This is a genomic window from Pseudomonas protegens (genome assembly GCF_003363755.1).
GTDB classification, from domain to species: Bacteria; Pseudomonadota; Gammaproteobacteria; order Pseudomonadales; family Pseudomonadaceae; genus Aquipseudomonas; species Aquipseudomonas danubii.
The window spans coordinates 2,336,889-2,560,743 of the sequence record NZ_CP031396.1 but is presented as its reverse complement, the minus strand read 5'-3'; the positions used below and the strand labels follow the sequence as shown (position 1 = coordinate 2,560,743).

Annotated in this window: 209 protein-coding genes, 8 tRNA genes, 3 rRNA genes and 5 pseudogenes (2 of these 225 only partly in view); 106 read left to right on the top strand and 119 right to left on the bottom strand. The window is 61.3% G+C overall.

From position 1 onward, the window contains the following. Nucleotides 1-1,300, top strand: partial view of an energy-dependent translational throttle protein EttA gene (ettA, locus tag DWF74_RS11385; RefSeq protein ID WP_092309880.1) — the 3' portion only. 365 nt of this gene lie to the left of the window's left edge; 1,300 of the gene's 1,665 nt are visible here — the last part of the coding sequence; the start codon falls outside the window, past its left edge; its stop codon occupies nt 1,298-1,300. A gap of 322 nt (nt 1,301-1,622) precedes the next feature. Continuing rightward, nucleotides 1,623-2,960: an NADP-specific glutamate dehydrogenase gene (gdhA, locus tag DWF74_RS11380; RefSeq protein ID WP_102865435.1), complete on the top strand. Its 1,338-nt coding sequence runs from the start codon at nt 1,623-1,625 to the stop codon at nt 2,958-2,960. Nucleotides 2,961-2,966: 6 nt separating this feature from the next. On the opposite strand, the gene DWF74_RS11375 is transcribed toward gdhA, so the two are convergent. The 4 genes from DWF74_RS11375 to DWF74_RS11360 form a co-directional block, all read right to left on the bottom strand. Beyond that, complete coding sequence (locus DWF74_RS11375; protein ID WP_102865436.1) at nt 2,967-3,458, bottom strand: GreA/GreB family elongation factor; 492 nt, start codon at nt 3,456-3,458, stop codon at nt 2,967-2,969. A gap of 72 nt (nt 3,459-3,530) precedes the next feature. Next, on the bottom strand, nt 3,531-3,887 hold the full coding sequence (locus DWF74_RS11370) for a hypothetical protein (protein WP_115580974.1): 357 nt from the start codon (nt 3,885-3,887) through the stop codon (nt 3,531-3,533). Nucleotides 3,888-3,986: 99 nt separating this feature from the next. Next, nucleotides 3,987-5,840: a DUF4105 domain-containing protein gene (locus tag DWF74_RS11365; RefSeq protein ID WP_102865438.1), complete on the bottom strand. Its 1,854-nt coding sequence runs from the start codon at nt 5,838-5,840 to the stop codon at nt 3,987-3,989. A 92-nt stretch (nt 5,841-5,932) separates the two neighbouring features. Beyond that, the gene (locus tag DWF74_RS11360; RefSeq protein ID WP_011063564.1) at nt 5,933-6,421 is read right to left on the bottom strand and encodes a DUF3015 domain-containing protein; all 489 of its coding nucleotides are present in this window, start codon (nt 6,419-6,421) and stop codon (nt 5,933-5,935) included. A 276-nt stretch (nt 6,422-6,697) separates the two neighbouring features. Between DWF74_RS11360 and DWF74_RS11355 the strand changes: the two genes are divergently transcribed. Together DWF74_RS11355 and DWF74_RS11350 are read left to right on the top strand one after the other, a co-directional pair. After that, nucleotides 6,698-9,136, top strand: coding sequence for a Lon protease family protein (locus DWF74_RS11355; RefSeq protein WP_102865439.1), 2,439 nt, complete (start codon nt 6,698-6,700; stop codon nt 9,134-9,136). 213 nt (nt 9,137-9,349) lie between these two features. Beyond that, complete coding sequence (locus DWF74_RS11350) at nt 9,350-9,691, top strand: hypothetical protein (RefSeq protein ID WP_102865440.1); 342 nt, start codon at nt 9,350-9,352, stop codon at nt 9,689-9,691. A 3-nt stretch (nt 9,692-9,694) separates the two neighbouring features. On the opposite strand, the gene DWF74_RS11345 is transcribed toward DWF74_RS11350, so the two are convergent. Continuing rightward, nucleotides 9,695-11,524, bottom strand: a complete 1,830-nt coding sequence (locus tag DWF74_RS11345; RefSeq protein WP_115580973.1) for a hypothetical protein — start codon at nt 11,522-11,524, stop codon at nt 9,695-9,697. 161 nt (nt 11,525-11,685) lie between these two features. On the opposite strand from DWF74_RS11345, the gene DWF74_RS11340 reads away from it, so the two are divergent. The 3 genes from DWF74_RS11340 (at nt 11,686) to DWF74_RS11330 (ending at nt 13,357) form a co-directional block, all read left to right on the top strand. After that, complete coding sequence (locus tag DWF74_RS11340; protein WP_102865442.1) at nt 11,686-12,174, top strand: TIGR00645 family protein; 489 nt, start codon at nt 11,686-11,688, stop codon at nt 12,172-12,174. A 133-nt stretch (nt 12,175-12,307) separates the two neighbouring features. Further along, nucleotides 12,308-12,613, top strand: a complete 306-nt coding sequence (locus DWF74_RS11335; protein WP_115580972.1) for a DUF6482 family protein — start codon at nt 12,308-12,310, stop codon at nt 12,611-12,613. Nucleotides 12,614-12,739: 126 nt separating this feature from the next. Continuing rightward, nucleotides 12,740-13,357 (top strand): FKBP-type peptidyl-prolyl cis-trans isomerase, encoded by a 618-nt coding sequence (locus DWF74_RS11330; RefSeq protein WP_044465159.1) that lies wholly within the window; start codon nt 12,740-12,742, stop codon nt 13,355-13,357. 89 nt (nt 13,358-13,446) lie between these two features. Here the strand turns inward: DWF74_RS11330 and DWF74_RS11325 are convergent, their stop codons facing one another. The 3 genes from DWF74_RS11325 to DWF74_RS11315 all read right to left on the bottom strand — a co-directional run bounded on the left by DWF74_RS11325 (nt 13,447) and on the right by DWF74_RS11315 (nt 15,345). After that, nucleotides 13,447-13,716, bottom strand: a complete 270-nt coding sequence (locus tag DWF74_RS11325) for a PA4570 family protein (protein WP_102865444.1) — start codon at nt 13,714-13,716, stop codon at nt 13,447-13,449. A 204-nt stretch (nt 13,717-13,920) separates the two neighbouring features. Beyond that, nucleotides 13,921-14,262 carry a zinc ribbon domain-containing protein YjdM gene (locus DWF74_RS11320; protein WP_016967028.1) on the bottom strand — a complete coding sequence of 114 codons (342 nt, stop codon included), beginning with the start codon at nt 14,260-14,262 and terminating at the stop codon, nt 13,921-13,923. A 114-nt stretch (nt 14,263-14,376) separates the two neighbouring features. Beyond that, nucleotides 14,377-15,345 (bottom strand): polyprenyl synthetase family protein, encoded by a 969-nt coding sequence (locus DWF74_RS11315; RefSeq protein ID WP_016967027.1) that lies wholly within the window; start codon nt 15,343-15,345, stop codon nt 14,377-14,379. Between the two features lie 263 nt (nt 15,346-15,608). Here DWF74_RS11315 and rplU point away from each other — a divergent pair, with 263 nt between their 5' ends. From rplU to DWF74_RS11290, 5 genes are all read left to right on the top strand, one after another. Next, nucleotides 15,609-15,920: a 50S ribosomal protein L21 gene (gene rplU, locus DWF74_RS11310; protein WP_007924746.1), complete on the top strand. Its 312-nt coding sequence runs from the start codon at nt 15,609-15,611 to the stop codon at nt 15,918-15,920. A 35-nt stretch (nt 15,921-15,955) separates the two neighbouring features. After that, nucleotides 15,956-16,213: a 50S ribosomal protein L27 gene (rpmA, locus tag DWF74_RS11305; RefSeq protein ID WP_003228360.1), complete on the top strand. Its 258-nt coding sequence runs from the start codon at nt 15,956-15,958 to the stop codon at nt 16,211-16,213. 194 nt (nt 16,214-16,407) lie between these two features. After that, a complete protein-coding gene (cgtA, locus tag DWF74_RS11300; RefSeq protein ID WP_102865445.1) occupies nt 16,408-17,631 on the top strand; it encodes an Obg family GTPase CgtA in 1,224 nt (407 codons plus the stop codon). A gap of 183 nt (nt 17,632-17,814) precedes the next feature. Then, entirely contained in the window at nt 17,815-18,933 is a 1,119-nt protein-coding gene (gene proB / locus DWF74_RS11295; protein ID WP_115580971.1) for a glutamate 5-kinase, read from the top strand. 19 nt (nt 18,934-18,952) lie between these two features. Next, the gene (locus DWF74_RS11290; protein ID WP_102865446.1) at nt 18,953-19,414 is read left to right on the top strand and encodes a CreA family protein; all 462 of its coding nucleotides are present in this window, start codon (nt 18,953-18,955) and stop codon (nt 19,412-19,414) included. A 111-nt stretch (nt 19,415-19,525) separates the two neighbouring features. Here the strand turns inward: DWF74_RS11290 and rpsT are convergent, their stop codons facing one another. Beyond that, entirely contained in the window at nt 19,526-19,804 is a 279-nt protein-coding gene (gene rpsT / locus DWF74_RS11285) for a 30S ribosomal protein S20 (RefSeq protein WP_016967023.1), read from the bottom strand. 251 nt (nt 19,805-20,055) lie between these two features. Here rpsT and murJ point away from each other — a divergent pair, with 251 nt between their 5' ends. The 6 genes from murJ to ispH all read left to right on the top strand — a co-directional run bounded on the left by murJ (nt 20,056) and on the right by ispH (nt 27,514). Continuing rightward, a complete protein-coding gene (gene murJ, locus DWF74_RS11275) occupies nt 20,056-21,594 on the top strand; it encodes a murein biosynthesis integral membrane protein MurJ (protein ID WP_115580970.1) in 1,539 nt (512 codons plus the stop codon). Between the two features lie 129 nt (nt 21,595-21,723). Next, the gene (gene ribF, locus DWF74_RS11270; RefSeq protein WP_162884093.1) at nt 21,724-22,668 is read left to right on the top strand and encodes a bifunctional riboflavin kinase/FAD synthetase; all 945 of its coding nucleotides are present in this window, start codon (nt 21,724-21,726) and stop codon (nt 22,666-22,668) included. Between the two features lie 13 nt (nt 22,669-22,681). Further along, on the top strand, nt 22,682-25,513 hold the full coding sequence (gene ileS, locus DWF74_RS11265) for an isoleucine--tRNA ligase (protein ID WP_115580969.1): 2,832 nt from the start codon (nt 22,682-22,684) through the stop codon (nt 25,511-25,513). After that, nucleotides 25,506-26,018: a signal peptidase II gene (lspA, locus tag DWF74_RS11260; RefSeq protein ID WP_102865450.1), complete on the top strand. Its 513-nt coding sequence runs from the start codon at nt 25,506-25,508 to the stop codon at nt 26,016-26,018. Before ileS ends, lspA begins: the two co-directional genes overlap by 8 nt. After that, complete coding sequence (fkpB, locus tag DWF74_RS11255) at nt 26,011-26,463, top strand: FKBP-type peptidyl-prolyl cis-trans isomerase (protein WP_115580968.1); 453 nt, start codon at nt 26,011-26,013, stop codon at nt 26,461-26,463. The genes lspA and fkpB overlap by 8 nt, the downstream gene beginning before the upstream one ends. A 103-nt stretch (nt 26,464-26,566) precedes the next feature. Next, nucleotides 26,567-27,514 (top strand): 4-hydroxy-3-methylbut-2-enyl diphosphate reductase, encoded by a 948-nt coding sequence (gene ispH / locus DWF74_RS11250; RefSeq protein WP_102865452.1) that lies wholly within the window; start codon nt 26,567-26,569, stop codon nt 27,512-27,514. Here the strand turns inward: ispH and DWF74_RS11245 are convergent, their stop codons facing one another. Beyond that, the gene (locus tag DWF74_RS11245; protein WP_102865453.1) at nt 27,515-28,039 is read right to left on the bottom strand and encodes a GspH/FimT family protein; all 525 of its coding nucleotides are present in this window, start codon (nt 28,037-28,039) and stop codon (nt 27,515-27,517) included. It lies immediately after the preceding gene. 390 nt (nt 28,040-28,429) lie between these two features. On the opposite strand from DWF74_RS11245, the gene pilV reads away from it, so the two are divergent. From pilV to thiO, 6 genes are all read left to right on the top strand, one after another. Next, on the top strand, nt 28,430-28,861 hold the full coding sequence (pilV, locus tag DWF74_RS11240) for a type IV pilus modification protein PilV (protein ID WP_102865454.1): 432 nt from the start codon (nt 28,430-28,432) through the stop codon (nt 28,859-28,861). An 8-nt stretch (nt 28,862-28,869) separates the two neighbouring features. Next, nucleotides 28,870-29,580: a PilW family protein gene (locus DWF74_RS11235; protein WP_115580967.1), complete on the top strand. Its 711-nt coding sequence runs from the start codon at nt 28,870-28,872 to the stop codon at nt 29,578-29,580. 41 nt (nt 29,581-29,621) lie between these two features. Beyond that, nucleotides 29,622-30,062: a pilus assembly PilX family protein gene (locus tag DWF74_RS11230; RefSeq protein ID WP_115580966.1), complete on the top strand. Its 441-nt coding sequence runs from the start codon at nt 29,622-29,624 to the stop codon at nt 30,060-30,062. Nucleotides 30,063-30,273: 211 nt separating this feature from the next. Then, nucleotides 30,274-30,567 (top strand): hypothetical protein, encoded by a 294-nt coding sequence (locus tag DWF74_RS11225; protein WP_240322045.1) that lies wholly within the window; start codon nt 30,274-30,276, stop codon nt 30,565-30,567. A 15-nt stretch (nt 30,568-30,582) separates the two neighbouring features. Continuing rightward, nucleotides 30,583-30,984: a type IV pilin protein gene (locus tag DWF74_RS11220; RefSeq protein ID WP_115580965.1), complete on the top strand. Its 402-nt coding sequence runs from the start codon at nt 30,583-30,585 to the stop codon at nt 30,982-30,984. 56 nt (nt 30,985-31,040) lie between these two features. Next, a complete protein-coding gene (gene thiO, locus DWF74_RS11215) occupies nt 31,041-32,141 on the top strand; it encodes a glycine oxidase ThiO (protein WP_110652086.1) in 1,101 nt (366 codons plus the stop codon). Here the strand turns inward: thiO and DWF74_RS11210 are convergent. The 3 genes from DWF74_RS11210 to DWF74_RS11200 form a co-directional block, all read right to left on the bottom strand. Beyond that, nucleotides 32,138-33,466: a sigma-54-dependent transcriptional regulator gene (locus tag DWF74_RS11210; protein WP_115580964.1), complete on the bottom strand. Its 1,329-nt coding sequence runs from the start codon at nt 33,464-33,466 to the stop codon at nt 32,138-32,140. The two genes, thiO and DWF74_RS11210, sit on opposite strands and share 4 nt — an antisense overlap. Nucleotides 33,467-33,616: 150 nt before the next feature. Next, entirely contained in the window at nt 33,617-33,850 is a 234-nt protein-coding gene (locus tag DWF74_RS11205) for a PP0621 family protein (RefSeq protein WP_102865514.1), read from the bottom strand. A gap of 124 nt (nt 33,851-33,974) precedes the next feature. Further along, nucleotides 33,975-34,997 carry an outer membrane protein assembly factor BamD gene (locus tag DWF74_RS11200; protein WP_102882249.1) on the bottom strand — a complete coding sequence of 341 codons (1,023 nt, stop codon included), beginning with the start codon at nt 34,995-34,997 and terminating at the stop codon, nt 33,975-33,977. Between the two features lie 150 nt (nt 34,998-35,147). On the opposite strand from DWF74_RS11200, the gene rluD reads away from it, so the two are divergent. From rluD to DWF74_RS11165, 7 genes are all read left to right on the top strand, one after another. Further along, nucleotides 35,148-36,110 (top strand): 23S rRNA pseudouridine(1911/1915/1917) synthase RluD, encoded by a 963-nt coding sequence (gene rluD, locus DWF74_RS11195; RefSeq protein WP_102865461.1) that lies wholly within the window; start codon nt 35,148-35,150, stop codon nt 36,108-36,110. After that, nucleotides 36,107-36,832: a peptidoglycan editing factor PgeF gene (gene pgeF / locus DWF74_RS11190; protein WP_102865462.1), complete on the top strand. Its 726-nt coding sequence runs from the start codon at nt 36,107-36,109 to the stop codon at nt 36,830-36,832. Before rluD ends, pgeF begins: the two co-directional genes overlap by 4 nt. 130 nt (nt 36,833-36,962) lie before the next feature. Continuing rightward, on the top strand, nt 36,963-39,527 hold the full coding sequence (gene clpB / locus DWF74_RS11185) for an ATP-dependent chaperone ClpB (RefSeq protein WP_115580963.1): 2,565 nt from the start codon (nt 36,963-36,965) through the stop codon (nt 39,525-39,527). A gap of 296 nt (nt 39,528-39,823) precedes the next feature. Further along, nucleotides 39,824-39,899: transfer RNA gene (locus DWF74_RS11180), tRNA-Asn, on the top strand. Between the two features lie 9 nt (nt 39,900-39,908). Further along, a tRNA-Pro gene (locus DWF74_RS11175) sits at nt 39,909-39,985 on the top strand. A 5-nt stretch (nt 39,986-39,990) separates the two neighbouring features. After that, nucleotides 39,991-40,066, top strand: a tRNA-Lys gene (locus tag DWF74_RS11170). A 93-nt stretch (nt 40,067-40,159) separates the two neighbouring features. Next, nucleotides 40,160-40,236: transfer RNA gene (locus DWF74_RS11165), tRNA-Pro, on the top strand. Between the two features lie 98 nt (nt 40,237-40,334). On the opposite strand, the gene DWF74_RS11160 is transcribed toward DWF74_RS11165, so the two are convergent. Next, entirely contained in the window at nt 40,335-43,982 is a 3,648-nt protein-coding gene (locus DWF74_RS11160) for a transporter substrate-binding domain-containing protein (RefSeq protein ID WP_115580962.1), read from the bottom strand. A gap of 121 nt (nt 43,983-44,103) precedes the next feature. Next, nucleotides 44,104-45,279 carry an EAL domain-containing response regulator gene (locus DWF74_RS11155; RefSeq protein ID WP_115580961.1) on the bottom strand — a complete coding sequence of 392 codons (1,176 nt, stop codon included), beginning with the start codon at nt 45,277-45,279 and terminating at the stop codon, nt 44,104-44,106. A gap of 329 nt (nt 45,280-45,608) precedes the next feature. On the opposite strand from DWF74_RS11155, the gene DWF74_RS11145 reads away from it, so the two are divergent. Then, on the top strand, nt 45,609-46,238 hold the full coding sequence (locus DWF74_RS11145; RefSeq protein ID WP_102865465.1) for a response regulator transcription factor: 630 nt from the start codon (nt 45,609-45,611) through the stop codon (nt 46,236-46,238). Nucleotides 46,239-46,561: 323 nt separating this feature from the next. Here the strand turns inward: DWF74_RS11145 and DWF74_RS11140 are convergent, their stop codons facing one another. After that, on the bottom strand, nt 46,562-47,773 hold the full coding sequence (locus tag DWF74_RS11140; protein ID WP_102865466.1) for a M24 family metallopeptidase: 1,212 nt from the start codon (nt 47,771-47,773) through the stop codon (nt 46,562-46,564). A gap of 297 nt (nt 47,774-48,070) precedes the next feature. Between DWF74_RS11140 and DWF74_RS11135 the strand changes: the two genes are divergently transcribed. Together DWF74_RS11135 and DWF74_RS11130 are read left to right on the top strand one after the other, a co-directional pair. Further along, nucleotides 48,071-48,829 (top strand): LuxR family transcriptional regulator, encoded by a 759-nt coding sequence (locus DWF74_RS11135; RefSeq protein WP_102865467.1) that lies wholly within the window; start codon nt 48,071-48,073, stop codon nt 48,827-48,829. Nucleotides 48,830-48,917: 88 nt separating this feature from the next. Next, nucleotides 48,918-49,820, top strand: a complete 903-nt coding sequence (locus DWF74_RS11130) for a proline iminopeptidase-family hydrolase (protein ID WP_115580959.1) — start codon at nt 48,918-48,920, stop codon at nt 49,818-49,820. Between the two features lie 61 nt (nt 49,821-49,881). Here the strand turns inward: DWF74_RS11130 and DWF74_RS11125 are convergent, their stop codons facing one another. The 3 genes from DWF74_RS11125 to DWF74_RS11115 all read right to left on the bottom strand — a co-directional run bounded on the left by DWF74_RS11125 (nt 49,882) and on the right by DWF74_RS11115 (nt 52,232). Next, nucleotides 49,882-51,180 (bottom strand): NAD(P)/FAD-dependent oxidoreductase, encoded by a 1,299-nt coding sequence (locus tag DWF74_RS11125; RefSeq protein ID WP_115580958.1) that lies wholly within the window; start codon nt 51,178-51,180, stop codon nt 49,882-49,884. A 60-nt stretch (nt 51,181-51,240) separates the two neighbouring features. After that, nucleotides 51,241-51,414: a DUF3094 family protein gene (locus tag DWF74_RS11120; RefSeq protein WP_043274580.1), complete on the bottom strand. Its 174-nt coding sequence runs from the start codon at nt 51,412-51,414 to the stop codon at nt 51,241-51,243. A 188-nt stretch (nt 51,415-51,602) separates the two neighbouring features. After that, nucleotides 51,603-52,232, bottom strand: coding sequence for a DUF1780 domain-containing protein (locus tag DWF74_RS11115; protein ID WP_102882240.1), 630 nt, complete (start codon nt 52,230-52,232; stop codon nt 51,603-51,605). A gap of 145 nt (nt 52,233-52,377) precedes the next feature. Between DWF74_RS11115 and DWF74_RS11110 the strand changes: the two genes are divergently transcribed. From DWF74_RS11110 to DWF74_RS11100, 3 genes are all read left to right on the top strand, one after another. Continuing rightward, on the top strand, nt 52,378-52,845 hold the full coding sequence (locus tag DWF74_RS11110) for an FAD/FMN-containing dehydrogenase (protein ID WP_102882239.1): 468 nt from the start codon (nt 52,378-52,380) through the stop codon (nt 52,843-52,845). Beyond that, nucleotides 52,842-53,531, top strand: coding sequence for an energy-coupling factor ABC transporter permease (locus tag DWF74_RS11105; RefSeq protein ID WP_102865472.1), 690 nt, complete (start codon nt 52,842-52,844; stop codon nt 53,529-53,531). The genes DWF74_RS11110 and DWF74_RS11105 overlap by 4 nt, the downstream gene beginning before the upstream one ends. A gap of 63 nt (nt 53,532-53,594) precedes the next feature. Then, complete coding sequence (locus DWF74_RS11100) at nt 53,595-53,810, top strand: hypothetical protein (protein WP_102865473.1); 216 nt, start codon at nt 53,595-53,597, stop codon at nt 53,808-53,810. A 19-nt stretch (nt 53,811-53,829) separates the two neighbouring features. On the opposite strand, the gene yacG is transcribed toward DWF74_RS11100, so the two are convergent. The 4 genes from yacG to DWF74_RS11080 are packed head-to-tail and all read right to left on the bottom strand — an operon-like array spanning nt 53,830 to nt 56,742. Continuing rightward, on the bottom strand, nt 53,830-54,033 hold the full coding sequence (yacG, locus tag DWF74_RS11095; RefSeq protein ID WP_102865474.1) for a DNA gyrase inhibitor YacG: 204 nt from the start codon (nt 54,031-54,033) through the stop codon (nt 53,830-53,832). After that, a complete protein-coding gene (gene coaE, locus DWF74_RS11090) occupies nt 54,030-54,653 on the bottom strand; it encodes a dephospho-CoA kinase (RefSeq protein WP_102865475.1) in 624 nt (207 codons plus the stop codon). The genes yacG and coaE overlap by 4 nt, the downstream gene beginning before the upstream one ends. Then, nucleotides 54,650-55,522, bottom strand: a complete 873-nt coding sequence (locus tag DWF74_RS11085) for a prepilin peptidase (RefSeq protein ID WP_115580957.1) — start codon at nt 55,520-55,522, stop codon at nt 54,650-54,652. Before DWF74_RS11085 ends, coaE begins: the two co-directional genes overlap by 4 nt. Before the next feature lie 2 nt (nt 55,523-55,524). Continuing rightward, the gene (locus DWF74_RS11080; protein WP_115580956.1) at nt 55,525-56,742 is read right to left on the bottom strand and encodes a type II secretion system F family protein; all 1,218 of its coding nucleotides are present in this window, start codon (nt 56,740-56,742) and stop codon (nt 55,525-55,527) included. Between the two features lie 225 nt (nt 56,743-56,967). Here DWF74_RS11080 and DWF74_RS11075 point away from each other — a divergent pair, with 225 nt between their 5' ends. Together DWF74_RS11075 and DWF74_RS11070 are read left to right on the top strand one after the other, a co-directional pair. After that, nucleotides 56,968-57,384 (top strand): pilin, encoded by a 417-nt coding sequence (locus tag DWF74_RS11075; RefSeq protein ID WP_102882235.1) that lies wholly within the window; start codon nt 56,968-56,970, stop codon nt 57,382-57,384. 239 nt (nt 57,385-57,623) lie between these two features. Further along, nucleotides 57,624-57,980, top strand: a complete 357-nt coding sequence (locus tag DWF74_RS11070; RefSeq protein ID WP_102865479.1) for a BON domain-containing protein — start codon at nt 57,624-57,626, stop codon at nt 57,978-57,980. 185 nt (nt 57,981-58,165) lie between these two features. Here the strand turns inward: DWF74_RS11070 and DWF74_RS11065 are convergent, their stop codons facing one another. The 15 genes and pseudogenes from DWF74_RS11065 to dksA form a co-directional block, all read right to left on the bottom strand. Beyond that, nucleotides 58,166-61,084, bottom strand: coding sequence for a DUF748 domain-containing protein (locus tag DWF74_RS11065; protein WP_102865480.1), 2,919 nt, complete (start codon nt 61,082-61,084; stop codon nt 58,166-58,168). Between the two features lie 105 nt (nt 61,085-61,189). Continuing rightward, complete coding sequence (locus DWF74_RS11060) at nt 61,190-62,206, bottom strand: class I SAM-dependent rRNA methyltransferase (protein WP_115580955.1); 1,017 nt, start codon at nt 62,204-62,206, stop codon at nt 61,190-61,192. Between the two features lie 115 nt (nt 62,207-62,321). Beyond that, nucleotides 62,322-62,450, bottom strand: a pseudogene (locus tag DWF74_RS11055) (acetyl-CoA C-acetyltransferase); the annotation flags it as partial. Nucleotides 62,451-62,494: 44 nt separating this feature from the next. Next, nucleotides 62,495-63,361, bottom strand: a complete 867-nt coding sequence (locus tag DWF74_RS11050; protein WP_115580954.1) for an oxygenase MpaB family protein — start codon at nt 63,359-63,361, stop codon at nt 62,495-62,497. A gap of 51 nt (nt 63,362-63,412) precedes the next feature. Beyond that, the gene (acs, locus tag DWF74_RS11045; protein ID WP_115580953.1) at nt 63,413-65,350 is read right to left on the bottom strand and encodes an acetate--CoA ligase; all 1,938 of its coding nucleotides are present in this window, start codon (nt 65,348-65,350) and stop codon (nt 63,413-63,415) included. Nucleotides 65,351-65,480: 130 nt separating this feature from the next. Then, nucleotides 65,481-67,145 carry a glucose-6-phosphate isomerase gene (pgi, locus tag DWF74_RS11040; RefSeq protein WP_102882229.1) on the bottom strand — a complete coding sequence of 555 codons (1,665 nt, stop codon included), beginning with the start codon at nt 67,143-67,145 and terminating at the stop codon, nt 65,481-65,483. Between the two features lie 470 nt (nt 67,146-67,615). Further along, complete coding sequence (gene panC, locus DWF74_RS11035; protein ID WP_102865485.1) at nt 67,616-68,476, bottom strand: pantoate--beta-alanine ligase; 861 nt, start codon at nt 68,474-68,476, stop codon at nt 67,616-67,618. Continuing rightward, entirely contained in the window at nt 68,473-69,273 is an 801-nt protein-coding gene (gene panB, locus DWF74_RS11030; RefSeq protein ID WP_115580952.1) for a 3-methyl-2-oxobutanoate hydroxymethyltransferase, read from the bottom strand. Before panB ends, panC begins: the two co-directional genes overlap by 4 nt. A gap of 395 nt (nt 69,274-69,668) precedes the next feature. Then, nucleotides 69,669-70,148: a 2-amino-4-hydroxy-6-hydroxymethyldihydropteridine diphosphokinase gene (gene folK / locus DWF74_RS11025; protein WP_115580951.1), complete on the bottom strand. Its 480-nt coding sequence runs from the start codon at nt 70,146-70,148 to the stop codon at nt 69,669-69,671. 3 nt (nt 70,149-70,151) lie between these two features. After that, nucleotides 70,152-71,549, bottom strand: coding sequence for a polynucleotide adenylyltransferase PcnB (locus DWF74_RS11020; protein ID WP_115580950.1), 1,398 nt, complete (start codon nt 71,547-71,549; stop codon nt 70,152-70,154). Nucleotides 71,550-72,294: 745 nt separating this feature from the next. Beyond that, nucleotides 72,295-73,722, bottom strand: a complete 1,428-nt coding sequence (locus DWF74_RS11015) for a sigma-54-dependent transcriptional regulator (protein WP_102865489.1) — start codon at nt 73,720-73,722, stop codon at nt 72,295-72,297. A 22-nt stretch (nt 73,723-73,744) separates the two neighbouring features. After that, nucleotides 73,745-76,699 (bottom strand): sensor histidine kinase, encoded by a 2,955-nt coding sequence (locus DWF74_RS11010; protein ID WP_162884092.1) that lies wholly within the window; start codon nt 76,697-76,699, stop codon nt 73,745-73,747. Then, a complete protein-coding gene (locus DWF74_RS11005) occupies nt 76,683-76,859 on the bottom strand; it encodes a hypothetical protein (protein ID WP_003176118.1) in 177 nt (58 codons plus the stop codon). The genes DWF74_RS11010 and DWF74_RS11005 overlap by 17 nt, the downstream gene beginning before the upstream one ends. A gap of 77 nt (nt 76,860-76,936) precedes the next feature. After that, nucleotides 76,937-77,836: a tRNA glutamyl-Q(34) synthetase GluQRS gene (gene gluQRS, locus DWF74_RS11000; RefSeq protein WP_102865491.1), complete on the bottom strand. Its 900-nt coding sequence runs from the start codon at nt 77,834-77,836 to the stop codon at nt 76,937-76,939. A gap of 140 nt (nt 77,837-77,976) precedes the next feature. Next, nucleotides 77,977-78,417, bottom strand: coding sequence for an RNA polymerase-binding protein DksA (gene dksA, locus DWF74_RS10995; RefSeq protein ID WP_011063504.1), 441 nt, complete (start codon nt 78,415-78,417; stop codon nt 77,977-77,979). Nucleotides 78,418-78,756: 339 nt separating this feature from the next. Here dksA and DWF74_RS10990 point away from each other — a divergent pair, with 339 nt between their 5' ends. Both DWF74_RS10990 and sfsA read left to right on the top strand, forming a co-directional pair. After that, complete coding sequence (locus DWF74_RS10990) at nt 78,757-79,929, top strand: pyridoxal phosphate-dependent aminotransferase (protein WP_102865492.1); 1,173 nt, start codon at nt 78,757-78,759, stop codon at nt 79,927-79,929. Further along, the gene (gene sfsA / locus DWF74_RS10985; protein WP_102865493.1) at nt 79,929-80,636 is read left to right on the top strand and encodes a DNA/RNA nuclease SfsA; all 708 of its coding nucleotides are present in this window, start codon (nt 79,929-79,931) and stop codon (nt 80,634-80,636) included. The genes DWF74_RS10990 and sfsA overlap by 1 nt, the downstream gene beginning before the upstream one ends. 2 nt (nt 80,637-80,638) lie before the next feature. Here sfsA and DWF74_RS10980 read toward each other — a convergent pair whose 3' ends face one another. Next, entirely contained in the window at nt 80,639-80,956 is a 318-nt protein-coding gene (locus DWF74_RS10980; protein WP_102865494.1) for a Rieske (2Fe-2S) protein, read from the bottom strand. A gap of 218 nt (nt 80,957-81,174) precedes the next feature. Here DWF74_RS10980 and DWF74_RS10975 point away from each other — a divergent pair, with 218 nt between their 5' ends. The 4 genes from DWF74_RS10975 to DWF74_RS10960 are packed head-to-tail and all read left to right on the top strand — an operon-like array spanning nt 81,175 to nt 84,736. Beyond that, nucleotides 81,175-82,050 (top strand): heme/hemin ABC transporter substrate-binding protein, encoded by an 876-nt coding sequence (locus DWF74_RS10975; protein ID WP_115580949.1) that lies wholly within the window; start codon nt 81,175-81,177, stop codon nt 82,048-82,050. Then, the gene (locus DWF74_RS10970) at nt 82,047-83,084 is read left to right on the top strand and encodes a FecCD family ABC transporter permease (RefSeq protein WP_102865496.1); all 1,038 of its coding nucleotides are present in this window, start codon (nt 82,047-82,049) and stop codon (nt 83,082-83,084) included. Before DWF74_RS10975 ends, DWF74_RS10970 begins: the two co-directional genes overlap by 4 nt. Further along, nucleotides 83,084-83,851: a heme ABC transporter ATP-binding protein gene (locus tag DWF74_RS10965; protein WP_102865497.1), complete on the top strand. Its 768-nt coding sequence runs from the start codon at nt 83,084-83,086 to the stop codon at nt 83,849-83,851. The genes DWF74_RS10970 and DWF74_RS10965 overlap by 1 nt, the downstream gene beginning before the upstream one ends. 21 nt (nt 83,852-83,872) lie before the next feature. Continuing rightward, nucleotides 83,873-84,736: a ChaN family lipoprotein gene (locus DWF74_RS10960; RefSeq protein WP_115580948.1), complete on the top strand. Its 864-nt coding sequence runs from the start codon at nt 83,873-83,875 to the stop codon at nt 84,734-84,736. 227 nt (nt 84,737-84,963) lie between these two features. Here the strand turns inward: DWF74_RS10960 and DWF74_RS10955 are convergent, their stop codons facing one another. The 4 genes from DWF74_RS10955 to DWF74_RS10940 all read right to left on the bottom strand — a co-directional run bounded on the left by DWF74_RS10955 (nt 84,964) and on the right by DWF74_RS10940 (nt 88,275). Beyond that, nucleotides 84,964-85,770 carry a Crp/Fnr family transcriptional regulator gene (locus tag DWF74_RS10955; RefSeq protein WP_115580947.1) on the bottom strand — a complete coding sequence of 269 codons (807 nt, stop codon included), beginning with the start codon at nt 85,768-85,770 and terminating at the stop codon, nt 84,964-84,966. Between the two features lie 13 nt (nt 85,771-85,783). After that, a complete protein-coding gene (locus tag DWF74_RS10950; RefSeq protein ID WP_011063495.1) occupies nt 85,784-86,056 on the bottom strand; it encodes a TfoX/Sxy family protein in 273 nt (90 codons plus the stop codon). Between the two features lie 225 nt (nt 86,057-86,281). Next, nucleotides 86,282-86,626, bottom strand: a complete 345-nt coding sequence (locus DWF74_RS10945) for a pentapeptide repeat-containing protein (RefSeq protein ID WP_102865500.1) — start codon at nt 86,624-86,626, stop codon at nt 86,282-86,284. A 92-nt stretch (nt 86,627-86,718) separates the two neighbouring features. Then, a complete protein-coding gene (locus DWF74_RS10940) occupies nt 86,719-88,275 on the bottom strand; it encodes an AAA family ATPase (protein WP_115580946.1) in 1,557 nt (518 codons plus the stop codon). A 116-nt stretch (nt 88,276-88,391) separates the two neighbouring features. Between DWF74_RS10940 and mrcB the strand changes: the two genes are divergently transcribed. From mrcB to DWF74_RS10850, 17 genes are all read left to right on the top strand, one after another. Next, complete coding sequence (gene mrcB / locus DWF74_RS10935) at nt 88,392-90,713, top strand: penicillin-binding protein 1B (RefSeq protein WP_110652101.1); 2,322 nt, start codon at nt 88,392-88,394, stop codon at nt 90,711-90,713. A gap of 16 nt (nt 90,714-90,729) precedes the next feature. Further along, nucleotides 90,730-91,476 (top strand): tetratricopeptide repeat protein, encoded by a 747-nt coding sequence (locus DWF74_RS10930; RefSeq protein WP_110652102.1) that lies wholly within the window; start codon nt 90,730-90,732, stop codon nt 91,474-91,476. Beyond that, nucleotides 91,476-91,811: a YqcC family protein gene (locus tag DWF74_RS10925; RefSeq protein ID WP_102882215.1), complete on the top strand. Its 336-nt coding sequence runs from the start codon at nt 91,476-91,478 to the stop codon at nt 91,809-91,811. Before DWF74_RS10930 ends, DWF74_RS10925 begins: the two co-directional genes overlap by 1 nt. Nucleotides 91,812-92,360: 549 nt before the next feature. Then, nucleotides 92,361-94,085: an acetolactate synthase 3 large subunit gene (locus tag DWF74_RS10920; RefSeq protein ID WP_115582438.1), complete on the top strand. Its 1,725-nt coding sequence runs from the start codon at nt 92,361-92,363 to the stop codon at nt 94,083-94,085. A 2-nt stretch (nt 94,086-94,087) separates the two neighbouring features. Then, nucleotides 94,088-94,579 carry an acetolactate synthase small subunit gene (gene ilvN, locus DWF74_RS10915; protein WP_016964842.1) on the top strand — a complete coding sequence of 164 codons (492 nt, stop codon included), beginning with the start codon at nt 94,088-94,090 and terminating at the stop codon, nt 94,577-94,579. A gap of 45 nt (nt 94,580-94,624) precedes the next feature. Beyond that, nucleotides 94,625-95,641 (top strand): ketol-acid reductoisomerase, encoded by a 1,017-nt coding sequence (gene ilvC, locus DWF74_RS10910; RefSeq protein ID WP_007959661.1) that lies wholly within the window; start codon nt 94,625-94,627, stop codon nt 95,639-95,641. 148 nt (nt 95,642-95,789) lie between these two features. Next, nucleotides 95,790-96,647 carry a CDP-diacylglycerol--serine O-phosphatidyltransferase gene (pssA, locus tag DWF74_RS10905; protein WP_102865505.1) on the top strand — a complete coding sequence of 286 codons (858 nt, stop codon included), beginning with the start codon at nt 95,790-95,792 and terminating at the stop codon, nt 96,645-96,647. A 63-nt stretch (nt 96,648-96,710) separates the two neighbouring features. Next, the gene (msrP, locus tag DWF74_RS10900) at nt 96,711-97,724 is read left to right on the top strand and encodes a protein-methionine-sulfoxide reductase catalytic subunit MsrP (RefSeq protein ID WP_115580945.1); all 1,014 of its coding nucleotides are present in this window, start codon (nt 96,711-96,713) and stop codon (nt 97,722-97,724) included. Continuing rightward, entirely contained in the window at nt 97,724-98,344 is a 621-nt protein-coding gene (gene msrQ / locus DWF74_RS10895) for a protein-methionine-sulfoxide reductase heme-binding subunit MsrQ (protein ID WP_115580944.1), read from the top strand. Before msrP ends, msrQ begins: the two co-directional genes overlap by 1 nt. A gap of 544 nt (nt 98,345-98,888) precedes the next feature. Further along, nucleotides 98,889-100,427: ribosomal RNA gene (locus DWF74_RS10885) — 16S ribosomal RNA — on the top strand. A gap of 123 nt (nt 100,428-100,550) precedes the next feature. Continuing rightward, a tRNA-Ile gene (locus tag DWF74_RS10880) sits at nt 100,551-100,627 on the top strand. Nucleotides 100,628-100,637: 10 nt separating this feature from the next. After that, nucleotides 100,638-100,713, top strand: a tRNA-Ala gene (locus tag DWF74_RS10875). A gap of 221 nt (nt 100,714-100,934) precedes the next feature. Continuing rightward, nucleotides 100,935-103,826 (top strand): 23S ribosomal RNA (locus DWF74_RS10870). A gap of 139 nt (nt 103,827-103,965) precedes the next feature. Next, nucleotides 103,966-104,081 (top strand): 5S ribosomal RNA (gene rrf, locus DWF74_RS10865). The 16S, 23S and 5S rRNA genes sit together here with 2 tRNA genes alongside, the layout of an rRNA operon. Before the next feature lie 148 nt (nt 104,082-104,229). Further along, nucleotides 104,230-104,889 (top strand): paraquat-inducible protein A, encoded by a 660-nt coding sequence (locus tag DWF74_RS10860; protein WP_102860186.1) that lies wholly within the window; start codon nt 104,230-104,232, stop codon nt 104,887-104,889. Beyond that, the gene (locus DWF74_RS10855) at nt 104,876-105,499 is read left to right on the top strand and encodes a paraquat-inducible protein A (protein WP_102860187.1); all 624 of its coding nucleotides are present in this window, start codon (nt 104,876-104,878) and stop codon (nt 105,497-105,499) included. Before DWF74_RS10860 ends, DWF74_RS10855 begins: the two co-directional genes overlap by 14 nt. After that, on the top strand, nt 105,492-107,795 hold the full coding sequence (locus tag DWF74_RS10850) for a PqiB family protein (protein ID WP_115580943.1): 2,304 nt from the start codon (nt 105,492-105,494) through the stop codon (nt 107,793-107,795). Before DWF74_RS10855 ends, DWF74_RS10850 begins: the two co-directional genes overlap by 8 nt. 133 nt (nt 107,796-107,928) lie before the next feature. Here the strand turns inward: DWF74_RS10850 and mksF are convergent, their stop codons facing one another. Genes mksF through mksB form a run of 3 tightly spaced genes read right to left on the bottom strand, consistent with a single transcriptional unit; the run spans nt 107,929 to nt 112,743 of the window. Then, nucleotides 107,929-110,772, bottom strand: a complete 2,844-nt coding sequence (mksF, locus tag DWF74_RS10845) for an Mks condensin complex protein MksF (RefSeq protein ID WP_115580942.1) — start codon at nt 110,770-110,772, stop codon at nt 107,929-107,931. Beyond that, the gene (gene mksE / locus DWF74_RS10840; RefSeq protein ID WP_047285462.1) at nt 110,769-111,476 is read right to left on the bottom strand and encodes an Mks condensin complex protein MksE; all 708 of its coding nucleotides are present in this window, start codon (nt 111,474-111,476) and stop codon (nt 110,769-110,771) included. The genes mksF and mksE overlap by 4 nt, the downstream gene beginning before the upstream one ends. Beyond that, nucleotides 111,466-112,743 (bottom strand): Mks condensin complex protein MksB, encoded by a 1,278-nt coding sequence (gene mksB, locus DWF74_RS10835; protein WP_162884091.1) that lies wholly within the window; start codon nt 112,741-112,743, stop codon nt 111,466-111,468. The genes mksE and mksB overlap by 11 nt, the downstream gene beginning before the upstream one ends. A 179-nt stretch (nt 112,744-112,922) precedes the next feature. On the opposite strand from mksB, the gene DWF74_RS10830 reads away from it, so the two are divergent. Continuing rightward, nucleotides 112,923-113,720: an energy transducer TonB gene (locus DWF74_RS10830; protein ID WP_110596293.1), complete on the top strand. Its 798-nt coding sequence runs from the start codon at nt 112,923-112,925 to the stop codon at nt 113,718-113,720. After that, on the top strand, nt 113,717-114,169 hold the full coding sequence (rimI, locus tag DWF74_RS10825; RefSeq protein ID WP_047285456.1) for a ribosomal protein S18-alanine N-acetyltransferase: 453 nt from the start codon (nt 113,717-113,719) through the stop codon (nt 114,167-114,169). Before DWF74_RS10830 ends, rimI begins: the two co-directional genes overlap by 4 nt. A gap of 138 nt (nt 114,170-114,307) precedes the next feature. Here the strand turns inward: rimI and DWF74_RS10820 are convergent, their stop codons facing one another. Further along, nucleotides 114,308-114,640 carry a hypothetical protein gene (locus tag DWF74_RS10820; RefSeq protein ID WP_047306113.1) on the bottom strand — a complete coding sequence of 111 codons (333 nt, stop codon included), beginning with the start codon at nt 114,638-114,640 and terminating at the stop codon, nt 114,308-114,310. 152 nt (nt 114,641-114,792) lie between these two features. Here DWF74_RS10820 and can point away from each other — a divergent pair, with 152 nt between their 5' ends. After that, complete coding sequence (can, locus tag DWF74_RS10815; RefSeq protein WP_016963568.1) at nt 114,793-115,437, top strand: carbonate dehydratase; 645 nt, start codon at nt 114,793-114,795, stop codon at nt 115,435-115,437. 46 nt (nt 115,438-115,483) lie between these two features. On the opposite strand, the gene DWF74_RS10810 is transcribed toward can, so the two are convergent. From DWF74_RS10810 to DWF74_RS10790, 5 genes are all read right to left on the bottom strand, one after another. Beyond that, nucleotides 115,484-116,656: a hypothetical protein gene (locus tag DWF74_RS10810; RefSeq protein WP_102880979.1), complete on the bottom strand. Its 1,173-nt coding sequence runs from the start codon at nt 116,654-116,656 to the stop codon at nt 115,484-115,486. A gap of 76 nt (nt 116,657-116,732) precedes the next feature. After that, nucleotides 116,733-118,364 (bottom strand): J domain-containing protein, encoded by a 1,632-nt coding sequence (locus DWF74_RS10805; protein WP_115580941.1) that lies wholly within the window; start codon nt 118,362-118,364, stop codon nt 116,733-116,735. A gap of 11 nt (nt 118,365-118,375) precedes the next feature. After that, entirely contained in the window at nt 118,376-120,073 is a 1,698-nt protein-coding gene (locus DWF74_RS10800; RefSeq protein WP_115580940.1) for a molecular chaperone HscC, read from the bottom strand. Between the two features lie 192 nt (nt 120,074-120,265). Beyond that, a complete protein-coding gene (locus DWF74_RS10795) occupies nt 120,266-121,966 on the bottom strand; it encodes an acid phosphatase (RefSeq protein ID WP_115580939.1) in 1,701 nt (566 codons plus the stop codon). A gap of 195 nt (nt 121,967-122,161) precedes the next feature. Continuing rightward, complete coding sequence (locus DWF74_RS10790) at nt 122,162-123,580, bottom strand: short-chain fatty acid transporter (RefSeq protein ID WP_102860196.1); 1,419 nt, start codon at nt 123,578-123,580, stop codon at nt 122,162-122,164. A gap of 114 nt (nt 123,581-123,694) precedes the next feature. Between DWF74_RS10790 and DWF74_RS10785 the strand changes: the two genes are divergently transcribed. Next, nucleotides 123,695-123,931, top strand: a complete 237-nt coding sequence (locus DWF74_RS10785; RefSeq protein WP_102860197.1) for a Pathogenicity locus — start codon at nt 123,695-123,697, stop codon at nt 123,929-123,931. A 90-nt stretch (nt 123,932-124,021) separates the two neighbouring features. Further along, a complete protein-coding gene (locus DWF74_RS10780) occupies nt 124,022-125,341 on the top strand; it encodes an MFS transporter (RefSeq protein ID WP_115580938.1) in 1,320 nt (439 codons plus the stop codon). Nucleotides 125,342-125,373: 32 nt separating this feature from the next. On the opposite strand, the gene DWF74_RS10775 is transcribed toward DWF74_RS10780, so the two are convergent. Beyond that, nucleotides 125,374-125,790: a lysozyme inhibitor LprI family protein gene (locus tag DWF74_RS10775; protein WP_115580937.1), complete on the bottom strand. Its 417-nt coding sequence runs from the start codon at nt 125,788-125,790 to the stop codon at nt 125,374-125,376. 177 nt (nt 125,791-125,967) lie between these two features. After that, the gene (locus DWF74_RS10770) at nt 125,968-126,642 is read right to left on the bottom strand and encodes a heavy metal response regulator transcription factor (protein ID WP_102860200.1); all 675 of its coding nucleotides are present in this window, start codon (nt 126,640-126,642) and stop codon (nt 125,968-125,970) included. Between the two features lie 384 nt (nt 126,643-127,026). On the opposite strand from DWF74_RS10770, the gene DWF74_RS10765 reads away from it, so the two are divergent. The 3 genes from DWF74_RS10765 (at nt 127,027) to DWF74_RS10755 (ending at nt 132,817) form a co-directional block, all read left to right on the top strand. Next, nucleotides 127,027-128,277 carry a TolC family protein gene (locus tag DWF74_RS10765; RefSeq protein WP_115580936.1) on the top strand — a complete coding sequence of 417 codons (1,251 nt, stop codon included), beginning with the start codon at nt 127,027-127,029 and terminating at the stop codon, nt 128,275-128,277. A gap of 197 nt (nt 128,278-128,474) precedes the next feature. Beyond that, a complete protein-coding gene (locus DWF74_RS10760; protein WP_102860202.1) occupies nt 128,475-129,653 on the top strand; it encodes an efflux RND transporter periplasmic adaptor subunit in 1,179 nt (392 codons plus the stop codon). A gap of 26 nt (nt 129,654-129,679) precedes the next feature. Then, entirely contained in the window at nt 129,680-132,817 is a 3,138-nt protein-coding gene (locus tag DWF74_RS10755) for a CusA/CzcA family heavy metal efflux RND transporter (protein WP_115580935.1), read from the top strand. Nucleotides 132,818-133,301: 484 nt separating this feature from the next. Here DWF74_RS10755 and DWF74_RS10750 read toward each other — a convergent pair whose 3' ends face one another. From DWF74_RS10750 to DWF74_RS10740, 3 genes are all read right to left on the bottom strand, one after another. Further along, nucleotides 133,302-133,760, bottom strand: coding sequence for an REP-associated tyrosine transposase (locus DWF74_RS10750; protein WP_102860204.1), 459 nt, complete (start codon nt 133,758-133,760; stop codon nt 133,302-133,304). A gap of 342 nt (nt 133,761-134,102) precedes the next feature. Then, entirely contained in the window at nt 134,103-134,321 is a 219-nt protein-coding gene (locus DWF74_RS10745; RefSeq protein ID WP_102880967.1) for a hypothetical protein, read from the bottom strand. 176 nt (nt 134,322-134,497) lie between these two features. Next, complete coding sequence (locus tag DWF74_RS10740; protein ID WP_115580934.1) at nt 134,498-135,826, bottom strand: OprD family porin; 1,329 nt, start codon at nt 135,824-135,826, stop codon at nt 134,498-134,500. 330 nt (nt 135,827-136,156) lie between these two features. On the opposite strand from DWF74_RS10740, the gene DWF74_RS10735 reads away from it, so the two are divergent. Continuing rightward, a complete protein-coding gene (locus DWF74_RS10735; RefSeq protein ID WP_102860207.1) occupies nt 136,157-136,489 on the top strand; it encodes a DUF2790 domain-containing protein in 333 nt (110 codons plus the stop codon). 16 nt (nt 136,490-136,505) lie between these two features. Here the strand turns inward: DWF74_RS10735 and DWF74_RS10730 are convergent, their stop codons facing one another. Next, complete coding sequence (locus DWF74_RS10730; RefSeq protein ID WP_115580933.1) at nt 136,506-137,000, bottom strand: RidA family protein; 495 nt, start codon at nt 136,998-137,000, stop codon at nt 136,506-136,508. A gap of 166 nt (nt 137,001-137,166) precedes the next feature. Here DWF74_RS10730 and DWF74_RS31000 point away from each other — a divergent pair. The 4 genes and pseudogenes from DWF74_RS31000 to DWF74_RS30985 all read left to right on the top strand — a co-directional run. Next, nucleotides 137,167-137,943 (top strand): annotated as a pseudogene (locus DWF74_RS31000) (PAS domain-containing protein); the annotation flags it as partial. Nucleotides 137,944-138,003: 60 nt separating this feature from the next. After that, nucleotides 138,004-138,537: a methyl-accepting chemotaxis protein gene (locus DWF74_RS30995; RefSeq protein ID WP_240322062.1), complete on the top strand. Its 534-nt coding sequence runs from the start codon at nt 138,004-138,006 to the stop codon at nt 138,535-138,537. A gap of 190 nt (nt 138,538-138,727) precedes the next feature. After that, nucleotides 138,728-139,453, top strand: a pseudogene (locus tag DWF74_RS30990) (PAS domain-containing protein); the annotation flags it as partial. Then, a complete protein-coding gene (locus DWF74_RS30985) occupies nt 139,436-140,044 on the top strand; it encodes a methyl-accepting chemotaxis protein (RefSeq protein ID WP_240322061.1) in 609 nt (202 codons plus the stop codon). The pseudogene DWF74_RS30990 and the gene DWF74_RS30985, both read left to right, overlap by 18 nt. 57 nt (nt 140,045-140,101) lie before the next feature. On the opposite strand, the gene DWF74_RS10715 is transcribed toward DWF74_RS30985, so the two are convergent. The 3 genes from DWF74_RS10715 to DWF74_RS10705 form a co-directional block, all read right to left on the bottom strand. Then, a complete protein-coding gene (locus DWF74_RS10715; protein ID WP_115580932.1) occupies nt 140,102-140,629 on the bottom strand; it encodes a GNAT family N-acetyltransferase in 528 nt (175 codons plus the stop codon). A gap of 57 nt (nt 140,630-140,686) precedes the next feature. Continuing rightward, the gene (locus DWF74_RS10710; protein ID WP_102860212.1) at nt 140,687-141,592 is read right to left on the bottom strand and encodes a LysR family transcriptional regulator; all 906 of its coding nucleotides are present in this window, start codon (nt 141,590-141,592) and stop codon (nt 140,687-140,689) included. Nucleotides 141,593-141,702: 110 nt separating this feature from the next. Further along, nucleotides 141,703-142,476 carry an SDR family oxidoreductase gene (locus tag DWF74_RS10705; RefSeq protein ID WP_115580931.1) on the bottom strand — a complete coding sequence of 258 codons (774 nt, stop codon included), beginning with the start codon at nt 142,474-142,476 and terminating at the stop codon, nt 141,703-141,705. 161 nt (nt 142,477-142,637) lie between these two features. On the opposite strand from DWF74_RS10705, the gene DWF74_RS10700 reads away from it, so the two are divergent. After that, nucleotides 142,638-143,243: a flavin reductase family protein gene (locus DWF74_RS10700; protein WP_110652201.1), complete on the top strand. Its 606-nt coding sequence runs from the start codon at nt 142,638-142,640 to the stop codon at nt 143,241-143,243. Between the two features lie 66 nt (nt 143,244-143,309). Here DWF74_RS10700 and DWF74_RS10695 read toward each other — a convergent pair whose 3' ends face one another. Beyond that, nucleotides 143,310-144,194, bottom strand: a complete 885-nt coding sequence (locus DWF74_RS10695; protein ID WP_102860215.1) for a LysR family transcriptional regulator — start codon at nt 144,192-144,194, stop codon at nt 143,310-143,312. A gap of 96 nt (nt 144,195-144,290) precedes the next feature. On the opposite strand from DWF74_RS10695, the gene DWF74_RS10690 reads away from it, so the two are divergent. Then, nucleotides 144,291-145,697 carry an MFS transporter gene (locus DWF74_RS10690; RefSeq protein ID WP_115580930.1) on the top strand — a complete coding sequence of 469 codons (1,407 nt, stop codon included), beginning with the start codon at nt 144,291-144,293 and terminating at the stop codon, nt 145,695-145,697. A gap of 7 nt (nt 145,698-145,704) precedes the next feature. Here the strand turns inward: DWF74_RS10690 and DWF74_RS10685 are convergent, their stop codons facing one another. After that, complete coding sequence (locus DWF74_RS10685; protein WP_115580929.1) at nt 145,705-146,634, bottom strand: DMT family transporter; 930 nt, start codon at nt 146,632-146,634, stop codon at nt 145,705-145,707. A gap of 102 nt (nt 146,635-146,736) precedes the next feature. On the opposite strand from DWF74_RS10685, the gene DWF74_RS10680 reads away from it, so the two are divergent. Further along, nucleotides 146,737-147,636 carry a LysR substrate-binding domain-containing protein gene (locus tag DWF74_RS10680; protein ID WP_102860218.1) on the top strand — a complete coding sequence of 300 codons (900 nt, stop codon included), beginning with the start codon at nt 146,737-146,739 and terminating at the stop codon, nt 147,634-147,636. A gap of 35 nt (nt 147,637-147,671) precedes the next feature. On the opposite strand, the gene DWF74_RS10675 is transcribed toward DWF74_RS10680, so the two are convergent. The 4 genes from DWF74_RS10675 to DWF74_RS10660 all read right to left on the bottom strand — a co-directional run bounded on the left by DWF74_RS10675 (nt 147,672) and on the right by DWF74_RS10660 (nt 152,057). Further along, nucleotides 147,672-149,912, bottom strand: a complete 2,241-nt coding sequence (locus tag DWF74_RS10675) for an ATP-binding protein (RefSeq protein WP_115580928.1) — start codon at nt 149,910-149,912, stop codon at nt 147,672-147,674. After that, nucleotides 149,909-150,523: a biliverdin-producing heme oxygenase gene (locus DWF74_RS10670; RefSeq protein ID WP_115580927.1), complete on the bottom strand. Its 615-nt coding sequence runs from the start codon at nt 150,521-150,523 to the stop codon at nt 149,909-149,911. Before DWF74_RS10670 ends, DWF74_RS10675 begins: the two co-directional genes overlap by 4 nt. 257 nt (nt 150,524-150,780) lie before the next feature. Then, the gene (locus DWF74_RS10665; protein ID WP_102860221.1) at nt 150,781-151,167 is read right to left on the bottom strand and encodes a cupin domain-containing protein; all 387 of its coding nucleotides are present in this window, start codon (nt 151,165-151,167) and stop codon (nt 150,781-150,783) included. An 80-nt stretch (nt 151,168-151,247) separates the two neighbouring features. Continuing rightward, complete coding sequence (locus tag DWF74_RS10660; RefSeq protein WP_102860222.1) at nt 151,248-152,057, bottom strand: AraC family transcriptional regulator; 810 nt, start codon at nt 152,055-152,057, stop codon at nt 151,248-151,250. A gap of 242 nt (nt 152,058-152,299) precedes the next feature. Between DWF74_RS10660 and DWF74_RS10655 the strand changes: the two genes are divergently transcribed. The 4 genes from DWF74_RS10655 to DWF74_RS10640 all read left to right on the top strand — a co-directional run bounded on the left by DWF74_RS10655 (nt 152,300) and on the right by DWF74_RS10640 (nt 155,019). Further along, nucleotides 152,300-152,941, top strand: a complete 642-nt coding sequence (locus DWF74_RS10655; protein ID WP_115580926.1) for a LysE family translocator — start codon at nt 152,300-152,302, stop codon at nt 152,939-152,941. Between the two features lie 74 nt (nt 152,942-153,015). Then, nucleotides 153,016-153,495, top strand: coding sequence for a GNAT family N-acetyltransferase (locus DWF74_RS10650; protein ID WP_060841067.1), 480 nt, complete (start codon nt 153,016-153,018; stop codon nt 153,493-153,495). 45 nt (nt 153,496-153,540) lie between these two features. Beyond that, complete coding sequence (ddlA, locus tag DWF74_RS10645; RefSeq protein ID WP_115580925.1) at nt 153,541-154,635, top strand: D-alanine--D-alanine ligase; 1,095 nt, start codon at nt 153,541-153,543, stop codon at nt 154,633-154,635. A 30-nt stretch (nt 154,636-154,665) separates the two neighbouring features. Beyond that, nucleotides 154,666-155,019, top strand: a complete 354-nt coding sequence (locus DWF74_RS10640) for a gamma-glutamylcyclotransferase family protein (RefSeq protein WP_115580924.1) — start codon at nt 154,666-154,668, stop codon at nt 155,017-155,019. A gap of 9 nt (nt 155,020-155,028) precedes the next feature. Here DWF74_RS10640 and DWF74_RS10635 read toward each other — a convergent pair whose 3' ends face one another. The 10 genes and pseudogenes from DWF74_RS10635 to ggt form a co-directional block, all read right to left on the bottom strand. Then, nucleotides 155,029-155,610, bottom strand: coding sequence for a DUF4234 domain-containing protein (locus DWF74_RS10635; RefSeq protein WP_060841064.1), 582 nt, complete (start codon nt 155,608-155,610; stop codon nt 155,029-155,031). A gap of 96 nt (nt 155,611-155,706) precedes the next feature. Then, entirely contained in the window at nt 155,707-156,162 is a 456-nt protein-coding gene (locus tag DWF74_RS10630; RefSeq protein WP_115580923.1) for a GNAT family N-acetyltransferase, read from the bottom strand. Beyond that, nucleotides 156,159-156,875 (bottom strand): polyphenol oxidase family protein, encoded by a 717-nt coding sequence (locus tag DWF74_RS10625; RefSeq protein WP_115580922.1) that lies wholly within the window; start codon nt 156,873-156,875, stop codon nt 156,159-156,161. Before DWF74_RS10625 ends, DWF74_RS10630 begins: the two co-directional genes overlap by 4 nt. Before the next feature lie 134 nt (nt 156,876-157,009). Next, complete coding sequence (locus tag DWF74_RS10620; RefSeq protein WP_102860227.1) at nt 157,010-157,822, bottom strand: MerR family transcriptional regulator; 813 nt, start codon at nt 157,820-157,822, stop codon at nt 157,010-157,012. Nucleotides 157,823-157,900: 78 nt separating this feature from the next. Next, nucleotides 157,901-158,272 (bottom strand): helix-turn-helix domain-containing protein, encoded by a 372-nt coding sequence (locus DWF74_RS10615; RefSeq protein WP_060841060.1) that lies wholly within the window; start codon nt 158,270-158,272, stop codon nt 157,901-157,903. 5 nt (nt 158,273-158,277) lie between these two features. Next, on the bottom strand, nt 158,278-158,580 hold the full coding sequence (locus tag DWF74_RS10610; protein WP_115580921.1) for a type II toxin-antitoxin system HigB family toxin: 303 nt from the start codon (nt 158,578-158,580) through the stop codon (nt 158,278-158,280). A 115-nt stretch (nt 158,581-158,695) separates the two neighbouring features. After that, nucleotides 158,696-158,962 carry a DUF3077 domain-containing protein gene (locus DWF74_RS10605; protein ID WP_115580920.1) on the bottom strand — a complete coding sequence of 89 codons (267 nt, stop codon included), beginning with the start codon at nt 158,960-158,962 and terminating at the stop codon, nt 158,696-158,698. A gap of 465 nt (nt 158,963-159,427) precedes the next feature. Continuing rightward, a pseudogene (locus DWF74_RS30645) lies at nt 159,428-159,565 on the bottom strand (helix-turn-helix domain-containing protein); the annotation flags it as partial. 120 nt (nt 159,566-159,685) lie between these two features. Further along, entirely contained in the window at nt 159,686-160,180 is a 495-nt protein-coding gene (locus DWF74_RS10595; protein WP_115580919.1) for a GNAT family N-acetyltransferase, read from the bottom strand. A 154-nt stretch (nt 160,181-160,334) separates the two neighbouring features. Then, nucleotides 160,335-162,170, bottom strand: coding sequence for a gamma-glutamyltransferase (gene ggt, locus DWF74_RS10590; RefSeq protein ID WP_115580918.1), 1,836 nt, complete (start codon nt 162,168-162,170; stop codon nt 160,335-160,337). A gap of 247 nt (nt 162,171-162,417) precedes the next feature. Between ggt and DWF74_RS10585 the strand changes: the two genes are divergently transcribed. Next, nucleotides 162,418-163,410, top strand: coding sequence for a cytochrome-c peroxidase (locus DWF74_RS10585; RefSeq protein WP_115580917.1), 993 nt, complete (start codon nt 162,418-162,420; stop codon nt 163,408-163,410). Nucleotides 163,411-163,691: 281 nt separating this feature from the next. Here DWF74_RS10585 and DWF74_RS10580 read toward each other — a convergent pair. The 6 genes from DWF74_RS10580 to DWF74_RS10555 form a co-directional block, all read right to left on the bottom strand. Next, nucleotides 163,692-163,768 (bottom strand) — tRNA-Met (locus tag DWF74_RS10580). A 77-nt stretch (nt 163,769-163,845) separates the two neighbouring features. Beyond that, a complete protein-coding gene (locus tag DWF74_RS10575) occupies nt 163,846-165,309 on the bottom strand; it encodes an amidase (RefSeq protein WP_115580916.1) in 1,464 nt (487 codons plus the stop codon). 71 nt (nt 165,310-165,380) lie between these two features. Then, the gene (locus DWF74_RS10570) at nt 165,381-166,415 is read right to left on the bottom strand and encodes an extracellular solute-binding protein (RefSeq protein WP_115580915.1); all 1,035 of its coding nucleotides are present in this window, start codon (nt 166,413-166,415) and stop codon (nt 165,381-165,383) included. A gap of 27 nt (nt 166,416-166,442) precedes the next feature. Then, the gene (locus tag DWF74_RS10565) at nt 166,443-167,252 is read right to left on the bottom strand and encodes an ABC transporter permease (RefSeq protein WP_110596322.1); all 810 of its coding nucleotides are present in this window, start codon (nt 167,250-167,252) and stop codon (nt 166,443-166,445) included. Next, nucleotides 167,249-168,169, bottom strand: a complete 921-nt coding sequence (locus tag DWF74_RS10560) for an ABC transporter permease (protein WP_115580914.1) — start codon at nt 168,167-168,169, stop codon at nt 167,249-167,251. The genes DWF74_RS10565 and DWF74_RS10560 overlap by 4 nt, the downstream gene beginning before the upstream one ends. Nucleotides 168,170-168,184: 15 nt before the next feature. Further along, nucleotides 168,185-169,303, bottom strand: a complete 1,119-nt coding sequence (locus DWF74_RS10555; protein WP_115580913.1) for an ABC transporter ATP-binding protein — start codon at nt 169,301-169,303, stop codon at nt 168,185-168,187. A 227-nt stretch (nt 169,304-169,530) separates the two neighbouring features. Between DWF74_RS10555 and DWF74_RS10550 the strand changes: the two genes are divergently transcribed. Next, the gene (locus DWF74_RS10550) at nt 169,531-170,448 is read left to right on the top strand and encodes a LysR substrate-binding domain-containing protein (RefSeq protein ID WP_115580912.1); all 918 of its coding nucleotides are present in this window, start codon (nt 169,531-169,533) and stop codon (nt 170,446-170,448) included. Between the two features lie 79 nt (nt 170,449-170,527). Next, complete coding sequence (locus DWF74_RS10545) at nt 170,528-171,745, top strand: MFS transporter (protein ID WP_102860240.1); 1,218 nt, start codon at nt 170,528-170,530, stop codon at nt 171,743-171,745. A gap of 96 nt (nt 171,746-171,841) precedes the next feature. Here DWF74_RS10545 and DWF74_RS10540 read toward each other — a convergent pair whose 3' ends face one another. Genes DWF74_RS10540 through DWF74_RS10520 form a run of 5 tightly spaced genes read right to left on the bottom strand, consistent with a single transcriptional unit; the run spans nt 171,842 to nt 176,414 of the window. After that, a complete protein-coding gene (locus DWF74_RS10540) occupies nt 171,842-172,213 on the bottom strand; it encodes a c-type cytochrome (RefSeq protein ID WP_115580911.1) in 372 nt (123 codons plus the stop codon). A 59-nt stretch (nt 172,214-172,272) separates the two neighbouring features. Continuing rightward, nucleotides 172,273-173,841, bottom strand: coding sequence for an FAD-binding oxidoreductase (locus DWF74_RS10535; RefSeq protein ID WP_115580910.1), 1,569 nt, complete (start codon nt 173,839-173,841; stop codon nt 172,273-172,275). A 13-nt stretch (nt 173,842-173,854) separates the two neighbouring features. Next, nucleotides 173,855-174,544, bottom strand: coding sequence for a hypothetical protein (locus DWF74_RS10530; RefSeq protein ID WP_115580909.1), 690 nt, complete (start codon nt 174,542-174,544; stop codon nt 173,855-173,857). 10 nt (nt 174,545-174,554) lie between these two features. Next, nucleotides 174,555-174,890 carry a c-type cytochrome gene (locus tag DWF74_RS10525; RefSeq protein WP_102860244.1) on the bottom strand — a complete coding sequence of 112 codons (336 nt, stop codon included), beginning with the start codon at nt 174,888-174,890 and terminating at the stop codon, nt 174,555-174,557. A 48-nt stretch (nt 174,891-174,938) separates the two neighbouring features. After that, nucleotides 174,939-176,414 (bottom strand): aldehyde dehydrogenase family protein, encoded by a 1,476-nt coding sequence (locus tag DWF74_RS10520; protein ID WP_115580908.1) that lies wholly within the window; start codon nt 176,412-176,414, stop codon nt 174,939-174,941. Nucleotides 176,415-176,995: 581 nt separating this feature from the next. On the opposite strand from DWF74_RS10520, the gene DWF74_RS10510 reads away from it, so the two are divergent. Further along, nucleotides 176,996-178,771: a sigma 54-interacting transcriptional regulator gene (locus DWF74_RS10510; RefSeq protein WP_430757470.1), complete on the top strand. Its 1,776-nt coding sequence runs from the start codon at nt 176,996-176,998 to the stop codon at nt 178,769-178,771. Nucleotides 178,772-178,820: 49 nt separating this feature from the next. On the opposite strand, the gene DWF74_RS10505 is transcribed toward DWF74_RS10510, so the two are convergent. Further along, nucleotides 178,821-179,756, bottom strand: coding sequence for a SphA family protein (locus tag DWF74_RS10505; RefSeq protein ID WP_205413489.1), 936 nt, complete (start codon nt 179,754-179,756; stop codon nt 178,821-178,823). A gap of 219 nt (nt 179,757-179,975) precedes the next feature. Further along, nucleotides 179,976-180,866, bottom strand: coding sequence for a helix-turn-helix domain-containing protein (locus DWF74_RS10500; protein WP_102860248.1), 891 nt, complete (start codon nt 180,864-180,866; stop codon nt 179,976-179,978). Between the two features lie 191 nt (nt 180,867-181,057). Between DWF74_RS10500 and pobA the strand changes: the two genes are divergently transcribed. Beyond that, complete coding sequence (pobA, locus tag DWF74_RS10495) at nt 181,058-182,245, top strand: 4-hydroxybenzoate 3-monooxygenase (protein ID WP_115580905.1); 1,188 nt, start codon at nt 181,058-181,060, stop codon at nt 182,243-182,245. A 201-nt stretch (nt 182,246-182,446) separates the two neighbouring features. Continuing rightward, nucleotides 182,447-184,507 carry a TonB-dependent receptor domain-containing protein gene (locus DWF74_RS10490; RefSeq protein WP_115580904.1) on the top strand — a complete coding sequence of 687 codons (2,061 nt, stop codon included), beginning with the start codon at nt 182,447-182,449 and terminating at the stop codon, nt 184,505-184,507. A gap of 58 nt (nt 184,508-184,565) precedes the next feature. Here DWF74_RS10490 and ychF read toward each other — a convergent pair whose 3' ends face one another. The 8 genes from ychF to DWF74_RS10450 form a co-directional block, all read right to left on the bottom strand. After that, complete coding sequence (ychF, locus tag DWF74_RS10485; RefSeq protein WP_053153762.1) at nt 184,566-185,666, bottom strand: redox-regulated ATPase YchF; 1,101 nt, start codon at nt 185,664-185,666, stop codon at nt 184,566-184,568. A 23-nt stretch (nt 185,667-185,689) separates the two neighbouring features. Further along, nucleotides 185,690-186,274 (bottom strand): aminoacyl-tRNA hydrolase, encoded by a 585-nt coding sequence (gene pth / locus DWF74_RS10480; protein WP_060841030.1) that lies wholly within the window; start codon nt 186,272-186,274, stop codon nt 185,690-185,692. A 168-nt stretch (nt 186,275-186,442) separates the two neighbouring features. Further along, nucleotides 186,443-187,042, bottom strand: a complete 600-nt coding sequence (locus tag DWF74_RS10475; RefSeq protein WP_060841029.1) for a 50S ribosomal protein L25/general stress protein Ctc — start codon at nt 187,040-187,042, stop codon at nt 186,443-186,445. A gap of 139 nt (nt 187,043-187,181) precedes the next feature. Beyond that, nucleotides 187,182-188,123 carry a ribose-phosphate pyrophosphokinase gene (locus DWF74_RS10470; RefSeq protein WP_003171603.1) on the bottom strand — a complete coding sequence of 314 codons (942 nt, stop codon included), beginning with the start codon at nt 188,121-188,123 and terminating at the stop codon, nt 187,182-187,184. A gap of 48 nt (nt 188,124-188,171) precedes the next feature. Next, a tRNA-Gln gene (locus DWF74_RS10465) sits at nt 188,172-188,246 on the bottom strand. Between the two features lie 36 nt (nt 188,247-188,282). Beyond that, nucleotides 188,283-189,134: a 4-(cytidine 5'-diphospho)-2-C-methyl-D-erythritol kinase gene (gene ispE / locus DWF74_RS10460; RefSeq protein WP_102860252.1), complete on the bottom strand. Its 852-nt coding sequence runs from the start codon at nt 189,132-189,134 to the stop codon at nt 188,283-188,285. Between the two features lies 1 nt (nt 189,135). Beyond that, nucleotides 189,136-189,753, bottom strand: a complete 618-nt coding sequence (lolB, locus tag DWF74_RS10455) for a lipoprotein insertase outer membrane protein LolB (protein ID WP_102860253.1) — start codon at nt 189,751-189,753, stop codon at nt 189,136-189,138. Between the two features lie 4 nt (nt 189,754-189,757). After that, nucleotides 189,758-191,482 (bottom strand): tetratricopeptide repeat protein, encoded by a 1,725-nt coding sequence (locus tag DWF74_RS10450; protein WP_115580903.1) that lies wholly within the window; start codon nt 191,480-191,482, stop codon nt 189,758-189,760. Nucleotides 191,483-191,807: 325 nt separating this feature from the next. On the opposite strand from DWF74_RS10450, the gene hemA reads away from it, so the two are divergent. The 6 genes from hemA (at nt 191,808) to DWF74_RS10415 (ending at nt 197,161) form a co-directional block, all read left to right on the top strand. Then, nucleotides 191,808-193,082 (top strand): glutamyl-tRNA reductase, encoded by a 1,275-nt coding sequence (hemA, locus tag DWF74_RS10440; RefSeq protein ID WP_102880910.1) that lies wholly within the window; start codon nt 191,808-191,810, stop codon nt 193,080-193,082. Further along, nucleotides 193,082-194,164 (top strand): peptide chain release factor 1, encoded by a 1,083-nt coding sequence (gene prfA, locus DWF74_RS10435; RefSeq protein ID WP_102860257.1) that lies wholly within the window; start codon nt 193,082-193,084, stop codon nt 194,162-194,164. Before hemA ends, prfA begins: the two co-directional genes overlap by 1 nt. After that, nucleotides 194,165-194,995 carry a peptide chain release factor N(5)-glutamine methyltransferase gene (gene prmC, locus DWF74_RS10430; protein WP_102860258.1) on the top strand — a complete coding sequence of 277 codons (831 nt, stop codon included), beginning with the start codon at nt 194,165-194,167 and terminating at the stop codon, nt 194,993-194,995. Beyond that, complete coding sequence (locus DWF74_RS10425) at nt 194,989-195,744, top strand: molybdopterin-synthase adenylyltransferase MoeB (RefSeq protein ID WP_115582436.1); 756 nt, start codon at nt 194,989-194,991, stop codon at nt 195,742-195,744. Before prmC ends, DWF74_RS10425 begins: the two co-directional genes overlap by 7 nt. Next, nucleotides 195,737-196,528 carry a glutamate racemase gene (gene murI / locus DWF74_RS10420; RefSeq protein ID WP_115580902.1) on the top strand — a complete coding sequence of 264 codons (792 nt, stop codon included), beginning with the start codon at nt 195,737-195,739 and terminating at the stop codon, nt 196,526-196,528. Before DWF74_RS10425 ends, murI begins: the two co-directional genes overlap by 8 nt. Nucleotides 196,529-196,642: 114 nt before the next feature. Further along, on the top strand, nt 196,643-197,161 hold the full coding sequence (locus DWF74_RS10415; protein WP_060844598.1) for an acyloxyacyl hydrolase: 519 nt from the start codon (nt 196,643-196,645) through the stop codon (nt 197,159-197,161). 8 nt (nt 197,162-197,169) lie between these two features. Here DWF74_RS10415 and DWF74_RS10410 read toward each other — a convergent pair whose 3' ends face one another. From DWF74_RS10410 to DWF74_RS10355, 12 genes are all read right to left on the bottom strand, one after another. Beyond that, a complete protein-coding gene (locus DWF74_RS10410) occupies nt 197,170-197,475 on the bottom strand; it encodes a YkgJ family cysteine cluster protein (protein WP_102860260.1) in 306 nt (101 codons plus the stop codon). Between the two features lie 54 nt (nt 197,476-197,529). Then, nucleotides 197,530-198,045 carry a DUF2878 domain-containing protein gene (locus tag DWF74_RS10405; protein ID WP_102860261.1) on the bottom strand — a complete coding sequence of 172 codons (516 nt, stop codon included), beginning with the start codon at nt 198,043-198,045 and terminating at the stop codon, nt 197,530-197,532. After that, the gene (locus DWF74_RS10400; RefSeq protein WP_102860262.1) at nt 198,038-199,309 is read right to left on the bottom strand and encodes an SAM-dependent methyltransferase; all 1,272 of its coding nucleotides are present in this window, start codon (nt 199,307-199,309) and stop codon (nt 198,038-198,040) included. The genes DWF74_RS10405 and DWF74_RS10400 overlap by 8 nt, the downstream gene beginning before the upstream one ends. Next, the gene (locus tag DWF74_RS10395; RefSeq protein ID WP_102860263.1) at nt 199,296-200,111 is read right to left on the bottom strand and encodes a DUF1365 domain-containing protein; all 816 of its coding nucleotides are present in this window, start codon (nt 200,109-200,111) and stop codon (nt 199,296-199,298) included. Before DWF74_RS10395 ends, DWF74_RS10400 begins: the two co-directional genes overlap by 14 nt. After that, nucleotides 200,108-201,355 carry an NAD(P)/FAD-dependent oxidoreductase gene (locus DWF74_RS10390; protein ID WP_115580901.1) on the bottom strand — a complete coding sequence of 416 codons (1,248 nt, stop codon included), beginning with the start codon at nt 201,353-201,355 and terminating at the stop codon, nt 200,108-200,110. The genes DWF74_RS10395 and DWF74_RS10390 overlap by 4 nt, the downstream gene beginning before the upstream one ends. Continuing rightward, entirely contained in the window at nt 201,352-202,122 is a 771-nt protein-coding gene (locus DWF74_RS10385) for an SDR family NAD(P)-dependent oxidoreductase (protein WP_115580900.1), read from the bottom strand. The genes DWF74_RS10390 and DWF74_RS10385 overlap by 4 nt, the downstream gene beginning before the upstream one ends. Next, nucleotides 202,119-202,544, bottom strand: coding sequence for a nuclear transport factor 2 family protein (locus tag DWF74_RS10380; protein WP_102860266.1), 426 nt, complete (start codon nt 202,542-202,544; stop codon nt 202,119-202,121). The genes DWF74_RS10385 and DWF74_RS10380 overlap by 4 nt, the downstream gene beginning before the upstream one ends. Continuing rightward, a complete protein-coding gene (gene phrB, locus DWF74_RS10375) occupies nt 202,537-203,982 on the bottom strand; it encodes a deoxyribodipyrimidine photo-lyase (RefSeq protein ID WP_102860267.1) in 1,446 nt (481 codons plus the stop codon). Before phrB ends, DWF74_RS10380 begins: the two co-directional genes overlap by 8 nt. Before the next feature lie 13 nt (nt 203,983-203,995). Then, nucleotides 203,996-204,928 (bottom strand): MerR family transcriptional regulator, encoded by a 933-nt coding sequence (locus tag DWF74_RS10370; protein WP_115580899.1) that lies wholly within the window; start codon nt 204,926-204,928, stop codon nt 203,996-203,998. Between the two features lie 3 nt (nt 204,929-204,931). After that, nucleotides 204,932-205,882: a YbgA family protein gene (locus DWF74_RS10365; protein WP_115580898.1), complete on the bottom strand. Its 951-nt coding sequence runs from the start codon at nt 205,880-205,882 to the stop codon at nt 204,932-204,934. A gap of 120 nt (nt 205,883-206,002) precedes the next feature. After that, nucleotides 206,003-206,218, bottom strand: a complete 216-nt coding sequence (locus DWF74_RS10360; protein ID WP_102860270.1) for a TIGR02450 family Trp-rich protein — start codon at nt 206,216-206,218, stop codon at nt 206,003-206,005. Further along, on the bottom strand, nt 206,215-207,201 hold the full coding sequence (locus DWF74_RS10355) for an NAD(P)/FAD-dependent oxidoreductase (protein WP_102860271.1): 987 nt from the start codon (nt 207,199-207,201) through the stop codon (nt 206,215-206,217). The genes DWF74_RS10360 and DWF74_RS10355 overlap by 4 nt, the downstream gene beginning before the upstream one ends. Before the next feature lie 194 nt (nt 207,202-207,395). Here DWF74_RS10355 and DWF74_RS10350 point away from each other — a divergent pair, with 194 nt between their 5' ends. Further along, nucleotides 207,396-208,298, top strand: a complete 903-nt coding sequence (locus tag DWF74_RS10350; protein ID WP_115580897.1) for a TIGR01777 family oxidoreductase — start codon at nt 207,396-207,398, stop codon at nt 208,296-208,298. A gap of 13 nt (nt 208,299-208,311) precedes the next feature. Continuing rightward, nucleotides 208,312-209,337 (top strand): ferrochelatase, encoded by a 1,026-nt coding sequence (gene hemH, locus DWF74_RS10345; protein ID WP_102860273.1) that lies wholly within the window; start codon nt 208,312-208,314, stop codon nt 209,335-209,337. 55 nt (nt 209,338-209,392) lie between these two features. Here the strand turns inward: hemH and DWF74_RS10340 are convergent, their stop codons facing one another. Beyond that, nucleotides 209,393-210,667 (bottom strand): uracil-xanthine permease family protein, encoded by a 1,275-nt coding sequence (locus tag DWF74_RS10340; RefSeq protein ID WP_016965962.1) that lies wholly within the window; start codon nt 210,665-210,667, stop codon nt 209,393-209,395. 2 nt (nt 210,668-210,669) lie between these two features. After that, nucleotides 210,670-211,308 (bottom strand): uracil phosphoribosyltransferase, encoded by a 639-nt coding sequence (gene upp / locus DWF74_RS10335; RefSeq protein ID WP_011063386.1) that lies wholly within the window; start codon nt 211,306-211,308, stop codon nt 210,670-210,672. Between the two features lie 165 nt (nt 211,309-211,473). Here upp and DWF74_RS10330 point away from each other — a divergent pair, with 165 nt between their 5' ends. The 4 genes from DWF74_RS10330 (at nt 211,474) to DWF74_RS10315 (ending at nt 213,439) form a co-directional block, all read left to right on the top strand. Continuing rightward, complete coding sequence (locus DWF74_RS10330; protein ID WP_042941423.1) at nt 211,474-212,031, top strand: hypoxanthine-guanine phosphoribosyltransferase; 558 nt, start codon at nt 211,474-211,476, stop codon at nt 212,029-212,031. A gap of 3 nt (nt 212,032-212,034) precedes the next feature. Next, nucleotides 212,035-212,508: a WbuC family cupin fold metalloprotein gene (locus tag DWF74_RS10325; protein ID WP_115580896.1), complete on the top strand. Its 474-nt coding sequence runs from the start codon at nt 212,035-212,037 to the stop codon at nt 212,506-212,508. Between the two features lie 94 nt (nt 212,509-212,602). After that, the gene (locus tag DWF74_RS10320) at nt 212,603-213,088 is read left to right on the top strand and encodes a hypothetical protein (RefSeq protein WP_102860276.1); all 486 of its coding nucleotides are present in this window, start codon (nt 212,603-212,605) and stop codon (nt 213,086-213,088) included. Nucleotides 213,089-213,151: 63 nt separating this feature from the next. Then, nucleotides 213,152-213,439 carry a PA4642 family protein gene (locus tag DWF74_RS10315; protein ID WP_102860277.1) on the top strand — a complete coding sequence of 96 codons (288 nt, stop codon included), beginning with the start codon at nt 213,152-213,154 and terminating at the stop codon, nt 213,437-213,439. A 67-nt stretch (nt 213,440-213,506) separates the two neighbouring features. Here DWF74_RS10315 and mqo read toward each other — a convergent pair whose 3' ends face one another. Together mqo and DWF74_RS10305 are read right to left on the bottom strand one after the other, a co-directional pair. After that, nucleotides 213,507-215,018, bottom strand: coding sequence for a malate dehydrogenase (quinone) (gene mqo / locus DWF74_RS10310; protein WP_115580895.1), 1,512 nt, complete (start codon nt 215,016-215,018; stop codon nt 213,507-213,509). Nucleotides 215,019-215,754: 736 nt separating this feature from the next. Beyond that, the gene (locus DWF74_RS10305) at nt 215,755-215,988 is read right to left on the bottom strand and encodes a hypothetical protein (protein WP_102860279.1); all 234 of its coding nucleotides are present in this window, start codon (nt 215,986-215,988) and stop codon (nt 215,755-215,757) included. A 208-nt stretch (nt 215,989-216,196) separates the two neighbouring features. Between DWF74_RS10305 and DWF74_RS10300 the strand changes: the two genes are divergently transcribed. Next, nucleotides 216,197-216,781, top strand: a complete 585-nt coding sequence (locus DWF74_RS10300) for a YajG family lipoprotein (protein ID WP_102860280.1) — start codon at nt 216,197-216,199, stop codon at nt 216,779-216,781. A gap of 90 nt (nt 216,782-216,871) precedes the next feature. On the opposite strand, the gene DWF74_RS10295 is transcribed toward DWF74_RS10300, so the two are convergent. Further along, the gene (locus DWF74_RS10295) at nt 216,872-217,078 is read right to left on the bottom strand and encodes a hypothetical protein (protein WP_011063378.1); all 207 of its coding nucleotides are present in this window, start codon (nt 217,076-217,078) and stop codon (nt 216,872-216,874) included. A 189-nt stretch (nt 217,079-217,267) separates the two neighbouring features. Between DWF74_RS10295 and DWF74_RS10290 the strand changes: the two genes are divergently transcribed. Next, nucleotides 217,268-217,549 (top strand): hypothetical protein, encoded by a 282-nt coding sequence (locus DWF74_RS10290; RefSeq protein WP_162884090.1) that lies wholly within the window; start codon nt 217,268-217,270, stop codon nt 217,547-217,549. Between the two features lie 66 nt (nt 217,550-217,615). Here the strand turns inward: DWF74_RS10290 and DWF74_RS10285 are convergent, their stop codons facing one another. After that, complete coding sequence (locus DWF74_RS10285) at nt 217,616-218,782, bottom strand: 1-acyl-sn-glycerol-3-phosphate acyltransferase (RefSeq protein WP_102860282.1); 1,167 nt, start codon at nt 218,780-218,782, stop codon at nt 217,616-217,618. 139 nt (nt 218,783-218,921) lie between these two features. Between DWF74_RS10285 and DWF74_RS10280 the strand changes: the two genes are divergently transcribed. Genes DWF74_RS10280 through DWF74_RS10270 form a run of 3 tightly spaced genes read left to right on the top strand, consistent with a single transcriptional unit; the run spans nt 218,922 to nt 220,037 of the window. Then, entirely contained in the window at nt 218,922-219,104 is a 183-nt protein-coding gene (locus DWF74_RS10280; protein ID WP_016967048.1) for a CPXCG motif-containing cysteine-rich protein, read from the top strand. Nucleotides 219,105-219,120: 16 nt separating this feature from the next. Further along, on the top strand, nt 219,121-219,381 hold the full coding sequence (locus tag DWF74_RS10275) for a putative signal transducing protein (RefSeq protein ID WP_102860283.1): 261 nt from the start codon (nt 219,121-219,123) through the stop codon (nt 219,379-219,381). A 35-nt stretch (nt 219,382-219,416) separates the two neighbouring features. Then, nucleotides 219,417-220,037 carry an SOS response-associated peptidase gene (locus DWF74_RS10270; protein WP_115580894.1) on the top strand — a complete coding sequence of 207 codons (621 nt, stop codon included), beginning with the start codon at nt 219,417-219,419 and terminating at the stop codon, nt 220,035-220,037. A gap of 101 nt (nt 220,038-220,138) precedes the next feature. On the opposite strand, the gene DWF74_RS30980 is transcribed toward DWF74_RS10270, so the two are convergent. Together DWF74_RS30980 and DWF74_RS30975 are read right to left on the bottom strand one after the other, a co-directional pair. Then, nucleotides 220,139-220,843 (bottom strand): methyl-accepting chemotaxis protein, encoded by a 705-nt coding sequence (locus DWF74_RS30980; protein ID WP_430757469.1) that lies wholly within the window; start codon nt 220,841-220,843, stop codon nt 220,139-220,141. A gap of 198 nt (nt 220,844-221,041) precedes the next feature. Then, nucleotides 221,042-221,101: pseudogene (locus tag DWF74_RS30975) on the bottom strand (hypothetical protein); the annotation flags it as partial. A 1,453-nt stretch (nt 221,102-222,554) separates the two neighbouring features. Here DWF74_RS30975 and DWF74_RS10260 point away from each other — a divergent pair. Next, complete coding sequence (locus DWF74_RS10260) at nt 222,555-223,373, top strand: M48 family metallopeptidase (RefSeq protein ID WP_102860286.1); 819 nt, start codon at nt 222,555-222,557, stop codon at nt 223,371-223,373. A gap of 84 nt (nt 223,374-223,457) precedes the next feature. Here the strand turns inward: DWF74_RS10260 and DWF74_RS10255 are convergent, their stop codons facing one another. Then, nucleotides 223,458-223,855 carry the 3' portion of a TMEM165/GDT1 family protein gene (locus DWF74_RS10255; RefSeq protein WP_102860988.1) on the bottom strand. The gene runs 187 nt beyond the window's last position, so only the last 398 of its 585 coding nucleotides appear in the window; its start codon lies off the right edge, out of view; the stop codon is at nt 223,458-223,460.

The window sequence follows — 223,855 nt, the reverse complement described above, 5'->3', positions numbered from 1 at the left end:
CGCCGAGCAGGCCAAGCTGGAAGCCATCCTGCAAGCCAGCGACGGTCATAACCTGGAGCGCCAGCTGGAAGTGGCCGCCGACGCCCTGCGCCTGCCGGCCTGGGACGCCAAGGTCGAGCACCTGTCCGGTGGTGAAAAGCGTCGTGTGGCCCTGTGCCGCCTGCTGCTGTCCGCCCCCGACATGCTGCTGCTCGACGAGCCAACCAACCACCTGGATGCCGATTCCGTGGCCTGGCTGGAACACTTCCTCCACGACTTCCCAGGCACCGTGGTCGCGATTACGCACGACCGTTACTTCCTGGACAACGTCGCCGGTTGGATTCTCGAACTCGACCGCGGCGCCGGTATTCCTTACGAGGGCAACTATTCGGGTTGGCTGGAAGCCAAGTCCGCGCGTCTGGCCCAGGAATCCAAGCAGCAGTCGGCCCATGAAAAGGCCATGAAGGAAGAGCTGGAGTGGGTGCGCAAAGGCGCCAAGGCCCGCCAGTCGAAATCCAAGGCTCGTCTGCAACGCTTCGAGGAAATGCAGTCCCAGGAATTCCAGAAGCGCAGCGAAACCAACGAGATCTATATCCCGGCCGGTCCGCGCCTGGGTGACAAGGTCATCGAGTTCAAGAACGTCACCAAGGGCTACGGCGATCGCGTGCTGATCGACAACCTGTCGTTCTCCATGCCCAAAGGCGCCATTGTCGGCGTGATCGGTGGTAACGGTGCCGGTAAATCGACCCTGTTCCGCATGCTAATGGGCAAGGAAACCCCGGATTCGGGCAGCATCGAGATCGGTGAAACCGTGCAGCTTGCCTGTGTGGATCAGAGCCGTGAGGACCTGGACGGCAGCAAGACCGTGTTCCAGCAGATTTCCGACGGTTCCGACCAGATCCGCATTGGTAACTACGAGATCCCGTCGCGTACCTACGTCGGTCGCTTCAACTTCAAGGGTGGCGACCAGCAGAAGTTCGTCAAGGACCTGTCCGGTGGTGAGCGTGGCCGTCTGCACCTGGCCCTGACCCTGAAAGAGGGCGGCAACGTCCTGCTGCTCGACGAACCGTCCAACGACCTCGACGTCGAAACCTTGCGTTCCCTGGAAGAAGCCCTGCTGGACTTCCCGGGCGCCGCCATCGTGATTTCCCACGATCGGTGGTTCCTGGACCGGGTGGCCACTCACATCCTGGCGTACGAAGACGATTCGCAAGCGGTGTTCTTCGAAGGCAACTACACCGAGTACGAAGCCGATCGCAAGAAGCGCCTGGGCGAAGCCGCAGCGCAACCGCACCGTGTGCGGCACAAGAAGCTGGCCTGATCGGCTCGCTGCTTGAAAAAAACGGAGCCTTCGGGCTCCGTTTTTTTTGTTCGCCGGTAAGTCGGCGCCTAGAAAAATACTGCCGTTGCAGTAGGCGTCGGCTGACCGGCGAAGGGTTTTCTGCGGCTCCCCAAAAACGTGCAGGCCATGCAATTTGTGCCACCAAATCCGTGCACAAAATCCCTGGAAATCGTCGTCATTTATATCTAATGCACCATTTAAATTCATATCTGCGACATTTTGCGCTGTCGCGGTGCGAGTTGAATTGATAAAGTCCCGGGCAAATCTCCCCTTAACGACAATAAATTTGCCGAGACTTCCCATGATCGAATCCGTCGAAGATTTCCTCGCCCGCCTGAAAAAGCGCGATCCGGACCAACCTGAGTTTCATCAGGCGGTGGAAGAGGTCCTGCGCAGCCTCTGGCCATTTCTCGAGGCCAATCCGCACTATCTGAGCTCCGGTATTCTCGAGCGAATCTGCGAACCGGAACGCACTGTGGTGTTTCGCGTGTCCTGGGTCGACGATCAGGGCAAGGTCCGGGTCAATCGCGGTTTCCGCATCCAGATGAACAGCGCCATCGGTCCCTACAAGGGCGGCTTGCGCTTCCATCCGTCGGTCAACATGGGGGTGCTGAAATTCCTCGCCTTCGAGCAGACCTTCAAGAACTCCCTGACGTCCCTGCCCATGGGCGGCGGCAAGGGTGGCTCCGACTTCAATCCCAAAGGCAAGAGCGATGCTGAAGTGATGCGCTTCTGCCAAGCCTTCATGACCGAGCTGTACCGGCATATCGGTGCCGATGTGGACGTGCCGGCGGGAGACATTGGTGTGGGGGCCCGGGAAATCGGTTTCCTCTTCGGTCAGTACAAGCGCTTGAGCAACCAGTTCACTTCAGTTTTTACGGGCAAGGGCATCAGCTACGGCGGCAGTCTTATCCGCCCGGAGGCCACAGGTTTCGGTTGCGTGTACTTCGCCGAGGAGATGCTCAAGCGTCGTGGCGACCGGGTCGAGGGCAAGCGCGTGGCGATCTCAGGTTCCGGCAACGTGGCGCAATATGCCGCGCGCAAGGTGATGGACCTGGGGGGCAAGGTGATTTCCCTGTCCGACTCCGAGGGCACCTTGTATTGCGAATCGGGCTTGAGCGAAGACCAATGGCTGGCGGTGCTGGAGCTGAAGAACGTCACCCGCGGGCGGATCAGCGAGCTGGCAAGCCGCTTCGGCCTGGAGTTCCGGGCCGCTAAGACGCCATGGGACCTGGCCTGCGACATCGCCCTGCCGTGCGCCACACAGAACGAACTGGATGCCGATGCTGCCCGCAGCTTACTGCGCAACGGCTGCACCTGTGTTGCCGAAGGCGCCAACATGCCCACCACCCTGGAGGCTGTGGATATCTTTATCGACGCCGGCATTCTGTTTGCGCCGGGCAAGGCATCCAATGCCGGCGGAGTGGCGGTGAGCGGGCTGGAGATGTCGCAGAACGCCATGCGCCTGCTCTGGACTGCCGGTGAAGTGGACAGCAAGCTGCACGCCATCATGCAGTCGATCCACCATGCTTGCGTGCATTACGGCGAAGAGAACGGTCGGATCAACTACGTCAAAGGGGCGAACATCGCCGGCTTTGTCAAGGTTGCCGATGCCATGCTGGCCCAGGGCGTGGTCTGAGCCGTCTCAGGCCAGTTCGATTCGGATGATTTCGATCAACTGATCCCCAGCCGGCCGTTGCCACAGGACTTCGTCACCGGGTTGCGCCCCCATCAGGGCACGGCCCAGGGGCGAGGCCCAATTGATCAGGCCTCTGGCGGCATCGGCTTGATCTTCACCAACCAGCTGCACACTCTGTTGCTGATCCTGTTCATCGGCGAAGGTCACCCGGTTGCCGATCTGCACCTTGTCGCAGGTGCTCGCATTGACCACCTGGGCGCTGTGCAGGCGTGACGAGAAATAGCGCAGGTCCCGTTCCAGTTCCGCCACCTGCTGCTGGTCTGCGGCGTCCCCCAAGTCGGTTTGTGCCGAGTGCTGGCTGTGCAGTTCTGCCACCTTGGCCTGCAACTCGGCAAAACCCAGGGGCGTGACGTAGTTGGGCAGGGTGCTGATCTGACGTTCCACGGGTTGCTCGACCTGGGCTGCGGCCAGATCTTCATTGACGAAAGCGCGGCTCATGGTTGTTCTCCTTAAAGGGAGCGATGGACCATGGTTGCAGGCTTTTGACCCGGGCGGTTAGCTGAAAACGACTTACTGCGAGCGATAGGCCCGAGCCGCGTCACGGTCCTTCTCCTGCTGCCAGGCACGTTCCCGTTCGTTCCAGTGACGTTCCCGGTTCTCATTGCGGTCCTGGTTCTCCAGCATGCCCTGGCACTGGCGGAAACCATCGTTCCAGCCCTCGGCATACTGCGGGTCCTTGAGGTAGCGCGGAACGTCCTTGCGATACTCCCCGCTGATCGATCCTGCCGCCTGACGGCCGCTGACGCAGCCAGCGTCGAAGCCGTCGACAAAGGCCGGCGGATAGCCTTGCTTGAGCAAATACTCGTGGTTCGACTCACAACCACCGATCAGTGCCAGTGCCAGCACTGCCCAACCATAACGCCACATCGAGTCACTCCCAGGCTTCACCTGAGTGAAGTCTAGAAGGGCGATTGTCGGCGACGCGTGAAAACCTTGTCGCTGGCAACTTGAGGCTTGCAGCTGTTCTTAATAGTGATACCACTTGAGTTCGAGCATGACTTCGTTGACCGGGCTAGCCAATTGGCTGAACTCGCGCTGCGCGCTCAGGCGCAGGCCCAGGTTGCGGGACAGTTCCCATTGTTGGTTGAGGCTCAGGCTGCGGCGCACTTCGCCGTTGGTGAAGTAATCGCCCTTGGCTTCGAGGCTGAAGTTGCCCAGTGGGTTCTTCCACAGCAGCCCGGAGTTGAAGCCTGCCGCCGGGGCGATGAACCCGGCGAAGTCGGCGTTGTGTTCTACCCGCACTGTGCCCAGGACAAAACCCAGGGTGTCCTCGCCCAACTGCCAGGTACCGCCGGCGCCGCCGTTGACGTGGCTGACCAGGGTTTCATCGTCGTGCTTGCCAGGCACCCGCTCCAGGCCGCCAGTGACTTGCCAGGACCAGGGTTGCAGCAGTTCGTTGCGTGGAGTCAGGGAGCGGATGGTCGCCAGGTCCAGTTGTTGCAACTGCCAGCGGTTGCCTTCGTACTGGCGCAGTTTCATCTGCAGGATTTCGATCTGCGCCCCCAATGGGAAACCCTCGGCGTTGTCATTGAGGTCGTGGTAGGCCATGCGCAGGCCGTATTCGGCAAAGGCCTTGTCGTCCCGGGTTCCGAGCCCCAGTTGCCAGGTACGGGACTGGTGACCATCTTCCGGCAGGCCAGGGCGTTCGATCTGTAGTTCCGGCGCGGGGTTCTGGTTGATTGCCCGCAACAGTTCGAAGCTGCGCTGGGAGCGCTCGGTATCGCGTTCCAGCCCGTTGGCCCGGTAACGCTCAAGGCGATAGGCGGCGTCGACGATCAAGGCCTGGCGAGCCCGCGGCAGGGCCTTGAACTCGGCGCCCTGCAGTTGTTTCTGATCGGCGCTGACCTTGAGTACCCATTGCTGTTCGTCGTGGCTCAGGGGCTGGGCGCGGCTGAGCAGCTCCCGCTCCCGGGACGGGCGATAGTCGATGCGCTCCACCAGCCCGGCGTCCTTGACCGCCTTCACCGTGTCGGTGGGAATAGCGGTCAAGGGGAATTGTCCGGTCAGGCGCAGGCTGGGCCTGGCGACTTGTAGCAACTCCAGCAGGCGGTAGGAGCAGTTCTCGTCGAAGAAGAAGTAGTCGAACTTGATCTGCTTGAGCTCCCAGACATGCTCCACCATGCGTTCGGTTTCAACTGGCGTCAGGTTCAGGCGGTACTCCCACAGGTCGCGGTTTTCCAGGCTGCGGTACTCCGAAAGCTTCTCCTGGTAGGGCACCAGGGCGAACAGTCCGGGGTAGCCGCCCATCAGGCCTTTCCACGCGTAGAGGATGCTGTTGTCCGAACCTTCGATATAGGCACCGAAGTTGATCGCGTAGCTGAGCAGGGCCGTGTTGTTGCTTTGTACGTCGGCCTGGTCGATGCGTAGCAGGGTATGGCCGAACATCGAGGAGGGGCTGTTGAGGTAGGCCGCGGGGAAAATCATCACGGTGCTGTGGGGCGAGACATCCTTGAACCATTGTTTGAATTCGGTGCACTCGACCTGGGGCAAGTCATTCAGCCCCAGTTGTGCCTTGAGCCAGCGGGTGCGGGACGGATAGACGCACTGCGCATGCCGGTCACCGGCGTCGGGGGCAGCGTAGAGGGCGTTCAGCGTCGCGCTCAGCTCGGCGTCGGGATGGTGGGCGCCATCGGTTGCGAGGAAGAACTTCGGATCGCTGACATAACTGCGCCAGCCGCCCAGCTTGGCGGTTTCATAGTGTCCGATGGAAATCCAGAACGGGTCATTGGCCAGTTGCTGCAAACGTTGGGGATCGATGTGGGGCGCGGCATACAGCGGGGCGCAGACAAAGAGCGCCAGGTAGGCAAGGCGTTTGAGCATGGTGGGCAACTTAAGTCGGAAATACAAAGACCCAAGATGGGCAAGGTCAAGAAGACAAAACCCGCTCCCCGGAGGGAGCGGGCGGGTCGAGCTTAAGCTGGAGTGGCGTATTTCGCCAGGCGCGCATCGTTCTTCAACACGGCCAGGGTATTGGTGTGCACATCTTCCGCGGTCACGTCAGCCTTGCTGAAGATCTGTTGGAAGTGTTCGTGGGTGACCGCAGCAAAGTGCGCACGGTCTTCAGGGGCGACACCGAGTACCACGGCGTAGGTGGTCAAGGCTTCGCCTTGGCCCTTGGCCATGTCTTCGGAGAGCTCGTTCATCATGCCGTTCATGGCGAACCAGGATTTACCACCGTAAGTCAGTGATGCATTGGTGGAGCAGCCGTTGGTGCCGGAAGTCATGCCGAAGGTCGCGTTACCGGAGGTGCCGTTGGTGGTGGAAGCCAGGAAGTGCGCTGGAGTACCACGCTGACCTTCGAACAGCATGTTGCCCCAGCCGCAATCCGGACCACCTGGCGCCTGAGCCATGGCGTTGAGGGATACAGCGGTGAAAAGAGTACCGAGAAGAATCCGTTTCATAGCGTTGTTCTCTTTGTGTGCATACCAATGGACAGGGAGACTGGCGCTGATTGGCGCCAGTGGGCCGGTTATCTATCCAGCCGCGCAGTTTGGAGTTTAGGCAGGTTCCATGGGTTCCGTAGATTTTTACAAAACAATGCCTGAAATAGCTGGTTTTACATGGGGCGGGTAGCTGTATCCGCCTTGTCTATGCTTTCCCCTGAGGCGCGCCTTGCCAGCCGGGCATACCCGGCGCCAGAATGCCGCCATCTGCCCCGCCTGATGTAAGGAAGCCCGATGCCTGATCCTGTTGCTGCCAGCCTGCGTCTTGCGCCTGAAGCGCTGACCCGTCCTTTCTCTGCTGAACAGTTCAGCTTCTCGACCACCAATGATTTGGAGCCCTTTCGCGGTGTGCTTGGCCAGGAACGTGCGGTCGAAGCCTTGCAGTTCGGCGTGGCCATGCCACGCCCCGGTTACAACGTGTTTGTCATGGGGGAACCCGGCACGGGGCGCTTTTCTTTCGTAAAGCGTTACCTGAAGGCTGAAGGCAAGCGCCTGCAGACCCCGTCAGACTGGGTCTATGTCAACAATTTCGACGAGCCCCGGGAGCCTCGGGCGCTGGAACTGCCGGCCGGTGCCGCGGGCAGTTTCATCAGCGACATCAACGGTTTGATCGATAACCTGCTGGCGACGTTCCCGGCAGTCTTCGAGCATCCGTCCTATCAGCAGAAGAAGAGCGCCATCGACCGCGCTTTCAACCAGCGTTACGACCGCGCCCTGGACGTGATCGAGCGTCTGGCCCTGGAAAAGGACGTGGCGCTGTACCGCGACAGCAGCAATATCGCCTTTACCCCGATGCTCGATGGCAAGGCCCTGGACGAAGCCGAGTTCGCCCAACTGCCGGAGGCTGATCGCGAGCGTTTCCACGAGGATATTTCCGCTCTGGAAGAGCGCCTTAATGAAGAGCTGGCGAGCTTGCCGCAGTGGAAGCGCGAGTCGAGCAACCAGTTGCGTCAGCTCAATGAAGAAACCATCACCCTGGCCCTGCAGCCGTTGTTGGCGCCACTGTCCGAGAAGTACGCGGAAAACGCTGCGGTCTGCGGTTACTTGCAAGCCATGCAGGTCTATCTGTTGAAGACCGTGGTCGAGCAACTGGTGGACGACAGCAAGACCGATGCGGTGGCACGCAAGCTGTTGGAAGAACAGTACTGCCCAAGCCTGGTGGTGGGCCACCCGGCCAGTGGCGGCGCGCCGGTGGTGTTCGAGCCGCATCCGACCTACGACAACCTGTTCGGCCGGATCGAGTACAGCACCGACCAGGGCGCGCTCTACACCACGTACCGGCAGTTGCGTCCCGGTGCACTGCATCGAGCCAATGGTGGTTTCCTGATTCTGGAAGCCGAGAAGATGCTCAGCGAACCCTTTGTCTGGGACGCCCTGAAGCGTGCCCTGCAATCGCGCAAGCTGAAGATGGAATCGCCTCTGGGCGAGATGGGGCGTCTGGCGACCGTGACCCTGACGCCGCAGATGATTCCGCTGCAGGTCAAGGTCATCATCATTGGTGCTCGCCAGCTGTATTACACGCTGCAGGACCTGGATCCGGACTTCCAGGAAATGTTCCGGGTACTGGTGGACTTCGACGAAGACATCCCGATGGTGGATGAAAGCCTGGAGCAGTTTGCCCAGTTGCTGAAAACCCGCACCTCGGAGGAGGGCATGGCCCCGCTGACCGCTGATGCGGTGGCGCGCCTGGCCACCTACAGCGCGCGTCTGGCGGAGCACCAGGGGCGTCTGTCGGCGCGGATCGGCGACCTGTTCCAATTGGTCAGCGAGGCCGACTTTATCCGCCACCTGGCTTCGGACGAAATGACTGATGCTGGACATATCGAAAGGGCGCTGAAGGCCAAGGCGACGCGTACCGGTCGGGTATCGGCACGGATTCTCGATGACATGCTCGCCGGCATCATTCTCATCGACACCGATGGTGCCGCCGTGGGCAAGTGCAACGGCCTGACGGTACTGGAGGTGGGGGATTCGGCGTTCGGCGTGCCAGCGCGGATTTCCGCCACGGTCTACCCCGGTGGCAGTGGCATCGTCGACATCGAGCGCGAGGTCAATCTTGGCCAGCCCATCCACTCCAAGGGGGTGATGATCCTGACCGGTTACCTGGGCAGTCGCTATGCCCAGGAGTTCCCCCTGGCGATTTCCGCGAGCATTGCCCTGGAGCAGTCCTACGGCTACGTGGATGGCGACAGTGCTTCGCTGGGGGAGGCCTGCACGTTGATTTCGGCGTTGTCGAAAACACCACTCAAACAGTGTTTCGCCATCACCGGCTCGATCAACCAGTTCGGCGAGGTGCAGGCTGTGGGCGGAGTCAACGAGAAGATCGAAGGCTTCTTCCGCCTGTGCGAAGCCCGCGGCTTGACGGGAGAGCAGGGCGCGATCATTCCTCAGGCCAACGTGGCCACTTTGATGCTCGACGAGAAGGTACTGCAGGCCGTACGTGCTGGACAGTTCCATGTGTATGCGGTGCGTCAGGCTGATGAGGCCCTGAGCCTGCTGGTGGGCGAGCCGGCTGGTGAACCGGATGCCGAAGGTCAGTTCCCCGAAGGCAGCGTCAACGCGCGGGTGGTGGAGCGCCTGCGGGTCATTGCCGAGATGATCAGCGAAGAAGACCTGAAAGAAGCGGAAAAGGAACTGGCGCAAGAGGCGCTGACAGAGGCCAAGCCGGCGTGACAGTGGCCGCTGGCGAGGGCTTTGTCCCTCGCCAGCGGCGTCAGAGGGCTGACGCCAATTTCTCAAAATAGACCATTCGGCGCCTGTTGGATCGGTCAACTTTGTTTATCAGGCTTTTCTTCTATTCTCAGGGCAAGGAGAACGACAGTCGTCGCTGGATCGAAACAGTCCTCTATTGAAGGCTGAACAGTGGTTCTACCGAGGGTCGCCGCCATGTCGCGCAACCTTTGCCTCACCCGCCAATGCCTTGGCTTGGTCACCCGTATCGAATGCAGCGTCCGCCCACTGGCGGGGGACAACGGTATGTGGACCCTTCTCTTCGCCGCCGGAATGGCGGGTGAACAACCCTCAGCGATCAAGTCCCAAGGCCCGTTCTGTGGACCTGTGGTGGCGGAGTCCATCCTTGATTCGATTGTTGAAAGCCTGACCACCCATGGCTATCAGCTGGCCGATGATCCACAGATCTGGTGCCTGCATCTGCAGGCCCAGTTACGTCAGATCAATGGTGAGCGGGGACGCCATGCCGGTGATTTCCAGTTCCATCCCGAACACTGATCCTTAGGGGGCCGGGGGCGTCGACTCGGCTTTGTCGAGCTTGACCTCAAAGCCGTATTGCACAGTGTCGAGTGTGCTGCGGGTGTAGCTTTCCAACTGGCTGGGCTCGCCGTAGAAGTAGTGCACATCGAATAACGCCGTACCGTCGGCCGAGGCACTGTGGCTGCTTGCAAGAATCTCCTTCAGGTATTGGCCGCTGGCGTCCTTGGCAAAGAAGCGCCAGGCATCAGCAGGAAAGAGTTTCTGGTCGACGATCAAGGCGTTGCCCCTGAGTTCTAGGCCTTTGGGCAGCTGTTGAGCGTTGATGCTGCTCTTCTCGATGGTGGCCAGGAACAGAGGAATGGAGCCTACGGCGTAGGCGGGGGTTTCCGGGAAAAGGTTGAGGTCGTAGGTGATGACGCCCCGCAATGGGTCGATGTCGAAGGCCTCGTCCGGCAGTTCGATCGGTTCACCCCGTTGGCCCTTCTCGTTCTGGGTGAAGAAAGTCAGCGGGGTATCGTTGGTGCTGAACTCTGAGCCCAGCAACTCATCATTGAAGGTCCGCGGGTGGCTGAACTCGATGCGCGCTGCGCTGGCATCTTCCACCGACTGGCTGATGGTCACGGATTTTTTCAGTGACTCTTCGTCCAGCTGTGCGCCCTTGAGGTAGTGGGGGGCTTGATCGTCATAGACCACCACCGGCATTGGCAGCGGTTGGATGTTTCTGTCGGTGGTATTGCGGTCGAAACGATGTACCGGCAGGTCCAGGTCCTTGCGCGTGACGCTGGCCTGGGAGAAATCCAGTACCGCGACTTCCAGCCGATCCACCAGGCCATTGAAATACACCTTGGTGTAATGATCGGTGTGTTGCTGGTCGAAGGCCTTTTGCTCGTCCTCCAGTTGTTTCTCGAATGCCTCGCTCCACGCCTTCTGCTTTTGCATCTCGGCCAACTGCTGTTGGTAGAAGGCAATCTGTTGGGCGCTTTCGTTGATCGAGCCTGCGCGGGACAGAATCTGCCCCTTGCTGTCACGGGCCTGGGCCAGCAAGGGATTGAGGGCGACATCATTGGCTTCTGCGGGCAGGGGGGCGCTATTACTCAGCTCGATCTCGGCAACGTTCCTGTCCAGCGTCAACAGGGTCAGGCGGATATTGCCGTCCTGACGCGGTTTGCCGATGTCGGCCTTGGTCAGTTCAAAAGCGAGCACCCGACCTGGGGCTATCACCTCCAGTTTGCCTTGCAGGGAAACTGGCTGCGGCTGATTCTTGTTGTCCACCTCCAGGCCCTCGATAAAGGGGTAGGTGATGGTCAAGTCATCCGGATTGGTCAGGTTGGAGCTGGAGGGGCTGAGCTGGATGCCCGGATCGGTCTCCGACCATTCGGCTTGGAAGGGAATGACTTTTTTGTTGCTGAGGGTGACCGACTGCCATTCCAGCCCGTGGGGAAACGGGAACTGTGTGGGCATGTTGAAGCTGAAGGGGAAGACGGGCTGCAGATCGGTCAGGTAGTCGGAATTGGAGGATTTGCGCAGTACGAACAGACCGTTGACGTAGGTGTCCACCAAGGCTTGTGCAGTGGGATAGTGCTTGAGCAGGGCCAGGCTGTCGTCGCCGTATTCGGTTTCCAGCGGCTTGCTGTCAAGTTTGAGCTGTGCTCGTTCCAGCAGCAGGAGGGAGCCACCAAGATTGGCAATGGCGTCCTTGAGCTTCGGATCCTGGATGGCGTCCAGCGACTGTTCAAACTGTACGGTTTTCTCTTCGAGGCTCGCCTGTTTCTTTTCGTCGCTGGGAGAACAGCCGCTGATCAGCAGCGCCAGACCAAGGCCGACACTGGCCAAAGGCAATCGCACATCCATTTCCAATCTTCCTGTCCAATGTCGGTGAGCGTTAGCAATGGCTTCGACACTAGCAGAAAATACGCCCGGAAAAACCCGTGGATCAGGTGATTGTCTGTGGTTTATGGGGGTTTCCGGCGCTGATATACTCGCCGCCGTTTTTACACCGGGTGCGAGATTCAATGGAACGTTTTATCGAGAATGCAATGTATGCCTCACGCTGGCTGCTGGCGCCGATCTACTTCGGTTTGTCTCTGGGCTTGCTGGCACTGGCATTGAAGTTCTTCCAGGAAGTCTTCCACGTCATTCCCAATGTGTTTTCCATGGCCGAGTCCGACCTGATCCTGGTGCTGTTGTCGTTGATCGACATGGCGCTGGTAGGTGGTCTGCTGGTGATGGTGATGATCTCCGGTTATGAGAACTTCGTGTCGCAACTGGACATCGACGAAGACAAGGAGAAGCTCAACTGGTTGGGCAAGATGGATTCTTCGTCGTTGAAGATGAAAGTGGCCGCGTCCATCGTGGCGATTTCGTCGATCCACCTGCTGCGAGTGTTCATGGATGCCAAGAACATCCCTACCGAGTACCTGTTGTGGTACGTGGTGATTCACATGACGTTCGTGATTTCGGCGTTTGCCATGGGTTACCTGGACAAGCTGACCAAGCACTGACAGGTTTCGCTGCGTGAACGAATGCCGCCCGGCCGTTGCGAAACGGACGGGCGGCGTTGTTTGTGGCTTGTGCTTTTCCTGGCTGGGGCATATGCCTGTAGCTGTCAGGGCTGTAAAAGCACGAGGTGCTCTCATGAATCTGCAAGAAATGAATGCCTACGCCATTGCCGGAAAAGTCGACGAATTGAATCTGATCTCCCTGGAGGGCGGAATCTATCTGCTTGAGGCGCGCATGCACGGGGCGGCTTATCCACTGAGCGATGCCCAGGGTCAGATGTTTCATCTGCGCTCCGTGGAGCATGCTCGTGAGGTCCTGCAGTCCTTTCCCAAGTTGCCGTTCAATCTGATTCACACGTCAGTGCATGACGAGATGTGCGGCTTGTCCGTGGGTGTCGAGGAAAGCTTGAAAGTGCCCATCACTTTGCACTCGGGTAGCTGAGGCCTGCACGGCGATGATCCGTGCCGGGCTTCTGTGCTAGTCTGCTCGCCCTTTTGATTCCGGGCGCTCCGGGAGGCGCTGTGTTCCTGCGGCCTTTCCGAGCCGTCCGCACAGCGGAGCAGTGTCATGTCCGAAGTAAATCTGTCCACCGACGAAACCCGCGTTAGCTACGGCATTGGCCGTCAGTTGGGCGACCAACTGCGCGACAACCCTCCACCGGGCGTCAGCCTGGACGCGATCCTGGCGGGTCTGACCGACGCTTTCGCCGGTAAGCCAAGCCGTGTGGGTCAGGAAGAAATGTCCGCGAGCTTCAAGGTCATCCGCGAAATCATGCAAGCTGAAGCCGCTGCCAAAGCCGAAGCTGCTGCGGGTGCCGGTCTGGCTTTCCTGGCGGAAAACGCCAAGCGTGAAGGCATCACCACTCTGGCTTCCGGTCTGCAGTTCGAAGTGCTGACCCAGGGCGACGGCGCCAAGCCATCCCGTGAAGACAGCGTGCGTACTCACTACCACGGCACCCTGATCGACGGCACTGTGTTCGACAGCTCCTACGAGCGTGGCCAACCTGCTGAGTTCCCGGTAGGCGGCGTGATCGCCGGCTGGACCGAAGCGCTGCAACTGATGAACGCCGGTAGCAAATGGCGTCTGTACGTGCCGAGCGAACTGGCTTACGGCGCACAAGGCGTGGGCAGCATCCCGCCGCACAGCGTTCTGGTGTTCGACGTCGAGCTGCTGGACGTTCTGTAACCCGGTAGGGGCCAGATGGCTGGCGATGACGGCCGCGCACGCGCGGTCAGTTCATCCTCGGCCAACTTGCCCCTTTCGCGGTTTTGGTTTCATAGACGAATTTTTGCGCCCAGGCTGTGGCCATCGGCGCCGGTTGGCCGCAAGGCTCTGGCGTAGCAGAACAAAAACAGGTTGCGCACCAATTCCTTGAGAACCAGCGGCTCGCTGGAGCTCAAGCCGATCAGGTCCAGATCTCCCTGGTCCTGCAGCTCGCTCAGGGCTTCCTCTTCCAACACAGCACAGACTTCCCCGGTTTCCCGATGCAGGATGCGCAGGTAGGGGTGTGGGCGGTCCAGCCAGGCATCAATCAAATAAGTCATGGGTGTCATCTCCTTGAATGGGGTTCAATGAGAATAATTCTTATTCAATGAATAGCAAGTACCTATTGGCGGTTTCTGCTTTTTTCTGTGTGGAAATTGTTTTCGATCAAATTGGCTGGCTTTTCGCTAGCAGGTGTGTGGATCAAGCATGGCGGGGGTATAGGCGGGATACCCTCTCGCGGCAGGCGCGAGAGGGTGCAGGCGTCAGACCTTGCGGACGAACTCGGATTTGAGCTTCATCGGGCCGATGCCGTCGATCTTGCAGTCGATGTCGTGGTCGCCATCGCACAGGCGGATGTTCTTGACCTTGGTGCCGACCTTGACCACCAGGGAGGTGCCCTTGACCTTGAGGTCCTTGATCACGGTGATGGTATCGCCGTCTTGCAGCACGTTGCCCACCGAATCTTTCTTCACGGCTTCATCGGATGCGGCTTCGGCTTCGCCGCTGGCGGACCACTCGTGGGCGCACTCGGGGCAGATCAGCTGGGTGCCGTCCTCGTAGGTGTATTCGGAATTGCATTTTGGGCAGGGTGGCAAAGTGCTCACTTAAGCTCCTCAAAGTCAGGATGGCTAAAAAGCGCACATTGTATAGGGTTTTTTCGGGGAGGGGGCGCTGGGGAGTTGCGCCGGCTCCTGCCAATCGGCAGGAGCCGGTGCGCTTTAGTGGGTGCGAGCGACGGCGAATTCGCTCAACTCCACCAGAGCGTCGCGGTATTCGCTGGGTGGCAGAGCCTCCAGGCAGGTGATGGCGCGAGCCACGTAGTCGCGGGCCAATTGCGCGGTGTAGTCCAGGGAGCCCGAAGCCTCAACGGCGGCGCGGATGCTTTCCAGGTCTTCGATACCACCTTTCTGGATGGCCTGGCGAACCAGGGCTGCCTGCTCTGGGGTGCCTTCGCGCATGGTGTAGATCAGCGGCAGGGTGGGTTTGCCTTCCGCGAGGTCGTCACCCACGTTCTTGCCCAGGGTTTCGGCGTCGCCACGGTAGTCCAGCAGGTCGTCCACCAGTTGGAAGGCCACGCCCAGGTGATCGCCGAAGGTGCGCAGGGCTTCGGCCTGTTCCGGTGTGGCGCCGGCCAGGGCAGCTGCGCTGTGGGTCGAGGCTTCGAAGAGCATCGCGGTCTTGCCGCGGATGACTTCCATATAGGTTTCTTCGGTGGTACTGGCGTCGCGCACCTTGGACAGTTGCAGGACTTCGCCTTCGGCAATGATCCGCGTGGCCTGGGACAGGATGCGCATGACCGGCATCGAGCCCAGTTCAACCATCATTTCGAACGAACGGGAGTACAGGAAGTCTCCCACCAGTACGCTGGGCGCATTGCCCCACATAGCGTTGGCGGTCGAGCGGCCACGGCGCATGCCGGACATGTCGACCACGTCGTCATGCAGCAGGGTGGCGGTGTGCAGGAACTCGATGGTGGCGGCCAGCAGGCGCAAATCGTCGCCTTCGCGCCCCAGTGCCTTGCCACACAGCAGCACTAATAAAGGACGCAGGCGCTTGCCTCCGGCCGAAGTGATGTAGTCGCCAATTTTTGAAACCAGCGGCACTCGGGAAGTCAGCTGTTTCTTGATGATGCCGTCGACGGCGCTAAAATCGTCCGCCACCGCGCGGTAGAAAGCTTGGGGTTGCATCAGCGACAGGTGCTCCAGAAGGGTTGCGCGGCATGCTAGGACCCGCGTCCGCAGGTGTCAAGGCGCGCTCCCGGCGGTGCTTGCCGCCGCCTGAACGGCACTTGCATCGCTATTGTGCCTTGCGTACAATCGCGCACCCTGAACTTCCTGGGCAGCACCTGCCTTACGCAATTGCACTTGGGCCGTTCCAGCCCCATGCAGCCATGCCAGCCAATACCTCTTCTTATAAAGAGCTGGGTGAGCAGGATTATCGGAGAAATACCATGTACGCAGTAATCGTTACCGGCGGTAAGCAATACAAGGTCGCTGAAGGTGAATACCTGAAGATCGAAAAACTGGAAATCGCCACTGGCGAGTCCGTGACTTTTGACCGCGTTCTGTTGGTTGCCAATGGCGACGACGTGAACATCGGCGCACCTGTTGTTGCTGGCGCAACCGTCAAGGCTGAAGTGATCTCCCAAGGTCGTCACGATAAAGTCCGCATCATCAAGTTCCGTCGCCGTAAGCACCACATGAAGCGTATGGGCCACCGCCAGTGGTTCACCGAGATCAAAATCACCGGTATTCAGGCTTAATTTCAGCCTAATTCCTCACTAGGAGAATTGAACTCATGGCACACAAAAAAGCTGGTGGTAGTACCCGTAACGGTCGCGACTCAGAAGCCAAACGCCTTGGCGTGAAGATGTATGGCGGCCAGGTCATCAAGGCCGGCAACATCATCGTGCGTCAGCGCGGCACCCAATTCCACGCTGGCTACGGCGTTGGCATGGGTAAAGATCACACCCTGTTCGCGAAAATCGAAGGCGTGATCAAGTTTGAAGTAAAAGGCGCCTTCGGTCGTCGTTACGTGAGCGTCGTCGCAGCTTAATTGCGCGATCGCTGGAAAAGCCCTGTCTCGCGACGGGGCTTTTTCGTTTGTGGGATGAGTCTCTTGCAAAACTGTTTGTACGAGCTGGCAGCGTTGGATGTTTCGGTCGTTGATTGAGGTCGCTGCGCTCATTTTTGCAAGAGTCTTATGTCTTGGTTTCTTCAGCTCGCCCGTGCGGTGAGAGGCGTTTGATCATGAAGTTTGTTGATGAAGTTTCGATTCGAGTAAAAGCTGGCGACGGCGGCAATGGCTGCATGAGTTTCCGTCGGGAAAAATTCATCGAGAACGGTGGTCCCAACGGCGGTGATGGTGGTGATGGTGGCTCGATCTACATGGTCGCAGACGAAAACCTCAACACCCTGGTGGACTACCGTTATACCCGGCACTTCGATGCTGAGCGCGGCTCCAATGGTGGCAGCACTGACTGCACCGGCAAGAAAGGCGAGGATCTGGAGCTGCGGGTTCCGGTCGGTACCACCATCATTGATGCCGGTACTCAGGAAGTCATCGGCGACCTGACCAAGGCTGGTCAGCGCCTGATGGTGGTGCAGGGTGGCTGGCACGGACTGGGCAACACCCGGTTCAAGTCCAGTACCAACCGTGCGCCGCGACAGACCACTCCGGGCAAGCCGGGTGAGCAGCGTGATCTCAAGCTGGAATTGAAGGTGTTGGCGGACGTCGGCCTCCTGGGTTTGCCGAATGCCGGTAAAAGTACCTTCATTCGCTCGGTTTCCGCCGCCAAGCCGAAAGTAGCTGATTACCCATTCACCACGCTGGTGCCCAACCTGGGCGTGGTCAGTGTCGACCGCTGGAAGAGCTTCGTAATCGCCGATATTCCAGGTCTGATCGAAGGGGCTTCCGATGGCGCTGGCCTGGGGATTCGCTTCCTCAAGCACTTGGCGCGTACGCGCATCCTGCTGCATCTGGTGGACATGGCTCCGCTGGATGAAACCAATCCGGCGGATGCTGCGCAAGTGATTGTCAACGAGTTGGTCAAGTTCAGTCCGTCCCTGGCTGAGCGTGAGCGCTGGCTGGTGCTGAACAAGAGCGATCAGATTCTTGAGGAGGAGCGTGAGGAGCGCGTCAAGGAGATCGTTGATCGCCTGGAGTGGACTGGTCCGGTGTACGTGATCTCGGCCATCTCCAAGGATGGTACCGAGCGTCTGAGTCGCGACATCATGCGTTATCTGGAAGATCGTGCCGATCGCCTGGCAGCCGACCCGGCCTATGCCGATGAGCTGGCCGAGCTGGATCAGCGCATCGAAGATGAGGCGCGTGCCCAGTTGCAGGCGCTGGACGATCAGCGTGCCCTGCGCCGTAGCGGCGTCAAGAGTGTCCATGACATCGGCGACGATGACTGGGATGAAGAGGATGTGGATGACGAGGACGGCCCGGAAATCATCTACGTCCGCGACTGATCCTGTGGTGCGGGCTTGTCCGCGAACACGGTTTATCTGGGCGGGCGCGGTGTTATCATCGCTGCCAGCCAGCTCTCAAGGCGCCGCTCATTCGAGCGGCGTTTTGGTATCTGCAAGGCTTAAATACGAATAACCCCATGAGTGGCGCTCGGTCGCGCTGCTCGCTGGCAAAGGTTGAATAAGATGCGGAGCAAGGTGACGGGTGCGCAGCGCTGGGTTGTGAAGATCGGCAGTGCACTGCTGACGGCGGACGGCAAGGGGCTGGATCGCGCGGCAATGGGCGTGTGGGTCGAGCAGATGGTGGCCTTGCATGGGGCGGGTGTCGAATTGGTACTGGTCTCTTCGGGTGCTGTGGCGGCCGGAATGAGTCGCCTTGGCTGGACCGCACGACCGAGTGCGATGCATGAGCTGCAGGCGGCTGCGGCCATTGGCCAGATGGGCTTGGTGCAGGCCTGGGAGTCGAGCTTTGCCGAGCATGGCCGGCATACGGCGCAGATTCTCCTGACCCATGACGATCTGTCGGACCGTAAGCGTTACCTCAATGCTCGCAGTACTTTGCGGGCGCTGGTGGAGCTCAAGGTGATTCCGGTGATCAATGAAAACGACACCGTGGTGACCGATGAAATCCGCTTCGGCGATAATGACACCCTGGCGGCGCTGGTGGCCAATCTGGTGGAGGCGGACCTGCTGGTTATCCTCACTGATCGCGATGGCATGTTCGATGCTGATCCGCGCAACAATCCCGATGCGCAGTTGATTTACGAGGCGCGGGCCGATGATCCGGCGCTGGATGCCGTGGCTGGCGGTACTGGTGGGGCGTTGGGGCGTGGTGGTATGCAGACCAAGTTGCGAGCGGCGCGCCTGGCGGCGCGATCCGGGGCGCATACCATCATTGTTGGTGGGCGTCTGGAGCGGGTGCTGGATCGCCTGAAGGCGGGGGAGCGCATCGGTACCTTGTTGTCGCCGGAGCGTGGCATGTTGGCGGCGCGCAAGCAGTGGCTTGCCGGGCATCTGCAAACCCGCGGTACCCTGGTGCTGGATGAGGGGGCTGTGTCGGCCCTGTCTCAGGGCAACAAGAGTCTGTTGCCAGTGGGGGTCAAGCAGGTCCAGGGTGGTTTCCGTCGCGGTGAAATGGTGGTGTGCGTGGCGCCTGATGGGCGTGAAATTGCCCGCGGCCTGGCCAACTACAGTGCCCTTGAGGCGCAGAAAATCATCGGTCAGCCCTCTGATGCGATTGTCGGTGTCCTGGGTTACATGGCTGAGCCGGAATTGGTTCACCGCGATAACCTGATTCTGGTGTAAGTGACCTAAGGAAAAGCGAATGCGCATAGCAAAAGGATTGTTGGGTCTGCTCTTGGCGATGCCGTTCATGGTGTCGGCCGAGGAAATTGGCCAGGTGTCCACGGTGTTCAAATTTGTCGGGCCTAACGACCGGATCGTGGTCGAGGCCTTTGATGATCCCAAGGTGGATGGCGTGACTTGTTATCTGTCGCGAGCCAAGACGGGTGGTCTCAAGGGTGGCTTGGGTTTGGCTGAGGATCGTGCTGAGGCATCCATTGCTTGTCGCCAGGTGGGGCCGATCGCTTTCAAGGGCGAGCTCAAGGATGGTGACGAGGTCTTCAAGGAGCGCACCTCGCTAGTGTTCAAGACCATGCAGGTGGTGCGCTTCCTCGACAAGAAGCGCAACACCCTGGTGTATCTGGTCTATAGCGATCGTGTGATCGAGGGCAGTCCGCAGAATGCGGTAACGGCGATTCCTATTCTGCCTTGGCCTCATCAATGACCTGTTGAGAATTGCCGGGCCGGCCCCTGATGGGGCTGGCTCGTTGCGGGCGGGTAAATTGCAGGCAATAAAAAACCGACCCTTGGGTCGGTTTTTTAACAAGCGTGTCGCTTAGGCTGCAGCAGCAAGGTTCAGAGCCTTGATGTGGCCATTCAGACGACCTTTATGACGAGCAGCTTTGTTCTTGTGGATGATGCCTTTATCGGCCATGCGGTCGATAACTGGCACGGCCAGAACATAAGCGGCTTGCGCTTTAGCAGCGTCTTTGGCGTCGATGGCCTTAACTACGTTCTTGATGTAGGTACGAACCATGGAACGCAGGCTGGCGTTGTGGCTGCGACGCTTCTCAGCCTGTTTTGCACGTTTTTTGGCGGAAGGTGTGTTGGCCACCGTCGAGCTCCTCGAAAGACTTTTTGGGAAATAGCAAACAAAATAGGCCGCGAATCATGCCGATGAGTTGAAGTCTTGTCAAGGGCAGCTGATGCGTTCCGCTGAGTGGTCGATCTGAAGAGGCGGGATATTTATTTCCGGCGCTTGACCTGTAAACTCGCGAGCTTTGGCTCTGTGCTGTTGCGGCGCGGAGTATCGCATAAGTGGGCGTCTTTTCGCCTGCTGTTTATCTACAGGCAAACAACCTTTTCATGAACCTGCTCAAGTCATTGGCCGCGGTCAGCTCTATCACGATGCTTTCCCGGGTACTGGGGTTTGTCCGCGATACCATCATCGCGCGCACGTTCGGCGCCGGGATGGCTACGGATGCCTTCTTCATTGCCTTCAAGTTGCCCAATCTGTTGCGGCGAATCTTTGCCGAGGGAGCCTTCTCTCAAGCCTTCGTGCCGATTCTGGCGGAGTACAAGAGTCAGCAGGGGGACGAGGCGACTCGGACCTTCATTGCCTATGTATCGGGCTTGTTGACCCTAGTTCTGGCCCTGGTCACTGCCCTGGGCATCATCGCTGCACCCTGGGTGATCTGGGCTACGGCACCGGGTTTTGTCGACTCCCCGGAAAAATTCGCCCTGACTTCCGATCTGCTCCGGGTGACCTTTCCTTATATATTGCTGATCTCGCTGTCCTCCCTGGCCGGGGCGATTCTCAATACCTGGAACCGCTTCTCGGTGCCGGCGTTCGTGCCGACTCTGCTCAACGTCAGCATGATCATCTTCGCGGTGTTTCTTACGCCCTACTTCGATCCTCCAGTGATGGCCCTGGGCTGGGCGGTGCTGGCAGGGGGCTTGGCGCAATTGCTCTATCAACTGCCGCATTTGAAGAAGATCGGCATGTTAGTGCTGCCTCGCCTGAATGTGCGTGATACCGGTGTCTGGCGGGTGATGAAGCAGATGCTGCCGGCGATCCTCGGGGTGTCGGTCAGTCAGATCTCGCTGATCATCAACACCATCTTTGCTTCCTTCCTGGTCGCGGGCTCTGTGTCCTGGATGTATTACGCCGACCGTCTCATGGAGCTGCCTTCCGGTGTGCTGGGCGTGGCCCTGGGCACTATTTTGCTACCGACCCTGGCCAAGACCTACGCCAACAAGGATCGCCATGAGTACTCGCGGATTCTCGATTGGGGGCTGCGTCTGTGCTTCATCCTGGTGCTGCCATGTTCCCTGGCGCTGGGAATACTTGCCGAGCCGTTGACGGTGTCGCTGTTCCAGTACGGTGAGTTCAGCGCTTTCGACGCCTCTATGACTCAGCGTGCGTTGGTGGCTTACGCCGTGGGCTTGTTGGGGATCATCGTGATCAAGGTGCTGGCGCCGGGTTTCTACGCACAGCAGAACATTCGCACACCGGTGAAGATCGCCATCTTCACGCTGATCGTCACCCAGCTGCTCAACCTGGCCTTTATCGGTCCCTTGAAGCACGCTGGCCTGGCTTTGGCCATCAGCGCTGGTGCCTGTATCAACGCTGGGCTGTTGTTCTACCAATTGCGCAAGCAGCAGATGTTTCAGCCGCAGCCGGGCTGGGGGCTGTTTGCCTTGAAGCTGATCGTGGCTGTGACGGTGATGTCGGCGGTATTGCTGGGGCTGCTGCACTTTATGCCGGCCTGGGACCAGGGGCACATGCTCCAGCGTTTCCTGCGCTTGGGCGTGTTGGTGGTGGCTGGGGTGGTGGCGTATTTCGGCATGTTGGCCCTGCTGGGCTTCCGTTTGCGCGACTTCAACCGCAAGGCCTTGAACTGACGGCTGTTTAGTCGTTGGTGCGAGGCAACTACCGGTTTTGTCGGTTCGATCAATTTGGGTGACGGTGCTGCCTGTCGTCGGCCGTCGGGTGTGGTTATAATCGACCACTTTATGAGCAAGAAGCGCGTTATGCAGCTGGTTCGAGGCCTCCACAATCTGCGCCCCCAGCATCGGGGCTGCGTCGCCACTATTGGCAACTTTGACGGTGTTCACCGTGGTCACCAGGCCATCCTGGGCCGGCTGCGTGAGCGTGCGCTCGAGTTGGGCGTGCCCAGCTGTGTGGTGATTTTCGAGCCCCAGCCGCGGGAATTCTTTGCCCCCGAGACGGCGCCGGCGCGCCTGGCCCGCCTGCGTGACAAGCTGCAACTGCTGGCCCAGGCCGGTGTCGATCGGGTGTTGTGCCTGGCGTTCAACCAGCGTCTGAGCAAACTCAGCGCCAATGAATTTGTCGAGCGGATCCTGGTGGATGGCCTGGGCGTGCAGCACCTGGAAGTCGGCGACGATTTCCGTTTTGGTTGCGACCGGGTCGGAGATTTCGAGTTCCTGCAGCAGGCTGGCGCCAACCACGGGTTTACCGTCGAGGCAGCGCAGACCGTAGAACTGGATGGTTTGCGTGTCAGCAGCACCCAGGTCCGCAATGCCTTGGCCGCAGCAGACTTTGAACTGGCCGAGCGTCTGCTTGGTCGGCCGTACCGGATTGCCGGGCGGGTCCTGCACGGGCAGAAACTGGCGCGCCAGTTGGGTACGCCCACTGCCAACGTTCAATTGAAGCGCCGGCGTGTGCCACTTTCCGGGGTTTACCTGGTGAGTGTCGACATCGCCGGCAAGACGTGGCCGGGGGTCGCCAATATCGGCGTCCGGCCCACAGTCGCAGGTGATGGCAAGGCCCACCTTGAAGTTCATCTTTTAGATTTTGCCGGCGATCTGTATGACCGGCGTTTGACGGTGGTTTTCCACCACAAGCTGCGTGAAGAGCAGCGTTTCGCCTCCCTGGAGGCGTTGAAGACGGCGATCAATGCGGATGTTGCCGCCGCCCGTGCCCAAGTGGCACGTATCCATAGCGCCAATCGCTAATGAAGAGCCTTAAATGACCGACTATAAAGCCACGTTAAACCTTCCGGACACCGCCTTCCCAATGAAGGCCGGCCTGCCTCAGCGCGAACCACAGATTCTGCAGCGTTGGGACAGCATTGGCCTGTACGGAAAGTTGCGCGAGATTGGCAAGGATCGTCCGAAGTTCGTTCTGCACGACGGTCCTCCTTATGCCAACGGCACTATTCACATCGGTCATGCGCTGAACAAAATTCTCAAGGACATGATCCTGCGCTCGAAAACCCTGTCGGGGTTCGACGCACCTTATGTTCCGGGCTGGGACTGCCACGGCCTGCCGATCGAGCACAAAGTCGAAGTGACCTACGGCAAGAACCTGGGCGCAGATAAAACCCGCGAACTGTGCCGCGCCTACGCCACCGAGCAGATCGAAGGGCAGAAGTCCGAATTCATCCGTCTGGGCGTTCTGGGCGAATGGGACAACCCGTACAAGACCATGAACTTCAAGAACGAGGCCGGAGAAATCCGCGCCTTGGCCGAAATCGTCAAAGGCGGCTTCGTGTTCAAGGGCCTCAAGCCTGTGAACTGGTGCTTCGACTGCGGTTCGGCCCTGGCCGAAGCGGAAGTCGAGTACGAAGACAAGAAGTCCTCGACCATCGACGTGGCCTTCCCGATCGCCGATGAAGACAAGTTGGCCACCGCCTTCGGCCTGGCCAAACTGGCCAAGCCCGCGGCTATCGTGATCTGGACCACCACCCCGTGGACCATCCCGGCCAACCAGGCGCTGAACGTCCATCCGGAGTTCAACTACGCCCTGGTGGATGCCGGCGAGCGCCTGCTGGTGCTGGCCGAAGAGCTGGTTGAGTCCTGCCTGGCTCGCTACAACCTGGAAGGTTCGGTGATCGCTACCGCCCCGGGTTCTGCCCTGGAACTGATCAATTTCCGTCATCCGTTCTACGATCGTCTGTCGCCGGTGTACCTGGCCGAGTACGTGGAACTGGGGGCTGGCACTGGCGTGGTTCACTCGGCCCCGGCCTATGGTGAAGACGACTTCGTGACCTGCAAGCGCTACGGCATGGTCAACGACGACATCCTCAACCCGGTACAGAGCAACGGCGTCTACGTGCCATCGCTGGAGTTCTTCGGCGGCCAGTTCATCTGGAAGGCCAATCCGCTCATCGTCGATAAGCTGAGTGAAGTGGGTGCGTTGCTGCACACCGAAATCATCAGCCACAGCTACATGCACTGCTGGCGCCACAAGAGCCCGTTGATCTACCGTGCCACCGCGCAATGGTTCATCGGCATGGACAAAGAGCCGGTCAGCGGTGACACCCTGCGTGCGCGCTCGCTCAAAGCGATCGAAGACACCAAGTTCGTCCCCGCCTGGGGCCAGGCGCGCCTGCATTCGATGATCGCCAACCGTCCGGACTGGTGCATCTCCCGCCAGCGCAACTGGGGCGTGCCGATCCCGTTCTTCCTGAACAAGGAAAGCGGCGAACTGCACCCACGCACCGTCGAGCTGATGGAAGAAGTGGCCCAGCGTGTTGAGCAGGAAGGCATCGAGGCCTGGTTCAAGCTGGACGCCGCCGAGCTGCTGGGCGACGAAGCGCCGCTGTACGACAAGATCAGCGACACCCTCGACGTGTGGTTCGACTCCGGCACCACTCACTGGCACGTACTGCGCGGTTCGCACCCAATGGGCCACGTGAACGGCCCACGTGCCGACCTGTACCTGGAAGGCTCGGACCAACACCGCGGCTGGTTCCACTCGTCGTTGCTGACCGGTTGCGCCATCGACAACCACGCGCCGTACCGCGAACTGCTGACCCACGGTTTCACCGTCGATGAGACGGGCCGCAAGATGTCCAAGTCGCTGAAGAACGTGATCGAGCCGAAAAAGATCAACGACACCTTGGGTGCCGACATCATGCGTCTGTGGGTGGCGTCGACCGATTACTCGGGCGAAATCGCCGTGTCGGACCAGATCCTGGCCCGCAGTGCCGACGCCTACCGCCGTATCCGCAATACCGCACGCTTCCTGCTGTCGAACCTGAGCGGTTTCAACCCGGCCACCGACATCCTGCCGGCCGAGGACATGCTCGCCCTGGATCGTTGGGCCGTGGACCGTACCCTGTTGCTGCAGCGCGAGTTGCAGGAACACTACGGCGAATACCGCTTCTGGAACGTGTACTCGAAGATCCACAACTTCTGCGTGCAGGAGTTGGGTGGTTTCTACCTCGACATCATCAAGGATCGCCAGTACACCACCGGCGCCAACAGCAAGGCACGTCGTTCGGCGCAGACCGCGCTGTACCACATCTCTGAAGCGCTGGTGCGCTGGATCGCGCCGATCCTGGCCTTCACCGCTGATGAACTGTGGGAATACCTGCCGGGCGAGCGTAACGAATCCGTGATGCTCAACACCTGGTACGAAGGCCTGAGCGAATTGCCAGCTGACTTCGAACTGGGCCGCGAGTACTGGGAGGGCGTGATGGCGGTCAAGGTTGCAGTGAACAAGGAGCTGGAAGTTCAGCGTGCGGCCAAGGCCGTCGGTGGCAACCTGCAAGCCGAAGTCACCCTGTTTACCGAGGATGGCCTGACCGCCGACCTGGCCAAGCTGAGCAACGAACTGCGTTTCGTGCTGATCACCTCGACCGCCAGCCTGGCACCGTTTGCCCAGGCGCCAGCGGATGCCGTGGCTACCGAAGTACCGGGCCTCAAGCTCAAAGTCGTCAAGTCGGCCTTCCCTAAGTGCGCCCGCTGCTGGCACTGCCGTGAAGACGTCGGCGTGAACCCTGAGCACCCGGAAATCTGCGGTCGTTGTGTGGATAACATCAGCGGCGCGGGCGAGGTTCGTCACTATGCCTAACGCCGCAGGCCGTTTCGGCCGTCTGGGCTGGCTGTGGTTGAGCTTGCTGGTCCTGGTCATCGACCAGGCCAGCAAGCTGCACTTTGAAAGCTCGCTGACCATGTACCAGCAGATCGTAGTGATCCCCGAGTACTTCAGTTGGACCCTGGCTTATAACACCGGCGCAGCCTTCAGCTTCCTCGCGGACAGCTCTGGCTGGCAGCGCTGGCTGTTCGCCCTGATCGCGATTGTGGTCAGCGCCGTGCTGGTGGTCTGGCTCAAGCGCCTGGGGCGTAACGAAACCTGGCTGGCCATCGCTCTGGCCCTGGTACTGGGCGGTGCCTTGGGCAACCTGTATGACCGCATTGCCCTGGGCCATGTGATCGATTTCATCCTGGTGCACTGGCAGAACCGCTGGTACTTCCCGGCATTCAACTTCGCCGACAGTGCTATCACCGTTGGCGCGGTGATGCTGGCCCTGGATATGTTCAAGAGCAAGAAAACCGGAGAAGCCGTTCATGACTGAACAGGTATTGACTGAGCAACGCATCGGTCAGAACACGGAAGTCACTTTGCACTTCGCATTGCGCCTGGAGAACGGCGATACCGTAGACAGCACTTTCGACAAGGCCCCGGCGACCTTCAAGGTCGGTGACGGCAACCTGCTCCCCGGGTTCGAGGCCGCGCTGTTCGGCTTCAAGGCCGGTGACCAGCGTAGCCTGACGATTGAGCCGGAAAACGCCTTTGGCCAGCCGAACCCGCAGAACGTGCAGGTCATCCCGCGTTCGCAGTTCCAGGACATGGAGTTGTCGGAAGGTTTGCTGGTGATCTTCAATGACGCGGCCAATACTGAGCTGCCGGGTGTGGTCAAAGCCTTCGATGATGCTCAAGTCACCGTAGACTTCAACCACCCGCTGGCCGGCAAGACCTTGACCTTCGACGTGGAAATCATCGACGTCAAAGCGCTTTAACAGCATCGCCGGCATGCCGTGCCCTATTCTGTAGGGGTTGGTTTGCTGGCGATCCGCTGTCTATAACGATCTAACTTCTTGCGCGCAAGACACGAGGCACAGCATGCAAATCAAACTCGCCAATCCCCGTGGCTTCTGCGCCGGTGTGGACCGGGCGATTGAAATCGTCAATCGCGCCCTGGAAGTCTTCGGGCCGCCGATCTACGTCCGGCATGAAGTGGTGCACAACAAATTTGTCGTCGAAGACCTGCGCAATCGTGGTGCGATCTTCGTCGAAGAGCTGGAACAGGTGCCGGACGACGTCATCGTTATCTTCAGCGCCCACGGTGTCTCCCAGGCTGTACGCAGTGAAGCGGCCGGTCGCGGTCTCAAAGTGTTCGATGCCACTTGCCCGCTGGTGACCAAGGTGCATATCGAAGTGGCGCGCTACAGCCGTGATGGTCGTGAGTGCATCCTCATCGGACACGCCGGCCACCCTGAAGTCGAAGGCACCATGGGTCAGTACGACGCCAGCAACGGCGGCGCCATCTACCTGGTGGAAGATGAAAAGGATGTAGCCGAGCTGCAGGTGCAGAACCCTGAACGCCTGGCGTTCGTGACCCAGACCACCTTGTCCATGGACGATACCAGCCGGGTGATCGATGCCCTGCGCACGCGTTTCCCGGCCATTGGCGGGCCGCGCAAGGACGATATCTGCTACGCCACGCAAAACCGTCAGGACGCGGTCAAGCAACTGGCCGACGAGTGCGATGTGGTGCTGGTGGTGGGCAGCCCCAACAGTTCGAACTCCAACCGCCTGCGCGAGCTGGCCGAGCGCATGGCCACTCCCGCCTACCTGATCGACGGCGCCGAGGACCTGCAGCGCAGCTGGTTCGACGGTGTCGAGCGCATCGGCATTACCGCCGGCGCTTCGGCGCCGGAAGTGCTGGTGCGTGGGGTGATCCAGCAGTTGCAGGCCTGGGGCGCCACCGGTGCTGACGAGTTGGCTGGCCGCGAAGAGAACATCACCTTCTCCATGCCCAAAGAGTTGCGGGTTCGCTCCCTGCTCTGATCAGTCCACTCCCATGCAAAGGGCCTGCTCGGCGGTTTCGCTGCGCAGGCTGACCCGCCCGCTGCGCGACAGCACCACCTGGTGGCGGCTGTGTTCCTGGTCGGCCTGGCAGATATGCAAGGTGCCGGCCTGGAAGGCGCCACTGGGCAGCAACGGATTGCCCTGGGCACTGAAGCGCACGAAGTGCTGTACCGGACGATTACCCACAATCAGCACTTGCCCACCGCTCTGACGCTCGATCAGCAGCGGATTCTCTGGATCCTCCCACCCCTTGCCACTGACATCCAGAATGATGCGCCAGCCCTGGCTCCAGTCGTCGTTCAGACTATGTATCAGTGCGGTGCGCTGGTGCAGGATAGCCGCCGCCCGTGCATTGCGCAGGCCGCTGGCGAGCATCTGCGCCGCTTCCTGCTGTCGATTGGTGCGCAATAGTTCACTGAGCGCAGCCGTGGACAGCGGCAGCAAAAGTGCCAGCAAGGCCAGCGCGATCAGCAGTTCAATCAGGCTGAAGCCCTTTTCATGCATGGTGTCTCCTCCCTGGAGATGAGGCGTTCACGCTATCCGTATGCAGGCGCTGAGCAGATGACCAGCTTGCCGGTCTGGGATGGGGCGAATCGCCGCCCGTTATAGCCGATGCCTGTTCCAGGGTGGGTGGTGTATTTGGGTACAAAGGGTTTCACCCGATTGAAACGGCCCAGCGCCTGGGCCCTTGCGGCTCGACCTCAAGGGAGAGGTAAGGGGGCTGTGAGCAATGTGTTGCGGGTTGTTCCGAGAGGCGGCCCGGGGCTGACTCTGGCACTAACCTTTGAAGTCGAGAGCATTGGTTTCCATCGCTTCTGTGGGCTCACACGAGCCTGCTTCATCGGAGATCGGTGGTTGTCTGCATGGGCTTGGGAGCGTGACGGAGATTGGAACATGAGGGAGCAGCATGCACAGGCCGGCATGACCCTGATCGAGGTGCTGGTGGCCCTGTTGATTCTCGCGGTGGGGCTGCTGGGGGCCGCGGCGGTCCAGATCAAGGCCTTGCAGTACACCGACAGTTCACGGATGAGTGCCCAGGCCAGCTTTATCGCCTATGACATGCTTGACCGGATCCGTGCCAATGCGGCGGCCGACTATGGTGTTGCCACGCCCGCTGCAGGCAGCCCGGGCAATGTGCGGGATCAGGACCTGCATGATTTCGCCAGCAACGTGGCGAACTTCGGGGGCCCCAGCGCCAAGGGCAGTATCAGTGTCAATCAGCAGGTCTATACCATCCGCATCACGTGGGACGATTCCCGGGCCGAGGGGCATTCGCGGAGTCAGCGCGCTCTGGTGCTCAGCAGCCGCGTGGCCGTGGATTCGTGAGGGGCGCGATGAGGCAGGGCAGCCATGGCTTCGGGCTGGTAGAGATAATGCTGGCACTGGCTTTGAGCCTGGTGCTGGTGCTGGGTGCGGCTCAGGTGTTTATCGCGGCGAAGGCTACTTACCTCAGCCAGAACGCCTCGGCCTACCTGCTGGAGGATGCGCGTTTTGTTCTGAGCAAGATGCTCCAGGAAATTCGCATGGCAGGGCTTTCCGGTTGCCTGCGCACCGTCAATGATCGCAGTACGGCTAAGGAGTTTTCCCGCTACGCGGCCACCCCGATTCAGTGGAGCAATGTCGAGCGCAAGCTGACCTTGATCACCGCCGACATCGGTGATTATGGCGGGACGCCGACCTGGAGCCTGGTCACCGACTGTCAGCGCAGCGCCGTGGTCTATTCGGGGGCTCATCAAGGGGAGGGCGGACAGCAGGTCCTGGCCTTGCGCCGGCTGTTCTATAGCCTCCAGGACCATCAATTGATGCTGGGCAGCGGCTTGGGCAAGCAGCAGGCGGTGCTGCTGGATAATGTCGAGGCCTTCGAGGTGAGTTTCGGTATGGCCCGTACCACAACGGATAGTGCCGCTTCCAGCTACAGCCGCAACCCGGGAGATCCGGCACGTATTCGCAGCGTGCGGTTGCAGCTGACATTGGTCGATCCCCAGCAGCGTGTGCGTCCGCAGCGCTTTACGCTAGTGGCGGCCTTGCGTAACAGGTTGCCCTGATGCCTGGCATCAATCGCGCAGGGCCCACCAGGGAGAGAGGCATGGCGTTGTTGGTGAGCCTGGTGTTCTTGTTGCTGCTGACCATGATCGGCCTGTCATCGCTGCAGAACGCCATCCTCCAGGAAAAGATGAGCGCCAGCCTGACCTTGAACAACCGCGCATTCCAGGCTGCAGAAGCGGCCTTGCGCGTCGGGGAAAACGCGGTGCGCATGGATGACTATCGTTTGTCGGTATGCGCCAATCCTTCTGAATGTGCCCCTCCCGCTGAGTCTGCAGCGGTCAGCAGCGCGGGCTTCAACAGTGTTTCCGCCGTGACCTGGATCGCCACCAGAGAGGGTTTCTATGGGGTGCAGAACCTGGGGGCTTCTACGGATGCGGTCAACCTGCCGATCAATACCGTCGCCACCTTGTATCGAGTGACTGCCGTGGGTTTGGCCGGTCATTCGCGCAGCGTCTTGGAGAGCATTTATGCCAAATACTGAACCTGATTCGAAAGGTAGCCGGCTGTTGCTCGTCGTTGCCGCTACGTTGCTGGGCAGTTTGTGGCAAGGGGGCCCGGCCCAGGCGCGCGGTCCCGCCAACAGCCTACTCCCAGGCGCTGTTGCAGCAGCGCCTGAAGTGATAACCGGCACTCCTTATGTTCGGCCATTAACCCTGCCCCTTGTACGCGGACAGGTTTTGCCTTGTGCAGCGATGAGCAGTGCCGGCGAGCCCATGGGTGTGGTTCCGTGGCGGCTGGTGCATGTTCGTGACGCTCGGCGGGTGTCCTGCAACCTTCTGCCGTTCAAGATCGATGGCCCCGACTCAAACACTGGTAGTGGGAAATTGATCGAGCTGCAAGCGTTCAGCGGTAAGATGCTCGACGCTGCGGTTGCGCACACCCATGGCACTGGCAAGATCATCCGCGATTCCAGTGGCGGCATCAGCCCCCGGGTGGACAAAAACGACGGTGGCAGCCGGCGCATCCTGTGGCGACAAATTCAGTAAGCGAGATTCTTGACCATGCGCAGATCCAACCAAGGGTTCACCCTGATCGAAATCATGATCGTGATTGCGATCATCGGTCTGGTCCTTACCTTGAGTCTTCCCAGCATCACCGAATACATGAAGAAGCCCCATCGCAGTGAAATCGCCGTGCTGCTCACCGAGCAGGCGCAGCAACTGGAGCGCCACTTCTCCAAGATCGGTGTCTACAGCAACGCCCCGGATCTGAGCACCGGCAATGAGTACTACAGCATCACCCCGGCTCTGAGCGACAGCGGGTTCTCGCTGACCGCGACGCCAAAAGCCGATGGGATGATGGCGGGGGACAAATGCGGCAGCTTCAGCATCGATCAGACAGGTGCCACCAGCATCAGCGGTCAAGCAGACGGGCTCGCGGCTAAGGATTGCTGGGGACGCTGAGTCTCTGTATCGGGGAGCTGCGGCGCCCACTGTCTTTCTCATGATTGGATCGAATTATGGTCAAGCAACAGCAAGTGCTGGTGGTGGGCGGCGGAGTGATCGGCCTGCTCACGGCTTTCAATCTGGCGTCCCGGGGCCAGCAGGTGCGGCTTGTAGAGCGTTCGGAACTGGGGCGTGAGTCGTCGTGGGCTGGTGGAGGCATCGTCTCGCCGCTGTACCCTTGGCGCTACAGTCCGGCAGTCACGGCGCTGGCCCATTGGTCCCAGGACTTTTATCCACAGCTGGCGGAGCAACTGCTGAGTGCTACCGGGGTTGATCCCGAAGTGCATACCACCGGGCTCTACTGGCTGGATCTGGAGGATGAGGCCCAGGCCCTGCAATGGGCGCGGCGTGAGGGGCGGCCCCTGAGCGCTGTGGATATCTCGGCGGTACATGATGGGGTGCCGGTGCTGGGGAGCGGCTACCAGCGGGCGATCTACATGGCCAATGTGGCCAATGTGCGTAATCCGCGGCTGGTCAAATCCCTCAAGGCCGCTTTGCAGGCTTTGCCCAACGTGCACATCGACGAGCAGTGCAGCGTCAGCGGCTTTATTTGTGAAGGCCGGCAGGTGGCAGGCGTGCACAGTTCGCTGGGTGAGATCCGCGCCGATCAGGTGGTGCTCTGCGCCGGGGCCTGGAGTGGCGAGTTGCTGGGCAGCCTGGGGCTTGTACTGCCGGTGGAACCGGTCAAAGGGCAGATGATCCTGTACAAATGCGCTGCCGACTTCCTGTCCTGCATGGTCCTGGCCAAGGGCCGTTATGCGATTCCCCGGCGTGACGGACACATCCTGGTGGGCAGTACTCTGGAGCACGAAGGGTTCGACAAGACGCCTACTGCATCCGCTCTGGAAAGCCTCAAGGCTTCTGCTGTCGAGCTGATCCCGGCACTGGCGGACGCTGAGGTCGTGGGGCATTGGGCTGGGCTGCGTCCGGGGTCGCCGGAGGGCATTCCCTACATCGGGCCAGTTCCCGGCTTTGCCGGTTTGTGGCTCAACTGTGGGCATTACCGTAACGGCCTGGTGCTGGCGCCCGCTTCCTGCCAGCTTTTTTGCGACCTGCTGCTGGGACAAGCGCCGATCATCGATCCGGCGCCCTATGCGCCCGAAGGTCGAATTTAATTCAGGCCAAGCTTCTTCATGCGGTAACGCATCGAACGCAAGGACAGACTCAGCCGTCGGGCCGCCGCTGTGCGGTTCCAGCGGCTTTCCTCCAGGGCCTGGAGCAATAAATGGCGCTCCACCTGTTGCAGGTGCAGCGCGAGGTCCAGGCTGGGAGGGAGCGAAGGGGCGGGAAGGTCCTGGTGTTCACTGACAGGCAGATGCAGGTCGCTCAGCTCTATCCACGGACCCTCGCAAAGGGTCTGGGCCCGCTCCAGCAGGTTCTCCAGTTCACGTACGTTGCCGGGAAAGTCGTAGCGCTCCAGGGCTTGCAGTGCTTGCGGGCTTAGTTGGGTGGCAGGCTTGTCGCCGGATTTGGCCAGGCGTTGCAGAATGTGCCGCGCCAGTATCTCGATATCTCCCGGGCGCTCGCGCAGCGCGGGGACTCGCAGTTCGATCACATTCAAGCGGTAGTAGAGATCCTGGCGAAAGCGGCCGGACTCTACCTCGCACTTCAGATCCTTGTGAGTGGCACAGAGAATCCGCACATCGACGGCTCTTTCCTCCTGGCTGCCCACCGGACGCACGGACCTTTCCTGCAGTGCACGCAGTAGCTTCACTTGCATGGCAAGAGGCAGGTCGGCGACCTCGTCGAGGAACAGGGTTCCCCCCTCAGCGGCCTGGAACAGTCCAGGCTGATCAGCCAGGGCGCCACTGAAGCTGCCTTTGCGGTGACCGAAAAACTCACTCTCCATCAGTTCGCCAGGAATGGCGCCACAGTTGACCGGAATGAAGGGCGCCCTGGCCCTGGGACCCAACTGGTGGATCAAACGCGCCACTCGCTCCTTGCCACTGCCGGATTCGCCGCTGATGTAGACCGCCGCCAGGCTGGGGGCCAACTTGTCGATGTGTTGGCGCAGGTTGTCCATGGGCGGTGAATGCCCCAACAACTGATGGTCGGGTAGTTTTTTTGTGGCGGTGGGCAGCCGCTTCAGTCTGCTGCTTATCCATTCTCGAAGGCGCATGGGGTGTAGCGGCTTGTGCAGCAGGTCGCAAGCCCCGACTTCCAGGGCGCAGGCCTGCGTGCCTGGGTCATTGCTTAGAAGTGCGACCGGCAATTGAGGGTGGCATTGGCGAATATGCAGCAGCAGGTCCAGTCCGCTGCCATCCGGCAAATGCAGGTCTGTCAGGCATAGGTCGAAGCGCTCCCGGGCCAGGTGAGTCCGGGCTTCCTGCAAGGTGCGGGCACTTTGGGTGTGCAGGCGCATGCGGCCGAGGGTGATTTCCACGAGGGCACGGACTTCCATGGCCTCATCGACCACCAGCACCCTAGGCATTGGGTTCATGGCGGCTGCCGTTTTCATGGGTCAGTCAACAGCGGGCAATAGCGCCCGTGTTGGGGGGCGAGAGCTCAGTCTAGGCCCTTGGGGTGGGCGGCGCAGGGTGCCGGGGGCGGGTTATTTTGTCGCCAATTGTGCGGACGATGGGGGTAGGGCTCAGCGATCCTTGCTACCCGGGCCCTGCTCCAGATGGGCCTGGCTGCAGTACCACTGTTGTGACAGGCTCAACGCCCGGTCCTGAGGCAGGTGTACGCCGCAGTGAGCGCAGCGCACCATTGGCGTACTCCCCGGCTCCTGGGGCGTGCGGGGAGTTGCAGCGGGGCGCTTGAATTTGCGCCAGAACCATACCGCAGCGGCAATCAGAGCGATCCAGAACAGTAGACGAACCATGGTGACCAGCTTTATGGGGAAAAGAGGGAGCAGTTTATCCAAGCGCCCGGCGGGCGCACAGGCCCATCAAGCTGTGGGCATGAAAAAGGGAGACTTGAAGTCTCCCTTTTTTACTGCGGCGCTATCAGTCGAACACGCCGAAGGTCATGTAGCTGAACCAGGAGCGGTCACTGTTGTTGCCAGTGGCCTCGTGCTCTTCTTCCTCGACCACGTCGCCGTTGCTGTCTTTAGGCTTGAGCTCCGACGGGATCGCGTCCTTGGCATCCTGATACTGCTTCATCACGTCCTGATTGGCGCGGGTTTCTCCCGGCGGCAGCGGTGGACGGGACTCGATAAGGCCCAGGGTGGCCTTGCTCAGCCAGGAGCGGTTGTCGGCTTCGGCCACCCGTGGCACAAACTGACCATCAACCAGGCTTGGGTGGTCAGGGTAGTTGAGCTTCAGGGTTTCCAGGCTGGTGGCAGCCAGTTCGTCCAGGTGCAGACGCTGGTAGGCCTCGGTCATCACCGCCAGGCCGTCACCCACGGAAGGGGTTTCCTGGAAGTTTTCCACCACGTAGCGGCCACGGTTGGCGGCGGCGACATAGGCCTGACGGGTCAGGTAATAGTCGGCCACGTGGATTTCGTAGGCGGCCAGCAGGTTGCGCAGGTAAATCATGCGCTGCTTGGCGTCCGGGGCGTAGCGGCTGTTGGGGAAGCGGCTGGTGAGCTGGGCGAACTCGTTGTAGGAATCGCGGGCGGCACCCGGGTCACGCTTGGTCATGTCCAGTGGCAGGAAGCGCGCCAGCAGGCCGACGTCCTGATCGAAGGAGGTCAGGCCCTTGAGGTAGTAGGCGTAGTCGACGTTCGGGTGTTGTGGGTGCAGGCGAATGAAGCGCTCGGCGGCGGATTTCGCAGCCTCTGGCTCGGCATTCTTGTAGTTGGCGTAGATCAGCTCGAGCTGTGCCTGATCGGCGTAGCGACCAAAGGGATAGCGCGATTCCAGGGCCTTGAGCTTGGCGGTGGCGCTGGTGTAGCTGTGGTTGTCCAGGTCGGTCTGCGCCTGCTGGTACAACTCGACTTCGCTCAGGTTTTCGTCAACGACTTCCTTCGATGAGCAAGCAGCGGTCAGTGCGAGGATGGCGATCAGCAGCAGGTGTTTCACTTGCATGGCGGCTTGCGTCCCTATGACGGCCGCTGTCTTGGGCGGGGCCGTCCTGTTATGATGAGCGCCCCGTTGAAAGCCTCGGGGCAAAAGACGCCGTATTTAACCACAAGCGCGCAGCCGAAACCAAAGGCTGTGCCGACGCCCAGTCCGAGCATGTCCGATAAAATTGAACTTCGCGCAGAGGTGCCGTCCGAACTGGGCGGTCAACGCCTCGATCAAGTCGCCGCACAACTATTCGCTGAGCATTCGCGCTCGCGCCTTTCCGCCTGGATCAAAGACGGCCGCCTGACTGTTGACGGAGCGGTGATCCGCCCTCGGGACATCGTGCACGGCGGTGCCGTTCTCGAACTGACCGCCGAGCAGGAGGCTCAGGGTGAGTGGATCGCCCAGGACATCGAGCTGGACATCGTCTATGAAGACGATGACATCCTGGTGATCAACAAGCCTGCGGGCCTGGTGGTGCACCCGGCTGCCGGCCATGCCGATGGCACGCTGCTCAATGCCCTGCTGCATCACATCCCCGACATTATCAATGTGCCGCGGGCGGGTATCGTCCACCGTCTGGACAAGGACACCACCGGTCTGATGGTGGTGGCCAAGACCATTCAGGCGCAGACCCAGTTGGTGGCTCAGCTGCAGAGCCGCAGCGTCAGCCGCATCTATGAATGCATCGTGATCGGTGTAGTGACTGCGGGGGGCAAGATCAATGCTCCCATTGGTCGCCACGGCCAGCAGCGCCAGCGCATGGCGGTGATGGAGGGGGGCAAGCAGGCTGTCAGCCACTACCGCGTTCTGGAGCGCTTCCGTTCCCACACCCATGTACGGGTCAAGCTGGAAACCGGTCGTACTCACCAGATTCGGGTGCACATGGCCCACATCAACTTCCCGCTGGTGGGCGATCCGGCTTACGGCGGTCGCTTCCGCATTCCGCCGGCGGCCAGCCAGACCATGGTCGAGTCGCTGAAAAACTTCCCGCGCCAGGCCTTGCACGCGCGTTTCCTGGAGTTGGACCATCCGACCACTGGTCAACGCATGAGCTGGGAATCACCGTTGCCGGATGACTTCGTCTGGTTGTTGTCGCTGCTCAAGCAGGACCGTGAGGCGTTCATCGGATGAGTGGCTGGCTGATTCCTGACTGGCCCGCGCCGGCTGGGGTCAAAGCCTGTGTTACTACCCGCGATGGCGGCGTCAGCCTGGCGCCGTTTGACAGCCTCAATCTGGGCGACCACGTTGAGGATCGGCCTCAAGCGGTGGCCGAGAATCGCCGGCGCCTGACCGAACACTTCGCTATTGCCCCGGCCTGGTTGCAACAGGTGCACGGGATTGCTGTGGCTCACGCCGATCCTGGCGTCGTGGTCAGCGCCGATGCCAGTTGGTCCGCCACGCCAGGCATTGCCTGTGCGGTGATGACCGCCGACTGCCTGCCTGCGTTGTTCTGCAACCGAGCCGGAACCCGGGTCGCGGCAGCCCATGCCGGTTGGCGCGGGCTGGCAGCTGGCGTGCTGGAAGCCACTCTCGACAGCCTGGATGTACCCGCCGCTGAGGTCTTGGTATGGCTGGGGCCCGCTATAGGTCCGCAGAGTTTCGAAGTTGGTGCGGAGGTCCGTGAAGCTTTCGTTGCCCAATTGGCGGCCGCGGAGCAAGCCTTTGTCCCTAGCGTCAATGCCGGGCGCTTCATGGCTGACATCTACCAGTTGGCGCGCCTGCGTCTGGCCACCCGGGGTGTGACGGCGGTCTATGGTGGTGGTTATTGCACCGTGACCGACCCACGCTTCTTCTCTTATCGGCGCAGCCCACGTACCGGGCGTTTTGCCTCCCTTATCTGGCTTGAACGCTAGACTAATCTGACTTGCGTCAAGCAGCTGACGCTTGAATCTCCCAGAATCGACCGCATCTAGAGAATCATCTGGCAGGTTTCTCTATTTAGGTGTGTCCATCGCTCCGGCCTGCTCAAAAGGAAGGTGACTAATGCGTATAGACCGATTAACCAGCAAATTGCAGCTGGCCTTATCCGATTCTCAATCCTTGGCCGTTGGCCTCGATCATCCGGCCATTGAACCTGCGCACCTGATGCAGGCTCTGCTTGAACAGCAAGGCGGCTCGATCAAGCCACTGCTGATGCAGGTGGGCTTCGACGTCAACAGCCTGCGCAAGGAACTGAGCAAAGAGCTCGACCAACTGCCAAAAATCCAGAACCCCACTGGCGACGTCAACATGTCCCAGGATCTGGCGCGCCTGCTCAACCAGGCCGATCGCCTGGCCCAGCAGAAAGGCGACCAGTTCATTTCCAGCGAGTTGGTACTGCTGGCCGCCATGGATGAAAACAGCAAGCTCGGCAAGTTGCTGCTGGGTCAGGGCGTGAGCAAGAAAGCCCTGGAAAACGCCATCAACAACCTGCGCGGCGGTGAGGCGGTGAATGACGCCAACGTCGAGGAGTCGCGCCAGGCCCTGGACAAGTACACCGTCGATCTGACCAAGCGCGCCGAAGAGGGCAAGCTTGACCCGGTGATCGGGCGTGACGATGAAATTCGCCGGACCATCCAGGTGCTGCAACGCCGGACCAAGAACAACCCGGTGCTGATCGGTGAACCTGGCGTGGGTAAAACCGCCATCGCCGAAGGCCTGGCCCAGCGGATCATTAATGGCGAAGTGCCTGATGGCCTGAAAGGCAAGCGCCTGCTGTCCCTGGACATGGGCGCGCTGATTGCCGGTGCCAAGTACCGTGGCGAGTTCGAGGAACGCCTGAAATCCCTGCTCAACGAGCTGTCGAAGCAGGAAGGTCAGATCATCCTGTTCATCGACGAGCTGCACACCATGGTCGGTGCCGGTAAAGGCGAAGGCTCGATGGATGCGGGCAACATGCTCAAACCGGCCCTGGCCCGTGGCGAGCTGCATTGCGTCGGTGCCACCACGCTCAACGAGTACCGCCAATATATAGAGAAGGATGCAGCCCTTGAGCGGCGCTTCCAGAAAGTGTTGGTGGACGAGCCGAGTGAGGAAGACACCATCGCCATCCTGCGTGGCCTGAAAGAGCGCTATGAGGTGCACCATAAGGTAGCCATCACCGACGGTGCGATCATTGCCGCGGCCAAGCTCAGCCATCGTTACATCACAGATCGGCAACTGCCGGACAAGGCCATTGACCTGATCGACGAAGCTGCCAGCCGCATCCGCATGGAGATCGACTCCAAGCCGGAAGTGCTGGACCGTCTGGAGCGGCGCCTGATTCAACTGAAAGTCGAATCCCAGGCGCTGAAGAAGGAAGACGACGAGGCAGCGATCAAGCGCCTGGAAAAACTCCAGGAAGAGATTGTCCGCCTGGAGCGTGAGTACGCTGACCTGGAAGAAGTCTGGACCTCGGAGAAAGCCGAAGTGCAGGGCTCTGCGCAGATCCAGCAGAAGATCGAGCAATCGCGTCAGGAGCTGGAAACGGCGCGGCGTAAAGGCGACCTGAACCGCATGGCCGAGCTGCAGTACGGGGTGATCCCGGATCTGGAGCGCAGCCTGCAGATGGTCGACCAGCACGGCCACAGCGAGAACCAGTTGCTGCGCAGCAAGGTCACCGAGGAAGAAATTGCCGAAGTGGTGTCCAAGTGGACCGGCATCCCGGTGTCGAAAATGCTCGAAGGCGAGCGCGACAAGCTGTTGAAGATGGAAAGCCTGCTGCATCAACGGGTGATCGGCCAGAACGAAGCCGTGGTGGCGGTATCCAACGCAGTGCGCCGCTCCCGGGCTGGCTTGTCCGATCCGAACCGGCCAAGTGGTTCGTTCATGTTCCTCGGCCCAACCGGCGTGGGTAAGACTGAGTTGTGCAAGGCCTTGGCGGAGTTCCTCTTCGATACCGAGGAAGCCATGGTGCGGATCGACATGTCCGAGTTCATGGAGAAACACTCCGTGGCTCGCCTGATCGGTGCGCCGCCAGGCTATGTCGGTTATGAAGAAGGTGGCTACCTGACCGAAGCCGTGCGTCGCAAGCCTTACTCGGTCATCCTGCTGGACGAAGTCGAGAAGGCGCACCCGGATGTGTTCAATATCCTGCTGCAGGTTCTGGAAGATGGTCGCCTGACGGACAGCCACGGACGCACTGTGGACTTTCGCAACACGGTGATCGTCATGACCTCCAACCTGGGCTCGGCACAGATCCAGGAGTTGGTAGGGGATCGCGAGGCACAGCGGGCAGCGGTGATGGATGCGGTGTCCACCCACTTCCGGCCGGAGTTCATCAACCGGGTCGACGAAGTAGTGATCTTCGAGCCTCTGGCACGGGATCAGATCGCTGGCATCACGCAGATCCAGTTGGGGCGCCTGCGCAGCCGTCTGGCGGAGCGCGAGCTGAGCCTGGAACTGAGCGACGAGGCCTTGGACAAGCTGATCGCCGTGGGTTACGACCCGGTGTATGGCGCACGGCCGCTGAAGCGTGCGATCCAGCGCTGGATCGAGAACCCGTTGGCCCAGTTGATCCTGTCCGGTGGTTTCCTGCCAGGAGCAACAGTCACTGCGTCGGTGCGGGACGATGAAATCGTCTTTGCCTGATCGCTCAGTGGCGTATTGATGAAAAGGCCTCGCATGGCGAGGCCTTTTTTTTCACTAGGGCGTTGAACTGAAAGGAAAAGGCTTGTAAAGTGCGCCCCGCAGTCAGTCACCTCCTAGGTTTTTTCTGATGTAGAAGAAACCGGCAATGAAGTCGCAAATCATTGTCTTAAAAGCAATTTAAGGGGTTGACAGGTAGTTTGAAGATTGTAAAATAGCGCGCCTCAGAGGCATGAACGTAGCGATACGGGAAAGCCGAAGAGGATGAAGTAAAAACGTTGTAGCTTGAAATATGTAGTTCCGTGATAGCTCAGTCGGTAGAGCAAATGACTGTTAATCATTGGGTCCCAGGTTCGAGTCCTGGTCACGGAGCCAATTTCAAACCGGGGTATAGCGCAGTCCGGTAGCGCGCCTGCTTTGGGAGCAGGATGTCAGGAGTTCGAATCCCCTTACCCCGACCATTTTTGGGTCGTTAGCTCAGTTGGTAGAGCAGTTGGCTTTTAACCAATTGGTCGTAGGTTCGAATCCCACACGACCCACCATTTTTGAGACCAGTTCGCTGGAATCGAATCTTAAGATCAGACGCCAAAAGCTCTGTTCGCAGAAGGCGCCTTTTAAAGGTGCCTTTTTTTTACCGGGGTATAGCGCAGTCCGGTAGCGCGCCTGCTTTGGGAGCAGGATGTCAGGAGTTCGAATCCCCTTACCCCGACCATATTCACGATAAAAGGCACCTCTAGAGGTGCCTTTTTTCGTTTGTCTGCAAAAAAGCGCTGAGGTCGAGGGGCCGCCCGAGAGGCGAGCCTCTTGTTGTCAGTCGATAGGCAGTTCTTCCCAGACCCTACGTTGTTCAAACAGGCGCTGTTCGAGGGTGATGATGGCCTGTTTCACCTGTTCCACGCGTTCCTTGACCATGTTCAGGGACAGGTCGGGGCTCAGGCAGGCATCTTCCAGCTGACGACAACTCTCTACCAATTCTTCGCCTTTGACCACGCGCGCAGCGCCCTTGATACGATGCGCCAACTCTGCCAACTCAGCTGTTGCCTGCTCTTGAAGCAAGGTGTCGAGTCTCTGCATGTCCATGCGATTGTTACTGAGCAACTCATTCAAGATGTGATGCAACATCGTCGGCTCGCTGCCCACCAGGGTATGCAAGGACTCCAGGTCGAATACCCGAGAAGAGCGGGGGCTGGTGTGCTTTGTGGGGATGAGGTTCTCACGTTCGCTCTCATCGGCCTGTCCCATGGTCAGCAGACGTTCTTCCAACTCATCCAGGCTGATGGGTTTGATCAGGCAATCATTCATTCCCGCCTGGATGCAACGTTCCACTTCTTCCTGCTGGGCGTCGGCGGTCAGGCCGATGATCATCATTGGTTCGCAGGCCTTGTCCTGCTCATCCTGGCGGATCGCCCGGCTCATCTCGGCGCCGTTCATGATGGGCATGTGGCAGTCGGTGATGATCACGTCAAAGTCCTGCTCGCGCCAGAGATGCAGTGCCTCCAGGCCGTTCTCCGCTTCGAACACGTCATGTCCGAGAAAGCACAGCTGCTGCTGCAGGACCTGGCGGTTCACCGGATGATCGTCTACCACCAGAATCTGCAAACGTTGTGTGTAGCGCCTCTTGACCTGAGGCGGACGCTCAGCGGTGGCCGTGCGCTCCAGTACTTGCAAACGCAGCTCCACATCCACCCGGGTGCCATGCCCCAGGGTGCTGCTCATCGACACCTGGCCACCCATCATTTCGCACAGGGAACGACAAATCACCAGGCCCAGCCCCGTGCCTTCGATGTTCTGCACGTTGCGCTCTACCTGGGCGAAGGGTTGGAACAGGCGTTGCTGGCTGCTGGGGGAAATACCAATTCCCGAGTCTTCGACACTGAGCTCGACCCGCAGCACAGCGTTTTCCACTAGCTCGCCGGAAATGCCCACCTTGATAAAACCGGCTTCGGTGAACTTGATGGCATTGCTCACCAAGTTGGAGAGGATCTGCTTGAAACGCATCCCGTCCACCAGCACATCGCCGTTGATGCTGGAGTCGATCTCGAGGATCAGGCTCAGGCATTTCTGCCGAGCCAGCCCCTCGAACACTCTAGCCACTGATTCCACCAGTTCGCGCAGGTTGGCGCGTTTGGGGCAGAGGCTCAGGCGTCCGGACTCGATGCGGGCAATGTCGAGGATATCGCCGATCAGCTCCAGCAGGCTCTTGGCCGAACTGTAGGCGATTTCAATGCTGGAGCGCTCGATCCGATCGCTGTCGGCGCGTTTGAGCGCCAGTTCCAGAATGCCGATGATGGCGTTCATTGGCGTGCGTATTTCATGACTCATGGTGGCCAGGAAGGTGGTCTTGGCCCGGCTGGCCTCATCGGCGAGATTCTTCGCCTCCTTCAGTTCCTGAACCAGATGACGGTGCTTGGTAATGTCCAGCCAGCCGCAGATCACGCCTTTTGTGACACCGGTGGCGTCCTGGAATGGCTGAATCCAGTGCTCGATCCAGACGTCCTTGCCCTGCAATTGCACGGCATACACCGAGGTAATGGTCTTGCCGTCATTGATCGCTTGCAGGTAGTTCTGGTGCAGGTCGGGCCCTGCCGCAAAGTGCTCATCAGGCAGTTCCTGCACAGTCTTGTCCAAGACGTCCTCGGCACTCAGACCGACGCTCTGCAGATAGCTGCGGTTGCAGGACAGCATGTTGCCCTCAATGTCCCGGAGATAGAGGGCCGGAGGCATGTTCTCTGCGAGGGTCTCGATAAAGCGCAATTGTTCATTGAGCGTTTTCTCGGCCTTGACTCGGCGTTGCAGATAGAAGACCCAGAGCAGCGACAGCAGGAGCAGCAACGAAGCGCCAGCTATGATTTCGGCGATCATCAACGCGTAGTCGCGCCAGGTTTCGCTGCTCATGCCCGGCGGTGAGCGCCAGTGGTTGGCGATGGCGTTCAAATCGTCCGTCGGGAGGCTGATCAGGGCTTTGTCGATGATGGATTGCAGTTCCGAATCGCTTCGCCTCAGGGCAAAGCTGGCGGTCGCCTGCCGGGTGTGAATCAGATCGGCAACAGCCAGGCGATTCTGGAACAGGCGGACAATGTAGTAACGCGAGGCCGGCAATGACACCACCGCGGCATCGGCGCCGCCGGTATAGACCATGTTCATGGCGTCCAGCGAGGTGCCGACTTCGATGACTTCGGCTTGCGGGTAGCGCTCGCGCACATGCTGCAGTGTCACGTGTCCGGAAGGGATGGCCAGGCGCTTGTTTGCCAGGTCTCCAGGCCGCTGTGCCATGCCTTTCTTGTCGGTCTGGGTCACGAGGACGAAGGGACTGGTCAGGAAGGAGCGAGTGAAGCGCAGGTTGTCTTCGCGTTGTGCACTGGCTGTCATGATGGCCAGGTCGGCCTCTGATTGGCGCAAGGCTTCAATCTGTTCCGGGTAGCCGCCGTTGCGAGCGGTGACCTGGAAGTCGAGTCCGGTGCGCAGTGATAGCTCGTCCAGCAGTTCAGCGGTGACACCCGAGAAAACGCCATTGGCGTCGAAGAAGGCAATGGGCGCCAGATCGTCATTGATCACCAGGCGTATGACTGGGTTGCGGGCTATCCAACGCGACTCTTCCGGCGTCAGTGCCATCCTTTGGTCCGACGCAATGAAGCCGCTACCCACCCAGCGCCGACTCAGATTGAGGAGTTTTTCCTTACCGATCGCCTCAATGCTCTGGTTGATAATCCGCAGCAGGCGCTGGTTATCCTCTTGGAGCGCATAGCCGTAGCCGTCTTGGGAAAAATCGGCGAAGCGCTCGAACTTGAGAAAGCCGTAGTAGGAACGATTGATGCGGAAGTAGGCGCTCAGAACATCGTCCACGTAAATGTCGGCATGGCCGAAGGCTGCCGCGGCTATGGCCTCGTCATGGGTGGGATAGACCATCAAGTGGGCCAAGGGAAAGTGCGACTGCAGTTGCGTGCTGTATTCCTGGGCCACAGAAACTCGTAATCCGTCCAGGTTGGAAGGCGATTTGCGCAATTCATCCTTGCGTTTGAACAGTGCCAGTCGGGCTTCGGCGAAGGGACGAGTAAACCTGACGGCCTCGGCAGGCTGCTCGGAGCTGTAGCTGCCTAGCAAGTCGATATTGGCAGCCTGTAAGGCTTGCATGGCCTCTGCCCGGGTGGCAAAGGACACGATCTTGATACGAACCCCGAGTATCTGCCCAATCAGAGCGCTGACGTCAGCGGTAATGCCCTCGTAGTGATTGTCGTTGTAGCTGACATTGAAGGGGGACGATTCTGTAGCCACGGCACCGATTTTCAGTTCCGACCTGTGGCGCAGCCAACGCCAGTCTTCATCGTCAAGGGCAAGGTCGTGGTGGTCGAGGCGCGCCGTGCTGTACAGCGTATTGGGCAAACTCGGAAGCTGGGCCGCTGCCGGTTGAACAGCCAATATCGCCAAGCAGATAAAAAGCCAGAAAAGTCGTGAATGCATGATCGCTTCAGATTGTGGGGGGCCAGATGGCTCGATCAACGAGTCACAGCGCAATGAGCGCCGGGCGGGCGGTACAGAACCTGAGCAACGGGTCGCCTCTTTGATCGGCTCTCCCAAGGGACTAACGAATGCAGTAGGCAATGAAATGGCTTTCCGGCATCGGGCGTGCAAACACGAAGCCCTGGGCTATGTCGCATCCCAGTTCCAGTAGGCGTTGCTGCTGCTCGCGGGTTTCCACTCCTTCGATAATCAGCGACATACCCAATGAACGGGCGAGCGCCACCGTGTAGCTAATGATGGCGCTGCTTCTGGGGTGATGCCCCATCTTGCGCACGAAAGTGCCGTCGAGCTTGATCTGACTGAAGGGCAACTCGCAGAGGCGATCCAGGGAGGAGTAGCCCGCACCGAAGTCATCCATGGCCAAGCCGCAGCCCATTACCCGCAGGCGTACCAGATTTTCCAGGCTACTGGCGGGAGCGCTGATCAGACTGGTTTCGGTGATTTCAAAGGTGATGCTGCTGGATGGAACCTGAAACAGCACGAGTAGGGTGGCAATGGATTCAGTCAGGGTCTGGGACGCCAGCTGTGATGGGTGCAGATTGAACGAGAAACTCAGGGGAATGCCTTTTTGCGCCAGTTTGCGGCGCAAGGCCAGGCCCTGGTCGAACAGTTGCCAGAACAGGCGGTCCAGCAAGCAGTGGTGTTCCATGATGTGCAGGAAGTGCGAAGGCGGCAGTACTCCCAGCTGTGGATGATTCCAGCGGGCTAGCGCTTCCGCTCCTTGGAGCGACGCGTTGTCGAGTGCCACCTTGGGTTGGTAGTAGGGTTCGAATTCGCCGTTGTCCAGGCCGCGAATCACGTCCGCCAGGGTGGGTAGTTCGGACTGTTTCAGAGCAGTGAGCAGGCCGTGGCGCTGGTTCTTATAACGAGTCAGCAGGGTGGTCAGGCGCTCCAGATTGAAGGGCTTGCCCAGATCACCCAGGAAGTTCAAGCCTAGGCCCCTGATCATCGAGACGGTAGTTTGGCGCAGAATCGGCTCGATCTGGCTGCACAGGATCACGGAGTGCAGTTTGCCGCTTTGGCTGGCGTGGCGCAGGAAGGCCAAACCATCCATTCCGGGCATTTTCAGGTCACAGATGGCAATGTCCATCCTTTCGCAGCGCTCCAGCAGTGCCAGGGCTTCACTACCGCTGGCCGCTTCATGCACCTGCCCAGGCATCACTTTTTTCAGTGCAGTGACGGTAACCAGGCGTTGCAGCGGTTCATCTTCCAGGACCAGAACGTTCAAATTTTGCATTGCCGGCTCATGTCATTATTTGCCGGTCATAGTGCTAAGGCTCTAGAGTTGCAGCCATTAGGCAAATCCTCATGTGCAGTAGGAAATTTCTCATTGAAAAATCAGACTGTCTGATTCCTTAAGGAGGAGTCATTAACCCCTTGTATCCTCTGTTATTTGCCAGGAATCTGAAAATTCTGGACGACATCAAGGTGCTGTGCACGAAACTTCTACATGACATCAGCGTCTTTATACGGATACGTAAGTTGCAGCATACAGGGGGCGGTTACGTGTATTTTCCGGTCGGTCCGGCTCAACCGAAGGCCGGGTTTTTAAGGTGAAGTGACAATATGCACAGCGTATTGATAGTTGACGATCATCCCGTTGTTCGGCTCGCCGTTAAGGTCTTGCTGGAAAAGAACAACATGCGGGTGGTGGCCGAAACAGACAACGGATTGGATGCGCTGGAGTTGGTGCGCGAGCATAGGCCGGATGTGGTAATCCTCGATATCGGTATTCCCAAGTTGGATGGCCTCAAGGTGCTTTCACGTATCAAGGCTCTGGGCTTGCCCACTGAAGTGCTGGTGCTGACCTCGCAGTCGATTGAAAGCTTCTGCAGACGCTGTATTCAGCTGGGAGCTCGGGGTTTCGTCAACAAGGAGGAGGATTTGGGCAATCTGGTGGTGGCTCTGAATGCTGTGTTGGCCGGCTACACTTTTTATCCGTCGATGGCTTTGGATGTTTCCATGCCCACGGCGGAACAACAATCCGAGGCCGAGCAGATAGGCCTGCTGACTGATCGGGAAATGATCGTGTTGCAGTATCTAGCACAGGGGCATTCCAACAAGGCCATTGGTGAAAAACTGTTCTTGAGCAACAAGACAGTCAGCACCTACAAGACCCGACTGTTGCAGAAGCTGGGGTTGGGGTCGCAAGTAAGCCTGGCGGAGTTTGCCAAGCGCAATGCTTTGATCCCATAAAGTGAACTTGGTCAGTTACTTGTAATGTCGAGTTTTCACTTAGTTGTGTCTGGATCGCTACCGAACGACGGGGCATGCCGTGTTTGCTCGTTGTGCGTGACTTAGAAAGTATCCGGGTAGACACCTGAGTGAAATGCATGGCATCTGTTTCTATTGGGTTTCAGGGCTCATCCTGGATAAGCCCTGAAAGCTCTTGTTGCCTAAGCATTTTCTCGTGGGGTTTCAGAGGTAATCGCTGCAATCTTCACGGCTTGTTGGTTTTGTAGATGCCTGTTGATCAAGAGCGCGTTGAGCATCCCGGTCGAGTGGTCCTGATTGTCTCTTCAGCGACCGATGATGTTGTGCTGTGGTCCGTAGGGCAGCCGGGTGATGTTTTCCGCGCCTTGTGAGTTGACGATCAGAATGTCGTGCTCACGATAACCACCGGCACCTGGGCTGCCTTCGGGTAGCCTGATCATCGGCTCCATGGACACCACCATGCCGGGCTCCAGCACAGTGTCCACGTCCTCGCGAAACTCCAGCCCGGTCTCGCGCCCGTAGTAGTGATTGAGGATGCCGAACGAGTGGCCGTAGCCGAAGGTCCGATATTGCAGCAAGTCGTGTTCCAGGTAGATTTCGTTCAACTGTCGGGCAATGTCGCTGCAGCGGGCTCCGGGCTTGATCAGTTGCAATCCGGCCTCATGCACCTTGAGGTTGATTTCCCACAGTCGCAGATACGCGTCGGGACAATGCCCAAGGAACAGTGTGCGCTCCAGCGCGGTGTAGTAACCGGCGATCATCGGGAAACAGTTGAGGCTGAGTATCTCTCCCGGGCTGATGCGCCGCGAGGTCAACGGATTGTGTGCGCCGTCGGTATTGATCCCTGATTGAAACCAGGTCCAGGTGTCCATCAATTCGGCTGCGGGAAAGGTCCGGGCGATTTCCCGCACCATGGCCTGTGTGGCGTGCAAGGCCACATCGTATTCCGATACCTGATCCTGCAGGGCATCGATGGCGGCGGCCCCGCCGATGTCGGCGATGCGTGCACCCTGGCGGATCAGTGCCTGTTCTTCGACTGACTTGAGCATGCGCATGCTCATGCACGGTGCAGCGATATCCAGGAGTTGCGCCCGAGGATACAGCTCGGCGAAGGCCTGGTGGCTGGGCAGGGTCAGTTGATCGAACTCCAGGCCCAGCCGTGCAGCCTGCGGCAAGGCCTGTTTGACCGCGACGAAGAAGTTGCCCCGTTGCCAGTCGGTGTATACCACCTGATCATCGCAGACCGCCCGACGCCCGGGCTGCCCGCCGTCGATATTGGCGCTGATCAGCACGCTACGTTCCCGGGTCACCACCAGGGCGTACTGACGGCCGAAAGAGCAATACAGGAAGTCGGCGTAGTAGTTGATGTTGTGGTAGGAGGTGAACAGCGCCGCGTCGATATCCTGCTGGGCCATATAGGCTCGCAGCGTGCTCAGGCGCTGGGCGTACTCTTTAGGGGAGAAGGTTGAAGGGACTTTTTCACCGTTGTGGATCTGAAGGGTCTTGGGCATCTGCATGGCACGGGTCCTTGTCTGCGATGAACGATGCGCGGCGCCACACTCGGGTGGGCCATGAAACGGCATTGCAGCAGACTGGGGAGGTGTGGGCATGCGTGATACCGACCTTGATGTGGTTGTCAGCGCGGCGGTTCAGAGGGGCAGGAGAGGTTGAAACATGGGCCTCTTTCATGAAGGGCACCGCTAAACCGGGTAGCACAACCTAGTAGTTCTTATAGGTTTTGCCTGGTCGGCTCCTATCGAGCGTGGCATTCTAGGCCCTGCTGTTAAGGATCAGACAGTAAGGAGACTGAACGGATGCAAAGCAGGCTCGCGGAAGTTAACTCTCGTCTTTTGCTCGGAAACACATTGCATGAGCGGATGGCGGGGACCATGGAAGTGGCCTCGGGGTTGGGGTTCGATGCCCTGGTTTACGACTACAGTCCGGTGCCTTTTGATCAGCAGGGCGAACTGATCATTCCCAGTGCAATGGTCTGCAATACCCCAAAGGACTGGCTGGAGCTCTGGTGCGACGAGGGGTATTACCATATCGACCCGGTCCAGCAGGTGGCGCTGGACAGCATTTCTCCCTTTATCTGGTCCTACAGACCCGAAGCGGAAACCGTCTTGCGCCAGGCTATGGGGCAGCAGCACGCGCCGGTATCGAGTTACCTGCAGCATCATCAAATGTCCCATGGCATGACTGTTCCCATTCACTTGCCTGGTGGTGGTTTCGCCAGCCTGACCGGTTTGCGCTCGGGCAGTACCCAGGTGGCCTTGCATGATCTGCAACAGGTCTTGAGGGATTTCACGCTTCTTTCTCATGCTCTGCAGGAACACCTCTACCTACCGCTCAGTAAAAGCATTCGCAGCTATCCGGTTCAACTGACCAAGCGCGAGCGCGAGTGCCTGAAATGGGCGGCCGAGGGCATGACCTCTGGTGAAATTGCTGAACGCCTGCAGCGTTCCGTGGCCACCATCAACCTGCATCTGACCTCGGCGATGCACAAGTTGGGCGCCAAGAATCGGGTTCAGGCCGTGGTTCGAGCCGTTCACTATCGCTTGCTGGAAAACTAAAGCGAGCACAACCGGCCCGGTCTTATCGCTGATACGGGGGCGAGGCCGAAAATGACACAGGGTGATCGTCATCAGGGAGTGATGCGCAATGAAAGCAAGTAAACCACCACAGGAAGGTTATGCCTCCTTTGGCTCCTGGCAGACCTGGTATCGGGTGACGGGGGATCTGCAGAGTGGTCTGACGCCCCTGGTGATATTGCACGGCGGCCCGGGCTGCACTTATGACACCGTTGATGCCTTCAGGGATGTGGCGGCCAGTGGCCGGGCGATCGTTCAGTTCGATCATCTCGGCAGTGGATTTTCCACTCGCCTGGAGGACAAGCCTTCTTCATTCTGGAGCGTCGAGCTTTATCTGGAAGAGCTGAACAATCTTCTGGATCACCTGCGCATCAGTGAGGACTACGCCTTGCTCGGACATTCCTGGGGTGGGGCGCTGGCCAGCGAGCATGCCGTCTTGACCCCTGCGGGCCTGCGGGCCCTGATCATCGCCAATGCCCCGGCCGACATGCGGACCTGGCAGGCTGAAACCCTGGGTTTGCGTGAGGCCTTGCCAGAGGGGGTCTTGCAGACCTTGATCGGCCACGAGCAGGCTGGAACCCTCCATAGCGCCGAGTACGTGCAGGCCTCACAGGTGTATTTTGAGCGGCACGTGTGCCGGCTTCGGCCTTGGCCGGAAGAGGTAGTACGCATTTTTTCCAGGGGATGTTGCGCTACCACGATGGAAAGTGTGCCGCAGCGGGCTAGGAATTTCCCTCTCCTGAGCAACCTGCAGGACTGGAGCGTTGTCGAGCGCCTGCCGCGAATCAAGGTGCCGAGCCTGCTGATCTCAGGGCGTTACGACGAAGCAACCCCTGTAGTGGTCAAACCCTATCTGGACAACGTTCCGAACATTCGCTGGGCACTGTTCGAGAACTCCAGCCACATGCCCCATATCGAGGAGCGGGTTGCCTGTATGGGAACGGTGGTGAGCTTTCTGGATGAGTGTCTGTAGCACACGCTTCGCCCGCCCGTGCACCCCACTACCTTGCGTAGCGGGGCGTACTTTCAGGCGCTTAGTGCAACTTCAAGCGTGGGTCGGTACCTCGTCCAATCCGGCTGCCGAGCATCAGCATCGCCGTGCGGAACACTCCGTACAGGGCCATTTGGTGCATGCGGTACAGCGAGATGTAGAACATCCTTGCCAGCCAGCCTTCGAGCATCACACTGCCGGTGAGATTGCCCATCAGGTTGCCCACCGCCGAGAAGCGCGAGAGCGAGATCAGCGAGCCGTAGTCGGTGTACTTGTAGGTCGGTAGGTCTTTGCCTTCGATACGCAGTTTCAGCGATTTGGCCAGCAGTGAGGCTTGTTGGTGCGCAGCCTGGGCCCGTGGCGGTACGTTGCGGTCGCTGCCGGGTTGAGGGCAGGCGGCGCAGTCGCCGAAGGCAAAGATGTTCTCGTCACGGGTGGTCTGCAGGGTTGGCAGCACCTGGAGCTGGTTGATGCGGTTGGTTTCCAGGCCGTCGATGTCCTTGAGGAAACCCGGCGCGCGGATGCCGGCAGCCCACACCTTGAGGCTGGCGGGAATGGTCTGGCCATCAGCGGTGATCAGACTGTCGGCGGTCACTTCACTGACTGAAGCGTTGGTCAGCACTTTGACCCCGAGTTTCTCCAGGGTCTTGTGCACCGGCCCGCTGATGAGCTCGGGCAGGGCCGGCAGCACCCGTGGCCCGGCTTCGATCAGGGTGATGTGCATGTTTTCCGGGAGGATCCGATCCAGGCCGTAGGCGGCCAGTTCATGGGCGGCGTTGTGCAGTTCCGCTGCCAGTTCCACACCGGTGGCACCGGCGCCGACGATGGCCACGCTGATCTGTTCCACGACATCTGTCTGCCCGGCGTGGGCCCGCAGGTAGTGATTGAGCAGTTGCTGGTGGAAGCGTTCGGCCTGTTTGCGGGTGTCAAGGAACAGGCAATGCTGGGCGGCGCCCTGGGTGCCGAAGTCGTTGGTGGTACTGCCCACGGCGATCACCAGGGTGTCGTAGCCCAGTTCACGGGCCGGCAACAGTTCTGTGCCTTCCTCGTCATAGGTGGCAGCCAACTGGATCTTTTTCTGTTGACGATCGAGCCCGCTCATACGGCCCAGCTGGAACTCGAAGTGGTTCCATTTTGCTTGGGCAACGTAGTTGAGTTCGTCTTCGGAGGAGTTCAGTGAGCCGGCGGCCACTTCGTGCAGCAGGGGTTTCCAGATATGGGTCAGGTTGGCGTCCACCAGCATCACACTGGCGGTGCCGCGCTTGCCCAGGGTCTTACCCAGGCGGGTCGCCAACTCCAGGCCGCCGGCGCCGCCGCCAACGATGACAATACGATGAGTCATGGGGATATCTCGCAAGGCTAAAAGAAATCGGTGCAGTCAACCGAGCGAGCGCGATGCAGCTCATAGCGTCAGGTAACTGATAAAACGGCTCAACAGGCCCAGGGCGACCGTCACCACGACCACCACCACAAGGAGCATCCACGGCCGAAAGGGCCGGCGCTCGACTCGGTGCTGGGGCAGTTGCAGGTATTCTTCGACATGGCGTTGGTCGTCGGGGTTCAGGCGGCTGCTCATAAAGGGCCTCGTCAGGTAGACGTCGCAACACAGGGGAATGTTACAGCGCGATGCAATCGAGCATTTACCGAGCATAGCCGCTGCGCGTGGGGGCTCGATGACGAAGTCCCGGCGTTGGCAGGCAAGAGCGCTTTTTTACCATTGCCCGGAACATTGCGCCATGCCCAGGCGAGGCGGATTGACGGACTTTACAAACTGATGCCGACGTCGAAAACGATACTGCGGCCCAGGTTGCTACGCAGGAACTCCGGCGCATCCGGATGGGCGAACAGCACCCGGGCGAAGGTCGGTCCCACCAGGGACAGCGAGCGCCAGCCCTGGCGCAGGTATTCAGTGGGGGGCGGGAAGTGGCTGTTCAGATCCAGCACTTCACGTTTCAGGGCGGCGAAGGCGATGATGTCCAGCTCCCCGAGGTTCATCCCACGCTCCTTGTAGTTGTGGGCCTTCTTGCGCAGGGTCGGCCCCAGGCGCAGCAACAGTTCGTTAGCCGGGATGCGCTTGGGCTTGGCTTCGCGTCGTACCAGTTGGCTCAGGGAAAATGCGCTGCGTCGGCGTTGCAGTTCGTCGCGCCATTCATCATTGAGTCGGCGGCCTTCATCAAGGACGAAGAACACCTCGAAGCTGGCCTCGCGAAACAGCACATCCGGCGGCTCCTGCCCGGCGGCGCTGAATTCGTCGTTGCGATAGGGAATATTCAGGCCTTGCAGCAGGCGCTGGCAGACCCAACGCTCACGCTCCCATTTGCGGGCATTGGACAGAAACGCGTTGGCTTGTTCGGCCTGAATGGTGAGCAGGCGCAAAAAATCTGAGTCATCCATATCTCCAAGCTTAGCGCTCAAATATGACCTTAAAAACCACGCTTCTCGAAAAACCTCTGCACCCGGTGCCTGGCGGTGCTTGCTGGAGCCTGCCCAGGGGCGGTGTAGACTGTTTCCCGTCCTACCCCTCGATAAGGAGTGTGCAGTGAAACGCTGGTCAATTCTGTTGCTGGGCCTGTTGCCCCTGTGGGCCCAGGCCCTTGAAATCGGTGAGCGTCTGGCACCCTGGACCTTGCTGGATCAGTTCGATCAAGCCTACAGCCTCGATTCACAGGCGCAGATCCTGCTGGTGGCGCGCGGTATGGACGCGGCCAAGGTGGTGAACGGGGCGCTCAAGGACAAGCCCAAGGATTATCTGCAGGCGCGTCACGGGGTGTTTGTCGCGGATATCCAGCGCATGCCGGCGCTGATCGCCAAGATGTTCGCAGTTCCGGCCATGCGTGATTATCCCTACCGGGTGATGCTCGACCGCGAAGGGCGTGTGGCCTCTCGTTACCCTGCCGCTGAGGACAAGGTCTTGTGGCTGCAGTTGCAGGACGGCCAATTGGTGTCTCGGCAGGAATTCACCACCGTCGAGCAACTGAAGACTGCGCTGGAGAAAGCCCGGCCATGATCAGCGCGGCGCTGCTGTCACCGGCAAGCCTGAGTATCGGCTGGCTGCTGTATGTGCCGGTTCTGATCTGGGCGGTGTGGCGGGCGCCCTGGGTCGAGCTGTTCACCGACAGTCGCCGTCAGCATCTACTGTTCGGAACGGTGTTTGCGTTGTTTCTGCTGTGGTTGGTGCGCCGGGATTTCGATACTGGAGTGTCTTATCACTTCATCGGCATGACGGCGGTGACCTTACTGCTGGATTGGCCACTGGCGATTGTCGGTGGCCTGATTGCGCAGCTGGGCTTGCTGGCACTGGGGCGGCAGGAGCTGGCGGCAATGGGGGTCAATGGCGCCTTGCTGATCCTGTTGCCGGTGGCGGTAACCGAGGCCTGTGCCGGTCTGGTGGAGCGGGCTCAACCGCGCAATCCCTTCGTCTATATCTTCTGCTCCGGATTCTTCGCCGCGGCCCTGTCGGCGCTGTTGTGCCTGCTTTGTGGCCTGGGGCTCTTGTGGCTTGATGGGCGTTTCGCCATGCCCGAATGGCTGGAGGATTTTGTCGGCTACCTGTGGCTGATCATCTTTCCCGAGGCATTTATCAACGGCATGGTGATCAGCGCCCTGGTGGTGTTCTGCCCGGAATGGCTGGAAACCTTCAATCGCACCCGCTACCTCAGTGCGCCCTGGAAGGATGAGGACCCGCGCCCTTGATCCATATCAACTCCGAGACTGGGGCCGCGCTGCATGCTCGGCAAAAATCTCAGGAGTGCGGTCATGAGCGTCTATCAGTGGGCCCGGCAAGAAGTGCGCGACAGTCTGCACAGTGCCCAGCAGGAAGGTTTTGAACCGGGTTTGAGCCTGCGGGCGCTGCTCAGCGCGGTGGTGCAGCAGAGCAAGGGCGTACGTAGCATCGAGGATCTGGCTGACGAGTTGCAGTTCCTCGCGGAGAACCTCGACGACGATCAGGACTACAGCTTCATGCGGCCCTGATCGGCGTCGGTTCGAGCACTCAGTGAGCGCGGGGCGGCAGTTCCTCCGAGAACAGTTCGTCCTCGGCATCCGGGCTCACTGGAATCTTGTGTTCCTCGGCGGCCCAGGCCCCCAGGTCGATCAATTTGCAACGGTCGGAACAGAACGGCCGGTTGGTGTTGGTCGCGGTCCATTCCACGGGGGCGCCACAGGTTGGGCATTCGACGGTCAGGGGTTGGCTCATGACTGGCCTCCACGCAAAGTTAGGTAAAAGTGATGCAGGCGTTCGACCTCGCTGCGCAACCAGGCGTGATCGCGGTCGTTGACCAGCACATCGTCGGCGTGACGCAGGCGCTCCTCGCGGCTGGCCTGGGCCTGGAGAATCGCCTGGACCTGCTGTTCGCTGATCTGGTCGCGCTGCAAGGTGCGTTCGATCTGCAATTGTTGCGGCACATCGATCACCAGAATCCGTTGGGTCATCCGGAACTGGCCTGACTCGATCAGCAGTGGCGACACCAGGATCGCGTAAGGCGATTCGGCACGGGCCAGATGGCTGACGATCTCCTCGGCAATCAGCGGGTGTAATAGCGCCTCCAGCCAGCGACGCTGTTCGGGGACTTCGAAGATCAACTTGCGCAGTGCCGCGCGATCCAGTTGGCCGTCGGCCTGCAGCACGCTGTCACCAAAGTGCTGGGCAATCTGTTCCAAGGCCGGGCGGCCCGGTTCCACCACCCAGCGAGCGGCGTGATCGGCATCGATCACATGCACGCCCAGGTCGATGAAGTGCTGGGCGGCAGCGCTTTTGCCGCTGCCAATACCGCCGGTGAGGCCGAGGGTCCAGGGTGTGTTTACGGAGCGAGTCATTGGAAACCGACAAACTGCAAATAGAAGTCGGTCATTTGACCACCCCAGAGCAAGGCAATCCAGCCGGCAATGGCCAGAAAGGGGCCGAAGGGGATGGGCGTCGAGGTCTTGGCCCGGTTCAGGCGCAGCATGACAGTGCCGAGAATCGCTCCCACCAGAGAGGACAGGAGCAAGGTCAGCGGCAGGATTTGCCAGCCGCCCCAGGCGCCAAGCATCGCTAGCAGCTTGAAGTCGCCGTGGCCCATGCCGTCCTTGCCGGTCAGCAATTTGAACAGCCAGAACACTGACCACAGGCACAGATAGCCGAGTACCGCGCCCCACAGGGCGTCCTCCAGGCTCACCAGTACCTCGAAGCTGTTGGCAATCAGTCCCAGCCACAGCAGTGGCAACACCAGCACGTCTGGCAGCAGTTGGTGATCGGCATCGATCAGGCTCATGGCCAGTAACCCCCAACTGAGGATCAGCAGCAGGCCCGCGGGCCAGCCAAAACCGAAGTGCCAGGCGACGTACGCCGAGATCAGCCCGCAAGCCAGTTCGGTTAGTGGGTAGCGCCGGCTGATGACGGTCCTGCAGTGGGCGCAACGACCCCGCAGCCACAGATAGCTGAGCAGGGGAATGTTTTGCCAGGGGCGGATCGGTTGTGCGCAGTGGGGGCATTGGGAGTGGGGCAGCAGCAGGTTGTAGGGCGCCGCCACAGGCTCCGGGGGCAGTCCCAGCACTTCGTGGGCTTGAGCCCGCCAATCGCGTTCAAGCATTTTCGGCAGGCGCCACACCAGCACGTTCAGAAAACTGCCTACGAGCAGCCCTAGTACCAGGGCCGCAGTCACGAAGGCCAGGGGGTAAAGGGTCATGGCTTCAGTCAAGGACATGTTTAGATCGCTGTGCCGAGTTGAAAGATGGGCAGGTACATGGCAACCACCAGGGCGCCGACGATACTGCCCAGGATGACCATGATCAACGGCTCCATGAGGCTGGTCAGGCTGTCGACCAGGTGGTCCACCTCGACCTCATAATGTGCTGCGACTTTTTCCAGCAGATGATCCAGCATTCCGGATTCTTCACCGATGGCGGTCATCTGGATCGCCATAGTAGGGAAGACGCCGCTGGCGCGCATGGCAAAGTTCAGTTGCATGCCACTGGCCACTTGTTGGCGGATGCGTTCCACCGCTTGCCTGAAGACCTTGTTGCCGCTGGCTCCGGCCACTGAATCCAGGGCCTGGACCAGAGGCACGCCAGCCGCGAAGGTGGTGGCCAGCGTACGGGCGTAGCGGGCCACTGCGGCCTTGTACAGCAGCGGGCCGGCCAAGGGCAGGCGTAGCAGTCCCTGATCCACACGGTCCCGCAGGCGCTCCGAGCGCCGATAAGCCTGCCTGATCCCTACTCCCATCAGCAGGCCGGCGCTGAGCAACCATCCGCCGTGGTTCTGGATGACATGGGAAAGGGTGATGACCCATTGGGTCAGTAGCGGCAATTGGGCGTTGAACCCGGCGAACAGGCTCTGGAACTGGGGAACTACCTTGATCAGTAGGATGCTGCTGACCAGGACGGCCACGCCGATCACCGCCACGGGATAGACCATGGCCTTTTTTACCCGGGCCTTGAGGTTCTCGCTTTTTTCCCTATGGGTGGCGACCCGTTCCAGCAGGGTATCCAGGGCGCCGGACTGTTCGCCGGCCTCCACCAGATTGCAGTACAGCTCGTCAAAGTGGCGCGGATGTCGGCGCAGCGCCGTGGCCAGGCTGGAGCCTGCCTCGATGTCGCGTTTGAGGCTGGCCAGCAGTTGGCGCATCAGCGGTTGGACGAAGCTCTCGGCAATGATTTCGAAGGCTTGCAGCAGTGGCACTCCGGCCTGCATCAGGGTTGCCAGTTGCCGGGTGAACAGGGCGATCTCCCGTGCCTTGATCCGTTGGCCCGATCGGAGCCAGGCCCTAGGCTTGCGGCGTACCCGGGTTGGAGTGATGCCTTGCCTGCGCAGCTGAGCTCGGATCAGCGCCGGGTTTGCAGCGCTCAGCTCGCCGGCCAACTTGTGGCCCTGGCCGTCGGTGCCTTGCCAGAGATAGACGCTGGCCACAGGTGCTTTTACCGCCATGGTTCAATCCTTGATGCAGGGGTGAGCTTCTTGAAGCCTAGCCGCCGGGCACCTGACGCATAGGGGCGCTAGATGACGAAATTTGTCAGTTTGTGCAACTCCTCGTACTCAAGGTCATCGGCTATCAGTGCTGCAGGCCTTGAATTCCGTGGGGTTGAGCTTGGCACAGGGCATGCTTCAAGCCTTGCTGATTACCCACGGAGCATTCTTGCCAGGAGGCAACTCATGAAACATCAATCCGCTTTTACCCTGATCGAATTGCTGGTGGTGGTGGCCATCATCGGCATTCTCGCCACAGTGGCGATGCCGCTGTATTCCAAGTACCAGGTGCGGGCCAAGATGATGGCCGCGTTGGCCGAGGCGTCAGCGCTGAAGGTCAATATCGAGGACCTGCTTAATCAGGGAATCGACCCAACTCTGGCCCTCGCCGGTGGCACGCCCTTGACGTTGAACTGCCGAATGAGCGCCGAGGGCACTGCCGCCACCGGTGAAGGCAGTATCGGCTGTACCCTCCTCAATGCTCCGGGGGCAGTGTTGAACAAGACTCTGGTACTGAGCCGTTCGCCAGCTTCGGGATGGACGTGCAACACCACAGTGGAGGCCGACTATGCGCCCAAGGGCTGTGCCGCGCACGACACCTGAGTCCTGGCAGGCTGTTGGGTGTGGGCTTGATGAACTGCGTCGAAAAAAGCCGCAACTTGCATGCAGATTGTTGTGTGGTCATGCATTTTGCATGATGCTGATTCTTCGCCTTATCTGTAACTTATTGTTTTTTATGGGGTTTTTATGTTGTCTGGACTTGGCACAGCACCTGCAATATCCCTCATAACCCTGTTGCCAGGACACGGCGCAGGCTTTCTAAAAGAACAGGAGTTACTCGTATGAAGAAGTTCGCTATCGCTGCTGCAACTGCTACCGCTCTGACCCTGACCATGTCCAACGCAGCATTTGCGCAGACCACTCAAAGCACCCAGTCGCCTATGGTCGTGGCTGCCGGTGAAGTGACCAAGGCCAAAGAGGCCACCTCCGATACCTGGATCACCACCAAAGTGAAAAGCGATCTGGTAACCGAGAAAGGCATTCCTGGCACCGACATCAAGGTTGAAACCAACAAGGGCGTCGTCTCGCTGTCGTCCACTGTTGCCATTACCGAGGCGCAGAAAGCCACAGCAGTGGCAATCACCAAGAAAATCAAGGGCGTTCAAGCGGTCTCTGCCGACGGCCTGAAAGCCGAGTAAGACTCCAAGCTTCTCGCCTGGACAGGGAGAGGGCGCGGTAGACGAGCCAAGCGATACGTCTGCCGCTGCTTTCAAAGGTTCATGCGGAAGATCACAAGGATGTGATCATTACAGGCCCTGGCACTTTGTGTCGGGGCCTGTTCTATTGGGCGGGGAAGTGGCGCTGCTTGAGGCCGGCGCGGGCCTTACTCGCTGTCCAGGTGCAGCGGAGTGATCACCTTGCCGTCGCTTTCGGCCTGGCCGAGGTTGGCATCGATGAAGTAGACCCGGTCATCGGCCAATTGGCCCTTGTCCACCAGGAAGTCCTTGATGCTGCTGGCCCGTTCCTGGCCCAGTTGGCGCAGCAACACGTCACTGCCGCTCCAGAACTTGATCAGCCCCTCACGCAGTTTGGCACTGCGCTCGTCGCGGCTGAGCTGGGTCCATTCGGCCGGAGGTTGCTGTTTCAGGCGGGTGCGGTAAATGCCTTCCAGCAATGGCGCTTTCTCGCCCTCGGGAACCTGCAGCAAGGACGCCTGGGCCGGCACCTTGTCGCCGCGCCGTTGCAGGATCTTGTAGTAGTTGTACTGGTACTCGCGCTCCAGACGCTGTTCGGCGATCAGCGGACCATCGCTGCTCTGGGCGCTGGTGCCTTCGATCTCCAGGCGCAAGGTCGGACGCTCCTTGAGGGCCTTGGCCAGGGTGGTGAGGGCTGACTCGGACTCTTTGCTCAGTTCGCTGGAGCCAGGCGCGAAAGACACACTGCTCAGGTCTTCAGAGTCGCCGCCGGTGACCAGGCCGCCAATGAACTTGAAGGGGGCCTGGGCTGCTCGCAGCACCAGGTTGCGCAGGGTCTGCCAGACGATTGGCATCACGCTGAACTGTGGGTTGTTGAGGTCGCCGGAAATTGGCAACTCGATGGAAATCTTGCCGTCGGTGTCTTTCAGCAGGGCCACGGCCAGGCGAATTGGCAGGTCTACGGCGTCTGGGCTGTCGACCTTTTCACCCAGTTGCAGTTGTTCGACCACCAGTTTGTTCTCGGCCTTGAGCTGGCCCTTGGTGATCATGTAGTGCAAGTCGAGGTTGAGTCGGCCCTTGCGAATACGAAAACCGGCAAATTTTCCGGAATAGGGCGTCAGGGTGGTCAACTCCACTCGCTTGAAGCTGGTGGCGATATCCAGTGCGGCCATTGGATCGAAGGGGTTGACGCTGCCCTTGATGGTCACTGGAGCGTAGCGGTCGACCTTGCCCTTGACGTCGACTTCCGCCGGCTTGGCCTGGCGGCTGTCGATGGTGCCGATATGCCCGTTGAGTTGCTGGACTGCCGTGGCGAAGTTTGGTGTCAGGCTCAGGTCGGCGAAGTTGGCCGAACCATCGTTGATGGCGATTTTACCAATGTGAATACCCAGTGGCTTGCTGGAACTTGGGGCGGGCTTGCCCGAGGATTTGCTGCTGCCGCCTGCAGGTTGTGGAATCAGCAGGTCGTCGATATTGGTGGTGCGGTCATCGTTGATGATGAAGCGCGCATAAGGCTGCATCAGGTTGACCTGGCTGATGGTCAGGCTGTCACCGTGCTGATAGTTCAGGCCCTCCACCACCACTTGTTTCCACTTCACGAAGTCGCGGGTCTTGAGGGTGTCCAGGGTGTGCAACTGATCCACTTCGGCCCGGCCGGTGATGCTGAAGGTCAACGGTTCGACTTTCTTCAGGTCCACTGCCAGGTCGCTGCCGAGCATGCCGCTGCGCAGTTCCAGGCGAATGAACGGGCTGATGTAGGACTGGGCGACCCGCAGGTCGATGTCCTTGGTCTGCACCTTGAGCTTGGCGGTGATGGGGTTGAGATTGACTTCGCCGGTGGCGCTGACCTTGCCTTGTTTACCCAGGCCGGTATCGAGCTTTAGGGTGAAAGGCGACTGGTTGAGGCTGTCGAAGTTTTTCAGATCCAGGTTCAGCGGGCCAACGTCCAGCGCCACGGCCGGTTTGGCTTGGCGGTCGGCCAGGTGCACCTGATAGTTGCGCAGTTCCACATCCTTGAGCAGTACCTGCCAGGGCTTGCTGGGGACTGCGGGTTCCTTGGGGGTATCGGCTGTGGCTGGCTGAGGCTTGGCTGCCGGCTTGGCGGGTTGGCTGGCGAAGAGCTTTTGCCAGTCCAGTTGGCCATCGGCTTCAAGGGCGGCCCAGGTCTCCAGTTTCTGGCTGCGGATCTTGCCGACTATGACGTGCTGCTTGGCCAGGTCCACCGTCGCTTCGCTGATGTCCAGGCGCTCCAGGCGCGCTAGCGGGCGACCGTCCGGGGCTTTGATGGCGAATGGCGCAACGCTGATGGAGGTGTTGTCCAGCAGCAGTTCGGTTTCCTTGGTCAGGCTGAATTTATAGTGGGTGCTGAGGTTGACCACGCCGTCTTCCAGCACCAGCGGCACGGCGTCACGTACATAGGGCCACCAGGCTTTCATCTTGCCGTCGGTGACTTTCAAGGTGCCTTCGGAAGCCAGCGGGGTCACGCTGAAGTTGCCGCTCCAGTCGATCTGTCCACCTTCCGGGCCGGTGGCCATCAGGGTCATGTCGGCGCTGTCATCCGGCAGGGTGCTGAGGTTCTTCAGTTCAAAGTCGAGCTTGTTGTAGAGAAACTCGATGGGCTCGCTGGGGCGCAGGTCCTTGAAGTGCAGATAGCCGCCCGCCAGCTTGATGCGTTCAATGCGAACGGGAAATGGCTTGGCGTCGGGATCGCTCGGGGTCGGTTCGCTGGCAGGCAGCTTGAACAGGGCCAGGAGGTTGAGCTTGCCTTCCTTGTCGAAGAGGATCTCGGTCTTGGGCTGGTCCAGTTCGATGTCCGCCAGATGCAGAGCGCGTTTCCACAGACTGTCCAATTGCAGATTGGCGTAGAGGCGCTGGAAGGCAATCTGTTCCTTGCCCGGTTCGCCGACGCTCAGGCCCCAGAGGGTCAGTTCCAGGCTGAAGGGGTTGAGTTCGATACGCTGGATATGGGCCGGGGTCGTGGCGTAGTTGGCCAGTTGCTGGTTGGCCACCCGCAAGGCGATGCCCGGCAAAATCAGAAAGCCCAGCAGACTGTAAAGGGCGAGAGCGGTCAACAAGGCGCAGAGAGCGCGAATCAATCCTTTGGTCATGCGAGGCTTCATCTATCTGGATCGGAAGTGCCTTGGAGTATGGCACGCGTTTACGGTTCCGAAACCATCGCAGTCTTCAGGATTGTTCAGATTTTTTGCCCCTGATCAAAGTTGCAGGATCAGTGTTTTCAGCGGCGGTTGTCCGTCCTGGGAAGGGAAGTCCGCAGCAGGGGCAAGGACCTGGCAATCGCGTACTGGCCGCCCGGCTTTCTCGGCGCAGCGCAGCACTTGTTCTCGCCAGTCCTGCAACGACACCTTGGCCAGGTTGTTACAGCAGATCAGCACACCCTCTTCGGCAGTGGCCAGCAGCGCCGGCTTCAGCAGGCTCTGATAATCGCGCAGCAGGTCGACGGTGCCGAAGGCACTCTTGGCCCAGGCCGGAGGGTCCAGCAAGACCAGATCGTATTGGCGTTGTTCAAGACGCGGATAGCTGGGGAGCTTCTGTCCACGTCGCTGACTGATGGGCAGGCCCGCCAGTTGGCGGATTGCTGGGAAGTAGTCCGACTGCACGAACTGCATGCCGGGTAGCTGCGGGTTGAGCTGGCCGTTTTCCCGGCCTACCGCCAGGTTGCCTTCGGCGAAGTCCAGGTTGAGGACCTCCCGGGCGCCTCCGGCCGCAGCGCAGAGGCCGACACCGCAGGTATAGGCGAAGAGATTGAGCACGCTTTTCCCGGCACTGTGCTGCTTGACCCAGCCGCGAGCGTTGCGCAGATCGAGAAACAGCAACGGGTCCTGCCCGGCATGACGGCCGCGGACACGATAATTCAACCCCCATTCGTGGCCGACCAGATCCTCCAGGGCACTGTCGTCGGCGCGGTATACCGAGTCTTCACGGTCGATACGCGAGTTGCCGCGGGAGCGATCGTTGTAGACCAGCAGGCTCGACAGGTTCAGCTGTTGATTGATGGTCTCGTGCAATTGCAGCAGGGCATCGCGTTCCAGCGTTTGGTGAAAGCTCTGTACCAGCAACTGCGGCCCATAACGGTCGACGGTCAGGCCACCGGCGCCTTCCTGGCTGCCGTGGAACAGGCGATAGCAGTCGGTGCCTTGCTGGTGCAGTTCGGCGAGCAGGTCTTGACGGTGATCGAGGGCGGCGCGCAGCGCCTGATTCAAGGAAGACATGCAGGGCGCCTTGGAGAAGAGGAATAAGGCGCCGCAGTTTACCAGCCTCCTGCCCGTTGTAGGAGCCAAGTGCTGGCGAAGGCGATCTCTCGGACTCTATGGCCAATGCCACGCCCTGGCCGCCGCCGATGATCACTTTGGCATCGCCGCAGCCAATGGCCTGGGCGCTCAAGTGCAAGGCCTTGAGGGCAGAGCCGCAGACTTTGTTCAGGGTCATGTTGGGTACGGCGTGGGGCTGGTCGGCCAATTGCGAACTGTCCGGGCGTGTTGTGCATGAGCGGTCTTCTTCTACAGACCCATGCGTCGTTTCGCTCGATGCACCGAACTGTCCCGCACCGCCCAGCGCAGCATCGGCGTACTGCGTTTGACGCTGGCTCGAATCAGCTGGCGTTGCAGCGGGTTCTGATTGACGTCAAGCATGGAGCTGGCCCAGTCCGGCAGCAGGTCGATACCGGCCTGCATCATCAATGAGCCAAAAGGTTTGGCCAGGCGACTGGGAGCTGGAGCCGCCTGTAGCAGGCGCAGAACCTCGCGACTGCGATCGTCGCACAGCAGTTGCGGACGCATGGCCTGCAGGTAGTCGGCCACCGCCCGCCGCGAGCGGGGCACATCCCGGGCGCCGAGACGTTCGGCGATCAGCGCGATCTCGTTGTAGTAGCGGTCCTGGTCTGCCCCTGACAGGCGAGGGTTGAGGTAACGCAGGTGGGCGGCGAGAAAGTTGCTGACTTCCGCCACATGCACCCAGGTCAGCAGGTCTGGATCGCTGGCGGCGTAAGGACGGCCGTCAGGAGCGGTGCCCACGATATGCAGGTGAATAGTACGTACTTTTTCGATCAGCCATTCGGCGTCCTGACGGGAGCCGAAGGTGGTGCCGGAAATGAACTGGCCGGTGCGGCGCAGGCGGCCGATCATGTCCTGGCGAAAGTTCGAGTGGTCCCAGACCCCGGCCAGGGCCAGGGGGTGCAGGGCTTGCATCAGCAAGGCACTGATGCCGCCGATCAGCATGCTGCTGAAATCGGCGTGTACCTGCCAACTGACCGAGCCCGGCCCGAACAGGCCGGGGTCGCCCTTGGGATGCTCCAGGTCGAGTTGCCCCAGGGAGAGGCCAGACAAGCTCATGACTTGGCTTTCGATACGGCTGCGAATGAATTCCATGACAGCTCGGTGCGGGTAGTGAAAAAAGGCGCGGCCGTGGCCGCGCCGGTTTCAAGCGTTCAGGCGCTTGTCGATCAGGCCTTCCACCACACTGGGGTCCGCCAGCGTCGAGGTATCCCCCAAGGTCTCCAGTTCGTTGCAGGCGATCTTGCGCAGGATACGCCGCATGATCTTGCCCGAGCGAGTTTTCGGCAGGGCCGGGGCCCACTGGATCAGCTCCGGTTTGGCAAAGCTGCCGATTTCACGGCTGACCAGGGCCAGCAGTTGCCTTTTCAGTTCCTCGTCGGGTTCGATGCCTTGCATGGGCGTGACAAAGGCATAGATCCCCTGGCCCTTGAGGTCGTGGGGGTAACCGACCACGGCCGCCTCGGCGATGTCGTCGTGAAGCACCAGGGCGCTTTCCACTTCGGCGGTGCCGATGCGGTGCCCGGAGACGTTGATCACGTCGTCGATGCGTCCGGTGATCCAATAGCTGCCGTCCTCGTCCCGGCGCGCGCCGTCACCGGTGAAGTAGTAGCCGGGGTAAGGCGCGAAGTAGGTTTCGATCATGCGCTTGGGATCGCCGTAGACGCTGCGTATCTGTGCCGGCCAACTGGCCTTGATCGCCAGGATGCCGCTGCCGGCACCTTGGATTTCCTTGCCCTGGTCGTCCAGCAACACGGGTTGTACACCGAACATCGGCGTCGAGGCGCAGCCGGGTTTGACCTGTCGGGCGCTGACCAGGGGGCTGAGCATGATGCCGCCGGTCTCGGTCTGCCACCAGGTATCGACAATCGGGCAGCGCTGCTCGCCCACGACATTGAAATACCACTCCCAGGCTTCCGGGTTGATCGGTTCGCCAACACTGCCCAGGAGCCGCAGGCTGCTGCGGGAGGTGCGTTGCACGGGGTCGTTGCCTTCGCGCATCAGGGCCCGCAGGGCGGTGGGGGCGGTGTAGAAGATGTTCACCTGGTGCTTGTCCACCACCTCCCAGAAACGCGAGGTGCTGGGGTAGTTGGGCACGCCTTCGAAGATCAGCGTGGTGGCACCGTTGGCCAAGGGGCCGTAGAGGATATAGCTGTGGCCGGTGACCCAGCCGACGTCGGCGGTGCACCAGAAGACCTCGCCGTCGCGGTAGTCCAGTACGTACTTGAAGGTCATGGCGGCCTGTAGCAGGTAGCCGCCGGTGGTATGCAGAACGCCTTTGGGTTTGCCGGTGCTGCCGGAGGTATAGAGGATGAACAGCGGGTCTTCGGCGTCCATCGGCTCGGGGGCGCACTGGTCGCTGGCCGCGGCTACGGCCTGCTGGTAGTGAATGTCGCGGCCCTCCACCCAGTTCACCGGGTGACGGGTGCGCTCGACCACCACCACGCTGCTGACGTCCGGGCAACTGAGCAGGGCCTTGTCGACGTTGCTCTTGAGGGGAATCTGTTTGCCGCCGCGCACGCCTTCGTCGGCGGTGATCAGGGTGCGGCAGTCGGCGTTGAGAATCCGGTCGCGCAGGGCCTCCGGGGAGAAGCCGCCGAACACCACCGAATGCACGGCACCGATCCGGGTGCAGGCGAGCATGGCGTAGGCCACTTCGGGAATCATCGGCATGTAGATGCACACCCGGTCGCCTTTTTTCACGCCACGGCTTTTCAGCACGTTGGCCAGGCGGCAGACATGCCCGTGAAGTTCTTTGTAGGTGATGCGCTGTGAGTCGGCGGGGTTATCGCCTTCCCAGATGATGGCTGCCTGATCGCCGCGTTTTTCCAGATGACGATCAATGCAGTTGTAGCTGACGTTGAGTTGGCCGCCACGGAACCAGCTGGCCTCGCCGGTGCGCATGTCGTGGCTGTGCACGCTGTCCCAGGGGCTGCTCCAGTGCAGGAAACGCTTGGCCTGCTCGGCCCAGAACACATCTGGCTGCTCAATGGATTGGCGGTAGAGGTGGTGGTAGTCGTCCTGACTCATTTGCGCCGCCCGGCGGACGGCATCGGCTTTCGGAAAAGTGCTGATATCGAACATGACGGTTCCTTATTCTTGTTTTGCGACAAGCCATAAGGGTGCGCACAAGTGTCAGGAAGGTTCAAGGGGGGGGGAGGGCCGGGGCCCGGACGGGAGCCGACGTGGCGGCTCCCGGGACAGAGAAGGTTGATCAGCCGCGGTGACGGCCGCGGAAGTAGTTGATCAGGCCTTGGGTCGAAGCATCGTCGGCCAGGGTTTCGTCGCTACCGACCAGACGGTTGTAGACGCCTTTGCCCAGTTCCTTGCCCAGCTCCACGCCCCACTGGTCGAAGGCGTTGATGCCCCAGACCACGCTTTGCACGAAGACCTTGTGTTCGTACAGCGCTACCAGGGCGCCCAGGCGCCGCGGGCTGATGCGTTCCACCACCAGGGTGTTGCTCGGACGGTTGCCGGGAATCACCTTGTGCGGCGCGAGTTTTGCCACATCGGCTTCGCTCATGCCTTTCTCGCGCAGTTCGCTCTCGGCTTCGGCGCGGGTCTTGCCCAGCATCAGCGCCTGGCTCTGGGACAGGCAGTTGGCGTACAGCCACTGGTGGTGGTCAGCCACCGGATTGAAGCTAACGATCGGCACGATGAAGTCGGCCGGAATCAGCTGGGTGCCCTGGTGCAGCAACTGGTGATAGGCGTGCTGACCGTTGCAGCCTACGCCGCCCCAGATCACCGGGCCGGTATCGGTGGCCACCGGGGTACCGTCCTGGCGCACGCTCTTGCCGTTGGATTCCATGTCCAACTGCTGCAAGTGCTTGGTGATGTTGCGCAGGTAGTGGTCGTACGGCAGGATCGCGTGACTTTGCGCTCCCCAGAAGTTGCCGTACCACACTCCCAGCAGGGCCAGCAGCACCGGCATGTTCTGCTCGAACGGAGCGCTCTGGAAGTGCTGGTCCATGGTGTAGGCACCGGACAGCAGTTCCTTGAAGTTGGACATGCCGATGGCCAGTGCGATCGGCAAGCCGATGGCGGACCACAGCGAGTAGCGTCCACCGACCCAGTCCCACATTGGGAAAATGTTCTCTTCACGAATGCCGAAGGCCACGGCGGCCGCGTTGTTGCTCGATACGGCGATGAAGTGGCGGTGCAATTCGGCTTCGGAGCCGCCCTGGGCCAGGTACCAGGCCCGCGCCGCCTGAGCGTTCTTCAGGGTTTCGAGGGTGTTGAATGACTTGGAAGAAACGATGAATAGCGTGGTTTCTGCACGGATTTTCGCCGAAAGCTCATGGAACTCGCTACCGTCGATATTGGCCAGGTAGTGACAGCGCACGCCTTTCTGGGCATAGGACAACAGCGCCTCGGACACCAGCTCCGGGCCGAGGAACGAGCCACCGATACCGATGTTGACCACGTCGGTGATGGGTTTCTCGGTGTAGCCGCGCCACAGGCCGTCGTGGATGCGCCCGACCAGCTCGGTGATCTGGTTCAGTACCTTGTGTACTTCCGGCATCACGTTAACGCCATTGACCGACAGCTTGTCGCCCACTGGACGGCGTAGTGCAGTGTGCAGCGCCGGACGGCCTTCGGAGGCGTTGACCAGCTCACCGGTCACCATGGACTTGATGGCATCGGCCAGACCGACTTCCTTGGCCAGATTCACCAGCAGATCGCGGGTCTGGCTGGTGATCAGGTTTTTCGAGTAGTCGAGAAACAGTCCGCAGCTGCTCAGGGTAAATTGGTTGAAGCGCTGTGGATCGGTATTGAACGCCTCGCGCATGCTGAAATCCTGCATGGCTTGGCGGTGGTCTTTCAACGCTTGCCAGGCGGGCAGAGCGGTAACGTCGTGAGGAGTGCGGTAGTACGCCATCGCTGCGGTTTTCCTTTTGCTTGAACTGCCTTTTTGGACACTGAGAAGCCCGGAACGTCCTGCGCGGTCTCAAGGACCTCGTTCCTTCAGTCCTGTGCTGATTCGATTAATCACCCAGGGCGATAACAGTAACTCCAGCGTGCTGTTCTGTCTTGGCTTTGTGCGCCTTGTGGCCGGTACTATTTTGTACTGGCGGGGCCAATCAGGGCTGCATGGGGGCTTTCAGCGGGAATAAACGGGGTTGGAATCGGCTGGCTTCAACGGGGACCCCATGGTTTCGTGGCTCCGCTCGTTGCCGGGGGCATCTACCGCCTGCGTGGTCTGACACTGAGCAGATCGCTTTCACCCTGGGCAAGATGGCACGCATAGGAAATTCCTGGGTCGGATCCTCGAACAGGACCTGCAGTATCAGCTGCAGGCCCCAGCCGGCGGCAGTTTGCCCGAAGGTTGGCGTTCGGGCAATCAGGCGTTCATGCCGGCGTGTCGAGGTCCAGATGCAGGTTGTCGATCAAGCGTGTTGCGCCCAGATAAGCCGCCACCAGAATCACCAGGTCACGGTCTTCGGCAGTGGCGGGACGCAGGTTTTTCGCGTGACGGATTTCCAGGTAGTCCCGTCGCAGGCCGGCCGCCTCGAGCTGCTGCTGTTGCTCGGCCAGTAGCCTCGGATAGTCACGCTCGCCATCCCGAATGGCCTGAGCGATTTGGCTCAGACTGCGGTACAGCACGGGGGCGATGGCGCGCTGCTCTGCGCTCAAGTAGCCATTGCGCGAGGACAGGGCCAGGCCGTCGGTGGCCCTCACCGTTGGCTCGCCGATGATCTGGATCGGCATGTTCAGGTCATGCACCAGGGCACGAATGACCGCCAACTGCTGGTAGTCCTTCTGGCCGAACACGGCAAGGTCCGGCTGGACCATGTTGAACAGCTTGCTGACCACCGTGGCCACGCCTTCGAAATGACCAGGGCGGCTGGCGCCGCACAGGCCTTCGGAGAGCTGTGGCACGCTGACCCGGGTCTGTCCAGCCATGCCGTCGGGGTACATCTCTTCGACGCTGGGGGCGAACAGTAGATGGCAGCCGGCTTCGAGCAGTTTCTCCTGGTCGGCGGCCAGGGTCCGCGGATACTTGTCGAGGTCTTCGCCGGCGCCGAACTGCAGCGGGTTGACGAAGATACTGGCCACCACGAAATCCACTCGCTGGGCGGCCTTGGCCACCAGGGCGGCGTGACCGCTGTGCAGGTTGCCCATAGTGGGGACGAAGCCGATTCGCTTGCCTTCGCTGCGGGCACGGGCGACCGCAGCGCGCAACTCGCGCACGGTTTTGACTGTATTCATGCAGAGAACCCGTGTTCGGCGCCTGGGAAGGTAACGGCCTTGACCGCGTCGACATAGGCACTCAACGCCGCCTGGATGCTGTCTTTGCCGGCCATGAAGTTCTTCACGAACTTGGGCGAGCGACCGCTCAGAGACAGGCCCAGCATGTCGTGGAGCACCAGCACCTGGCCGTCGGTGGCGCTGCCGGCACCGATGCCAATCACCGGGATTTTCACCGCTTGAGTGATTTCCGCCGCCAGCTCGCTGGGCACGCATTCCAGCAGCAACATGGCGGCACCGGCCTGCTCCAGGGCAATGGCATCGGCCCGCATCTGCCGCGCCTGGCTCTCGTTGCGCCCCTGGACCTTGTAGCCGCCCAGCACATTCACTGTTTGTGGGGTCAGCCCCATGTGTACGCAGACCGGAACGCCGCGTTCGTTCAGCAGGCGAACCGACTCGGCCAGCCAGGCGGCACCTTCGATCTTGACCATGTGCGCCCCGGCCTGCATCAACTGGGCCGAGCTGCTCAGGGCCTGTTCGGGGGTGGCATAGGACATGAAGGGCAGGTCGGCGAGGATCAACGCGCCGTTGTTGCCGCGTTTGACCGCCGCGACGTGATAGGCCATATCGGCGTTGCTCACGGGCAGTGTGCTGTCGTGCCCTTGCAACACCATGCCCAGGGAGTCGCCTACCAGCAGGACTTCGACGCCGGCTTCACAGCAGGTGTGGGCGAAGGTGGCGTCATAGCAGGTCAGCATGGTGATCTTTTCACCTTTCTGCTTGAGGCTTTGCAGGGTGGTCAGAGTGATGTCTGGCATGAAAAGGGGTCCTCATTTCAGGCGCTTTGGAAACTACTGCGAGTAACGCGCGTGATTCTTCGTTATTCAGGCGCACGGTCTTTTGTCGTGCTTATACAGCCTGGTTCCAAGCGATTTGAAAGCGGTACCGGGATTCGCGCTGGTGGCGTTGGACGCCTTATTCTGTGCCCAGAAGGGGCTGTGTACCAGCGGGTGCCACCGCCGTTGCACAAGCGTCTTGGCCTAGCGTTTCCTGAGGTCGCCGCGAACAAGCCTCACTTGAATTGCGCCCTTTAACGCCGGGATGGCGGCAACGGGACGCCTATAGTCGTGATGAGGACTCTGGAAGTCAATTAGATGTGTTACCGCCTTGTTACGCCGGGAGTGTTACCGCCGTTACTGATGCGTTTCAGCGGTTATTTCAGCCGTTCCAGGCCGACAAATGGACAGGCGTCGAGCAGCTCCTGCAGGGTGCGTCCGTCGGCCAGTCGCAATTCAGCGGGGGCCAGTTCCGCCAGGGGATAGAGGACAAAGGGGCGGGCCTGCATATGGTAATGAGGGACTTTGAGGCGCGGTTCGTCAATCAGGCGGTCGCCGAACAGGAGGATGTCCAGGTCCAGGGTGCGAGGGCCCCAGCGTTCATGACGTTCTCGGCCTTGCTGGTTTTCGATGGCCTGCAGCGCATCAAGCAGTGCCAAGGGCTCCAGGTCACTGTCCAGCGCCGCCACGGCATTGGTGTAGCGCGGTTGGCCGGGCAGCAGGGAATCGCTTTGATAGAAGGCCGACACGCCGTGGAAGTGGCTCGCGGGCAACTGCGCCAAGGCCTCGAGTGCGCTGCGCAGTTGCTCTTCAGGGGCAGCCAGATTGCTGCCCATGCCAATGTAGATGCGTTCCATCCATTACTCGCCTGAGGCGCTGGAGCTGCCTGCACGCTTGCGTTTGGCACCGCTGCTGCGCCGACGTTTGCGTGGTGCGCCACTGGCCTCTTCCTTGCCGCTCAGGTCGCGGATCATGTCGCGGCGTTCGGAGTCATTGGCGTCCTGATAGTCGGTCCACCATTCACCCAGGCCGTCAGTCTGCTCACCTGCGCTTTCACGCAACAGCAGGAAGTCGTAGCCGGCACGGAAGCGCGGGTTGTCCAGCAACTGGTCGGCGCGCTTGCCGCTGCGCCGTGGCAGCCGTTCCTGCATGTCCCAGATTTCGCGGATCGGCATGGTGAAGCGCTTGGGAATGGCAATGCGTTGGCACTGTTCGGCGATCAGTTCGTGGGCCGCTTCCTGCATGGCCGGGATTGGCGGCATGCCGCGCTCCTGCAGGCGCAGGACCCGGGCGGGCAGGGCCGGCCAGAGCAGGGCGGCGAACAGGAAGGCCGGAGTCACGGGCTTGTTCTGCTTGATTCGCAAATCAGTGTTGATCAAGGCTTCACTGATCAATGTATGGGTGTAGGTCGGGTTGTATTCCAGGGCTTCGGCGCTGGCTGGGAACAATGGATCGAAGAGTTGCAGGTCCACCAGCATTTCGAAGGTGTCGGCCGCATAGCCGGAGAGGAACAGCTTGAGCACTTCTTCGAACAGACGTGCGGAAGGGATTTCCCGCAGCATGGGAGCCAGTTCGCGGATCGGCGTTGCGGTGTGTTTTTCGATACCGAAGTTGAGTTTTGCCGCGAATCGCACGGCACGCAGCATCCGCACCGGGTCTTCCTGGTAGCGCTGCCGAGGGTCGCCGATGAGGCGGATCAGATTGTTGCGAATGTCGTGTACGCCATTGGCGTAATCGAGGATGCGTTCGCTGACCGGGTCGTAATACAGGGCGTTGATGGTGAAGTCGCGGCGTTGCGCGTCTTCTTCAAGGGTGCCGTAGACGTTATCCCGCAGAATTCGCCCGCTTTCGTTACGGGAAGATTGATTGCTGTCTTCCTCATCGTCGTTCTGCGGGTGGTTGGCGCGGAAAGTCGCGACCTCGATGATTTCGCGGCCGAAGTGGATATGCACCAGTTTGAAACGACGGCCAATGATCCGTGCGTTACGAAACTCGGCCTTGACCTGCTCCGGTGTAGCGCTGGTGGCGACGTCGAAATCCTTCGGGGTGATGTTGAGCAGCATGTCGCGCACGCAGCCACCCACCAGATACGCCTGGTAGCCGGCGTTCTGCAGGCGTTCGACGATATTTACCGCATACCGGCTGAACTGGGCACGTTGCAGCGAATGTTGGCTGCTATTGAGCACTTCAGGGGTGCTGCGTTTATGTTGCGTACGACGCAAGGGAGAACGGAATGACTGGAACAGCTTCTTCAGCATGGGATGCACTGTTTGAAGGAATGTTCGGCCAAAACGAAGAATGACCGCATGATGGGCGGGGATTCTAGCATTTAGTCGAAGGATGGTGTAGGAAGCTGCCGCGACTTGTGCAGGCCTGCGCAAAGGTGCGATCTAGCAGGGCTGGCGTAGGTTTTTTGGGGGAAATGCGAATTCTGGAAACCACAAGGGGAGCCGAAGCTCCCCCAGAAGAGTTGTGCGTGCTCTATTTTTATTATTGGTTTCGGGCTTCTTGTTTTTGTTAAACGCCCTTGTCACTGAGGTTATCCAGAGTGACCCTCCCAATCGGGAGCCAAGAGCAAACGGATTGCTTTGATCGCTGAGTTGCAATGACCTTTCGATCCAACCAGTTCAGGCTCTGCCTTAGGGCAGTTTTTGTTGTTCTCGGCCTGGTTGTGGGGCATGCCCCAAATACAACGCCTCTCCAAAAGAATCAGTTAGCTGCGCCTCCGCCGTGTTGTTTTTATTATGCGTGAGTCGATTCGTCTTATTTTTATTGTCTTGTGCATTGCTTGTTATTGTTCTTGTACTAAACATATAGCAGTTGCCGTGCCAACTTTTGCGATCCCCAGTAAAACAAGGGGTTAGGCGTGCCGGGTGGTGTTTTTCAGGCCAAAAAAAACCGGGGCTTCGTTACCTTTAGCCCCGGCTTTTGTTACGTCCAATTACACAGGTAACAGTTTTTTTCACAAAGTCGAGCGTTACCCACACTCGGGTCAACCTGGGTTCAGCTTTCGCTGGCTACCCCGCTTTTGCGCCGCGGGATGCCCAGGCGCTGGCGACGTTCCCAAAGGCATTTGCGGCTGACGCCCAGTTTGCGTGCCAATTCGGTCTCGGTCATGTGGTCCTGGTGTTCGAGGACAAAGTGCTGGAAGTAGTCTTCCAGGGACAGGTCCTCGGTGGGCTCGTGACTGGTGTTGCCCTGTTGCGCTGGCAGGCCGACGAAGTCATCGTCTTCGAGGTCGCTCAGCTCGATATCAATCCCCAGCAGGTCAGCGGAGATTTCCGGGCTTTCGCACAGGATTACCGCGCGTTCTACAGCGTTCTCCAGTTCACGCACGTTTCCTGGCCAGGAATAATGGCGAATAGCCTGTTCGGCGTCGGCGGCGAACTTCAGGTCCGAGCGGCCTATGCGTGCGCTCTGGCGGGCGAGGAAGGCATTGGCGATTTCAATGACGTCGGCGCCGCGCTCGCGCAAGGCGGGCAGTTTCAGGGCAATCACGTGCAGGCGGTAATACAGGTCCTCACGGAACTGGCCGATTTTCGAGAGGCTTTTCAAGTCGCGGTGAGTCGCTGCAATCAGGCGGACATCGACTTTTTGCGACTGCACGGACCCCACGCGACGGATCTCGCCTTCCTGCAGAACCCGCAGCAGGCGCGCCTGGGCCTCCAGTGGCAGCTCCCCGATTTCGTCGAGGAACAGTGTTCCGCCGTCCGCCGCTTCCACCAAGCCTGCACGCCCGGCGCTGGCGCCGGTGAACGCGCCTTTCTCATGGCCGAACAATTCGGACTCGATCAGGGTTTCCGGAATGGCCGCGCAGTTCACCGAGATCATGGGGGCCTTGGCCCGCTTGGAGAGGTTGTGCAGTGCCCGGGCCACCAGTTCCTTGCCGGTACCGGACTCGCCCTGGATCAGGACATTCGAATCTGTTGGCGCCACCTTGCGGATCTTGCTGTACATGTCCTGCATGGGCGGGCAGGAACCGATGATGCCGATTTCGCCGTTGTGGTTGCTGGCGCCGGCCTTGTCCGCAACGCTCCCCGTCTTGGTGGCTGGACGATCTGCCGGTGCGTTCTCGGCGCTTTGTCGGTCGCGGAGAATCCGGGCCACGGCCTGGAGCATTTCATCGTGGTCGAAAGGTTTGGCGATGTAGTCCACCGCACCCATTTTCATTGAGTCCACAGCCGAGCGCAGGCTGGCGTAACTGGTCATGATCAGTACAGGAGTGCCCTGGCCGAGCTTGATCAGTTCGGTGCCGGGGGCGCCAGGCAAGCGCAGGTCGCTGACAATCAGGTCGAATGTGGGAATGCTGAAGCGTTCCTGGGCTTCCTGCACCGAGCCGGCTTCGCTGACCTGGTACTGGTTGCGTTCCAGCAGGCGGCGAAGGGCGGAGCGGATAATGGTTTCGTCTTCGACGATCAGAATATGCGGCATTGATTCAATTCTCTCGACGGTCTCAGTTCACAGCGGACGTCGCTTCGACATGACGCGGTAAGGTCACCCGAATACGGGTGCCGCGTTGGCTTTGTGGATCGGCCGGGCTGTCGATGGTGATTTGTCCATAATGCTCTTCAACGATGGAATAGACCAGTGCAAGGCCCAGTCCGGTACCTTCCCCAGGGTCCTTGGTGGTGAAAAACGGTTCGAACAATCGGTCCATGATGTTCTTGGGAATGCCGCTGCCTTCGTCTTCCACGATCAGATCGACCGTGTGTTCGAAAGCCTCGCTCTTGACGCGTACCGCGCTGCCGGGAGGAGAGGCGTCGCGGGCGTTGGACAGGAGGTTGATCAGTACCTGCGCCAGCCGCTGCGGATCACCATCGACCCAGTGGTCGGGATCGCACAGATTGAAGAACTGCACTTCGAAATTGCGCCGGTTCAAGGCCAGGAGGCCAATGGCGTCCTGGGCAACTTCGGCCAGGCAGACGGCTTCGTCGTTGTGCTGATGGCTACCGGCGTGGGCAAAGCTCATCAGTGATTGGACGATGCGCGAAATGCGCTTGGTCTGCTCGAGGATCTGCTCACTGATTTCCGTCAGCTCACCGTCTTCCTCACGCTCCTCCCGCAGATTCTGCGCCAGACAGGCGATGCCGGTGATCGGATTGCCGATCTCGTGAGCCACCCCGGCAGCGAGGCGTCCGATACTGGCCAGGCGTTCGGAGTGCACCAGCTTGTCTTCCAGGGTCTGGGTTTCGGTCAGGTCTTCCACCAGTAACACCAGGCCGCTGTTACCCGGAGCCAACGGCTCGTCGATGGCCGCCTTGTGCAGGTTCAGCCAGCGAGTCTGGCCGTCGAGGGCCAGATGCTGCTTGTGCAAGTGCTCGTCCGGCAAGTTGATAAAGCCCTGCAGCAGGTCTTTCCATGGATTGGTGATGGTGCTCAGGCGCGATCCCACCACATGCTGAGCGGGAATGCCGGTCAACTCCTCCATGGCCTTGTTCCACATGAGGATTTCCTGATCCTTGGCCAGGGAGCAGACGCCCATGGGCAGTTCCTGCAGGGTTTGTCGGTGGTAACGGCGCAGGGCATCGAGCTCGGCGGCCAGGCCGGTCAGGCGTGAGTGGTAGTCCTCAAGGCGGCTCTCGATGAAATGGATGTCTTCGGTGACATAGTTTTCTCCGCCGGCCTTGTAGGGCAAGAAGGTTTCCACCATGTCCTGGGCGACACTCGGTCCCATCAGGCCGGACAGGTTGGCCTCGATACGGTCACGCAGACGCCGCAAGGCATAGGGGCGGCGTTCGTCAAAAGGCAGATACAGGTCGCGCAAGGCTTGCTCCACTTCCTTTTGCGCGGCCTTGGCTCCCAGCGGCTTGGCCAGTTGGGTGGCGAACTCCTGAGGTGAGGCGGCATGCAGTTCCCGGCGCTGCGGTCGGCGCACGTTGTCCACGGCGCAGGCTTCGGCGGCGCTGGTTTCCTCGGTACTGGCGTTGGTGAACAGCGAAATCAGGGTGAACATCAGTACGTTGGCTGCCAGCGAGGCGATGGCCGCCATGTGCCAGCTCGTGTCGTCGAGGACGTAGATCATGTTCAGCAGCGGGATATAGAAACCCTGCAGGTTGCCGATCAGAGGCAGCAGCATGGTCACCAGCCAGACCAGGATCCCCGCCAGCAGCCCGGCAATGAAGCCCCGACGGTTGGCGGTCGGCCAGTACAACACCGAAAGCACGCCGGGAAGAAATTGCAGGGTAGCGACGAAGGCGACAATGCCCAGGTTGGCCAGGTCCTGTTCGGCTCCAAGCAGCAGGTAGAAGGCGTAGCCGGCCATGATGATGGCGACGATCAGGGCGCGACGGGTCCACTTCAGCCAGCGATAGATGTTGCCTTCTGCGGGGGGCTGGTAAAGCGGCAGCACCAGATGGTTCAGGGCCATCCCCGACAGGGCCAGCGTGGTGACGATGATCAGGCCGCTGGCGGCCGAGAGCCCGCCGACATAGGCCAGTAGCGCTAGGGCTGGGCTGTTGGCGGCGATACCTATGCCCAGGGTGAAATATTCCGGATTGGTGGTGGCGCCGAGCTTGAGTCCAGCCCAGAGAATCAGCGGCACCGCCAGGCTCATCAGCAGCAGGAACAGCGGTAGCCCCCAGCTGGCGCTGACCAGGGCTCGGGGGTTGAGGTTTTCGGTAAAGGTCATGTGGTACATGTGCGGCATGACGATCGCCGAGGCGAAGAACACCAGCAGCAGGGTGCGCCACGGGCCCTCTTGCAGTGGAGTGTGCAGCGCGGCGAGGGCGGTCTGGTTCTGCAGCAGCCAGAGTTCCAGCTGTTGCGGACCATCGAAGACCCCATACAGCGCGTACAGGCCGACGCCGCCGATGGCGATCAGCTTGATCACCGATTCGAAGGCAATGGCGAACACCAGGCCTTCATGTTTCTCCCGGGTAGCGATGTGCCGTGAACCGAAGAAAATCGTGAACAGGGTGATCAGCGCGCAGAAGCTCAGCGCTACTCGATGTTGCACCGGTTCATGGGTGAGGATGCCGATCGAGTCGGCCACTGCCTGGATCTGCAGGGCCAGCAAGGGCAGGACTCCCACCAGCATGAAGATGGTGGTCAGGGCGCCGGCCCAGGTGCTGCGGAAACGGAAGGCGAACAGGTCCGCCAGGGATGACAGTTGATAGGTGCGGGTGATCTTCAGGATCGGATAGAGCAGCACCGGCGCCAGCAGGAAGGCCCCGGACACCCCCAGGTAGCTGGAGAGGAACCCGTAGCCGTACTGATAGGCCAGGCCCACCGTGCCGTAGAAGGCCCAGGCGCTGGCATAGACCCCCAACGACAGGGTGTAGGTCAGCGGGTGGCGAATGATCGAGCGCGGAATCATGCCGCGCTCACTGATCCAGGCCACCCCGAACAGCACCAGCAAGTAGGCGGCGCTGATCAGGATCATCTGGGTCAGGCTAAAGCTCATCGGCATCTTTTTGGCTCTGCAGGATGAAGGTCACGACGATCAGAATCAGCCAGAGCAGATACGGGCGATACCAGGCGCCAGTAGCATCGATCCACCAATCCATGATGGCGGGGGAGAACAGATAGATCCCCACTACCAGGAGCAGGACCAAGCGATAGATGTACATCTCGGCCTCTCTTTATTGTGTGCGTGCCCGAAAACGTGCGGCGATGGTAACGGATGGGCGCCAAGCTGCAAGGGGCGTCAGCTCAATTGGGCTTCCGGCACGCTCAGTGTGCGTGGAATCAAGCTTGCATCCCAGTGCGCAGTACCCCAGCGCATGATCTCTGCCACGCTGGCATCGGCCAGTTCGCTTGGCGCTGTCTGCCCCAGGGCCCGCAGCGCTCGCAATAGCAAGGGCGGCGCCTGATCTTCGCTCAGTGGTGGCGAGCGGTAGGACTTGCCCAGTTTGTGGCCGTCCGGCTGAGTGATCAGCGGCACATGCAGGTAACGCGGCTGAGGCAGCCCCAGCAATTCCTGCAAGTACAACTGACGCGGTGTGGAGTCCAGCAGGTCAGAACCACGGACGATGTCGGTGATGCCTTGCCACGCGTCATCCAGCACCACGGCCAGTTGATAAGCATAGAGGCCATCCCGGCGCTGGATCACGAAGTCCCCCACGTCCCGGCCCAGGTGCTGGCGGTACTCGCCCTGGACCCGGTCGGTGAAGCGGTACTCCAGCTCCGGCACGCGCAGGCGGATCGCTGCATGCTCTCGGGCATGGCCGAGGTTGCGGCACAGGCCCGGGTAGATGCCGTGGTAGGGCTCCAGCTGTTTGCGTGAACAGGTACAGGCATAGGCCAGGCCCTGGTTGAACAAGCGGTTGAGCACCTCGGCATAGGCAGTGTGGCGTTCGCTCTGACGGACCATGTCACCGTCCCATTCGAAACCGTAGCATTCCAGGGCCTTGAGGATCGCTGCCTGGGCGCCGGGTTCTTCGCGGGGCGGATCGAGGTCTTCCATGCGCACCAGCCAGCGGCCGCCGACAGCTCGGGCATCCAGATAGGAGGCAAGGGCTGCAACCAGCGAGCCGAAATGCAGGTAGCCGCTGGGGGTGGGGGCGAAGCGTCCGATGTATGAAGAAGGAGATGTGGAGGCAGTCATGGGCAGGATGCTATCGGGGCTGGCCCCGGAGTGATGACAGGAACGGGGGGATTGCTTTCGCGAGTGAGCTCGCTTCTACAGCGCAAGGCGGAAACGAAAACGGAGCGTGTATACGCTCCGTTTCAGGTTCAGGCCGGCGATTACTTGCCGACTTGTTTTTCCTTGATTTCCGCCAGGGTCTTGCAATCAACGCACATATCGGCGGTTGGGCGGGCTTCCAGCCGGCGGATGCCGATCTCGACACCACAGGACTCACACCAGCCGTATTCTTCGTCTTCGATCAGCTGCAGGGTCTTGTCGATCTTCTTGATCAACTTGCGCTCACGATCACGGGCGCGCAGTTCAAGGCTGAACTCTTCTTCCTGGCTGGCACGGTCGGCCGGGTCAGGGAAGTTGGCCGCTTCATCTTTCATGTGATCAACAGTGCGGTCGACTTCCTGCATCAAGTCCTGTTTCCACTTGTTCAGGATCTTGGTGAAGTGCTCACGCATGGGCTTGCCCATGTACTCTTCGCCCGCAGTTTCAACATAAGGTTCAAAACCGCTGATCGATTGAATCTGTTGCTTTGCTTGGGTGGGCATGAATGGACCGCCTCTACTCTTGTAATCCATTGCGCAGGATTGCTCCATCTCCGACACTTGCCGGCCCTGCGGCTGCAAGCGGGCGAACTTACCAGATCAAACCAGAGCGCGCTACTCCCGGTTGTCGAGCCTGTGTCCAGTCGCAGTCCGTAGACACGGGAAAACTCTGGCATGGCTTGCAGATCGGTCCGCTCAATCGTTGATTTTAGTCAAATCTGCGGTTTCTGTTTGCACCAGTTGGCGCAAGGCAACAGACCGCATGGATAGGGTTGGGTTCTCCCGAGCTTCACTGGATGGGTAGAATCGGACTTTTGCTCCCCCTCGAATAAAGGAAGGCTAATGGCTCTGCCCTACAGTGCGCGCAGTCGCGCTATCGAACCTTTCCATGTCATGGCCCTGCTGGCCCGCGCCAATGAGTTGCAGGCCGCTGGACATGATGTGATTCACCTGGAAATCGGCGAGCCGGACTTCACCACCGCCGAGCCGATCATCAAGGCCGGGCAGGCGGCCTTGAGCGCCGGCAAGACTCGTTACACCGCGGCGCGAGGTATCCCGGAGCTGCGTGGGGCAATCTCCGGTTTCTACCAGCAGCGTTATGGCCTGGATATCGACCCCGAGCGGATCATGATCACTCCCGGAGGTTCTGGTGCGTTGCTGCTGACCAGCAGCCTGCTGGTGGACCCGGGCAAGCACTGGCTGCTGGCTGACCCGGGCTATCCGTGCAACCGGCATTTCCTGCGTCTGGTGGAAGGTGCTGCGCAGTTGGTGCCGGTAGGGCCGGATGTGCGTTATCAACTAACTCCTGACTTGGTGGAGCGTTACTGGGATCAGGACAGCGTCGGCGCCCTGGTTGCTTCCCCGGCGAACCCTACCGGGACTGTGCTCAGTCGTGATGAACTGGCGGGCCTGTCCGCTGCGATCAAGGCTCGCAACGGACATCTGGTGGTGGACGAGATCTACCACGGCCTGACCTATGGCACTGATGCCGCCAGCGTGCTGGAAGTGGATGACAGCGCTTTCGTCCTGAATAGTTTTTCCAAGTATTTTGGCATGACCGGCTGGCGCCTGGGGTGGCTGGTGGCACCGCCTGCGGCTGTGGGTGAGCTGGAGAAACTGGCGCAGAACCTCTACATCAGTGCGCCGAGCATGGCCCAGTACGCTGCTCTGGCCTGTTTCGAGCCGCAAACCATCAGCATGCTTGAGGAGCGTCGTGCCGAATTCGGGCGCCGCCGGGATTTCCTGCTCCCGGCCTTGCGCGAGTTGGGCTTTGGTATCGCCGTGGAGCCTGAAGGAGCCTTCTATCTGTACGCCGATATCAGCGCTTTTGGTGGTGATGCCTTTGCTTTCTGCCGGCACTTCCTGGAGACCGAGCACTTGGCCTTCACTCCCGGCCTGGACTTCGGTCGTCACCAGGCGGGACACCATGTGCGTTTCGCCTACACCCAGAGCCTGGAGCGCCTCCAGGAAGCGGTGCAGCGTATCTCCCGTGGCCTGCAGAGCTGGCAAGGCTGATGCGCTTCGATCCTCCCTTGGAAGAAGGGCGTCTGCTGCGTCGCTACAAGCGTTTCCTGGCAGACATCGAAACCGCTGCGGGCGAACAGATGACGATTCACTGTCCCAATACCGGCTCGATGTTCAATTGCATGGTTGAAGGCGGGCAGGTGTGGTTCAGCCGTTCCAACGACCCCAAGCGCAAGCTGCCGGGCACCTGGGAAATCAGTGAAACGCCTCAAGGTCGTCTGGCCTGCGTCAATACCGGGCGGGCCAACAGCCTGGTTGAAGAGGCGTTGAGGGCGGGGCTGATCAATGAATTGAACGGCTTCACCGGGTTGAAGCGCGAGGTGCCTTATGGGCAGGAGAACAGTCGCATCGATTTTCGCCTGGATTACCCGTGCGGTCCGGCCTATGTCGAGGTCAAGAGTGTCACTCTGGGGTTCGATGGTTGTGCAGTGGCGGCGTTCCCCGATGCGGTGACCCAGCGCGGCGCCAAGCACTTGCGTGAACTGGCAAGCCTGGCTCGGGAGGGGGTACGTGCGGTTCAGCTGTATTGCGTCAATCTCTCGGGTATAGAAGCAGTGCGTCCGGCAGAGGAGATTGATCCGGGGTATGCCGTAGCCCTGAGGGAGGCGGTAGCGGCCGGTGTCGAGGTGCTGGCTTATGGCGTTCGCCTGACGGCACAGGAAGTCTCTATCGATCGGCGCTTAGAGGTGCTGTTTTAGGGTTAAAGATCGACCCAGATGCCCTGACTGTCTTCCCTGCAGTCGATAGCCCTCAGGAACTGTCCGGCGCATGGCCCTGCCACACATTCGCCACTCTCGATCAGAAACAGTGCGCCATGGGTGGCACACTGGATCAGGCTGGCGCTGGGATCGAGGAACTGATCAGGTTGCCATTCCAGGGGGACTCCTCGGTGCGGGCACTGATTGGCATACACGTAGGCCTGCCCCTCGCGGCGCACGGCAAAGAGCTTCAAGCCCGCAAGCTGGAAACCCCGGCTACCGGCCTCGGGAAGGTCACTCCCGGCGCAAAGAAATTTCATGTCTATCCTCTTGGTCCCAAGGCTCTGCGCTAAGGCTGTCACAGTTTTTCCGTGGCGGCAGGATGAAACATGTCGACGCTTGACTGCTAAATGAAAACAATTATCAAATGGCCGCCTCGCCCGACACGGGGTGCTTGCTCATTTCGATGCCTGCTCTGCCTGGCATGTCACATGGACAGCTGCTTCGCGGGCCCCACGTCTATAAAGGAAATGTACTTATGCGCCTGAGTGCCAGCGCCATTGCGTTCTGTGCCGGAATGCTGGTGAGCCAGTGGGCCACCGCCGATGAGTTGCCGCAGCGTTGGGTCAGTGCTGGTGGGGCCTTGTCTGAGTGGGTAACAGCTCTGGGCGCGGAGTCGAAGCTGGTAGGGGTCGACACCACCAGCCAGCACCCGGCATCACTCAAGGCGCTGCCCAGCATTGGCTATCAACGGCAGCTATCGGCGGAAGGCATCCTGAGCCTGCGGCCGCAGATTCTGGTGGGTACAGAGGAAATGGGCCCGCCACCGGTGCTGTCACAGATTCGTAGCGCCGGGGTCAGGGTCGAGCTGTTTTCTGCCCAGGCCGATCTTCCTACCTTGCAGCACACTTTGCGGCATCTGGGGCAACTACTGGGCCGCGAGGCGCAAGCCGCAGAGCTGTTTCAGCACTATCAAAAGCAGCTTGAACAGCAACGCGCCTGGGTCAGTGAGGCACAGAAGGCCCAGGCGGCGCCGGGAGTGTTGCTGCTGCTGGGACATGCCGGCGGTAAACCGCTGATTGCCGGCAAGGACACTGCGGCGGACTGGCTCCTGCAGCAGGCCGGTGGGCACAACTTGGCGACCCATACCGGCTACAAGCCGTTTTCGGTGGAGTCCTTGGCCGGCTTGAGTCCGCAAGTCCTGGTGTTTTCCGATCGCAGTCTGAGCGGCGACGCGGCCCGTGCTGCGCTGTTCAAGGAAAACCCGGTGCTGGCGTCTACTGCGGCGGTCAAGGCTGGGCGGGTGGTCGAACTGGATCCGACCCTGCTGGTGGGGGGCTTGGGGCCTCGGTTGCCGGATAGCCTGAAGCGCCTGGCGGCAGCGTTCTACCCCCAGGCCAAGTCGGCCCAATGAGTCGTCTGGTCAAACCTAGAACGCTGTTTCTCGGGTTGGGAGCCCTGTGCCTCCTGGCTATTTGGCTGTCACTGGCCTTGGGGCCGGTCAGCCTGCCCCTGTTCGATACCTTGCGCGCCGCCCTGCGCTTGCTTGGAATACCGATCAATGGGCAGGGGCTGGAGCAGGCGGAGCTGATCCTCGGGCAGATCCGCCTGCCGCGGACCTTGCTCGGCCTTGCGGTGGGTGGAGTGCTGGCGCTGTCCGGCGTGGCCATGCAGGGACTGTTTCGCAATCCCCTGGCGGATCCGGGGCTGGTGGGGGTGTCCAGTGGAGCAGCGTTGGGCGCGGCGATCGCCATTGTTGGCGGCTCGATGTTCGGCGGTGTACCGGAAGCCATTGGCCCTTACCTGCTTTCACTCTGTGCCTTTCTGGGTGGCCTGGGAGTTACGGCGCTGGTCTATCGTCTTGGCCGGCGCAATGGCCAGACTCATGTAGCAACCATGTTGCTGGCGGGAATAGCCTTGACGGCTCTGGCCAGCTCGGCTGTGGGCTTGTTCACCTACCTGGCGGATGATGCCACCTTGCGAACTTTGACCTTCTGGAACCTGGGCAGCCTGAACGGTGCCAGTTACCAGCGGTTGTGGCCGCTGCTGCTGGTGACGGCTGCGGTAGCTCTGTGGTTGCCTCGCCGGGCCACGGCATTGAATGCGCTGCTACTGGGCGAGTCCGAGGCCAAGCATTTGGGGATCGATGTCGAAGGACTCAAGCGCGAGCTGGTGTTCTGTACTGCCCTGGGCGTGGGAGCTGCCGTGGCTGCAGCGGGGATGATAGGTTTTGTCGGACTGGTGGTGCCCCATCTGGTGCGCCTGCTGTCGGGGCCGGATCACCGCACCTTGCTTCCGGCATCGATCCTGGCGGGGGCCAGCTTGCTGCTGTTGGCTGACCTGGTGGCGCGTCTGGCGCTGGCACCAGCCGAATTGCCCATCGGTATCGTCACCGCTTTTATCGGCGCCCCGTTCTTTCTGTACCTGTTGTTGCGAGGGCGCGCCTGATGCTGCGAGTCGAGAATCTGCATGTCCGCCGTGGTGGTAAAGATGTTCTGTCCGGCGTGGACCTGCAATTGTTGCCGGGCCAGGTATTGGGGGTGCTTGGACCCAATGGCGCCGGTAAAAGCAGTCTGCTCGGAGCCATGAGTGGAGAGTTGGCGGCCCACCAGGGCCGAGTGTCGCTGGATGGGCAAGAGTTGGCGCAGTGGCAGGGTACATTGCGGGCGCAACGTCTGGCGGTGTTGCCTCAGGCGTCGAGTCTGGACTTCGCTTTTCGGGTCGAGGAAGTGGTGGGGCTTGGGCGCTTGCCCCATCAGAGTGGTCGCGTGCGTGACGCGCAGATAGTCAGTGCCGCGCTGGAGGCGGCCGATGTGATGCATCTGTCGGGGCGCAGCTACCTGGCGTTGTCGGGTGGAGAGCGGCAGCGGGTGCATCTGGCACGGGTCCTGGCGCAATTGTGGCCAGGACAGAGTGGGCACAACCTGTTGCTGGATGAGCCCACGTCTGCCCTCGACCCGTTGCATCAACACATCACCTTGCAGGCCGTCCGGGAGTTTGCCGATCGCGGCGCGGCGGTGCTGATTATCCTCCATGACCTGAATCTGGCGGCGCGCTACTGTGATCGGGTATTGCTGCTTGAAGGCGGACGCCCGCATTCATTGGGGACGCCAGCCGAGGTGCTGCGTTCCGAGCCGTTGCAAGCGGTGTTCGGCCTGGAGGTTCTGGTGCAGCAGCACCCTGAACGCGGGCATCCGTTGATCATTGCCCGTTGATCTGACACACGGAGAGACCTGATGCGTGCACTCTCGCTACTGCTGGCCTTGTTGCTGGCGGCCTGTCACAGCATGCCGGAAACGCTGCCGCCCCCGGTTGCGCGGGAGCCAGGCAACATTATTGATCTGCACAATGGTGAGGCGCTGAGCCCAGGCGAGCTGGTTGAACGCCTGGCACAGGCGCCCAGGCTGATAGTCGGTGAGCAGCATGACAACGCCGATCATCACGCGTTGCAACTCTGGCTCTTGCGCTCTATGTCCGCGGAGCGGCAACAGGGCAGTCTGTTGTTGGAAATGCTCAATCCGGATCAGCAATCAAAAGTCGATGAGGTCAAGCGGTCCCTGGATGGGCGGCGTTTGCCTGAAGGACTACCCGCTACGTTGGCCTGGCAACCGGGTTGGGACTGGAGTCTCTACGGTCCGCTGGTGGGGTATGCGTTGAAGCAGCCCTATCCATTGCTGGCAGCCAATCTGAACACTCAGGACGTGCGCAGGATTTATGCACAGGCGCCTGTTCTGTCCGGGGCGCGGAGCAATGCCCGCCCGGTGACTCAGCTCTTGTCCGCGCAAATTCGCGAGTCCCACTGTGGCCTACTGCCCGAAAGCCAGGTGCCGTCCATGCTGGCGGTGCAGCAACAGCGGGATCGGCGCATGGCCGAGCGGCTGCTGGCAGCACCGACTCCAGCCTTGCTGTTTGCCGGATCTTTTCATGGGCGCCGGGATCTTGGGGTGCCCTTGCATATGGCTGATCTGGATCAGGGGCAGGAAGTTGTGGTGCTGATTCTGGCGGAGCAGGGAAGTGAGGTTTCCCCGGCATCGGCCGATTACGTCTGGTACACGCCACCCCAGCTACCCAAGGATTACTGTGCGCAATTGAAACCTTGAATGGCTCACTTTTTCACCGGCAAAAAAAGACCCGGCAAGAGCCGGGTCAAATAACCGTGATTAGCCTGATGAGGAGATAATCTGAGAGTCCGAACCACTGGTCTTCCAGGTTATCGACTGATCTCGCGACCAGTTGTGATAATCATAACGATTCTCATTTCGAAGTCAACAAGGCTTTTTCAGTTTTCGTATATTTCGCTAAACGCTTGTTTGGATCCTCTGCTGGTTCAATCTTGGCTCGGGCTGCTCAAGGCCATGAGACGGGTCACTTCCTTGTTCAGCAGGTCGATGCGCCGTGCCATGCTCTCGATCAGGCTGTGGGCGATGCGTGGATTGCTCTGGGTCAGGCTGAGGAACTGCTCCTTGGGAATCAGCATTATCGTGCTCGGCTCGCTGGCGATCACACTGGCGCTGCGTTTCTCTCCGGTGAAGACCGCCATGGCGCCAAAAATCTCATCCTTGGGTACATCGCCAACTTTGTGGCCATCGACAAAGGCTTGGGCGTGCCCTTCGAGAATCACGAACACATGATCCGCCTCATCCCCCTGAGCAATCAGAACCTCGCCGGAAGCTACCCGTTTGAAGCCGTTGTTGCTGCGTAAATCCGGAGGTTTCAAGCGAGCTACTGCATCAGAGAGTAGGGCGGTCTGGCCAATCAGGTATTGCAGCAACAGTTCCGAGCGCTGTTCGTCGGCGTAGATATGCCGGAACACGTCGGTCCGCAAATAGGGGGTCAATATCAGTGGTGTGTCGCTGCTCAAGTGCCACTGTGGCTGCTCGATACCTCGACGCAACCCCACCAGATCCCCTTCATGCAGGTAAAAAAGTGGTCGTTCGTCAACGCTGGCCTGGATCACGCCGCTGTCGAGGAGGAACAGTTGGTGACCGGGCAGTGCGCTGGACAGGTCCGCTACAGCTTCAAATTCCAGGGCTGAACCGCTGGGTGAAAGTCCCGCCAGTAGTTGCGTCGGGATACTTTGCAGACGGTTGATCAAGGCATCGGCGTAGGCCGGTTGCTCCCCCATCAGATACATAAGGTTCTGCCAGTCAGTTTTTGTGGCGAGAGGAAATGGCGTCCAGCTGTTTGTTCAACGCCTCTTTGCGTTCAGCAGGAAGGTCGTTCCAGTGCATGTCCATCAAGGCTCCTTCAATGGCGTATAGCAGGACTTTAGAGGCGCGAAAACCGCGGGTGCGCACCGCCCGATAGGCGTCTACCGCGCCCAGGCGGCGCAAGTCCGAAGCACTATGGATGCCCACTGCATGCAGCCATTGTGCGGAGGTCTTGCCAAGGTTCTTCAAATGTTGCAGTTCATCATTCATTAAGCCTCCTGGCGATGGCCGAATGGTGAGTGGGCAGCCTCAAAGGAGTGTAGCGCTCAGTAGAAAACGCGCTGTTCTTTGGTCGGGTTTGGCGCAAATGCTTCTAAGGAGGGGGGGATCAGGGCGAGGCAGCGAGGGCGCTCGGGCCTTGCAGGGTAAGGGAGCAATGGGGATGTCGCGGGTCCGGCGCGCAGTTGGGCGCCGGACAGAGCAGTGCAGGGGGTTTCAGCGGGTGTTGTACCGCAGGCGGGTACCGAAGTTGACCGACATGAGGATTTCGTCGGCAGTCAGTTCTACCGGGAAGTAGGCGCCAGAGATTTGCGCATGGGCCAGGCTGGCGCCTTCCATGGTGGCATTGCGCAGGTCCAGGCCACGCAGATCGGCGGAACGGAAGTAGGCGTCAGTGAAGTCGATGCCCTGAGCGTTCAACTGTCGCAGGTCGAGGCCGCGGAAGTCACCGCCACGCATGTCGATGGGTTGATCCTTTGGACGTTCGCGGTTGAAACCGACGATGTCGTCTCTATGCAGCAGGGCGTAAAGCGGAGTATCCAGAAGTTTCGGTTGGCTCATGGCGACGTCACCAGTGTTGGATTTATGACGCCAGTATAGTGCCACTATTTTCCAGCCGTGAAGTCTTTGCACTTCACGGCTGAAATTACTGCTTACAGGCCTGGGAGGCGCTGACGAATGTTGGCAACCAGGGCATCCAGGCTACCGCTTTCGTTGGTTTCGATGCGCTTGCTGCGTAGCAGCTCTTCGTCGGTCAGGGCCTCACGCGTGGCTTGCTGGGTGGCGATCACTTCCAGAGTGGCATCGGAAGGATCGTTCTGATCGGCTTGACGTTGAGCCAACCAGCTGGCGACCACTGCCTCGGGTGCGTTGCAGTCGATGATCAGGCAAGGGGTGCCGGTGGCTTCGGCCACCTTGGCTGCGGCATCCCGCTGCGCGCGCTTGAGGTAGGTAGCGTCGATCACGACTGGGAAACCAGCGCGCAGAATAGTTTCGGCAATTTCATGCAGGCGGGTGTAGGTGGCGCTGCTGGCTTCGCTGCTGTAGATACCGGCGTGAGGGTCGTTCGGCACTTGTTGCTCGCCGAACAGACGCTTGCGTTCCACATCGGAGCGCAGGCGAACGGCGCCCAGTGCCTCCACCAGACGCATGGCTACGCGGCTTTTGCCAACGGCCGAGACGCCCGAGGTGATCGCCAGGAAGCGTGATGGAATGGTGCTGTAGCTTTCCGCGAGGTTGGCGTAGTTGCGGTATTGGCGCAGGGTGGTGGCGCGCTGCACCGGAGTGGCATCGGCCGGCATGCTGAACAGGCTGACTTTGGCGCGTACCAGAGCACGGTAGGCTTTGTAGAAGTTCAGCAGTTCCAGGCCCTGATAGTCACCGGTCAGTTCCAGGTACTGGCTGATGAAACGCCGCGCCAGGCTTTTCAGGCCGCAATCTTCCAGGTCCATGGCGAGGAAGCCGGTGTCGGCATAGACGTCAGTGAAACGGAAGGGTTCGTTGAATTCGATGCAGTCGAAAATCACCACCTTACCGTCGATAAGAGTGGCGTTACCCAGGTGGATATCACCGTGGCACTCACGGATAAAGCCTTCGCTCTTGCGTTGGGCCAGCAGTGGCTTGAGGCGTTCGAAACTAGCCTCGGCCCAGGCCTCCAGGGCTTCGAGCTGCTGCAGGTCGGCCTTATCGCTGAGGAAGGGGCGTATCTGCTCGAAGTTCTGGCGTACTGGCGCCATTACGCTTTCCGGTGTACCGGCTTCGTGGGCGGCCGGGACCTTGGGGGCGCTGAGGTGGAACTCGGCGATCTGCTTGGCCAGCTCGTCGATGTGCGCGGTGGTCAGTTCGCTATTGGCTTGCAAGGTGCTGAGCAATTGGCTCTGAGGGAACTGGCGCATTTTCAGCGCGTATTCGATGACCGGGCCGTTGCCGCCCAGCTCTGGTGCTTCGGCGCTACCGGTGATCGGCAGGACTTCCAGGTACAGGTCCTGGGTCAGGCGCTGGTTCAGGCGCAGCTCTTCACCGCAGAAATGCTCCCGGGCATCCAGGCTGGTGAAATCGAGGAACCCGAAATTCACCGGCTTCTTCACTTTATAAGCAAAGGGACCGGTGAGCAGTACCCAGGAGATGTGGGTTTCGATGACCTGAAACCCTTCTACGGGATGAGGATACAAAGCGGGGTTTTGCAGGGCGGCGATCAGTGACTGGCTCACAGGCGATCCTTCAGAGTCGGGGAAAATCGAGGGCGTCATTATGGCCGCTGGGAGGGGTAACGCAAACCTCGGGTGGCGCATGTTGAGGATGAATAAAGTGCGTATAATCCGCCGCCATGACTCGTACCCGATCCCCTCGTTCCGCTAAAAAAACTCCCTCTGGTGGCCTGCGCCCCTGGCTGGGCTGGGCGCTCAAGCTCAGCTTGGTCGGCTTGGTAGTGCTCGCCGGCTTTGCGGTTTACCTCGATGCTGTGGTCCAGGAAAAATTCTCCGGCAAGCGCTGGACTATCCCGGCTAAGGTCTATGCCCGTCCGCTGGAGCTGTTCGTCGGACAAAAGCTCAGCAAGGAGGACTTCCTGACGGAGCTCGATGCCCTGGGCTATCGTCGCGAAAGTGTCGCCAACGGTCCCGGTGCTGCTGCGGTCAGCGGCAACACTGTCGATCTGAATACCCGTGGCTTCCAGTTCTATGAAGGATTGGAGCAAGCGCAGCCGGTTCGCGTGCGTTTCTCCGGTGACTATGTGGCGGAGCTGTCCGGCAGTAAGGGCGCCAAGCTTGCGGTCGTGCGGCTGGAGCCGCTGCTGATCGGTGGCCTGTACCCGAAAAACCTGGAGGACCGGATCCTGATCAAGATCGATCAGGTTCCCCCCTACCTGCTGGAAACCCTGGTGGCGGTGGAAGACCGTGACTTCTATTCGCACTTCGGGGTGTCACCGAAGTCGATTGCCCGGGCGATCTGGGTCAACACTTCGTCGGGCCAGATGCGCCAGGGTGGCAGCACCCTGACCCAGCAGTTGGTGAAGAACTTCTTCCTGACCAATGAACGCAGCCTGTCGCGAAAGCTCAATGAAGCCATGATGGCGCTGCTGCTGGAACTGCATTACGACAAGCGCGAGATTCTCGAGGCCTATCTCAACGAGGTTTTTGTCGGCCAGGATGGTCAGCGAGCGGTGCACGGTTTCGGTTTGGCCAGCCAGTTCTTCTTCAGCCAGCCGTTGTCCGAACTCAAATTGCATCAGGTAGCGCTGCTGGTGGGGATGGTCAAAGGTCCTTCCTATTACAATCCGCGGCGTTATCCGGAGCGTGCTCTGGAACGGCGCAATCTGGTGCTCGACCTGCTTGAGCAACAGGGTGTGGCCACTGCCGAGCAGGTTGAAGCTGCGAAAAAAATGCCATTGGGCGTGACCAAGCGCGGCAGTCTGGCGGACAGCTCGTTCCCAGGCTTCCTCGACCTGGTTAAGCGCCAGTTGCGAGAAGATTATCGCGACGAAGACTTGACTGAAGAAGGGCTGCGAATCTTCACCAGTTTCGATCCCATCCTGCAGATGAAGGCTGAGGCTTCGGTCAACGATACCTTCAAACGCCTGGCTGGACGCAAGGGCTCGGAAGACGTTGAAGCGGCCATGGTGGTGACCAATCCGGAAACCGGTGAAGTCCAGGCCATGATCGGCAGTCGTCAAGCCAGCTTCGCCGGTTTCAATCGGGCATTGGACGCAGTGCGTCCAATCGGCTCGCTGATCAAGCCTGCGGTCTACCTGACGGCTCTGGAAAAGCCCAGCCAGTACACCCTGACCAGTTGGCTTTCCGATGAGGCTTTCTCGGTGAAGGGCGCTGACGGCCAGGTGTGGAAGCCGCAGAACTACGACCGTCGTTCCCATGGCACCGTTTTCCTGTACCAGGGCCTGGCCCATTCCTACAACTTGTCCACCGCGCGGCTTGGCTTGGAAGTGGGCGTACCCAACGTCCTGAAAACCCTGGGGCGCCTGGGCGTTACCCGGGAGTTCCCAGCGTTCCCCTCGATGCTGCTGGGAGCCGGTGGCATGAGCCCGATCGAAGTGGCGACCATGTACCAGACCCTGGCCAATGGCGGTTTCAATACGCCAATGCGTGGGATTCGCAGCGTGTTGACGGCCGAAGGCGAACCGCTCAAGCGTTATCCGTTCCAGATTCAGCAGCGATTCGATGCGGGGTCTATCTACCTGATCCAGAGTGCGATGCAGCGTGTGATGCGCGAAGGCACGGGTAGCTCGGTTTACAACGTATTGCCCAAGACCCTGGCGCTTGCGGGCAAGACCGGTACCAGTAACGACTCCCGTGACAGCTGGTTCGCGGGCTTCAGCCAGGACCTGCTGGCGGTGGTCTGGCTGGGTCGTGACGATAATGGCAAGACGCCGTTTACCGGCGCCACGGGTGCCTTGCAGGTGTGGACCAGTTTCATGCGCAAGGCCGATCCGCTGCCGCTGGATATGCCGCAGCCGGACAACGTGGTTCAAGCCTGGGTCGATTCGCGTACCGGACAGGGCTCCGATGCCAACTGTCCGGGGGCTGTACAGATGCCGTATATTCGCGGCAGCGAACCGCCTCCCGGCGCCTCCTGCGGTGGTGAAACCCCGGCAGGTAGCGATGTGATGGATTGGGTCAAGGGCTGGATGAACTAAGCGATGAGGGTTTGACGTGAACAAGTGGTGGGTTCCAGCTATTACAGCTCTGGCGTTGCTCAACGGTTGCGCCAGTGTGCAGCGCGGCTCCATTCCCGTCGTGGACTCCGGCACGGCCGTGTCCAACAGTGAGCGGATTTCTGCCTCCGGAGGCTTTCGACAGACGACGATCAAGCGTCCGGCGCAAGCTCAAGCACAGGCGATTCCGGAGGACTCCGGGGTGGTGGTGATGGTTCCGGGTGGTGGCGCAACGGCTTCGGCGCCGATCAGCAGCTCGCCGATTACTCCGGGGCCTATTACCTCCGGGCCTATTACCCCGGGTCCGGTGGACGGCTCCGGCTATCAGCCGGCGCCGATCAACCAGGGCACCTACAACATGCCTTCCACGCCCAGTGGCATCCCTTCGGCACGTGCCGGTGGCCTGTCTGCTGATGAGCAACTGGACGGTCCGGTGCTAGCGTTGCTAACCACTGCGCAACAGCAGCAGTCCAGTGGTGACCTGAACGGTGCTTCTTCCAGCCTCGAGCGGGCGCAGCGTGTTGCTCCACGTGAGCCGCAGGTGCTGTACCGCCTGGCTCAGGTGCGCATGGCCCAGGGTGATGCGCCGCAAGCCGAACAGTTTGCTCGTCGCGGTCTGAGTTTTGCCAATGGTCGTCCCGATCTTCAGGCGAGTTTGTGGGAGTTGATCGCCCAGGCACGGGAGAAACAGGGTGATGCAGCTGGTGCCGCCCAGGCACGGCAGAAAGCCCGAGTCTCGCTGTGATGGATGTGCGTTTTCCCAAGATCGCCGAGCAGTTGCTGCTGATCGAGCGTGAGTTGCGCGTGCAGGGGCTGTGGGACGAGATAGCACCCAGTGCCGAGGCTCTGGCCAGTACTCAGCCTTTTGCCGTGGATACGCTGGATTTCGAGCAGTGGCTGCAGTGGATCTTCCTGCCGCGCATGAAGGTGATCCTGGAGCAGGATCTGCCGCTACCCAATGCCTCCGGTATCCAGGAAATGGCCGAAATGGTGTTCTCCACCCGGCCGATGCAGGGGCGCGATCTGCAGTTGCGAATGTTGCTCAAAGAGTTCGATCAACTCATCGCGGCCACCCGCTGAATCCGAGACTGCCAGGTATGCCTGGCAGTCGCCTTCGGATGCCAGGCACCGTCCTCCTCAGCTCTTCCTAGCGCTCTTCTTGCCGTTCTGCCGGCAGCCTTGACCAGTCCCTGTCTATAAGCCGATGACCAAAGTCAAGGTGCGCATTTCTGAGTTGCTTGTCGAATATTGCGCAATCGAAGTGCAGACAGTGGTTGTTTTTGGGTTTTTTCTTGCGTTCTCATGCGCTTAGTTCGAATTAACTACATAGACGACTTGACTTGAAGGGGACGAAACAGAAGAATCCAAAGTCCGCTGTAGAGGGACTGCCAGAAGCAGACCCACTCAGCAGATCATGAGGCGCACATCCGCGCCGAAGTGCTACACCCGCAACGCGTTACCTCGCGCTGGGTGGGAAAACCCCGCAACACTTTGGGGCGCTCCCAATACTTGCTCAGTCAGTGCTGACGTAGTCGGCGACCACCGTCGCTCATGCTCTGCTGAGAAGTAAACCTATTAAGACCCGCTCCCTTTTGAGGGCGGTATTCTGGCGTTTTAGAGGTGAACAACGTGGAGCTTTTATCTGGCGGTGAGATGCTCGTCCGCTTTTTGCGTGACGAAGGCGTCAAATATATCTACGGGTACCCAGGTGGTGCTCTCCTTCATGTTTACGATGCCCTGTTCAAAGAGCCGGAAGTGACTCACATCCTGGTTCGTCACGAACAAGCGGCAACCCATATGGCTGACGGCTATGCCCGTGCCACCGGTAAAGCCGGTGTGGTACTGGTGACTTCCGGCCCGGGCGCGACCAATGCCATTACCGGTATTGCCACCGCCTATATGGACTCGATTCCAATGGTGATCATTTCCGGTCAGGTGCCTAGCACCATGGTCGGTACCGATGCGTTCCAGGAAACCGACATGATCGGTATTTCCCGGCCGATCGTGAAGCACAGCTTCATGATCAAGCACGCTTCGGAAATCCCGGAAGTCATGAAGAAAGCCTTCTATCTGGCGCAGTCCGGTCGTCCCGGTCCGGTAGTGGTCGATATCCCCAAGGACATGACCAACCCGGCTGAAAAGTTCGAATACGTTTTCCCCAAGAAAGCCAAGCTGCGCTCCTACAGCCCAGCTGTCCGTGGTCATTCCGGGCAAATCCGCAAGGCGGCAGAGATGCTCCTGGCGGCCAAGCGACCTGTGCTTTATGCAGGCGGCGGCGTGATCCTTGGTGGCGGCTCCGCACCGCTCACCGAACTGGCCAAGATGCTCAATCTGCCAGTGACCAATACCTTGATGGGCTTGGGCGCCTATCCGGGTACTGACCGACAGTTCGTCGGCATGCTCGGCATGCACGGCAGCTACACGGCAAACCTGACCATGCACCACGCTGACGTGATTCTTGCGGTAGGCGCGCGCTTCGATGACCGGGTTATCAACGGTGCACCGAAGTTCTGCCCGAACGCCAAGATCATTCATGTGGACATCGACCCTGCTTCCATTTCCAAGACCATCAAGGCTGACGTGCCTATCGTGGGGCCTGTGGAAAGTGTCCTGACCGAAATGGTCGCGGCGCTCAAGGAAATCGGCGAGACCCCGAACAAGGACACGGTTGCCAACTGGTGGAAGCAGATCGACGAGTGGCGTGGTGATCGCGGCCTGTTCCCTTACGACAAGGGCGACGGCAGCATCATCAAGCCGCAAACGGTGATCGAAACCCTGTGCGAAGTGACCAAGGGCGATGCCTTTGTCACCTCCGACGTGGGCCAGCACCAGATGTTCGCGGCGCAGTATTACAAGTTCAACAAGCCCAATCGCTGGATCAACTCCGGCGGCCTGGGCACCATGGGCTTCGGTTTCCCGGCAGCCATGGGCGTCAAGTTGAGTTTTCCGGATAATGATGTCGCCTGCGTCACCGGCGAGGGCAGTATCCAGATGAATATCCAGGAGCTGTCCACCTGCCTGCAGTACGGTCTGCCGGTCAAGATCGTTAACCTGAACAACGGTGTGCTGGGCATGGTGCGCCAATGGCAGGACATGAGCTACGGCAGCCGTCACTCGCACTCCTACATGGAGTCGCTGCCTGACTTCGTCAAGCTGGTTGAGGCCTATGGGCACGTGGGCATGCGTATCACTGATCTGAAGGATCTGAAGCCGAAGATGGAAGAAGCGTTCGCCATGAAGGATCGCCTGGTATTCCTCGATATCCAGGTCGACACCAGCGAGCACGTCTATCCGATGCAGATCAAAGACGGCTCTATGCGCGATATGTGGCTGAGCAAGACGGAGCGTACTTAATCATGCGGCACATCATTTCCTTGCTTCTGGAAAACGAACCGGGCGCTTTGTCTCGCGTAGTCGGTCTGTTCTCTCAGCGTAACTACAACATTGAAAGCTTGACCGTGGCACCGACCGAAGACCCGACCCTGTCGCGTCTGACCCTCACCACGGTTGGTCATGATGAGATCATCGAGCAGATCACCAAGAACCTGAACAAGTTGATCGAGGTGGTGAAGCTGGTGGACCTGTCGGAAAGTGCTCACATCGAGCGTGAACTGATGTTGGTCAAGATCAAGGCCACTGGTGCACAGCGTGCCGAGGTCAAGCGCACTACCGATATTTACCGTGGGCAGATCGTTGATGTCAGCGCCAGCGTGTATACCGTTCAATTGACCGGTACCAGCGACAAGCTCGACAGTTTCATTCAATCGATCGGCACCGCGTCGATTCTGGAAACCGTACGCAGTGGTGTCACCGGGATTGCCCGTGGCGACAAAGTACTGAGCATCTAACTCAAATTAGCGAATGGCCGGAACGGCCTGATATAGGGGAAATTCATGAAAGTTTTCTACGATAAAGACTGCGACCTGTCGATCATCCAGGGCAAGAAAGTTGCCATTATCGGTTACGGTTCCCAGGGCCACGCTCAAGCTTGCAACCTGAAAGACTCCGGTGTTGACGTGACTGTAGGCCTGCGTAAAGGCTCGGCCACTGTTGCCAAGGCTGAGGCTCATGGCCTGAAAGTGACCGACGTTGCTGCAGCCGTTGCCGGCGCCGACCTGGTCATGATCCTGACCCCGGACGAGTTCCAGTCCCAGCTGTACAAGAACGAAATCGAGCCGAACATCAAGAAGGGCGCCACCCTGGCCTTCTCCCACGGCTTCGCGATCCACTACAACCAGGTTGTTCCACGTGCTGACCTCGACGTGATCATGATCGCGCCGAAGGCTCCAGGCCACACCGTGCGTTCCGAGTTCGTCAAGGGCGGCGGTATTCCTGACCTGATCGCTATCTATCAGGACGCTTCCGGCAATGCCAAGAACGTAGCCTTGTCTTATGCAGCTGGCGTGGGCGGTGGTCGTACCGGCATCATCGAAACCACCTTCAAGGACGAGACTGAAACCGACCTGTTCGGCGAGCAGGCTGTTCTGTGCGGCGGTACCGTTGAACTGGTCAAGGCCGGTTTCGAAACTCTGGTTGAAGCTGGCTACGCGCCGGAAATGGCCTATTTCGAGTGCCTGCACGAACTGAAACTGATCGTTGACCTCATGTACGAAGGCGGTATCGCCAACATGAACTACTCGATCTCCAACAACGCCGAGTACGGCGAGTACGTGACTGGTCCAGAAGTTATCAACGCCGAATCCCGTCAGGCCATGCGCAACGCTCTGAAGCGCATCCAGGACGGCGAATACGCGAAGATGTTCATCAGCGAGGGCGCTACTGGCTACCCATCGATGACCGCCAAGCGTCGTAACAACGCTGCTCACGGTATCGAAATCATCGGTGAGCAACTGCGTTCGATGATGCCGTGGATCGGTGCCAACAAAATCGTCGACAAAGCCAAGAACTAAGTTCGAGTCTTGTCAGAGAAAACGCGGCCTAGGCCGCGTTTTTTCGTTTGGACGGGTAGGTTCTGGTATAAAGCTGGATCCTTTGTGGCCGAATCACGGCCCTTGGGTATCTGTCGAAACTTTTCACACCGTTGCAAGGTATTTGTCCATGAGCGAACGTCCCGAAGAGCCAAACCAGGCCTCTGACGCCGAAAGCCTGCTACCGATCGATGAGCATGTTGAAGAAGGGCATGACGCTGAAGGCCGTAAAGTCCGGCATCGTGGTATCTATCTTCTGCCGAATCTGTTCACCACTGCGAACCTGTTCGCGGGGTTCTATTCCATTATCAGCTCCATGAGTGCCCAGAGTGCGCTGAGTGCCGGGGACACGGCGGGGGCGAGCAAGTACTTTGCCTTTGCCGCTATTGCGATCTTTGTCGCTATGGTCCTTGACGGTTTGGATGGGCGGGTTGCCCGCATGACCAATACCCAAAGTGCTTTCGGCGCCGAGTACGATTCACTGTCGGATATGGTTGCATTTGGCGTAGCGCCGGCATTGCTTGCCTTCGGTTGGGCTCTTGGCGATATGGGTAAGGTCGGCTGGATGGTCGCCTTTATTTATGTGGCGGGTGCTGCACTGCGCCTGGCACGTTTCAACACTCAGGTGGGAACTGCTGATAAGCGTTATTTCATTGGCCTGGCCAGCCCTGCGGCGGCAGGTGTAGTGGCGGGTATTGTCTGGGCTTTCAGTGACTACGGTATCCAGGGTTCGAAGATGTCGTTTCTGGTGGCGCTGATGGTGGCGGCGGCAGGCATGTTGATGGTCAGCAATATCAAGTACAACAGCTTCAAGGATCTGGATCTGAAAGGGCGGGTACCTTTTGTAGCGATTCTGGCAGTAGTGCTGGTGTTTGCCGTGGTGTTCAGCGATCCGCCACGTATTTTGCTGCTGGTGTTCCTGGCTTATGCAGCTTCGGGCCCTATCCAGTACCTGTTGCACCTGCGTCGTCGCAAAAGCGCCGAGTGATGTAATTTCCTCCATACTCCGCAGTCTATTGGTACATCTGTCCTCCAATACTGCGGAGTTGCCATGTTGTTCAAGTTCCCCAAAGCGTCCGACTGCAATGAGTCGGATGTCACGCCTGAATCTCTTTATCTCTCTCGACGCAGCTTGCTGGGTGGTGCGGTAGCAGGCATGGCCTTTGCCGGTTTGCCACGTTGGGCAGTTGCGCAGGATATGGCGCGTTACGCCGACGTAGAGCCTGGCCGTGCGCCTGCGTGGTTTTCTGACAAGCTGACCAACACCCAGTGGCAAGCCGTAACAGTCAAGGGAGAGGCGATCACGCCTTTCAAGGATGCGACCCACTACAACAACTTCTATGAGTTCGGTACGGACAAGGGGGATCCGGCGGCCAACGCGGGTGCGCTCAAGACCGAACCATGGAGTGTGGTGGTTGATGGTGAGGTCGCCAAGCCTGGACGCTATACCCTCGAAGATTTCATGAAGCCCTACTCCCTGGAGGAGCGTATTTATCGACTTCGCTGCGTAGAAGCCTGGTCGATGGTGATTCCCTGGATAGGCTTTCCAATCTCAGCGTTGCTCAAGCAGGTGGAGCCAACCAGTAAAGCCAAGTTCATTCGTTTTGAAACACTGCAGGACCCTAAGAGCATGCCGGGTCAGCGTTCCGGTTTTGCCTTGATCGACTGGCCTTATGTCGAAGGCTTGCGTCTTGATGAGGCGATGAATCCATTGGCGATTCTTGCGGTAGGGATGTATGGGCGTGAGCTGCCTAACCAGAATGGTGCGCCTCTGCGACTAGTGGTGCCTTGGAAGTATGGCTTCAAGAGTGTGAAGTCGATTGTGCGTATCAGCCTGGTCAGTGAGCAGCCGAAGACCACATGGCAGAGCATTGCGGCCAACGAATATGGTTTTTACGCAAATGTGAACCCGACTGTTGATCATCCTCGGTGGACTCAGGCGCGGGAGCGTCGTCTGCCGAGTGGACTGTTCAGTCCTAACGTAAGAGAAACGCAGATGTTCAATGGCTACTCGGACGAGGTTGCTTCTCTATATAGCAGCATGGACCTTCGGAAGAATTACTGATGCGTTATTCGTTCTGGCGTGTCGCCGTTTTTATTGCTGCGGCTGTCTGGCCCCTGTATTGGCTGTATGAGGCCTGGGCTTCGGTGTTGGGGCCAGACCCCGGCAAGGTTTTGGTTGATCGTCTGGGCTTGGGTACTTTGGTGTTGCTGTTGATCACCTTAAGTATGACGCCGTTGCAGCGCCTTACTGGGTGGGTGGGTTGGATAGCTGTGCGCAGGCAGTTAGGGTTGTGGTGTTTCGCCTATGTCGTGTTGCACTTGTGTGCCTATGGCGTATTCATTCTCGGTTTGGATTGGTCGCAGTTGGGCGTAGAGCTGCGCAAGCGGCCATATATCTTTGTCGGTAGTCTGGGCTTCGTCTTTCTATTGCTGTTGGCGGTCACGTCCAATCGTTACAGTCAGCGCCGACTGGGCGCACGCTGGAAAAAGCTGCATCGGTTGGTGTATTTCATTCTCGGGCTTGGATTGCTGCATATGCTCTGGATTGTCCGGGCCGATCTGAAGGAGTGGGCGGTGTATGCATCTATAGGTGCGTTATTGCTGTTGTTGCGCGTGCCGTCAGTCATGCGCCGGATTCCCCGGGTTCTTGCTAAAAAAGCATCTTCTGCAACAAAAGCGTAATTAACCCTTGACGGCAGATTCTACAGGTCTATAATTCGCCCCACTTCCGGCGCAGTCGAAACGGAAAACTCCTTGAGATTCAACGAGTTACGCGGTTTTCGGCAGCGGTTACGCTTCAGTTCATCGAAGCCAGAAGCAGTTGGTAAGGCAGTGTGTTTTCGCCTTATTAACGATTCGATCCTCTCGGTCGAAAGCGGTTAAAAAGAGGTGTTGACAGCAGCGTGTAACGCTGTAGAATTCGCCTCCCGCTAACGAGAGATCGGAAGCGCAAGTGGTTGAAGTTAAAAAGGAAACTTTGAAAACTTCTTAAAAAAATCACTTGACAGCAAATGAGGCTGCTGTAGAATGCGCGCCTCGGTTGAGACGAAAGATCTTAACCAACCGCTCTTTAACAACTGAATCAAGCAATTCGTGTGGGTGCTTGTGGAGTCAGACTGATAGTCAAAAAGATTATCAGCATCACAAGTTACTCCGCGAGAAATCAAAGATGTAACCAACGATTGCTGAGCCAAGTTTAGGGTTTTCTCAAAACCCAAAGATGTTTGAACTGAAGAGTTTGATCATGGCTCAGATTGAACGCTGGCGGCAGGCCTAACACATGCAAGTCGAGCGGCAGCACGGGTACTTGTACTTGGTGGCGAGCGGCGGACGGGTGAGTAATGCCTAGGAATCTGCCTGGTAGTGGGGGATAACGTCCGGAAACGGGCGCTAATACCGCATACGTCCTACGGGAGAAAGTGGGGGATCTTCGGACCTCACGCTATTAGATGAGCCTAGGTCGGATTAGCTAGTTGGTGAGGTAATGGCTCACCAAGGCGACGATCCGTAACTGGTCTGAGAGGATGATCAGTCACACTGGAACTGAGACACGGTCCAGACTCCTACGGGAGGCAGCAGTGGGGAATATTGGACAATGGGCGAAAGCCTGATCCAGCCATGCCGCGTGTGTGAAGAAGGTCTTCGGATTGTAAAGCACTTTAAGTTGGGAGGAAGGGCAGTTACCTAATACGTGATTGTTTTGACGTTACCGACAGAATAAGCACCGGCTAACTCTGTGCCAGCAGCCGCGGTAATACAGAGGGTGCAAGCGTTAATCGGAATTACTGGGCGTAAAGCGCGCGTAGGTGGTTTGTTAAGTTGGATGTGAAAGCCCCGGGCTCAACCTGGGAACTGCATCCAAAACTGGCAAGCTAGAGTATGGTAGAGGGTGGTGGAATTTCCTGTGTAGCGGTGAAATGCGTAGATATAGGAAGGAACACCAGTGGCGAAGGCGACCACCTGGACTGATACTGACACTGAGGTGCGAAAGCGTGGGGAGCAAACAGGATTAGATACCCTGGTAGTCCACGCCGTAAACGATGTCAACTAGCCGTTGGGAGCCTTGAGCTCTTAGTGGCGCAGCTAACGCATTAAGTTGACCGCCTGGGGAGTACGGCCGCAAGGTTAAAACTCAAATGAATTGACGGGGGCCCGCACAAGCGGTGGAGCATGTGGTTTAATTCGAAGCAACGCGAAGAACCTTACCAGGCCTTGACATCCAATGAACTTTCTAGAGATAGATTGGTGCCTTCGGGAACATTGAGACAGGTGCTGCATGGCTGTCGTCAGCTCGTGTCGTGAGATGTTGGGTTAAGTCCCGTAACGAGCGCAACCCTTGTCCTTAGTTACCAGCACGTTATGGTGGGCACTCTAAGGAGACTGCCGGTGACAAACCGGAGGAAGGTGGGGATGACGTCAAGTCATCATGGCCCTTACGGCCTGGGCTACACACGTGCTACAATGGTCGGTACAAAGGGTTGCCAAGCCGCGAGGTGGAGCTAATCCCATAAAACCGATCGTAGTCCGGATCGCAGTCTGCAACTCGACTGCGTGAAGTCGGAATCGCTAGTAATCGCGAATCAGAATGTCGCGGTGAATACGTTCCCGGGCCTTGTACACACCGCCCGTCACACCATGGGAGTGGGTTGCACCAGAAGTAGCTAGTCTAACCTTCGGGAGGACGGTTACCACGGTGTGATTCATGACTGGGGTGAAGTCGTAACAAGGTAGCCGTAGGGGAACCTGCGGCTGGATCACCTCCTTAATCGACGACATCAGCTGCTTCATAAGCTCCCACACGAATTGCTTGATTCATTGAAGAAGACGATAGAAGCAGCTTTAAGCTCCAAGCTGATAGCTCCAAGCTAACAGTTACAAGCTCGAAATTGGGTCTGTAGCTCAGTTGGTTAGAGCGCACCCCTGATAAGGGTGAGGTCGGCAGTTCGAATCTGCCCAGACCCACCAATTTTGTTATGGGGCCATAGCTCAGCTGGGAGAGCGCCTGCCTTGCACGCAGGAGGTCAGCGGTTCGATCCCGCTTGGCTCCACCATAAACTGCTTCTGAAAGCTTAGAAATGAGCATTCTGCTTGAATGTTGATTTCTAGTCTTTTGATTAGATCGTTCTTTAAAAATTTGGGTATGTGATAGAAAGATAGACTGAACGTTACTTTCACTGGTAACGGATCAGGCTAAGGTAAAATTTGTGAGTTAAATTGCAAATTTTCGGCGAATGTCGTCTTCATAGTATAACCAGATTGCTTGGGGTTATATGGTCAAGTGAAGAAGCGCATACGGTGGATGCCTTGGCAGTCAGAGGCGATGAAAGACGTGGTAGCCTGCGATAAGCTTCGGGGAGTCGGCAAACAGACTTTGATCCGGAGATCTCTGAATGGGGGAACCCAGCCATCATAAGATGGTTATCTTGTACTGAATACATAGGTGCAAGAGGCGAACCAGGGGAACTGAAACATCTAAGTACCCTGAGGAAAAGAAATCAACCGAGATTCCCTTAGTAGTGGCGAGCGAACGGGGACTAGCCCTTAAGTGGCTTTGAGATTAGCGGAACGCTCTGGAAAGTGCGGCCATAGTGGGTGATAGCCCTGTACGCGAAAATCTCTTAGTCATGAAATCGAGTAGGACGGGGCACGAGAAACCTTGTCTGAATATGGGGGGACCATCCTCCAAGGCTAAATACTACTGACTGACCGATAGTGAACTAGTACCGTGAGGGAAAGGCGAAAAGAACCCCGGAGAGGGGAGTGAAATAGATCCTGAAACCGTATGCGTACAAGCAGTGGGAGCAGACTTTGTTCTGTGACTGCGTACCTTTTGTATAATGGGTCAGCGACTTATTTTCAGTGGCGAGCTTAACCGAATAGGGGAGGCGTAGCGAAAGCGAGTCTTAATAGGGCGTCTAGTCGCTGGGAATAGACCCGAAACCGGGCGATCTATCCATGGGCAGGTTGAAGGTTAGGTAACACTGACTGGAGGACCGAACCGACTACCGTTGAAAAGTTAGCGGATGACCTGTGGATCGGAGTGAAAGGCTAATCAAGCTCGGAGATAGCTGGTTCTCCTCGAAAGCTATTTAGGTAGCGCCTCATGTATCACTGTAGGGGGTAGAGCACTGTTTCGGCTAGGGGGTCATCCCGACTTACCAAACCGATGCAAACTCCGAATACCTACAAGTGCCGAGCATGGGAGACACACGGCGGGTGCTAACGTCCGTCGTGAAAAGGGAAACAACCCAGACCGTCAGCTAAGGTCCCAAAGTTATGGTTAAGTGGGAAACGATGTGGGAAGGCTTAGACAGCTAGGAGGTTGGCTTAGAAGCAGCCACCCTTTAAAGAAAGCGTAATAGCTCACTAGTCGAGTCGGCCTGCGCGGAAGATGTAACGGGGCTCAAACCATACACCGAAGCTACGGGTATCACGTAAGTGATGCGGTAGAGGAGCGTTCTGTAAGCCTGTGAAGGTGAGTTGAGAAGCTTGCTGGAGGTATCAGAAGTGCGAATGCTGACATGAGTAACGACAATGGGTGTGAAAAACACCCACGCCGAAAGACCAAGGTTTCCTGCGCAACGTTAATCGACGCAGGGTTAGTCGGTCCCTAAGGCGAGGCTGAAAAGCGTAGTCGATGGAAAACAGGTTAATATTCCTGTACTTCTAGTTATTGCGATGGAGGGACGGAGAAGGCTAGGCCAGCTTGGCGTTGGTTGTCCAAGTTTAAGGTGGTAGGCTGGAATCTTAGGTAAATCCGGGGTTCTAAGGCCGAGAGCTGATGACGAGTTACCTTTTAGGTGACGAAGTGGTTGATGCCATGCTTCCAAGAAAAGCTTCTAAGCTTCAGATAACTAGGAACCGTACCCCAAACCGACACAGGTGGTTGGGTAGAGAATACCAAGGCGCTTGAGAGAACTCGGGTGAAGGAACTAGGCAAAATGGCACCGTAACTTCGGGAGAAGGTGCGCCGGTGAGGGTGAAGGACTTGCTCCGTAAGCTCATGCCGGTCGAAGATACCAGGCCGCTGCGACTGTTTATTAAAAACACAGCACTCTGCAAACACGAAAGTGGACGTATAGGGTGTGACGCCTGCCCGGTGCCGGAAGGTTAATTGATGGGGTTAGCTAACGCGAAGCTCTTGATCGAAGCCCCGGTAAACGGCGGCCGTAACTATAACGGTCCTAAGGTAGCGAAATTCCTTGTCGGGTAAGTTCCGACCTGCACGAATGGCGTAACGATGGCGGCGCTGTCTCCACCCGAGACTCAGTGAAATTGAAATCGCTGTGAAGATGCAGTGTATCCGCGGCTAGACGGAAAGACCCCGTGAACCTTTACTATAGCTTTGCACTGGACTTTGAATTTGCTTGTGTAGGATAGGTGGGAGGCTTTGAAGCGTGAACGCCAGTTTGCGTGGAGCCATCCTTGAAATACCACCCTGGCAACTTTGAGGTTCTAACTCAGGTCCGTTATCCGGATCGAGGACAGTGTATGGTGGGTAGTTTGACTGGGGCGGTCTCCTCCTAAAGAGTAACGGAGGAGTACGAAGGTGCGCTCAGACCGGTCGGAAATCGGTCGTAGAGTATAAAGGCAAAAGCGCGCTTGACTGCGAGACAGACACGTCGAGCAGGTACGAAAGTAGGTCTTAGTGATCCGGTGGTTCTGTATGGAAGGGCCATCGCTCAACGGATAAAAGGTACTCCGGGGATAACAGGCTGATACCGCCCAAGAGTTCATATCGACGGCGGTGTTTGGCACCTCGATGTCGGCTCATCACATCCTGGGGCTGAAGCCGGTCCCAAGGGTATGGCTGTTCGCCATTTAAAGTGGTACGCGAGCTGGGTTTAGAACGTCGTGAGACAGTTCGGTCCCTATCTGCCGTGGACGTTTGAGATTTGAGAGGGGCTGCTCCTAGTACGAGAGGACCGGAGTGGACGAACCTCTGGTGTTCCGGTTGTCACGCCAGTGGCATTGCCGGGTAGCTATGTTCGGAAAAGATAACCGCTGAAAGCATCTAAGCGGGAAACTTGCCTCAAGATGAGATCTCACTGGGATCTTGAATCCCCTAAAGGGCCGTCGAAGACTACGACGTTGATAGGTTGGGTGTGTAAGCGCTGTGAGGCGTTGAGCTAACCAATACTAATTGCCCGTGAGGCTTGACCATATAACACCCAAGCAATTTGCTTAAGAAGCGAGTTGCGGTGTGTGAAGACGAAACAAACCGAAAGTTTGCACAACACACAAATCTATTACATACCCATTCGCTGGCACGTTGCACAAGCAACGGACTGGCTACCGAATTTCTTGACGACCATAGAGCGTTGGAACCACCTGATCCCATCCCGAACTCAGAAGTGAAACGATGCATCGCCGATGGTAGTGTGGGGTTTCCCCATGTGAGAGTAGGTCATCGTCAAGATTAAATTCCGAAACCCCAATTGCGAAAGCAGTTGGGGTTTTGTTTTTGCGCGGAGAAAAATTGCTCTTATTCGCAAACAAAATTGCACAGTTATTTTCGAATTGGAACACTAGAATAGCCGCTACTTTTTCCAATTCCAGAGCCCTCTATGCCAGATCCGGTTGACGCCCCCGGGTTGTCAGAACTACCACTGGACGACCTGGTTGCCTGCCATGAGTGCGACCTGCTGATGCGCAAGCCAACGCTCGCCCTTGGCGAGAAAGCACAGTGCCCGCGTTGTGGCTATGAGCTGTATGCCCATCGGCATAATGTGGTCGAACGCAGCCTGGCTCTGGTAATAGCCGCCTTATTGCTCTACGTGCCGGCGAACTTTCTACCCATCATGCAGCTCAATCTATTGGGACAGTCTTCCGAAGATACGGTCTGGAGTGGGGTACAAGGCCTGTTCGATACCGGCATGGAAGGCGTAGCGCTGGTGGTATTCCTGTGCAGCATGGGCATTCCATTACTCAAGCTGATTTGCCAACTTCTGGTGCTTCTAAGTATCCGCTGGAACATCGGCCGTAGTTACGGTTTGCTGCTCTATCGCATTTATCACCATTTGCGCGATTGGGGCATGCTCGAGGTCTACTTGATGGGCGTACTGGTGGCCATCGTCAAGTTGGCCGACATGGCCTCCATCACCGTAGGCCTGGGGCTGGTGTGTTTCATCAGTCTGTTGTTGGTGCAGGTCTGGCTGGAAGTGGTGATGTCGCCTCATCAGGTCTGGCAGGCGCTATCGGGAGAAGACATACATGCGGGCGATTGATGCAGGCATTCTGATTTGCACCGAATGCCATGAATTGAACCGGCAGGAGGCCGACAGCGACGGGCAGACCTGCACTCGTTGCGGAGCTTTGGTACACCCACGGCGTCCCAACAGCATCCTGCGTACCTGGGCTCTGCTGCTTACCGCCGCCATTCTCTATATACCCGCCAATGTCCTGCCGATCATGACCGTCAGCTCGCTGGGCCAGGGCGACCCGAGCACCATCATGTCTGGGGTCATCCAACTGGTGCAGCATGGAATGTTCCCCATCGCCGCCGTGGTGTTTGTCGCCAGTATTCTGGTGCCTACCTTCAAACTGGTGGGCATTGCCCTGTTGCTGTTCTCGGTGCAGCGTCACCAGCCACTGTCAGCGCGGCAACGGATTATCATGTACCGCTTTATCGAGTTCATCGGTCGCTGGTCGATGCTGGATATTTTCGTCATCGCCATTCTGGTGGCGGTGGTCAACTTTGGCCGGCTGGCCAGTATCGAGGCCAATCTCGGTGCGGTCGCCTTTGCCAGCGTGGTGATCCTGACCATGCTGGCCGCAGTAACTTTTGATCCCCGACTGATCTGGGATAACACGGAGTCGGACGACGACCATGAGTGATTTGCCTACCGCCAAAACCCGCCCGGCCTCCAACTGGTCGGCCATTTGGGTGCTGCCCCTGATTGCCTTGATCATCGGTGGCTGGCTGGGTTGGCGTGCCTACAGCCAGACCGGTATCGAGATCCAGTTGCGCTTTGAAAGCGGCGAAGGAATACAGGCCAACAAGACCGAAGTGGTCTACAAAGGCATGCCTGTGGGTAAGGTCAAGACTCTGGCTCTGGACGATGAGGGCAACTCCAAGGGGGTGATTGCCACGGTCGAAATGAACAAGGATGTCGAACAGTACCTGAAGACCAACACCCGCTTCTGGCTGGTCAAGCCTAGTGTCAGCCTGGCCGGGATCACCGGTCTGGAAACCCTGGTCTCAGGCAATTACATCGCGGTCAATCCCGGAGAAGGAGAGCCCACGCGCAAGTTCAAGGCCCTGGCCGAAGAGCCACCGTTATCGGATGCCAAGCCTGGCCTGCACCTGACCATCAAGGCCGAACGCCTGGGGTCGTTGAGCCGCGGCAGTCCGGTCTTCTACAAACAAATCCAGGTCGGACAGATCAAGAGCTTCCTGCTTTCCGAGGATCAGAACACCGTCGAGCTCAAGGTCTACATTGAACCGACCTACGCCAATCTGGTGCGCAAACACACACGCTTCTGGAACGCCAGCGGCATCAGCATCGACGCCAATCTGTCCGGGGTAAAAGTACGCAGTGAGTCCCTGTCCAGCATAGTGGCCGGCGGTATCGCGTTCGCCACTCCGGAAAATCGCAAGGACAGCCCGCCCACCGATCCTAGCCTGCCGTTCCGCCTGTACGAAGATTTCGATGCCGCCCAGGCGGGCATCCGGGTCAAGGTCAAACTCACCGATTTCGAAGGCCTGCAGGCAGGGCGCACGCCCGTGATGTACAAAGGCATCCAGGTGGGCAGCCTGAAAGCCCTGAAGGTCGACTCCGACCTGACGAGTGCCACCGCCGAGCTGACCCTCGACCCACTGGCCGAGGACTATCTGGTCCAGGGTACCCAGTTCTGGACTGTCAAACCCTCGATCTCCCTGGCGGGTATCACGGGGCTCGAGGCCTTGGTGAAAGGCAACTACATCGCCATTCGCCCCGGTGACAAGGGCGCCGCCCCCCAGCGGGAGTTCGAGGCGCGGGCCAAGGCCCCACCCCTGGACCTGCGGGCACCCGGCTTGCACATGGTGCTGTTTACCGACAATCTCGGCTCCCTGGAGGTGGGCAGCCCGATTCTCTACAAACAGGTCAAGGTCGGTTCGGTGCAGAGCTATCAGTTCTCCCACACCCGCAAGCAAGTGGTGATCGGTGTTCATATCGAGAAAGAATACGAGGGACTGGTCAACGGCTCGACGCGCTTCTGGAACGTCAGCGGCATCACCCTCACGGGCGGCCTCACTGGCGGTATCCAGATCAAGAGTGAGTCGCTGCAAAGCCTGATGGCCGGCGGCATCGCTTTCGAGACGCCGCTGCCCAACGTGCCGCTGAAAAAGCGCATTCCGCGGTTCCGTCTGTTCGCCAACCAGGAAGAGGCGGCGCAGCGTGGCACCCTGATCAACATCAAGGTTGATCGCGCCGATGGGCTGCGCGCCGGAACGCCGGTGCGCTTCAAGGGCCTGGATGTGGGCAAACTGGAAGAAGTGACCCTGAGCGCCGACCTGCAATCGGTAATGCTCAAGGCGCGGATCACCGAAGTGCCGGAACGTATTGCCCGGGTCGGCAGCCAGTTCTGGGTGGTCAAGCCGGAACTGGGGCTGATGAAGACCTCGAACCTGGAAACCCTGGTGACCGGTCAATACATCGAGGTTCAGCCCGCGGTGAAGAACCAGGGCGTGCAAACCAGCTTTGTCGCCTTGCCGCAGCCACCGGAAGCCAGCTCCCAGGAAGCGGGTCTGAGCCTGGTGCTGAGTGCTGCTCGCCGTGGTTCGCTGAAGGTGGGTGTCCCAGTGACTTACCGGGAAGTGACCGTGGGCAAGGTCACCGGCTACGAACTGGGACAGACCGCCGACCGGGTACTGATCCATATCCTCATCGAACCCAAGTACGCGCCGTTGATTCGTGGTGGCACGCGCTTCTGGAACAGCAGCGGATTCGGTGTGGACTTTGGCCTGTTCAAGGGCGCCACAGTGCGCACCGAATCCCTGGAAACCTTGATCCAGGGCGGCATCGCCTTCGCCACCCCGGATGGCGAACGCATGGGCAACCCGGCCCGTCCCCAGCAGACCTTCCCGCTGTTCGACAAGTTCGAGGATGAATGGCTGACCTGGGCTCCCAAGATCCCCCTGGGCAAGTAACCCTGTTGTAGGAGCGAAGCAGCCCTCAAGCCCAGAGCACGCTTTTGTTGGCAAGCCAGCTCCTACAAAAGCGATCCAATAAAAAAGGCCGCGCTCCCAAGAGCGCGGCCTTTTACGTTGCAGCGTTACCCAGTCAGACTTCGTCCAGTTCCGCTTCTGCTTCGGGTTCCACGTTCAGAGTCGCCTTGACCTGATCGTGACGACGGATGAACTTCCAGTCCGCCTCATCGATGTAGATGCCGTTCGGTCCGCTGCCGCCTTCCAGGTCGATGGCGACCTGGGCCGACACCTGCGGCTTCACACTGGCCAGGATCGGCACGAAGCCCAACTGCAGGCTGGTTTCCAGCAGCGCCGCCTGGTTGCGTTCGTCGATGTCCGCCGCTTCGTCGAGGTAGTAAGGCAGACGAATGCGCCCGGCCTGGTCGCGGTCCATCAAGTGCAGCAACAGGTACATGTTGGTCAGCGCCTTGATGGTCATGGTGGTGCCGTTGGACGCTGCGCCATCGATGTCGGTATGGATCACCGGCTGGCCGTTGACCTTGGTGATCTCGAACGCCAGCTCGAACAAGTCCTTCAGGCCCAACTGGTTGTGGTTGGCTGCCACCAGCCGCGCCAGGTACTCCTTGGCCTCTTCGTTCTTGTTGTCCTGCTCGGCGCTCTGGCTCAGGTCGAACACCGACAGGGTCTCGCCTTCCTCGTACTGGCCGGCGCTGTGGATGATCTGGTCGATGTGCTTGAGGGCTTCCTTGTTCGGCGCCAGGACGATGCGGAAGCTCTGCAGGTTGGACACCTGGCGCTTGTTGATCTCGCGGTTGAACAGCGCCAGCTGGTGTTCCAGGCTGTCGTAGTCACTGCGGATATTGCGCAGGGTCCGGGCGATGTCGGTCACCGCCGCGCGGCGCGCCTTGCCCAGGGTCAGGGCTTCGTCGGTGCGGTGGGCATAGGCGTTGATCAGCAGTTGCAGGCGGCGCTCGACGTCATCCTCGCTGTCGAACTTGGCCACGCCCTTGAGGCGTACCTGGGCATACAGCGCCTCGATCTGCCCGTCGACCCGTTGCAGGCCCTGCCAGCTGTCCTGGTAGTCGTTGAGCAGTGGCAGCAGGTTGTCCATGGAGTCGTCCACCGGGTCCATGAACGGCGTGCCGAACGGCAGGTCTGCCGGCAGCAGCTGACGGCGACGCAGGGCGTCATCCAGAGTGCGCTGCTTGGCTTCCATGTCGGCGATCTGCCGGCCCACCAGTTGCAACTTGGCCGACAGTTGCTGGACGCGTTCGGTGAAGGCATCGCTGGAACGCTTGAGTTCGTCCTGGGCGGCTTCCATCTGCGCCAGCTGTTCCAGCTTCTCGCCTTCCTCGGCGCTCAGGGTCTGGGCGCGGCGGAAGTCTTCCAGGGCCTTCTGCGCATCCAGTACCTGCTGGTACAGGGCCTCGGTCTGGGTCTTGCTCGCGGCGCGGTCGGCGGCCACGGCGGCCTGGGTCTTGAGCTGCTTGAGTTCTTTTTCCAGACGCTCTTTCTGATCCCGCAGGGCGGCGCGGTCGGCCAGGGCCTGCAAGGCTGGCGGCTCGATGTGGGAGAGGTCGATGGTCAACCCCGGCACTTCGAAACGCTCGCCCTTGAAGCCGTCGAGGATCAGCTCCACCGACTTCACCCACTCGCCGTTGTCGTCCAGGGCGATGCCATGCTCGCCCAGGGGCAGGCTGAACAGCGCGCTGTTGAACAGGCGCATCAGGCGCTCCACGTCCTGCTGGGAGAACTCCTCGCGCAGGCGGGCATAGCTGTTGTTGTCAGCGTGATCGAGTTGCTGCTTGACCGACTTCAGGCGCTTTTCCAGATCCCGCAGGCGTTCTTCCAGGTCTTCGGCGGAGAACTGCCGGGACTGGGCCAGGGCGCCGGCCAGTTCATCGTGGGCATCCTTGGCCGCCAGCAGTTGCTGTTCCAGGACCTTGACGTCATCCACCAGGGCGAAGCGATGCTTGAGCACCGACAACTCGCCGAGCCAGCGCTGGGTGCCGGTGATTTCCCGTTCCAGGCGCATCATTTCCTGGGTGCTGCTGCGCTGGTCGTTCTGCAGCGCGTCCTGCTCATTACGGTAGTGCTCGGCCTGGATGGTCAGCTCTTCCTTGCGCGCGCCGGCGTAGTCCGACCAGGTGCCCAGCAGCGAATCCAGCAGCGGCGACAGGCGATGCAGCTTGCCCCGCAGAATGTCCCGCTGCTTCACGCCGTTGGCCAGGGCTTCCACCAGAGGGCCGGCGGCCACCAGGGAGTTGTAGTCCTGCTCCATGCGCCGCACATCGCGGAAGGCTTCGTCGCAGGCGGCGATGTAGTCGACGCTGCCGGAGCGCAGGCTGTGCTCGAAGGCATCGAGGAACAGCTGCTTGAGCTTGGCCGCGGTGATCTCGCGCATGTGCAGCAGGTTGATGAACAGCGCGCGGAATGTTTTCAGGCTCTGTTCGCTGGTGGAGCGCAGCGGGATCAGGGTCAGGTCCAGGGGGATCGAGGTGTGGCCGCCCACCAGCAGGCGCCGCAGTTCATCGGGCTTGAGCTCATAGGCCTTCAGGCCCTGGCGTTCCAGGTTGGTGAACAGCTCTTTCTGTCGCAGGCAGGTGTCGTCCTTCTGGTAATGCGCCAGGTCCAGCTGGCCGGCGTAGGCGAAGAACTGGTGGCCGAAGCCGCCGCCCGGGCCGCGCCCGACCACGCCAATCACATGAGGGCCGTGGGGCAGCGAGACTTCCACCAGGATGTAGCTGGTGTCGGAGGCGAAGTAGAAGCGCCGGGACTGTTCCAGGCTGTACTTGCCGAAGCTCATGTCCGACATGCGCGCCAGGATCGGGAATTGCAGGGCGTTGATCGACGCCGACTTGCCCAGGTTGTTGGCCCCGTAGACCGACAGCGGCTCTTCCAGGGGGAACAGGCCCAGGCTGTAACCAGCGGTGTTCAGTAGGGCAAAGCGGCGGATGCCGTAGCGTTCCTTGCTCATGCGTCGAGCTCCTGTTCTTCGGCGATGGCCCGGGCCAGCGCGTCTTCTTCACTTTCTTCGGACTCGTCGAATTCGCTCAGGTCCAGCGGGTCATCGGTCTGCAGCAGTTTCTCGTCGCTGTCGTCGTCCACCAGTACCGGGGTCGGCAACGGCAGCACGCTGTGCAGGCTGGCGGCCAGGTCGCGGTCCTGTTGCACCGACAGGCAAACGTCGAGGAAGCGGTGCATTGGCGGCAGGAAGCGGTAGATCCCCGGTTCCTCGGCGGCAAAACCCAGCTGGGTCATGCGGCGCATGATTTTCTCTTCCAGCTCTTCCTGGGTCTGCACTTCAGCCTGGATGAACAGGTCGCGGTATTTCTCCAGCAAGGACGGCAGTTCGTCACGGCCGAGGCTGCCGCCATCAAGCACGGCAATCGGGTCGCGGCCCTGGTCGGCCAGATGCTCCACCAGGATGAAAGTGAACAGCGCCAGGCGCTGGGCGGTCTTGTTCACCTGGGCGGCGGCGTTGTCGGGGACAAAGTAGTAGAAGCCGCGGGTATCGCACACCAGCTCGAAGCCCAGGGCCTTGAACAGCGTGCGGTACTGGTCCTGGAAGTTCGACAATTGCGCGTACAGCTCCGGGTCGCGGCGGCTGACGTGGTAACCCTTGAACAGCTCGCGGAAGATCGGCGCCAGCTGGGACAGTTCGGAAAGATCAAGATGCATTGGCGTTGCTCGCAGAATGCTCGGCGGTGTCATCGCGGGCCGAGAGCAGGGCGAAGGAGCGCAGGCTGACCTGGTGCTCCTGGGTGTGGTAGTCGCGGCGTTCTAGGCGCTCGCGCTTGAAACGTTTTTCCCGCGACAGGCGCGAGAACCAGTACAGCAATTCGTCGGTGGCGCCATCCGGCTCCTGGTCCAGCAGCCAGCTCATCAGGTCCGGCATCGGCAGGGCGTCTTCGCAGCGTTCGAGCATTTCCCGAACCGTGCGCGGCGCCTTGGGGGCCAGGCCCTTGTGGGTCTTGTGGGCCTTGGGGAAACGCGCCGGCTTGGGCTCGAAGCGGGCCAGGGCGTAGACATAGGCTTCCACCTGGCCGGAGCTGCCGAGAAAGGTGCTCTGCGGACGGGTGAACATCGGCATCGCCGCCTGGGGCACCGCGTCGATGCCCTTGCGCCGGATGGCCGCCAGGGCCAGGGCCGCGCCACGGGTCACGGCGTTGTGGCGGCGGGCTTCCTCACGCAGCGGCAGCAGCAGTTCCCGGGCGTGGCGCAGGGTCAGCTGGGCGCTGGTCTGCATTTCCAGGATCCGCGCGTGGGTGCGCAGCAGCATGTCGTCGTCCACCAGGTGGCCCAGGCGCTGTTGCTCGGTGAGCAGGCGCAGCAGGACGTTTTCCACCTTGCGCACGCCTTGTTCGAAGGCGCCGTCGGCGTTCACCAGCTGGATCATCGGTTCGACGTATTCGTCCCAGGTGGCCAGCACCTCGGCGTAGCGCTGGCGCAGGGGAATCTGCCGGTCGCTGGTCTTGGCCCGCTCGGCCACAGCCACCAGGGCCTGTTCGTCGTTGGCAAGCTTCTTCAGGACATCGCGCACGCGCATGTCCAGCAGCCGCAACTGGCGCGCCAGGTCGTTGCCGTCGCGCACGTCGAAGGCGTCCTGGATGTAACCGGCCAGGCGCTCCAGGTGACGCAGGTAGGCTTCGATTTCCAGGCACAGGCCCAGGCGGTGTTCACGGCGCAGGTAGGCGAGGAAGTCGTGGATCTGCGCATTGAGCTCGAAACGGTTCGGGCTTTTCGCCACCGGGACCAGGATGTCCAGGCGTATCCATACGTCCAGCAGGTGGGTGATGTCCTGGGGCGTGCTGTCCAGTTGTTGGGCAGCCAGCTGTGAACGCAGTTCGGCAAGACTCAGGGTGCCTTGGTCGAAGTGCTCGCACAGCGGCTCCAGAAGTGCCCAGTGTTCGGCGAGGGCGCGCAAGACGCGCTTGGGTTCGATCATCGGAATGGCCGGCTGGTTGGCAATGAAAAGCGGCGATTGTACTGCATCAGGGGGCCGACGATTCACCCCCGGACCCAGGTATGAGACGGACTGTCGCTTTTGCGCGCAATCAACAGCAGGCGATCTTTGGCGAAGGACGGTAGAATCCCCCACCTCAGTTATCCACAAGTGGCCGACCTTTGCTTATCGAGTCCCGTCGTCGCGCTTATCTGTCCGCCATGCAGGTGGTCAGTTGGCTGCCGCGCAGCGAATTGCCCTTTGCCGCCCCTTCGCGTCCTGAATTGCTGGCCTTGCCGGAACCCGAGGTGCAGGCCCCGCCTGCCCCTGTGGTCGAGGCCAAGGCCCCGGCGGCGGCTGCAAGGACCGTCGAACGGCCGAAGATCGAGGTACCGCGTCCTTCCACCACGCCTGCAAAGTCAGCCAGCAAGCCAGTGGCCGAGGGCGAAGAAGCCCCGGCTCCGGTGGTCAAGGCGCCGGTGGTACCGCCGCCGCGTTTTGCCCTGCAGCTGTTGCGGGCCGGCCGTTGCCTGCTGCTGGTGGAGTTACCCACAGGCGAAGCCTTCCAGAGCCGCGACCCGGCCTACTTGCTGCTCAAGGACATGCTGCGCGCCGCCGGCCTGCCGGACAGCCCGCAGATCCTCGCCGAGCCGGTGCGCTGGCCGATGCTGACCCGGGGCAACCTCGATCAAGGTCCGGAAGCCGCCCGGGACTTCGTCCAGGCCTTTGTCGGCGTGCGAATCGAAGAAGAGCCCTGTGTCTGCCTGTGGCTGATCGGTCTGCCGGCCGTACGTTTCGCCGGGGAAGCCAACGCTGAATCCTACAACCGTGAACTGCAGGTCGAAGGCCTGGGTTCGGCCTGGGCCTTGCCCGGCCTGGAACTATTAATGGAAGAGCCACAGCGTAAGGCTGATGTCTGGCAAGCCATGCGTCGATTGATGACGCGCTGGAAAAGCACTGATGAGCACAATGACCAATGAGTGACGCGTTGACCTTCCGCCTGGCCACCGAGGCGGACCTGGATGCCATCCTGAAAATCGAATATGCCGCGTTCAGCCACCCCTGGACCCGGGGCATTTTCATGGATGCCTTCAAGTCCTACGAAGTCTGGCTGATGTTCGAAGGCAGCCAGCAGGTGGGCCACGGAGTGATCCAGGTGATCATTGACGAGGCGCATCTGCTGAACATCACCGTCAAGCCGGAAAGCCAGGGCCGCGGCCTGGGCCTGCGGCTGCTGGAGGAACTGATGAAGCGCGCCTACCAAAAGGACGCGCGCGAATGTTTCCTCGAAGTGCGTTCCAGCAACCAGACCGCTTATCGGCTTTACGAGCGTTATGGCTTCAATGAAGTCGGGCGCCGCCGCGACTATTACCCGGCGGTGGGCGGTCGCGAAGACGCCCTGGTGATGGCCTGCACCCTGGTCGACTGAGCCTTCAACCAGCACGCAGGCAGCTGCAGGAGCTGGCTTGCCAGCGAAGACGCCATTCGCGGCGATGTATGGCTTGAGGGCCTCTTCGCCGGCAAGCCGGCTCTGCGGGAGAGGGCGTCATTAAATGTGGCGCCGAGCTCAGGGTTTGCCGTCCAGCGGGTCGCGACGTGCCAGTTCGGCTTCATCCAGACCACTGCCACCCCCAATGTCCGTGGCATCGACAATACTCAGATCCCAGTCCGCCGGTTTATCGGCGCCGATTTCCCGGGCAGAACGGGCCCCATCCTCGCGGATCAGGGTTTCCGGGCTCAGGTCGTCGTCGCTGGAGCCGTCGCTGGTGAGGCCGGTGCTGCTGAGGGCGCCGGGTTCGTCGTCATCGAAATGCAGTTCCTCCATGGACCCCATGCGATCCTGATCATCGTCGATCGGCTCGGGCTGGGGCGCGTTGAAGGGGCGTCGTGATTCGGTCATGGCGATTGCTCATACTTTTAGGGGCTTACAGGGTGGACCCACAGCCCCGGTGAAGATTCCCCGGCAGGGATAACCGGTATCTGCCGTTATTGGCGTGACCTCGACAGGCACTCGTCTGTCAAAGCTGCGCATCATTCTTGAGGCTTCACAGCATGAACGAACTACAAGATCTGATTGATAACAACGCGCGTTGGGCCGAAGCGATCAAGCAGGAAGATCCGGAATTCTTCTCCAAGCTGGCCCGCCAGCAGACTCCGGAGTACCTGTGGATCGGCTGCTCGGACGCCCGGGTGCCAGCCAACGAGATCGTCGGCATGTTGCCGGGCGACCTGTTTGTGCACCGTAACGTGGCCAACGTCGTGCTGCACACCGACCTCAATTGCCTGTCGGTGATCCAGTACGCGGTGGATGTACTCAAGGTCAAACACATCCTGGTCACCGGCCACTATGGTTGCGGCGGCGTGCGCGCCTCGATGCAGGATCGCCAGTTTGGCCTGATCGATGGCTGGCTGCGTTCGATTCGTGACCTGTACTACGAGCACCGCGAGGCGCTGGCACAACTGGCCACGGAAGAAGAACAAGTCGACCGCCTGTGCGAACTGAACGTGATCCAGCAAGTGGCCAACGTCGGCCATACCAGCATCGTGCAGAACGCTTGGCATCGCGGGCAGAGCCTGTCGATCCACGGCTGCATCTACGGGATCAAGGACGGTCGCTGGAAGAGCCTGGACACGACCATCAGCGGTTTCGAACAACTGCCACCGCAATATCGCCTGCGTCCCCTCGGCGCCGTCTGAATGCGGGCTGGCCGCTGCGTGAAGGCGCAGCGGCCAGCGGCGGACTTCAGAGGTGCGGCACCTCGGTGCTTGGCGCCGGTGCCGGTGCCTTGAGCTGCTTGAGCTGGGTCGTGACCGGTGCGCTGCTGCACTTGGCCGCGGCCTGTTGCTCGGTCAGCTTGCGTACCGAGGTGTAGAACAACTCGCAGGTCTGCTCTTTTTGCGTCACCTGCCAGGTCTGGGTGCAACTGCTGAGCAGGGTGCTCGGGTCCGTCCCCGGCTTGCTGCCCATACCGGCCTGCCAGCAGGCCGCACTCAAATCCTGTCCCATGACTTTCAGTCCTGCGGCGTCGGCCTTGGCCTCGTCGTTGTCATAGTTGTCCGGGTCCGCCGCGTACCAGATGTAGCTCGGGTGGTTGGAGCCCAGTACCGGCACCTTCACACCTTCGCTGGGGCTGATTTGCGCCAGGCCCAGCACATTCACCGTGACCCCATATTGCTGCTTGAGCCAGTTACGCACGGGCGCACCGAAAGCCACCATCGGCAGGGCCGCGCCGCTGGCGTTCTGGCTGACCTGCTTGACCATGGTGGTCTGGTAGTTGTTGAAGTAGCTGTAGACCCCTTCCAGGTCCTTGCCGGCACTCGATGGCGCGGCGATCGGTGCGATGTCGACAATGGTCTGGTACGCCGGCGTTTGCTCTGCGGCAATGCCGTTGACGGTGAGCAGGGTAGCCCAGCGGTCGGTGGTGGCCGACTCCAGATAGTCCTGGGCCTGGGTCAATGAATAGTCCGGCGGGAAGTGCAGCAGCTCGACGCTCTTGCGGTTTTCCAGGGCCATGCCCAGAGGCAGGAACAGGTACCAGCTGTAGGCCCATTTGCCATCGGCATTGAGCTGGCTGGCGCCTTTATAGGCCAGGTCGCCGGCATCGAGCAGGGCGCTCAACGGTTTGTCGTAGCCCTCGGGCACGCCGCTGATGGAGGCGACAACCTTGTCGTTGGCGGTTTTCACGCTGACCTTGGCCGCGCTGTAGCCATCGCGCTGCACGCTTTGGGTCAGGTAGTGCTCCACCGTCTGCTCCAGGGTCCAGTTGCGATAGCAGATCACGTTGCAGTTGTTGGGGTAGGCGAAGAGTTGGGTGACACGTTGCGGACTGCCCAGATCGACCTCGACATCGGCCATGACGCTGGTGCTCAACGCGGCGGCCGCCAGGGCCAGGGAGATTCCTGCGAATTTGAACATGCTCAGATCCTTTTCAGCGTGAACCCCATGCAGGGGGGAAGGGCATTGTTTAAATGAACGTTCGGCCCGTACCTGTTCAACCAGGCAGCAAGCGTGTCAGAGGATAGGCGGGATAATGGATTCGGCACGCCAGGATGATGCCGCTCATGAGCAGCAGGAAAATAACTTGCAGTGGGCTCCAGTGGCTCCAGTGCAACGCAGTCAGGTAAGGGTGTCTTTCACTGAAACCTGGGTCCAGATGCCCGATCCGTTTGTCATGCAACAGGCCGATCAGGATGAAACCCGAGTATCCAGCCATCCCCAGCGGTCCCAGCAAGGCCGCGAAAACTGCAAGCATCGCCAACTGGGGGACTGCGTGGCGCAATATCAGCCACTCGCCATGGGGGTTCAGACGTCTGGGCAGCAGGCGTTCGCTGAGCCACAGATCAAGGGCAATCATCTGATGAGATGTGGGCACCCAGAGCAGGAGCATGATCAAGCGTGCCACCGCCGTGGGAATCAACGCGATCGTTCCCCCGAATAACAAGGCAGGCATTGCTGAATGATCCTCCTGATTAAGGAAGAACAGGGTCAAGGCCAGAGCCAGGGCAGCCCAGACCCTGATCCAGGTCTGCGCCGCTGGGGGCCGAGGCATGAACTTGCGCCAGAAGAAAACGTCGCTACAGGGCAGACGCTCGATCAGTTGCGGGTAACGCCCGCTCAGGGTTTGCGCAAGATCCTGGCAGGCGACCCAGTGGTCTACGCCGAAGTCCAGGATCAGGTTCTGCTGTTGCCGGCGTGACAAGGGATTGAGCAGCAGTTGCGCCGCCTGAACTTCAGGTGCCCAGGTCTTGTGGTCTTGCGCCTTGGCTTGCAGGGCGTGGAAGAAGGCTTCCTGCTCACAGCGTTGGATCAGGCTATGCCAGATCCAGGCGGGTTCCGGATGGACCCCGCAGGCATCGTCCCAGCCCAGGAGTTGGCAGACTCGGTCGAGCAACGGCAGGCTCCACTGAGTGTCGTACAGTAATTGCATGACGATTCGTTGCCATTCCTGTCGACGGTCGAACACCTGCATCCAGGGCTGTTTACTGTAGGTTTCGAGGGAATGGAGGAATTCCGGTTCCTGCCGGGTTTCCAGAAGCTCTTGCAGGGTCTGCCGGTATTGCTGCAACAACCCGCTGGTCAGCGCCTCTTCTTCCCAGGGTGTCATGTGCACCTGCTGCCAGGGTGTCAGCCATTCCAGGTGCTGCACCGCCCAGGTGGTGATGGCAGTGCGAAGCCCTGGCTGTTCGAAGCAAAGACGCAGCAAACCGGCTTCAAACGCTGGCGCACAATCCAGGTCCAGGGCCTGTTGCCAGCGCTGTGGCAGTGTGTGCCGACTCAGGTTCAGCAGCAGAGGCTGTGCCGGGTCGTCGGTTTGCCGGGTGATTGGCAGCGCTTGAGCCGCGGGTTGGATCTCCAGCAGTTGCGACCAATGTCGAAGGTTGGCGTCATTCGCCGGTGTCATGGTCGGGAGCGTGCTGGCTAGCGTCGTGTGGGAAGTCGGTCGTTCTTGTTCCTCTTCCCGCCAGCGAGCCAGTTGCAGCGCCCGCTCATAAGCCTCGCGAAGGCGCTGGAAGCCTTCGGCATCCTCATCGGGACGGGTGCTTTTCAGGCGTTTGGCGTAGCTGCGCTTGATGCTGCGCTCATCGGCATCGTCCGGCAGTTCCAGCAGGGCCCAACAATCCATGTCGCCGCTCCTCAGTGCCAGTGGCCGTTTTCCAGTCTCTGCAGCTGTTCACTGAGTTGGTTGCGCACTTCGCGGATCTTGCGCTCGTCCTGGGTGTCCAGCACTTGCTGGAATTGCCCGGCCCAGTAGCCGATCTGTTCGCGCAATTCCCCAAGGCTTTCCTGATACAGACGTTCCAGGCGGGCGCTGAGCAGGGTGTTGACCTGCTGGTCGCGGGGATGAACCTTCAGTTGCTCCAGGGCCTTGAGCCGCTCCTGGATTTCTTCCGGGGTCAGCACGCCGGGGTTGTTCTCGATCACCAGGGAACGGCTCTCACCGGTCAGGGGAATGCTCACCTGGGCTTCCAGCAGGCCGTTGATGTCGTAGGTGAAGCGCACGTCCAGCGAGACTTCACCGGCCGGGCGCTTGGGCACCTGCATTTCCAGCTGGCCGAGGGCGACGTTGTCGCGCACCAGGCGGCTCTCGCCCTGGAAAATCTTCAGCAGCACCTGTTCCTGGTTGTCGTGCAGGGTTTGCACGGTCTTGACCCGGCTCACCGGCACCACGCTGTTGCGCTCGATGATCGGCAGGTAATGCCCGCCCTCGATCTGGTTGCCGTACTGCTGGGAGGTTTCGATGCCCAGGGTGTAGGAGCAGACGTCGGTCAGGACCACTTCTTCCAGGGCCGCGGAGCGTGCCTTGAGGGCGGCCTGGACCGCCGCGCCCTGGGCCACCACTTCGTCGGGGTCGAGGCTGATGGAAGGAAAGCGCCCGAACAGCCCCGCCGCCAGCTTGCGCACCAGGGGCATGCGGGTGGCGCCGCCCACCAGGAGGATTTCATCCAGGTCGCTGACGCGGATTCGCGCATCGCGCAGGGCCCGCTCGATGGGCGCCCGCAGGCGTTCCAGCAGGGGCGTGTAGAGGTTGGCCAACTGCGCCTGGGTGATGATCTGGGTCCATTGCCGGCCATCGACCCGCAGGCTGAACTCGGCGCTGGGTTCCTGGCCCAGGGCACGGCGTACCCGTTCGGCTTCCCGGCGCAGGGCCTGGAGCACGCTCTGGCGCTCGGGAAAGTCCGCCGCCCGGCCTTGCTGTTCGATGAAGTGCTCCAGCAGCAGGCTGTCGAAATCCTCGCCGCCGAGGAAGTTGTCACCGGCGCTGGCGCGGACTTCCATGACCCCGTCGAACAGCTCCAGGATCGACACGTCGAAGGTGCCGCCACCGAGGTCGAAGACCAGGAACGAGGTTTCCTTGTCGCGCTGGTGCAGGCCGTAGGCCAGGGCCGCGGCAGTGGGTTCGTTGATCAGCTTTTCCACCTTGAGCCCGGCCAGCTCACCGGCGATCCGCGTGGCCTTGCGCTGGGCGTCGCTGAAGTAGGCCGGCACGCTGATCACCGCCTCTTCCACCGGCTCGCCGTAGGTGCGCTCGACATCCTCCTTGAGGCTCTTGAGCACCAGGGCCGAGAGTTCTTCCGGGCGAAACAGACGATCCCCCAGACGCACTTCGGTGGCGCTGCCCATGTAGCGCTTGAACAGTGCGGTGGTCAGTTGCGGATGGGTGTGCAGGCGTTCCCGGGCGGCCTGGCCCACCAGCACCCGGCCCTCATCGTCCAGGCCCACCACGCTGGGGGTCAGGAGCTGGCCCAGGGCGTTGGGCACCAGCTCACTGGCGGTGTCGCGCCAGACCGCCACCAGGCTGTTGGTGGTCCCCAGGTCGATGCCTACGATCATGACGACGAACTCCCTTTCCAATCGGAAAACTGATGAAACAAATAGGTGGCGCGCAGGATATTACCCGCCGGGTGGATGGGTAAAGTGCGTGATGTCACATGGCTATTATTGGCGCCGATGCCGCAGAGCCGAAGCGGATCTTGAGCTTCGGTTCTGCGGTGGCTGGCGGGCCTGTTGCGGGCCCCGCCGGGGTCAGACGCTGAAGTGCAGGGCGTTGGTCAGATCGCCCATGGGTGTCTGGCCCCGGGCAATCATGGCCTCATCACGTTCCTTGATGCCGTCCAGGGTTTCCAGCTGGAACACCCGGGTGATCAGCCGCAGGATCGAGGCCGTGTCATACACCGTGTGATCCACCGTGCCCTTGCGGGCGAACGGCGACACCACCAGCGCTGGAATCCGCGTGCCCGGGCCCCAGCGATCACCCTGGGGCGGCGCCACGTGGTCCCACCAGCCGCCGTTTTCGTCGACGGTGACGATCACCACCATGTTTTTCCATTGCGGGCTTTCCCGCAGCACTTTCAGGGCCCGGTCGATATGCCGGTCGCCAGCGGCTACGTCGGCATAGCCGGCGTGCAGGTTGAGGTTGCCCTGGGGTTTGTAGAAGGTCACCGCTGGTAGCTTGCCGGCCTCGGCGTCGGCGAAGAACTTGTTGGTGCTCGACTCGTCTCCCAGGCCGCCGTCGCGCAGGCGCTTGGCACGCTCGGCCGGATTCTCCGGACCTTGGCGCACAAAGTAGTTGAACGGCTGGTGGTGGTACTGGAAGTTGGGGATCTTGGGAATCCCGCCGGAATCCTTGAACTGCTCCAGGGTCGCCTGCCAGGCGCCGCCGTACCAGGCCCAGTCGACGTTCTTCTTCGACAGCTTGTCGCCGATGTGCTCGTGGGTCTGGGGCACCAGCACGCTGGGCAGGTCGGGCTTGGCGTAGTCCGGGCGCTGCGGGTCGCGGATCCAGGTCGGCCAGTAGGGCGGGGCCATGGTGTTGACCGCGTAACCGTCCGGGGTCAGGGCGCTGGGGCCGAACTGCGGGGCGCCGTCCAGGGCGCTGGCCGGGGATTTGTCCAGGGGCTTGAGGCGGGTGCCCTTGGGGTCGTCGCCCTGCAAGGTGGCGATCTGCGACTTGGCCACCGAGTTGGCCGCGTCGGGGTAGAACGGCACCTTGGCGCTGATCAGGTACTGGTGGTTGAGGAAGGAGCCGCCAAAGGCGCCCTGGAAGAAGTTGTCACAAAGCACGAACTCTCGCGCCACATCCCACAGGCGCAGGGAGTAACGGGTCTGGGCGTAATGCCCCATGGTCAGGGCACCGGAGTCGGCCCAGGCCACGAAGCCATCGTTCTTGCCGCCGTTGATCTGCATCTGGTTCTGGTAGAACACATGCCACAGGTCGCGGGTCACCAGGCCCAGGGGCAGGTCCTCGCCGCTGGGGCCTTTGAGGGCGAACGGCGCATTGGGCAGGTTTTCCTGGAACTGGGTTTCCACCGGGTAGGTGATGCCGTCCAGGGTCTGTGGCCCCACTTGCAGGATGCCGCCCCAGATGGGCGGCAGTTTCGACAGCAGGCTGCCATCGCGGTCCCGTTGCTGGAACGCTTCGGGCTTGAGGGCCGACAGCGGTTTTTCCACGCCGGGGAAGTTGGCGAACAGGTTGTTGAAGCTGCGGTTCTCGGCGAACAGCACCACCACGTTCTTCACCTGATCGCGCAGCGCCTTGTCCAGCTCAGTAGGGGAGAGTGGACGTGCATCCGGTTTGCCAGCGGGGTCGCCGGGCTTGCTGCAGGCGCTCAGGGTGGCGCCGACCCCAAGAACGGCAACGCCGCCAAGGAAGCGGCGGCGGCTGGTGTCGGTGGGTTGGTCGGCGTTGGTTTCGGGGGTGTCGCGCTGGTCGGTATCGTCGCTCATGTCGGCTCCTTGCACGTCGATCTGGAAATTCGTTACAAACTATTTCGGTGGCACGGTAACAACCGAATATGACGCAAAGACTACAGGAATGCTTCAGGAGTCCACTGCGATGGCCTCTGAAAAGTCTGAAATCCGCGTCGAGAAAGACTTATCCACAGGCCCGCTCCGTCTTGGCGGAGCGGGCTCGGCGAGCCTTCAGGGGATCACGGGCGGCAAGTAGGCCAAGGTGGTGCCCAGGGCCCAGAGCAGGACCAGTACCAGCGGGGTGTGCACCAGCAACTGGACGAAGGAGAAACCGATCAGGTCCCGGGCCTTCAAGCCCAGTACTCCCAGCAACGGCAGCATGTAGAAGGGGTTGATCAGGTTCGGCAAGGCCTCGGCGGCGTTGTAGATCTGCACCGCCCAACCCAGGTGGTATTGCAGGTCATTGGCCACCTGCATCACATAAGGCGCTTCGATGATCCACTTGCCGCCGCCCGACGGAATGAAGAAGCCCAGCACCGCCGAGTACAGGCCCATCAGCAGGGCATAGGTGTCGTGGGAAGCGATCTGCACGAAGAAGGTCGAGATGTGGTGGGCCAGGGTCTGGCCGTCCACGCCCTTGACCACCGTCATCAGCGCGGCGATCGAGCCATACAGCGGAAACTGGATCAGCACCCCGGTGGTGGTGGGCACCGCCCGGGCCACGGCATCGAGGAAGCTGCGCGGGCGCCAGTGCAGCAGGGCGCCGGCCATCAGGAACAGGAAGTTGTAAGTGTTGAGCCCAGAGATCGCGGTGATCGCCGGTTTGGTGGCGAACTCGTGATACAGCCAGCCGGCGGCCAGCAGCGCCAGGAGAATGGTCAGCAACGGGCTGTACTCCAGCCACTCGCCGGGGCGGGTCCGCGGTTGCGGCTTGGGCATGCTGAAGCTCGGGTCGACCCCGCAGGCCTGGGCATCCCGGGCACTGTTGGGCCCCGGGGCGGTGGCGTAGGCGACGATCAGCGAGACGACGATCAGGGCCAGCAACAACACCCCCGACTGCCAGAGAAAGATGGTTTGGGTGAAAGGAATCACCCCGGTGATGGCCAGGATCGACGGCGGCAGGCTGCCGGGGTTGGCCTGCAACTGCGCGGCCGAGGACGACAGCCCCAGGGCCCAGACAGCGCCCAGGCCCAGGTAGGCGGCGGCCCCGGCGGCGCGGTAGTCCATGCGCAGTTCGGTGCGTCGGGCCAGGGCCCGTACCAGCAGGCCGCCGAACACCAGGGACAGGCCCCAGTTGAGCAAGGACGCGACCATGGAAATCAGCGCCACCCAGGCCACCGCCGAGCGGCCGTTCTTGGGAATGCGCGCCAGCTTGTCGATCAGTTTCACCGCCGGCGGCGAGCTGGCCACCACATATCCGCCGATGACCACGAAGGCCATCTGCATGGTGAAGGGGATCAGGCTCCAGAAGCCGTCACCGAAGGCCATGGCGGCATCGGTGGGCTTGGCGCCCATGGCCAGGGTGGCCAGGGTGACGATGATCACCGCCAGTGCGGCGAACACCCAGGAATCGGGAAACCAGCGTTCGGCCCAGTTCGAACAGCGCAGGGCAAAGCGGGCGGAGCGGCTATCTTGAATATCAGCGGCCACGTCAGTACCTCGGATTTCTTATGTTTATAAGGAAGACGGCCGCCCCAGGCTGAGGCGGCCGAGAACTGTGCAAGAATGCGGCAATTGCCACGGACTGCAAAGGACTCAAAGCCGATGTCATTTTCCCCCGAAGAACGCGCCGCACTGCTCAAAGTCAAGGGTGTCGGGCCCACAGTGGTGGGGCGCCTGGAGCAATTGGGGATCATTTCCCTGAGCCAGTTGGCCGCCGCCGATGCCCTGGACATCGTCACCCAGGCCTCGGCCCTGGTGGGCTCCAGTTGCTGGAAAAACAGCCCACAGGCCCGCGCCGCGATCCAGGCGGCCATTGCCATGGCCAAGGCTCGTCTATAGCCCGGATCGCCAACGACTGATGGTTGTTCCTCGGGACGATTGCATAGACCATGTGCAGCCTTGCTGATTGCCACCCTCCGAGTTGCTTTTATGACCCCTTCCACTGAGTCGTCGCCGGCGCGCTTTTCCCGCGCCGACTACAAGACCCTGGGCCTGGCCGCCCTGGGCGGCGCCCTGGAAATCTACGATTTCATCATCTTCGTATTTTTCGCCCTGACCCTGAGCCAGCTGTTCTTCCCTCCGGAAATGCCCGAGTGGCTGCGCCTGCTGCAAAGCTTCGGGATCTTTGTCACCGGCTACCTGGCCCGGCCCCTGGGGGGCATTCTCATGGCCCACTTCGCCGACCGGTTGGGGCGCAAGAAGGTCTTCAGCCTGAGCATCCTGATGATGGCGCTGCCTTGCCTGCTGATCGGCATCATGCCCACCTATGCCCAGATCGGTTACTTCGCGCCCTTGCTGCTGTTGGCGCTGCGCGTGCTGCAAGGCGCCGCCGTGGGGGGCGAAGTGCCCAGTGCCTGGGTATTTGTCGCCGAGCACGCGCCACGGGCCCATCGCGGCTATGCCCTGGGCTTCCTCCAGGCCGGGCTGACCTTCGGCTACCTGTTGGGCGCGCTGACCGCGACCCTGCTGGCGCGGGTCTTCAGCCCCGAGGAAATCCTCGATCATGCCTGGCGCTACCCCTTCCTGCTGGGCGGGGTGTTTGGCGTGATTGGCGTTTGGCTGCGCCGTTGGCTGAGTGAAACCCCGGTGTTCGTGGCCCTGCAGAACCAACGCGACAGCGTCGGCGAATTGCCCCTGCGCACCGTGCTGCGCGAGCACCGGCTGGCGATCCTGCCGGCGCTGATCCTCACCTGCGTGCTGACCTCGGCGGTGGTGGTGTTCGTGGTCATCACCCCGACCATGATGCAAAAGAGCTTCGGCATGAGCGCCAGCCATACCTTTGCCCTGAGTAGCCTGGGCATCGTTTTCCTCAACATCGGCTGCATCCTGGCCGGGCTGATCGTCGACCGCCTCGGCGCCTGGCGCACGGTGATGCTCTACAGCCTGCTGCTGCCCCTGGGCATCGCCGTGCTCTATGGCTGCCTGATCAGCGGCGGCGAGTGGATCGGCCTGGCCTACGCCATCGCCGGCCTGGGCTGCGGGGTGGTGGGGGCGGTGCCATCGGTGATGGTCAGCCTGTTTCCACCGCGGATTCGCGTCTCTGGCATTTCCTTCACCTACAACATCGCCTATGCCCTCTGGGCCAGCACCACGCCGTTATTGCTGATTGCCCTGATGCCCTGGAGCCCATGGATCTGCGTGATCTATTGCGCGGTGATGGGGGCGGTGGGGGTGGCCAGTGCCAGCTACTTTGGTGGGCGCGTGGGCGAGGCTCGGCACGCGTCGGCGCAACCTGATGGGGGCTACTGATCAGCTTCGCGAATTTTCTTCAGCGGGTGCGATTATTTGGGTAGCAGTTGGTCCAGGTAGCGGGTGCGCTCGTTGCTCAGGCGGGTCACGCAGCGGTTGATCAGGGTGACGTGGGCCGGCTTGCCCGGTTCCACTTCGAAGGCTTCCAGCACGCAGCTGCTGTCGCGGTATTTGATCCAGGCACGCTGGGCATTCTTCAATTTGCCGAGGTATTCCTGTTCTTGCAGCAGGCTGCTGGGATACAGGTTGTGGACCCGCACCAGCAGTGCCTGATAGCTCTGGTTGAGCGCAGCGTCGGCGCGATCCTTGTCCTGCCGGGCGCAGCGATCGATCTGTTCGCTGACGCTGATGTGCTCGCAGTCCAGTGCAGCGGCCTGGGCAGGCGCCCAGCCAGCGGCACTGGCGAGTACGGCGATGACTAGGCCAAAGATCCAAGGCTGATGAGGCATGTCGGTCCCTTGCGCTGAGAATGGAGCAGGCATTCTACAGAGCTGTTGCCAGGGAGAGCATGTGCCTGCTCCTGCAAGGCGTGTCGGACGGGATCGAGACCGAGCAGCTGGAGCCGGTGGGGCATCAGCAGATGCGTGAGCAAAAAGGTGGTCTGGCCGGCGAGGCGATCGTGCGGCTCAGTCGCGCTCTTCGAGGACGTAGCCCACGCCCCGCAGGGTGTGGATCAGTTTGCGCTCGAAAGGGTCGTCGATCTTCGCTCGCAAGCGGCGGATCGAGACTTCCACCACGTTGGTGTCGCAATCGAAGTTCATGTCCCAGACAAAGGAGATGATCTGGGTCCGGGACAGCACTACGCCGCTCTGACGCATCAGCAGGTGCAGCAGGGCGAATTCCTTGGTGGTCAGATCGATGCGTTGTTTACCGCGAAAGGCCCGGTGCCGGCCCTGGTCCAGTTCCAGGTCGGCGACCCTGAGCACGTCGGGCACCGCTGCCTGTTCGCTGCGGCGCATCAGGGTGCGGACCCGGGCCAGCAGTTCGGGGAACTCGAACGGCTTGACCAGGTAGTCATCGGCCCCCAGGTCCAGCCCCCGGATCTTGTCCGCCAGCCGTCCCTGGGCTGTGAGCATCATCACCCGGGTGTTGCTGTCCTGGCGGATCTGGCACAGCACGCCCCAGCCGTCGATCTGCGGCAGGTTGACGTCCAGAATCACCAGGTCGTAGGCGTGCTGGCGGGTCAGGTGCAGGCCATCCGCGCCGGTATTGGCACAATCCACCACATATCCACTTTCAGTCAGTCCCTGATGCAGGTAGTCGGCAGTTTTAAGTTCGTCTTCGATAACCAGGATACGCATGCTGATGAGGTTCTCGGCGATAAGGGGCAGTAAAAGAAAGTTGCTGTAAATGACTGGATTAATAATTTAAAAGTACACTTTCATGCAGGCGGCTTGAGACGCACTTAACTTTGTGTGGAGCGTTTTAAAGTGCGTCTGGCATTGTCTTTGGGTGGCGGAATGTTAATACAGAACGTTGATGCAGAGCCTTTGCTAACGGATTTGTAATCTTCGCGCCACCCTGCTGATAAGCAGCGAAAGTTACCCTTGGTCGATATTGAAACTCTCCCAGTCAATGGGCGAACTGTTGCAGTTCCATATCGGCCAGGGCGCTGTTGAATAACCACCGATATGTTCCGCTGCACTTTCGCAGAAACTTTGCCTCTATAGGGGCCGGAACCTGTTATGCCGACTTTCCCGAGAACACTTCCCCGGGCAGCCTGGCGCTGCTCTGCGGCGCTGCTGCTGGCGCTGCTGGCGCAGTCTCCGAGTGCTGCCGAGCCACCCGCGCTGAGCCTGGATAGCGCCTTGGCCAATGCCTTTGCCAACAACCCCGAACTGGCCGCCGCACGCTGGGAGATCGAGATCGCCCAGGGCGCTCGCCAACAGGCCGGGCTGATGCCCAACCCGGTGCTGTCGGTGGATGCCGAGGACACCCGCAGGGATACCCGCACCACCTCGGTCAAACTCAGCCAGGCGCTGGAACTGGGAGGCAAGCGCGGCGCTCGGGTGGAGCTGGCCAGCCGCGGACAGGCGCTGGCGTCCCTGGAACTGGAGCGACGGGGCAACCAGCTGCGGGCTGATGTCCTGGAGGCTTTCTACGCCGCCCTGCGGGCCCAGGAGCGCACGCAACTGGCCGGGCGTTCCCTGGCCCTGGCCGAGCGCGGTGTCACGGTGGCCCAGGGTCGGGTCAATGCCGGCAAGGCCTCGCCGGTGGAGGCCACCCGGGCCCAGGTGCAGTTGGCGGAAGTTCGCCTGGAACTCAATCGTGGCCAGATGGAGCAGGACAATGCCTATCGGCAGTTGGCCAGGGTCACGGGCGCTGCCACCACGGACTTTGCCGCCGTGCAGGAGCCCTCGCTGTCGGTGGTCACTCCGCCGGCTTCGGCGCAATTGCTGAATCGGTTGCAGGAGACCGCGGAGCTGCGTCTGGCGGAGCAGGAGATTGTCCAGCGCGAGGCGTCCCTGGGCCTGGAAAAAGCCCAGCGCATACCCGACCTCGACGTCAGCGTTGGCAGTCAGTACGACGCCAGTGCCCGCGAGCGGGTGAACCTGGTGGGCCTGTCGATGCCGCTGCCGCTGTTCAACCGCAACCAGGGCAATGTGCTGTCCGCCGCCCGGCGCGCCGATCAGGCCCGGGACCTGCGCAACGCCACCGAGCTGCGCCTGCGCAGCGAAACCCGCCAGGCCCTGGAGCAATGGAGCACCGCCAGGGGCGAGGTGCAGTCGTTCAACCAGATCATCCTGCCCGCAGCCCAGCGCGCGGTGGACAGTGCCACCCGGGGCTTCGAGATGGGCAAGTTCAGCTTCCTCGAAGTACTGGATGCCCAGCGCACCTTGATCAGCGCTCGCAGCCAGTACCTTGCCGCCGTGGCGCAAACCACCGATGCCTGGGTGCGGATCGAACGCATCTACGGCGACCTCAGCCGTTGGTGAAAGCCTGGTTGAGGGGCCTCGCGTGCCTGGCCGCCCTGCTGGTCAGCGATTGCAGCGGTACACCGCTGGCACCGCCGGATGAGCCGCCCCGGCACTGGTGCGTCCATGAATGGCACCGGGCTCTCGACGAACTTTTCTTTCCGCCTACCTCGTAAGGCGCTTTTCGCGCTGCCGAACATCGATTGTCAGGAGCACCCATGGATAAAAAACGCAGCCTTGTCATGGCCATTTCAGCGGTGGTCGGCCTGGGAGCGGCAGCCTTGCTGCTGCCGGACCTGTTCGCGACCCCCGCCCGCACCCAGGCACCTGCAGTGGCAGAGCCGGCCGGGCATGGCGAAGACGAACCTGAAGGGCATCTGGAGCTCAGCCCCGAGCAGATCCAGGCGGCCGGTATCGAGCTGGCCGAGGCCGGGCCCCGGCGCCTCAACCGCCTGCTCAGCCTGCCGGGGGAAATCCGCTTTGACGAGGATCGCACCTCCCACATCGTGCCCCGGGCTGCCGGCGTGGTGGAGTCGGTGCAGGTCAATCTCGGTCAGGCGGTCAAGCGTGGCGAGTTGCTCGCGGTCATCGCCAGCCAGCAGGTGTCTGACCTGCGCAGTGAATTGGCGGCTGCCGGGCGGCGGGTGGAACTGGCCCGTACCACTTTCGAGCGTGAACGCCAGTTGTGGGTCGACCAGATCTCCGCCGAGCAGGATTACCTGCTGGCGCGGCAGACCCTGCAAGAAGCGCAAATCGCCCTCGACAACGCCCGGCAGAAGATGAATGCCCTGAGTGGCAGCGCGCAGTTGGTGGGGGGCAATCGCTATGAAATGCGCGCGCCGTTCGATGGTGTGGTGGTGGAGAAACACCTCAGCGTCGGTGAAGTGGTAGACGAAACCAGCGCCGCTTTCACCCTGTCGGACCTGTCCCGGGTCTGGGCCACCTTTGGGGTGTTTCCCAAAGACCTGGACAAAGTCCGGGTCGGTCAGGCGGTGCATGTCAGCTCCAGTGAGCTGGGGACCCAGGTCCAGGGCCAGGTGGCCTACGTCGGCAACTTGCTGGGGGAGCAGACCCGGACCGCCACCGTGCGGGTGACCCTGGCCAACCCCGATGACGCCTGGCGTCCAGGGCTGTTCGTCTCGGTGCAAGTGGCCACCGAGGCCTTCGAAGCGCCGGTCAGCGTGCCGCAGACGGCGATCCAGACCGTGGAAGACCGGCCTTCGGTGTTTGTCCGGGTTGCCGAGGGCTTCCAGGCCACGCCGGTGGTCACCGGGGCCACTCAGGACGGTTTCGTCGAAATCCGCGAAGGCCTGGCCGCCGGTGCCCAGGTCGCCACCCGTGGCAGCTTCACCCTCAAGTCCGAGCTGGGCAAAGGCTCGGCCGACCATGGCCATTGATCGGTCACAGCACAGAGTGATTTCCCATGTTTGAGCGCCTCATTCAATTCGCCATCGAGCAGCGCATCATCGTCCTGTTGGCGGTGCTGCTGATGGCCGGGGTCGGCATCGCCAGCTACCAGAAGCTGCCGATCGACGCGGTCCCCGACATCACCAACGTCCAGGTGCAGATCAACTCCGCAGCGCCAGGGTTTTCGCCCCTGGAAACCGAGCAGCGCATCACCTTTCCCATCGAGACCGCCATGGCCGGCTTGCCGGGCTTGCAACAGACCCGCTCGCTGTCGCGCTCGGGCCTGTCCCAGGTGACGGTGATCTTCAAGGACGGCACCGACCTGTTCTTCGCCCGGCAACTGGTCAACGAGCGCCTGCAAGTGGCTCGTGAGCAATTGCCTGAAGGCGTGGAGGCGGTGATGGGGCCGATCTCCACCGGGCTGGGGGAAATCTTCCTCTGGACCGTGGAGGCCGAGGACGGTGCGCGCAAGGAAGATGGCACGCCCTACACCCCCACCGACTTGCGGGTGATCCAGGACTGGATCATCAAGCCGCAGCTGCGCAACGTGCAGGGCGTGGCGGAGATCAACACCATCGGCGGCTTCGCCAAGGAGTACCAGATCGCTCCGGACCCCAAGCGCCTTGCGGCCTACCAGCTGACCCTCAATGATCTGGTGACGGCTCTGGAGCGCAACAACGCCAACGTCGGCGCCGGCTACATCGAACGCAGCGGCGAGCAGTTGCTGATCCGTGCGCCGGGGCAACTGGCGTCCATCGAGGACATCGCCAACATCGTCATCAGCAGCAGCGACGGCACGCCGATCCGCGTGCGCAATGTCGCCCAGGTGCAGATCGGTCGCGAACTGCGTACGGGCGCGGCCACCGAGAACGGCCGGGAAGTGGTGCTGGGGACGGTGTTCATGCTGATCGGCGAGAACAGCCGCAGTGTGTCCCAGGCCGTGGCGAAAAAGCTCGAAGAGATCAACCGCTCGCTGCCCGCAGGGGTGGTGGCGGTCACGGTGTACGACCGCACCAACCTGGTGGAAAAAGCCATCGCCACGGTGAAGAAGAACCTCTTCGAAGGCGCGTTGCTGGTGATCGTGATTCTGTTCCTGTTCCTGGGCAATATTCGCGCCGCGCTGATCACCGCCCTGGTGATTCCGCTGTCGATGCTGTTCACCTTCACCGGCATGTTCAGCAACAAGGTCAGCGCCAACCTGATGAGCCTCGGCGCCCTGGACTTCGGCATCATCGTCGACGGCGCGGTGGTGATTGTGGAAAACGCCATCCGCCGCCTGGCCCATGCCCAGCAGCACCATGGCCGCATGCTGACTCGCTCCGAACGCCTGCACGAAGTCTTTGCCGCGGCCAAGGAAGCGCGGCGGGCGCTGATCTTCGGCCAGTTGATCATCATGGTGGTGTACCTGCCGATCTTTGCCCTGACCGGGGTGGCCGGGAAGATGTTCCACCCCATGGCCTTCACCGTGGTCATGGCCCTGCTGGGGGCGATGATCCTCTCGGTGACCTTCGTCCCGGCGGCCATTGCGCTGTTCGTCACCGGCAAGGTCAAGGAAGAGGAAAACCTGCTGGTGCGTAGCGCCAAGCGTGGCTACGCCCCGGTGCTGGACTGGGTCATGGGCCATCGTGCGACGACCTTCGCGGCGGCCGCGGCGATCCTGCTGGGCAGCGGTGTGCTGGCCAGCCGCATGGGCAGTGAATTCATTCCCAGCCTCAGCGAAGGCGACTTCGCCCAACAGGCCCTGCGGGTACCTGGCACCAGCCTCACGCAGTCGGTGGACATGCAGCAGCGTCTGGAGAAAACCCTGCTGGCGCAGGTGCCGGAGATCGAGCGGGTGTTTGCCCGCACCGGCACCGCGGAGATCGCCTCGGACCCGATGCCGCCGAATATTTCCGACAGTTACCTGATGCTCAAGCCCAAGGCGCAATGGCCGGACCCGGGCAAGTCCCGGGAGGCGTTGATTGCCGATATCCAGCGCGCCAGCGCCCTGGTCCCGGGCAGCGCCTATGAACTGTCGCAGCCGATCCAACTGCGTTTCAACGAGCTGATTTCCGGGGTGCGCAGCGATGTGGCGGTCAAGGTGTTCGGTGACGACATGACCGTGCTGAACAAGACCGCCAATGAAATCGCCACGGCCCTGCAGGGCTTGCCCGGTGCCTCGGAAGTCAAGGTCGAGCAGACCTCCGGCCTGCCAGTGCTGACCATCAATATCGACCGCGACAAGGCGGCGCGATTCGGCCTGAATGTGGGCGATGTGCAAGACACCATTGCGGTGGCGGTGGGCGGGCGCCAGGCCGGCACCCTGTATGAAGGCGACCGGCGCTTCGACATGGTGGTGCGTCTCTCGGACCAACTGCGTACCGACATTGACGGCCTTTCGCGGCTGCTGATCCCGATCCCGGCGACCGCGGGCACGGCCAACGGGCAGATCGGCTTTATCGCCCTGTCGGAAGTGGCCAGCCTCGATCTGGTGTTGGGCCCCAATCAGGTCAGCCGCGAGAATGGCAAGCGCCTGGTGATCGTCAGCGCCAACGTTCGCGGGCGGGATATCGGCTCCTTTGTCGAGGAAGCCACGGCGTTGATTGCCGGCAAGGTCAAGGTGCCCGCGGGGTACTGGACCACCTGGGGCGGCCAGTTCGAGCAATTGCAGGAAGCATCCCAGCGCCTGCAAGTGGTGGTGCCGGTGGCACTGCTGCTGGTGTTCGGGTTGTTGTTCATGATGTTCAACAACCTCAAGGACGGCCTGCTGGTGTTCACCGGCATTCCCTTTGCCCTGACCGGCGGGATCATGGCCCTGTGGTTGCGGGGTATTCCGCTGTCGATCTCGGCGGGGGTGGGGTTCATTGCACTTTCCGGTGTCGCTGTACTCAACGGCCTGGTGATGATTGCCTTTATCCGCAACCTGCGCGAGGAAGGGCGTTCGCTGTCCGTGGCGATTCATGAAGGCGCCCTGACCCGTTTGCGTCCGGTGCTGATGACCGCCCTGGTGGCGTCCCTGGGGTTTGTTCCTATGGCCCTGGCCACCGGCACCGGCGCCGAAGTGCAACGGCCCCTGGCGACGGTAGTGATTGGCGGCATCCTGTCGTCCACCATCCTCACCTTGCTGGTTCTGCCGGCGCTGTACCAATGGGCGCACCGCAAGGAAGAGGACTAGCGCCTGTCGCCGCTGCCGCAGGCTGTGAGCGGACTGGGCGGCACTCCGTCGAAGGGATGCGGCGGTCTTGAGGTCGCTGCGGGGTTGGCGGGGGATCGTCAGGCAAGGTCCTGCGGACCTTTGCGCAGCTTCGCCGTGGCTCAGCAGCGGCTACAGGGCCAGTGCCGATCGGGGATTTGTGTAGCCGCTGCCGCAGGCTGCGAACGGCCCGAAGGGACGCGGCGTTCTTGAGGCCGCTGCGAGTTCGGCGGGGGATCGTCAGGCAAGGTCCTGCGGACCTTTGCGCAGCTTCGCCGTGGCTCAGCAGCGGCTACAGGGCCAGTGCCGATCGGGGATTTGTGTAGCCGCTGCCGCGGGCTGCGAACGGCCCGAAGGGCCACGGCGGTCTTGAGGTCGCTGCGGGGTTTGCGGGAGATCGTCAGGCAAGGTCCTGCGGACCTTTGCGCAGCTTCGCGGGCTCAGCAGCGGCTACAGGGCGGGTGGGTTAGAGCCAGGCGGCATCCCAGAGGGGATAGTCGCCCACGCGCTGGACCAGTCCCGCTCGAACCGGGTTGTAGATGATGTAGCGGGCAAGCGCCTTGAGGTCTGCTTCGCGACGGATGGCCCGTTCGTAATACCCTTTTTGCCACAGTCGACCACGCTGGTTCAGGCGCTGGTTGATGTTGCGCCCGCTTCGTGACTTGAGCCGGCACAAGGACTCTTCCAGCGAGCATTTCTGCAGTTGGAACAACCAGTGAATGTGATCAGGCATGACCACCCAGGCCAGGGAGTGGATGAGTCCCGCTTCGTGTTGTGCCCTGATTTGTTCGACCACCAGCCGCCCCAGGTAGAAGTCGCTGAACATCGGGCGTCGCTGTTCGGTCACGGCGGTTATCGCGTAGATTCTACCGATCTGTGTGTGTCGTCCTTTGAGCAGGCGAAAACCATTGGATCGGAATTGCATTACCCGGCTCTCCCTGTGCTGGAATGATCCCTTCACGCTAGTCCTGGCTCGGCCTGTTAACAGATGTATCTCGTTAACACCTATGTCTCTCTTGCATCCCTGTAGCCGCTGCTGAGCCAAGGCGAAGCTGCGCAAAGGTCCGCAGGACCTTCAGCGATCCTCAGATGCAGCACCTGCTTCGCGGTCGTTCGCAGCCTGCGGCAGCGGCTACAGGTGTCAGTCCTGCGGCAGTTTTCGGGCAAAAAAAAAGCGCCCCATGCGGGACGCTAAAAATTCATCTCTTTCCAAAGGAGCATCAAAAAAACGCTTCAAGAGATGAATGTGCTCGGTAGGCCATCGCCGTTAAATATCTTCCTCGGCCGTAGCGGATGCGCCAGCGTCGCGAGGGGAAGTGCCGGTGCCAGCCGCGGCTGTTTGCTGACTGGCGTTGCCGTGAATCTGTTCCTGGCTGGCGAGGAAGGTGTCGCGGACCTGCTGTGGGCGTTCGCTGCCATCAGATGCCCAGACGGCGGAGCCGGTAGTGGCCAGAAGGCCGATCAACAATAGTCGGGTGGGACCCATGGTGTTTCTCCTGACAAGCTCGCCGGCCGGGGGAATCACGGCGGATTCGAGTGTGTTCAGGAGTATATGGAGGCCAACCTAACGAGAAGGTGAGGCCGATATTACAGTTCTGAAAGCCATGCGTCTGTGAAGAAGTTTTAACACCGGGCAGGCCGCAACCTGCCCGGCCAGACGCTTTAGAGCAGGGCCAGCGGGTACTCGACGATCAGTCGGAATTCTTCCAGGTCGGACTCGAACTGACTGGAGCGGATGGTCGCCTGGCGGATGCGCAGGGACAGGTCCTTGAGCGTGCCGCCCTGGAACACGTACTTGGCTTCGATGTCCCGCTCCCAGCGACGCTGATCGGTCAGCGGATCACCCGCCGCGTCGCGGCGCATGTACACCGAGTTGGCGTGGCTGTAGTCGGCGTCGCTGCCGCGCGCGTAGCGGGTCATGAACGACAGACCGGGAATGCCGAAGGTCTGCATGTCGAGGTCGTAGCGGACCATCCACGAACGCTCCTTGGGCGAGTTGAAGTCGCTGTACTGGATCGAGTTGTCGAGAAAGATCGAGTCCGACTGGCGCAGGTAGTCGAAGTCGTCGTTACCGTTGTTGCGCTGGTGCGACAGGGCCAGTGTGTGGGCGCCGTAGGTGGCGCCGACCTTGGCGCTCCAGATGTTGTTGTCGAACTCGCCCAGCAGTTTCTTGCCCTCGTCCACAGCCTTGTAATAGTTGAAGCCGCTGAACAGGGTCAGGTCGTCGGACACCGGGTAGTTCATCGCCGTGCCGAAGTAGTACTGATCCCAGGCGTCTTTCAGGCGGCTGCTGTAGAGGCTGAAACTCAGGTTGGGGTTGAACTTGTAGTCGCCACCGAAGTAGCCGACCCAGGGCGAGTCGACCTTGCCCGCGTAGAAGGTGGCGAAGCCGTCGCGCATGCCGCTGCTGTCGGGCTGGCTCATGGCGTGCAGGCGCCCACCCTGCAGGTTGAGACCGTCGAGGCTGGTGTTTTCCAGGGTCACCCCGCGAAAGCTTTCCGGCAGCAGGCGCGAGTCGCCGTAGTGCACCACCGGGGTCTTGGGGAACACGTCGCCGACTTTCAGCACGGTGTCCAGGGCCCGCAGTTTCACTGCGCCGCCGGCCTTGCCATAGCCGTCGGCGGGCTCGTTGTCGTGGTTCACCGGCAGCATGCCGAAGGAGCCACGGCCGCCGCTGCGCCCGCTGCCGGAGTCGAGCTTGAGGCCGTACATGGCAAAGGCGTCGATGCCGAATCCGACCGTGCCCTGGGTGAAGCCGGACTCGAACTGGCCGATCAGGCCCTGGGCCCAGGCTTCGGAGTAGCCGTTGCCGGTGGGGCTGGACTGGCCCTTGCGATCATCGCGGTTGAAGTAGTAGTTGCGCAGCAACAGGTCGAGGCGGCTGCCTTCGACAAAGCCTTCGGGTCGTTCCTCGGCGGTTACCGCCGCCACGGGACACAGCCCCAGTACCGCGGTAAGCACGGACAGGGACAGAGGGGGATTGATTCGCATGGGGTCGCTCCTGAGTGTTGGCAGCTATCAACTTTTATATCGCCAGAGGCGTTCTTATTGGGCGGACTGACCGGCGCAGAAGCGCCCTGAAAGTCGCTGTCGATAGTTGCAAACAGTCGATAACGGCGAGGTGACCCGGTGATTACAATTGTGCAAGAAAGGACGCTGGTAACGCTCGGCCAAAGCCTCTGAAACCCCCATGAACAGGGGCGATGGCAATGGGGGGGGAAGTTGCCTGAAGGGGCATTACAGATAAGTAATGTGCCCGCGATCATTCTGACAGGGTCGGTTCCTTATCCTCGCTGGAGTCAACTGGACGAGGAAACTGTCATGAAGCTTTTCAACTTGAGTATCGCCGCGTTGCTGCTGTCCATTTCTGCCCTGGCCCTGGCCGAGGGCGGTGGTGATCGCACCTTTACCCGCGCCATGCTGGAGAACCAGAAGGCCATGGAGCGCTATGCCGCGAGCCAGGGCAAACCGGCACCGGTGGTGCAGAGCTACCGCTATGGCATGGCGCTGGATATCGCCAGGGTGGTCAATGTGACGCCTGCGGCCAAGTCCTGCGAGGTGGTGCCCTCGCGCATGACGTATGAAGACTCCGCCGGTCAGCTCAAGACCATCGAATATCAGGTGGTGGGTCAGTGCCGCAACAACGGCAGCTGACTCTGGTGTCGTGCCCTCAGGCGTCGCCTGGTTCGGGGTGCAGGGCAATGATCATGTCGACTTCCACCGAGGCGTTTTTCGGCAGCTGATAGACCCCCAGCGAAGTGCGTGTGTGCACGCCGGCCTCGGTAAACACCGAATACAGGATCTCTGAGGCGCCATCCGCCACTTCGCTCTGCTGGGTGAAGTCCGCCGCGCTCTGCACATAGACGTTGATTCGCAGAATGCGCTTGATCCGCTGCAGGTCGCCGAGCATCTGTTCCAGGATCGCCAGGGCTCGTAGGGTACAAATCTGTGCCCCGTGCCGGGCCTGCTCCAGGGACGTCTCGGCACCCACCCGGCCGACCACCATCACCGTGTTGTCGATGCGCGGGATCTGCCCGCTGACATAGACCTCATCACCGTTACGCACCGCCGGTACATAGTTGCCGCCAATGCGCATTTCGCCTTCGAAACTGTGGCCGATCCGGGCTGCCGCCTGCTGGAAAAGTGCCTTGCGTGTTGCGTCCATAGTCCAACTCCGTCGATCGCCGTGGAATTTCCAGAAGCCGACTATACGCGCTCCAACGCGGCGATGAATCTTCGGCGAAAGCCCCGTATCGACGGGCTTTGCCTGCCGTTGAAATTTTTTGGTCGGACAAGTCGCAGTTGCTATTAAGAAAATTCTTTCAGGGCCGATGTTAGGCCCAAAGCAGCCCATTTTTTCAGTCCCCCGTCCCCGGTGCATCCTCATGTTCAATAAACGCTTGAAGCAAGAGTTGTCGGCGCTTCGTGAAGAACTCTCGAGCCTTCAGCAAGTGAAGGAAAGTCTTGAAAGCGAGATGCTCGTGATCAATTTGAGCGCCGATGGACGGATTCAATCGGTCAACCACAACTTCGCCCAGGAAATGCTCTACAAGGGAGGCGATCTGGTGGGCCGTGCCCTGGAGGACATCGTCCCGGAACACGTCAAGCACGACGAGTTCCATCAGCGCTTCAAGGCGACCCTGGCCCGGGGCGAGCATTTTGCCGGGGCGGTGCGCTTGCTGCGGGGCAACGGTGAGGAGGCCTGGCTGCGCGCCATTTCCCAGCCGATTCGCGACTCAGAGGGCCGGATCAAGTACTTCGCGATCTTTTCCAGCGACCTGACCCGCACCATCGAAGCCTCCCGCGAGCACGAGAACCTGATCGGCGCGCTGATGCGTTCCACCGCGCTGATCGAGTTCGATCTCAATGGCCATGTGCTGACCGCCAATGACCGTTTCCTGGCCGGGATGGGTTACAGCCTGGCGCAGATCAAGGGCAAGCATCACCGCATGTTCTGTGAGCCGGAGGAGTACAACAGCGCGGCCTACCAGGCGTTCTGGAGACGCCTGAATGCCGGGGAATTCATCGCTGAACGCTTCAAGCGGATCGATGCCCATGGCCGGGTGGTCTGGCTGGAGGCCTCCTACAACCCGGTGCTGGACGCCAACAACAAGCTCTACAAGGTGGTGAAGTTCGCCACGGTAATCACCGATCAGGTGAATCAGGAAATGGCCGTGGCCGAAGCGGCCAACATTGCCTACAGCACCTCGTTGCAGACCGACAACAGCGCCCAGCGCGGCACCACGGTGGTCACCGAGGCGGTGAACGTCATGCGTGATCTGGCCAAACACATGCAGGAGGCCGGCGAGGGTATCGGCGCTCTGAACGAGCAATCCCTGGTGATTGGCAGCATCGTCAAGACCATCAGCGGAATTGCCGAGCAGACCAACCTGCTGGCGCTCAATGCGGCGATCGAGGCAGCCCGTGCCGGTGAGCAGGGACGGGGTTTTGCCGTGGTCGCCGATGAGGTCCGGCAACTGGCCTCGCGTACCAGCAAGGCCACCGAAGAAATCGTCGGCGTGGTCCGGCAGAACCAGGACATGGCCCGTGAAGCCGTGGAGTTGATGGCCGAAGGTAAGCTGCAGGCCGAGCAGGGCCTGGCCCTGGCCGCAGAAGCCGGCACGGTGATCGTCGAGATCCAGGACGGCGCACAGAAAGTGGTGAGCGCGGTGGGTCAGTTCGCCAATCAACTGTCGACCTGAGTCATGGGGCCCCGGTGACGGGGCACCGCTCATCCTCTGGGCACGGCGTTCGCCGGCTCCGATGGCCTTGAGGAAATTTCCGAAGAGGCCTTAAGAATATTCTGAAACGCTGCGCATGGCTTGGAGAAAGGTCACGCAGCGCCGATGGCAAGAGGGTCGCTGTATCCACTCTTAGTCTGTCGGTGTATCCATGTTCAACAAACGTTTGAAGCAACAGCTTGCCACCTTGAGCGACGAGCTGAATGCTCTGCAGCAATTCAAGGCCTGTCTGGAAACCCAGGTGCTCAGCATCGAACTGGACGGCGAGGGGGTGATCCGTCGGGTCAACCAGAACTTCACACGCACCCTGGGCCTTGATGGCCAACAGCTCTGTGGGCAGCCCCTGGAGCAGATTGTGTCGCGCCACACCCAGGCGACGCAGTTGTATCGCACTTTCCAGGCGGCCCTGGGGCGCAACGAAGGCTACATCGGCCAGTTGCGCCTGCAGCGGGGCGACGGCCGCGACGCCTGGTTGCATACCTGCGTGCAGCTGATCCATGACAGCGCCGGACGCCTGGACCACTACTCGCTGATCTGCAGCGACCAGACGGCGTCGGTGGAAAGCGCCTGCGAGCATGAAAACCTGATGGCGGCGTTGCTGCGTTCCACTGCGGTGATCGAGTTCGATCTGCAAGGCCGGGTGCTGACCGCCAACCCGCGTTTTCTGGCCTGCATGGGTTACCGCCTCGATGAAGTCCAGGGCCAGAACCACCGTCTGTTTTGCGAACCCCAGGAATATGAGGGGCCGTCGTACCAGGAGTTCTGGGCGCGCCTGAACGCTGGCGAGTATGTCGCCGACCGCTTCAAGCGTATCGACAGCCAGGGGCGTGTCGTGTGGCTCGACGCCTCTTACAACCCGGTGCTGGATGCCAACGGCCAGCTGTACAAAGTGGTGAAGTTCGCCACCGTGATCACCGAGCAGGTGAACCAGGAACGCTCGGTGGCCGAGGCTGCCGACATCGCCTACAGCATCTCCCGCCAAACCGATACCAGCGCCCAGCGCGGCTCGGCGGTGGTCACTCAAACCCTGGACGTGATGCGTGACCTGGCCAAGTGCATGCAAGACGCCGGTGACGGTATTGAAGCCCTGAACGAGCAGTCCCTGGTGATTGGCAGCATCGTCAAGACCATCAGCGGGATTGCCGAGCAGACCAACCTGCTGGCCCTCAATGCGGCGATCGAGGCCGCTCGGGCCGGTGAACAGGGGCGCGGTTTCGCCGTGGTCGCCGACGAGGTCCGGCAACTGGCCTCGCGTACCAGCAACGCCACCGACGAAATCGTCGGTGTGGTCCGGCACAACCAGGACATGGCCCGCTCGGCGGTGGAACTGATGGCCGAAGGTCGCCAGCAAGCCGAGCAGGGCCTGACCCTGGCGGCGGAGGCCGGCGCGGTGATTGTCGAGATCCAGGACGGTGCGCAGAAAGTGGTGGGCGCGGTGGGGCAGTTCGCCAGTCAGCTGTCCAGCTGAGTGTCACGCTGAGGGTTCAAGTTTCGCGTCCGCCTGGCCCAGCGGACGCGGAGGGTTTCAGTGTTGCAACGGCCCATGGCATTCGTAATGCAAACGGTCGAACCACTGCCCGTGCAGCAGGAAGCTGCGGCGTGAATGGCCGTAGCAGGAGAATCCTGATGCTTCCAGTACCCGCACCGAGCCGAGGTTCTCCGGGCGGGCGTTGGCTTCGATGCGGCTCAGTTGCAATTCCCCGAAGGCCCGTTGCCGGACTTGCTCCACCGCCGTCTTGGCGATGCCGCGGCCGTTGAAGCGGGCGCCCACTCGATAGCCCAGTTCGGCGCAATTGAAGTAGGCGCGCTGCACCCGGTGCAGGTTGATGCGTCCCACCAGCTGTGAGTTTTCACGGATCAGGAATTGATAGCCGCGATCCGCTTCGGCGTCCTGTCGAGCCTGGGCGATGGCTTCGGCGACGCCTTCGACACAGTAGTACGCGGCGGGTCGGGCGTTGATCGAGGTCTCGAAAAAAGCGCGGTTCTCTTGTTCAAAAGCTAGCAGTTCATGCACGTCGTCAGGCTGCGGGGCGGTGATGTACAGGTGCGTCATGGTCCGGTGGCCTCAATCCGTTGGAGGCGCTTTCATCTCACGTTCTGCAGGTCGGCTTCAAGTCTCCAGGTGCGGTTTGATCAGTTCGGCAAACCATTCGATGAACACATTGAGACGGCGCGAGCGATGGCGGCGGTCGGGGTACAGTGCGCTGATTTCCATGGGCGCCACCGGCAGGTCATGAAGCACCTGCACCAATTCGCCGCGCTCCAGTAGATGCTGCACATCGAAGCGCGGCACCTGGATCAGCCCCAGGCCCTGGCGACAGCAGGCAATGTAGTTCTCGACGTTGTTGACGATCACCCGACTGGGCAGGCCCAGCAGGTGCTCGCGACCTTCCTGCAGGTATTCCCAGGGCAGCTCTCGACCCGTGTCCGGGCAGGCGTAGCCCACCATCCACTGGCCGTTCTGCAGGTCCTGATGGCTGTGAGGCTCGCCATGTTCGGCGAGGTAGGCGGGGCTGGCGCAGTTGATCAGCGCCAGGCGTCCCAGGGGACGGGCGATCAGGCTGCTGTCCGCCAGGCTGCCGACGCGGATCGCGCAGTCGATGCCTTCCTGGACCAGGTCGATGCTGCGATCGCAGGCCCCCAGCGCCAGTTGCAGGCCGGGGTATTGCGCCAGCCATTGGGGCAGGGCGGGCACGATCAGGCGCCGGGCGATGCGGCTGGGTACGTCGATGTTCAAACGTCCACTGACATCCACCTGGCGATGCTGGAACAGTTGGCTGAGTTCGGATGCATCCGCCAGCAGACGCCGGGCTCGCTCCAGAAGGATGGCGCCGTCGGCGGTCAATTGCACATGCCGGGTCGTGCGGTGCAGCAGGCGCGTGCCGAGGCCGGTTTCCAGTTGCTGCACGGCGGAGGAGACGGTGGCCCGTGGCAGTTCCAGGACATGGGCGGCCTTGATGAAGCTGCCCATGTCGGCCACCTGGATGAACACGCGGTATTGTTCAAGCTTATCCATCGTATGAACGATCCTGGTCCGGGGGACGCCGAGCGGCAATGGATCGCGGCATCGTCCGAGGCGATCGATGCAGCGGCTCGGCAGGCCAATTTACCCCTTGGGCGCCAGGATTACTTGGTGGTGTAGCCGCCGTTGATCAGTAAGGTCTGACCGGTGATCCACCAACCCTCGGTCACCAGGTGACGAATGAAGGGCACCACATCCTCGATATCAGTGAGTCCGGTCTTGCTCGAAGGCGACAGGGCCGCAGCGCTCTTGTGGTAGGCCACCGCGTCCTCCCCTTCGGCAGGGTAGAAGAACGGTGTATCCATGGGGCCTGGCCCGACAGCGGTGACCGAGATGCCGCGGGCGCCGAACTCCTTGGCGGCGGCCCGGGTGAAGTGTTCCACCGGGGCCTTGGAACCGCCATAGGCGGCATAGAACGGGGTGAAGGCTCCCAGCAGCGACGTCACCAGGGTCACCAGCTTGCCGTTGTCCTCCAGGTGTTTGCCGGCTTCCTTGATAAAGAAGAACGCGCTCTTGGCATTGACCGCAAACATCTGGTCGTACTCGTCTTCGCTGATGTCGACTATGGGTTTTTTCAGCACCTTGCCCACGGTGTTGATGGCGATGTCGATCTTGCCGAAACGCGCCTTGACCTCGCTGAACAGACGCTCCACGGCACTGGCGCTGGTGAGGTCGGCCTGCCAGGCGTGGGCCTCGACCCCCAGGTCCTTGAGCGCCGCCAGGGTACGCTCGGCGTCGGCCTGGCTGGCGCTGCTGTTGTAGTGCACGGCCACGGCTTTGGCCCCGTGACTGGCAAGATCACGGGCAATCAGGCCGCCGAGGTTTTTCACCCCTCCGGCAATCAGCACGACTTTGTTGTTCAGGGAATGATCGGCCATGGTGCGGCTCCTTCGACGGTTGGTGAAGGCTGAGTCTAGTCTTTGGAAGGGCGCGGATAAGCCGTCGGCGGCTGGACGGATTATCCAGAAAATCCATCCAATGCCGCGGTCTGCCATAGGGCTGGATAGGGCTACAATCGGATTTTTTTCAGGAGCCTGCCATGCCTGCATTTCGTCGTTCGGTCCCTCTGGAAAAGGCCTACCGCCTGCTCAATCACGGTCCTACGGTGCTGGTCAGCGCGGCCCATGGCGGCCAGCGCAATATCATGGCCGCGGCCTGGGCGATGCCCCTGGATTTCGAGCCGCCGAAAGTTGCCGTGGTGCTCGACAAGTCCACCTGGACCCGGCAACTGCTGGAGGCTTCGGGCACCTTCGTCCTCAACGTGCCCTGCGCCGCTCAAGTGGACATTGTGCAGAGCCTGGGCAACAGCTCCGGACTGGAGCTGCACCACGCCGGGCGCGACAAGTTTTGCGCCTATGGTTTGTCGACCTTTGCCGGCCAGGCCCTTGAGGCTCCGCTGCTGGAAGGTTGCGTGGCCTGGCTGGAATGCCGGCTGTTGCCCGAGCCCCACAATCACCAGCAGTACGACCTGTTCCTCGGTGAGGTGATTGCGGCCCAGGCCGATGCCCGAGTGTTCAGCGAAGGGCGTTGGCACTTCGAGGGCCAGGACTCGCTGCGCACCCTGCACCATGTAGCGGGTGGGCATTTCCTGACCATTGGCGACGCCGTTGATGGTCGTCAGTTGCCCCAGGCCGGTGAGGTTTGAGTCAACGTCTGCTGGGCGTGATCCAGCACCTGCAAGTCCAGCGCTCTGCCGCCGACCGGGTCTTGGCTACCAGCTCACCTGGCCCAGGGCGTCGGCGAAGGCGTTGAGTTTCGGCGAGCATTGGCGTGAGGGCGGGTAGACCAGGGACAGTTCCCGGCAGCGCCCGTCATGGGCCTGGAGAATCGGCACCAGATGGCCTGCGTCGATGGCATCGCGCACGGCGAACTCCATCAACTGGGCGATGCCGAAGCCGCCCAGCACCGCGTCCACCAGGGCATCGCCGATGTCGAAGATCAGCCGCCCCTGCACCGCCAGGTCCAGAGGCTTGCCCTGGTCCATGAACTGCCAGTCCACCAGGCGGCCGCTGCGCAGGTTGCGCACGGTGAGGCAGTTGTGCTGCTGCAAGTCCGCCAGTTGCCGGGGCGTGCCATGGCGCTGCAGATAAGCCGGCGCCGCCACCGTTACCCAGCGCAGGGGCGCCAGGGGGCGGGCGATCAGGCGCTGGTCGTTGATCACCCCGGTACGCAGCACTGCGTCGAAGCCTTCGTCGATGATGTCCACCACCCGATCGGTCATGACCGCCTCGATGCTCAATTCGCGATAGCGGGTGGTCAGCTCGCCAATGACCGGCATCACCACCTTGCGCCCGAACAGTGAAGGGGTGCTGATCTTCAGCGCTCCGGTGGGAGAGTCCCGGCGGTCCAGCAGCAAGTGCTCGGTATGGGCCAGTTCTGCCAGCAGCGGTCCTGCCCGGTCCACCAGAACCTGGCCGTCCGGGGTCAGGCTGACACTGCGGGTATTGCGTTGCAGCAGGCGCACGCCCAGTTGCTGTTCCAGGCGGGAAATGGCCCGGGACAGGCCGGATTGGGTCAGCCCCAGGTCGCCGGCGGCCCGGGTGAAACTGCGGGTCTCGGCCACCCGGACCAGCAGGCGAAGGGCGTTCAGATCCATGATTAAAGTCATTACTGAAAGAGGAAGTGGCGTATTTATCATTTAAACGGCATCGATGACACTGGGCGCCGCCTATTTCAGACAAGGATTTTCGCAATGTCCGCGACCCCGTTAGCCAAGCCGTCGGGCTGGATGCTGTTACTGCTGGCCACCGCGCAGTTGATCATCGCCCTGGACGCCACCATCGTCTTTGTTGCCCTGCCGGACATTGGCCAGCGTCTGGGGTTCTCCGCCCAGCAATTGCAGTGGGTGGTCAGCGCCTACAGTGTGGCCTTTGGCGGCTTCCTGCTGCTGGGCGGGCGTGCGGCGGACCTGTTGGGCAAGCGGCGTTTCTACATCATTGGCCAGTCCCTGTACGCCCTGGCGTCCCTGGCCGGCGGCCTGGGCGGCAGCGCCCTGTTGCTGGTGCTGGCCCGGGCCGTGCAGGGCGTGGGCGGGGCGATGCTGTTCCCGGCCACCCTGGCCCTGATCAACACCTGGTACGCCGAAGGCCCGGCCCGTAACCGCGCCTTTGCGGTGTGGAGCGCGGCCTCGGCGGCGGGGCTGGCCCTGGGGGCCTTGCTGGGCGGGGTGTTGACCCAGTACTGGGGCTGGGAAGCGGTGTTCCTGGTCAACGTGCCCCTGGCCGGTGCCTGCGCACTGATGGCCCGACGTTGGATTCCCGCCGACCCGGCGCGCCCGCGTGGCCGTCAGTTCGATCTGCGCGGTGCCCTGACCGTGACCCTGGGGGGCACCTTGCTGGTGTTTTCCATTGTTCAGGGGCCGGAGTGGGGCTGGACCGCGCCGACGACCCTGGCTTGCCTGATGCTGTCCCTGGCGTTGCTCTGGCTGTTTGTCCGACTCGAACAGCGCAGCCCGGACCCGCTGATGCCGCTGCGTTTGCTGGGTTATCCACAACTGCGCATGGCCATGGTGATTACTGCATTGTTCATGAGCAGCTTTGGCGTGCAGTACTACTTTCTCAGCCTGTATTTCCAACAGGTCTACCAGTTCAGCGTGTTGCAGAGCGGCTTGGCGTTCCTGCCTTCGACCCTGCTGTGCACAGCCGGGATCTGGGTGGCGGAACGGGCGCTGCTGCGCATCGGCTTGCGGGCGACCCTGGTCAGCGGCTTGCTGCTCGGGGCGCTGGGCATCGGCATGATGTACCTGGCTTTGCCCGGCAGCAGCGGTTTTGTCGGCCTGTTGCCGGGAATCGTGGTCATGAGCATCGGCCAGGGTATGACCTGGACCTCGATGTGGGTCTCGGCCGGGCAGGGTATCGCAGCGTCCGAGCAAGGGGTGGCAGCGGGGGTGGCCTCCACCAGTCAGCAAATCGGCGGGGCCCTGGGGCTGGCGCTGCTGGTGTCCCTGGCCAATACCTTGAGCCCTGAGGGCAATCAGGCTCATGGCATTGAAATGGCCACTGCGGCCAGCGCCCTGCTGGCCTTGCTCGGGGCCCTGCTGGCGCTGCGCTTGCCCCGGGTCTCACCGGCATTGCCGGCCTGTTCCGTGGCCCAGGGCTGAGGCGCGTTCAGTGGGGCTGGGGCAAGTGGCGGCGCACGGCCCACAGCACCCCGGCCAGCAACAGCAGGGCCGCCGAGCTTTGCAGCAGGCTCGGCAGGTGTTGCAGGCAGATAAAACCGTACAGCAGGGCAAACAGGGTCTCGAACACGATCAACTGGCCGCTGAGCGTCAGCGGCAAGCGCCGGGTCGAGGCGTTCCACATGCGATTGCCGAACCAGGAACCCAGCACGGCACTGGACAGGCTCAGGCCCCAGAACAGCATCCAGCGTTGCTCGCTGGCCTCGACCTGGGTGCCCGGCAGGGAGAAAGTCTCCGCCAGCAGCCAGATCAGAGCGCTCATCAGCCCGGTGGTGATGCCCCACAGGGTCGACCACTGGCTGCTGTTGAAACGGCTGCCCTTGAGGTAGCGGGCGTTGTCGGTGGCGAACCAGGTCCAGCACAGCAGGGCGCCAAAGGCGCAGAGCAGACCCAGGGCGCGCTGGCCCAGCTCGGGTGAATCGCCAGGCGCGGTCAGCAGGGTGTCGAGGTTGATGCAGCAGATGCCGGCGAACACCAGCAGCAGGGGCCAGCGCAGGCGGCGCAAGGGCACGGCGTCGGCGTCGCCGCGTCCGGCCAGGGTAATGGTCAGCGGCAGCAGGCCGACGATCAGCGCGGTGCTGGCTACCCCGGCCCACTGGATGGCGCTGGCCAGGAGCATGAAATAGATCAGGTTGCCGGTCAGCGCCAGCTTCACCAGCAACCCGGCATCGCTCCAGGTCAGGCGTTGCAGCAGCTCCCGGGCCTGGGGCGCAGCCAGGAGCAGGGAGAATGCACCATACAGGGTGAAGCGGGCACAGCTGAGCATCAGCGGACTGAACTCCGGCAACAGGCTGGGCACCACAATGGCCAGGCCCCAGACCGCACCGGCCAGGGCGGCGTAAGCAACTCCGCGTTTCATGCACACACTCGCAGCGATTCAGCAAAGCGCGCAGCCTAGTCATTGCTGACCGAGTGGACAAAGGATATATAGGCACCTACCTATTCTTCCGGGGAATGCCTGATGAGCCGCTTTGCCCGTCATTTGCCACCATTGGAAACCCTGGTGACCTTCGAGGCGGTGGGGCGCAACGCCAGTTTCACCCGCGCCGCCACCGAGCTGTGCCTGACCCAGAGCGCAGTGAGCAAGCAGATCCGTGCCTTGGAGCTGTCGCTCAAGACCGAGCTGTTCGAGCGTCAGGCCCGGGGGGTGAAACTCACCGCCAGCGGTGCCTCGCTGTTCGCCGAGGTCAGCACTCAGTTGGAGGCGTTACTGCGCAGCGTCAGTCGCCTGCGGGCCGGGCGCGATGCCAACACCGTCACCGTGCAATGCACCCATGCAGTGGCGCAGTTCTGGCTGTTTCCGCGCTTGCTGGCGTTCAACAAACAGCACCCGGACATCACCGTGAGCATCCACGCCAACAATGACATGGACGAGTCCAGCGTGGCCGAACACGACTTCGCCATTCTCTACGGCGCCGGGCATTGGTCGTCCCTGACCGCCACGCCGTTGTTCGCCGAGATGGTCTATCCCATCGCCAGCCGGCGCCTGGAGTTGCCGGCCATTGACGCGCTGGCGCAGCTGGCCGAGCTGCCCTTGATCCAGCTGGATGCCTCGGCCTGGAACTGCATCGACTGGCGCGACTGGTTCCGGCATTTCGGCCTGGACTACAGCGCGCCGCCAGGGGCCATGGGTTTCAATCAATTGACGCTGATGTTCAGCGCCGTGCAGCAGGGCATGGGGGTGGGCCTGGGCTGGGATTTCATGGCCAGCGAGTTGGTGGCGCAAGGCGAGTTGCAGCGCGTCGGCCAGTGGGCGTTTCGCACCGGGCAGGCAGACTTTCTGGTGCATGTGCGGCACAAGCGCCTGTCTGCCAGCGGCCAGTTGTTTCGCGACTGGCTGGTGGCGCAGGCGAGTGAATGAGCGCCCGGGGCGGTGTGCCAGCCCCGCTGCCTGGATCAGAGGCTGGCGCGGGGCACACTGAAGCGGAACTCGCTGCCCTTGCCCGGTTCGCTGTGGGCCTCGATCTTGCCGCCGTGGGCCTGGATGATGCCCTGGGTGATGTACAACCCCAGGCCGGTGCCGTTGGGGTTGCCTTCCTTCAGGGTCCAGTAGCGGTCGAAGATGAACGGCAGCTGGTCGGCGGGAATGCCTTCCCCGGTGTCGCGGACGCTGAAGACGATCTGCTCGCCGTCGGACATCGCCACCACCCCGACCTTGCCTTGCTTGGGGGTGAACTTGATGGCGTTGCCCACCAGGTTCGACAACACCTGGAACAACCGCTCGGGATCGGCATGGATGGTCAGCTCGGGCTCGGCGTGGAAGCTGATGTCGATGGCCTTGTCCAGGGCCAGGGGGGCCAGCAGCGAATAGGCCTCTTCAAAGATCTGGCTCACCTCCAGCGGCTGTGGCGCGATGCTGTAGCGCCCGGCTTCGATCTTCGAGGTGTCCAGCAAGTCCTCCAGCAGGTTGTTCATGCGGCTGGCGGCCTGTTGCATGGTGTCGATGGCCGAGGAAATGCGTCGTGACGTATGCGGGCCGTCAGAGCTGAAGGCCTTTTGCATCATGCCGCAGAGCATGGAAATCACCGTCATCGGGTTGCGCAGGTCGTGGGACACCACCGCCACCAGCTCGTCCCGGGCGCGCACGGCCTGTTGTTCACGCAGGACCTGGCGCGCCAGGTCGTGTTCCAGGGCCGAGCGCCGCAGATCGTTGGCGGCGAAGCGGTCGCCGTGGCTCCACTTGCTGGAGATCCCGGCCATTTCCACCTTCCAGATCTCGAACGAGGTGCGCGGTCGCAGGCGCAGGCCGGCGTCGGAGTTTTCCAGGTCCAGGGGCTTTTGCGGGTTGCCGCTCCAGTGGATGTTTTCCTTCACCTCCGGGCGGAACCACAGCACGCCGTTATCCACAGGTTTGGGCAGACTCATGGCCAGGACACCGCTGGCGACCTGTTGATAACTCGCCGCCGGCGGGTACACGCTGGCCAGGTGATGGCTGGCAAACACCGCTTCCCCCGTGCCTTGCAGCCAGCGATGCAGCGCGCGGATTTCGTCCTGGGGCGGGCACTGGCCGAAGCAGTGCAACTGTTTGTCCTCGATGATCGCCACACCGCCGGCTTGCGTCAGGTCCAGCAGCACCTGCGGCGCCTGGGTCAAGCCGTCGAAGACGCTGCCGCTGGCGTCGCGCATGGCCTGGTCGAGGCTGGCCAGGGCGGCGACTTTCTCTTCCCGCTGCCGGCTCAGGTCCAGGGCTTGCATGGCGCTGATCTGCAACGACAGCACCTGGCCAATGGTCTGGCAGGCAATGCGCAGTTCGTGGGGCACCAGCAGCGGCTGGCGGTTGCCGCAGCTGATCAGGCCCCAGAGCTGATCGTCCTTGAGCAGGGAAATGCTCATGGACGACAGCACGCCCATGTTCTTCATGTACTGGCAGTGAATTGGCGACACGCTGCGCAGGGTGGCGAAACTCAGGTCCAGGGGCTGCTGGGTGTCCGGGCGCAGGGTCGGCAGCAGCGGCACCGGCTGGTAGTCGGCATTGGGAATGATCCGCAGCCAGTTGCTGCGGTACAGCTCGCGGGCCTGTTGGGGAATGTCCGAGGCGGGGAAGAACAGGCCGTTGAACACCTCCATGTCGGGGCGGGTGGCTTCGGCGATCACCTGGCCGTGGCCTTCCTCCTCGAAGCGGTAGATCAGCACCCGGTCGTAGCCGGTCATGGCCTGGATCTCGCTGACGCTGATGGCGTACAGCTCGTGCAGGGTCCTGGCCGCTTGCAGGCGCCGCAGCAGGCGCCCGAGATTCTCGGTCTGTTGCTTGAGGTGCTGGTGCTGTGGGTGATCGGGCTGGATTTCCAGCTCCAGCATCAGCACCCCTTGATGGCGATGCAGCAGGGCTTCGAAAGGTGTTCCGTTGAGTGACAGGTGCAGCGGCGGAGCATCGAACAGCTGATCCTGTTGCAGCACTTCACGGATGCGTTGAGCGTCCGTTTCTCCCAGCAACTGCTCCAGGGGGTGACCCAGCAGCGAATCGGCGGGCTGGCCCAGTAGGGGCTCGACGTTGGCGCTGATCTGCTGGATGCGCAGTTGCGGTTCGCACAGGGTCAGCAACACACCGTGGGGCTGGATCGCTCCCGGAGAGTGGATGGGTTCGTTGGCGCAATTGGCCAGCAACTGTTCGAAGGTTTGGGATTCTTGGGGGGTCATAGCAGCACCTCGCGGCGGTCGAGCCAGCGTTCGAAACAGGCAAATGTGGATTGCGCGGCGCTGACCAGGTGTCGGCGTGTGCTCGCGTCTTCGGGCATGCGCCCCAGGTAGTCGAGAAAGTCCTTCCAGCGCCGCCCGGTGGCAGTGCCATAGACGTCGAGAAAGGCGCCGCCGTTGTCGGCATCCAGATCCAGGCGCCGGGCCATTTCCCGGCGCAGAATCTGTCCGCCCAGGGTCGCGCCTTCCAGTACGTAGAGCACGCCCAGGCAGGCCCCGGCGCTGGCCAGAGGCGGCAGCTGCTCACAGCGGGGCAGGGCCTCGATGCCGGCGACATCCAAGCCCAGGGCACGCAGATCCCCGAACAGGGTCGGGGTCTTCAGACGTTGGCTCAGGTCATAGCCCGCAGGGATCAGGCCGCTGTTCTGCAGGGTCGCTTCCAAGGGGTGATAGAAGCCGTAATAGGCCTGGATCAGGCGTCGATACCAGGGCGCATCAAGCCGCTCACAGAAGAACGGCAGGCGTTTCTCCAGGGCAACGTGCAAGGTCGCGGTGCCGGTGCGCAGGTCTTGAAGCAGGGTGGGCGTGGTGCTGGCTTGGTGCGGTGTCGGCATGCAGGGATCAGGGGTCGCAACAGGTAGTGGACGCGCCATGGGCGTCATCAAAAGCCGGGGCCAGGCTGGCATCCCCGCGATAGAGCCATCGCACAGAAAAAATCGGAGCGTCACTTTACCCGTGCTTTTTCCCTCGACGTAGGGGTTTTGTCACACCGTCGGTCGGTCAGCAGCGTTGATTGAGTGGCGTGTCAAAGCGTCTGACCTCACCGGTGCGGTGGAAATTCCCTTTTCCACCTTGCAGATTCGGGCCGGGGTCAGATCCAGACGTCGTTCTGTGCCGTACGTTCGCCGCCTTGATCGCCGGTGTTGAGCACGCCCTTGGGCTCGATCAGCAGCAGTTTGACCTCCTGCTCGGCCCAGGGCTTGTGTTCGACGCCCTTGGGCACCACGAACATCTCGCCGCTGCCGATGGACACCTGGCCGTCACGAAAGTCGATGTGCAGCAGGCCGTCGAGCACGATGAAGGTTTCGTCGGTGTCGGCGTGGCTGTGCCAGACGAACTCCCCTTGCAGCTTGGAGATCTTGAACTGGTAGTCATTCATCTCGGCGATCACCTTGGGGGTCCAGTGTTCGCTGAACAGGCCGAGTTTGTTGGCGAAGTTGATGCTTTGGTAGGCGTCTTGCGGGGCAGGGTTTTGCATGTTGCGGTCCACCTCAGTGATGAATGAGCACTGAGGGTAAACAGCTAGGGGCGCCGGCTTCTTGAACGATCGTGTGTGGCTCAGCGGCCGAGCATCTTCAGCCAGCGAGCGGGAGGCAGGCCGTAGGTCTGGCGAAACTGTCGGGTCATGTGGCTCTGGTCGGAGAAACCCGCCATCAGCGCCGCATTGGCCAGGGACTGGCCCTGCACCAGCAGGGCGCGGACCAGGTCCAGGCGGCGCATGCTCAGGTAGCGATAGGGGCTGGTGCCGAACAGCAGGCGAAAGTCCCGGGACAGGCTCCAGCGGTCGCGTTCGCTATGGGCTGCCAACTCGTCCAGGGTGAGGGTCCGGTCCAGGGCGCTGTGGATGTACTCTCGGGCGCGTTCTGCCGCTACGTAGTCGAAGCGCTGGCGGGACCGCGGGACTCCGGACACGCTGTTCAAGGCGTGGGCCAGGTCGAACAGCGCGTCTTCCTGTTCCAGCGGATCGAGGGGGCCGTCGACGCTGCGCAGCAGGGTCTCGGTGGCGGCGAACAGCCGCGGGTCATTGGACAGGCCGCCGGCAATGAAGGGCAGTGGCTGGCCGCCGAGGATCTGCTGGATCAGCGCCGGCTCGACATACAGCATGCGGTAGTGAAAACCGTCGTGGGTGCCGGCCTCGCCGTCGTGGGGCTCGTCGGGGTGCAGGACCATGGTGGCCCCAGGCAGGCTGTGGCGCCAGCCGCCGCGGTACTGGAAGCTCTGCACCCCGCGCAGGGTGCGGCCGATGGCGTAGGTGTCGTGGCGGTGCATGTCATAACCATGGCCGGCGAAATACGCCTCGATGCGCTCCAGGCCCCGGGCGGGCGGCGCGCGGTGAACCCAGTCGGTGACAGCGGTGGGTTTGGCCATGGAACGGTCCTGATGGATGAAGCCGAGGGCGGTACGTTAACTCAGGGGCGCGCTGGCTGTCTTGTCCCTCGGCTCACGCCGTGGCAGTTCTACCGGAAGAAGGGGGGCCTTGCAGGATGGATCAGGCGCAGCGCGGCGGCCGACGGCTTGAGCAGGATTGCGAGGCCAATCGGCGGTTGCCTGGGCAGGCGCGAGTGGAGTAGCGTCGTTCACCCGGATCCCCTTCATGGCCACCTGCGCTCATGCACGTCTCATACCTGGTTTACCTCGCCCCGCTGTTGTCGCTGGCCCTGCTCTGGAGCGTGGCGGTGATCACCCCAGGACCGAACTTTTTCACCACAGCACAACTGGCGGCGAGCTGCTCGCGGCGCCATGGCCTGTTTGCCTCCCTGGGGGTGGCCAGCGGCACCGTGCTCTGGGGGCTGGCGGGAGGCTTGGGCATCAAGTCGCTGTTCAGCGCGGCGCCGGCGCTGTTCGTGTTGTTCAAGGTCGCCGGTGGCTGTTACCTGATCTACCTGGGACTCAAGCAGTTCAAGCGCAAACCGGCCCTGGATAATCCAACCGCCAATGGCGCGGTCCATGCTGAGCGCAGCCTGTTCTCGGCCTACCGGCTGGGCTTTCTCGGCAACATGACCAACCCCAAGTCGGCGCTGTTCGTGGCCACCATCTTTGCCACGTCGATGCCGGCCTCCCCGCCACCTCTGCTGCTGGGACTGGCGGTGCTGATCATGGCCGGCCTGTCGCTGTCCTGGTACTGCTGCGTGGCGCTGTTTTTCGCCAGCAGCCGGGTGGCCGGGTTCTACGCCCGGGCCCGTCGCTGGCTGGACCGTCTGGCTGGTGGTTGTTATGTGCTGTTTGGCGGGCATCTGCTGGCCAACCGTTGAGCGGCCGGCGCCTTGCGCTGGCCAGGATACGCCCCCCAACAAGGACGACCCGTCCCCGTATCAGGAGACTGAACATGGCTGTTGTTTTTCGCCCGGTAGCAGAGGCGGACATTGCGCGGATCTGCAGTTTCGTGGGCAATCCCCAGGAGTTGTATTTCTTCTTTCCCGCCGCCACCTGGCCGCTGACCCACGAACAGCTGCGCGACTCCATCGCCCAGCGCAGCGACTCGACGGTGATCGAGTTGGATGGGCAGGTGGTGGGCTTTGCCAACTTCTATCGCTGGGCCAGTGGCGGCACCTGCACCATCGGCAATGTCATCGTCGACCCAGAGGTGCGCGGCGCGGGCCTGGGAGCGCAACTGATCGGGCAGATGATCCATATCGCTCGCAGCAAGCACCAGGCCAGCGAGGTGACGCTGTCCTGCTTCAACAGCAATGTGGCGGGCTTGCTGTTCTATCCGAAGCTGGGCTTCGTGCCGTTCGCCATCGAAGAGCGCAAGAACAAGGAGCAGGAGCGGGTGGCGTTGATCCATTTGCGCTACAGCCCCAGCTGAAACCAAGAGAACCGTCAGCGAACATTTTTTTAACGGAAACCATTCATGAGCAAGTTGCGGGTCGGAATTATTTTTGGTGGCCGTTCGGCCGAACACGAAGTGTCGTTGCAGTCGGCGCGCAACATCGTCGATGCCCTGGATCGCTCACGCTTTGAGCCGGTGCTGATCGGCATCGACAAGCAGGGGCACTGGCACCTCAACGACACCTCGAACTTTCTGATCAACCAGGAAAACCCGGCGCTGATTGCCCTCAACCAGTCCAACCGCGAACTGGCGGTGGTGCCGGGCAAGGCCAGTCAGCAACTGGTGGAAACCAGCAGCCAGGAGCTGTTGGGGCATGTCGATGTGATCTTCCCTATCGTCCACGGCACCCTGGGTGAGGACGGTTGCCTGCAGGGCCTGCTGCGCATGGCCGACCTGCCTTTTGTCGGCTCCGATGTGCTGGGCTCGGCGGTGTGCATGGACAAGGACATCAGCAAGCGCTTGCTGCGCGATGCCGGGCTGGCGGTGACGCCGTTTATCACCCTGACCCGTGCCACTCGTGGTCGCTACGGCTTTGCTCAGGCCCGGGACCAGCTCGGCCTGCCGCTGTTCGTCAAGCCGGCGAACCAGGGCTCCTCGGTGGGGGTGAGCAAGGTCGACAACGAGGCCGATTACGACGCCGCAGTGGAGCTAGCCCTGGGGTTCGATCACAAGGTGCTGGTGGAGTCCGCGGTGCGCGGGCGGGAAATCGAATGCGCGGTGCTGGGCAATGACCAGCCGATCGCCAGTGGCTGCGGCGAGATCGTGGTCGGCAACGGTTTCTATTCCTACGACAGCAAGTATATCGACGCAGACGCGGCCCAGGTGCTGGTGCCGGCGGACATCAGCGTCGAGTACAGCGAACGCATCCGCGCCCTGGCCATCGAGGCGTTCCAGGTACTGGGCTGCTCCGGGCTGGCCCGGGTCGATGTGTTTCTCACCGACGACGGTGAAGTGCTGATCAACGAAATCAACTCGCTGCCCGGGTTCACCCGCATCAGCATGTACCCCAAGCTATGGCAGGCCGCCGGCATGCGTTACAGCGAGCTGGTGAGCCGCCTGATCGAGCTGGCGCTGGAGCGCCATGCCGAGCGGCAAGGTCTGAAAATCAACCGCTGAAGCGGATCATCGTGTTTAAGGACGTGACGAATGAGTTCGGCAACAGAAGCTTCGGTCTACCTTTTTTCCTACGGCACCCTGCAAGACAAGGCGGTGCAGCTGGCCAACTTCGGCCGTGAGTTGAGTGGCAGCACCGATGCCATGCTCGGCTATGAACAGAGCTGGGTGGAAATCACCGATCCCGAGGTATTGGCCGCCAGTGGCAAGACCCATCACCCGATCCTGCGCCCGGGGGCGGCGGACAGCACGCCGATTGCCGGCACGGTGTTTCAGATTACCCCCGAGGAACTGGCAGCGGCAGACCGCTATGAAGTCGCCGACTACAAGCGGGTCAGCGTGACCCTGGCCTCGGGGATCCAGGCCTGGGTCTACGTCAGCGCCTGAGTTCCTGACTCACTCCGGCGGCAGCATCACCCCGAGACAGGCCAACACCAGCACCACGGCCCCGAGCGCGCAGAGCACATAGTTGAGCGGGGTGAAACGGGCGTTGCTGCGGCCTTCGGGGTCGCCGGCGGCGGCATTCAGGCCGCGCTGGCCCAGCCAGGTGACCCACGCCAGCACCGGTAGCAGCGCCAGGCTGGCGATGTCGGTTACCGGGTAGCCGATGTTCTTGCGTGACAGCGCATCCACCACGTTGTTGACGATCAGCCCCACCACAAACAGGGTCGCCAGTTCACCGGGGCGCCAGTCGTGGCTGCGGCCGTCGCGCTTGAGCTGTGCATCGGCTTCGCGGTACAGCGCATGGGTAAAGAAAATCGCGAAGAACGCCCGGGCCACCGGCCACAACTCCTGGCCGCTGGCGTGCCTGAACTGATGCCAGTTCTTATAGGCCCAGTACAGCTGGTAGATACCGAAGGTGAGGATGTACAGGGTCAGGAACTTGACCTTGGACACCACATAGAAGGGTTGTGGCGCCGTGTGCGCCGAAGGGGCGACCAGATCCGCCTGGGGCGGGGCATAGAGATTGTCAGACACGGGCACTCCTTGGGTTGGGTCTGAGGCGGGAGGCAACGTTAGCTCAGGTAGCTGGCCAAGCACCAGTACGGTCTCGATGGCCGACGAGGGCCGGGTTCAGGCCAGGGGGGGATCTGCGGGCCGAACGTAGTGAATATCCCATTCACTTTCGCCTACCTGAACAAAACCCAGGCGTCGATAAAATCGATTTGAGTCACTGCCGCGCAACGCATCCAGGTGGATGGGCAATTGTTCTCTGGTGGAACGCTGTAAAAGCGGCTCCAGGGCCTGGGCACCGATGCCCCGCCCCTGGAATTGCGGCATGACGTACAGGTGCTGCAGTCGCAGATGATCCTCGTGTGATTCGCTCTGGATAAAGCCCACGGGCTGTCCGTCACTGAGGATGAAGTGGCAGCGCTCGGCCGCGAAGCTTGCGGCCGAGCGCTCCCGGGCGCGCTGTGGGTCGAAGCGACCCAGGCGCTCTAGGCTGTCGCGCATGGCCGCGATGCGCATCTGGACCAGGGTTTCCAGGTCGGTCAGAGAGGTCGGGAGTAGCGCAATGCCGAGGCTCATGTCCGGCCGATCCAGGAGTACTGGAAGGCTTTGGCTTCACCCCGATGCATGCGTCGGCGATAGCTGGCCAGGGTCGGGGTCGAGCAGTAGGTGCACAGCTCGCTGATTTCGATCTGCTCGTCCTCGATGCCGGCGGCCTGCAGCAGGTACACGGCATAGCGGCTCAGGTCGAACCACAGGGAGTCGGCCTGGGTCGGCTGTGGCGGGGGAATTTGCGGGGGCAGCCGCGGGGCCGGCTGCTGGCGACTCCAGGGCGCTTGCGCAGCGGGCCACAGCGGATCCTGAGTGGCGGACAGGGTGTCGATGAAGTCGGCGCTGACTTCATAGCAGCAGGGTTTGATCGACGGGCCGATGGCCACTCGCAATTGCCGTGGGGCGATGCCCTTGCTGGCGAAGTGTTGCAGCACATTGGCGATGATCCCGCCGTGCAGGCCTTTCCAGCCGCCATGCACGGCCGCCACCCAGGAGCCGTCGTGGCTGCTGATCAACATCGGCAGGCAGTCGGCGGTGACCACCGCGATGGGCCGGCTGGAATGGGTGAGGACCGCATCGCCGCGAATGATCCCGCTGGGCAGGGTGGTGCTGGCGTGCACCACCTCGCCACTGTGGACCTGCGAGCAGAAGAACAGGTTGGCCGGCAGGGCAGCGCCCAGGGTCGAAAACTCATGACGGATGCCGGGTATCTGGTTCAACACAGCTGCCTGGAAACTCATCGGGCCTTCGCTCGGTAACCTGGGAATGGCTGCAGAGCATAGCGGTATCCGAGGCACTTTTGCTGACAGACCGCGCTGCAAAGGCAGCGCCAGACCAGCGGTTGCCTGTGGGGGCGGCCCGCCTTGCGGATGTTTCAGGCCTTGAGCGGGATGTACAGCTCCACCACGCTGTCCGGGTGCATGGGCCCCAGGAAACGCTCGCCGGTGTATTCGAACTCCACCGCTTCGATCGGCATCAGCCCGGCGGCGGGCAGCCATTCGCTGTAGGCGGCGCGAAAGGTTTCCGGCAGGGTGGCCACGGTGCCGTGATGCTCGACCCGGGCGTAGTGGCGGGCGGGGATGTCCAGCTCGACCATGCCCGGCACCAGGGGCGCATCGGCGGCCACCGGCAAGCCGGCCACGTAGCGCCACTGGCCGTCTTCCAGGGGCTGGCAGATGCCGTAGGTGCCCACCGGCTCGGCCAGGCGCTGGATTTCCTGCTCCCGGGGTTCGAAGCGTTGCCAGAGCTCGGCGATGGAACCCGGGTCATCCTGCTGCCAGGCCATGCCGATGATCCGTTGCCGGGCCAGGAACACCTTTTGCGGTGTCTGCGGGGCAGGGATCTGGCGCTGTGGCTGGGCCAGGTAGCGTTGCAGGTGACCCAGCACTTTCTGGCTGCGGGCAATCTCGCTTTCCAGCTGCCGGGCATGCTCCTGCAACGACTGCTGCATGTGCAGCACGCTGTCCAGGCCGCCCTGGTCCGCCAGCGTGCGGATGTCTTCCAGGGACATGCCCAACTGCCGCAGCCAGACGATGCGGCCCAGGGTCACGATCTGTTCCGGGCTGTAGTAGCGGTAGCCGTTGTCCCGGCCGGTGAGGGCCGGGGTGAACAGGCCGATGCTGTCGTAATGGCGCAGGGTCTTGGTGGTGAGGCCGTGGCAGCGGGCCATTTGTCCGATGGTGAGCATGGAGCGTCCTTGGTGGTGTTGGGTTGCCAGGCAGGTTGGGCCTTTACCCAAGGGCAAGCTCAAGCCCGGCAGTGATGCTCAGGACGACTTGTTCGGCTTGATCAGGCTTTCGGCCGGGATGCCGAACAGTTGGTGCAGTTTCCAGATCATCGGCAGGGTCAGCGCGCGCTTGCCGTTGAGCACCTCGTAGACGCGGTTGGTGCGGCCGATGGCGGGTGCCAGGTCGGCGGCGGACAAGCCGGACTGTTCCATGCGGAACTTGATCGCCTCGATCGGGTTGGGCAGGTCCAGGGGAAACTGCCTGGCTTCGTACGCCTCGATCAGGGTGATCATCACGTCGAAGTAGTCGCCTTCAGGTGTCCCGGGCTGCGGCTCGTTGTCGAACAGGGGCGAGACGCTTTGCAGCGCGGCGCGGTAGTCCTGGTCGGTGTGGATAGGGCGGATGTTCATCTGGATTACTCCATGTCTACGCTGTCGGCATCAATGGCGTTGTACTGCCGGTGGGTGCCTATGAACTTGATGTACAGCGCGCCGAAACGATAGGCCACGGCAACGACCAGTCGATACTCGTTGCCCTTGATGTTGAAGACCACCCTGCGGCTTTTGAGAATGCTTGCGTTGCGATATTGGTCCTTGATTTGCGCAGGGTTGGACCACTCGGCATTCCTTGCTTCATCGACCCAAGCCAGTAAAGGCTGCTCTGCATCCGGGTACTTCTCCCAGAAGGCCTTCAACTGACTGACTGCAATAATTCTCATGGCGCGATCCTAGTCCCGTGCTGGGACTTAAACAAGTCGCTGAGTGCGTCAGGCGACGTACGGGCAGATCGCTGGATCTGCCCGCGCAGGCGACGTCGGCTCAGGGACGATCAGGTCATGCAGAGAGCGTGGCGTGCACGTCGTCCATCAGTGCCTTGCCCATCTCAGCCAGGTGGTGTGCCGCCCAAGCATAGCGGTCGCAGCCCGGCTCCATGGCCGCCTCCAGGGTGAATTGCTTTGCCAGATGCAACAGCGCCGAGGCGTGCTCCAGGGCATCGCTGATCGGCACATCGGCATTGACGCGAAACAGCGGACGCAGGTGTTCGCCGCACTGGGAAAAGCGGACTTCACCGAGGGTGGTCAGGGGCGATTGAGTGGTCATCGGGTACCTCCGGTTTTGTGTGACGGGAGGTGTGGGGGAAACAGATTGCAGAAGCAGTTCATGGTCACGACTCCTTGATTCGAAGGACCGTCACCGTCTGCCGCCAAGCAGATCAGGGTGGCGGATTGCGCAGGATTGGCGGACCGGGAATCAAGGAACCGGCGAACCCGAAGGTTCTCCCACGCAACCCGCCATAACGCAGGTATGCGGGCGCAAAAAAAGCGCCTGCATGATTGGTGGGGGCGCTGTTGCGCCTCGATTCTATCAGGCCGCCAAGCCTGATCGCTGATTTTGCAGCGACGGTCGAACCATAGGTTGGAGTAGGGGGAGTCGCAACGGCATTACTGCGACATTTTGTGAACCGCCCCTGTAGCCGCTGCCGCAGGCTGCGAACGACCGGAACGGTCGCAGCGATCTCCCTGGCGCCGAAGGCCCTTCGGTCCTTGTCGCAGCCTGCGGCAGCGGCTACAGAGGTTGTGCCAGCACCTCACGAAATACATCGGGCCTGAGCATCGCGATATGCAGCAATGAACGGGCCGCTCCGGAAGGCGAGCGCCGACCTTGCTCCCACTCCTGAAGGGTTCTCACCGAGACGCCAAGCAGTATTTCCAGTCAGCCCATTCGTTTTCTTGTGTGTGATCCATGCCCCCTATGTCACTTTTTGCGTGACCTGAAACCCGGGCAACTCTGCTCAGGGCGGCTCCATGATCTGGAGCCGCTCACTCAACCCTCCAACACCTTCGCCATCTCACTGGTCGCGGCCCAACCCAGCTCCTGATACAGCGGCTTGCCGGCCTCGGTCGCATGCAGCACGGCAAAGCCCAGCCCGCGCTGGCGGAACTCGGCCTGTGCCAGTTTCATCAGCGCCGACGCCAGGCCGCGGCGCCGGTAGGCCGGTTCGACGTAGACGTTGAGCACGTAGCCGCGCTGATCCTGGGTTGGATGGGAAGGGTGGGGCGGCCAGTCGATGCTCATCAGGCCGATGCTGGCCACGCTCTGCTCGGCGTCCATCAGGGCGAAGCCGTAGTAGCGGCCGTCCTCCAGGCGCTCACGCAACCAGGGGCGAAAGTGCTCGGTCATCACCTGCAAGTTGCAGAGGTCATTGCCCGCATCGAGAAACATCGCCTGGCGATGGCGGCAGATCAGTTCAAGGTCCTGGGGTATCAGGCGTCGTGGGCTCAGGCCCGGAATATCAAGGTCGGCTGCAATCTTGTTCATCGTCGGTTCCTCGCTGGACAGGGACGATGCTAGGGCAGATCCCCGGGCCGGGTCAGACACAGACCACCGCAAAATCTTGCATACAGCGCCCGTGTTCCCCGCCCACAAAAAAGGGCCAGCCTCACGGCCGGCCCTCGGGGTCAGCGCAGGGCCTTCAATCCCCCAGCGCTTCCCCTTCGCGCCGTGGATCGGCGCCGCCGGCCCAGGAGGCTTTGCCCTGGGCATCACGCACGCGAACGATGGCTTGGGTGCCGCTGGTCATGTCGATTTCGTTCACTTCATGGCCCTGGGCTTTCAGCGCCTGTTTCAGCGCCGGGCTGAACTGGCCCTTCTCCAGTTCGGTCGGGCCGTTGCGGCTGCCGAAGTTGGGCAGGCCGACGGCGGCTTGCGGGTCGAGGTTCCAGTCGAGCATGCCCACCAGCGACTTGGCCACGTACTCGATGATCTGCGAGCCGCCCGGGGAGCCGACGCTGGCCAGCAGTTCGCCGCTGGCGCGGTCGAAGACCAGGGTCGGCGCCATGGACGAGCGCGGGCGCTTGCCCGGTTCGACGCGGTTGGCCACCTTCTGGCCGTTTTCCTCGGGGATGAAGGAGAAGTCGGTCAGCTGGTTGTTGAGCATGAAGCCCTGGACCATCAGGTGCGAACCAAAGGCCGCTTCCACCGTGGTGGTCATGGACACCGCGCCCCCTAAGTCATCCACCGCCACCACTTGTGAGGTGGAAATGCGCATGGGCGAACGGTCCGGGGCGTAGGCCACCTGGATGCCCCGGGGCTGGCCCGGCTCGGCCTTGCCCAGGCTGCGCTCGCTGATCAGCGCGGCGCGCCGGGCCAGGTAGTCCGGGGCGATCAGGCCGGCCACCGGCACAGGCACAAAGTCGCTGTCGGCCACGTACAGGCCGCGGTCGGCGTAGGCCAGGCGCTCGGCTTCGGCGATCAGGTGCACCGCTTGCGGCGCAGGCTCAAGGCCGGCCGGCAGGTTGGTTTGCTGCGGCTTGAGGTTGGCCAGGGCATAGCGCGGGTCGCGTTGTTCCAGGGCTTGCAGGGTGCCGAGGATCTGCGCCACCGCCACGCCGCCGGAAGAGGGCGGCGGCATGCCGCACACCTGCCAGCGCTTGTAGTCGCTGCACAGCGGCGCGCGTTCCTTGGCGCGGTAGCCTTGCAGGTCGTTGAGCGACAGGCTGCCGGGGTTGGCGTGGCCCTGGACCTTGGCGACGATTTCCGCGGCCACCGGGCCTGTGTACAGGGCGTCCGGGCCTTCCTGGGCGATGCGCTTGAGCACCGCGGCCAGCTGTGGATTTTTCAGCAAGGTGCCCACGGCTTTCGGCGTGCCGTCGGCATTGAGGAAGTACGCGGCCATGTCCGGCGAGCGCGCCAGGAACGGGTCGGCGCTGATCATGGTGTGCAGCCGTGGCGAGATAGCGAAGCCTTGCTCGGCTAGGTGGATCGCCGGCTCGAACAGCTGCGCCCAGGGCAGGCGCCCGTGTTTCCGGTGGGCCATTTCCAGGGCCCGCAGCACGCCCGGGGTGCCGACCGAGCGTCCACCGATCTGCGCCTGAGGGAAGGGCATCGGCTTGCCGTCCGCCTGCAGGAAGAGCTTCTCGGTGGCGCCCGCCGGCGCGGTTTCCCGACCGTCATAAGTGCGCACGGCCTTGCCGTCCCAGAGCACGATCATCGCGCCGCCGCCAATCCCCGAGGACTGCGGCTCCACCAGGGTCAGCACCGCTTGCATGGCAATCGCCGCGTCGATGGCCGAGCCGCCTTGGCGCAGCATCTCGCGTCCGGCTTCGGCGGCCAGCGGGTTGGCGGCGGCCGCCATGTGTTTGTCGGCGTGCCGGGTCTGCATGTCGGTGCGGTAGCCCGAAGCGATTTCCGGAGCGGCAGGCAGGGCAGTGGAAGAGGGCGGGTTGTTACAGGCGCTGAGGCTGAGGGCGGCGGCCAGCAGGCCGATGCTGAGGAGTCGGGGGTGACGGGGAGGGAAGATCGAGAACACGCGTTGAGCTCCGTTCACTGGGAAATGAGGTGTCGTCCGTGGAGGGGAATGTACAGCAGTGGCGCCGACAGCAGGGCCGGCAGGTGGCCATGACCGTGCGCTGGGCCAGTGGCAAGGCGCTGCTCAGCGGCCCTGTACATAGGGTCGCAGGCAGGCGTGTACCCGGCCACCGATTGATCTGAGTCAGGGCGGCTGGGGGAGGTTGGGCACATGGTGCAGCAAACCATAAGCCTGATGAGAGGACGCCATGCACCGTTGTAAGTGGTTACTTGTGTTCGGATTGCTGTTGGGGGGCGAGGTGCGGGGCGAGGCACCGAGCGAGCCGATCCGGCCGGTACAACCGGCGAAGATCACCGATGTGGCCAAGGTGGAGTTGGGCAAGCAGTTGTTCTTCGACCCGCGCCTGTCCAAATCCGGTTTCATCTCCTGCAACTCCTGCCACAACCTGAGCATGGGCGGCAGCGACAACCTGCCCACCTCCATCGGTCACAACTGGCACCAGGGGCCGATCAACTCGCCCACGGTGCTCAACTCCGGCCTGAGCTTTGCGCAGTACTGGGATGGCCGCGCGGCCACGCTCCAGGAGCAGGCCAGCGGTCCGATCACCAACCCGGGGGAGATGGGCTTTACCCATGAACTGGCGGTGGAGGTGCTGCGCTCCATTCCCCATTACCGGGCATCGTTCAAGCGCGTGTATGGCAACGATGAGATCAGCTTCGACGACGCCACCAACGCCATTGCCGCCTTCGAAGCCACCCTGGTGACGCCCAATGCGCCGTTCGACCGCTGGCTCAAGGGCGACAAGGCGGCCATCAGCCCCACCGCGCTCAAGGGCTACCAACTGTTCAAGTCCATCGGCTGCGTGGCCTGCCACAACGGCGAAGCGGTGGGCGGTGGCTCGTTCCAGAAAATGGGCATGATCGAGCCCTACGTCACCCAGAACCCGGCCCAGGGCGTGGCCGGGCTGACCGGCAAGGACGCCGACCGCATGCTGTTCAAGGTGCCGACCCTGCGCAACGTGGCGCTGACCTACCCTTACTTCCATGACGGCGCCTACTGGACGCTGGAAGAGGCGGTGGACGTGATGGCCAGGCTGCAATTGGGGCGCAAGCTGGGCACTGAGGAAGTCGGCCAGATCGTGGCCTTCCTGGAAACCCTGACCGGCGATCAACCGGACTTCAAGCTGCCGATCCTGCCGCCGTCCTCGGCGCAGACACCGCGTCCGCAGCCGTTCAACTGACCTGGGTGGAAAAACCGCAGCGTGCTGCGGTTTTTCATCGCTACGTCCTGCTCCTTGGCGGTATCAGTCCTGCTTGTCCCCGGTTGTGCAATTGAACCGTTGATCGATGGGGCTTTGCGAGCAGGTTTGAAATGACCGGGGGTGACAGCCGTTGGCGTTTTTATCCATCTAAAAAGGCCACTCCCTGTTCCTGCTTGAATGCAAAGGTGCCGCGTAATCTCCGGCACTTTTCTGAGCGCATAAAAAAACGGCTTACCTTGCGGTAAGCCGTTTTTAGTACTTGGTGGCTACACAGGGACTTGAACCCCGGACCCCAGCATTATGAATGCTATGCTCTAACCAACTGAGCTATGTAGCCAAGTGGCGCGCATTATTCGCTCGGAACGACGATGCGTCAAGCGTTTTTATAAAAAAATTATCTACGCTATCAACCGTTTATCCCTTCCCCCCCGAAATCAGTGGCGATGGGCAGCGCTGGAACCAGCGGCTGGCCTGTTCGTAGGCGTGTGCCAGTTGCAGGACGGCGAAGTCGGCCTGGTGTTTGCCGATGATCTGCAAACCCATGGGCAGGCCTTCGGCATTGAAGCCGGCCTGTACGCTGGCCACCGGGCAGCCGGACAAGGTGCCGGGAATCACCACCTCCATCCAGCGGTGATAGGTGTCCATGGCCACGCCTTCGATGCTGCGCGGCCAGGGGGTGTGCTTGTCGAAGGGGAAGACCTGGGCGCTGGGCAGCAGCAGGTAGTCGAAGCGTTCGAACAGTTTTGACAGGGCGCGGTACCAGTCGCTGCGGATCACCGAGGCGTCGAAGACCTGGCTGGCGGACAGCTTGAGGCCGTTCTCCACTTCCCAGATGGCTTCTGCCTTGAGCTGCGCGCGCTTGTGTGGGTCGGCATAGGTGTTGCCCAGGGACCCGGCGACCATCCAGTGGCGCAAGGTGCGCCAGCTGTTCCACAGGCGCTCGGGGGCGAAGTCCGGGCTGGCCGGTTCGACGCTGCAGCCCAGGCTGCGGAAATCGTCCAAGGCCTGTTCGCAGAGTGGCAGCAGGCCCTTTTCCATCGGCAGGTAACCGTTGAAGTCCCCCAGCCAACCCAGGCGCGTGCCCTTGAAGTCGCGCTCCAGTGGCGCGGCGAAGCCCTGGCCGGATTCGGCGATGGACAGCGGCGCCCGTGCATCGCCGCCGGCCTGTACTGACAGCAGCAGGGCCGCGTCGCGCACGCTGCGGGCCATGGGGCCTTCGTAGCCGAGCTGGTCGATGAACAGGTCGCTGCTGTCGTCGAAGGGCACCCGGCCCTGGGACGGGCGGAAACCGAAGATGTTGTTGAAGGCCGCCGGGTTGCGCAGCGAGCCCATCATGTCGCTGCCGTCGGCCACCGGCACCAGGTGCAGGGCCAGCGCCGCGGCGGCGCCGCCACTGCTGCCGCCGGCTGTCTTGCTCGGGTCATAGGCACAGCCGGTGGCGCCGAACAGCGGGTTGTAGGTCTGCGAGCCGAGGCCGAATTCCGGGGTGTTGCTCTTGCCGATAATGATCGCCCCGGCGGCCTTGATCCGTTCCACCATGATGCCGTCGCGCTCGGGGATGAAATCCCGGTACAGCGGCGAACCCAGGGTGGTGCGGATGCCCTGGGTCAGGGACAGGTCCTTGATCGCGTGGGGCAGGCCGTGCATCCAGCCACGGTACTGGCCGCGGGCCAGTTCGGCGTCGCGCTGCTCGGCCTGGGCCAGCAGGCTGTCGGCCGGTTGCAGGCTGACCAGGGCATTGACCAGGGGGTTGTAGTGCTCGATGTGGGCAAGGTAGGTCTGCATCACTTCCCGACAGGAAACCTGACGCAGGCGGATACGCTCGGCGAGTTCATGGGCCTGGAGCAGGACCAGTTCGCTGGGGGGATTGGCGGTCATGGCAGGGGGCCTTTCAAACGGCTTTAGAAACGCCCCGGCATCCAGGCCGGGGCGGCAGAAGTCAACGCAGCTCAGCGCATCAGGTTGGTCCACAGGCGGTCGGCGAGGCGGATCGCGCCTTCGCCGCAGGTCTGGCTGAAGACCACCTTGGTGCCCTCGGGAATGTGCAGTTCGGGGGCATCCTTCAGCCCGGCATCGAGGAAGGGTTCGACGCCCTTGATCGGGCTCTGGTGCTTGAGGAAGTTCTGGGTCATGGCGGCGTTCTCAGGCTGGCTGAGGAAGGCGATGAAGGCCTTGGCGTTCGCCGGGTGCTTGCTGCCCTTGGGGATGACCATGTTGTCCACCCAGGCCAGCACGCCTTCTTTCGGGTAGAGGTATTTCAGGCTGGGCTTCATCTCCCGGGCGCGCATCGACGAACCGCCCCAGAACATCGACATGTCGATTTCCCCGGCCGCCAGGTTCTCGCGGATCGCCCCGGCCTTGGAGCTGTAGGTCTTGACGTAGGGCTTCTGCGCCTTGAGTAGGCCAAGGATCTGCTGCATCTGCTTGGGGTCTTCGCTGCACAGCGGAATGTTCAGGTACAGGCTGGCCATGTCGATCACTTCGCTCACCGAGTCGAACATGTTGATCCGCCCCTGCAGCTCCGCTGGCGGTTCGTAGAGCACCTTGTAGCTGTCGCTCGGGCCTTTGTAGCGTTCGCTGTTGAGCACCACGCTGGTGGTGCCCCAGATGAAGGGCACCGAGTAGGCGCCTTCAGGGTCCCAGGTGGGCTTTTTCAGGTTGTCGACCACGCCGGCGTAGTAGGGCTGCTGGGCCGGATCGAAGCGCTCCAGCAACTGCTCCTGGATCAGGATCGGAATGAACTGGTGGGACGGGATTGCCACGTCATAACCGGTGCCGCCCTGTTTCAGCTTGGCCAGCAGGGTTTCGTTGGAATCGTAGGAGTCCACCGTGACCTCGATGCCGGTCTGCTTCTGGAACTTGGCGAGAATCTCCGGCGAAAAGTAGCCGCTCCAGCTCACGACGTTGAGTTTCTCGGCGGCCTGTACCGCCAGTGGCAGGCTCAGCAGCAGCGAGGTTCCCAGACTTGCGATCAACTTGCTCATGGCATTTCCCCAAGGTCAGTGGACGGTTCAAGGGTGTTTCTTGCTCAACAGGTAAGAGAGGCTGACGAACAGCACCGAGACGCCGAGGATCAGCGTCGACACGGCGTTGACGTCGGGTGTCACGCCCATGCGCAACAGGCCGAAGATGAAGATCGGCAGGGTGGTGGTGCCCGCCTGGGACACCATCATCGAGATCACGAAGTTATCCAGGGAGACGATGAAGGCCAGCATCAGCCCGGAGACGATCCCCGGCATCAGCAGCGGCAGGGTCACCTTGCGAAAGGTGCGCCAGGGGCCGGCGTACAGGTCCGCGGCGGCATGCTCCAGGGACAGGTCCATGTCGTTGAGGCGGGCGCGGATCGGCAAGTAGGCGAAGGGGATGCAGAACACCGTGTGGGCGATGATCAGGTTGCCGTAGCCCAGGGACAGCCCCAGCGTCGAGAACAGCGCCAGGGTGGCCACGCCGACGACGATTTCCGGCAGCACCAGGGGCAGCATGATGGCGCCCATGGACAGTTGCAGGCCCTTGAACTTCGCTCCGCGTGAGGTGCCCAGGGCGGCCAGGGTGGCAATCGCCGTGGCTGCCATGCTGGCGCACACGGCGATCAGCAGGCTGTTGCCCGCCGCCTGGCGCAGGGCCTGGTTGGCGAAGGCCGCGCGGTACCAGTCGAGGCTGAAGCCGCTCCACACCGTGGCCGACTGGTTGGCGTTGAAGGAGAACACCACCAGCACCAGGATCGGCGCATACAGGTATAGGTAGAACAGGAAACTGAAGCCGCCGAAGCCGGGAAAGTCCTGAACACCGAGGCCGTTGCGTTTGAACAGGCGGATCATCATGCACCCTCCTGAAGGGTTCGCTGGCGTTGGGCGCGCAGGGCGTAGACGGTCAGTACCAGCATCACCGCGGCCATCAGCACCAGGGACAGGGCGGCGCCGAAGGGCCAGTTACGGGCGTCGCTGAACTGCCGGAAAATCAGGTTGCCGAGCATCATCCGGGTGCCGCCGCCCAGCAGTTCCGGAGCGATCATCGCGCCCAGGCAGGGCACGAAAGTCAGGATCGCCCCGGCGAAAATCCCCGGCTTGGCGATTGGCAGCACCACTTTGCGCAAGGTGCGCCAGCGCCCGGCGTAGAGGTCCTGAGCGGCTGCCAGCAGGCGGATGTCCATCTTTTCCAGGGTGGCGTAGATCGGCAGCACCACGAAGGGCGCGTAGGTGTAGACCAGCCCCAGCAGCACCGCGCCGTCGGTGTACAGCAACTGCAACGGCTCGTGGATGACCCCCAGGCCCATCAGGCTGTTGTTGATCACCCCGGTGTTGCGCAGCAGCAGAATCCAGGCGTAGGTGCGGATCAGCAGGTTGGCCCAGAACGGCACGGTGATCAGGAAGATCAGCAAGCCCCGGCGCTGCACCGGTTGCATGGCCAGCCACACCGCCACCGGAAAGCCGATCAGCAGAGTGACCAGGGTGGTCAGCCCGGCAATGCCGATCGAGCGCAGGGCGATCAGCAGGTAGGAGTCGGCGAAGGCCAGGCTGTCATCCAGTTGCCGTTCGAACAGCAGGGAGGTGTAGGCGTCGCTGCTGAAGACCTGGTTCACCCCGCCGTAGGGGTTGGCTTCCATCAGCGAGTAGCCGATGACGATCAGGATCGGCACGATCAGGAACAGGCCGATGGCAATCAGCGCCGGGCTGACTCCGAGAACGCTGCGCAAGGCCTTGCGCCGTTCCAGGTGCTGGGAAATCGATGAGGCGTGCATGGCGAATCCTCGTGGTCAATCCAGCAGGACGCTGGCGCTGCCGCGTTCGAACACCAGCCCGGCGTGGCTGCCCACGCTCAGACGCGGATGGTGTTCGAGGCTGTTGGGCGCACGCACGGTGAGGCGCATGCCGTCGCTAAGGCTGACCTGGTATTGCAGGTCGGTGCCCAGGTAGATCTGCGCCTCGATACGGCACGCCAGGGCGCCTTCCACGGCGTCGCTACGCAGGTGCAGGCGCTCCGGGCGCACGGACAGGGTGACCTGCTGGCCGACCTTGACCGTGTTGCAGGGTTGCGCCGGCAGCGCCTCTCCGGCGGGACCGCTAAACCAGGCCAGGCCGGCTTCGACGCGGCTGACGGTGGCCTGGATGAAGTTGGTTTCACCGATAAAGTCGGCGACGAAGCGATTACGCGGTTGCTCGTAGATCTCTTCCGGGCGACCCACTTGCTGCACTTCGCCTTCGGAGAGCACGGCGATGCGGTCGGACAGGGTCAGGGCTTCTTCCTGATCATGGGTGACGAAGATGAAGGTGATGCCGGTCTTGGCCTGGATCGCCTTGAGTTCTTCGCGCATGGCCTGGCGTAGCTTGAGGTCCAGGGCCGACAGCGGTTCGTCCAGCAACAGCACCTTGGGGTGGGGCGCCAGGGCCCGGGCCAGGGCGATGCGTTGCTGCTGGCCGCCGGAGAGTTGGTTGGGCTTGCGCCCGGCGAAGCGTTCCATCTGCACCAGGGCCAGCATCTCGCGCACCCGCTCGGCGATCTGCGCCTTGCTCAGCACCTGGCCCATGGGCCGCGATTCCAGGCCGAAGGCCAGGTTCTCGGCCAGGGTCATGTGGGGGAACAGCGCATAGTGCTGGAACACGGTGTTCACCGGGCGCTCGAAGGGCGGTCGCTCGGCGATGTTCTCGCCGTAGAGGAGGATCTCGCCCTGGGTCGGAAATTCGAACCCGGCGATCATCCGCAACAGGGTGGTCTTGCCGCAGCCAGAGGGGCCGAGGAGGGTGAAGAATTCGTTGTCGCGGATGTCCAGGTCGATGTGCTTCAGGGCCACCGGGCCGCTGTGTGGATCGCCGTAGACCTTACGCACCGAGCGGATGGACACCGCCAGTGTTTGCAGCGCATGCAGGGCATTCATGCCTTACCTCCGATTCCCCCATGGGCTGTCGCGCAGGCCATGGATATTGTTTTTCTTAGGGCAGGATCGAGATGTGTTCGGATGCGTGCAAAGCCCGTTTTTACGGGCTTTGCGCGGGTTCTTATTGTTCTGCTGGGGCTGATTATCAGTGAGGGGTTGCGGGGGCGAAACATCAATTTTAACATACCAGCTGTTAAATAATTTAATAGCAGAGAGCGTGCAAAACCATGGCCGAACAGCGTTTGCCACCGTTGAATGCGGTGCGGGCTTTTGATGCCGCGGCCCGCCTGGGCAGCTATGTCGAAGCCTCCAAGTCGCTGCATGTCACCCAGCCGGCCATCGGCCGTCATGTGAAGCTGCTGGAGGACTGGCTCGGGGTGCAGTTGTTCGAACGCACCTCGCGCGGGGTGGTCCTGACCCCGGCGGGGGAGAAGTACCACCGCAAGATCGCCGCCGCCCTGCAACTGATCATCGAGGCCGGGCGCGAAGCCCAGCCCAAGGCCGCCGAGCGCTGGCTGCGGATCATGGTGGTGCCGGGTTTTGCCAAGCGCTGGCTGACCCCGCGCCTGGAGGCGCTGCGCCATGTGCGGCCGGGTTTGAAGTTCGCCATCGAGCCGAACTCCACCTTCACCGAAGTCGACGCCAAGAGCGCCGACCTGGGGATCGCCTATGGCCTGGATGGGCAGTACCCCGAGTCACGGATCAGCCTGATCTGCCCTCGGGTGTTCCCGATTTGCACCCCGGCTTACCTGGCCGGCATCGAGCCGATCAAGGGCCCGGCGGATCTGGCCCGTCACGAGTTGATCCATTTCGATGACGGTGAGTGGTGGAACCTGTGGTTTGCCGCCAATGGCCTGGATATCCAGCTCAGCTCCGACCTGATCTATGTGAACAACGACCACGCCCTGTCGGTGGCCGAAAGCGGCGGCGGCATTGCCCTGGCCAATGAAGTGCTGGTGCGCGAGGAGCTCAAGGCCGGCACCCTGGTGCGGGTGCTGGAGGATCAGGTGAAGCTGGAAAGCTACCGGGTGCTGACCCCGGCCACTGAATGGTCGCAGGACGTGGAGTGGTTCATCCAATGGCTCAAGGCCGAGCTTGAAGCGGACTTCCCCGAGGCGCGGATAGTGGGGTCGTTAGCAAGCTAATGGGATGGCGTGTGCGCAGCAAAAAATGGCACATTGGCGCACCTGCCCCTGTGCACCCACCCGTTGTACGGAAAATCCTATGGCTAGCAGCAACCCTCAGACCGTCGCAACGACGGCATCTCCCGCTTCGCAAAGCAGTCCACTGGTCTTGCGCATCATTGGTGCGGTGGCCCTGGCCCACTTGATCAACGACCTGATCCAGGCGGTGCTGCCGGCGATCTACCCGATGCTCAAGGACAACTACGGCCTGACCTTCACCCAGGTCGGCCTGATCACCCTGACCTTTCAGCTCACCGCTTCCCTGCTGCAACCCTGGGTTGGTTTTTACACCGATCGACGGCCTCTGCCGTTCCTGTTGCCAGCGGGCATGATCTGCACCCTGATCGGCATCTTGATGATGTCCCAGGTCGGCAGCTTTGCCCTGATCCTGCTGGCGGCTGCATTGATCGGCATTGGCTCTTCGACCTTCCACCCGGAAGCGTCGCGGGTCGCCCGGCTGGCTTCCGGCGGGCGCTATGGCCTGGCGCAGTCGAGCTTCCAGGTGGGCGGCAACGCCGGCACCGCGTTCGGCCCCTTGCTGGCCGCGGCGATCATCATTCCCTACGGCCAGGGCAATGTGGCCTGGTTCGGTCTGTTCGCGCTGTTTGCCCTGGTGGTGCTCTACGCCATCAGCCGCTGGTACGCCAACCATCTGCGCCTGCACAAGCTCAAGCAGGGCCAGGCGGCGACCCATGGTCTGTCGAGGAACCGGGTGATCAGCGCCCTGGTGGTCCTCGGGCTGCTGGTGTTCTCCAAGTATTTCTACATGGCCAGCTTCACCAGCTATTTCACCTTCTACCTGATCGAGAAATTCGACCTGTCGGTGGCCAGCTCGCAACTGCACCTGTTCCTGTTTCTCGGCGCGGTGGCGGCGGGGACCTTCTTCGGCGGGCCGATCGGCGACAAGATCGGGCGCAAGGCGGTGATCTGGTTCTCGATCCTCGGGGTGGCGCCGTTCACCCTGCTGCTGCCCCATGTCGACCTGTTCTGGACCAGCGTCCTCAGTGTGGTGATCGGCTTTATCCTGGCCTCGGCGTTCTCCGCCATCGTGGTCTACGCCCAGGAACTGGTGCCGGGCAACGTCGGCATGATCGCCGGGGTGTTCTTCGGTTTGATGTTCGGTTTCGGCGGGATCGGCGCGGCGCTGCTGGGGCACCTGGCGGACATCCATGGCATCGAGTACGTGTACTTCCTGTGCTCGTTCCTGCCGCTGTTCGGAGTGCTGGCGATCTTCCTGCCGCGCACCCGCAAAGCCTGACGCGCGGTGGTTCGACGCGTAAAAAAACGCCCGGGGCCATGCTCCGGGCGTTTTCGTTTCAGCGTAGTGCTAGTTGAGGCGTCGCTGCCTGCGGCCTCAGTGCAGGCTTTTCAGGTAGGCAATCAGGTGTTGCCGGCTCTGCGGGTCGGCCTGGCCGGGAAACATCATCTTGTTGCCCGGTACCAGGGTCGCCGGGTTGCTCAACCAGCGCTCCAGCGTGGCATCGTTCCATTGCAGGCCTGCGCCTTGCAGGGCACTGGAATAGCTGAAGCCCTGGGCCTGGCCGCTGGCCCGGCCGAACACGCCTTGCAGGCTGGGGCCCATCAGGTGCTTGCCGTTCTCGACGCTGTGGCAGAAGCCGCATTGAGCGCTGAACAGAGTCTTGCCGAGGACCGCATCGCCGTTGGCCAGGGCCAGGGGGGCGGCCAGCAACAGGGCGTGAGCTGCGAGCAGTGGGGTGTACTTCATGGATTTTCCTGTGCTTCAAAGGGCCCCGTGGCGCCAGGCCGACGGGGCGTGTGTGCGATTTAGAAGGGGTTGGCCAGATCGATCCCGGACTTGCCCGGGGCGAGGATGTTGTTCGGGTCCAGGGCGCGCTTGATGGCGTGCTCGACCTTGCGCTTGACCGGGCCGTAGCTCTGCGCCACCCGCTCCTGGAAGGCGGTGTTGACCCGGTACACGGCATAACCGTGCTGCTCGAACACATCCAGCAGTTCGGCGAAGCAGGCGTTGGCGCGCAGGGTTTCTTCCGGGTTGCTGCGGTCGTACAGCACGTCGATGACGTGGTGCATGTCGCGCCAGCCGACGATGAATTCGCCGACATAGTCCAGGCCGTGCTTGTTGAGGACCTGCTTGGCCAGGGCCTGCTGTTTGTTGCACTCGCTGCCGCGGGCCTGGCTTACCGGGGCGAACCACATCGAGCCACCGCCGCCGCGCCAGTTGTACAGGCCGAACTCCTGCAGGTTGGGCACCCCGGACATCAGTTGCGAGCGGTACAGGAACGGTTGTGTGTTGCCCGCTTCTTCCTGGGTGACGATGCGGCCCTTGCCCAGGGCCTTGAGGGCCTGGTTGACGATCTTCCAGTTGACGTCCACTTGCTCCTGGGTGCCGTACAGCGCGGCGTAGACGTTCCAGGCACCGAGGTTCTTGTCCTTCTGGATCTGCTTGAGGATGGCCTCGGAGGTGGCCCCCGGCTCGCTGGTGTAGTCGGAGCGGCGGGTGTTGCAGGTGGCCGCTTCCCACAGCACGCCGGCGATCACCACCGAGTTGGGAATCACCTGGGCGATGCGCAGCGGGCGGATGAATTCGACGATCTCGGCAATGTCCGACTCGTTCTCGAACTTGATCTCGAACGGTTTGAACACCGGCGGCTTGGGCATCAGCCAGAAGCCCATCTTGGTGCAGATGCCGTAGTTGGCCTGGGTGAACATGCCATCCAGGGTCGGGCCGTAGCCCCACTTGAACACTTGCCAGGCGTTGTCGCCTTTGACCCCGCCCATGCCGCTGCGATAGACGTCGCCGTTGGCCAGCACCACTTCCATGCCGCACTGCATGAGGAAGTGTTCGCCGTAGGGGGTGTAGCCGACGCCGCGGTCCATGGTGTTGCCCAGGGGGCCGGCGATGGCCGAGGGCGCCGAGAAGGACAGCATCAGCGGCAGGTTGTGTTCCTGGATGTAGTCGTAGAGCTGCTGGTAGGTGACCCCGGGCTCCACCAGCGCGGTGCACAATTGCGGGTCGACGTGGAGGATCTTGTTCATTTTCTTCAGGTCGAGAATCACCTGGCCACGTTGGCCGGGGGCGGCCGAACCGTAGCCGAAGTTGCGCCCGGTGGAGATGGTCCAGACCGGGATCTTGTGTTCGTTGCAGATCTTCACCACCCCCTGCACCTGCTCGACGCTGGTGGCGGTGACCGCGGCCGAAGGCATGTGCTCGGCGGTGTCCACCGCCATCATGATCTTGCTGTAGGGCACCAGTTGGTCGTCCTTGACCAGGACGTTCTCGTCCCCCAGCAATGCTCGGAACTGGGCGATGGCTTTATTGAAGTGGGCCGCATTCACGCCCCGGGGCAGCAGTGGCTTCTGGGTTTGCTCAGTCATGGGATCAGCTCCTTCAAGCCTCGATCGAAAACGAAACGAAATGGCCGCTCAGCGGCGTGGCCCGTGGGCTGGCCAAAGGCGCCTGGCCGAGGCGGCCGCGGGTCAGTTCGGCCAGGCTGTAGCCGAGGATGGCGGCCCATTGTTCGGCGCTGCGCGGATCGCGGGCGCGAGCGCCGGCCTGGAACGCCGGCTGTGCCAGCAGGCGTTGTTCGCTGAGGCTGAAACCGGCGCCACAGGCGTTCAGTTGCAGACCCAGTTGCAAGGCGCAGCCATGGGCGGCGGCGGTGCCCAGCAGTTGGTGGCGCGAGCTCCGGGCATCGCTGTGGTGCTGGCCGAGCCATTGCACCCGGGCCCCGGCGCTACGGGCCTGGTCCAGCACCAGGGCGGCGCTGGCGTCGTCCAGCAGGCCGATCAGGCGTTGTGGCCGGCCGCTGCCCAGGCGTTGCTGCAGCGCCTGGAGCGACGCCAGGTTGCCCTCCCAGCGCTGCACGCTGACCTGGCGCGCTACCGAGCTGGCGTTGATCCCCTGGACGAAAGCCGAGTCGGCGACGGCGGGGCTGACCAGGGCCAGGGTCGGTAGCCGTGGGCCGGTGGACGGGCCCAGCACGCTGTTGGCCAGGCCCAGGCCGGGGCCGGTCACCGCGACGCTGGCCAGGCCGCCCAGGGCTATGCCCTTGAGCAGTGAGCGACGTTCAATGTTCATGGGCGTCTCCTCAAGGTTGGGCGGCCGGGGCCGGGGCGTTGGAGATGTACTCGGCGACCTGCTGCAAGGCGTTGTCGTCGATGAACGATGCCGGGAAGGCCGGCATCGCGCGAAAGCCGTTGCGCACCACCGCGGTGATGTAGGGCGGCGGCAGTTGGCGCCCCTTGATCGGCGGGCCGACCTGCTTTTCGTGGCAGTGGCCGCAGACCTTGGCATAGACGTTTTCACCGTTTTTCCAGACGCCGTCGCCATCGGCGGCGGCCGGACCGGCCAGCACCATCAGGGGCAGGGCCAGGCACAAGGCAAGGGTCCGCTGTGCAGCGGGGCTGTTGAGGAGCGAGGACATGGCGTACTCCGTATTGTTATGGGGTGACTCGGTTGATAAGCGCCCAGCTCAGAAGGGATAGGGACGTGGTGTGTGTTGCAGGGTGATCCAGTGGTCGGTGGTGAATTCGTCGATTGCCCAGTCGCCGTTGAAACGGCCCAGGCCCGAGTTCTTCTCGCCGCCAAAGGGCGCGTTGGGCTCATCGTTGACCGGCATGTCGTTGACGTGGCTCATCCCCGCGTGAAGGCGCTGGGCGAACTGCACGCCACGCTCCGGGTTGGCGCTGAACACCGCGCTGGACAGGCCGTATTCACTGGCATTGGCCAGCTCCAGGGCGTGCTCGGCATCCCGCGCGCTCTGGATGCCCACCAGGGGGCCGAAGATTTCTTCGCGGGCGATTTCCATGTCGGCGTGCACGTCGCCGAACACGTGGGGCGGCAGCACATTGCCCGAAGCCGGGCCACCCACTAGCAAGGTCGCGCCTTCGGCCAGGGCCAGGCGGATCTTGTCCTGCAGACCGGCCAGCTGTTTGCTGTTGATCACCGGGCCGACCACCGTGGCCGCCAGACTCGGGTCGCCGTAGGGCAGGGCCTTGACCCGTTCGACAAAGCGCTGGGTAAAGGCCTGCAAAACCGGCTGCTCGACGATGATGCGGTTGATCGCCATGCAGATCTGCCCCTGATGCAGGAACTTGCCCACCACCGCGGCGTTCACCGCCTGCTCCAGGTCGGCATCGGCCAGGACCACGAACGGGCTGTTGCCCCCCAGCTCCAGGGCCACGTGCTTGAGGTGCCCACCGCCACTGGCGATACGCCCGATGTTGCGACCGACCTGGGTCGAGCCGGTAAAGGAAATGAACGCCGGGACCGGGTGCTCGACAAAGGCATCGCCGATTTCCGCCCCGGCGCCGACCACCACGCTGAGCACCCCGGCGGGCAGCCCGGCTTCCTCGAAGATCCGCGCCAGCAGCAGGCCGCCGGTCACCGGGGTGTCGCTGGCCGGCTTGACCACCACCGCGTTGCCCAGGGCCAGCGCCGGGGCCAGGGAGCGGGCGCTCAGGTGCAGGGGGAAGTTCCACGGGCTGATCACCCCGATCACCCCCAGCGGCTTGCGGTAGACGCGGCTTTCCTTGCCGGGAATGTTGGAGGCGACGATCCGCCCGTGCACCCGGCTGGGCAGGCTGGCGGCCTCGACGATGATGGCGCGGGCCGCGCCCCATTCGATCTGCGCCTTGATCCGCGTGCTGCCGGATTCGCGGATCAGCCAACCGATGATTTCTTCACGGCGTTCATCGAAGATCCGCGCGGCGTTGAGCAATACCTCGCTGCGTTGCGCCGGGCTGCTGGCGGCCCATTGGCCCTGGGTCTGGCGGGCCTTGGCATAGGCCTGATCCAGGTCCTGGCGGTTGGCCAGGCTGATCTGCAGCAGGCATTGCCCGGTGAACGGGTCGTAGACGGGTAGCTCCCGGCCGCTGCTGCCGGCTCGCCAGTCTGCGGCGATGGGTTGCAGTTCCAGGTGTTGATAGGCAGGTCGAGTCGCAGTCATGGGGTTCTCTCTGGTTCGTGGCCATGGCTCGGCTGTCAGCAATCAAGCCGATGGCGCGTGAGGGTAGGGATGGGGGCCCGCTACGGCGGCGTTTCAGCCGAGGCGGGCAAGGTTGCGCAAGGAGCGCTCGTCCAGGGCAGAGGGGTAGGGCAGAGGAGGCGCAAGGCGGGCGGAAGGCATGGCAAGGTCACCTGTTGTGTTGTTATGGATGAGCATCTGCCTGTGCATAACAACTATCGTGCCATGCGCTTTGTTTTGAAAAATATCCTTTAAAAACAATTGGTTATTTGTTTGTTTCGGATTTTTTAGCGAGCCCGCCACGCGGCATCAGGCGCGGGCTGCGGAAATTTATGCAGAGAAGTCGTGAGGTTGTCGAAAGCTCGGCACTCTGTGGGCGCTCGTGGAAACTGTGCGGTTATCGGCCAGAACTTGCGCAGCACCGACGGCGACGGGGGATGGCGATTGACCCGGAAAAGCGCCGGGGCATACTGCAAGGCCCCTGAACTGCCTGTTGATTGCCCATGACCCGTTCTCCTTCCAGCCAGCCCGGCCGTCCTGCGGATGAAGATTTCCTCAAGCAGATGCTGGGGCGGCACAAGCGCTTGATCGTCGATCGCGCCAGCCAGTTCGAGGCCAGCGGCCTGCCTTCGGCCGAGCAACTGGCCGAGACCGTGGCCTTTGCGCCCCAGGACGGCAGCATCTGGCTGTGCGGGCAGCGGATGATGCTGATGCAGGGTTCGGCGTTCGGCTCCATCCGGCGCGAATTGATCGAAGCCCTGGGCTTGGACAAAGCCCGTGGCCTGATCACCCGCATCGGCTGGCAGGCCGGCGCCCGGGACGCGGCCCAGGTCAGCGAGCAGTGGCCGGACGGCGACCACGCCAGCCTTTACAGCGCCGGGCCGCGTCTGCACATGCTCGAAGGCATGGTCAATGTCGAGGTGGTGCGCTTCGAGATCGACTCCAGCATCGGGCATTTCTATTCGGAGTTTCTGTGGCACAACTCGCTGGAGGATGACGAGCATATCGCCGCCTATGGCCTGGGCGGCGAGCCGGCATGCTGGATGGAGATCGGCTATGCCAGCGGCTACGCTTCGTCGCTGTTGGGGCGGCTGGTGGTGTTTCGCGAGCTGGAGTGCCGCTCGATGGGCCAGCCGGCCTGCCGGATTGTCGGCAAACCGGCCCAGCAGTGGGACGACATCGATATCGACCTGATGTACCTCGACCCCGGGGATTTTCTCAGCCGCAGTGCCTATGCCACAGGCCAGGAGACTCAGGTCGCCGAGCTGCCGGTACCGTTGGGCGAGGGGCAACGAGTGGGCATCTCGGCGGCGTTCGTGGCCGCCAGCCAGTTGTTGCAGCGGGTGGCGCCGACCCAGGCCACGGTGTTGCTGACCGGGGAGTCGGGGGTAGGCAAGGAGTTGTTCGCGCGCCATCTGCACCAGGCCAGCGCCCGCCGGCACAAGCCGCTGGTGGCGCTGAACTGCGCGACCCTGCCGGAAAACCTGGTGGAGGCCGAACTGTTCGGGGTGGAGCGGGGGGCCTTTACCGGCGCCGATCGTTCGCGGCCCGGACGTTTTGAGCGGGCCCATGGCGGCACCCTGTTCCTCGATGAGATCGCCACCCTCAGCCTCTCGGCCCAGAGCAAGATCCTGCGTGCCTTGCAGGAAGGTGAGATCGAGCGGGTGGGCGGTACTGAGCCGATGCAGGTGGATGTGCGGGTCATTGCCGCGACCAACCTCGACCTGCGGCGCGAGGTGGAAGCCGGACGCTTTCGTGAGGACCTGTTCTATCGGCTGAATGTGTTTCCCATTCACCTGCCACCCCTGCGTGAGCGACGCGAAGACATTCCGCTGTTGATGAGTTACTTCCTGCACCGCTTCAGCCAGCGTCACGGCCGTCAGTTGGCGGGTTTCAGCACGCGGCTGGTGAATGCGCTGCTGACCTACCGCTTCCCGGGCAATATCCGCGAGTTGCAGAACCTGATCGAGCGTGGCGTGATCGCCGCCAGCGACGGTGAAGTCATGGACGTGGTGCATCTGAGCGAGGCGGGGACGTCGCTGGCGGGCGCCGCCATCGGCCTCAACGCCGACGGCCGCCTGTCGCCAGCGGCGCTACGGGAGGCGGCCCAGCCCGAGGCCCCGGCCCGGGCAGATGAAGCCCCGGTCGACGAGCCGGAACTGGCCAGCCTGCACGCGTTTCTCTCCGGGCGGGCGCCGGCCCTGGGCACTTCGCTGGAAGAGATCGAACGGCGCCTGGTGCGTCTGGCCCTGGAGCGCTCCGGGGGCAATATCACCGCGGCGGCGCAGATGCTCGGCATGAGCCGGGCCCAGGTCAGCTATCGCCTCAAGGGCCGTTGAGCGGGCCCTCTCCTGCGCTTGGGCGCGAGTGGGCCCGCCCCTCGGCGGTTCAGAGTGCGCTGGTGAATTTCAGCCAGTAGGTCTGGCCTTCAGCGCGATTGCGCACCGCCGATTCATCCTGCCATTTGGCGCTCAGCGACCAGCCCTGTTTGCTGCTGAACTGCACTGCCGGACCGATGGAGAACGAGCGGCCGCGATGGCCGTCGCTGGCCTGCACCTGGGCCGCGGCGGCGCAATCGGTGACGTTGCACTTGTCGTCGCTGATCTGCTGATAGGCGTGCCCGCCGACGCCGATCACCCAGCCATTGCCCACGCCCCAGCCGAGGCTGTAGTCGGCGTGCAGCTCGCGCCCGGACTGATAGTGGGTGGCGCGGTTTTCGAAGTTGTAGTCGTGCATCAGGCGCACATCGGCGTTGAACCCCTGCGGGTCGGTGTAGGTCATGGCATACACCGCCTGCACGGTGTAGTAGTGGTTACCCAGGTTGATCAGGTCGTTCTTGTCGTATTCGCCGCCGCTGGGCAGGACGAAATCGACCCCGAGGGCACTGTGGAATTTGTCGCTGTGATGAAAGCCCAGTACCGGGCCGAGGTGGGCGTCGCCGATGCCGCGCTTGTGATCGTGGGGGCCGTTCTGGATGTTCAGGCGCATGTCGTTCAGCGGCAGCAGGGCGTGGAAACCGAGTTGCGCCCCCAGCAGCTGTTGCTCGGTGACCCAGACAAAGCGTGGCACCACGCTGGTGACCCGCAAATCGATGCGGGCGCTACGGCGGCCGGCATCGTCCTGCAGGCTGTCGGCCAGGTAGTTGCCGACGAAGACCTGGGCGTAGGTGCCGGGCGGCGGCAGGATGCCCATGCCGTAGAGTTCGATGCCCATGGGCCAGGAGGAAACGCCGCCCTCGCTGGCCTGGAGCCAGGGGGCGTGGGCGGTCAGCAGCAGGCTTGAAGTGAGTGCAAGGGCGCGCAGGCGCGAGGAGGTCGGGTGCATGAGAAGGTCTGCCTTATTGTTATGGGGGGCGCTGGCAGGAGGTGGCTCCTGGCGCGCCGGCTGAGCTTCTCAACTAGCGTGCCAAACCTTTTATTCGAAAATTTTCTTTTTGAATCAATAGGATGGATATGTGGCGTGGCCCGCAAGACCGCCGCTCCGGCCAGCGCGTGGCGAGATTTGTTAAGAGAAATCGGCTACCTGCACAAAACTCGTGGCGCCTCAGGGGCTGTTGGCGTCTTGCCCGGCACTCTGGCGGAAGGCATTGGGCGACTGGCCGCTGAGGCGCTTGAAGAAGCGTGAGAAGTAGGTGGGGTCGCTGAACCCCAGGTTGTCCGACAGCTGGCTGATGCTGATGTTGGTGTAGATCAGGCCGCGCTTGGCTTCCAGCATCAGGCGCTGGTGCAGGATCTGCAGTGCGCTCTGCCCGGCCAGCTCCCGGCACAGGGTGTTGAGGTGCACGCTGGACAGGCCGATGCGGTGGGCCAGGGATTCCACCGTGGGGTGTTGCTGATAGTGGCGCTCCACCAGCTTGATGAAGTGCCCCAACAGTTGCTGATTGCGCTCGCCGCGATTGCTCGGTGGGGTGTTCTGCTGGCCACGGCGACTGATCCACACCACCAGCACGTTGACCAGCGAGTGCAGCAACAAATCGCGAGCGGCGGCGCTGCCTTCGTATTCGTCCATCAGCGCCTTGAACAGGGTGTTGAGGCTGTGGCGGTCGCGGCCCACGGGGTAGCAGCCGGCGCTGGCCAGCACCGCCAGCGGCGCACCCAGTTGCGCTTCCAGCTGGGCTACCAGGGGCGCGCCCAGGGTCAGCACGTAACCCTGAATGTTTTCCGAGAACTGAAAGCCGTGGACCATCAGCGGCGGCACCACCTGGATCGTCGCCTCGCGCACGTCCTGGCGCCGTCCCTCGACCTCCACCAGGGCCTGGCCGCGTTGCACGTAGAGCAGTTGGTAGAGGTCGGCGTGACGGTGTGGCTTGATCTCCCAGTGGTGCAGGCTGCTGCGCTTGGGGATGGATTCGCAGTGCAACAGGTCCGGAGTCGGCCAGGCCTGGTTTTCCCCATAGAGCTTGAATACCGGGATGCTGGAGCGGCTGGCTTTCATCGGACGCGACCTTGGCAAGGGCTTGGCTGGAATGCTCGATAATCGAACGTTGTTTTCAAAAGTGCATTTTTAGCGTGGCTTATCACCATTTTTCCGCGATTCTGTCGGCAAAAATGCAGGGGTACAACAATAACCATAAATTCCAGTCTGCGCCTGTCGGCCCACTGGAATGCCCTAATGAGACGACAATAATGAAAACTCAGGTTGCGATTATCGGTGCCGGACCTTCCGGCCTGCTGCTGGGCCAACTGCTGCACAAGGCCGGCATCGACACAGTGATTGTCGAGCGCCAGACCCCGGAATACGTACTCGGCCGCATCCGCGCCGGGGTGCTGGAACAGGGCACGGTGGACATGTTGCGCGAGGCTGGAGTGGCGCAGCGCATGGACGCCGAAGGCCTGGTCCACGAAGGGGTGGAACTGTTGATGGGCGGCAAACGCGTGCGCATCGACCTCAAGGCCCTGACCGGGGGCAAGACGGTGATGGTCTACGGCCAGACCGAAGTCACCCGTGACCTGATGCAAGCCCGCGCGGCCTGCGGGGCGCCGATCATCTACTCGGCGGACAAGGTGCAGCCCCACGACATGAAGGGCGCACGGCCCTACATCACCTATGAAAAGGACGGCCAGCAGCACCGCATCGATTGCGACTACATCGCCGGTTGCGACGGTTTTCATGGCGTGGCGCGCAAGAGCATTCCCGAGGCGGTGCTGACCCACTACGAGCGCGAGTACCCCTTCGGCTGGCTGGGCCTGCTGTCCGATACCCCGCCGGTCAACCACGAGCTGATCTATGGCCAGCATGAGCGCGGCTTTGTGCTGTGCAGCCAGCGCTCCCTGACTCGCAGCCGCTACTACCTGCAAGTGCCGCTGAGCGACCAGGTCGAAGACTGGTCCGACGAGCGCTTCTGGAACGAGCTCAAGGCCCGTCTGCCGGCGCAGGTGGCGGCGGATCTGGTCACCGGGCCGGCGCTGGAGAAAAGCATCGCGCCGCTGCGCAGCTATGTGGTCGAGCCCATGCAGTACGGCAAGCTGTTCCTGGTGGGGGACGCTGCGCACATTGTGCCGCCCACCGGGGCCAAGGGCCTGAATCTTGCGGCTTCCGACGTATGTTACCTGTACCGGATCCTGGTCAAGGTGTACCGCGAGGGGCGCAGCGATCTGTTGGAAAAATACTCCGAGCTGGCTTTGCGCCGGGTGTGGAAGGGCGAGCGTTTCAGCTGGTTCATGACCAACCTGCTGCACGATTTCGGCGAGCACCAGGACGCCTGGGAGCACAAGATGCAGCAGGCCGACCGCGAGTATTTCCTCAACTCCCACGCGGGACTGGTGAACATTGCCGAGAACTATGTGGGCCTGCCTTACGAAGACATCTGCTGAGCCTTCGGCATTGGAAGCATTGGCCCTGGAACCGCTCGCGAACGGGGGTGGCTGCGGGGCCGTGTTTGCACATGGCATGGGCCGAAAGGTGTCGTTCGAGAAATATTCCTATTTATAAATGATATTTATTAGCATTACACTTCGATCCCCTCTCCCTTGATGCACCACCAAGGTGCATTGAATCGACAAGGATCGTTTGTAATGAAAGTCAGCTCCTGCCTGTTCCATTCGCTTCTGCTCAGCGCCGGTGTCGGCCTGCTGCCACCGCTGGCGCAGGCCGGCGCGACGCCAGACGAGACCAAGCCGGCGCCGTTGGAACTGGACACCGCGTTTGTCACCGCTACCGGCGGCGCCACGGACCTCAAGGATGCCCCAGCCAGCGTCAGCGTCATCACCCGTGAGGAAATCGAGCGCCAGCCGGTCTACGACCTCAACACCCTGTTGCGTCGGGTGCCGGGGGTGACCGGTGGTTTCGGCCCGGTGGGCGAGCAGTCGAAGATCAAGCTGCGGGGCCTGGACGACAAGTACACGCTGATTCTGGTGGACGGCAAGCGCGTCGGTAGCTCCGCGGACCTGAGTTATCGTCGTGACCTGGCGCGTCAGGACTTGAACTGGATCTCGCCGAACATGATCGAGCGCATCGAGATCGTCCGTGGACCGATGTCGTCGCTCTACGGCTCGGACGCCATGGGCGGGGTGATCAACATTATCACCCGCAAGGTCTCACGGACCTGGACCGGTTCGGCCAGCACCCACATCACCGTGCCCAAGGACTCCGATCGCGGCCAGACCACCCAGTACAGCGCGAATGCCTCGGGGCCGTTGACCGAGTCCCTGGGATTGCGCCTGGGGGCCAACGTCACGCGTCGGGCGGCGGATGAAGTCGAGGCGCGGCGCGATGCCCAAGGCGATTTCATGTACGACGACGGTGCAGGCGGTTCCAAGAATCAGAGCGTAAATGCGCTGCTGGACTGGCAGATCAACGAAGAACAGAGCTTGTCCTTCGAGGCGGTACATGGCGTTGAGCGTTCCTGGGCATCAAAGAAAACCTTTGGTGATTGGGGCGATACCGTTGGTGTTTCCTTTGGTCCCAGCCGACTGACTCGCGATAGCTACATCCTGTCCCACACCGGTGACTGGAGCTTTGGTACCACGAAGCTCGATGCCTACCTGAACAAGTACCGCAACGACCTTGATACAGGCAAAGCCAACTCCGAAGAGAAGATCGTCGAGGGCAGTCTCAATCTGCCCTTCGAACTGCTGGTGGATCAGCGCCTGACGCTGGGTGGGCAATGGAAGCGCGAGGAGCTGACCAACACCAATACCCTCGGCACCGTACCGGTGGATTACCAAGGTACGCCGGTTAGCGGCTCGACCTTGAAGGGCGATTACTCGGCGGCCTTTATCGAGGATGAACTGTTCCTGCTGGACAACCTGTCCCTGACCCTGGGCAACCGTTTTGATCACAGCGACAAGTACGGCAACCACAACAGTCCACGGGCTTATGTGGTCTATCACCCGCACCCGCACCCGGACTGGACCGTGCGTGGGGGTGTTTCCAAGGGCTTTCGTGCGCCGAGCCTGAAGGAAGGCAGTGCGGGGGCGGCGACCGAGTCCGGAGGTCGTGGTTGTGGTTCGTTGCGTCCGTTGGGTTATGTCACCGGCAGTTGCTGGATGGCCGGCAATCCGAACCTGATGCCGGAAACCAGCACCAACAAGGAAATCGGCCTGTCCTTCGATCATGACGGCTGGGAAGCGGGCCTGACCTACTTCCACACCGACTTCACCGACAAGATCGAATACGGCCCGCTGGGCCAGTACCAGGGGCGCTGGTGGACCATGCTGGAAAACGTCGACAAGGCCCGCACCCGTGGTTGGGAAGGCACCGCCCGGGTGCCGCTGGGTGATTCGCTGACGTGGCGCACCAACGCCACCTACATGCTGGAAAGCCGGAACCTGAGCACGGGTGAAGATCTGATCAGCTCACCCAAACTGTCGGCATTCAGCGCGTTGGACTGGCAGATCAATGACCGTTTGAGCACCGAACTGTCGGCGCAGCACGTCGGCAAGCAGCGGGGCCTGGGCAATGATTTCGTGCAGTCCTACACCACCTATGACCTGACGGCGAACCTGGCGTTGACCAAATGGCTGACGTTGAACGGTGGGGTACAGAACCTGATGGACAAGGACCTGCGGGACGGATCGACCAACTTCTATGTGCCCGGACGGGCATTCTTCGCGGGGGCGACCACCTATTTCTAGGGGCGCTGGATAGAGCGGGGGAGGTCAGCCCCATTGCGCGGCAATGGGGCTGAAGGGGTTACACGTTGAAGCGGAAGTGCATCACGTCGCCGTCCTTGACGATGTATTCCTTGCCTTCCAGGCGCCATTTACCGGCTTCCTTGGCACCGGCTTCACCCTTGAACTGAATGAAGTCGTTGTAGGCGATGACCTCGGCACGGATGAAGCCTTTTTCGAAGTCGGTGTGGATCACGGCGGCCGCTTGAGGCGCGGTGGCGCCGACACGCACGGTCCAGGCGCGAACCTCCTTCACACCCGCAGTGAAGTAGGTTTGCAGGTTGAGCATTTCGTAGCCGGCGCGGATCACCCGGTTCAGGCCAGGTTCTTCCAGGCCCAGGGCCTCGAGGAACATGTCCTTTTCTTCGCCGTCTTCGAGCTCGGCGATTTCTGCTTCGATCTTGTTGCACACCGGCACCACGATCGCGCCTTCTTCTTCGGCGATGGCCTTGACCACGTCCAGCAGCGGGTTGTTCTCGAAGCCGTCTTCGGCAACGTTGGCGATGTACATCACCGGCTTGGTGGTCAGCAGGTGGAAGCCGCGGATGATCAGCTTCTCATCGCTGCTCATGTCCTTCATCAGGCTACGGGCCGGCTTGCCTTCGGTGAAGTGGGCGATCAACTGCTCCAGCAGGGCTTTCTGGGCCACGGCATCCTTGTCACCGCCCTTGGCGTTGCGGGCGACTTTCTGCAGCTGTTTTTCGCAGCTGTCGAGGTCGGCAAAGATCAGTTCCAGATCGATGATTTCGATGTCGCGCTTGGGGTCGACGCTGTTGGACACGTGGATCACGTTGTCGTCTTCGAAGCAGCGGACCACGTGGGCAATGGCATCGGTTTCGCGGATGTTGGCCAGGAACTTGTTACCCAGGCCTTCACCTTTCGAGGCACCGGCCACCAGGCCGGCGATGTCGACGAACTCCATGGTGGTCGGCAGCACGCGCTCCGGCACGACGATCGCCGCCAGGGCGTCCAGGCGCGGGTCGGGCATCGGCACGATACCGCTGTTGGGCTCGATGGTGCAGAAGGGGAAGTTCTCGGCCGCGATCCCGGACTTGGTCAGGGCGTTGAACAGGGTGGACTTGCCGACGTTAGGCAGGCCGACGATGCCGCAATTGAATCCCATGGTGTATTCCCCGAGGAGTAGAGTCAGGCCTTCTGGCTGTGCAGGTTTTTCATCGCGCGGTTCCATTCACCGGCGAAGATATCCGGCAGCACGCCGAGGGCAAAATCGATGCTGGCATCGAGTTTTTCCTGTTCGGCGCGTGGCGCACGACCCAGGACAAAGTTTGAAACCATACTGGCAACACCTGGGTGGCCGATGCCGAGCCGCAGGCGGTGAAAGGTATTCTGATTGCCGAGCTGCGCGATGATGTCCCGCAGTCCGTTGTGCCCGCCATGCCCGCCGCCGGTCTTGAGCTTGGCGACGCCGGGAGGCAAGTCGAGTTCGTCGTGGGCCACCAGGATTTCTTCCGGCTTGATGCGGAAGAAGCCGGCAAGCGCCGCCACGGCCTGGCCGCTGCGGTTCATGTAGGTGGTGGGAATCAACAGACGAATGTCCTGACCCTGGTGACTGAAGCGCCCGGTCAGGCCGAAATATTTGCGATCGGCGACAAGGTTGACACCTTGTTTCTCGGCGATGCGCTCAACAAAAAGGGCCCCTGCGTTATGCCGGGTCTGTTCGTATTCGGCGCCTGGATTACCCAGGCCAACGATCAGTTTGATGGCAGTCACGATAGGGGCCCTTCTTTGGAGTGGTAGATAACATCGCCGCAACCGGTGCTACGGCGAAAGGGGACGACAAAAGCTTGGTTGCCTTGCGGCAAACTTCGCGTTCTCGCCCGCTTTCTCGCTACGTTCCAGTCCGCGATGTGTTCCGCTCAACTCCGGCGTCAGAGTGAATTACTCTGCTGCGCCTTCTTCTTTCTCAGAAGCAACACGTGGTGCGTAGACGTTGGCTACTGCCAGGTCGTTGCCGTGTGCCAGAGCAACAAACTCAACGCCTTTAGGAGCGGTGAGGTTGGACAGGTGGATCACGGTGCCGATGTCGGTCTCGGTCATGTCGACTTCGATGAACTCAGGCAGGTCTTTTGGCAGGCAGGAAACTTCGATCTCGGTGGTAGCGCGGAAGATCTCGCCGCCTTTCTTGATCGGTGCAGCTTCGTTGATCAGGTGCACTGGAACCATGGCGGTCAGTTTCTGACCAGCAACTACGCGAACGAAGTCAGCGTGCAGCACGTGGCCTTTGGCCGGGTGACGTTGCAGGGCCTTGATCACGACGTTCTGCTTGGTGCCACCCACGTTCAGTTCGATGATGTGGCTGTAGGCAGCTTCGTTTTCCAGCAGCTTGGCCACTTCTTTGGCCAGCATGCTGATGGATTCAGGGGCTTTGTCGCCACCGTAAACTACAGCTGGAACCAGGCTTGCGAGACGACGCAGGCGGCGGCTCGCACCTTTCCCCAGGTCGGAACGCAGTTCAGCATTCAGAGTAAAATCGTTCATGTTGTATCTCCAAAATAACCACACTCGCCCCAGCGTTTGCGACCAGCGCTAAAGGCGATATGGGCAAAAAAGCCCCGTCCCAACAGAGGTTGGGACGGGGCGCTTTTCGTCATCGGGATGTTTTGCCAGGGACTAGCCCTTAGCGGAACATCGCGCTGATCGATTCTTCATTGCTGATGCGGCGGACCGCCTCGGCAACTACCGGTGCGATATCCAGTTGGCGGATACGCGCACAGGCTTGTGCTGCAGCGGACAGCGGGATGGTGTTGGTCACCACCAGCTCGTCCAGCACGGAATTTTCAATGTTCTCGATGGCCCGGCCCGACAGCACAGGGTGTGTGCAGTAGGCAAAGACCTTGGCTGCGCCATGCTCTTTCAGGGCCTTGGCCGCGTGGCACAGAGTGCCGGCGGTATCGACCATGTCATCGACCAGAATGCAGGTGCGTCCTTCGACGTCGCCGATGATATGCATCACTTCGGAGTGATTGGCTTTCTCACGACGCTTGTCGATGATCCCGAGATCCACGCCCAGGGACTTGGCCACGGCACGTGCACGCACGACGCCGCCAATGTCCGGGGACACGATCATCAGGTTTTCGAAACGCTGGTCTTCGATGTCATCCACCAGAACCGGGGAGCCGTAGATGTTATCTACCGGGATATCGAAGAAACCCTGAATCTGGTCAGCATGCAGATCAACCGTGAGGACACGGTCGATGCCGACTACGGTGAGCATGTCAGCCACGACTTTCGCGCTGATAGCCACACGTGCGGAACGCGGACGGCGATCCTGACGGGCATAACCAAAATAAGGAATAACAGCAGTGATACGAGTCGCTGAGGAGCGGCGGAAGGCATCAGCCATCACGACGAGTTCCATCAGGTTGTCGTTGGTCGGAGCGCAAGTCGGCTGAATAATGAAGACGTCTTTACCGCGGACATTTTCATTGATCTCGGCAGTAATTTCGCCGTCGGAGAATTTTCCAACAGAGATGTCACCGAGAGGGATATGCAGCTGACGTACTACACGCCGAGCCAGATCGGGGTTAGCGTTCCCCGTAAAGACCATCATCTTGGACACGCGCAGTACCTGAAGGCTGAGGGTATACCTGGATGAGTATAAGGAAAATGGCAGGGGCGGCTGGATTCGAACCAACGCATGGCAGGATCAAAACCTGCTGCCTTACCGCTTGGCGACGCCCCTGTATCTGTTGCTTCGAGTACCTGATACTCGATTCCTTTAGAGCAGACCTTGCAGCTTGCGATGCAACATCGAAACGTTGCTTCCTTTTGCCACAAACCCTGTAAGGGTCTCTGTAAGAAGGGCCGAGACTTTATCAGCTTCAGCTTTGCTTGGGAAGCCCCCAAACACACAACTTCCAGTTCCAGTCAGTTTTGCTTCGGTAAATTTACCTAGCAAATTCAATGCGTTACGTACTTCTGGATAACGCCTTGCGACTACCGGAAGGCAGTCATTTCTGCTGTTTCCCTTGGGAACGGGGCGCACTTTAATGGGCGGAGTGTCACGTGTCAACAGCGGATCGGAAAAAATTTCTGCTGTACTTACAGACACTTGCGGAACCAGCACCAGGTACCAGGGTTCTTCGGGGTATTCGGGGGTGAGTTTTTCACCCACGCCCTCAGCGAACGCAGCGTGCCCGCGTACGAAAACTGGAACGTCAGCCCCCAGGGTCAGCCCCAATGCAGCCAGTCGATCTTCATCCCAGCCCAGTTGCCAGAGATGATTGAGGCCCAGCAGGGTAGTGGCGGCATTGGAACTGCCGCCGCCGATGCCGCCGCCCATGGGCAGGATCTTGTCGATCCAGATATCGATGCCCTGGGTGCAGCCGGACTGTTCCTGGAGCTTTTTCGCCGCCTTGACGATCAGATTGCTGTCGTGAGGCACGCCGTCGAACTCGGTGTGCAGGCGAATCTCTGCGTCATCGCGGAGAGCGAAGGTGATTTCATCGCCATAGTCGAGAAATTGAAACAGCGTCTGCAACTCGTGGTAGCCGTCTTCACGGCGACCCAGAATGTGCAGCATCAGATTAAGTTTGGCTGGGGAGGGCAGGGTCAGCTTTTCCATGGACATGTCATTGCCCCAGCTTGCGTGGCAGCCATTCCTTGATCACCAGGGTGACGTCAAGGTTGCTGCCATGCAGTTTGATGCGCTCGGGAAGCCAGTAGCCGTTCTGTTCGGAGTAATTGCTGTATTCCACTTGCCAGCCATCCTGTTCCAGGCTCGCCAGGTGGCTGTCGCCATCCAGGGTCAGGCGGCTTTTGCTGTCTGGGGCAGGCAGGCCGCGAACCCACCAGGCCAGGTGGGAGACCGGCAGTTTCCAGCCCATCTGCTCTTCAAGCAGAGTTTCCGGGCTGGCCGCTTCGTAACGACCCTGATTGGCCACTTCCAGGCTGACCTGGCCGGGGCGGCCGGTCAGGCGTGCAGCACCACGACCCAGCGGACCGGACAGGCGAATGTCGTAATAGTCCTGGCGTTGCAGCCAGAACAGCGTGCCGCTGCCGGAATCCTTGGGCGCGCGAATACCGATTTTGCCGTTGATCTGCCAGCCATCGAGGCCGGTCAACTGGTCCTTGTGCTGACGCCATTGGGCAGGGTTGCCCTGGCCCTGGACTGACTCACGGGCGCCAAAACCGGCACAGCCGGCAAGCAGGGCGATAAGGCTGAAAACAATTACGTGGCGCAAAAACATAGTCTTAAAGAGTCTCTGATCCGGTCAGGCGTTTGATGGTGTCGCGCAATACGGGGCTATCGGGCTGATCCTTGATGAACTTGCTCCAGATCTGTTTGGCCTCGCGCTGCTTGCCGTTGTTCCACAGCACTTCGCCCAGATGCGCCGCAACTTCCTGGTCGGGGAAGCGCTCAAGGGCCTGGCGCAGCAGGCGCTCGGCCTCGTCGAGGTTGCCCAGGCGGAAGTTTACCCAGCCCAGGCTGTCCAGCACCGCCGGGTCTTCCGGGGTCAGTTGGTGGGCTTGCTCAATCAGTGCCTTGGCTTCGGTGTAGCGGGTCGTGCGGTCCGACAAGGTGTAGCCCAGGGCATTCAAGGCCATGGCGTTATCCGGCTCGCGCTGGATGATCAGGCGCAGGTCTTTTTCCAGCTGCGCCAGGTCATTGCGTTTTTCCGCCTGCATGGCACGGGTATAGAGCAGGTTCACGTCATCGGGATACTGTTGCAGCGCCTGCTGAATAACGTTCCAGGCGCGATCGCCCTGATTGTTCGCCGACAGGGTTTCGACTTCGACCAGATATAGCTGGATGGCGTAGTCGGGCTGGGCATCGCGGGCTGCCACCAGGCGCTTTTGCGCCTCGTCGGTACGGCCGTTGTTCATCAGGATATCGGCCTGACGCAGTTGCGCTGGCAGGTAATCGTTACCCGGTCCGACTTGGGCGTATTCGATCAGGGCCCCTTGCGGATCATTGAGTTCTTCGGCGATTCGTCCCAGGTTCAGGTGTGCGGAGTCTTCGTGGCTTTCCCGGGCGATCAGGTCTTCCAGGTAACCCTTGGCCTCTTCCCAGGCCTTGGCCTCCAGGCACACCAGCGCCAGTGAATAGCGCAGTTCATCGTCTTCCGGGTACTGCTGGACCAGGCTGGAGAACTGGGTCTTGGCGTCCTCCATGCGGTCCTGTTCCACCAACATGCGGGCGTAGGTCAGGCGCAGACGCTTGTCGTCCGGGTATTTGCGGATGCTTTTTTCCAGCAGCGGCAGGGCTTCCTTGCCGCGGTTCAGGCTCTGCAGCAGACGGGCGCGCAACAGCAGCGGCGCCACCTCGCCGTCTTCCGGCGGATTCTGCTCCAGCAAGCTCAGGGCATCCTTGGCGTCGCCATCCTGCTGCATCAACAGGGCCTTGCCGAAGATCAGTTGACTGTTGTGCGGGTGCTTTTGCAGCAGGCGATCGAAGCTTTTCATCAGGCCATTGCGGGTGTCCTGGTCGGTATCGGCAGCCGACAGCGCAAGAAAGTCGAAATGGGTGTCGCCCTTGCCCTGCAGAACTTTCTCCATATAGAGCATGGAGTCGTCATAACGACCGGCGCGGGCCAGTTGGATAGCGGCAGCCCGTTGTGCTTCCAGATCGTCTGGAGCGTTCTTGGCCCAGATCAGCGAAGTGTCCAGGGCTGCCTGGTCGGCTCCCAGGTACTCGGCAATGCGAAAGGCGCGCTCGGAGATGCCCGGATCCTGGGTGTTGATGGCCTGGGTCACGTAGTTGTCCAGGGCAATGTCGAAACGATTGCGCTGGCCCGCCAGTTCAGCGCTCAGCAGACTGAAGATGGTGTCTTCGCTGAACGATGAATAGACCTTGGGCTTTTCAGGGGCTGGGGTGCTGTCTTCCACCGGCGACGTAGCGTCCGATGAAACGGGGGCCAGTGACTGGCAACCACTGAGGAAGACAAAGACGAGGAGCAACGCGGAAGATCTATTCATATAGGAAGAGGGCGACTAACCTGCGGTCGGATCATCATGACACAAGCCTTCGGTCAAACATAACCGAGACTCAACGGGATGCCAGAACAGAGGCAGTCTATTAGTTTCTGCGCGAAAACTGCCTGCGCTTCGATCATGCTGCGTTGAAAACAGGCTCGGAATGCTCATTTAGGCCCCTAAACTCCGCTTCCTCGCCTGTTTTCGCCTTGCCTGATCTTCGCTCGGCGAGTTTTGGCACAAAACTAGGACAATAGTCGGCGGTAGTTGTTCTGCGTCGGTCGAAGTAGGACAATTGCCGGCTTCTCGACATCATCAGCGACCTTGAATGGCCTTCCTTGCACTCGGTATTAACCACAAGACTGCTTCTGTAGACGTCCGCGAGCGCGTGGCCTTTACCCCTGAGCAGTTGGTTGAGGCCTTGCAGCAGCTCTGCCGACTCACCGACAGCCGCGAAGCTGCGATCCTCTCCACCTGCAATCGCAGTGAGCTCTATGTAGAACAGGATCATCTTTCTGCGGATGTGGTGCTGCGCTGGCTGGCGGAATATCACCACCTGAGCCTAGACGAGCTTCGTGCCAGTGCCTATGTGCATGAAGATGATGCGGCAGTTCGTCACATGATGCGGGTGGCGTCGGGGCTGGATTCGCTGGTGCTGGGCGAGCCGCAGATTCTCGGGCAGATGAAGTCCGCCTACGCCGTGGCCCGTGAGGCCGGCACTGTCGGCCCGCTGCTGGGTCGGCTGTTCCAGGCTACCTTCAGCGCCGCCAAGCAAGTACGCACCGATACCGCCATTGGCGAGAACCCGGTGTCCGTGGCCTTTGCTGCGGTGAGCCTGGCGAAACAGATTTTCAGCGATCTGCAGCGCAGTCAGGCGTTGCTGATCGGTGCCGGCGAGACCATTACCCTGGTGGCCCGCCATCTGCACGACCTTGGGGTCAAGCGCATCGTCGTGGCCAACCGCACCCTGGAGCGGGCCAGCCTCCTGGCCGAGCAGTTCGGCGCCCACGCCGTGCTGTTGTCGGATATTCCCCAGGAGCTGGTGCACAGCGATATCGTTATCAGTTCCACCGCCAGCCAGTTGCCGATCCTTGGCAAGGGGGCGGTGGAAAGCGCGCTGAAGCTGCGCAAGCACAAGCCGATTTTCATGGTGGATATCGCTGTTCCCCGGGATATCGAACCTGAAGTCGGCGAATTGGACGACGTTTACCTCTACACCGTCGATGACCTGCACGAAGTGGTCGCGGAAAACCTCAAGAGCCGTCAGGGCGCGGCCCAGGCAGCCGAGGAGCTGGTGAACATCGGCGCCGAGGATTTCATGGTGCGCCTGCGTGAGTTGGCGGCGGTGGACGTGCTCAAGGCCTATCGTCAGCAGAGCGAGCGCCTGCGTGATGAAGAACTGCAGAAGGCTCTGCGCCTGCTGAGCAATGGCTCCAGCGCCGAGGATGTACTGGCCCAACTGGCCCGTGGCCTGACCAACAAACTGCTGCACGCGCCGAGCGTACAGCTGAAAAAGCTTTCCGCCGAAGGCCGCCTCGATGCGTTGGCCATGGCTCAAGAACTCTTTGCCCTCGGTGAGGGCTCATCGGATAAAACCCCGTAATGAAAGCGTCACTGCTCAGTAAGCTGGACATTCTCCAGGATCGTTTCGAGGAACTGACCGCCTTGCTCGGCGATGCTGAGGTCATTTCCGATCAGGCCAAGTTCCGCGCCTATTCCAAGGAATACGCGGAAGTCGAGCCGATCGTCGCCTCCTACAAACAGGTGCTCAAGGTCCAGGCCGATCTCGAAGGTGCCCAGGCGCTGCTCAAGGACAATGACCCGGACCTGCGGGAAATGGCCGCCGAGGAAGTGCGCGAGGCCAAGGAGCAATTGGCCGAGCTGGAAAGCGCCTTGCAACGCATGTTGCTGCCCAAGGACCCCAACGACGGGCGCAACGTGTTCCTGGAAATCCGCGCCGGCACCGGCGGTGACGAAGCGGCGATCTTTTCCGGCGACCTGTTCCGCATGTATTCGCGCTACGCCGAGCGGCGTGGTTGGCGGCTGGAGATCCTCTCGGAAAACGAGGGTGAGCACGGCGGCTATAAAGAAGTCATTGCCCGGGTCGAAGGCGAGAACGTCTACGGCAAGCTCAAGTTCGAGTCCGGCGCGCACCGTGTGCAGCGGGTACCGGCCACCGAATCACAGGGTCGCATCCACACCTCTGCGTGCACCGTGGCGGTGCTGCCCGAGCCGGACGAACAGGAAGCCATCGAGATCAACCCGGCGGACCTGCGCATCGATACCTATCGCTCCTCGGGCGCCGGCGGCCAGCATGTGAACAAGACCGACTCGGCGATCCGCATCACCCACATTCCCTCGGGCATCGTGGTGGAGTGCCAGGAAGAGCGTTCCCAGCACAAGAACCGGGCCCGGGCCATGTCCTGGCTGTCGGCCAAGCTCAACGACCAGCAGACCAGCGCCGCGGCCAATGCCATCGCCAGCGAGCGCAAGCTGCTGGTGGGCTCGGGGGATCGCTCCGAGCGCATCCGCACCTACAACTTCCCCCAGGGCCGGGTCACCGATCACCGGATCAACCTGACCCTGTATTCCCTGGACGAAATTCTCGCCGGGGGCGTCGAGGCCGTGATTGAACCGCTGCTGGCTGAGTATCAGGCCGATCAACTTGCGGCATTGGGTGAGTAAATGACCATCATCGCCAGCCTGCTGCGCGCAGCTCAATTACCCGATTCGCCGACGCCGCGCCTGGATGCCGAACTGCTCCTGGCAGCGGCCCTGGGCAAGCCGCGGAGTTTTCTCCATACCTGGCCAGAGCGCATCGTGCCCAGCGAGGCGGTGTTGCTGTTCACTGAATACCTGCAACGACGCCGTTCCGGCGAGCCGGTGGCCTACATCCTCGGGCAACAGGGCTTCTGGAAGCTGGATCTGGAAGTGGCACCGCACACCCTGATTCCGCGCCCCGACACGGAGCTGCTGGTGGAGGCGGCGTTGGAACTGTTGCCAGCGACCCCGGCCAAGGTCCTCGACCTGGGCACCGGTAGCGGCGCGATCGCCCTGGCCCTGGCCAGCGAGCGTCCGGCCTGGAAGGTTACGGCCGTGGATCGGGTGCTGGAAGCCGTGGCCCTGGCCGAACGCAACCGCCAGCGCCTGCAACTGGACAACGTCACCGTGCTCAGCAGCCACTGGTTCAGCGCGGTCGAGTCCCAGCGCTTCCACTTGATCGTCAGTAATCCCCCCTACATCGCCGAGGCCGATCCTCATCTGGCGGCCGGCGATGTGCGTTTCGAACCCGAAAGCGCCCTGGTGGCGGGCAAGGACGGTCTGGACGACCTGCGCCTGATCGTCGACCAGGCCCCGCAGCACCTGGAAGCCGGTGGCTGGCTGATGCTCGAGCATGGCTACGATCAGGCTGGCGCGGTGCGCGAATTGTTGACGGCCCGGGGGTTCATCGAAGTCCACAGCCGCATCGACCTGGGTGGTCATGAACGCATCAGCCTCGGGTGCCTGCCGTGCTGACCGATCAGGAGCTGTTGCGCTATAGCCGGCAGATTCTGTTGCAGCACGTCGACATCGATGGCCAGTTGCGCCTCAAGCAGAGCCGGGTACTGATTGTCGGCCTCGGTGGCCTTGGTGCCCCGGCGGCGCTGTACCTGGCGGCGGCCGGGGTCGGCGAGCTGCACCTGGCCGACTTCGACAGCGTGGACCTGACCAACCTGCAGCGCCAGATCATCCACGACAGCCAGAGTGTCGGGGTCAGCAAGGTGGATTCGGCCATCGGCCGGCTGTCCGCCCTCAACCCGGAAATCCGCCTGGTGCCCCATCGCCAGGCACTGGACGTCGACAGCCTGGCCGCCGCCGTGGCCGCGGTGGACCTGGTGCTTGATTGCTCCGACAACTTCAGTACCCGCGAGGCGGTGAACGCCGCGTGCGTGGCGGCTGGCAAGCCCCTGGTCAGTGGCGCGGCGATTCGCTTGGAAGGGCAGTTGTCGGTGTTCGACCCGCGCCGTCCGGAAAGCCCTTGCTACCACTGCCTGTACGGACATGGCAGCGAAGCCGAGCTGACCTGCAGTGAAGCCGGGGTACTTGGCCCGCTGGTGGGCACCGTGGGCAGCCTGCAGGCGCTGGAAGCCCTGAAGCTGCTGGCCGGGTTTGGCGAGCCTCTGGTGGGTCGACTGTTATTGATCGATGCCCTGGGTACGCGCTTTCGTGAGCTGCGGGTCAAGCGTGATCCCGGTTGCAGCGTTTGCGGAGTTCAGCATGAGTGAAGCGCCCGTTGCGGTGTTCGATTCCGGTGTTGGCGGTCTGTCGGTACTGGCGGAAATACAGCGCCTGCTGCCCAACGAATCACTGCTGTACTTTGGCGATTGCGGGCATATTCCCTACGGCGAAAAGACCCCGGAGTTCATTCGCCAGCGTTGTGCCCTGATGGCGCGCTACTTCCGCGAACAGGGCGCCAAGGCCCTGGTCCTGGCCTGCAACACCGCCACCGTGGCCGGAGTGGCCGATCTGCGCCGCGATTACCCGGACTGGCCCATCGTCGGCATGGAGCCTGCGGTCAAGCCCGCCGCGGCGGCGACCCGCAGCGGGGTGGTCGGGGTGCTGGCCACCACCGGCACCTTGCAGAGTGCCAAGTTCGCTGCCCTGCTCGATCGCTTCGCCGCGGATGTGAAGGTGGTCACCCAGCCCTGTCCCGGCCTGGTGGAAATGATCGAAAACGGCGACCTCGACAGCAGCGCCCTACGGCAACTGTTGCAGGGTTATGTCGAACCGCTGCTGGTGGCCGGCTGCGACACCATCATCCTGGGGTGCACCCACTATCCGTTTCTCAAGCCGGTGCTGCTGCAGATGCTGCCGGCCCACATCAGCCTGATCGACACGGGCGGCGCCGTTGCCCGGCAGTTGCAACGCCTCTTGGACGAGGGCGAGCTACGGGCCCGGGGCCCGGCCCGGGAGACTCGTTTCTGGACCAGCGGCGACGTCCCGCACTTTGTCCAGGTGTTGCCGCTTTTGTGGAAAGGTCCTGCGAGCGTTCAGCGTTTCGAGTTGTGAAAAAACCTGAAAAACCCTCGACCGTAGCTGAACTTCCGAGCGCGCGCGGGCTTCTATAACTTTTCCAGAAGGTTGTACAAGACCATAGGTAACCGTTGAAAAAGGACGTTCCTGATGAAGCGACTGTTGTGTTTGGCCGCGCTGGCGGCCGGGTTGTTGGGGCACAGTTTTTCCGCGCAGGCAGCCGGAGTCGAGTTCTCCGTGGGACAAACCGGCGATTCGACCCAGACCTACCGCCTGGGTATGCAATGGGATTGGGACAAGAGCTGGCTGCAGAGTGATGTCGGTCGCCTGACCGGGTACTGGAGCGGCGCCTACACCTATTGGGATGGCGACAAGAAATCGAGCAATCACAGCCTGTCGTTCTCGCCGGTGCTGGTCTATGAGTTCGCCGGGGCCAGCGTCAAGCCTTACATCGAGGCGGGGATCGGGGTGGCGGCCTTTGCCCACACCGAGGTCGAAGACAACAAGCTCGGCTCATCCTTCCAGTTCGAAGACCGCATCGGTTTCGGCCTGCGTTTCGCCGGCGGGCATGAAGTCGGGATCCGCGCCACCCATTACTCCAACGCCGGGATTCAAACCCCCAACGACGGTATCGAAAGCTACGCGCTGCATTACACGATGCCGCTCTGAGACCGGTATCAGCGATACGCCGTGGCGATTCCCCGGCGTTCGCTCAGGCAATCGGCCTCTCCCAGCTCGAACTCGCGACAGATCAGTGGCCGCAGCTCATAGATGCTGCAGCGCATGCTGTCGCGGTCCAGGGCCGCGCACCAGCCGTCGTCCAGACGGCGCATGACCTCGCCGCCCCAGTCGTCGGTGTCGATGAAGCGTTCGGGCACCCCGGTGTCGGTGATCAGCATCACTTCCAGCTGGCAGCAGCAGGCGGCGCAGGTCGAGCAACTGATGGCCGGTTCGGGGATGGGGGTAACGGGGATGTTAGTCATAGGCGCGCAGTGTAAGGCAGTGGGCCAGGGCTGTGTGAGAGCCCTGACGGACGCTCAGTCCTGAGGGGCCGGTTGCGGTGCTTCTTCAGTAGGACGCGCAAGCACGTGAAACAGCGGTAGCAGTACTCCCCAGAGCAGGCCCAGCCCCAGCATGGTCGGCCACAGGCCATAGGCAAAGGTCACTCCGGCCAAGCGGCCGCCGGCGTAATAGGACAGTGGTCCGCACAGCGCCCCGAGCACACTGGCCAACCACCAGGGACGTGCCGTCCATGCCAGGCAGTGGCGCAGGGTGGTGCCCAGCAAGATCCAGAGCAGCATCAGCCATAGGGGAATCAGCAGGCTTACTTGCTGGAACTGAAACACCCCCAGCCAGTGCAGGAAGCTGTCCAGCGTGATGCCGATCAGGGCGACGCCGACAATCATCCGACTTTCTCCGGCCCAACTGCCGATCCAGCGAAAATGCGCCAGCAGGATCGCCACCCCCAGCAGCAGCCAGGCGCTGTCGCCAGACAGCACGCAGATGAACCAGCCCAGCTGGAACAGCAGGGCGTTGGCCAGTTGCTTACGCATCGAAACGGCCCAGCAAAGGTTGTGGCACTGCCGAGGGTTTGGCCAGGAGCATCTGCGCGGTGCCGATGCTGCGCTCCAGGAAGCCGCCTTCGCAGTAGCACAGGTAGAACTCCCACAGGCGCAGGAAGTACGCGTCATAGCCCAGCTCGCTCAGGCGGCCGTGGGCGCGGCGGAAGTTCTCGTGCCACAGGCGCAGGGTGCGGGCGTAGTGCAGGCCGAAATCCTCCATGTGCAGCAGGTTCATGTCGGTGTCGCGGCTGACCACTTCGAGCATCTTGTGCACGCTGGGCAGGGCGCCGCCGGGGAAGATGTAGCGCTGGATGAAGTCCACGCCGTTCTTCGCCTGTTCATAGCGCTGGTCACGGATGGTGATGGCTTGCAGCAGCATCAGGCCGTTGCTTTTGAGCAACTTCGCGCACTGCTGGAAGTAGGTGGGCAGAAAGCGGTGGCCCACGGCTTCGATCATTTCGATGGACACCAACTTGTCGTAATGCCCGTCCAGGTCGCGATAGTCCTCCAGCAACAGGGTCACCCGGTCCTGCAGGCCGGCGGCGTCGATGCGCTGGCGGGTATAGGCGAACTGTTCCTTGGACAAGGTGGTGGTGGTCACGCGGCACCCGTAGTTCTGCGCCGCATACAGCGCCATGCTGCCCCAGCCGGTGCCGATCTCCAGCAGGTGATCCTCGGGCTTGAGCGCGAGTTTCTGGCAGATGCGCTCCAGTTTGTTCAACTGGGCCTGCTCCAGGCTGTCGTCCTCGCTGCGAAATTGCGCGGCCGAATACATCATCGTGGGGTCGAGAAACTGCTCGAACAGCTCATTGCCGAGGTCGTAATGGGCGGCGATGTTCTTCTGCGAGCCCTTGCGCGTGTTGCGATTGAGCCAGTGCAGGCCGCGTACCAACGGCCGGCCGAGTCGCGCCAGGCCGCCTTCCATGGCATCCAGCACGTCCAGGTTGCTGACGAAGACGCGGATCACCGCCGTCAGGTCCGGGGTGCTCCAGTAGCCGTGGATGAACGCTTCGCCGGCACCGATCGAGCCGCTGCTGGCCACCAGGCCCCAGGCGCTGCTGTCGTGGATATGGATCTCACCCACCAAGGCTGCCGTGCGGTCGCCGAAGACCAGGCGCTCGGCGTTTTCGATGACCAGCAGTTGGCCGTGCTTGAGGTGCGCCAATTGCCGCAGCACGCCGCGACGCAACAGGTTGGCGGTCAGGCTGTGGGTGCTGAACAGGGTAGTTCTGGCCGATACGCTAGAGGATTTCATGGCGGCGATCCTTGGGTTGTACAGCGGCTGTGCGATAGGCGCCGTCGGCGGCCTCATGGGGAAAGAAGGTGATGCCCTTGGCGGTCAGGCGCAGGGCCTGCCAGTAGATGGCCAGGCAGGTCTTGGCGGTCATCCATGGAAAACTGCGCAGGTACTGGTGCAGGCTGCGGCGATCCAGGGCCTGGCGCTGCAGGCTGAGGGTGGCGTCGAATACCTTCAGATCACCCTGCCAGTCGGCCATGTGCACCCCGAGCCGCTCGGCTGGTGGGCTGAAGCTCATGCGGTACTCAAGGTCCCGGGGCAGGAACGGTGACACGTGAAAGGCCTTGGCCACGGCGAAGTGCTGGTGCTCGGGCGCCGAGGCACTGTCTGGGCGGGCTGGCAGTACATAGTGGTAGCGCTCGCGCCAGGGGGTGTTGGTGACCTCGCAGAGAATCGCCGCCAGTTGCCCGTCGGCCTCGAAGCAGTAGAAGAAACTCACCGGATTGAACGCCAGGCCCCAGCTGCGCACCTGGGTCAACAGGCGCACCGCGCCGCCCGGCACATGGCCGATGGCCGCGGCCACTTGCTGGCGTACCGCGTCGATCAGGCGCATGCCCTGGCCGGTGAAGTCTTTCAGGTAATCGCTTTCGCGGAAGGCGAAGGGGGCGAAACGGCTGCGGCCCGCCAGGGGCGAGAGTCCCAGCACCGATTCCTGCTCGTCCAGGTCCAGGTACAAGAGGCCGATCCGATAGCGGAAGGCATGGCCCTTGGGGGCAAAGCGCCGGTGGCTGATCCAGCCGCTGTACAGGGCGCTGTTCACAGTTGTTCACCAAAGGCCTGGGCCACGCGCAAGGCGCTGACCACGCCGTCTTCGTGGAAGCCGTTGGCCCAGTAAGCGCCGCAGTAGAAGCTGTGCTGGGCGCCTTGCAGTTCATTCCAGCGGCCCTGGGCCGCCACCGCATCGAGGCTGTATTGCGGGTGGGCGTAAGTGAAGCGGGCCAGGATCTGCGTCGGATCGATGGCTGCGGTCTGGTTGAGGCTGACGCAGAAGGTGGTGTCGCTCTTCAGGCCTTGCAGGATGTTCATGTCGTAGGTCACGGCGGCGGCTTTCTCGCCGCTGGCGTCCAGGCGGTAGTTCCAGCTGGCCCAGGCCAGGCGCCGGCGGGGCAGCAGCCGGGTATCGGTGTGCAGCACCACGTCGTTGTCGGCGTAGGGCAGGGCCTGGAGAATCTCTCGCTCGGCCTGGCTGGGGCTGGCCAGCAGTTGCAGGGCCTGGTCGCTGTGGCAGGCGAACACCACCTTGTCGAAGCGCTCGCTGCCGGCGGCGCTGTGGATCAGCACGCCAGCCTCGTCGCGCTCGACTCGTTGCACCGGGCAGTTGAGGCGGATGTGCTGGCGGAACGGGGCGGTCAGCGGTTCGATGTAGCGGCTTGAGCCACCTTCGATCACGCACCACTGCGGACGGTTATTCACCGACAGCAAGCCATGGTTCTTGAAGAAGCGCACAAAGAACTGCAGGGGAAAGCCCAACATCTGCACCCGTGACATCGACCAGATCGCCGAGCCCATGGGCACGATGTAGTGCTGGATGAAACGCTCGCCGTAGCCCTGGCTTTTCAGGTAGTCGCCGAGTGTGGTGTCGGCGGCGATCCGCTGTTGCTGCAAATCGAGCAGCGACGCTTTGTTAAAGCTCAGGATGTCCCGCAGCATGCCCCAGAACCCGGGCGATAGCAGATTGCGTCGCTGGGCGAACAGACTGTTGAGGTTGTTGCCGTTGTATTCCAGGCCCGAGGCGGGATCGCACACCGAGAAACTCATCTCGGTGGGTTTGAACTTGACCCCGATCTGTCCCAGCAGGCGGATGAAGTTGGGGTAAGTCCAGTCGTTGAAGACGATGAAACCGGTGTCCACAGACTGGGTCTCGCCGTTCAGGCTGACATCCACGGTGTGGGTGTGGCCGCCGATCCAGCTGCCGGCCTCATAAACCCGAATGTCATGGCGACGGTTCAGGACGTAGGCGCAGGTCAGGCCGGCAATGCCGCTACCGATAATGGCGATTTTCACGATGCACTCCCTGTGCGGGCCAGGCGTTTGGCGATGGCCAGTTGCAGGCGGCCGGGCAGCCAGGACAGCAGCTTGAGGCCAAAGATGAACGGGGCGGGGAAAGCGATCTCCAGATCCCGGTGTGACAGGCGTTTGTGGATATGCCGCGCAGCCTTGGCGGCGGGCCAGCTCATGGGCATGGCAAAGTCATTGCGCGCGGTGAGCGGGGTATCGACGAAGCCGGGACTGACCACGGTGACGTCAATGCCCTCGGCAGCCAGGTCGATGCGCAAGGATTGCAGCAGATAACGCAAGGCTGCCTTGGAAGCGCCATAAGCGCCGGCCCGAGGCAGCGGCAGGTAGGTCACGGAGCTGGCCACCCCTACCAGATGCGGGCGATTGCCGGCGCGCAACAGCGGTAGAGCAGCCTCGATGCAATAGCTGGCGGACAGCAGGTTGCTGCTCAGCACGCGCTCGATCAGCGTCGCGTCAAAGTGCTGCACCTCGATGTATTCACAGGTCCCGGCATTGAGGATCGCGGTGTCCAGTGCGCCCCAGGCCTGGGCGATACGCTTGCCGATCTCGCGCACCTGCAGGGCGTCGGTGAGATCGCCGGGCACCACCAGCACCCGGCCCGGATAACGCAGGGCCAGCGCTTCCAGGGGCTCGCGCGAGCGAGCGCTGACGGCCACTTGGGCGCCAGTCTTGAGCAGTTCTTCGGCCAGCGCCGCACCGATGCCGCTGCTGGCGCCGGTGAGCCAGATCCGCCGTGGCATTGCAGGGTTCATCCGAGCCTCCTTTTCAACCAGGCAATCACCGCACCGAGTAGCGGCAGATGTTCATAGAGCAAGGCACCGGCGTCGAAATAGTCCCGATGACGGTAGACCTTGCCGTCGCGCCAGTGCAGGTGCGAGCAGCCGGGAACCCGGATCATCTGGCCGCCCTTGAGGCGCGGGTGGCGGTAGCTCATGGTCCAGCGCAGATAGCCTTGGCCTTCGGTGCAGGTGTCGACACCGTGGAATTCGAAACGCAGTTCGCTGACGTTGGCGTACAGCTCTGCAAAGTAATGCCGCAAGCGTGGCAGACCATTGACCTCGTGCAGCGGGTCGGTGAACTGGATGTCCTCGCTGTAGAGCTGGTCCAGGCGTTGCAGGCTGTGCTTGTCGAGGCTGGCGAAATCCCGGGCGAAGCGGTCGAGGAAGTCACTCATGGGCGCCTCCCGCATCCTGGCGCGAAGGCAGCGCCTTGAACGCCGCCAATGCCCGGTCCCGGGACATCGACAGGTTGACCATAGGCGCCGGGTAATCGGCGACAGCGAACAGGCCGCCCATGGCTCCGGGGTTGTGGATATCTTTTTTGTTCAACCCCGCCAGTTGTGGCAGCCAGTGCTTGATGAAGCGTCCTTCGGCGTCGAAGCGTTCCGACTGGCTTACAGGGTTGAAGATGCGGAAGTAGGGCGCGGCGTCGGTGCCGGTGGAGGAGCTCCACTGCCAGCCGCCATTGTTCGCTGCCAGGTCGCCGTCGATCAGGTGGCGCATGAAGAAACGCTCACCCTCGCGCCAGTCGATCAACAGATTCTTGGTCAGGAACATGGCCACCACCATCCGCAGGCGATTGTGCATCCAGCCGGTTTCCAGCAGTTGGCGCATGGCGGCGTCGATGATCGGCAGGCCGGTGCGGCCTTCCTGCCAGGCGGCGAGTTCCTCTGGGGCGTCGCGCCAGGCCACCGCTTCGGTTTCCGGGCGAAAGGCACGGTGCCGGGAAACCCGTGGGTAGCCCACCAGGATGTGTTTGTAGAACTCGCGCCACAGCAGTTCGTTGATCCAGGTGACGGCCCCGGGATTACCGCTTTCGAACTCTCCCTGGTTACAGCGCAAGGCAGCGTGCAGGCACTGGCGGGGCGAGATCACCCCGGCGGCGAGGTAGGGTGAAAGCTGACTGGTGCCGGGCTTGGCCGGGAAGTCGCGTTCGCTCTGGTAGTAGTCGATCTGCTCGTCGGTGAACTGTTGCAGACGGCCCAGGGCTTGATCTTCACCTGCCGGCCACAGGTCACGCAGTGACTGGCTGGGGCGTGGGAAGCCATCGATATGGCGGGGTACAGGATCGGCTTGGATCGACAGCGGCGATTGTGCCTTGGGGCTGGCGACCAGGGCTGGCAGCGCGCTGTGCAAGCGGCTGTAGCAGACCTTGCGGAACTGGCTGAACACCTGGAAGTAGCCGCCGCTCTGGGTCAGCACGCTGCCGGGCTGGAACAGTAACTGATCGAGGTAACCCTGGACGCTGATGTCGGCTTCTTCCAGGACCCTGGTCACGGCGGCATCGCGGCGGCTCTCGTGAATGCCGTACTCCTGGTTGAAGTGCAGCATGCGTACCTGCAGTTGCCGGCACAGTTCCAGCAGGACGTGGGGCGCCTGGTCCCAGGTGGCTGCGCTGCGAATCAGCAGAGGAATGTTCAGCCGGCCCAGGGCAGTGCTCAGGTGCTGCAGGTTGCGCAGCCAGAAGTCGACCTTGCAGGGGGCATCGTCATGGACTTGCCATTGTTCCGGGCTCAGCAGGTACACGGCCACGGTGGGGCCACGCTGGGTGGCGGCGCAGAGGGCGGTGTTGTCATGTAGGCGCAGGTCGCTGCGCAGCCAGATCAATTGCATGCTGATTCCCGGTTCAAAAGAGTCCTCGCTCAAGCAGCGCCTGGCAGGCCGAGATCGGGTCCTGGGCCAGGTACAGATCAGCGATTTCAGTGATACATACGGACCAGTCGTCGGGGTGGATGCACACCGCGGGTCCGGCGATGATTTTTTTGCAGGCAATGCCGTTGAGCAGCCTGGGCAACAGCGCAGGATTGAGCGCCTTGCTGGAATACAGCAGCAGGCCGCGGGCTTGCAGGCGTTCGATGGCCAGGGCCAGTTCGGCGCCGGGCAGTGGCCAGTCGAAGACCTCCACCGGGCAATCGGCGCTGCTGGCCAGCCAGGCGGTCAGCCACAGATGGGGTTCCAGGGCCAGGTCCGACTGGTTGACCAGCAGCAGCGGTGGGCCCTGCAGTTGGCGGTTGTTGTGGTAGATCCGCGCGCCCAGCTTGCTGCGCAGCCAGGAGTAGAAAAACACCTGTTCCATCTGGCTGCCGAACTGGCCCTGCCAGTGTTGCTCCAGCTCCGCCAGCAGCGGCATCAGCAGGTGTTCGCACAGCGTGCGGGGTGGGTACAGCGCCATGGCCTGGTTGAAGGTGTCGTCGACCTTGCGTTCGGCCAATTGGCTGATGGCCAGGCTCAGGGTCTGACGCAGGCGCTGCCAGTCATTCTCGGCCGGTGCGCTGGCGGTGGGGGCACTGTCCAGCAGGTGCTTGACCTGGCTGACCGCGACCCCGCGATTGAGCCAGGTAAGGATGGTCTGGATCTCTAGCACCTGATCCTGGGAATACAGGCGATGACCCTTGGGCGTACGCAAGGGCACGATCAATCCGTAGCGGCGCTCCCAGGCACGCAGGGTCACGGCGTTGACCCCGGTCTGGCGCGCCACTTCGCGAATCGGCAGCCAACCCTGATCCAGGGCGCTGCGGTACTGGGCGCTGTTGTCGGCTTCTTGAGCGGGTTGTTTCATGGCTCAGATCGCGTTGCGCAGGCTGAGGTTTTCCGGGTGTGGCTGCAGGTACAGCTGCTGGGCGATGTAGGGATCGGGGTGCTGGCGAAAGTGGTGCTTGAGCAGGGTCAGCGGCACGACTAGAGGCACGATGCCGTGGCGGTACTGGCCGATCACGTGTTGCACTTCCTGCTTGTCTTCGGCGCTGATGGACTGCTTGAGATAGCCGCTCAGGTGCTGCAGCACATTGCTGTGGGTGCCCCGGGTCGCGCATTTGCTCAAGGCCGCCATCAGTTCGCTGAAATAGCGCGGGCCTATCAGGTTCGGATCGCCCTTGCCCATGCTGCCCAGCAGATTGCCCAGGGTCTTGTACTGCACGGGATGGTGAGCCATCAGCAGGTATTTGCAGCGCGAGTGGAAGTCGGTGAGGGCGCGGCGGGTCAGGCCTTGCTTGAGCAGTGCCTGCCAGTCGCGATAGACGTAGACCCGGGTCAGGAAGTTTTCCCGCAGGACCGGGTCGTTCAGGCGTCCGGCTTCTTCCACCGGCAGATCGGGGTGCTGTGCGCAGAATGCCTGGGCGTAGATGCCCCGGCCGCCGTTTCTATGGGGAATGCCATTGGCCTGGTACACCTTGACCCGCTCCAGACCACAGGATGGCGAGTTCTGCATGAAGATGTAGCCACAGATGTCATCTACCTGGGCCGCCATGCGCTCGCCGTATTCCGCCAGGGGCAAGGTGACATCCAGGCTGGCGTCCACGGTGCCCACGGCCCGAGGTTGCTCAGGGTCGCCGACCAGCCGAATAGGTTCGCGGGGGGTGCCCATGCCGATCGCGACTTCCGGGCACAGGGGCACGAAGTCAAAGTATTCGCTGAGTACTCGGCTGCACAGGCGAGACTCCTTGTGCCCACCGTTGTAGCGGACCTCGACGCCCATCAGGCAGGCGCTGATGGCAATTTTCGGCTTGGCGGACATGATGCAACCTCCGGGGTTTACCTGTACAAAAACGAAACGTTGTACAACTTGTCTTCATCATAGAATTAAAGTTGTACAAGTCAATTTATTTGTACAGGTATTGCCCGGCAGGTTGTCGAATTACTGCCAGCCCATTCGCCAGTCGCTGTCGTTGAGCAGGGTTTGCCAGCTCAGGCGCTGGCTGCGCCGGGTGAGTACGGCTTGCAGTTCGATGTCCAGCACGGTGCCTTCTTCGTCGCAGAAAAGCTCAGTGACCAGAAAGTGTTTCTCGCGGTGTTGCGGGTGGGCTGCTGTCCATTTCGACAGCAGCAGTTTGCGCGGGTTGAGTCGATTCACTGCAGGCTCTCGTGCAAACGGCGTGCGGCTTCCTGGCCACTGAGCCAAGCGCCTTCGACCCGGCCGGACAGGCACCAGTCGCCACATACGTACAGCCCCAGGTCGGCATCGGCCAGGGCACCCCATTCATGGCTGGCGGCCGGTCTGGCGTAGAGCCAGCGATGGGCCAGGCTAAAGGTTGGGGCGGGCATGACGCTGTGCAGCAATTCGGCAAAGGCCCCATGCAATTGCTCGATCACGGCCTCTTTGCTGAGGTCGATGTGTTGCCGGCTCCAGGCACTGGTGGCGTGCAGTATCCAGGTGTCGAGATGGCTATCGCGTCCGGGCTTGCTGCGGTTGCGGGCCAGCCAGTCCAGCGGGCTGTCCTGGACGAAGCAGCCTTCCATGGGGGTTTCCAGGGGGGTATCGAAGGCCAGTGCGACAGCCCAGGTCGGGTCCATTTTCACCCCGGCGGCGACTCCGGCGAGCTTCGGTGCGGCGGCCAGCAAAGCGGTGGCTTGCGGTGCCGGCGTGGCGATCACTACGTGGCTGAAGGGGCCGTGGGTAAAGCCTTCGGCGTCCTGCAGGTGCCAGTGCTGTTCGCCACGGAAGACTTCAGTGATGCGGCAGGCGAAGTGCACTTCGAGGTCGCCGATCAGGGCGCGGGTGATGGCGCTCATGCGTGGCGTGCCGACCCAGCGGGTCTGTTCATCGGGAGAAGGGCTGAGTTGTCCGCCGTGGGAGTTGTAGAGTTGCGGCGCCCATTCGGCGACCCAGCCCTTGGCTTGCCAGCGCTGGACTTCGGTAACGAAACGGCGGTCGCGAGCGGTAAAATACTGGGCCCCCAGATCCAGGCTGCCGGCATCGCTGCGTTTGCTCGACATGCGCCCACCGCTGCCGCGGCTCTTGTCGAAGAGTTGGACGCTGTGCCCGGCATCTCGAAGTGCCTGGGCGGCGGAGAGTCCGGCGATGCCGGTACCAATGATTGCGATGGGTACTGTCATAGGGGCCTCGTTTACCAGTCTGTACAGATTACGCCGCTACTAAAACCTGTACAATATTGTTTTTTGGTATAGCTTTCGGCGTCATCGGTTGTGCAAGTTGTCTATCGTTAAGTCACAGCCTGTCCGATTGAAAAGATCCCTGCCTATAAAAATAGACTAGTGATTCGGGTAAAACGCCACGCGAGGAAGATGTCATGCATATATTGCTGACCGGCGGTACTGGTTTGATCGGGCGTGCGCTGTGTCGTTACTGGCAGGCCCAGGGTCACCAATTGAGTGTATGGACGCGCCATCCCGAAAAAGTGGCCGCTCTGTGCGGTCCCCAAGTGCGGGCCATCAGAACTTTGCAAGAGCTGGACCAGGCGCCGCTGGATGCGGTGATCAATCTGGCCGGAGCCCCGATTGCCGATCGGCCCTGGACCCACAAGCGCAAGGCGCTGCTGTGGAGCAGCCGTATTGCCCTCACCGAAACCCTGTTGGCCTGGCTCGAAACTCGCGAGCATAAACCGCGGGTGCTGGTTTCTGGCTCGGCAGTAGGTTGGTATGGCGACGGTGGCGAGCGGGAGCTGAGCGAGGATTCACCTCCGGTCAGCGAGGATTTTGCCAGCCAGTTGTGCATTGCCTGGGAAGAAACCGCTCAGCGGGCCGAGGCCTTGGGCGTGCGCGTCGTGCTGGTGCGCACCGGTTTGGTGCTGTCGTCCGAGGGCGGCTTTTTGTCGCGCCTGCTGCTGCCGTTCAAGCTGGGGCTGGGCGGGCCGATCGGTAACGGTCGGCAATGGATGCCGTGGATTCATATCGATGACCAAATCGCCCTGATTGATTTTCTTGTGCATCAGGATGAGGCACGGGGTCCTTATAATGCCTGCGCGCCGAAGCCGGTGCGCAACCGCGAGTTCGCCAAGAGCCTGGGGCGGGTACTGCGCCGGCCGGCGCTGATACCGCTGCCGGCCTTTGTCTTGCGCCTGGCGCTGGGTGAGCTGTCGTTGCTGTTACTGGGCGGCCAGCGTGCCGTTCCCGCGCGTTTGCTGGAGGCGGGATTCACTTTCCAGTTCACTGATTTGTCCGCGGCCCTGGACGATGTGTCCAGCCGCCTTTGAAATAGGACGTTGCATGACCGATCACGCGTTGCTCCTGGTCAATCTCGGTTCGCCGGCCTCCACTTCGGTGGCGGATGTGCGCAGCTACCTCAACCAATTTCTCATGGACCCTTATGTCATCGACCTGCCTTGGCCGGTGCGGCGCTTGCTGGTGTCGCTGATCCTGATCAAGCGCCCGGAGCAGTCCGCCCACGCCTATGCATCGATCTGGTGGGAGGACGGTTCGCCGTTGGTGGTGCTCAGCCGTCGCTTGCAACAGGTGATGAGCGAGCAGTGGAAACAGGGGCCGGTGGAGCTGGCAATGCGTTATGGCCAGCCTTCGATCGAGTCGGCGCTGCTCAAGTTGGTGGCCCAGGGGCAGAAGAAAATCACCCTGGCACCGCTCTATCCACAGTTCGCCGACAGTACCGTGACCACGGTGATCGAAGAGGCCAAGCGTGTGGTGCGCGAGCACAAGCTGGATGTGCAGTTCAGCGTGCTGCAACCCTTCTACGATCAGCCGGAGTACATCGAGGCCCTGGCGGCCAGCGCCAGACCCTACCTGGCCCAGGAGCATGATCATCTGCTGCTGAGCTTTCACGGTCTGCCGGAGCGGCACCTGACCAAACTGGACCCGACCGGCCAGCATTGCTTCAAGGATGCCGACTGTTGCCGCAACGCCTCTGCGCAGGTGCTGGCCACCTGTTACCGCGCTCAGTGCATGCGGACAGCCTCGGCCCTGGCCGAGCATCTGGGGTTGGCGCAAGGCTCCTGGTCGGTGTCGTTCCAGTCGCGTCTGGGGCGGGCCAAATGGATCGAGCCCTACACCGAGGCACGGCTTGATGAGTTGGCCAAGCAGGGGGTGAAGAAGGTCATGGTGATGTGCCCGGCTTTTGTTGCCGATTGCATCGAGACCCTGGAGGAAATTGGTGATCGCGGTCGTGAGCAGTTCCGCGAAGCCGGAGGTGAGGATCTGGTGTTGATCCCGTGCCTGAATGACGACCCGCAATGGGCGCAGGCCTTGAACACCTTGTGCGCCAGAGCGCCGTTGGCGTTGTAAGCAGCTTCGCCGGCAAGCCAGCTCCTGCGGAGCGGACTTGCCGGCGAACGCGTCTTCAGATCAGAGGCTCGTCGGCCTTCTTGTTCTTCCAGCCGTCATTACCCGGCAGCACCAGATTCAGCACGATGGCGACGATGGCGCACAGGGCGATGCCCTTGAGGCCGAAGTCGTCCGGACCGGTACCGGTTCCTACCAGTACGCCGCCGATGCCGAACACCAGGGTCACCGAAACGATCACCAGGTTGCGGGCTTCACCCAGATCGATCTTGTGACGGATCAGGGTGTTCATACCCACCGCTGCAATCGAACCGAACAGCAGGCAGAGAATCCCGCCCATGACTGGCACCGGGATGCTTTGCAGCAGCGCACCGAACTTGCCGATAAAGGCCAGGGTGATGGCGAAGACCGCCGCCCAGGTCATGATTTTCGGGTTGTAGTTCTTGGTCAGCATCACCGCGCCAGTCACTTCGGCATAGGTGGTGTTGGGCGGACCGCCGAACAGGCCGGCAGCAGTGGTGGCGATGCCGTCACCGAACAGGGTGCGATGCAGGCCGGGCTTCTTCAGGTAGTCGCGACCGGTCACGCTGCCGACGGCAATCACCCCGCCGATGTGTTCAATGGCCGGCGCCAGGGCCACCGGGACAATGAACAGGATCGCTTGCCAGTTGAACTCCGGGGCGGTGAAGTGCGGCAGTGCCAGCCAGGGCGCGGCGGCGATCTTCGCGGTGTCCACCACGCCGAAGTAGAAGGACAGGGCAAAGCCCACCAGCACCCCGGAAATAATCGGCACCAGGCGGAAGATGCCTTTGCCGAACACCGCGACAATCAGCGTGGTGAGCAGCGCCGGCATCGAGATCATCATCGCCGTCTGGTAATGAATCAGCTCGCTGCCGTCGCCAGCCTTGCCCATGGCCATGTTGGCGGCGATCGGAGCCATGGCCAGGCCGATGGAGATGATCACCGGGCCGATGACCACGGGTGGCAGCAGGCGGTCGATGAAACCGGTGCCCTTGATCTTCACCGCCAGGCCCAGAAAGGTGTAGACGAAGCCCGCCGCCATCACCCCGCCCATGGTCGCCGCAAGGCCGAACTGGCCCTTGGCGAGAATGATCGGAGTGATGAAGGCAAAGCTTGACGCCAGGAAGACCGGCACCTGGCGGCCGGTCACTACCTGGAACAACAGAGTCCCGAGACCCGCCGTGAACAGCGCCACGTTCGGGTCAAGACCGGTAATCAGCGGCATCAACACCAGGGCGCCAAAGGCCACGAAGAGCATCTGCGCGCCAGACAGTACCTGGCGCCAGAGCGGATCGTTGAACTCATCCTGCATGATCAGGAGTCCTTCTGCTTGGTGCCGAAGATCTTGTCACCGGCATCACCCAGGCCTGGAATGATGTAGCCATGTTCGTTGAGCTTCTGATCGATGGAAGCGGTGTAGATGGTCACATCCGGGTGCGCCTGCTCGACGGCGGCGATGCCTTCGGGGGCGGCCACCAGGACCATGGCTCGGATGTCACGGCAGCCGGCTTTTTTCAGCAGGTCGATGGTGGCAACCATGGAACTGCCGGTGGCCAGCATCGGGTCAATGATCATCGCCAGACGTTCGTCGATTTCCGGAACCAGTTTTTCCAGGTAGGTGTGGGCCTGCAGGGTTTCTTCGTTGCGGGCCACGCCCACGGCGCTGACCTTGGCGCCCGGAATCAGGCTCAGCACGCCTTCGAGCATGCCGATACCGGCGCGCAAGATCGGCACCACGGTAATCTTCTTGCCGGCGATTTTCTCGACCTGGACAGGGCCGCACCAGCCTGGAATTTCATAGCTTTCCAGGGGCAGGTCTTTGGTGGCTTCGTACGTCAGCAGGGCACCGACTTCCTGAGCGAGCTCGCGAAAGTTCTTCGTGCTAATGTCTGCGCGGCGCATAAGGCCAAGTTTGTGTCGGATCAGCGGATGGCGGATCTCACGGATGGGCATAGGGAAAGGCTCCGGCGGCGGGCAAAAAAAACGGCCTAGATTAATCTATCCGGGGTTGTTGTCCTATAGACATAAAGTACGTTAGTCCAGAAACGCTTGATCTGATCGGGCCGGATGCGTACCTTTGCCCGCTTTTCCGAAACTGCCACCCCCTTGGAGAGCGCCATGTCCGCTGATCTCGAGCATATCCGTCAAATCATGCGCGAGGCTGACTGCCTGTACACCGAAGCTGAAGTCGAGGCGGCCATCGCCCGGGTCGGTGCACAAATCACTGAAGAACTGGCTGAGCGCAATCCGGTGGTGTTCTGCGTCATGAACGGCGGCCTGATCTTCGCTGGCAAGCTGCTGACCCACCTGCAGTTCCCCCTGGAAGCCTCCTACCTGCACGCCACGCGCTATCGCAACGAAACCAGCGGCGGTGAGCTGTTCTGGAAGTCCAAGCCGGAAGTCTCCTTTATCGACCGTGACGTGCTGATCATCGACGACATTCTCGATGAGGGGCACACCCTGGGCGCCATCATCGACTTCTGCAAACATGCCGGTGCCCGTGCGGTGCACACCGCGGTGCTGATCGACAAGGAGCACGATCGCAAGGCCCGTCCGGACCTCAAGGCTGACTACATGGGCCTGCCTTGCGTCGACCGTTACGTTTTCGGCTACGGCATGGACTACAAGGGCTACTGGCGTAACGCCGCCGGCATCTATGCCGTGAAGGGGATGTAAGACATGAGCGTGCCGAGCTTTCTCGATCAAGCCTTGTTCAGCGACCTGGCTGAGAAGGCGGCGGCCAATCCCCGTGGTCGTCAGCACCACAACTTCCACGCCATGGAAGAGCCTTGCCATCGCATGGCGGTGGCGCTGCAACCCTCGACCTATGTTCCCCCGCACCGGCACCTGAGCGCCGACAAGGCCGAGACCCTGTTGGTGCTCAAGGGGCGGTTGGGCGTGCTGATCTTCGATGAGGCGGGCCAGGTCCAGGGCAAGCGCGTCTTGCAGGCCGGTGGTGACTGCATCGGTGTCGATCTGCCGGCCGGGGTGTTCCATGGCTTGGTGGTGCTTGAAGCCGACAGCCTGATGTTCGAATGCAAGGCCGGTCCTTATCGTCCGGTGAGTGACGGCGAGCTGGCCGCTTGGGCGCCCCGGGAAGGTGAGCCCGGGGTCGCCGAATACCAGGCCTGGATGCGTGCTCAGTTCGACTGAGGGCCTGTGCGCAGCCTGTGGTTGCGATTGCAGGTGGTGAAGATCTGCGGCAAAAACCCATGCTAGAGTGCTCAGCCCTTGATTGGAGCCTGTCATGAGCCTGTTGATTCGCACTAGCGCGGCCCTTCTTCTGAGCTTGAGCCTGCCCCTGGCAGCCGCTCCGGCGCCTCTGCACGGGCAATTCTTGCCGCCTGACGACCTGACCCTGCGCGACTCGGTCCCTGAACAGCAGCAGCTGTTGCAGGTGACCGAGTATTCCGTGGTGATCGGCAGCCAGCGCCAATCCAATCAGCAGCCGATTCCGGTGACATCGCCGGTTTGGGTGCGCCTCAAGGGCAAGCCGCTGAACAAGGGGGCCACCATCAGTCAGGTACTGGTGAATTTCGACGGTGAAAGCAAAAGCCTGAAAAAGCCCCAGTACGACGCCAAGTCCAGGACCTTGACCCTGTATTACCCCCTGGCCCAGTACCGGGCAGTGATGGACCTGCTGCGTAACGACACGGTGTATTGCCAGTTTCTCAGTTATGCCAATGGTCATATCTGGGCTGACTTGCACACCGGCAGCGTGCGTCCGCGTTGAGGCCCGAGGCGGGCTGAGGGTAAACTGCCCGCCCCGTGAAATGTCTGCGAGCTGGAGTCGGCGATGCGTAAAGATAAGAAACAAGTGATTGGTGACGAGATCAGCGACGAGCAGATCAAGTTGTTCCTCGATTTCGAGCCGGTCGACGCCACTTCGCCGTCCCTGCACAAACTGATCAAGGCCTACCGTGGCCTGCGCATCGACGATTTCGAGCGCTTCCTGACCTTCTTCGTAGCAGCCGGTCTGGATCTGGATGGCAAGGATGAGCACGGCCAGACCTTTGTTGATCTGATCAAGGATCAGCGCAACGCCGCCGACTATATCGAGCTGATGGACAACGCCCGCGGCTGACCCGTTCGGAAGGCATAAAAAAACGCCCCGTCCTTTGCAGGCCGGGGCGTTTTTTATGGGCGTCAGATCAGGCGCAGCTTTCGGTTTCCTTGCTGGGCTCGACCAGTTCCAGGCTCAGGTTATTTTCGCTGTTGATCTTGTGATACAGCGCTGCGTCGGTTTCCAGGGCCTTCTCCCGCGCCGGGAAAATTTCCTTGAGCTTGGTAGCCCATTCGCCGCTGGCCTTGGCCGGGAAGCAGCGTTCGATCAGTTCCAGCATGATCGACACGGTCACCGATGCACCTGGCGAAGCGCCGAGCAGGGCGGCCAGAGAACCGTCCTTGGCCGCCACCAGCTCGGTACCGAACTGCAGGATGCCGCCTTTCTTCGGGTCTTTCTTGATGATCTGCACCCGTTGCCCAGCCACTTCCAGGCGCCAGTCTTCCGCCTTGGCTTGTGGATAGAAGCGGCGCAGGGACTCCAGGCGCTGCTCCATGGACTGCATGACTTCGCTGACCAGGTATTTGGTCAGGTCCATGTTGTCCCGGGCTACGGCCAGCATTGGACCGATGTTGCCGGCGCGAACCGACATTGGCAGGTCGAGGAACGAGCCGTGCTTGAGGAACTTGGTGGTGAAGCCGGCATAAGGTCCGAACAGCAGGGATTTCTTGCCGTCGACCACGCGGGTGTCCAGGTGCGGCACCGACATCGGTGGCGAACCCACGGCGGCCTGGCTGTAGACTTTGGCCTGGTGCTGCTTGACCACTTCCGGGTTGTCGCAACGCAGCCATTGGCCGCTCACCGGGAAGCCGCCGAAGCCCTTGCTTTCTTCAATGCCGGAAGCCTGCAGCAGCGGCAGGGCCGCGCCACCGGCGCCGAGGAACACGAACTTGGCGTCGACTTCGCGGCTGTTGCCGCTGTTGATGTCCTTGATGCTCACGGTCCAGCCGTTGTCCTTGTTGCGCTTGAGACCGGTCACGCGCTTGCAGTACTTGACCTGGGCATCGGGTGCGCTGGTCAGGTGCTTGAGCAACTGGTTGGTCAGGGCGCCGAAGTTGACGTCGGTGCCGTTGATCACCCGGGTCGCGGCGATGGTTTCATCTGCCGGACGGCCCGGCATCATCAGCGGCATCCACTCGGCCATCTTGGCCTTGTCTTCGGTGTATTCCATGTCCGCGAAGGCATGGTGCTGGCTCAGCACTTCAAAACGCTTCTTGAGGAAGGACACACCCTTGTCGCCCTGCACGAAGCTCAGGTGCGGCACTGGGCTGATGAAGGACTTGGACGAGCCGAACGTGCCTTTCTTGGTCAGGTAGGACCAGAACTGTTTCGACACTTCGAACTGGGTATTGATGTGTACGGCTTTCTTGATGTCGATGCTGCCATCGGCGGCCTGTGGCGTGTAGTTCAGCTCACAGAGGCCAGCGTGGCCGGTACCGGCGTTGTTCCACGGGTTGGAACTCTCCGCGGCACCCGAATCCATCAGCTCGACGACTTCCAGCTTGATTGCGGGGTCGAGCTCCTTGAGCAGTACAGCGAGGGTGGCACTCATGATGCCGGCCCCAACCAATACGACGTCTACTGCTTCGTTATGCGCCATTAACGCGTCTCCAAAATCTGCAGCACCAAATTGACGGCATGGCTGCCAGGAGTGACGGGGCGGTTCACGTAATGCCCCAGGTTACCCATGGCCAGGATCGCCATGTCCGAATCTTCGCAATTCTTTGCAACTACTGCGGACGCTGCCAACCGGGCCTCAAGGTGCATATGAACGCATCTCGGGGCGCCTCAGGCAATTCGACTTATGGTCGATACATCCGCTCGTGCAACCAAATCCGTCAGCGGACAGGCTTCAAGCACCAGTTCTTGAGGAGTGCTCGGTCCTGTGTAATCGGGCTGTTGTAGAGGCCAATGGTGCCAGTTCAGACGCAAAACTATTCATTTGCTCGCCACACTCTTGTGAAGTTGTGAAAACCCGTTTTTTCACGCTCTTTTGAAGACGTGAACCTCAAAAAAGGGCTGCCTCGGCCTGGCACCTGGCCCGAGCGGTGTTGCCGGCATGCAAGGCACGCGGGCACAACGGGCAAAATTCAGTGGCCGAGCAATGGCAGCTCTGCAGATTCGCGAAAAGTGGAGGTTTGCAAGGTGGTACAGCAAGCACGCCAGCTTCACTCGATCTGTGTGGGCGGCTCTCTGTGGGCGGTGCGGGGTGCCAATGCAGTGGCGTTGGCGGTACTGCGAGGCCCGATCAGGAGACGTCCTTATAATCGGGGGGAGATTGTAACGAAGAAATGCGCAGAAATGATCCTGTTTCGTGACTTTTATTAGGCTGTTGGTCAGGTGGCCAGTATCGGTCGCACCAAGGAGCTGGCGCAGCGTGGGCTGATCCGGGCGCTGGCGGGTAATACCTGGTGCAACCAGTTCAGGCGAATCTCCTGGATTTCCACCCAACCGTCACCCACGGGAGCCGCCGGGCAGTGTTTGAAGGCGCGGCAACGGCCTTGGCCATCGAGCAGGGCAAAGCTGCGGAACTGCTGACGCGGGGCGAACAGGGAGCGAAGGAAGTTCATAACCGAACACCTGTGAGTGGGTCATTGACGATAAGAGTGCCCTTGAGCCGTTACATCATGATGTATTGCGAGTGAACGGCAGGTTACAGGAACCTGGTTGTACGGCACCTGTCTGAGACTTGACTAACTCTTGCCTGACGCTGGTTCGTCGCGGTTATGCACCGCTATACTGCGGCCCTGTTTGTGCCTGATTCCTGGAGAGATGAGCATGTTGCAACGCCTGTTGTTCGGTTTGATCACTGTGACCAGCCTGTCGCTGGTGGGTTGCGCCCACAGCCCGCAACAACTGAGCCCGGAGCCGAAGCTCACGACCCAGTTGGCCCCCGTCGGCCATGGCCAGCCGGTGGTGGTGAAAGTGGTTGATGGACGTCCATCGCCGACCCTGGGTACCCGTGGCGGTCTGTACCCGGAAACCAGCGCCATTACTGTGCAGAGCGCGCAGATCCTGCCGAAACTGCAGGCCCAGGCCGAAGCCGCGGTACGTCTGTTGGGCTTCACCCCGACCGCTGGCGGCAGCAATGCTCCGCAGTTGACCGTTACCCTGGCCGAGCTCAAGTACCAGTCGCCCAAAGAGGGCCTGTACGTGACCGAGGCCACCATTGGCGCCACTTTCCGTTCCGATGTGCAGAACGCCAACCGTCGCTACAGCGGTCGCTATGGCGCCTCCCTTGACCAGCGTTTCGGCATGGCGCCGAACCAGGACACCAATACCAAACTGGTGAGCGACGTACTGAGCGATGCGCTGACCCGTCTGTTCAAGGACCCGACCGTCGGCCAGATCCTCGGCGAGTAAGGCGCCGCTGCGGCTTCATGCCCGCTACTGGCTCCGTCACTAAAAAGCCCGGCTGCCCATCAGGCAGCCGGGCTTTTTGCTGTTCGCGTGTCAGGCCGCCTCGACGTAGAAGTCCAGCATGCTGACGCCGGTCAGCAGATCGGTTTCCGGCAAGTCCGCATGCTGATGTCCGCCCAGGGCGCAATACACCAGCCAATGCCGGTCCTGAACGTTGAAGGCCAGGGCGCCCACTAGCGCTTGCTGTTCTTCACTGGGGGCTATCAGGTAAAGGCGATCCTGGTTTTCTGCGTGCAGCATGACAAGCTCCGTGGGGCATCGAGGGGCAACAGACTGGCTTGTTTAGATGACGAAAAGATGACGTTTCAAATTAATGGGTCGACACCTCGTTACTGGTCGGAAAGCCCCCGCGTTTATCCGGGGATTGAGTAGAATCCGCGCCGCGGGTGCACTCGACGACCCGAATACAGGTTTCATTCGAGGTTCATGATGTCGCTGCAACTGATCTGGTCGATGTTCAACGCCCACCCTGCCAAATTGATCAACCTGCTGGCCCTGCTGTTTGCTTGCCCGGGCAGTTGGCTGCTGCACGCCACTCGTTGCCGTGAACGGCGGGCCCTGGCCAACCTGGCCGTCCAGAGTGAAGACCGGGGGCTGGGTCAACCCATGCTGGACCCCGCTACTTTACGAATGAACCGATTCTTCTACCGCTTCGGTTTCGCTTGCCTGGGGCTGGCATTGCTGGTGTCCTGGATCAGTACGCGTTTCTGACCGATCCTTGAACCGCAGACATGACAACGGCGCCCGCGGGCGCCGTTGTGCGTTGCAGTGCCGCGATTACAGCGCCAGTCCTGCCTTGACCCGGTACTGATTGCGCACCGGATTGGCATATTGCAGCACCAGGTAAGGGCGGTGCTCCGGTGGGCAGGCGTCCAGCCGGCGCTGCCATTCTTCCTCGGCCTTGGCCAGTTCCTGTGGCGCGAAGACCTCGGCGGCGCTCGGTACCTGCAGTTGCGGGTCGGCATCGCTCCACTGGGCATACGCCAGGTAATGCACCGGGAACAGGCGGTAGCCGCCGAGAATCTGCCGGTCCATTTCCATGGCCAATTGCTTGGTGTCTTCGAACAGTTCGCTGATGGGGGCGGCGAAGTTCACGTGGACCCGGCCCTTATAGCCAGTGATGCCTTTGGCGATGCTCACGTCATCCTCCCCTGGCGCTTTGGTGTAGCTGCCGGTGGTGGCGCGGATGTACAGCTCCCGGGCCTTGGCCTGGTCGCAGGGGTCATATTCGTAGCTGATGGACACCGGGGTCAGGTTCAGCGATTGGATGACCTCGCCAAACGGCTCGTCCTTGCGGCTCATGTGGAACATCTTGAGGATCGCCGACTCGGTGCGGTCGTCGCCATCCTTGGCCCGGCCTTCGGCCTGGGCGATCCAGATCGACTGGACGTCGTTGCGGATCGAATGGTTGATATAGGCCGAGAGCAGTTGATAGGCCGCGAGTTTTTCCCGGCGCCCGCTGATGGAGCGATGGACGATGAAACTCTTGTTCAGGCGCATCAGGTCGCTGACGAACGGCTTCTGCAGCAGGTTGTCGCCAATGGCGATGCGCGGTGTCGGCAGTCCGGCGTGATACACCGCGTAATTGACGAAGGCCGGGTCCATGACGATGTCGCGATGGTTGGCCAGGAAGACATAGGCGGTGCCGGATTTGAACTGCTCGACGCCGGTATAGGTCACGCCGTCGGTGGCACGTTCAATGGTGTGGTCGACGTAGAACTCGACCTTGTCCTGCAGGGTCGCCACCGAAGTGACCCCGGCGAATTCGCGGCGCAGGCGATGGGCAATCAGGGGTTTGAGCAGCCAGCCGAACGTATTGGCAAAACGCGGGAAGCGGAAGTGGGTGAGGATATCTAGAAACGCCTTGTCGCTGAGCAGCCGGGCCAGCACCGCTGGTACTTCGCTGTCGTGGTAAGGTCGGATGGCATCGAATTCGCCCATCATGCTCTCTTGTTAGAAACGGCTAGGGTAAGAAAAGGTCTGTATCGAAAAAAGCCGGGCATGGTCTGAAAGTTCAGCTCAAACAAAAAAAGCCCTGCAAATAGACCGGCGATTATACGCATAAGTCACTCTGGAGACGGCGATGCTGGAAACCGACCATTATCAATGCCCTTACTGTGGCGAACAGGCAGAAGCTGTATTGGACCTGTCCGCCGGCGACCAGACCTATATCGAAGACTGCCCGGTGTGCTGCCGGCCCATTGTCTTCACGCTGCAAACCGATGGTCGGGAGTGGATGCTCGATGTCCACAGTGAAAATGACTGAGTGGGGCGTGGTTCTTATGCAGCGCATCTATGAGCCGGAAAATCTGATGGAAGGCGAGTTACTCCAGTGCATGCTGGCGAGCGAGGGTATCGAGGCACACCTGCAAGGGCGCGATTTGTTGGGCGGGGCGGGGGAGTTACCGCTGTTCGGACTGCTGGGGCTGACGGTGGAGAATGATCAGGCGCAGCAGGCGCTGGAACTGATCGCTGCGTACAATGCGGCCCAGCCATTGCCCTTTGAAGAACCGGATAGTTTTACCGGGGTGCTGGTCTGTTAGGCTGAGCGCCGATTTGCCGAGAGTTGTATTGCCCCATGTGTGGACGTTATGCCCTGTTTCGTTGGAACCCCGCTTTTGCCGCCTTGCCGGGATTTCCCGAGGATCAGCGCGCGCAGTGGAATATATCGCCCAATGATTCGGTGCTGATCCAGCGGGTCGAAAACGGCCAGCGCATGCTGGCCCGGGCCCGTTGGGGGCTGACCCCGCCCTGGCTGACGGACCTGTCGCGTACCCCGGCTCATGCCCGGGCGGAAACCCTGGCGGAGCAGCCGATGTTTCGTCAGGCGTTCCGTGAACGCCGCTGTCTGTTACCGGCCAACGGCTTCTATGAATGGCGCGGCGGAAGTCGTAAACGGCCTTATTGGCTGACGCCGGGTGAGGGTTCGTCGATATTCTTTGCCGCGATCTGGGAAGCCTATCCGGTACAGGAACAGGTCTGGTTGAGTACTGCGGTGGTGACTCAGGCGGCTGCCAATCTGCGTCGTCCGTTGATCCTGGATGCCGCTGCCCAGGAAGTCTGGCTCGATCCCGAGACGCCGCTACCTGCCTTGCAAGCTTTGCTCGCTCAACCGCCCGCCGTGTTGCGCGAGCGGGTCCTGGCCAGCCTGGTCAACGACCCCAAGCTCAACGGCCCCGAGTGCCTGACCCCCGCCTGATTGGCTGGCAATAGAAGCTGGCTTGCCGGCGCAAGGGCCTTGAGCCACCTTCACCGAAAAGCCGGCTTCCAAGAGGGATGGAGCGGCGGCGTGCTGCCGGATTAAACCTTGAACTGATTGATCAGGCGCCGTTGCTGTTCGGCGAGCTTGGTCAGCCCGGCGCTGGCGGCGCTGGACTCATCGGCACCGCCTGCTACCTCGTTGGCCACCTGGCCGATGTTGATCACGTTGCGGTTGATGTCCTCGGCCACTGCGCTCTGCTCCTCGGCGGCGCTGGCGATCTGGGTGTTCATGTCGTTGATCACCGATACCGCCTGAGTGATGGTTTCCAGAGCCTGGGCTGCCTTGGCCGCATGCTCCACGCTTTGGTCGGTCTTGTGCTGGCTGTCTTCCATGACCCGCACCACTTCCCGGGTGCCCTGCTGCAGCTGCTGGATCATCGACTGGATTTCTTCCGTGGCCTGCTGGGTCTTCTGGGCCAGATTGCGCACTTCGTCGGCGACCACGGCAAAGCCGCGGCCCTGTTCGCCTGCTCGTGCTGCCTCGATCGCTGCGTTAAGGGCCAGAAGATTGGTCTGCTCGGCAATCCCACGGATGGCAATAAGAATCGCGTTGATGTTCTCGCTGTCCTTGGCCAGGGTCTGCACCACGCCCACTGCGCGGCCGATTTCCTCGGCCAGGGCGCCAATCGAGCTGGAGGTGTCGCGCACGATCTGCATGCCCTGGCTGGCGGCCTGATCGGCATGACTGGCCGCTTGCGCGGCCTGGGTCGCATTGCGGGCCACGTCCTGGGCGGTGGCGGTCATTTCATGCACTGCCGTGGCCACTTGGTCGATTTCCACCATCTGTTTATGTACGCCCTGGTTGGTGCGAATGGCGATATCGGCGGTATGTTCCGAGGAATCGCTGACGCTCTGTACCGAGGTCACCACTTGGCTGATCATTGCCTGCAGCTTGGCCAGGAAGGTGTTGAACCCTTTGGCGATGGAGCCTAGCTCGTCGGCCCGGTCGCTGGTCAGGCGCCGAGTCAGGTCGCCTTCGCCCTGGGCGATATCATCGAGCATGGCCACCATCTGCCGCAGTGGACGTGCGATGCCGTGCCCCACCAACCAGATCACCAGCAGGCCGAGGCCAGCAATCACCAAGCCGACCATGGCCATGCCGAAGGTGTCGGCCTTGCGCTGTTCGGCCAGGTCGCCTTGCAGCTTGTCCAGATCGGCCATCACCGCCCCCAGGGGCAGTTGCAGCATCAGCGTCCAGTTGGCATCGGTCTGACCGATACCGAACGGCAGGTACAGGGCAATCTGGCCGTTGGCCTGGTCGACGTTGTAGGTCACTTCGCCGCGTTTGAGGTTGGACAGTCTGGCCACGGTGTCTTGGCGCAGCACGTCGCTGACTTTCTCGCCGAACTTGCTCGAATCCTTGGTGTAGGCCACCAGACGGCCGTTGCCGCCGATCAGGGCCATTTCCCCGGCACCGTTGTAGAGCTTCTGATTGGCAGCGACCAGCATGTCCTGAATGAAGTTCACCGACAGGTCAGCGCCGACGATGCCCTGGAATTTGCCGTTGAGCAGGATGGGCTGAATAAAGGAGGCGAGCATCACTACCTTGTCGCCGACCTTGTACGGAGCGGGGTCGATGACGCAGGACTTGAGGCTGTCCTGGGAGCACAGGTAGTACTCGCTGGTACGCACGCCAGTGGAGAGCAGGGTCCGGTCGTTGACGTCGGCCAGCTTGTCCAGGCCCAGGCTGCCGTCTTCGTTGCGGAACCACCAGGGCAGGAAGCGCCCGTTGGCGGCATCCATGCCTACCACCGAGGTGCCGATGTAAGCCGCGTCGTTGTGGTCGATGGCACCCGGCTCCCAGGCGATGTAGGCGCCGAGGATCTTCGGATTCTGGGTGACGTTCTCCTTGATCAGGGCGATCAGCTGTTCACGGTTCAGGCTGAGTCCGGCATGGCCTTGGGAGTCCTGGGTGCCCATCAGGGCATTGACCCGCACCAGGCCGCCGGCAATCAGCAGTGGCGCTTCCAGTTCCCGTTGGATCTGGCTGACCTGAGTCTGCGCCAGGCCGCTCAGGCGCTGTTCGATGACTTGCTCGAATTGGGCCTGGGTCCGCTCTTGCACCATTTGCTGGGTCTTGGCCCCGGAGAACAGGGCGTACAGCACCAGGGCTACAACCACGCTGAGGACAATGGCACCGGCCAGGGCGGCGACGGAAAACTGGATCGACTTGAACTTCATAGAGGCTCCGGGCGCAGGAATTTAGGTCTGCCGTGCTGTATCGGCCGCAGCCTCGCCGGTCATTAGCCTGGAGAGGAGAAATGACTGTTTCAGATGGTTAAAGGTCGTTATTGGCGGGGGCGTGTTGCAGGCCGTTGGCGGCCTCGGGCGAAATGTGAAGTTTTTTCGTCTGGATCTGGATGTATCTGAATTGCGACTGAATGCGTGTTTTGCATCTGGCGCGGACACAGTTCCGCCCTTAGGATACGCGCCATGTTTTCAGGGAGGTTTCATGATGAAGAAGTCGTTACTCGTATGTGCATTGAGCGCTGCTGTGCTGCTGACCGGCTGTGAAACGGTCAATACCACCAGCGGTGGCGTGGTGGGTGTGGATCGCAAGCAGTCGATGTTCAGCATGCTATCCAGTGCTGAAGTCAACCAGTCCTACGCCCAGTCTTATCAACAGACTCTGGGTGAGGCCAGCAGCCAAGGCGTGCTGGACAAGACCAGTGCCAATGCCAAGCGCCTGCAGGTCATTGCCAATCGCCTGATTGCCCAGGCACCGACCTTCCGTCCCGACTGCGCGCAGTGGAAATGGGAAGTCAACCTGATCAAGAGCGACGAGCTCAACGCCAACTGCGGTCCTGGCGGCAAGATCATTTTCTACTCCGGGCTGATCGAAAAGCTGAAACTGACTGACGATGAAATCGCTGCGGTCATGGGTCATGAAATTGCCCACGCCCTGCGCGAGCATGGTCGTGAAGCGATGTCCAAGCAGTACGCGGTCGGTGCAGGCAAGCAGATCGCTACCCTGTTCGGTGTCTCGCAGGAAACCGTAGCCCTGGGCGACAACGGGGTGAGCCTGCTGATGACTCTGCCCAACAGCCGCGAGAATGAAAACGAAGCGGACCTGATTGGTCTGGAGCTGGCTGCCCGCGCCGGTTACAACCCGAACGCGGCCATCAGCTTGTGGAACAAGATGGGCCAGGCTGCCGGTGGTTCTGCGCCGCCCGAGTTCATGAGTACTCACCCGGCTTCCACCAGCCGTATCGCCTCCTTGCAGGCGGCGATTCCAAAGGTGATGCCGTTGTATGAGCAGGCCAAGAAGTCCTGATCCATTGCTTCATTTGCGCTGAGGCTTTCGCCGGCAAGCCGGCTCCTGCAGGTTATGTAGGAGTCGACTTGCCGGCGATTTCATTTACAGCCAGCCACTGATCTGCATGGCCTTGTACACCGCCACTACGGCGAGGATGAAGAAGGCCGTCGCCGCCAGGCGACGAATCAGGGTCAGGGGCAGCTTGTCCGCGGCGAAGTTACCCGCCAGAACCACCGGCACGTTGGCAATCAGCATGCCCAGGGTGGTGCCGATGATCACCAGCCACAGATCCGGATATTGCGCCGCCAGCATGACGGTAGCGACTTGGGTCTTGTCGCCGATTTCAGCCAGGAAGAACGCGATCAGGGTCGTGAGGAAAGGCCCGAACTTGCGTGCGGTAGTGGCTTCATCGTCATCCATCTTGTCTGGAACCAGGGTCCACAGGGCGGTGGCGGTGAAGCTGGCGGCGAGAATCCAGTGCAGGGTCGCGTCCGAGAAGA

Excerpts from the sequence above, each read along its gene's own strand:
- DWF74_RS10490 (WP_115580904.1), top strand. The coding sequence starts at position 182,447 with ATGAAAGTCAGCTCCTGCCTGTTCCATTCGCTTCTGCTCAGCGCCGGT.
- DWF74_RS10975 (WP_115580949.1), top strand. The coding sequence starts at position 81,175 with ATGCGCCTGAGTGCCAGCGCCATTGCGTTCTGTGCCGGAATGCTGGTG.
- DWF74_RS10640 (WP_115580924.1), top strand. The coding sequence starts at position 154,666 with ATGAGTTCGGCAACAGAAGCTTCGGTCTACCTTTTTTCCTACGGCACC.
- DWF74_RS10560 (WP_115580914.1), bottom strand. The coding sequence starts at position 168,169 with ATGCACGCCTCATCGATTTCCCAGCACCTGGAACGGCGCAAGGCCTTG.
- rluD (WP_102865461.1), top strand. The coding sequence starts at position 35,148 with ATGTCCGATAAAATTGAACTTCGCGCAGAGGTGCCGTCCGAACTGGGC.
- DWF74_RS11115 (WP_102882240.1), bottom strand. The coding sequence starts at position 52,232 with ATGGATGACTCAGATTTTTTGCGCCTGCTCACCATTCAGGCCGAACAA.
- cgtA (WP_102865445.1), top strand. The coding sequence starts at position 16,408 with ATGAAGTTTGTTGATGAAGTTTCGATTCGAGTAAAAGCTGGCGACGGC.
- pilV (WP_102865454.1), top strand. The coding sequence starts at position 28,430 with ATGAGGGAGCAGCATGCACAGGCCGGCATGACCCTGATCGAGGTGCTG.
- DWF74_RS10700 (WP_110652201.1), top strand. The coding sequence starts at position 142,638 with ATGCCTGCATTTCGTCGTTCGGTCCCTCTGGAAAAGGCCTACCGCCTG.
- pgeF (WP_102865462.1), top strand. The coding sequence starts at position 36,107 with ATGAGTGGCTGGCTGATTCCTGACTGGCCCGCGCCGGCTGGGGTCAAA.
- ilvC (WP_007959661.1), top strand. The coding sequence starts at position 94,625 with ATGAAAGTTTTCTACGATAAAGACTGCGACCTGTCGATCATCCAGGGC.
- fkpB (WP_115580968.1), top strand. The coding sequence starts at position 26,011 with ATGACTGAACAGGTATTGACTGAGCAACGCATCGGTCAGAACACGGAA.
- DWF74_RS10660 (WP_102860222.1), bottom strand. The coding sequence starts at position 152,057 with ATGGCCAAACCCACCGCTGTCACCGACTGGGTTCACCGCGCGCCGCCC.
- ispH (WP_102865452.1), top strand. The coding sequence starts at position 26,567 with ATGCAAATCAAACTCGCCAATCCCCGTGGCTTCTGCGCCGGTGTGGAC.
- DWF74_RS10545 (WP_102860240.1), top strand. The coding sequence starts at position 170,528 with ATGGCTAGCAGCAACCCTCAGACCGTCGCAACGACGGCATCTCCCGCT.
- DWF74_RS10575 (WP_115580916.1), bottom strand. The coding sequence starts at position 165,309 with ATGACCGCCAATCCCCCCAGCGAACTGGTCCTGCTCCAGGCCCATGAA.
- DWF74_RS11205 (WP_102865514.1), bottom strand. The coding sequence starts at position 33,850 with ATGGTTCGTCTACTGTTCTGGATCGCTCTGATTGCCGCTGCGGTATGG.
- DWF74_RS10680 (WP_102860218.1), top strand. The coding sequence starts at position 146,737 with ATGAGCCGCTTTGCCCGTCATTTGCCACCATTGGAAACCCTGGTGACC.
- DWF74_RS10355 (WP_102860271.1), bottom strand. The coding sequence starts at position 207,201 with ATGACAGTACCCATCGCAATCATTGGTACCGGCATCGCCGGACTCTCC.
- gdhA (WP_102865435.1), top strand. The coding sequence starts at position 1,623 with ATGATCGAATCCGTCGAAGATTTCCTCGCCCGCCTGAAAAAGCGCGAT.
- DWF74_RS10980 (WP_102865494.1), bottom strand. The coding sequence starts at position 80,956 with ATGAAATTTCTTTGCGCCGGGAGTGACCTTCCCGAGGCCGGTAGCCGG.
- DWF74_RS10350 (WP_115580897.1), top strand. The coding sequence starts at position 207,396 with ATGCATATATTGCTGACCGGCGGTACTGGTTTGATCGGGCGTGCGCTG.
- DWF74_RS11135 (WP_102865467.1), top strand. The coding sequence starts at position 48,071 with ATGCAAAGCAGGCTCGCGGAAGTTAACTCTCGTCTTTTGCTCGGAAAC.
- DWF74_RS11330 (WP_044465159.1), top strand. The coding sequence starts at position 12,740 with ATGTCCGAAGTAAATCTGTCCACCGACGAAACCCGCGTTAGCTACGGC.
- DWF74_RS10535 (WP_115580910.1), bottom strand. The coding sequence starts at position 173,841 with ATGACTGAGCAAACCCAGAAGCCACTGCTGCCCCGGGGCGTGAATGCG.
- DWF74_RS10530 (WP_115580909.1), bottom strand. The coding sequence starts at position 174,544 with ATGAACATTGAACGTCGCTCACTGCTCAAGGGCATAGCCCTGGGCGGC.
- DWF74_RS10820 (WP_047306113.1), bottom strand. The coding sequence starts at position 114,640 with ATGACCGAATCACGACGCCCCTTCAACGCGCCCCAGCCCGAGCCGATC.
- pssA (WP_102865505.1), top strand. The coding sequence starts at position 95,790 with ATGAGCGAACGTCCCGAAGAGCCAAACCAGGCCTCTGACGCCGAAAGC.
- upp (WP_011063386.1), bottom strand. The coding sequence starts at position 211,308 with ATGCCCATCCGTGAGATCCGCCATCCGCTGATCCGACACAAACTTGGC.
- DWF74_RS10365 (WP_115580898.1), bottom strand. The coding sequence starts at position 205,882 with ATGTCCGCCAAGCCGAAAATTGCCATCAGCGCCTGCCTGATGGGCGTC.
- DWF74_RS10505 (WP_205413489.1), bottom strand. The coding sequence starts at position 179,756 with ATGCACCCGACCTCCTCGCGCCTGCGCGCCCTTGCACTCACTTCAAGC.
- proB (WP_115580971.1), top strand. The coding sequence starts at position 17,815 with ATGCGGAGCAAGGTGACGGGTGCGCAGCGCTGGGTTGTGAAGATCGGC.
- DWF74_RS10620 (WP_102860227.1), bottom strand. The coding sequence starts at position 157,822 with ATGCTCACCATCGGACAAATGGCCCGCTGCCACGGCCTCACCACCAAG.
- DWF74_RS10690 (WP_115580930.1), top strand. The coding sequence starts at position 144,291 with ATGTCCGCGACCCCGTTAGCCAAGCCGTCGGGCTGGATGCTGTTACTG.
- DWF74_RS10475 (WP_060841029.1), bottom strand. The coding sequence starts at position 187,042 with ATGAACGATTTTACTCTGAATGCTGAACTGCGTTCCGACCTGGGGAAA.
- mksB (WP_162884091.1), bottom strand. The coding sequence starts at position 112,743 with ATGATCGAACCCAAGCGCGTCTTGCGCGCCCTCGCCGAACACTGGGCA.
- DWF74_RS10770 (WP_102860200.1), bottom strand. The coding sequence starts at position 126,642 with ATGCGTATCCTGGTTATCGAAGACGAACTTAAAACTGCCGACTACCTG.
- ychF (WP_053153762.1), bottom strand. The coding sequence starts at position 185,666 with ATGGGATTCAATTGCGGCATCGTCGGCCTGCCTAACGTCGGCAAGTCC.
- DWF74_RS10595 (WP_115580919.1), bottom strand. The coding sequence starts at position 160,180 with ATGAACAAGATTGCAGCCGACCTTGATATTCCGGGCCTGAGCCCACGA.
- DWF74_RS10710 (WP_102860212.1), bottom strand. The coding sequence starts at position 141,592 with ATGGATAAGCTTGAACAATACCGCGTGTTCATCCAGGTGGCCGACATG.
- DWF74_RS10650 (WP_060841067.1), top strand. The coding sequence starts at position 153,016 with ATGGCTGTTGTTTTTCGCCCGGTAGCAGAGGCGGACATTGCGCGGATC.
- can (WP_016963568.1), top strand. The coding sequence starts at position 114,793 with ATGAACGAACTACAAGATCTGATTGATAACAACGCGCGTTGGGCCGAA.
- lolB (WP_102860253.1), bottom strand. The coding sequence starts at position 189,753 with ATGTTTTTGCGCCACGTAATTGTTTTCAGCCTTATCGCCCTGCTTGCC.
- DWF74_RS10760 (WP_102860202.1), top strand. The coding sequence starts at position 128,475 with ATGGATAAAAAACGCAGCCTTGTCATGGCCATTTCAGCGGTGGTCGGC.
- DWF74_RS11080 (WP_115580956.1), bottom strand. The coding sequence starts at position 56,742 with ATGGCGGTAAAAGCACCTGTGGCCAGCGTCTATCTCTGGCAAGGCACC.
- DWF74_RS10955 (WP_115580947.1), bottom strand. The coding sequence starts at position 85,770 with ATGTATCTGATGGGGGAGCAACCGGCCTACGCCGATGCCTTGATCAAC.
- DWF74_RS10945 (WP_102865500.1), bottom strand. The coding sequence starts at position 86,626 with ATGAGCCAACCGAAACTTCTGGATACTCCGCTTTACGCCCTGCTGCAT.
- DWF74_RS10950 (WP_011063495.1), bottom strand. The coding sequence starts at position 86,056 with ATGAATGATGAACTGCAACATTTGAAGAACCTTGGCAAGACCTCCGCA.
- DWF74_RS30980 (WP_430757469.1), bottom strand. The coding sequence starts at position 220,843 with ATGACCGCCACCGCCCAGGACGTGGCCCGCAATGCGACCCAGGCCGCG.
- DWF74_RS11075 (WP_102882235.1), top strand. The coding sequence starts at position 56,968 with ATGAAACATCAATCCGCTTTTACCCTGATCGAATTGCTGGTGGTGGTG.
- DWF74_RS11375 (WP_102865436.1), bottom strand. The coding sequence starts at position 3,458 with ATGAGCCGCGCTTTCGTCAATGAAGATCTGGCCGCAGCCCAGGTCGAG.
- DWF74_RS10415 (WP_060844598.1), top strand. The coding sequence starts at position 196,643 with ATGAAGCGACTGTTGTGTTTGGCCGCGCTGGCGGCCGGGTTGTTGGGG.
- lspA (WP_102865450.1), top strand. The coding sequence starts at position 25,506 with ATGCCTAACGCCGCAGGCCGTTTCGGCCGTCTGGGCTGGCTGTGGTTG.
- DWF74_RS10450 (WP_115580903.1), bottom strand. The coding sequence starts at position 191,482 with ATGAATAGATCTTCCGCGTTGCTCCTCGTCTTTGTCTTCCTCAGTGGT.
- DWF74_RS10965 (WP_102865497.1), top strand. The coding sequence starts at position 83,084 with ATGCTGCGAGTCGAGAATCTGCATGTCCGCCGTGGTGGTAAAGATGTT.
- murJ (WP_115580970.1), top strand. The coding sequence starts at position 20,056 with ATGAACCTGCTCAAGTCATTGGCCGCGGTCAGCTCTATCACGATGCTT.
- ribF (WP_162884093.1), top strand. The coding sequence starts at position 21,724 with ATGCAGCTGGTTCGAGGCCTCCACAATCTGCGCCCCCAGCATCGGGGC.
- acs (WP_115580953.1), bottom strand. The coding sequence starts at position 65,350 with ATGTTCGATATCAGCACTTTTCCGAAAGCCGATGCCGTCCGCCGGGCG.
- mksE (WP_047285462.1), bottom strand. The coding sequence starts at position 111,476 with ATGCATCTTGATCTTTCCGAACTGTCCCAGCTGGCGCCGATCTTCCGC.
- DWF74_RS10400 (WP_102860262.1), bottom strand. The coding sequence starts at position 199,309 with ATGAAATCCTCTAGCGTATCGGCCAGAACTACCCTGTTCAGCACCCAC.
- DWF74_RS11155 (WP_115580961.1), bottom strand. The coding sequence starts at position 45,279 with ATGCAAAATTTGAACGTTCTGGTCCTGGAAGATGAACCGCTGCAACGC.
- DWF74_RS10775 (WP_115580937.1), bottom strand. The coding sequence starts at position 125,790 with ATGCCTCATCAGCCTTGGATCTTTGGCCTAGTCATCGCCGTACTCGCC.
- DWF74_RS11220 (WP_115580965.1), top strand. The coding sequence starts at position 30,583 with ATGCGCAGATCCAACCAAGGGTTCACCCTGATCGAAATCATGATCGTG.
- DWF74_RS10685 (WP_115580929.1), bottom strand. The coding sequence starts at position 146,634 with ATGAAACGCGGAGTTGCTTACGCCGCCCTGGCCGGTGCGGTCTGGGGC.
- DWF74_RS10320 (WP_102860276.1), top strand. The coding sequence starts at position 212,603 with ATGAGCCTGTTGATTCGCACTAGCGCGGCCCTTCTTCTGAGCTTGAGC.
- mqo (WP_115580895.1), bottom strand. The coding sequence starts at position 215,018 with ATGGCGCATAACGAAGCAGTAGACGTCGTATTGGTTGGGGCCGGCATC.
- DWF74_RS11225 (WP_240322045.1), top strand. The coding sequence starts at position 30,274 with ATGAGCAGTGCCGGCGAGCCCATGGGTGTGGTTCCGTGGCGGCTGGTG.
- DWF74_RS10730 (WP_115580933.1), bottom strand. The coding sequence starts at position 137,000 with ATGGACGCAACACGCAAGGCACTTTTCCAGCAGGCGGCAGCCCGGATC.
- dksA (WP_011063504.1), bottom strand. The coding sequence starts at position 78,417 with ATGCCCACCCAAGCAAAGCAACAGATTCAATCGATCAGCGGTTTTGAA.
- ddlA (WP_115580925.1), top strand. The coding sequence starts at position 153,541 with ATGAGCAAGTTGCGGGTCGGAATTATTTTTGGTGGCCGTTCGGCCGAA.
- DWF74_RS10305 (WP_102860279.1), bottom strand. The coding sequence starts at position 215,988 with ATGAACTTCCTTCGCTCCCTGTTCGCCCCGCGTCAGCAGTTCCGCAGC.
- DWF74_RS11345 (WP_115580973.1), bottom strand. The coding sequence starts at position 11,524 with ATGGATGTGCGATTGCCTTTGGCCAGTGTCGGCCTTGGTCTGGCGCTG.
- sfsA (WP_102865493.1), top strand. The coding sequence starts at position 79,929 with ATGCGCTTCGATCCTCCCTTGGAAGAAGGGCGTCTGCTGCGTCGCTAC.
- DWF74_RS11015 (WP_102865489.1), bottom strand. The coding sequence starts at position 73,722 with ATGCCGCATATTCTGATCGTCGAAGACGAAACCATTATCCGCTCCGCC.
- prfA (WP_102860257.1), top strand. The coding sequence starts at position 193,082 with ATGAAAGCGTCACTGCTCAGTAAGCTGGACATTCTCCAGGATCGTTTC.
- ileS (WP_115580969.1), top strand. The coding sequence starts at position 22,682 with ATGACCGACTATAAAGCCACGTTAAACCTTCCGGACACCGCCTTCCCA.
- DWF74_RS10295 (WP_011063378.1), bottom strand. The coding sequence starts at position 217,078 with ATGCTGCACGCAGAAAACCAGGATCGCCTTTACCTGATAGCCCCCAGT.
- DWF74_RS11325 (WP_102865444.1), bottom strand. The coding sequence starts at position 13,716 with ATGACTTATTTGATTGATGCCTGGCTGGACCGCCCACACCCCTACCTG.
- DWF74_RS10270 (WP_115580894.1), top strand. The coding sequence starts at position 219,417 with ATGTGTGGACGTTATGCCCTGTTTCGTTGGAACCCCGCTTTTGCCGCC.
- pgi (WP_102882229.1), bottom strand. The coding sequence starts at position 67,145 with ATGGCGTACTACCGCACTCCTCACGACGTTACCGCTCTGCCCGCCTGG.
- DWF74_RS10810 (WP_102880979.1), bottom strand. The coding sequence starts at position 116,656 with ATGTTCAAATTCGCAGGAATCTCCCTGGCCCTGGCGGCCGCCGCGTTG.
- gluQRS (WP_102865491.1), bottom strand. The coding sequence starts at position 77,836 with ATGACTGCCTCCACATCTCCTTCTTCATACATCGGACGCTTCGCCCCC.
- DWF74_RS10325 (WP_115580896.1), top strand. The coding sequence starts at position 212,035 with ATGAGCGTGCCGAGCTTTCTCGATCAAGCCTTGTTCAGCGACCTGGCT.
- DWF74_RS10300 (WP_102860280.1), top strand. The coding sequence starts at position 216,197 with ATGTTGCAACGCCTGTTGTTCGGTTTGATCACTGTGACCAGCCTGTCG.
- DWF74_RS10795 (WP_115580939.1), bottom strand. The coding sequence starts at position 121,966 with ATGAGCGACGATACCGACCAGCGCGACACCCCCGAAACCAACGCCGAC.
- DWF74_RS10780 (WP_115580938.1), top strand. The coding sequence starts at position 124,022 with ATGACCCCTTCCACTGAGTCGTCGCCGGCGCGCTTTTCCCGCGCCGAC.
- DWF74_RS10745 (WP_102880967.1), bottom strand. The coding sequence starts at position 134,321 with ATGGGTCCCACCCGACTATTGTTGATCGGCCTTCTGGCCACTACCGGC.
- DWF74_RS11085 (WP_115580957.1), bottom strand. The coding sequence starts at position 55,522 with ATGTCCTTGACTGAAGCCATGACCCTTTACCCCCTGGCCTTCGTGACT.
- murI (WP_115580902.1), top strand. The coding sequence starts at position 195,737 with ATGAGTGAAGCGCCCGTTGCGGTGTTCGATTCCGGTGTTGGCGGTCTG.
- DWF74_RS10520 (WP_115580908.1), bottom strand. The coding sequence starts at position 176,414 with ATGACTGCGACTCGACCTGCCTATCAACACCTGGAACTGCAACCCATC.
- DWF74_RS11060 (WP_115580955.1), bottom strand. The coding sequence starts at position 62,206 with ATGTCTTCCTTGAATCAGGCGCTGCGCGCCGCCCTCGATCACCGTCAA.
- DWF74_RS10655 (WP_115580926.1), top strand. The coding sequence starts at position 152,300 with ATGCACGTCTCATACCTGGTTTACCTCGCCCCGCTGTTGTCGCTGGCC.
- DWF74_RS11335 (WP_115580972.1), top strand. The coding sequence starts at position 12,308 with ATGAATCTGCAAGAAATGAATGCCTACGCCATTGCCGGAAAAGTCGAC.
- rpmA (WP_003228360.1), top strand. The coding sequence starts at position 15,956 with ATGGCACACAAAAAAGCTGGTGGTAGTACCCGTAACGGTCGCGACTCA.
- DWF74_RS10750 (WP_102860204.1), bottom strand. The coding sequence starts at position 133,760 with ATGCAATTCCGATCCAATGGTTTTCGCCTGCTCAAAGGACGACACACA.
- clpB (WP_115580963.1), top strand. The coding sequence starts at position 36,963 with ATGCGTATAGACCGATTAACCAGCAAATTGCAGCTGGCCTTATCCGAT.
- DWF74_RS11125 (WP_115580958.1), bottom strand. The coding sequence starts at position 51,180 with ATGACTCATCGTATTGTCATCGTTGGCGGCGGCGCCGGCGGCCTGGAG.
- DWF74_RS11010 (WP_162884092.1), bottom strand. The coding sequence starts at position 76,699 with ATGCCGATGAGCTTTAGCCTGACCCAGATGATCCTGATCAGCGCCGCC.
- DWF74_RS10990 (WP_102865492.1), top strand. The coding sequence starts at position 78,757 with ATGGCTCTGCCCTACAGTGCGCGCAGTCGCGCTATCGAACCTTTCCAT.
- DWF74_RS11005 (WP_003176118.1), bottom strand. The coding sequence starts at position 76,859 with ATGTACATCTATCGCTTGGTCCTGCTCCTGGTAGTGGGGATCTATCTG.
- DWF74_RS10735 (WP_102860207.1), top strand. The coding sequence starts at position 136,157 with ATGAAGCTTTTCAACTTGAGTATCGCCGCGTTGCTGCTGTCCATTTCT.
- DWF74_RS11105 (WP_102865472.1), top strand. The coding sequence starts at position 52,842 with ATGATCAGCGCGGCGCTGCTGTCACCGGCAAGCCTGAGTATCGGCTGG.
- DWF74_RS10695 (WP_102860215.1), bottom strand. The coding sequence starts at position 144,194 with ATGGATCTGAACGCCCTTCGCCTGCTGGTCCGGGTGGCCGAGACCCGC.
- panC (WP_102865485.1), bottom strand. The coding sequence starts at position 68,476 with ATGAATACAGTCAAAACCGTGCGCGAGTTGCGCGCTGCGGTCGCCCGT.
- rplU (WP_007924746.1), top strand. The coding sequence starts at position 15,609 with ATGTACGCAGTAATCGTTACCGGCGGTAAGCAATACAAGGTCGCTGAA.
- DWF74_RS10805 (WP_115580941.1), bottom strand. The coding sequence starts at position 118,364 with ATGGATTGTTGGGCCCTGCTGGAACTGCCGGACGATGCCGATGAGCGC.
- DWF74_RS11370 (WP_115580974.1), bottom strand. The coding sequence starts at position 3,887 with ATGTGGCGTTATGGTTGGGCAGTGCTGGCACTGGCACTGATCGGTGGT.
- mrcB (WP_110652101.1), top strand. The coding sequence starts at position 88,392 with ATGACTCGTACCCGATCCCCTCGTTCCGCTAAAAAAACTCCCTCTGGT.
- DWF74_RS11065 (WP_102865480.1), bottom strand. The coding sequence starts at position 61,084 with ATGACCAAAGGATTGATTCGCGCTCTCTGCGCCTTGTTGACCGCTCTC.
- DWF74_RS10585 (WP_115580917.1), top strand. The coding sequence starts at position 162,418 with ATGCACCGTTGTAAGTGGTTACTTGTGTTCGGATTGCTGTTGGGGGGC.
- DWF74_RS10550 (WP_115580912.1), top strand. The coding sequence starts at position 169,531 with ATGGCCGAACAGCGTTTGCCACCGTTGAATGCGGTGCGGGCTTTTGAT.
- DWF74_RS10755 (WP_115580935.1), top strand. The coding sequence starts at position 129,680 with ATGTTTGAGCGCCTCATTCAATTCGCCATCGAGCAGCGCATCATCGTC.
- folK (WP_115580951.1), bottom strand. The coding sequence starts at position 70,148 with ATGGAACGCATCTACATTGGCATGGGCAGCAATCTGGCTGCCCCTGAA.
- yacG (WP_102865474.1), bottom strand. The coding sequence starts at position 54,033 with ATGAGCCAACCCCTGACCGTCGAATGCCCAACCTGTGGCGCCCCCGTG.
- DWF74_RS10380 (WP_102860266.1), bottom strand. The coding sequence starts at position 202,544 with ATGAGTGACTTCCTCGACCGCTTCGCCCGGGATTTCGCCAGCCTCGAC.
- DWF74_RS10500 (WP_102860248.1), bottom strand. The coding sequence starts at position 180,866 with ATGAAAGCCAGCCGCTCCAGCATCCCGGTATTCAAGCTCTATGGGGAA.
- DWF74_RS10675 (WP_115580928.1), bottom strand. The coding sequence starts at position 149,912 with ATGACCCCCCAAGAATCCCAAACCTTCGAACAGTTGCTGGCCAATTGC.
- DWF74_RS10290 (WP_162884090.1), top strand. The coding sequence starts at position 217,268 with ATGTCGCTGCAACTGATCTGGTCGATGTTCAACGCCCACCCTGCCAAA.
- DWF74_RS10540 (WP_115580911.1), bottom strand. The coding sequence starts at position 172,213 with ATGAAGTACACCCCACTGCTCGCAGCTCACGCCCTGTTGCTGGCCGCC.
- coaE (WP_102865475.1), bottom strand. The coding sequence starts at position 54,653 with ATGACTCGCTCCGTAAACACACCCTGGACCCTCGGCCTCACCGGCGGT.
- DWF74_RS10855 (WP_102860187.1), top strand. The coding sequence starts at position 104,876 with ATGCGGGCGATTGATGCAGGCATTCTGATTTGCACCGAATGCCATGAA.
- DWF74_RS10410 (WP_102860260.1), bottom strand. The coding sequence starts at position 197,475 with ATGACTAACATCCCCGTTACCCCCATCCCCGAACCGGCCATCAGTTGC.
- DWF74_RS10610 (WP_115580921.1), bottom strand. The coding sequence starts at position 158,580 with ATGAGAATTATTGCAGTCAGTCAGTTGAAGGCCTTCTGGGAGAAGTAC.
- DWF74_RS10315 (WP_102860277.1), top strand. The coding sequence starts at position 213,152 with ATGCGTAAAGATAAGAAACAAGTGATTGGTGACGAGATCAGCGACGAG.
- DWF74_RS30995 (WP_240322062.1), top strand. The coding sequence starts at position 138,004 with ATGGCCGTGGCCGAAGCGGCCAACATTGCCTACAGCACCTCGTTGCAG.
- DWF74_RS10330 (WP_042941423.1), top strand. The coding sequence starts at position 211,474 with ATGTCCGCTGATCTCGAGCATATCCGTCAAATCATGCGCGAGGCTGAC.
- DWF74_RS11315 (WP_016967027.1), bottom strand. The coding sequence starts at position 15,345 with ATGCAACCCCAAGCTTTCTACCGCGCGGTGGCGGACGATTTTAGCGCC.
- DWF74_RS10605 (WP_115580920.1), bottom strand. The coding sequence starts at position 158,962 with ATGACCACTCAATCGCCCCTGACCACCCTCGGTGAAGTCCGCTTTTCC.
- DWF74_RS11100 (WP_102865473.1), top strand. The coding sequence starts at position 53,595 with ATGAGCGTCTATCAGTGGGCCCGGCAAGAAGTGCGCGACAGTCTGCAC.
- DWF74_RS11210 (WP_115580964.1), bottom strand. The coding sequence starts at position 33,466 with ATGAACCCAATGCCTAGGGTGCTGGTGGTCGATGAGGCCATGGAAGTC.
- DWF74_RS10665 (WP_102860221.1), bottom strand. The coding sequence starts at position 151,167 with ATGCAAAACCCTGCCCCGCAAGACGCCTACCAAAGCATCAACTTCGCC.
- DWF74_RS11140 (WP_102865466.1), bottom strand. The coding sequence starts at position 47,773 with ATGCAGATGCCCAAGACCCTTCAGATCCACAACGGTGAAAAAGTCCCT.
- DWF74_RS10285 (WP_102860282.1), bottom strand. The coding sequence starts at position 218,782 with ATGATGGGCGAATTCGATGCCATCCGACCTTACCACGACAGCGAAGTA.
- DWF74_RS11145 (WP_102865465.1), top strand. The coding sequence starts at position 45,609 with ATGCACAGCGTATTGATAGTTGACGATCATCCCGTTGTTCGGCTCGCC.
- DWF74_RS10715 (WP_115580932.1), bottom strand. The coding sequence starts at position 140,629 with ATGACGCACCTGTACATCACCGCCCCGCAGCCTGACGACGTGCATGAA.
- DWF74_RS11050 (WP_115580954.1), bottom strand. The coding sequence starts at position 63,361 with ATGGAATTCATTCGCAGCCGTATCGAAAGCCAAGTCATGAGCTTGTCT.
- DWF74_RS10970 (WP_102865496.1), top strand. The coding sequence starts at position 82,047 with ATGAGTCGTCTGGTCAAACCTAGAACGCTGTTTCTCGGGTTGGGAGCC.
- DWF74_RS11340 (WP_102865442.1), top strand. The coding sequence starts at position 11,686 with ATGGAACGTTTTATCGAGAATGCAATGTATGCCTCACGCTGGCTGCTG.
- DWF74_RS10275 (WP_102860283.1), top strand. The coding sequence starts at position 219,121 with ATGCAGCGCATCTATGAGCCGGAAAATCTGATGGAAGGCGAGTTACTC.
- DWF74_RS10625 (WP_115580922.1), bottom strand. The coding sequence starts at position 156,875 with ATGAGTTTCCAGGCAGCTGTGTTGAACCAGATACCCGGCATCCGTCAT.
- ilvN (WP_016964842.1), top strand. The coding sequence starts at position 94,088 with ATGCGGCACATCATTTCCTTGCTTCTGGAAAACGAACCGGGCGCTTTG.
- mksF (WP_115580942.1), bottom strand. The coding sequence starts at position 110,772 with ATGAGCAAGGAACGCTACGGCATCCGCCGCTTTGCCCTACTGAACACC.
- pobA (WP_115580905.1), top strand. The coding sequence starts at position 181,058 with ATGAAAACTCAGGTTGCGATTATCGGTGCCGGACCTTCCGGCCTGCTG.
- DWF74_RS10525 (WP_102860244.1), bottom strand. The coding sequence starts at position 174,890 with ATGTCCTCGCTCCTCAACAGCCCCGCTGCACAGCGGACCCTTGCCTTG.
- DWF74_RS11360 (WP_011063564.1), bottom strand. The coding sequence starts at position 6,421 with ATGAAACGGATTCTTCTCGGTACTCTTTTCACCGCTGTATCCCTCAAC.
- DWF74_RS10570 (WP_115580915.1), bottom strand. The coding sequence starts at position 166,415 with ATGAGCAAGTTGATCGCAAGTCTGGGAACCTCGCTGCTGCTGAGCCTG.
- msrP (WP_115580945.1), top strand. The coding sequence starts at position 96,711 with ATGTTGTTCAAGTTCCCCAAAGCGTCCGACTGCAATGAGTCGGATGTC.
- msrQ (WP_115580944.1), top strand. The coding sequence starts at position 97,724 with ATGCGTTATTCGTTCTGGCGTGTCGCCGTTTTTATTGCTGCGGCTGTC.
- DWF74_RS10385 (WP_115580900.1), bottom strand. The coding sequence starts at position 202,122 with ATGAACCCTGCAATGCCACGGCGGATCTGGCTCACCGGCGCCAGCAGC.
- DWF74_RS11200 (WP_102882249.1), bottom strand. The coding sequence starts at position 34,997 with ATGCAAGTGAAACACCTGCTGCTGATCGCCATCCTCGCACTGACCGCT.
- DWF74_RS10555 (WP_115580913.1), bottom strand. The coding sequence starts at position 169,303 with ATGAATGCCCTGCATGCGCTGCAAACACTGGCGGTGTCCATCCGCTCG.
- DWF74_RS11070 (WP_102865479.1), top strand. The coding sequence starts at position 57,624 with ATGAAGAAGTTCGCTATCGCTGCTGCAACTGCTACCGCTCTGACCCTG.
- DWF74_RS10370 (WP_115580899.1), bottom strand. The coding sequence starts at position 204,928 with ATGAAACAACCCGCTCAAGAAGCCGACAACAGCGCCCAGTACCGCAGC.
- panB (WP_115580952.1), bottom strand. The coding sequence starts at position 69,273 with ATGCCAGACATCACTCTGACCACCCTGCAAAGCCTCAAGCAGAAAGGT.
- DWF74_RS11350 (WP_102865440.1), top strand. The coding sequence starts at position 9,350 with ATGTCGCGCAACCTTTGCCTCACCCGCCAATGCCTTGGCTTGGTCACC.
- DWF74_RS10260 (WP_102860286.1), top strand. The coding sequence starts at position 222,555 with ATGAAGAAGTCGTTACTCGTATGTGCATTGAGCGCTGCTGTGCTGCTG.
- DWF74_RS10405 (WP_102860261.1), bottom strand. The coding sequence starts at position 198,045 with ATGCGTAAGCAACTGGCCAACGCCCTGCTGTTCCAGCTGGGCTGGTTC.
- DWF74_RS10960 (WP_115580948.1), top strand. The coding sequence starts at position 83,873 with ATGCGTGCACTCTCGCTACTGCTGGCCTTGTTGCTGGCGGCCTGTCAC.
- DWF74_RS10565 (WP_110596322.1), bottom strand. The coding sequence starts at position 167,252 with ATGATGATCCGCCTGTTCAAACGCAACGGCCTCGGTGTTCAGGACTTT.
- DWF74_RS11290 (WP_102865446.1), top strand. The coding sequence starts at position 18,953 with ATGCGCATAGCAAAAGGATTGTTGGGTCTGCTCTTGGCGATGCCGTTC.
- DWF74_RS11235 (WP_115580967.1), top strand. The coding sequence starts at position 28,870 with ATGAGGCAGGGCAGCCATGGCTTCGGGCTGGTAGAGATAATGCTGGCA.
- hemA (WP_102880910.1), top strand. The coding sequence starts at position 191,808 with ATGGCCTTCCTTGCACTCGGTATTAACCACAAGACTGCTTCTGTAGAC.
- DWF74_RS11130 (WP_115580959.1), top strand. The coding sequence starts at position 48,918 with ATGAAAGCAAGTAAACCACCACAGGAAGGTTATGCCTCCTTTGGCTCC.
- DWF74_RS10670 (WP_115580927.1), bottom strand. The coding sequence starts at position 150,523 with ATGCCGACACCGCACCAAGCCAGCACCACGCCCACCCTGCTTCAAGAC.
- DWF74_RS11355 (WP_102865439.1), top strand. The coding sequence starts at position 6,698 with ATGCCTGATCCTGTTGCTGCCAGCCTGCGTCTTGCGCCTGAAGCGCTG.
- DWF74_RS10800 (WP_115580940.1), bottom strand. The coding sequence starts at position 120,073 with ATGATCGTAGGCATCGACCTGGGGACCACCAACAGCCTGGTGGCGGTC.
- ispE (WP_102860252.1), bottom strand. The coding sequence starts at position 189,134 with ATGTCCATGGAAAAGCTGACCCTGCCCTCCCCAGCCAAACTTAATCTG.
- DWF74_RS11245 (WP_102865453.1), bottom strand. The coding sequence starts at position 28,039 with ATGCATGAAAAGGGCTTCAGCCTGATTGAACTGCTGATCGCGCTGGCC.
- rimI (WP_047285456.1), top strand. The coding sequence starts at position 113,717 with ATGAGTGACGCGTTGACCTTCCGCCTGGCCACCGAGGCGGACCTGGAT.
- DWF74_RS11230 (WP_115580966.1), top strand. The coding sequence starts at position 29,622 with ATGGCGTTGTTGGTGAGCCTGGTGTTCTTGTTGCTGCTGACCATGATC.
- DWF74_RS10925 (WP_102882215.1), top strand. The coding sequence starts at position 91,476 with ATGGATGTGCGTTTTCCCAAGATCGCCGAGCAGTTGCTGCTGATCGAG.
- DWF74_RS11365 (WP_102865438.1), bottom strand. The coding sequence starts at position 5,840 with ATGCTCAAACGCCTTGCCTACCTGGCGCTCTTTGTCTGCGCCCCGCTG.
- DWF74_RS10510 (WP_430757470.1), top strand. The coding sequence starts at position 176,996 with ATGCTGGGGCGGCACAAGCGCTTGATCGTCGATCGCGCCAGCCAGTTC.
- prmC (WP_102860258.1), top strand. The coding sequence starts at position 194,165 with ATGACCATCATCGCCAGCCTGCTGCGCGCAGCTCAATTACCCGATTCG.
- DWF74_RS10340 (WP_016965962.1), bottom strand. The coding sequence starts at position 210,667 with ATGCAGGATGAGTTCAACGATCCGCTCTGGCGCCAGGTACTGTCTGGC.
- DWF74_RS10765 (WP_115580936.1), top strand. The coding sequence starts at position 127,027 with ATGCCGACTTTCCCGAGAACACTTCCCCGGGCAGCCTGGCGCTGCTCT.
- DWF74_RS10740 (WP_115580934.1), bottom strand. The coding sequence starts at position 135,826 with ATGCGAATCAATCCCCCTCTGTCCCTGTCCGTGCTTACCGCGGTACTG.
- DWF74_RS10280 (WP_016967048.1), top strand. The coding sequence starts at position 218,922 with ATGCTGGAAACCGACCATTATCAATGCCCTTACTGTGGCGAACAGGCA.
- DWF74_RS10615 (WP_060841060.1), bottom strand. The coding sequence starts at position 158,272 with ATGAACATCCGCCCTATCCACACCGACCAGGACTACCGCGCCGCGCTG.
- hemH (WP_102860273.1), top strand. The coding sequence starts at position 208,312 with ATGACCGATCACGCGTTGCTCCTGGTCAATCTCGGTTCGCCGGCCTCC.
- DWF74_RS10630 (WP_115580923.1), bottom strand. The coding sequence starts at position 156,162 with ATGAGCCTCGGCATTGCGCTACTCCCGACCTCTCTGACCGACCTGGAA.
- DWF74_RS11020 (WP_115580950.1), bottom strand. The coding sequence starts at position 71,549 with ATGCTGAAGAAGCTGTTCCAGTCATTCCGTTCTCCCTTGCGTCGTACG.
- DWF74_RS11120 (WP_043274580.1), bottom strand. The coding sequence starts at position 51,414 with ATGAGCAGCCGCCTGAACCCCGACGACCAACGCCATGTCGAAGAATAC.
- DWF74_RS10860 (WP_102860186.1), top strand. The coding sequence starts at position 104,230 with ATGCCAGATCCGGTTGACGCCCCCGGGTTGTCAGAACTACCACTGGAC.
- DWF74_RS10850 (WP_115580943.1), top strand. The coding sequence starts at position 105,492 with ATGAGTGATTTGCCTACCGCCAAAACCCGCCCGGCCTCCAACTGGTCG.
- thiO (WP_110652086.1), top strand. The coding sequence starts at position 31,041 with ATGGTCAAGCAACAGCAAGTGCTGGTGGTGGGCGGCGGAGTGATCGGC.
- DWF74_RS11160 (WP_115580962.1), bottom strand. The coding sequence starts at position 43,982 with ATGCATTCACGACTTTTCTGGCTTTTTATCTGCTTGGCGATATTGGCT.
- DWF74_RS10705 (WP_115580931.1), bottom strand. The coding sequence starts at position 142,476 with ATGGCCGATCATTCCCTGAACAACAAAGTCGTGCTGATTGCCGGAGGG.
- DWF74_RS10785 (WP_102860197.1), top strand. The coding sequence starts at position 123,695 with ATGTCATTTTCCCCCGAAGAACGCGCCGCACTGCTCAAAGTCAAGGGT.
- phrB (WP_102860267.1), bottom strand. The coding sequence starts at position 203,982 with ATGCAATTGATCTGGCTGCGCAGCGACCTGCGCCTACATGACAACACC.